This is a genomic window from Methanofollis fontis (genome assembly GCF_004297185.1).
Classification (GTDB): domain Archaea; phylum Halobacteriota; class Methanomicrobia; order Methanomicrobiales; family Methanofollaceae; genus Methanofollis; species Methanofollis fontis.
Genome location: NZ_PGCL01000001.1, coordinates 173,015 through 396,866, shown reverse-complemented (window position 1 = coordinate 396,866; position 223,852 = coordinate 173,015). Strand labels below are relative to the sequence as shown.

The 223,852-nt window shown below is 62.8% G+C and carries 220 protein-coding genes, 5 tRNA genes and 1 other RNA gene (2 of these 226 cut by a window edge); 117 read left to right on the top strand and 109 right to left on the bottom strand.

Features of this window, described 5'->3' with window-relative positions; genetic code table 11:
- Positions 1–290 carry the 5' end (the start) of a tyrosine--tRNA ligase gene (locus CUJ86_RS01895; protein ID WP_130645865.1) on the bottom strand. The gene continues 652 nt to the left of window position 1, outside the view, so only the first 290 of its 942 coding nucleotides appear in the window; it begins with the start codon at positions 288–290; its stop codon lies beyond the left edge, outside the window.
- 37 nt (positions 291–327) lie between these two features.
- The gene (locus tag CUJ86_RS01890; RefSeq protein ID WP_130645864.1) at positions 328–1,347 is read right to left on the bottom strand and encodes a type II glyceraldehyde-3-phosphate dehydrogenase; all 1,020 of its coding nucleotides are present in this window, start codon (positions 1,345–1,347) and stop codon (positions 328–330) included.
- Between the two features lie 97 nt (positions 1,348–1,444).
- Between CUJ86_RS01890 and CUJ86_RS01885 the strand changes: the two genes are divergently transcribed.
- The 3 genes from CUJ86_RS01885 (at position 1,445) to CUJ86_RS01875 (ending at position 6,661) form a co-directional block, all read left to right on the top strand.
- Positions 1,445–2,473, top strand: a complete 1,029-nt coding sequence (locus CUJ86_RS01885; RefSeq protein ID WP_165394732.1) for an acyltransferase family protein — start codon at positions 1,445–1,447, stop codon at positions 2,471–2,473.
- 83 nt (positions 2,474–2,556) lie between these two features.
- Positions 2,557–4,674: a polyphosphate kinase 1 gene (gene ppk1 / locus CUJ86_RS01880; protein ID WP_130645862.1), complete on the top strand. Its 2,118-nt coding sequence runs from the start codon at positions 2,557–2,559 to the stop codon at positions 4,672–4,674.
- On the top strand, positions 4,655–6,661 hold the full coding sequence (locus tag CUJ86_RS01875) for a CHAD domain-containing protein (RefSeq protein WP_130645861.1): 2,007 nt from the start codon (positions 4,655–4,657) through the stop codon (positions 6,659–6,661). The genes ppk1 and CUJ86_RS01875 overlap by 20 nt, the downstream gene beginning before the upstream one ends.
- 579 nt (positions 6,662–7,240) lie before the next feature.
- On the opposite strand, the gene CUJ86_RS01870 is transcribed toward CUJ86_RS01875, so the two are convergent.
- The gene (locus CUJ86_RS01870; protein ID WP_130645860.1) at positions 7,241–7,741 is read right to left on the bottom strand and encodes a VOC family protein; all 501 of its coding nucleotides are present in this window, start codon (positions 7,739–7,741) and stop codon (positions 7,241–7,243) included.
- A gap of 199 nt (positions 7,742–7,940) precedes the next feature.
- Between CUJ86_RS01870 and CUJ86_RS01865 the strand changes: the two genes are divergently transcribed.
- Positions 7,941–9,806: an Nramp family divalent metal transporter gene (locus CUJ86_RS01865; RefSeq protein ID WP_130645859.1), complete on the top strand. Its 1,866-nt coding sequence runs from the start codon at positions 7,941–7,943 to the stop codon at positions 9,804–9,806.
- A 213-nt stretch (positions 9,807–10,019) separates the two neighbouring features.
- Here the strand turns inward: CUJ86_RS01865 and CUJ86_RS01860 are convergent, their stop codons facing one another.
- A complete protein-coding gene (locus CUJ86_RS01860) occupies positions 10,020–14,198 on the bottom strand; it encodes a PAS domain S-box protein (RefSeq protein ID WP_130645858.1) in 4,179 nt (1,392 codons plus the stop codon).
- Positions 14,199–14,625: 427 nt separating this feature from the next.
- On the opposite strand from CUJ86_RS01860, the gene CUJ86_RS01855 reads away from it, so the two are divergent.
- Positions 14,626–14,991, top strand: a complete 366-nt coding sequence (locus CUJ86_RS01855; protein WP_130645857.1) for a cupin domain-containing protein — start codon at positions 14,626–14,628, stop codon at positions 14,989–14,991.
- Between the two features lie 31 nt (positions 14,992–15,022).
- Here CUJ86_RS01855 and CUJ86_RS01850 read toward each other — a convergent pair whose 3' ends face one another.
- The 3 genes from CUJ86_RS01850 to CUJ86_RS01840 all read right to left on the bottom strand — a co-directional run bounded on the left by CUJ86_RS01850 (position 15,023) and on the right by CUJ86_RS01840 (position 17,422).
- Positions 15,023–15,670 carry a TMEM175 family protein gene (locus CUJ86_RS01850; protein ID WP_130645856.1) on the bottom strand — a complete coding sequence of 216 codons (648 nt, stop codon included), beginning with the start codon at positions 15,668–15,670 and terminating at the stop codon, positions 15,023–15,025.
- A gap of 67 nt (positions 15,671–15,737) precedes the next feature.
- Positions 15,738–16,511 (bottom strand): ABC transporter permease, encoded by a 774-nt coding sequence (locus CUJ86_RS01845; RefSeq protein ID WP_130645855.1) that lies wholly within the window; start codon positions 16,509–16,511, stop codon positions 15,738–15,740.
- A complete protein-coding gene (locus CUJ86_RS01840) occupies positions 16,508–17,422 on the bottom strand; it encodes an ABC transporter ATP-binding protein (RefSeq protein WP_130645854.1) in 915 nt (304 codons plus the stop codon). The genes CUJ86_RS01845 and CUJ86_RS01840 overlap by 4 nt, the downstream gene beginning before the upstream one ends.
- Before the next feature lie 98 nt (positions 17,423–17,520).
- On the opposite strand from CUJ86_RS01840, the gene CUJ86_RS01835 reads away from it, so the two are divergent.
- From CUJ86_RS01835 to CUJ86_RS01820, 4 genes are all read left to right on the top strand, one after another.
- Positions 17,521–17,733, top strand: coding sequence for a DUF5683 domain-containing protein (locus CUJ86_RS01835; RefSeq protein ID WP_130645853.1), 213 nt, complete (start codon positions 17,521–17,523; stop codon positions 17,731–17,733).
- Between the two features lie 350 nt (positions 17,734–18,083).
- Positions 18,084–19,937 carry a hypothetical protein gene (locus CUJ86_RS01830; protein WP_130645852.1) on the top strand — a complete coding sequence of 618 codons (1,854 nt, stop codon included), beginning with the start codon at positions 18,084–18,086 and terminating at the stop codon, positions 19,935–19,937.
- Positions 19,934–21,139: a nickel pincer cofactor biosynthesis protein LarC gene (gene larC / locus CUJ86_RS01825; RefSeq protein ID WP_130645851.1), complete on the top strand. Its 1,206-nt coding sequence runs from the start codon at positions 19,934–19,936 to the stop codon at positions 21,137–21,139. Before CUJ86_RS01830 ends, larC begins: the two co-directional genes overlap by 4 nt.
- 119 nt (positions 21,140–21,258) lie before the next feature.
- A complete protein-coding gene (locus CUJ86_RS01820; protein WP_130645850.1) occupies positions 21,259–22,890 on the top strand; it encodes a PAS domain S-box protein in 1,632 nt (543 codons plus the stop codon).
- Between the two features lie 57 nt (positions 22,891–22,947).
- Here the strand turns inward: CUJ86_RS01820 and CUJ86_RS01815 are convergent, their stop codons facing one another.
- Genes CUJ86_RS01815 through CUJ86_RS01805 form a run of 3 tightly spaced genes read right to left on the bottom strand, consistent with a single transcriptional unit; the run spans position 22,948 to position 26,428 of the window.
- Positions 22,948–24,393, bottom strand: a complete 1,446-nt coding sequence (locus CUJ86_RS01815) for an NEW3 domain-containing protein (RefSeq protein WP_130645849.1) — start codon at positions 24,391–24,393, stop codon at positions 22,948–22,950.
- A complete protein-coding gene (locus CUJ86_RS01810) occupies positions 24,390–25,511 on the bottom strand; it encodes an ABC transporter permease (RefSeq protein WP_130645848.1) in 1,122 nt (373 codons plus the stop codon). Before CUJ86_RS01810 ends, CUJ86_RS01815 begins: the two co-directional genes overlap by 4 nt.
- Positions 25,508–26,428 (bottom strand): ABC transporter ATP-binding protein, encoded by a 921-nt coding sequence (locus CUJ86_RS01805; protein ID WP_130645847.1) that lies wholly within the window; start codon positions 26,426–26,428, stop codon positions 25,508–25,510. The genes CUJ86_RS01810 and CUJ86_RS01805 overlap by 4 nt, the downstream gene beginning before the upstream one ends.
- Before the next feature lie 165 nt (positions 26,429–26,593).
- On the opposite strand from CUJ86_RS01805, the gene CUJ86_RS01800 reads away from it, so the two are divergent.
- Together CUJ86_RS01800 and CUJ86_RS11735 are read left to right on the top strand one after the other, a co-directional pair.
- Positions 26,594–27,301, top strand: coding sequence for a hypothetical protein (locus CUJ86_RS01800; protein ID WP_130645846.1), 708 nt, complete (start codon positions 26,594–26,596; stop codon positions 27,299–27,301).
- Positions 27,276–28,037 carry a winged helix-turn-helix transcriptional regulator gene (locus CUJ86_RS11735; RefSeq protein WP_165394731.1) on the top strand — a complete coding sequence of 254 codons (762 nt, stop codon included), beginning with the start codon at positions 27,276–27,278 and terminating at the stop codon, positions 28,035–28,037. Before CUJ86_RS01800 ends, CUJ86_RS11735 begins: the two co-directional genes overlap by 26 nt.
- Before the next feature lie 123 nt (positions 28,038–28,160).
- Here the strand turns inward: CUJ86_RS11735 and CUJ86_RS11730 are convergent, their stop codons facing one another.
- A complete protein-coding gene (locus CUJ86_RS11730; RefSeq protein WP_165394730.1) occupies positions 28,161–28,313 on the bottom strand; it encodes a hypothetical protein in 153 nt (50 codons plus the stop codon).
- A gap of 176 nt (positions 28,314–28,489) precedes the next feature.
- Between CUJ86_RS11730 and glgP the strand changes: the two genes are divergently transcribed.
- Entirely contained in the window at positions 28,490–30,664 is a 2,175-nt protein-coding gene (gene glgP / locus CUJ86_RS01790; protein ID WP_130645845.1) for an alpha-glucan family phosphorylase, read from the top strand.
- 24 nt (positions 30,665–30,688) lie between these two features.
- On the opposite strand, the gene CUJ86_RS01785 is transcribed toward glgP, so the two are convergent.
- On the bottom strand, positions 30,689–31,186 hold the full coding sequence (locus tag CUJ86_RS01785; RefSeq protein ID WP_130645844.1) for a DUF367 family protein: 498 nt from the start codon (positions 31,184–31,186) through the stop codon (positions 30,689–30,691).
- A gap of 30 nt (positions 31,187–31,216) precedes the next feature.
- On the opposite strand from CUJ86_RS01785, the gene CUJ86_RS01780 reads away from it, so the two are divergent.
- On the top strand, positions 31,217–32,068 hold the full coding sequence (locus tag CUJ86_RS01780) for a nucleoside 2-deoxyribosyltransferase (RefSeq protein WP_130645843.1): 852 nt from the start codon (positions 31,217–31,219) through the stop codon (positions 32,066–32,068).
- An 84-nt stretch (positions 32,069–32,152) separates the two neighbouring features.
- Here the strand turns inward: CUJ86_RS01780 and CUJ86_RS01775 are convergent, their stop codons facing one another.
- Positions 32,153–34,444 carry a tetratricopeptide repeat protein gene (locus CUJ86_RS01775; protein ID WP_130645842.1) on the bottom strand — a complete coding sequence of 764 codons (2,292 nt, stop codon included), beginning with the start codon at positions 34,442–34,444 and terminating at the stop codon, positions 32,153–32,155.
- A 446-nt stretch (positions 34,445–34,890) separates the two neighbouring features.
- On the opposite strand from CUJ86_RS01775, the gene CUJ86_RS01770 reads away from it, so the two are divergent.
- From CUJ86_RS01770 to budA, 3 genes are read left to right on the top strand one after another with little or no spacing between them, the layout of a single operon-like run.
- Positions 34,891–37,083: a PAS domain S-box protein gene (locus CUJ86_RS01770; RefSeq protein ID WP_165394729.1), complete on the top strand. Its 2,193-nt coding sequence runs from the start codon at positions 34,891–34,893 to the stop codon at positions 37,081–37,083.
- Positions 37,080–38,393: a small ribosomal subunit Rsm22 family protein gene (locus CUJ86_RS01765; protein WP_130645840.1), complete on the top strand. Its 1,314-nt coding sequence runs from the start codon at positions 37,080–37,082 to the stop codon at positions 38,391–38,393. Before CUJ86_RS01770 ends, CUJ86_RS01765 begins: the two co-directional genes overlap by 4 nt.
- A complete protein-coding gene (gene budA, locus CUJ86_RS01760) occupies positions 38,390–39,211 on the top strand; it encodes an acetolactate decarboxylase (protein ID WP_130645839.1) in 822 nt (273 codons plus the stop codon). The genes CUJ86_RS01765 and budA overlap by 4 nt, the downstream gene beginning before the upstream one ends.
- A gap of 427 nt (positions 39,212–39,638) precedes the next feature.
- On the opposite strand, the gene CUJ86_RS01755 is transcribed toward budA, so the two are convergent.
- Complete coding sequence (locus CUJ86_RS01755) at positions 39,639–40,124, bottom strand: DUF7504 family protein (RefSeq protein ID WP_235855543.1); 486 nt, start codon at positions 40,122–40,124, stop codon at positions 39,639–39,641.
- Between the two features lie 71 nt (positions 40,125–40,195).
- Positions 40,196–40,807, bottom strand: a complete 612-nt coding sequence (locus CUJ86_RS01750) for a hypothetical protein (RefSeq protein ID WP_130645837.1) — start codon at positions 40,805–40,807, stop codon at positions 40,196–40,198.
- A 289-nt stretch (positions 40,808–41,096) separates the two neighbouring features.
- Between CUJ86_RS01750 and CUJ86_RS01745 the strand changes: the two genes are divergently transcribed.
- Entirely contained in the window at positions 41,097–42,617 is a 1,521-nt protein-coding gene (locus tag CUJ86_RS01745; protein WP_130645836.1) for an SLC13 family permease, read from the top strand.
- On the opposite strand, the gene CUJ86_RS01740 is transcribed toward CUJ86_RS01745, so the two are convergent.
- Entirely contained in the window at positions 42,574–42,969 is a 396-nt protein-coding gene (locus CUJ86_RS01740) for a single stranded DNA-binding domain-containing protein (protein WP_130645835.1), read from the bottom strand. The two genes, CUJ86_RS01745 and CUJ86_RS01740, sit on opposite strands and share 44 nt — an antisense overlap.
- Positions 42,970–43,040: 71 nt before the next feature.
- On the opposite strand from CUJ86_RS01740, the gene CUJ86_RS01735 reads away from it, so the two are divergent.
- A complete protein-coding gene (locus tag CUJ86_RS01735) occupies positions 43,041–43,274 on the top strand; it encodes a winged helix-turn-helix domain-containing protein (RefSeq protein WP_130645834.1) in 234 nt (77 codons plus the stop codon).
- Between the two features lie 33 nt (positions 43,275–43,307).
- On the opposite strand, the gene CUJ86_RS01730 is transcribed toward CUJ86_RS01735, so the two are convergent.
- The gene (locus tag CUJ86_RS01730) at positions 43,308–44,969 is read right to left on the bottom strand and encodes a phospholipase D-like domain-containing protein (RefSeq protein ID WP_130645833.1); all 1,662 of its coding nucleotides are present in this window, start codon (positions 44,967–44,969) and stop codon (positions 43,308–43,310) included.
- Here CUJ86_RS01730 and CUJ86_RS01725 point away from each other — a divergent pair, their 5' ends adjacent.
- From CUJ86_RS01725 to CUJ86_RS01715, 3 genes are read left to right on the top strand one after another with little or no spacing between them, the layout of a single operon-like run.
- Complete coding sequence (locus CUJ86_RS01725) at positions 44,970–45,647, top strand: amino acid kinase family protein (RefSeq protein ID WP_235855542.1); 678 nt, start codon at positions 44,970–44,972, stop codon at positions 45,645–45,647.
- Between the two features lie 14 nt (positions 45,648–45,661).
- Complete coding sequence (locus CUJ86_RS01720) at positions 45,662–45,823, top strand: zinc finger domain-containing protein (RefSeq protein ID WP_130645832.1); 162 nt, start codon at positions 45,662–45,664, stop codon at positions 45,821–45,823.
- Between the two features lie 2 nt (positions 45,824–45,825).
- On the top strand, positions 45,826–46,086 hold the full coding sequence (locus CUJ86_RS01715) for an elongation factor 1-beta (RefSeq protein ID WP_130645831.1): 261 nt from the start codon (positions 45,826–45,828) through the stop codon (positions 46,084–46,086).
- On the opposite strand, the gene CUJ86_RS01710 is transcribed toward CUJ86_RS01715, so the two are convergent.
- The 4 genes from CUJ86_RS01710 to CUJ86_RS01695 form a co-directional block, all read right to left on the bottom strand.
- Entirely contained in the window at positions 46,070–47,032 is a 963-nt protein-coding gene (locus CUJ86_RS01710; RefSeq protein ID WP_130645830.1) for a malate dehydrogenase, read from the bottom strand. The two genes, CUJ86_RS01715 and CUJ86_RS01710, sit on opposite strands and share 17 nt — an antisense overlap.
- Positions 47,033–47,044: 12 nt before the next feature.
- Positions 47,045–47,356: signal recognition particle sRNA (gene ffs / locus CUJ86_RS01705), an RNA gene on the bottom strand.
- A gap of 12 nt (positions 47,357–47,368) precedes the next feature.
- The gene (locus tag CUJ86_RS01700; RefSeq protein ID WP_165394728.1) at positions 47,369–48,385 is read right to left on the bottom strand and encodes a 50S ribosomal protein L11 methyltransferase; all 1,017 of its coding nucleotides are present in this window, start codon (positions 48,383–48,385) and stop codon (positions 47,369–47,371) included.
- 50 nt (positions 48,386–48,435) lie between these two features.
- The gene (locus CUJ86_RS01695; RefSeq protein ID WP_130645828.1) at positions 48,436–50,334 is read right to left on the bottom strand and encodes a ligand-gated ion channel; all 1,899 of its coding nucleotides are present in this window, start codon (positions 50,332–50,334) and stop codon (positions 48,436–48,438) included.
- 296 nt (positions 50,335–50,630) lie between these two features.
- On the opposite strand from CUJ86_RS01695, the gene CUJ86_RS01690 reads away from it, so the two are divergent.
- Positions 50,631–51,083, top strand: coding sequence for a hypothetical protein (locus CUJ86_RS01690; RefSeq protein WP_130645827.1), 453 nt, complete (start codon positions 50,631–50,633; stop codon positions 51,081–51,083).
- A gap of 9 nt (positions 51,084–51,092) precedes the next feature.
- Here CUJ86_RS01690 and CUJ86_RS01685 read toward each other — a convergent pair whose 3' ends face one another.
- The 7 genes from CUJ86_RS01685 to CUJ86_RS01655 form a co-directional block, all read right to left on the bottom strand.
- Entirely contained in the window at positions 51,093–53,450 is a 2,358-nt protein-coding gene (locus tag CUJ86_RS01685) for an arylsulfatase (protein ID WP_130645826.1), read from the bottom strand.
- Between the two features lie 91 nt (positions 53,451–53,541).
- Entirely contained in the window at positions 53,542–54,720 is a 1,179-nt protein-coding gene (locus tag CUJ86_RS01680) for an anaerobic sulfatase maturase (protein WP_207231370.1), read from the bottom strand.
- A gap of 84 nt (positions 54,721–54,804) precedes the next feature.
- A complete protein-coding gene (locus tag CUJ86_RS01675) occupies positions 54,805–55,356 on the bottom strand; it encodes an HdeD family acid-resistance protein (RefSeq protein ID WP_130645825.1) in 552 nt (183 codons plus the stop codon).
- A 74-nt stretch (positions 55,357–55,430) separates the two neighbouring features.
- Positions 55,431–56,444: an AI-2E family transporter gene (locus CUJ86_RS01670; RefSeq protein ID WP_130645824.1), complete on the bottom strand. Its 1,014-nt coding sequence runs from the start codon at positions 56,442–56,444 to the stop codon at positions 55,431–55,433.
- Between the two features lie 195 nt (positions 56,445–56,639).
- The gene (locus CUJ86_RS01665; protein ID WP_130645823.1) at positions 56,640–59,009 is read right to left on the bottom strand and encodes a PKD domain-containing protein; all 2,370 of its coding nucleotides are present in this window, start codon (positions 59,007–59,009) and stop codon (positions 56,640–56,642) included.
- Between the two features lie 205 nt (positions 59,010–59,214).
- On the bottom strand, positions 59,215–59,526 hold the full coding sequence (locus tag CUJ86_RS01660) for a hypothetical protein (protein ID WP_130645822.1): 312 nt from the start codon (positions 59,524–59,526) through the stop codon (positions 59,215–59,217).
- 70 nt (positions 59,527–59,596) lie between these two features.
- On the bottom strand, positions 59,597–61,192 hold the full coding sequence (locus tag CUJ86_RS01655; protein ID WP_130645821.1) for a PKD domain-containing protein: 1,596 nt from the start codon (positions 61,190–61,192) through the stop codon (positions 59,597–59,599).
- Between the two features lie 488 nt (positions 61,193–61,680).
- On the opposite strand from CUJ86_RS01655, the gene CUJ86_RS01650 reads away from it, so the two are divergent.
- Positions 61,681–62,124, top strand: a complete 444-nt coding sequence (locus CUJ86_RS01650) for a YbjN domain-containing protein (RefSeq protein WP_165394727.1) — start codon at positions 61,681–61,683, stop codon at positions 62,122–62,124.
- 270 nt (positions 62,125–62,394) lie between these two features.
- Here the strand turns inward: CUJ86_RS01650 and CUJ86_RS01645 are convergent.
- Positions 62,395–62,469, bottom strand: a tRNA-Ile gene (locus CUJ86_RS01645).
- Positions 62,470–62,629: 160 nt separating this feature from the next.
- Positions 62,630–64,225 (bottom strand): D-alanyl-D-alanine carboxypeptidase/D-alanyl-D-alanine endopeptidase, encoded by a 1,596-nt coding sequence (gene dacB / locus CUJ86_RS01640; RefSeq protein ID WP_130645819.1) that lies wholly within the window; start codon positions 64,223–64,225, stop codon positions 62,630–62,632.
- Between the two features lie 173 nt (positions 64,226–64,398).
- On the opposite strand from dacB, the gene CUJ86_RS01635 reads away from it, so the two are divergent.
- From CUJ86_RS01635 to CUJ86_RS01615, 5 genes are read left to right on the top strand one after another with little or no spacing between them, the layout of a single operon-like run.
- Complete coding sequence (locus CUJ86_RS01635) at positions 64,399–66,051, top strand: NAD+ synthase (protein WP_130645818.1); 1,653 nt, start codon at positions 64,399–64,401, stop codon at positions 66,049–66,051.
- A gap of 25 nt (positions 66,052–66,076) precedes the next feature.
- Positions 66,077–66,646: a class I SAM-dependent methyltransferase gene (locus tag CUJ86_RS01630; RefSeq protein WP_165394726.1), complete on the top strand. Its 570-nt coding sequence runs from the start codon at positions 66,077–66,079 to the stop codon at positions 66,644–66,646.
- Positions 66,633–67,211, top strand: coding sequence for a PadR family transcriptional regulator (locus CUJ86_RS01625; protein ID WP_130645816.1), 579 nt, complete (start codon positions 66,633–66,635; stop codon positions 67,209–67,211). Before CUJ86_RS01630 ends, CUJ86_RS01625 begins: the two co-directional genes overlap by 14 nt.
- The gene (locus CUJ86_RS01620; protein WP_130645815.1) at positions 67,192–68,175 is read left to right on the top strand and encodes an ATP-binding cassette domain-containing protein; all 984 of its coding nucleotides are present in this window, start codon (positions 67,192–67,194) and stop codon (positions 68,173–68,175) included. Before CUJ86_RS01625 ends, CUJ86_RS01620 begins: the two co-directional genes overlap by 20 nt.
- A gap of 1 nt (position 68,176) precedes the next feature.
- Positions 68,177–68,926 carry an ABC transporter permease gene (locus CUJ86_RS01615; RefSeq protein ID WP_130645814.1) on the top strand — a complete coding sequence of 250 codons (750 nt, stop codon included), beginning with the start codon at positions 68,177–68,179 and terminating at the stop codon, positions 68,924–68,926.
- Positions 68,927–68,935: 9 nt separating this feature from the next.
- Here CUJ86_RS01615 and CUJ86_RS01610 read toward each other — a convergent pair whose 3' ends face one another.
- Positions 68,936–69,790, bottom strand: a complete 855-nt coding sequence (locus CUJ86_RS01610; RefSeq protein WP_130645813.1) for a class I SAM-dependent methyltransferase — start codon at positions 69,788–69,790, stop codon at positions 68,936–68,938.
- A gap of 570 nt (positions 69,791–70,360) precedes the next feature.
- Complete coding sequence (locus CUJ86_RS01605) at positions 70,361–71,497, bottom strand: hypothetical protein (RefSeq protein ID WP_130645812.1); 1,137 nt, start codon at positions 71,495–71,497, stop codon at positions 70,361–70,363.
- Positions 71,498–71,866: 369 nt separating this feature from the next.
- Between CUJ86_RS01605 and CUJ86_RS01600 the strand changes: the two genes are divergently transcribed.
- Positions 71,867–72,775 carry a hypothetical protein gene (locus CUJ86_RS01600; RefSeq protein WP_130645811.1) on the top strand — a complete coding sequence of 303 codons (909 nt, stop codon included), beginning with the start codon at positions 71,867–71,869 and terminating at the stop codon, positions 72,773–72,775.
- A gap of 252 nt (positions 72,776–73,027) precedes the next feature.
- Here the strand turns inward: CUJ86_RS01600 and CUJ86_RS01595 are convergent.
- The 3 genes from CUJ86_RS01595 to CUJ86_RS01585 form a co-directional block, all read right to left on the bottom strand.
- A tRNA-Asn gene (locus CUJ86_RS01595) sits at positions 73,028–73,100 on the bottom strand.
- A 42-nt stretch (positions 73,101–73,142) separates the two neighbouring features.
- Positions 73,143–73,442 carry a hypothetical protein gene (locus tag CUJ86_RS01590; protein WP_130645810.1) on the bottom strand — a complete coding sequence of 100 codons (300 nt, stop codon included), beginning with the start codon at positions 73,440–73,442 and terminating at the stop codon, positions 73,143–73,145.
- Positions 73,420–73,689, bottom strand: coding sequence for a hypothetical protein (locus CUJ86_RS01585; RefSeq protein WP_130645809.1), 270 nt, complete (start codon positions 73,687–73,689; stop codon positions 73,420–73,422). The genes CUJ86_RS01590 and CUJ86_RS01585 overlap by 23 nt, the downstream gene beginning before the upstream one ends.
- A gap of 128 nt (positions 73,690–73,817) precedes the next feature.
- Here CUJ86_RS01585 and CUJ86_RS01580 point away from each other — a divergent pair, with 128 nt between their 5' ends.
- Genes CUJ86_RS01580 through CUJ86_RS01565 form a run of 4 tightly spaced genes read left to right on the top strand, consistent with a single transcriptional unit; the run spans position 73,818 to position 77,875 of the window.
- Entirely contained in the window at positions 73,818–74,948 is a 1,131-nt protein-coding gene (locus tag CUJ86_RS01580; protein ID WP_130645808.1) for a M24 family metallopeptidase, read from the top strand.
- The gene (gene map / locus CUJ86_RS01575; protein WP_130645807.1) at positions 74,945–75,820 is read left to right on the top strand and encodes a type II methionyl aminopeptidase; all 876 of its coding nucleotides are present in this window, start codon (positions 74,945–74,947) and stop codon (positions 75,818–75,820) included. The genes CUJ86_RS01580 and map overlap by 4 nt, the downstream gene beginning before the upstream one ends.
- Before the next feature lie 44 nt (positions 75,821–75,864).
- Positions 75,865–77,154, top strand: coding sequence for an ATP-binding protein (locus CUJ86_RS01570; protein ID WP_130645806.1), 1,290 nt, complete (start codon positions 75,865–75,867; stop codon positions 77,152–77,154).
- Between the two features lies 1 nt (position 77,155).
- Entirely contained in the window at positions 77,156–77,875 is a 720-nt protein-coding gene (locus tag CUJ86_RS01565; protein ID WP_130645805.1) for an MBL fold metallo-hydrolase, read from the top strand.
- Here the strand turns inward: CUJ86_RS01565 and CUJ86_RS01560 are convergent.
- The gene (locus CUJ86_RS01560; protein WP_130645804.1) at positions 77,872–79,146 is read right to left on the bottom strand and encodes an APC family permease; all 1,275 of its coding nucleotides are present in this window, start codon (positions 79,144–79,146) and stop codon (positions 77,872–77,874) included. The two genes, CUJ86_RS01565 and CUJ86_RS01560, sit on opposite strands and share 4 nt — an antisense overlap.
- A gap of 124 nt (positions 79,147–79,270) precedes the next feature.
- Here CUJ86_RS01560 and CUJ86_RS01555 point away from each other — a divergent pair, with 124 nt between their 5' ends.
- The gene (locus CUJ86_RS01555; RefSeq protein ID WP_130645803.1) at positions 79,271–79,540 is read left to right on the top strand and encodes a DNA-directed RNA polymerase subunit L; all 270 of its coding nucleotides are present in this window, start codon (positions 79,271–79,273) and stop codon (positions 79,538–79,540) included.
- Between the two features lie 114 nt (positions 79,541–79,654).
- On the opposite strand, the gene CUJ86_RS01550 is transcribed toward CUJ86_RS01555, so the two are convergent.
- Complete coding sequence (locus CUJ86_RS01550) at positions 79,655–80,266, bottom strand: translation initiation factor IF-2 subunit beta (RefSeq protein ID WP_130645802.1); 612 nt, start codon at positions 80,264–80,266, stop codon at positions 79,655–79,657.
- Positions 80,267–80,357: 91 nt separating this feature from the next.
- Here CUJ86_RS01550 and purL point away from each other — a divergent pair, with 91 nt between their 5' ends.
- Positions 80,358–82,430, top strand: a complete 2,073-nt coding sequence (gene purL, locus CUJ86_RS01545) for a phosphoribosylformylglycinamidine synthase subunit PurL (protein ID WP_130646203.1) — start codon at positions 80,358–80,360, stop codon at positions 82,428–82,430.
- Here purL and CUJ86_RS01540 read toward each other — a convergent pair.
- Both CUJ86_RS01540 and ilvC read right to left on the bottom strand, forming a co-directional pair.
- Positions 82,408–82,890, bottom strand: coding sequence for a flavodoxin family protein (locus tag CUJ86_RS01540; RefSeq protein WP_130645801.1), 483 nt, complete (start codon positions 82,888–82,890; stop codon positions 82,408–82,410). The genes purL and CUJ86_RS01540 overlap by 23 nt on opposite strands.
- 146 nt (positions 82,891–83,036) lie before the next feature.
- Positions 83,037–84,029, bottom strand: a complete 993-nt coding sequence (gene ilvC, locus CUJ86_RS01535; RefSeq protein WP_130645800.1) for a ketol-acid reductoisomerase — start codon at positions 84,027–84,029, stop codon at positions 83,037–83,039.
- A 138-nt stretch (positions 84,030–84,167) separates the two neighbouring features.
- Between ilvC and mptA the strand changes: the two genes are divergently transcribed.
- The 6 genes from mptA (at position 84,168) to CUJ86_RS01505 (ending at position 89,717) form a co-directional block, all read left to right on the top strand.
- Entirely contained in the window at positions 84,168–85,103 is a 936-nt protein-coding gene (gene mptA / locus CUJ86_RS01530) for a GTP cyclohydrolase MptA (RefSeq protein WP_130645799.1), read from the top strand.
- 396 nt (positions 85,104–85,499) lie between these two features.
- Entirely contained in the window at positions 85,500–86,867 is a 1,368-nt protein-coding gene (gene frhA, locus CUJ86_RS01525; protein WP_130645798.1) for a coenzyme F420 hydrogenase subunit alpha, read from the top strand.
- A 13-nt stretch (positions 86,868–86,880) separates the two neighbouring features.
- Positions 86,881–87,405 (top strand): coenzyme F420-reducing hydrogenase, FrhD protein, encoded by a 525-nt coding sequence (frhD, locus tag CUJ86_RS01520; protein WP_130645797.1) that lies wholly within the window; start codon positions 86,881–86,883, stop codon positions 87,403–87,405.
- Positions 87,406–87,685: 280 nt separating this feature from the next.
- The gene (gene frhG, locus CUJ86_RS01515) at positions 87,686–88,447 is read left to right on the top strand and encodes a coenzyme F420 hydrogenase subunit gamma (RefSeq protein WP_207231369.1); all 762 of its coding nucleotides are present in this window, start codon (positions 87,686–87,688) and stop codon (positions 88,445–88,447) included.
- 10 nt (positions 88,448–88,457) lie between these two features.
- On the top strand, positions 88,458–89,321 hold the full coding sequence (gene frhB / locus CUJ86_RS01510) for a coenzyme F420 hydrogenase subunit beta (RefSeq protein ID WP_130645796.1): 864 nt from the start codon (positions 88,458–88,460) through the stop codon (positions 89,319–89,321).
- Between the two features lie 198 nt (positions 89,322–89,519).
- Positions 89,520–89,717, top strand: a complete 198-nt coding sequence (locus CUJ86_RS01505; RefSeq protein WP_130645795.1) for a hypothetical protein — start codon at positions 89,520–89,522, stop codon at positions 89,715–89,717.
- Positions 89,718–89,720: 3 nt separating this feature from the next.
- Here CUJ86_RS01505 and CUJ86_RS01500 read toward each other — a convergent pair whose 3' ends face one another.
- Complete coding sequence (locus CUJ86_RS01500) at positions 89,721–90,203, bottom strand: DUF2124 domain-containing protein (RefSeq protein ID WP_130645794.1); 483 nt, start codon at positions 90,201–90,203, stop codon at positions 89,721–89,723.
- Between the two features lie 86 nt (positions 90,204–90,289).
- On the opposite strand from CUJ86_RS01500, the gene CUJ86_RS01495 reads away from it, so the two are divergent.
- Complete coding sequence (locus CUJ86_RS01495) at positions 90,290–90,529, top strand: PspC domain-containing protein (protein ID WP_130645793.1); 240 nt, start codon at positions 90,290–90,292, stop codon at positions 90,527–90,529.
- A 16-nt stretch (positions 90,530–90,545) separates the two neighbouring features.
- Here CUJ86_RS01495 and CUJ86_RS01490 read toward each other — a convergent pair whose 3' ends face one another.
- Positions 90,546–91,736, bottom strand: a complete 1,191-nt coding sequence (locus CUJ86_RS01490; protein WP_130645792.1) for a cation:proton antiporter — start codon at positions 91,734–91,736, stop codon at positions 90,546–90,548.
- 76 nt (positions 91,737–91,812) lie between these two features.
- On the opposite strand from CUJ86_RS01490, the gene CUJ86_RS01485 reads away from it, so the two are divergent.
- A complete protein-coding gene (locus tag CUJ86_RS01485) occupies positions 91,813–93,582 on the top strand; it encodes an MASE3 domain-containing protein (protein ID WP_165394725.1) in 1,770 nt (589 codons plus the stop codon).
- A 6-nt stretch (positions 93,583–93,588) separates the two neighbouring features.
- On the opposite strand, the gene CUJ86_RS01480 is transcribed toward CUJ86_RS01485, so the two are convergent.
- Together CUJ86_RS01480 and CUJ86_RS01475 are read right to left on the bottom strand one after the other, a co-directional pair.
- A complete protein-coding gene (locus CUJ86_RS01480) occupies positions 93,589–93,828 on the bottom strand; it encodes a hypothetical protein (protein WP_130645790.1) in 240 nt (79 codons plus the stop codon).
- A 21-nt stretch (positions 93,829–93,849) separates the two neighbouring features.
- Positions 93,850–94,473 carry a 2'-5' RNA ligase family protein gene (locus tag CUJ86_RS01475; RefSeq protein WP_130645789.1) on the bottom strand — a complete coding sequence of 208 codons (624 nt, stop codon included), beginning with the start codon at positions 94,471–94,473 and terminating at the stop codon, positions 93,850–93,852.
- 169 nt (positions 94,474–94,642) lie between these two features.
- Here CUJ86_RS01475 and CUJ86_RS01470 point away from each other — a divergent pair, with 169 nt between their 5' ends.
- The 7 genes from CUJ86_RS01470 to CUJ86_RS01440 all read left to right on the top strand — a co-directional run bounded on the left by CUJ86_RS01470 (position 94,643) and on the right by CUJ86_RS01440 (position 102,888).
- Entirely contained in the window at positions 94,643–94,903 is a 261-nt protein-coding gene (locus CUJ86_RS01470; protein ID WP_130645788.1) for an RNA recognition motif domain-containing protein, read from the top strand.
- A gap of 82 nt (positions 94,904–94,985) precedes the next feature.
- The gene (locus tag CUJ86_RS01465) at positions 94,986–95,429 is read left to right on the top strand and encodes an FKBP-type peptidyl-prolyl cis-trans isomerase (protein ID WP_130645787.1); all 444 of its coding nucleotides are present in this window, start codon (positions 94,986–94,988) and stop codon (positions 95,427–95,429) included.
- An 85-nt stretch (positions 95,430–95,514) separates the two neighbouring features.
- The gene (locus CUJ86_RS01460) at positions 95,515–96,219 is read left to right on the top strand and encodes a DUF432 domain-containing protein (protein ID WP_165394724.1); all 705 of its coding nucleotides are present in this window, start codon (positions 95,515–95,517) and stop codon (positions 96,217–96,219) included.
- A gap of 3 nt (positions 96,220–96,222) precedes the next feature.
- Entirely contained in the window at positions 96,223–97,101 is an 879-nt protein-coding gene (locus CUJ86_RS01455; protein WP_130645785.1) for a mechanosensitive ion channel family protein, read from the top strand.
- Positions 97,102–97,110: 9 nt separating this feature from the next.
- A complete protein-coding gene (locus CUJ86_RS01450) occupies positions 97,111–97,623 on the top strand; it encodes a HEAT repeat domain-containing protein (protein WP_130645784.1) in 513 nt (170 codons plus the stop codon).
- A gap of 30 nt (positions 97,624–97,653) precedes the next feature.
- The gene (locus CUJ86_RS01445; protein WP_165394723.1) at positions 97,654–98,961 is read left to right on the top strand and encodes a HEAT repeat domain-containing protein; all 1,308 of its coding nucleotides are present in this window, start codon (positions 97,654–97,656) and stop codon (positions 98,959–98,961) included.
- A gap of 54 nt (positions 98,962–99,015) precedes the next feature.
- A complete protein-coding gene (locus CUJ86_RS01440) occupies positions 99,016–102,888 on the top strand; it encodes a DNA-directed DNA polymerase II large subunit (RefSeq protein WP_130645782.1) in 3,873 nt (1,290 codons plus the stop codon).
- 9 nt (positions 102,889–102,897) lie between these two features.
- Here the strand turns inward: CUJ86_RS01440 and CUJ86_RS01435 are convergent, their stop codons facing one another.
- Entirely contained in the window at positions 102,898–104,259 is a 1,362-nt protein-coding gene (locus CUJ86_RS01435) for a response regulator (protein WP_130645781.1), read from the bottom strand.
- A gap of 83 nt (positions 104,260–104,342) precedes the next feature.
- Between CUJ86_RS01435 and CUJ86_RS01430 the strand changes: the two genes are divergently transcribed.
- Together CUJ86_RS01430 and CUJ86_RS01425 are read left to right on the top strand one after the other, a co-directional pair.
- Positions 104,343–104,417: transfer RNA gene (locus CUJ86_RS01430), tRNA-Pro, on the top strand.
- A gap of 170 nt (positions 104,418–104,587) precedes the next feature.
- Positions 104,588–104,809: a hypothetical protein gene (locus tag CUJ86_RS01425; RefSeq protein WP_130645780.1), complete on the top strand. Its 222-nt coding sequence runs from the start codon at positions 104,588–104,590 to the stop codon at positions 104,807–104,809.
- A 6-nt stretch (positions 104,810–104,815) separates the two neighbouring features.
- Here the strand turns inward: CUJ86_RS01425 and CUJ86_RS01420 are convergent, their stop codons facing one another.
- Complete coding sequence (locus tag CUJ86_RS01420) at positions 104,816–105,199, bottom strand: hypothetical protein (RefSeq protein WP_130645779.1); 384 nt, start codon at positions 105,197–105,199, stop codon at positions 104,816–104,818.
- A gap of 92 nt (positions 105,200–105,291) precedes the next feature.
- Between CUJ86_RS01420 and CUJ86_RS01415 the strand changes: the two genes are divergently transcribed.
- The 7 genes from CUJ86_RS01415 (at position 105,292) to CUJ86_RS01385 (ending at position 108,817) form a co-directional block, all read left to right on the top strand.
- On the top strand, positions 105,292–105,798 hold the full coding sequence (locus CUJ86_RS01415; protein ID WP_235855540.1) for a GNAT family N-acetyltransferase: 507 nt from the start codon (positions 105,292–105,294) through the stop codon (positions 105,796–105,798).
- A gap of 37 nt (positions 105,799–105,835) precedes the next feature.
- On the top strand, positions 105,836–106,606 hold the full coding sequence (locus tag CUJ86_RS01410; RefSeq protein WP_130645778.1) for a 4Fe-4S binding protein: 771 nt from the start codon (positions 105,836–105,838) through the stop codon (positions 106,604–106,606).
- 41 nt (positions 106,607–106,647) lie between these two features.
- Positions 106,648–107,313, top strand: coding sequence for a nitrite/sulfite reductase domain-containing protein (locus CUJ86_RS01405; protein ID WP_130645777.1), 666 nt, complete (start codon positions 106,648–106,650; stop codon positions 107,311–107,313).
- Positions 107,314–107,389: 76 nt separating this feature from the next.
- Complete coding sequence (locus CUJ86_RS01400) at positions 107,390–107,836, top strand: C-GCAxxG-C-C family protein (protein ID WP_130645776.1); 447 nt, start codon at positions 107,390–107,392, stop codon at positions 107,834–107,836.
- On the top strand, positions 107,833–108,105 hold the full coding sequence (locus CUJ86_RS01395; protein WP_130645775.1) for an acylphosphatase: 273 nt from the start codon (positions 107,833–107,835) through the stop codon (positions 108,103–108,105). The genes CUJ86_RS01400 and CUJ86_RS01395 overlap by 4 nt, the downstream gene beginning before the upstream one ends.
- A gap of 9 nt (positions 108,106–108,114) precedes the next feature.
- Positions 108,115–108,705 (top strand): GNAT family N-acetyltransferase, encoded by a 591-nt coding sequence (locus CUJ86_RS01390; RefSeq protein ID WP_130645774.1) that lies wholly within the window; start codon positions 108,115–108,117, stop codon positions 108,703–108,705.
- Positions 108,706–108,734: 29 nt separating this feature from the next.
- Positions 108,735–108,817: transfer RNA gene (locus CUJ86_RS01385), tRNA-Leu, on the top strand.
- A 14-nt stretch (positions 108,818–108,831) separates the two neighbouring features.
- Here the strand turns inward: CUJ86_RS01385 and CUJ86_RS01380 are convergent.
- Positions 108,832–110,508, bottom strand: coding sequence for a RecQ family ATP-dependent DNA helicase (locus tag CUJ86_RS01380; protein WP_165394722.1), 1,677 nt, complete (start codon positions 110,506–110,508; stop codon positions 108,832–108,834).
- 602 nt (positions 110,509–111,110) lie between these two features.
- On the opposite strand from CUJ86_RS01380, the gene CUJ86_RS01375 reads away from it, so the two are divergent.
- On the top strand, positions 111,111–112,097 hold the full coding sequence (locus CUJ86_RS01375) for a DNA-methyltransferase (protein WP_130645773.1): 987 nt from the start codon (positions 111,111–111,113) through the stop codon (positions 112,095–112,097).
- Positions 112,098–112,104: 7 nt separating this feature from the next.
- Here the strand turns inward: CUJ86_RS01375 and CUJ86_RS01370 are convergent, their stop codons facing one another.
- Both CUJ86_RS01370 and CUJ86_RS01365 read right to left on the bottom strand, forming a co-directional pair.
- Positions 112,105–112,587 (bottom strand): hypothetical protein, encoded by a 483-nt coding sequence (locus tag CUJ86_RS01370; RefSeq protein ID WP_130645772.1) that lies wholly within the window; start codon positions 112,585–112,587, stop codon positions 112,105–112,107.
- Positions 112,588–112,665: 78 nt separating this feature from the next.
- A complete protein-coding gene (locus CUJ86_RS01365) occupies positions 112,666–113,478 on the bottom strand; it encodes a hypothetical protein (RefSeq protein ID WP_130645771.1) in 813 nt (270 codons plus the stop codon).
- A gap of 78 nt (positions 113,479–113,556) precedes the next feature.
- On the opposite strand from CUJ86_RS01365, the gene CUJ86_RS12115 reads away from it, so the two are divergent.
- Positions 113,557–113,727, top strand: a complete 171-nt coding sequence (locus CUJ86_RS12115) for a hypothetical protein (RefSeq protein WP_235855539.1) — start codon at positions 113,557–113,559, stop codon at positions 113,725–113,727.
- A 127-nt stretch (positions 113,728–113,854) separates the two neighbouring features.
- Here CUJ86_RS12115 and CUJ86_RS01355 read toward each other — a convergent pair whose 3' ends face one another.
- From CUJ86_RS01355 to CUJ86_RS01340, 4 genes are all read right to left on the bottom strand, one after another.
- Positions 113,855–114,088 (bottom strand): DUF2795 domain-containing protein, encoded by a 234-nt coding sequence (locus tag CUJ86_RS01355; RefSeq protein ID WP_130645770.1) that lies wholly within the window; start codon positions 114,086–114,088, stop codon positions 113,855–113,857.
- 46 nt (positions 114,089–114,134) lie between these two features.
- Positions 114,135–114,755, bottom strand: a complete 621-nt coding sequence (locus CUJ86_RS01350) for a class I SAM-dependent methyltransferase (RefSeq protein WP_235855538.1) — start codon at positions 114,753–114,755, stop codon at positions 114,135–114,137.
- Positions 114,756–114,822: 67 nt separating this feature from the next.
- Positions 114,823–115,032: a TOBE domain-containing protein gene (locus CUJ86_RS01345; RefSeq protein ID WP_130645769.1), complete on the bottom strand. Its 210-nt coding sequence runs from the start codon at positions 115,030–115,032 to the stop codon at positions 114,823–114,825.
- 165 nt (positions 115,033–115,197) lie between these two features.
- The gene (locus CUJ86_RS01340) at positions 115,198–115,710 is read right to left on the bottom strand and encodes a flavodoxin domain-containing protein (protein WP_165394721.1); all 513 of its coding nucleotides are present in this window, start codon (positions 115,708–115,710) and stop codon (positions 115,198–115,200) included.
- 73 nt (positions 115,711–115,783) lie between these two features.
- Between CUJ86_RS01340 and CUJ86_RS01335 the strand changes: the two genes are divergently transcribed.
- Together CUJ86_RS01335 and CUJ86_RS01330 are read left to right on the top strand one after the other, a co-directional pair.
- On the top strand, positions 115,784–117,766 hold the full coding sequence (locus tag CUJ86_RS01335) for a DUF47 domain-containing protein (protein ID WP_207231368.1): 1,983 nt from the start codon (positions 115,784–115,786) through the stop codon (positions 117,764–117,766).
- A 13-nt stretch (positions 117,767–117,779) separates the two neighbouring features.
- A complete protein-coding gene (locus CUJ86_RS01330) occupies positions 117,780–119,357 on the top strand; it encodes a PEP/pyruvate-binding domain-containing protein (protein ID WP_130645766.1) in 1,578 nt (525 codons plus the stop codon).
- On the opposite strand, the gene CUJ86_RS01325 is transcribed toward CUJ86_RS01330, so the two are convergent.
- Positions 119,248–119,865, bottom strand: a complete 618-nt coding sequence (locus CUJ86_RS01325; RefSeq protein WP_130645765.1) for a hypothetical protein — start codon at positions 119,863–119,865, stop codon at positions 119,248–119,250. The two genes, CUJ86_RS01330 and CUJ86_RS01325, sit on opposite strands and share 110 nt — an antisense overlap.
- A gap of 226 nt (positions 119,866–120,091) precedes the next feature.
- On the opposite strand from CUJ86_RS01325, the gene CUJ86_RS01320 reads away from it, so the two are divergent.
- Together CUJ86_RS01320 and CUJ86_RS01315 are read left to right on the top strand one after the other, a co-directional pair.
- Complete coding sequence (locus tag CUJ86_RS01320) at positions 120,092–121,801, top strand: response regulator (protein WP_165394720.1); 1,710 nt, start codon at positions 120,092–120,094, stop codon at positions 121,799–121,801.
- On the top strand, positions 121,798–123,651 hold the full coding sequence (locus CUJ86_RS01315; RefSeq protein WP_130645763.1) for an MASE3 domain-containing protein: 1,854 nt from the start codon (positions 121,798–121,800) through the stop codon (positions 123,649–123,651). Before CUJ86_RS01320 ends, CUJ86_RS01315 begins: the two co-directional genes overlap by 4 nt.
- On the opposite strand, the gene CUJ86_RS01310 is transcribed toward CUJ86_RS01315, so the two are convergent.
- Positions 123,624–124,217, bottom strand: a complete 594-nt coding sequence (locus CUJ86_RS01310; protein ID WP_130645762.1) for an HD domain-containing protein — start codon at positions 124,215–124,217, stop codon at positions 123,624–123,626. The two genes, CUJ86_RS01315 and CUJ86_RS01310, sit on opposite strands and share 28 nt — an antisense overlap.
- Before the next feature lie 87 nt (positions 124,218–124,304).
- Here CUJ86_RS01310 and CUJ86_RS11950 point away from each other — a divergent pair, with 87 nt between their 5' ends.
- The 5 genes from CUJ86_RS11950 to cls all read left to right on the top strand — a co-directional run bounded on the left by CUJ86_RS11950 (position 124,305) and on the right by cls (position 129,390).
- Positions 124,305–124,892 carry a TetR/AcrR family transcriptional regulator gene (locus CUJ86_RS11950; protein WP_130645761.1) on the top strand — a complete coding sequence of 196 codons (588 nt, stop codon included), beginning with the start codon at positions 124,305–124,307 and terminating at the stop codon, positions 124,890–124,892.
- Between the two features lie 7 nt (positions 124,893–124,899).
- Complete coding sequence (locus tag CUJ86_RS01300; RefSeq protein WP_130645760.1) at positions 124,900–125,718, top strand: UbiA family prenyltransferase; 819 nt, start codon at positions 124,900–124,902, stop codon at positions 125,716–125,718.
- Positions 125,715–126,491: a glycosyltransferase gene (locus CUJ86_RS01295; RefSeq protein ID WP_165394719.1), complete on the top strand. Its 777-nt coding sequence runs from the start codon at positions 125,715–125,717 to the stop codon at positions 126,489–126,491. The genes CUJ86_RS01300 and CUJ86_RS01295 overlap by 4 nt, the downstream gene beginning before the upstream one ends.
- A 62-nt stretch (positions 126,492–126,553) precedes the next feature.
- Positions 126,554–127,468, top strand: coding sequence for a DNA adenine methylase (locus tag CUJ86_RS01290; RefSeq protein WP_130645758.1), 915 nt, complete (start codon positions 126,554–126,556; stop codon positions 127,466–127,468).
- Positions 127,469–127,959: 491 nt separating this feature from the next.
- Positions 127,960–129,390: a cardiolipin synthase gene (gene cls, locus CUJ86_RS01285; RefSeq protein WP_130645757.1), complete on the top strand. Its 1,431-nt coding sequence runs from the start codon at positions 127,960–127,962 to the stop codon at positions 129,388–129,390.
- A gap of 3 nt (positions 129,391–129,393) precedes the next feature.
- Here the strand turns inward: cls and CUJ86_RS01280 are convergent, their stop codons facing one another.
- Positions 129,394–130,266: a PHP-associated domain-containing protein gene (locus CUJ86_RS01280; RefSeq protein ID WP_130645756.1), complete on the bottom strand. Its 873-nt coding sequence runs from the start codon at positions 130,264–130,266 to the stop codon at positions 129,394–129,396.
- 121 nt (positions 130,267–130,387) lie between these two features.
- On the opposite strand from CUJ86_RS01280, the gene CUJ86_RS01275 reads away from it, so the two are divergent.
- Positions 130,388–131,155, top strand: coding sequence for a DUF169 domain-containing protein (locus CUJ86_RS01275; RefSeq protein WP_130645755.1), 768 nt, complete (start codon positions 130,388–130,390; stop codon positions 131,153–131,155).
- Positions 131,156–131,163: 8 nt separating this feature from the next.
- On the opposite strand, the gene CUJ86_RS01270 is transcribed toward CUJ86_RS01275, so the two are convergent.
- On the bottom strand, positions 131,164–131,862 hold the full coding sequence (locus CUJ86_RS01270; RefSeq protein WP_130645754.1) for an epoxyqueuosine reductase: 699 nt from the start codon (positions 131,860–131,862) through the stop codon (positions 131,164–131,166).
- An 87-nt stretch (positions 131,863–131,949) separates the two neighbouring features.
- On the opposite strand from CUJ86_RS01270, the gene CUJ86_RS01265 reads away from it, so the two are divergent.
- On the top strand, positions 131,950–132,213 hold the full coding sequence (locus CUJ86_RS01265; protein ID WP_130645753.1) for a hypothetical protein: 264 nt from the start codon (positions 131,950–131,952) through the stop codon (positions 132,211–132,213).
- A 5-nt stretch (positions 132,214–132,218) separates the two neighbouring features.
- On the opposite strand, the gene CUJ86_RS01260 is transcribed toward CUJ86_RS01265, so the two are convergent.
- Positions 132,219–133,028 carry an esterase/lipase family protein gene (locus CUJ86_RS01260; RefSeq protein WP_130645752.1) on the bottom strand — a complete coding sequence of 270 codons (810 nt, stop codon included), beginning with the start codon at positions 133,026–133,028 and terminating at the stop codon, positions 132,219–132,221.
- A 94-nt stretch (positions 133,029–133,122) separates the two neighbouring features.
- Between CUJ86_RS01260 and CUJ86_RS01255 the strand changes: the two genes are divergently transcribed.
- On the top strand, positions 133,123–133,794 hold the full coding sequence (locus CUJ86_RS01255; protein ID WP_130645751.1) for a MarC family protein: 672 nt from the start codon (positions 133,123–133,125) through the stop codon (positions 133,792–133,794).
- A 217-nt stretch (positions 133,795–134,011) separates the two neighbouring features.
- Positions 134,012–134,419 carry a methyltransferase family protein gene (locus CUJ86_RS01250; protein WP_130645750.1) on the top strand — a complete coding sequence of 136 codons (408 nt, stop codon included), beginning with the start codon at positions 134,012–134,014 and terminating at the stop codon, positions 134,417–134,419.
- Between the two features lie 33 nt (positions 134,420–134,452).
- Here CUJ86_RS01250 and CUJ86_RS01245 read toward each other — a convergent pair whose 3' ends face one another.
- The 3 genes from CUJ86_RS01245 to CUJ86_RS01235 are packed head-to-tail and all read right to left on the bottom strand — an operon-like array spanning position 134,453 to position 135,347.
- Positions 134,453–134,677 carry a hypothetical protein gene (locus CUJ86_RS01245; RefSeq protein WP_130645749.1) on the bottom strand — a complete coding sequence of 75 codons (225 nt, stop codon included), beginning with the start codon at positions 134,675–134,677 and terminating at the stop codon, positions 134,453–134,455.
- Positions 134,674–135,006 (bottom strand): hypothetical protein, encoded by a 333-nt coding sequence (locus CUJ86_RS01240; protein WP_130645748.1) that lies wholly within the window; start codon positions 135,004–135,006, stop codon positions 134,674–134,676. The genes CUJ86_RS01245 and CUJ86_RS01240 overlap by 4 nt, the downstream gene beginning before the upstream one ends.
- Entirely contained in the window at positions 135,006–135,347 is a 342-nt protein-coding gene (locus CUJ86_RS01235; protein WP_130645747.1) for a hypothetical protein, read from the bottom strand. The genes CUJ86_RS01240 and CUJ86_RS01235 overlap by 1 nt, the downstream gene beginning before the upstream one ends.
- A gap of 365 nt (positions 135,348–135,712) precedes the next feature.
- On the opposite strand from CUJ86_RS01235, the gene CUJ86_RS01230 reads away from it, so the two are divergent.
- Positions 135,713–137,248 carry a methyl-accepting chemotaxis protein gene (locus CUJ86_RS01230; protein WP_165394718.1) on the top strand — a complete coding sequence of 512 codons (1,536 nt, stop codon included), beginning with the start codon at positions 135,713–135,715 and terminating at the stop codon, positions 137,246–137,248.
- 98 nt (positions 137,249–137,346) lie between these two features.
- Here CUJ86_RS01230 and CUJ86_RS01225 read toward each other — a convergent pair whose 3' ends face one another.
- The gene (locus tag CUJ86_RS01225) at positions 137,347–138,279 is read right to left on the bottom strand and encodes an epoxyqueuosine reductase (protein ID WP_328590922.1); all 933 of its coding nucleotides are present in this window, start codon (positions 138,277–138,279) and stop codon (positions 137,347–137,349) included.
- Positions 138,280–138,376: 97 nt separating this feature from the next.
- On the opposite strand from CUJ86_RS01225, the gene CUJ86_RS01220 reads away from it, so the two are divergent.
- A complete protein-coding gene (locus CUJ86_RS01220; RefSeq protein ID WP_130645745.1) occupies positions 138,377–138,943 on the top strand; it encodes a hypothetical protein in 567 nt (188 codons plus the stop codon).
- 65 nt (positions 138,944–139,008) lie between these two features.
- Here the strand turns inward: CUJ86_RS01220 and CUJ86_RS01215 are convergent, their stop codons facing one another.
- A complete protein-coding gene (locus tag CUJ86_RS01215; RefSeq protein ID WP_130645744.1) occupies positions 139,009–139,548 on the bottom strand; it encodes a hypothetical protein in 540 nt (179 codons plus the stop codon).
- A complete protein-coding gene (locus CUJ86_RS01210; RefSeq protein ID WP_130645743.1) occupies positions 139,545–140,006 on the bottom strand; it encodes a hypothetical protein in 462 nt (153 codons plus the stop codon). Before CUJ86_RS01210 ends, CUJ86_RS01215 begins: the two co-directional genes overlap by 4 nt.
- Before the next feature lie 111 nt (positions 140,007–140,117).
- Here CUJ86_RS01210 and CUJ86_RS01205 point away from each other — a divergent pair, with 111 nt between their 5' ends.
- A complete protein-coding gene (locus CUJ86_RS01205) occupies positions 140,118–141,218 on the top strand; it encodes a DMT family transporter (RefSeq protein ID WP_130645742.1) in 1,101 nt (366 codons plus the stop codon).
- Positions 141,202–141,606: a translation initiation factor eIF-1A gene (eif1A, locus tag CUJ86_RS12245; protein WP_130646197.1), complete on the top strand. Its 405-nt coding sequence runs from the start codon at positions 141,202–141,204 to the stop codon at positions 141,604–141,606. The genes CUJ86_RS01205 and eif1A overlap by 17 nt, the downstream gene beginning before the upstream one ends.
- A gap of 355 nt (positions 141,607–141,961) precedes the next feature.
- Here eif1A and CUJ86_RS01195 read toward each other — a convergent pair whose 3' ends face one another.
- The 6 genes from CUJ86_RS01195 to CUJ86_RS01170 are packed head-to-tail and all read right to left on the bottom strand — an operon-like array spanning position 141,962 to position 145,585.
- Complete coding sequence (locus CUJ86_RS01195; RefSeq protein WP_130645741.1) at positions 141,962–142,711, bottom strand: DUF7289 family protein; 750 nt, start codon at positions 142,709–142,711, stop codon at positions 141,962–141,964.
- Between the two features lie 2 nt (positions 142,712–142,713).
- Positions 142,714–143,154 (bottom strand): hypothetical protein, encoded by a 441-nt coding sequence (locus tag CUJ86_RS01190; protein ID WP_130645740.1) that lies wholly within the window; start codon positions 143,152–143,154, stop codon positions 142,714–142,716.
- Positions 143,132–143,488 carry a hypothetical protein gene (locus CUJ86_RS01185; RefSeq protein WP_130645739.1) on the bottom strand — a complete coding sequence of 119 codons (357 nt, stop codon included), beginning with the start codon at positions 143,486–143,488 and terminating at the stop codon, positions 143,132–143,134. The genes CUJ86_RS01190 and CUJ86_RS01185 overlap by 23 nt, the downstream gene beginning before the upstream one ends.
- Positions 143,476–143,988, bottom strand: coding sequence for a DUF7288 family protein (locus CUJ86_RS01180; protein WP_130645738.1), 513 nt, complete (start codon positions 143,986–143,988; stop codon positions 143,476–143,478). Before CUJ86_RS01180 ends, CUJ86_RS01185 begins: the two co-directional genes overlap by 13 nt.
- The gene (locus tag CUJ86_RS01175) at positions 143,982–145,031 is read right to left on the bottom strand and encodes a hypothetical protein (RefSeq protein ID WP_130645737.1); all 1,050 of its coding nucleotides are present in this window, start codon (positions 145,029–145,031) and stop codon (positions 143,982–143,984) included. The genes CUJ86_RS01180 and CUJ86_RS01175 overlap by 7 nt, the downstream gene beginning before the upstream one ends.
- The gene (locus tag CUJ86_RS01170) at positions 145,028–145,585 is read right to left on the bottom strand and encodes a hypothetical protein (protein WP_130645736.1); all 558 of its coding nucleotides are present in this window, start codon (positions 145,583–145,585) and stop codon (positions 145,028–145,030) included. The genes CUJ86_RS01175 and CUJ86_RS01170 overlap by 4 nt, the downstream gene beginning before the upstream one ends.
- A 188-nt stretch (positions 145,586–145,773) precedes the next feature.
- Between CUJ86_RS01170 and CUJ86_RS01165 the strand changes: the two genes are divergently transcribed.
- From CUJ86_RS01165 to CUJ86_RS01155, 3 genes are read left to right on the top strand one after another with little or no spacing between them, the layout of a single operon-like run.
- The gene (locus tag CUJ86_RS01165) at positions 145,774–146,958 is read left to right on the top strand and encodes an META domain-containing protein (RefSeq protein WP_165394717.1); all 1,185 of its coding nucleotides are present in this window, start codon (positions 145,774–145,776) and stop codon (positions 146,956–146,958) included.
- Between the two features lie 53 nt (positions 146,959–147,011).
- Entirely contained in the window at positions 147,012–147,620 is a 609-nt protein-coding gene (locus tag CUJ86_RS01160) for an FmdE family protein (RefSeq protein WP_130645734.1), read from the top strand.
- A gap of 3 nt (positions 147,621–147,623) precedes the next feature.
- On the top strand, positions 147,624–148,715 hold the full coding sequence (locus CUJ86_RS01155) for a DMT family transporter (protein WP_130645733.1): 1,092 nt from the start codon (positions 147,624–147,626) through the stop codon (positions 148,713–148,715).
- An 81-nt stretch (positions 148,716–148,796) separates the two neighbouring features.
- On the opposite strand, the gene CUJ86_RS01150 is transcribed toward CUJ86_RS01155, so the two are convergent.
- On the bottom strand, positions 148,797–150,068 hold the full coding sequence (locus CUJ86_RS01150) for a DUF1015 domain-containing protein (protein ID WP_130645732.1): 1,272 nt from the start codon (positions 150,066–150,068) through the stop codon (positions 148,797–148,799).
- 78 nt (positions 150,069–150,146) lie between these two features.
- On the opposite strand from CUJ86_RS01150, the gene rimI reads away from it, so the two are divergent.
- Complete coding sequence (gene rimI / locus CUJ86_RS01145) at positions 150,147–150,611, top strand: ribosomal protein S18-alanine N-acetyltransferase (protein WP_130645731.1); 465 nt, start codon at positions 150,147–150,149, stop codon at positions 150,609–150,611.
- Here rimI and hmgA read toward each other — a convergent pair.
- Positions 150,608–151,816 (bottom strand): hydroxymethylglutaryl-CoA reductase (NADPH), encoded by a 1,209-nt coding sequence (gene hmgA, locus CUJ86_RS01140; RefSeq protein WP_130645730.1) that lies wholly within the window; start codon positions 151,814–151,816, stop codon positions 150,608–150,610. The genes rimI and hmgA overlap by 4 nt on opposite strands.
- Positions 151,817–151,846: 30 nt before the next feature.
- Between hmgA and CUJ86_RS01135 the strand changes: the two genes are divergently transcribed.
- Together CUJ86_RS01135 and CUJ86_RS01130 are read left to right on the top strand one after the other, a co-directional pair.
- The gene (locus tag CUJ86_RS01135) at positions 151,847–152,770 is read left to right on the top strand and encodes a class I SAM-dependent methyltransferase (RefSeq protein ID WP_130645729.1); all 924 of its coding nucleotides are present in this window, start codon (positions 151,847–151,849) and stop codon (positions 152,768–152,770) included.
- Between the two features lie 18 nt (positions 152,771–152,788).
- On the top strand, positions 152,789–153,673 hold the full coding sequence (locus CUJ86_RS01130) for an alpha/beta hydrolase (protein WP_130645728.1): 885 nt from the start codon (positions 152,789–152,791) through the stop codon (positions 153,671–153,673).
- 107 nt (positions 153,674–153,780) lie between these two features.
- Here the strand turns inward: CUJ86_RS01130 and CUJ86_RS01125 are convergent, their stop codons facing one another.
- Genes CUJ86_RS01125 through CUJ86_RS01110 form a run of 4 tightly spaced genes read right to left on the bottom strand, consistent with a single transcriptional unit; the run spans position 153,781 to position 157,100 of the window.
- Positions 153,781–154,173, bottom strand: coding sequence for a Zn-ribbon domain-containing OB-fold protein (locus tag CUJ86_RS01125; RefSeq protein WP_130645727.1), 393 nt, complete (start codon positions 154,171–154,173; stop codon positions 153,781–153,783).
- Between the two features lies 1 nt (position 154,174).
- On the bottom strand, positions 154,175–155,341 hold the full coding sequence (locus CUJ86_RS01120) for a thiolase domain-containing protein (RefSeq protein WP_130645726.1): 1,167 nt from the start codon (positions 155,339–155,341) through the stop codon (positions 154,175–154,177).
- Positions 155,338–156,393, bottom strand: coding sequence for a hydroxymethylglutaryl-CoA synthase (locus tag CUJ86_RS01115; protein WP_130645725.1), 1,056 nt, complete (start codon positions 156,391–156,393; stop codon positions 155,338–155,340). The genes CUJ86_RS01120 and CUJ86_RS01115 overlap by 4 nt, the downstream gene beginning before the upstream one ends.
- Entirely contained in the window at positions 156,387–157,100 is a 714-nt protein-coding gene (locus CUJ86_RS01110) for a helix-turn-helix domain-containing protein (RefSeq protein ID WP_130645724.1), read from the bottom strand. Before CUJ86_RS01110 ends, CUJ86_RS01115 begins: the two co-directional genes overlap by 7 nt.
- A 109-nt stretch (positions 157,101–157,209) precedes the next feature.
- Between CUJ86_RS01110 and CUJ86_RS01105 the strand changes: the two genes are divergently transcribed.
- The 3 genes from CUJ86_RS01105 (at position 157,210) to CUJ86_RS01095 (ending at position 159,434) form a co-directional block, all read left to right on the top strand.
- Positions 157,210–157,878 (top strand): DUF120 domain-containing protein, encoded by a 669-nt coding sequence (locus tag CUJ86_RS01105; RefSeq protein ID WP_130645723.1) that lies wholly within the window; start codon positions 157,210–157,212, stop codon positions 157,876–157,878.
- On the top strand, positions 157,871–158,542 hold the full coding sequence (gene ribB / locus CUJ86_RS01100; protein WP_130645722.1) for a 3,4-dihydroxy-2-butanone-4-phosphate synthase: 672 nt from the start codon (positions 157,871–157,873) through the stop codon (positions 158,540–158,542). The genes CUJ86_RS01105 and ribB overlap by 8 nt, the downstream gene beginning before the upstream one ends.
- 241 nt (positions 158,543–158,783) lie before the next feature.
- The gene (locus CUJ86_RS01095) at positions 158,784–159,434 is read left to right on the top strand and encodes a recombinase family protein (protein ID WP_130645721.1); all 651 of its coding nucleotides are present in this window, start codon (positions 158,784–158,786) and stop codon (positions 159,432–159,434) included.
- 15 nt (positions 159,435–159,449) lie between these two features.
- Here the strand turns inward: CUJ86_RS01095 and CUJ86_RS01090 are convergent, their stop codons facing one another.
- The 3 genes from CUJ86_RS01090 to CUJ86_RS01080 all read right to left on the bottom strand — a co-directional run bounded on the left by CUJ86_RS01090 (position 159,450) and on the right by CUJ86_RS01080 (position 165,724).
- A complete protein-coding gene (locus tag CUJ86_RS01090; RefSeq protein ID WP_130645720.1) occupies positions 159,450–163,085 on the bottom strand; it encodes a PAS domain S-box protein in 3,636 nt (1,211 codons plus the stop codon).
- A 238-nt stretch (positions 163,086–163,323) separates the two neighbouring features.
- A complete protein-coding gene (locus tag CUJ86_RS01085; protein WP_207231367.1) occupies positions 163,324–163,932 on the bottom strand; it encodes an RPA family protein in 609 nt (202 codons plus the stop codon).
- Positions 163,922–165,724 (bottom strand): hypothetical protein, encoded by a 1,803-nt coding sequence (locus CUJ86_RS01080; protein ID WP_130645719.1) that lies wholly within the window; start codon positions 165,722–165,724, stop codon positions 163,922–163,924. Before CUJ86_RS01080 ends, CUJ86_RS01085 begins: the two co-directional genes overlap by 11 nt.
- A 113-nt stretch (positions 165,725–165,837) precedes the next feature.
- On the opposite strand from CUJ86_RS01080, the gene CUJ86_RS01075 reads away from it, so the two are divergent.
- Positions 165,838–166,032, top strand: a complete 195-nt coding sequence (locus CUJ86_RS01075) for a DUF1858 domain-containing protein (protein WP_130645718.1) — start codon at positions 165,838–165,840, stop codon at positions 166,030–166,032.
- 144 nt (positions 166,033–166,176) lie between these two features.
- On the opposite strand, the gene thiE is transcribed toward CUJ86_RS01075, so the two are convergent.
- The 4 genes from thiE to nrdD all read right to left on the bottom strand — a co-directional run bounded on the left by thiE (position 166,177) and on the right by nrdD (position 169,163).
- Positions 166,177–166,851, bottom strand: a complete 675-nt coding sequence (thiE, locus tag CUJ86_RS01070) for a thiamine phosphate synthase (protein ID WP_130645717.1) — start codon at positions 166,849–166,851, stop codon at positions 166,177–166,179.
- Positions 166,851–167,651 carry a hydroxyethylthiazole kinase gene (gene thiM, locus CUJ86_RS01065; protein WP_130645716.1) on the bottom strand — a complete coding sequence of 267 codons (801 nt, stop codon included), beginning with the start codon at positions 167,649–167,651 and terminating at the stop codon, positions 166,851–166,853. Before thiM ends, thiE begins: the two co-directional genes overlap by 1 nt.
- A 157-nt stretch (positions 167,652–167,808) precedes the next feature.
- Entirely contained in the window at positions 167,809–168,711 is a 903-nt protein-coding gene (locus CUJ86_RS01060) for an adenosylcobinamide amidohydrolase (protein WP_130645715.1), read from the bottom strand.
- Complete coding sequence (gene nrdD / locus CUJ86_RS01055) at positions 168,708–169,163, bottom strand: anaerobic ribonucleoside-triphosphate reductase (RefSeq protein WP_268878232.1); 456 nt, start codon at positions 169,161–169,163, stop codon at positions 168,708–168,710. Before nrdD ends, CUJ86_RS01060 begins: the two co-directional genes overlap by 4 nt.
- Before the next feature lie 40 nt (positions 169,164–169,203).
- Here nrdD and CUJ86_RS01050 point away from each other — a divergent pair, with 40 nt between their 5' ends.
- Positions 169,204–170,796, top strand: coding sequence for a hypothetical protein (locus CUJ86_RS01050; protein WP_130645713.1), 1,593 nt, complete (start codon positions 169,204–169,206; stop codon positions 170,794–170,796).
- A gap of 286 nt (positions 170,797–171,082) precedes the next feature.
- Here the strand turns inward: CUJ86_RS01050 and pyrF are convergent, their stop codons facing one another.
- From pyrF to CUJ86_RS01030, 4 genes are all read right to left on the bottom strand, one after another.
- Positions 171,083–171,718, bottom strand: a complete 636-nt coding sequence (pyrF, locus tag CUJ86_RS01045) for an orotidine-5'-phosphate decarboxylase (RefSeq protein ID WP_130645712.1) — start codon at positions 171,716–171,718, stop codon at positions 171,083–171,085.
- Positions 171,711–172,658: a deoxyhypusine synthase gene (locus tag CUJ86_RS01040; protein ID WP_130645711.1), complete on the bottom strand. Its 948-nt coding sequence runs from the start codon at positions 172,656–172,658 to the stop codon at positions 171,711–171,713. The genes pyrF and CUJ86_RS01040 overlap by 8 nt, the downstream gene beginning before the upstream one ends.
- Positions 172,659–172,851: 193 nt before the next feature.
- Entirely contained in the window at positions 172,852–173,499 is a 648-nt protein-coding gene (npdG, locus tag CUJ86_RS01035) for an NADPH-dependent F420 reductase (protein ID WP_130645710.1), read from the bottom strand.
- 50 nt (positions 173,500–173,549) lie between these two features.
- Positions 173,550–174,824, bottom strand: a complete 1,275-nt coding sequence (locus CUJ86_RS01030) for a tRNA(Ile)(2)-agmatinylcytidine synthase (protein ID WP_130645709.1) — start codon at positions 174,822–174,824, stop codon at positions 173,550–173,552.
- 52 nt (positions 174,825–174,876) lie between these two features.
- Between CUJ86_RS01030 and CUJ86_RS01025 the strand changes: the two genes are divergently transcribed.
- Entirely contained in the window at positions 174,877–175,788 is a 912-nt protein-coding gene (locus CUJ86_RS01025) for a transcriptional regulator (RefSeq protein ID WP_130645708.1), read from the top strand.
- Between the two features lie 59 nt (positions 175,789–175,847).
- Complete coding sequence (gene thsA / locus CUJ86_RS01020; protein ID WP_130645707.1) at positions 175,848–177,503, top strand: thermosome subunit alpha; 1,656 nt, start codon at positions 175,848–175,850, stop codon at positions 177,501–177,503.
- Between the two features lie 293 nt (positions 177,504–177,796).
- Here the strand turns inward: thsA and CUJ86_RS01015 are convergent, their stop codons facing one another.
- Both CUJ86_RS01015 and CUJ86_RS01010 read right to left on the bottom strand, forming a co-directional pair.
- Complete coding sequence (locus CUJ86_RS01015) at positions 177,797–178,282, bottom strand: chemotaxis protein CheW (RefSeq protein ID WP_130645706.1); 486 nt, start codon at positions 178,280–178,282, stop codon at positions 177,797–177,799.
- A 10-nt stretch (positions 178,283–178,292) separates the two neighbouring features.
- Positions 178,293–180,287, bottom strand: a complete 1,995-nt coding sequence (locus CUJ86_RS01010) for a methyl-accepting chemotaxis protein (protein ID WP_130645705.1) — start codon at positions 180,285–180,287, stop codon at positions 178,293–178,295.
- A 212-nt stretch (positions 180,288–180,499) separates the two neighbouring features.
- Between CUJ86_RS01010 and CUJ86_RS01005 the strand changes: the two genes are divergently transcribed.
- Positions 180,500–180,871 (top strand): hypothetical protein, encoded by a 372-nt coding sequence (locus tag CUJ86_RS01005; RefSeq protein ID WP_130645704.1) that lies wholly within the window; start codon positions 180,500–180,502, stop codon positions 180,869–180,871.
- An 82-nt stretch (positions 180,872–180,953) separates the two neighbouring features.
- Here CUJ86_RS01005 and CUJ86_RS01000 read toward each other — a convergent pair whose 3' ends face one another.
- Positions 180,954–181,898: a methenyltetrahydromethanopterin cyclohydrolase gene (locus tag CUJ86_RS01000; protein ID WP_165394716.1), complete on the bottom strand. Its 945-nt coding sequence runs from the start codon at positions 181,896–181,898 to the stop codon at positions 180,954–180,956.
- 179 nt (positions 181,899–182,077) lie between these two features.
- Between CUJ86_RS01000 and CUJ86_RS00995 the strand changes: the two genes are divergently transcribed.
- The 11 genes from CUJ86_RS00995 (at position 182,078) to aroC (ending at position 193,474) form a co-directional block, all read left to right on the top strand.
- A complete protein-coding gene (locus CUJ86_RS00995; protein ID WP_130645702.1) occupies positions 182,078–182,725 on the top strand; it encodes a class I SAM-dependent methyltransferase in 648 nt (215 codons plus the stop codon).
- Positions 182,722–184,470, top strand: coding sequence for a radical SAM protein (locus CUJ86_RS00990; RefSeq protein ID WP_130645701.1), 1,749 nt, complete (start codon positions 182,722–182,724; stop codon positions 184,468–184,470). The genes CUJ86_RS00995 and CUJ86_RS00990 overlap by 4 nt, the downstream gene beginning before the upstream one ends.
- A 101-nt stretch (positions 184,471–184,571) precedes the next feature.
- Positions 184,572–185,396 carry a DUF6159 family protein gene (locus CUJ86_RS00985; RefSeq protein WP_130645700.1) on the top strand — a complete coding sequence of 275 codons (825 nt, stop codon included), beginning with the start codon at positions 184,572–184,574 and terminating at the stop codon, positions 185,394–185,396.
- Between the two features lie 304 nt (positions 185,397–185,700).
- Complete coding sequence (locus CUJ86_RS00980; protein ID WP_130645699.1) at positions 185,701–186,489, top strand: 2-amino-3,7-dideoxy-D-threo-hept-6-ulosonate synthase; 789 nt, start codon at positions 185,701–185,703, stop codon at positions 186,487–186,489.
- Entirely contained in the window at positions 186,486–187,268 is a 783-nt protein-coding gene (locus tag CUJ86_RS00975) for a 2-amino-3,7-dideoxy-D-threo-hept-6-ulosonate synthase (protein ID WP_130645698.1), read from the top strand. The genes CUJ86_RS00980 and CUJ86_RS00975 overlap by 4 nt, the downstream gene beginning before the upstream one ends.
- Complete coding sequence (locus tag CUJ86_RS00970) at positions 187,265–188,251, top strand: 3-dehydroquinate synthase II (protein WP_130645697.1); 987 nt, start codon at positions 187,265–187,267, stop codon at positions 188,249–188,251. The genes CUJ86_RS00975 and CUJ86_RS00970 overlap by 4 nt, the downstream gene beginning before the upstream one ends.
- A 1-nt stretch (position 188,252) precedes the next feature.
- Positions 188,253–189,077, top strand: coding sequence for a prephenate dehydrogenase/arogenate dehydrogenase family protein (locus tag CUJ86_RS00965; protein ID WP_130645696.1), 825 nt, complete (start codon positions 188,253–188,255; stop codon positions 189,075–189,077).
- On the top strand, positions 189,059–189,868 hold the full coding sequence (locus CUJ86_RS00960) for a prephenate dehydratase (RefSeq protein ID WP_130645695.1): 810 nt from the start codon (positions 189,059–189,061) through the stop codon (positions 189,866–189,868). The genes CUJ86_RS00965 and CUJ86_RS00960 overlap by 19 nt, the downstream gene beginning before the upstream one ends.
- Entirely contained in the window at positions 189,859–191,127 is a 1,269-nt protein-coding gene (gene aroA, locus CUJ86_RS00955; protein WP_130645694.1) for a 3-phosphoshikimate 1-carboxyvinyltransferase, read from the top strand. Before CUJ86_RS00960 ends, aroA begins: the two co-directional genes overlap by 10 nt.
- A complete protein-coding gene (locus CUJ86_RS00950; RefSeq protein WP_130645693.1) occupies positions 191,124–192,473 on the top strand; it encodes a shikimate kinase in 1,350 nt (449 codons plus the stop codon). Before aroA ends, CUJ86_RS00950 begins: the two co-directional genes overlap by 4 nt.
- Complete coding sequence (aroC, locus tag CUJ86_RS00945) at positions 192,470–193,474, top strand: chorismate synthase (protein ID WP_130645692.1); 1,005 nt, start codon at positions 192,470–192,472, stop codon at positions 193,472–193,474. The genes CUJ86_RS00950 and aroC overlap by 4 nt, the downstream gene beginning before the upstream one ends.
- A gap of 152 nt (positions 193,475–193,626) precedes the next feature.
- Here aroC and CUJ86_RS00940 read toward each other — a convergent pair whose 3' ends face one another.
- Positions 193,627–194,277, bottom strand: a complete 651-nt coding sequence (locus CUJ86_RS00940; protein WP_235855537.1) for a type I 3-dehydroquinate dehydratase — start codon at positions 194,275–194,277, stop codon at positions 193,627–193,629.
- 161 nt (positions 194,278–194,438) lie between these two features.
- Positions 194,439–194,582, bottom strand: a complete 144-nt coding sequence (locus tag CUJ86_RS11720) for a hypothetical protein (RefSeq protein ID WP_165394715.1) — start codon at positions 194,580–194,582, stop codon at positions 194,439–194,441.
- 82 nt (positions 194,583–194,664) lie between these two features.
- Here CUJ86_RS11720 and CUJ86_RS00935 point away from each other — a divergent pair, with 82 nt between their 5' ends.
- Entirely contained in the window at positions 194,665–197,172 is a 2,508-nt protein-coding gene (locus CUJ86_RS00935; RefSeq protein WP_130645691.1) for a U32 family peptidase, read from the top strand.
- 4 nt (positions 197,173–197,176) lie between these two features.
- Here the strand turns inward: CUJ86_RS00935 and CUJ86_RS00930 are convergent, their stop codons facing one another.
- On the bottom strand, positions 197,177–197,461 hold the full coding sequence (locus CUJ86_RS00930; protein ID WP_130645690.1) for a chorismate mutase: 285 nt from the start codon (positions 197,459–197,461) through the stop codon (positions 197,177–197,179).
- A gap of 187 nt (positions 197,462–197,648) precedes the next feature.
- Here CUJ86_RS00930 and CUJ86_RS00925 point away from each other — a divergent pair, with 187 nt between their 5' ends.
- A complete protein-coding gene (locus CUJ86_RS00925; protein ID WP_130645689.1) occupies positions 197,649–198,251 on the top strand; it encodes a zinc metalloprotease in 603 nt (200 codons plus the stop codon).
- Here CUJ86_RS00925 and CUJ86_RS00920 read toward each other — a convergent pair.
- From CUJ86_RS00920 to CUJ86_RS00890, 7 genes are all read right to left on the bottom strand, one after another.
- Positions 198,226–198,849, bottom strand: coding sequence for a flavodoxin family protein (locus CUJ86_RS00920; protein WP_130645688.1), 624 nt, complete (start codon positions 198,847–198,849; stop codon positions 198,226–198,228). The genes CUJ86_RS00925 and CUJ86_RS00920 overlap by 26 nt on opposite strands.
- Positions 198,839–199,459 (bottom strand): flavodoxin family protein, encoded by a 621-nt coding sequence (locus CUJ86_RS00915; protein WP_130645687.1) that lies wholly within the window; start codon positions 199,457–199,459, stop codon positions 198,839–198,841. Before CUJ86_RS00915 ends, CUJ86_RS00920 begins: the two co-directional genes overlap by 11 nt.
- A 40-nt stretch (positions 199,460–199,499) precedes the next feature.
- Complete coding sequence (locus CUJ86_RS00910) at positions 199,500–201,962, bottom strand: PAS domain-containing sensor histidine kinase (RefSeq protein WP_130645686.1); 2,463 nt, start codon at positions 201,960–201,962, stop codon at positions 199,500–199,502.
- Positions 201,963–202,030: 68 nt separating this feature from the next.
- Positions 202,031–202,669 carry a peroxiredoxin gene (locus tag CUJ86_RS00905; protein ID WP_130645685.1) on the bottom strand — a complete coding sequence of 213 codons (639 nt, stop codon included), beginning with the start codon at positions 202,667–202,669 and terminating at the stop codon, positions 202,031–202,033.
- Positions 202,670–202,694: 25 nt separating this feature from the next.
- On the bottom strand, positions 202,695–203,036 hold the full coding sequence (locus CUJ86_RS00900) for a carboxymuconolactone decarboxylase family protein (RefSeq protein WP_130645684.1): 342 nt from the start codon (positions 203,034–203,036) through the stop codon (positions 202,695–202,697).
- A 5-nt stretch (positions 203,037–203,041) separates the two neighbouring features.
- Positions 203,042–203,167 (bottom strand): desulfoferrodoxin FeS4 iron-binding domain-containing protein, encoded by a 126-nt coding sequence (locus CUJ86_RS00895; RefSeq protein WP_130645683.1) that lies wholly within the window; start codon positions 203,165–203,167, stop codon positions 203,042–203,044.
- A gap of 37 nt (positions 203,168–203,204) precedes the next feature.
- A complete protein-coding gene (locus tag CUJ86_RS00890) occupies positions 203,205–203,429 on the bottom strand; it encodes a zinc ribbon-containing protein (protein WP_130645682.1) in 225 nt (74 codons plus the stop codon).
- A 93-nt stretch (positions 203,430–203,522) separates the two neighbouring features.
- Between CUJ86_RS00890 and CUJ86_RS00885 the strand changes: the two genes are divergently transcribed.
- Positions 203,523–204,122 (top strand): flavodoxin family protein, encoded by a 600-nt coding sequence (locus tag CUJ86_RS00885; RefSeq protein ID WP_130645681.1) that lies wholly within the window; start codon positions 203,523–203,525, stop codon positions 204,120–204,122.
- 4 nt (positions 204,123–204,126) lie between these two features.
- Here CUJ86_RS00885 and CUJ86_RS00880 read toward each other — a convergent pair whose 3' ends face one another.
- Together CUJ86_RS00880 and radC are read right to left on the bottom strand one after the other, a co-directional pair.
- Positions 204,127–205,011 (bottom strand): cation diffusion facilitator family transporter, encoded by an 885-nt coding sequence (locus CUJ86_RS00880; protein WP_130645680.1) that lies wholly within the window; start codon positions 205,009–205,011, stop codon positions 204,127–204,129.
- A 6-nt stretch (positions 205,012–205,017) separates the two neighbouring features.
- Positions 205,018–205,674 carry a RadC family protein gene (gene radC, locus CUJ86_RS00875; protein ID WP_130645679.1) on the bottom strand — a complete coding sequence of 219 codons (657 nt, stop codon included), beginning with the start codon at positions 205,672–205,674 and terminating at the stop codon, positions 205,018–205,020.
- Between the two features lie 152 nt (positions 205,675–205,826).
- Between radC and CUJ86_RS00870 the strand changes: the two genes are divergently transcribed.
- Both CUJ86_RS00870 and CUJ86_RS00865 read left to right on the top strand, forming a co-directional pair.
- Positions 205,827–206,327: a rubrerythrin family protein gene (locus CUJ86_RS00870; RefSeq protein WP_130645678.1), complete on the top strand. Its 501-nt coding sequence runs from the start codon at positions 205,827–205,829 to the stop codon at positions 206,325–206,327.
- A 218-nt stretch (positions 206,328–206,545) separates the two neighbouring features.
- Positions 206,546–207,700 carry an FAD-dependent oxidoreductase gene (locus CUJ86_RS00865; RefSeq protein ID WP_130645677.1) on the top strand — a complete coding sequence of 385 codons (1,155 nt, stop codon included), beginning with the start codon at positions 206,546–206,548 and terminating at the stop codon, positions 207,698–207,700.
- Positions 207,701–207,707: 7 nt separating this feature from the next.
- On the opposite strand, the gene CUJ86_RS00860 is transcribed toward CUJ86_RS00865, so the two are convergent.
- Genes CUJ86_RS00860 through tfrA form a run of 3 tightly spaced genes read right to left on the bottom strand, consistent with a single transcriptional unit; the run spans position 207,708 to position 212,830 of the window.
- A complete protein-coding gene (locus CUJ86_RS00860; RefSeq protein ID WP_130645676.1) occupies positions 207,708–209,714 on the bottom strand; it encodes a cation:proton antiporter domain-containing protein in 2,007 nt (668 codons plus the stop codon).
- Between the two features lie 31 nt (positions 209,715–209,745).
- Complete coding sequence (gene tfrB, locus CUJ86_RS00855; RefSeq protein ID WP_130645675.1) at positions 209,746–211,209, bottom strand: fumarate reductase (CoM/CoB) subunit TfrB; 1,464 nt, start codon at positions 211,207–211,209, stop codon at positions 209,746–209,748.
- Between the two features lies 1 nt (position 211,210).
- Positions 211,211–212,830 carry a fumarate reductase (CoM/CoB) subunit TfrA gene (tfrA, locus tag CUJ86_RS00850; protein WP_130645674.1) on the bottom strand — a complete coding sequence of 540 codons (1,620 nt, stop codon included), beginning with the start codon at positions 212,828–212,830 and terminating at the stop codon, positions 211,211–211,213.
- Between the two features lie 80 nt (positions 212,831–212,910).
- On the opposite strand from tfrA, the gene CUJ86_RS00845 reads away from it, so the two are divergent.
- Positions 212,911–214,302, top strand: a complete 1,392-nt coding sequence (locus CUJ86_RS00845; RefSeq protein WP_130645673.1) for an aspartate kinase — start codon at positions 212,911–212,913, stop codon at positions 214,300–214,302.
- Positions 214,292–215,290 (top strand): phosphoribosylformylglycinamidine cyclo-ligase, encoded by a 999-nt coding sequence (purM, locus tag CUJ86_RS00840; protein ID WP_394342414.1) that lies wholly within the window; start codon positions 214,292–214,294, stop codon positions 215,288–215,290. Before CUJ86_RS00845 ends, purM begins: the two co-directional genes overlap by 11 nt.
- A gap of 260 nt (positions 215,291–215,550) precedes the next feature.
- Here purM and CUJ86_RS00835 read toward each other — a convergent pair whose 3' ends face one another.
- From CUJ86_RS00835 to CUJ86_RS00825, 3 genes are read right to left on the bottom strand one after another with little or no spacing between them, the layout of a single operon-like run.
- Positions 215,551–216,054 carry a ZPR1 zinc finger domain-containing protein gene (locus CUJ86_RS00835; protein ID WP_130645672.1) on the bottom strand — a complete coding sequence of 168 codons (504 nt, stop codon included), beginning with the start codon at positions 216,052–216,054 and terminating at the stop codon, positions 215,551–215,553.
- Positions 216,054–216,425, bottom strand: a complete 372-nt coding sequence (locus CUJ86_RS00830; RefSeq protein ID WP_130645671.1) for a cell division protein SepF — start codon at positions 216,423–216,425, stop codon at positions 216,054–216,056. Before CUJ86_RS00830 ends, CUJ86_RS00835 begins: the two co-directional genes overlap by 1 nt.
- A gap of 47 nt (positions 216,426–216,472) precedes the next feature.
- Positions 216,473–216,970 carry an RNA-binding protein gene (locus CUJ86_RS00825; protein ID WP_130645670.1) on the bottom strand — a complete coding sequence of 166 codons (498 nt, stop codon included), beginning with the start codon at positions 216,968–216,970 and terminating at the stop codon, positions 216,473–216,475.
- 109 nt (positions 216,971–217,079) lie between these two features.
- Between CUJ86_RS00825 and CUJ86_RS00820 the strand changes: the two genes are divergently transcribed.
- From CUJ86_RS00820 to purF, 3 genes are read left to right on the top strand one after another with little or no spacing between them, the layout of a single operon-like run.
- A complete protein-coding gene (locus CUJ86_RS00820) occupies positions 217,080–217,307 on the top strand; it encodes an LSM domain-containing protein (protein ID WP_130645669.1) in 228 nt (75 codons plus the stop codon).
- A gap of 15 nt (positions 217,308–217,322) precedes the next feature.
- Positions 217,323–217,505 carry a 50S ribosomal protein L37e gene (locus tag CUJ86_RS00815; RefSeq protein ID WP_130645668.1) on the top strand — a complete coding sequence of 61 codons (183 nt, stop codon included), beginning with the start codon at positions 217,323–217,325 and terminating at the stop codon, positions 217,503–217,505.
- 13 nt (positions 217,506–217,518) lie between these two features.
- Positions 217,519–218,931: an amidophosphoribosyltransferase gene (gene purF / locus CUJ86_RS00810; protein WP_130645667.1), complete on the top strand. Its 1,413-nt coding sequence runs from the start codon at positions 217,519–217,521 to the stop codon at positions 218,929–218,931.
- Between the two features lie 316 nt (positions 218,932–219,247).
- On the opposite strand, the gene CUJ86_RS00805 is transcribed toward purF, so the two are convergent.
- Positions 219,248–219,322 (bottom strand) — tRNA-Met (locus CUJ86_RS00805).
- 90 nt (positions 219,323–219,412) lie between these two features.
- On the opposite strand from CUJ86_RS00805, the gene trxA reads away from it, so the two are divergent.
- Complete coding sequence (gene trxA / locus CUJ86_RS00800; RefSeq protein WP_130645666.1) at positions 219,413–219,814, top strand: thioredoxin; 402 nt, start codon at positions 219,413–219,415, stop codon at positions 219,812–219,814.
- Between the two features lie 14 nt (positions 219,815–219,828).
- On the opposite strand, the gene CUJ86_RS00795 is transcribed toward trxA, so the two are convergent.
- A complete protein-coding gene (locus CUJ86_RS00795; protein ID WP_130645665.1) occupies positions 219,829–220,191 on the bottom strand; it encodes a 4a-hydroxytetrahydrobiopterin dehydratase in 363 nt (120 codons plus the stop codon).
- A 79-nt stretch (positions 220,192–220,270) separates the two neighbouring features.
- On the opposite strand from CUJ86_RS00795, the gene CUJ86_RS00790 reads away from it, so the two are divergent.
- The 3 genes in view from CUJ86_RS00790 to CUJ86_RS00780 are tightly spaced (at most 17 nt apart) and all read left to right on the top strand, a layout consistent with a single transcriptional unit that may run on beyond the window.
- Positions 220,271–222,424 carry a DEAD/DEAH box helicase gene (locus CUJ86_RS00790; protein ID WP_130645664.1) on the top strand — a complete coding sequence of 718 codons (2,154 nt, stop codon included), beginning with the start codon at positions 220,271–220,273 and terminating at the stop codon, positions 222,422–222,424.
- Positions 222,421–222,918, top strand: a complete 498-nt coding sequence (locus CUJ86_RS00785) for a hypothetical protein (RefSeq protein ID WP_130645663.1) — start codon at positions 222,421–222,423, stop codon at positions 222,916–222,918. The genes CUJ86_RS00790 and CUJ86_RS00785 overlap by 4 nt, the downstream gene beginning before the upstream one ends.
- A gap of 17 nt (positions 222,919–222,935) precedes the next feature.
- A protein-coding gene (locus tag CUJ86_RS00780; protein WP_130645662.1) for an ABC transporter substrate-binding protein crosses the window boundary here: on the top strand, positions 222,936–223,852 show its 5' portion. 256 nt of this gene lie beyond the right edge of the window; only the first 917 of its 1,173 coding nucleotides appear in the window; its start codon is at positions 222,936–222,938; the stop codon falls past the right edge of the window.

Sequence of the window (223,852 nt, the reverse complement as noted above, 5' to 3'; positions counted from 1 at the left end):
CCGAGGGCCTCGAAGCAGCGGCGGTTGTATTCGGCGGTCTCCCGCACCTCCTCCAGGGTGCCCTTGTGGTTTAAGAAGGCGTGGAGGTCGGCGAGGAGGACGGTCACCTCGAAACCGGCCTGCTGGAGGTCGATCAGCTTGTTTACCGTCACCATGTGGCCGAGATGGATCTCCCCGGAGGGCTCGTAGCCGGCGTAGACCCGCCGGACGGGCCGCTGGAGGAGGGCCCGCAGCTCCTCGTCGGTGACAATCTCGACGGTATTGCGCGTGGCAAGGGAGTATGGATCCATACTCAGGAATGGGGTGGTGAAGAGGATTAATCCTTCTTCAGATGGCGGAGAAACCGAGTGCTCTGTTGGTCATTTCGATGGAGATCGCCGCCTCGTCGGCGCCGTTCATCATCGCCCTGATGGCGTCGATGTTCTCCACCACCACGTCGGCCTCCTGGTGGATCGCCTGGAAGAGGAAGATTTCCCTGCCCACGAGTCCGATGGAGTCGGCGAAGATGCAGTTCTCGTAGAGGTCGGCGCGGTGGCGCCCGAGGTCCTGGGCGTACTCCTTGAGTTCGGCGGTGCTGGTGATGCCGGTGCCGCCCCGCACCAGACCCATCCGCGGGTGGCGCTCCACGATCTCGAGCACCTCCTCGCGGGTGGCGTCGCTCTTCAGGTCCATCTGGAGGGCGTGCATGTGCATGAAGGTGGTCGGGACGATCATCGCCATGGTGGTGATGTCGATCTCCGGCAGAACGGTCTGGACGTCAGGGCCGTGGTGACTCGGCACCTTCACCGGGTTGAGGACGATGGCGTCCACCGGTCCCTTCTTCACTTCGCCGGGGTCGGATCCCCGGCGGACCATCGTGGCACGCACCCGTCCGACCCCGAAGCGCTCGTCCAGGGCATGGATGATCCGGCAGAGGCCGGTGGTGTTGCAGGAGACCACCCGGACGAACTGGCGGTTCTTTGCCTCGGTGAAGTTGCAGGAGGAGCAGAAGGAGAAGCCCGCCACCTCATGGTCCTCGCCGCCCTGCCAGATCGCCTTGACCCCGTAGAGCTCATAGAGTTTCTTGTTCTTCGCCCCGATGCCGCCGGGGGTGGCGTCCACCACCACGTCGGCGTGCTTGATCATGTCGGCGATGTCGCCGGCGACCTCGATGCCGGCGTCATCGAAGGCCTGCCGCTTGCTCATCTCGGCGATGTAGAGGGGGTAGCCGCGGCGGTTCGCTACATAGGCCTCGGCGCTCGGTTTTGTCTTGGAGACCCCGATGACCTCCATGTCGGGCTGTGCGGCGACCGCATCGGCAACGCGCTTTCCGATGGTGCCGTATCCGTTGATTGCGACCTTTATCATGTAAAGCTTCAGTAAGAACACAAGCAGATAAAGGTTGCTGCCCCGCCGTCCCATTCACGGGCATCTCTTTATGTCCCACACGCCCATCCCTGATGAGATGCGGACCGCCATCCGGCACGAGAACAATTTCGACCTCCTGCGTCTCGTTGCCGCCCTGATCATCATCGTCTCCCATGCCTATGCCCTGCAGGTCGGGTATCTGGCGATGCCGGCGTTCTGCCCCCTGGTGCTCGTGGGGTATGCCGCCCTGGCGGCGCTGTTCACGGTCAGCGGCTACCTGATACCGCAGAGCTGGTGCGCTCAGCCCGACCCGGTCCGCTTTTTCTGGAAACGCTCCCTGAGAGTGTTTCCGGGTCTGATCGCCGCTGTGCTCTTCACCCTGCTCGTGGTCGGCCCGATCGCCACCTCCCTCTCCCCGGCGGAGTATCTCCATGCCCTCCTCTCCCCCGGAAATCTCTCGGAGGCGCCGTTCTTTGAGGACGGGTCGTCGCTCGGGCTGTTTACGGCCAACCCGATCACCTATGTGAACGCCTCCCTCTGGACGATCCCGGTGGAGTTCTCGATGTACGTGATCGTCGCCGTTTTCGGGATGGCGGGTCTGCTCAGGAAAAAAAGCGTTCTTTTCGGGCTGATCGCCGCCAACCTCCTGCTCTGGGGGATCTGGTATGCCGATCCCTCCCTTTCAAAGATACGCTTCACCCTCTATTTCCTGATCGGGGCATACCTCTCCCTCCACCACCCGAACCTCAGGTACGACGGCGGGGCGGTCTTCCTGCTCCTGCTCGCCCTGGTGGCGTCGGCGGCGACACCGCTGTTCTCCTTCGTCGCCCTCATCGCCGTCCCCTATGCCGTGCTCTGGTTCGCCCACCTGCCGGTGCCGGCCCTGAACGCCTTCGGGCGGCACGGCGATTTCTCGTACGGGATGTACATCTATGCCTACCCGATCCAGCAGACGATCGTGCTCTTCCTGGGCACGTCCCTCTCCCTGCCGGTGTTTGCAGCGCTCTCCATCATCCTGACGGCTCCTTTTGCCGTCTGCTCCTGGGTGTTCATCGAGCGGCGCGCCCTTGCCCTCAAGCAGGTTGCGCTGGCGCCGGTGCGCCTCTCCCGCTCGGTGCGGGAGTGACGGTGTGGGCGGCACTGTCTATAGGTTTCGTAGAGTTTATGAGGACCAAACCTTATTTTCCCGTGTGCCTATAGTGTGAACCGATGATAGGGCCGGAGACCGATCAGGAGCCTGATGGGTGCGTGGAATGCGTCAGGGATCTCGACGATCCCTCCCTGTATATCAACAGGGAGGTCTCGTGGCTTGCCTTCAACCGCCGCGTGCTCGAGGAGGCGGAGGATGTCGCCCATCCCCTGCTGGAGCGGGTGAAGTTCCTGGCGATCTGCGGGAGCAACCTGGACGAGTTCTTCATGGTGCGGGTGGCCGGTCTCCTCCACCAGGTCGCCGGGGGGGTACTCGAACGTCCGGCCGACGGCATGACCCCGGGCGAACAGCTGGCGGCGATCCGGGAGGAGGTCTGCGGTCTCTATCCGGCCTATGCCCGCTGCTGGGAGGAGGAGATCCGGCCGGCGCTCGGTGACGCCGGCATCGTGGTCCGGGCGATGGACGACCTGACGGTGGAGGAGTGCGCCGACCTGCGAAGGACCTTTGCCGAACGGGTGCTGCCCGCCCTGACCCCGATGGCCTTCGACGCCGCCCGCCCTTTCCCCTTTATTTCGAGCCTCTGCCTTTCGCTGGCGGTGGCGGTCCGGGACGGCGATGAACAGCGCCGGTTTGCCCGGGTGAAGGTGCCGGCCGGCCTCTTCCCGCGCCTCTATCCGGTGCGGCGGGGGAGCGGGGAGCAGCATCTCATCTTCCTGGAGGACGTGGTCGCCGAGAACCTCGACCTCCTATTTCCGGGTGTGCGGGTGGAGGGGGCATGGCCATTCCGGGTGACTCGGGACGCCGAGATCGATGTGCGGATCGAGGAGGGGGCCGACCTGCTCACCGCCGTGGAGGAGGGGGTGGCGTCCAGGACGATGGCCGCCGCCGTCCGCCTGGAGGTCGCCGCCTCGATGCCGCCCGATATCGTTTCCCTGCTCACAGCCCGCCTGGCCCTCTCGGAGAGCGATGTGTATGTCTCGGCGGCCCCGCTCGCCCTTTCCGACCTCTGGTGCCTCCATGCCCTCAACCGTCCGGAGCGCAAGGATGTCCCCTTCCTGCCGGCCGTCCCGCTCCTGCTCGACCCGCCGGAGGACGCCGCCGAACGGCTTGCGAAGAGCGACCTCCTCCTCTATCACCCCTACGACAGCTTCGGGAGTGTCGTCCGATTCCTGGAATGGGCGGCCGCCGACCCCTCGGTGCTGGCGATCAAGATCACCCTCTACCGGATCGATCCCGGTTCGCCGATCATTGAGGCGATCCTGGAGGCGCGGCAGAACGGCAAACAGGTGACGGTGCTCGTCGAACTGAAGGCGAAGTTCGATGAACGGGACAATATTTCCTGGGCGCGGACCCTGGAGCGGGCCGGCGTGCACGTGGTGCTCGGCCACCCCTCCCTGAAGGTGCATGCAAAGGTCTGCATGGTGGTCAGGAAACACCGGGACGGGATCCAGCGCGTGGTGCACATCAGCTCCGGCAACTACAATGCCGTGACGACCCGGATCTATGGCGACCTCTCCTATGTCACGACCGACCGGGCGATCGGGGACGATGTGAGCCTCCTCTTCAACTCCCTCACCGGCTATAGCCGTTTGCCGGACTACCGCTGTCTGCTGGTCGCCCCGGAGGGGCTCAAGTCCGGGATCCTGGAGCGGATCGAGCGGGAGATCGGGCGGCAGCGTGAACATGGCGACGGTCATATCGCATGGAAGCTCAATGGCCTGCTGGACCGGGAGATCATTGCGGCGCTCTACCGCGCCTCGCAGGCCGGGGTGCGGGTGGACCTGAACGTGCGGGGCCTCTGCGCCCTGCGCCCGGGCATACCCGGGGTATCGGAGAATATCCGGGTGCTCTCGATCGTGGGGCGGTTCCTGGAGCATGCCCGGATCTACTATTTCGGGAACGGCGGCACTCCCGAGGTGCTGCTCGGCTCCTCGGACATGATGCCAAGAAACGTCAAACGGAGGGTGGAGGTGCTCTTCCCGGTGCCGGATCCGCGGATTGCCGCCGAGCTCAAAGAGATCTTCGACGTCCACTTCGGGGACACGGTGAAGGGGCGCTGGCTCCGTCCGGACGGGGGGTATGAGCGGGCGGTGCCCGAGGCGGGTGCAGACCCCCTCTCGTCGCAGGACTGGCTGATCGCGAACAGGGGAATCTGGCATGGCCGCCCGGACTCCTGAGACCGCGGACGCCGGTTACTGTCTCTTCGGCGCCGGCATCCTCAAAAAACAGGCCGAGAATATGGCCGTCGAGATCGAGGGGGTGAGGGCGGCAGAGGACATCGAGTACATCCACCGGATGCGGGTGGCCTCGCGGCGGTTGCGGGCGGCGATGCCCCTGTTTTCGGAATGTTTCGGTGCGCCGGTCTACAAACGCTGGCGTCGCCAGATCAAGGGGGTGACCCGCTCCCTGGGGGAGGCGCGGGATGCGGACGTGCAGATCGATTTTCTCCGCTCCTATATCGCCGATCTCCCGGGCGATCCGGCCCCTCCCGCCGCCCGCCCCCTCTTCTCGATCGAGGGGGGCACACCTGAACCCGCGCCCGCCCCCGAACAGCTGCGTCCGCGCGGTCGGATCGCCCGTCTCTTCGACCGGGTTCTCGGCCGTCCTGCCTCCCCGGCGTCCCCCGAGGCCCCACTGCCGGTGCCGGCCGATCCGGCGCCCGGGACGGCGCCCCTCAGACCCGGGCTCGAGTGCCTCCTGCTCAGACTCGCCCAGCACCGCCAGGCGATCCAGCCCGATGTGGCGGCGGCGATGGACGCCCTGGAGGGGAGCGGGGTGGCGGCGGAGATCGCCGACGTCTGCCGCGAGGTGGAGGTGCGGGGACGGATGGCGGCGACGGACGTCCACTCCCGTTATGCCTTCGAGCAGGGCTACATCCATATCTCGCTCAGGCAGGACGAACTCTTCTCCCATGAGGGCTGCGTCTCTGATCCGGATGCGATTCTTGAGCATCATGCGATGCGGATAGCCGCCAAACGGCTCAGGTACACGATGGAGATCTTCGGCCCCCTCTATCCGGACGGGCTGAAGGACGCAATAAAATCGGTCAAGCGGATGCAGGACTATCTCGGCGACATCCATGACTGCGACGTCTGGGCCGACTACGTCCTCCGCTTCCTGGAGGAGGAGCGGGAACGCTGCGTCGCCTATTTCGGGCACGACGGCATGATGCGTCTGGTGGAGCCCGGCGTTCTCCACCTCAGGGAGGAGCGGATGAAGCGGCGCCGGGAGCTCTTCGACGAGTTCTCGGCCTACTGGCAGGAATTGCGGGGCTCGGGTTACCGGGAGGGGCTGGACGAGGCCCTCGACGCTGCCCTGCGGCAGGCGGCAACCGAGGCCCTGCCGGTGCCTGAAGGGGGCGGCGGTGTGACGATCGCCCTGATCGGCGATGTGCATGCCAACCTCCCTGCCCTGCAGGCGGTGCTGGAGGACGCCCGCTCCCGCGGGGCGGTGGCGGTGCTGGACGCCGGCGATGCCGTGGGCTACGGACCCTTCCCCGAGGCGAGCGTTGGGGCGCTCAGGCAGAACGCCGTCCGTTCGGTGGCCGGGAACTATGACCTGCAGGTGCTCGCCGGGAAGGGGAAGAAGAAACGCCTCCCGAAGGACCGGCAGAAACGGGTTGCGATGCAGTGGGCCTACGACAACATTTCAAAGGAGTCTCGGCTCTATCTCGGGTCCCTGCCCGCCCAGCGGCGCTTCTCCGTCGGGGAGCGGCGGATCCTGCTCTGCCACGGCAGCCCGGAGAGCCCGGACGAATATCTCGACGCCGAAACCCCGGTGTTCCGTCTCCAGGAGATCGCTGCCCTGGCAGACGCCGATATCGTGGTCTCCGGGCACGCCCACCGCCCCTCGGTGCGAGAGGTCGGCGGTGTCTGGTTCGTGAACACCGGCAGCGTCGGGCGGCAGGACGACGGCGACCCGAGGGCCTGTTATGCCCTCCTCCAGACCGATCCCTTCTCCATCTGCCATCTCCGCATCCCTTATAACGTCGACCGCACGGTGGCCGCCGTCTTCGAGGCCGGTCTGCCGACCGGGTTCGCCCGGATGTTCCGGGAGGGCCGGTCCCTGGACTCCGTCCGCCTGGGTGGGGAAGGGACCGCGGAACCCGCTCCAGAGGGGCTTTCGGTCACGTGCTCGGTGGGGGATCATAGCGGGGGTGACTGAAGGGCGATCCACCCCTGACCGGGAGGGGGACACCCCCTCCCGGACCCTCACCCGTCGATGGGATAGGGGGGGATAGAGGATATCGGTGGAAGGGGGCGGTGGCGTTTTGTCCGGGGCGGATGTTCTCCTCCGGTGTTCAATCTGGCCCGCCCCTATCGCATTGACCGGGGGGAACGGGGGGTGGAACCCCCCGTCACCGCTTATCGCCCCCGACCGGGAGGGGAGAACCCCCCCGGACCCACCCCCCTCAGTGGGATAGGGGGGGATTGGGGATATCGGTGGAAGGGGGCGGTGGCGTTTTTCGGGGGCGGATGTTCTCCTCCGGTGTTCAATCTGGCCCGCCCCGCCCCTATCGCATCGACCGGGGGGAACGGGGGGTGGAACCCCCCGTCACCGCTTATCGCTCCCGACCGGGAGGGGACACCCCCTCCCGGACCCACCCCCCTCAGTGGGATGGGGGGGATAGAGGATATCGGTGGAAGGAGGTGGAGGCGTTTTGTCCGGGGCGGAATTTCCCCTCCGAACCTTCGCTCAAAACCGCCCTACGGTGCTATTTCGGGAAGAGCAATTTGCCTCTTCTCAACCCCGGAGCATCTGGCGGACGACCTCGAGGGGCAGGGTGGTTGCGGCGGCGATCTCCTCCGGCGTCTTCCCGGTCCCGGCGAGGCGTCTGGCGCAGACGTCCATCCTCTCGCCGATCTCGATCATGTGGCCGTCGGGGTCCAGGAAACGGATCGTCCGCTGGCACCAGGGCTGCTCGACCACCCGGTGCACCCATTCGACTCCGACCGCCTCGATGGCCTCCACGCTCCGGTCCATGTCGTCGGTCTCATAATACAGTTCGAGCATCCGTTTCGATGAAAAATTGTTGTTTTCGCTCTCGCTCCCGGCATCGCCGAATATCACCCCGCGGGCAAAGCCCCCCTCCCATATGCCGACTCCGCTCCTGAATATGATGTTCCTCCCCAGGTCCAGGTCGATCTCCTCCCCCATCACCTGCGTGTAGAACTCCTTCGATCGCTCCACGTCCTCCACGAACAGGACGGTCGAATGGTAGGAGAACGTCGTATTTTCTGCCATGCCCTGGAATTCTGCCTGGGGTATATATACCTGCCGAATATTCATTCCAGAGGCGCTGGTCCGCCATTTACTGCCCTCTCAATGCGACCTCAACCAACCTTGCCCGGATGCTCCATGCCGCCCTCCCCTCACCCGGATAACAGAACAGATCGGCACCTTTTTTCTTCTGCTCTCCAGACTTGTATGCTCAGGATAATTCATGATTCAACGATTCTGCCGCCGTCTCCCTCCCTCCCTCAGGGACCGCCTCCCCTTCATCGGCCCCGGTCTCCTCCTGGCCATCACCGTCAGCGGGGAGAGCGGTCTCGCCGAGATCCTGCTCGGCGGAGCGGAACACGGGTTTTCCCTTCTCTGGGTCGTTCTGGCGGCTCTCATCTTCAAATTTGCTTTTACAACCGGCATCGCCCGCTACACCGTGGCCACCGGCGAGGACATCTTCCAGGGACTCCGGCGGATCCCCGGACCCCGCAACTGGGAGGTGGCCTTCATCATGCTCATCTATACGATGGAGATGGTGGCCTATGGCGGTATTGCAGCGATATCCGGCATATTCCTCTGCGCCCTGACCGGGCTTGCGGTGTCCTCGGACGTCTTCGCCCTCCTCACCCTGGTCCTGGTCTTCGCCCTCCTCTGGATGGACAATTATTCCCTCGTGGAGCGGGTGACCGTGGCGATGGCGATCGGGCTTGTGGCCGGTACCCTCATCTCCCTCTTCTCCATCTCCCTTCCCGTCCATGAGGTGGCCTCCGGGCTCGTGCCCGCGGTGCACGACCACATGCTCGTGGAGATCATGGCCCTGATGGGGGCGGTCGGCGGCGGGCTGAACATCCTGCTCTATTCGGGGTGGCTTCACCGGAAGATCGGCGACCGCCACGGGGAGGCAAACTTCAGGAGGTTCATGGCCGGCGTCAATCTCGACCTCGTGCTCGCCTTCCTGCTGATCGGTGTCGCAGCCATCGGCTTCCTGGCGCTCGGGTGGGCGACGACGACCGGGGCGGCGGCGCACGAGGAGAATATCCTGACCGCCGTCTGGACGGTGCTCGACGACATCCCCCTGGCAACCGAAATCTTCCTGATCACCGGCTACTTCACCCTGATGGGCGGGATCATCGGCGGTGTCGACGGTCGAGCCTCGGCGATCGCCTCCATCCTCCGTTCCACCACCGACACCCGCCATTCCGAGAAGCACCTCTACCGCGGGGGCCTGCTCGTCTTCGCCTTCATCATCGTCATCGCCGTCTTCTTCGATGAACCCACCCTGCTGATCCGCTCGATCTCGGCGCTGGCCTCGATCGCCTTTGCCGTCACCGGCTTCATCCTCCTCTACCTGGATACGCACCTCCCCTCCTATGCCCGCGGCTCCCCCCTCTGGACCGTCGTCATGGCGGCGGGCAGTCTGCTCTTCCTGCTGATGGCCCTCCTGAAGGAGGCGACGATCCTCCAGTTCGGTGTCCCCCTCCTGGAGCGGATCGCCGTCGTCGTACTGGTCATCTATCTGATTTCGGGATCCGGGGTGCTCCGCGGCATGGTTGTCCGCCGTCTCACCCTCACCGATCAGGTCTGGCTGGTGCTGATCTTCGGGATGCTCTCGGTCTACGGCACCTTCCGGGGGATCGAAGTCGGGGGGCTGATCGTCAACTTCCGTGACCTCGGTCCCCTGATCGCCGGGATCATCGGCGGCCCCATCGTCGGCGCCTGTGCCGGACTCATCGGCGGGGCCTATCGCTACGGCCTCGGGGGCTGGACGGTGCTGCCCTGCTCGTTGTCACCGGTGGTCGCCGGGATCATCGCCGGCATGCTCTCCCGCCGCTGGCACGGGCGGTTCACCTATTTCCGGCTCTTCGGCCTCTCGGTGCTGGTGGAGGTGATCCATATCCTGGTGCTGGTGCCGCTCCTCACCGGTGCGCCGCTCGACCTCGTCATCGCCACTGCCCGCACCACGCTGCTCACGATGATCCTGAGCAATGCCTGCGGCCTCATCCTTTTCCAGTATGTGGTGCGGGAACGGGGCATCGAGGGTTTGAACGGCACCTGGATAGAGAAAGATGGGGATAAGGAGCGCTGAATGGATTTAAGGCTCTTTTTTCCCGGCATCTCCAGTGGAAATAATGGGTTTATTGTGCCTTGCCGCCGGAATCGATAGATCGCCATAGTGTTCAATAGATCTATCGGGTCATGATCCCTCCCCTCCCTCCCGGATCGCGGCAAAAATATCAGGGTATAACCCGGGATCACCCGCAGAACATCGGTCCGATCGGCTCCAGTGGAAATGGAGGGGTTATTGTGATCGCCGGCGCTGGTCTATACTCGTCGGACTGCATGCCCCTCTGTCGGTGTGTCCGTCAGGAATGGTGTCGTATGGCTGGTTTTTCGGGGTATCCCCCTCACCAGGTGCGGTGATCCTGATATTGATCGGGTCGGGGGCGATCCATGCCTCCCCCCGGACACGGAACATCCCTGGCGGCACGGTAATCACAAATTTCGCTCCTTTGCCCGGAATGCCGCACTCGTTGATGCTCATATCCGTGATGGAGAGCACCTCCCTGACAAGGAACAACCCGAACCCGGTATTTTTTCCGACCCCCCGATCAAATATCCGTTCCTTCTCCTCCTCCGGCACGCCGACACCGTCGTCCTGCCAGATGATCTGGGTGACATTCTCAACCCGCATCGAGGAGACCGTTACCCTGGAGACCGCGCCCCCATGCCTCAACGAGTTGTCCAGGAGGTTGTAGAAGACCTTCTCCAGCATGGGATCGGCATACACCTCCAGCCCGTCGATATCTGCCATGACCCTGATCCCCTCCTCAATGAAGGGTCTGGAGACCCGGGCGATCACTTCGGTGACCTTCTGCCATTCCGGCATGCGCACCCCGAGTTCCTGATAACTCTTCGTGAACTCGATCTGGGACTGGATCTGCCTGAGTGCCCCTTCCTGCCGTTCAAAAAACTTCGTGACCAGGGGGTCGTCGATCCGGTCCCTGATGAGGTCCAGGTAGCCGAATGCCGCCGTCAGCTGGTTGAGGATGTCATGCCGGGTGATGCTGCCCAGAAGCGCCAGCTTTTTGTTTGTCTGTTTGAACGCCTCTTCGGTCCGTTTGATATGGTCGATGTCATGGATGACGATCTCGATGGCGACCACCGCCCCTTCTTCGTCAAAGACCGGGATCATGCAGTTCTCCGTCCAGATGTATCGGCCATCCCTGTTCATCCACCTGAACGTCTCCGGTCTGTAGAACGACTTATAGGAACTGCGCTGCCATTGCAGGAATCGCGCCCGGTCGTCCGGGTGGAGGAAGCGGAATCCCATATCGCGATGCGTGAACATACACTCGCGGCTATACCCGGACATCTGTTCAAATGACGGGCTGATGTATTCCAGCACGGGCCCCGAGGGCCCGATGGTCATCCTCATGAAGACGTCGTTTGAACCCTCCACGAATGACCTGAATTTTTTCTCGCTCTCCCGGAGACGCTGTTCTGCCCGCGTTCTGGCATGCACATCAGCAACGATGTCGCCGAGCATGCTGAGAATGGCGATATCCTCTTCTGACCATGAGCACTCACGCCCCACTGTCTGAAAACTGATATGGCCGAAAAGACCTGCTTTTGAGGCGATCGGAAAGGCGAGGATTGATCCGACACCAAACATCTGGAAAAACTCTTTCTCCGTTGCTGACTCTTCGGGCATGGCATCGACAGAGGGGATATGGATGGGCTTGAGGTCTCGCAGACGGTCCATCCACCACGAAAATCTGTGTGTCGTACTGTTTTCGAGTTCCTGCGGCCTTGAATCGAGACCGTTGGCACTCCACCAGTAGCATGAATCTACCCGGGCATGTTCATCATTGAAGAGTAAGATCGTCGCGCTGTCGGCCTCGAGAGCGCCGCCCACCTCGCCGAGCACCGCCCTGAACTCCCTGTCCAGGTCTGCCCGTTCCAGGGTGAGGAAGCGGGTGGAGATGGCGCGGATCAGCGCCTCCAGTTCGTTGCGGCGCCTCAGCATCACCTCCACCCTCCTCTTCTCGGTGATGTCGATGCATGAGATGAGGCCGGCGGGCCTTCCGCCAAACAGCGTCATCCTGCCCAGAACCCGAATCCACCTCTGACTGCCGTCCTGGAGGACGAGGGGGAGTTCATCGATCTGTTCACCCCCGAGGAGATCGCCATTGATAAGGGAGGTTACCCAGTCCTTCCAGGCAGGATGAATCAGGTCGAAGATCCGCACCGGGGCCGCGTCGGGATCACTGGACCCGTATCCAAGAATATTGAGGAAGGCCCGGTTTGCCATCAGGACCTCCAGTGTTTCGGCGTCGATCACCGCCATGCCGTCGAGGGTCGTCTCGAATATCGTCCGGTAGCTCTCCTCGCTCTCCCGCAGCGCAGCTTCTGCCGCCCTGCGCCCGGAGAGGTCCCTGATGATCCCGACACCCAGCCATTCGCCGTCGATCCTGACCGGCGAGACCGACACCTCCACCGGCAGGGAACGCCCGTCCCTGCACTTCAGGGTGATTTCGAAGATCTTCTGGTCAAGGAAACCATCTCCTGTTTCCCTGAACTCTTCCAGTGCCGCCGTATAGTGGGGCGGTGTGCCCTCCCTCTTCAGACACTGATAGATCGACCGGTCCAGGATTTCATCGGCAGGATAGCCGAACATCTCCTCTGCCGCCCGGTTCCAGAAGCGCACCCGGTCGTGACCGTCAACCAGCACGATGGCGTCCTGTGCCAGTTCGGCAATCGTCCTGAACTTTTCCTCGTTTTCCCTGAGTCTGTCCTCCATCAGTTTCCGCTCTGAGATGTCGCGGCAGATCGCAAGCAGGTGCCACTCGCCTTTCAGGTTTATGGATGACGATGAGAGCTCCATCGCAAACCGGGTTCCGTCCTTCCGCCGTGCCGTGAGCTCCAGGACTTTGCCTGACAGAAATGTCCTGCCGGTTCTCTTCAGTTCGGCAAACTGTTCCCTGTAATAGGTGTGGTCGAAACTCTTGCCGGTAATGCATTCGTGGAGTGTTCTGCTGGCAAAATCCTCGTTGCTATAGCCGAACATCTGCCTGGCGGCATTGTTCCAGTAGGCAACACGATCATCAGAATCGATGAGCACGATGGCGTCCTGTGCCAGATCTGCGATGGCCTTGAACTTCGCTTCGCTCTCTGCGAGGTCCCATCCCTTCCTGTACCACTCAATCGCATATCTGATCAGGTCCGAGGCGTTCCCGAAGGCCAGGCGCTCCTCTTCCGCCCAGGAACGTCCGCCGTCCTTTCCGAAGGCAGCGATAAACCCCCAGAATGTGCCGCGGAAAAAGACCGGGAAGGCAACGAATGTCTCCATCTCCGGTGATGCAGCCCATGCCCGCTCTTCTTCGGAAAAATCCTGGAGATCGCCCTCGACTGGATCCCCGCGTTCCAGTATCTCGAGCCACCTCCTGGGGCAGGGGCGGTATCTGAGGTCGGGGATCGGGGTGACCTCCACCCCGGAGAGCGCCGCATCGCGTCTCCATGCGATCAGGGGGGCGGCTATGGACGGTCCGCCCTCAGGTCCGGGGCCGACGGTCTGGATGGTGACCTGGTCCAGGTGCAATGCCCAGGCAATCCCTGAAAGTGCCTCTGAAAGTGCCCATTTTGCCGGCCCGTCCGATAAAATATCTTCCCCTGATGCCAGAATCCCGAACACATTGTTTTTCAGTGCAAGGTTCGCCTCGGAGATTGTCATGTCGGTGACGTCCCTGCCGACGGACTGGTACTCGGTGACCGCCCCGTTCTGGTCGAAGAGTGCGCGGTCATATTGGTGGTGCCAGCGGATCCTTCCGTCGGATAGAATGAGGCGCGTGGTTATTGGTTTCACCGGTTCTTCGGGGGAGAGAGATGCCAGGTGCCGGGCGATCCGCTCTTCCTCCCCCCGCAACAGGAACGGCGGGGCGGTGCTGCCGATGACCTCCTGCTCGTCAACCCCGTAATACCTGCAGAACGCACCGTTGGCAAAGACCGTCGTCCCGTCCGGGAGGAACCGGCGGATCAGTTCGGTCTGGTCTTCGACGACGTGCCGGTAGCGCAGTTCGCTCTCACGTTGTGCCGCCTCAGCGAGGCGCCGCCCCACCGCATGAAGGATCAGGTTTCGCATCTCGGCAAACTGGGCAGAGGCATCTCCTCCCTTCTGGAGATAGTAGTCTGCCCCTGAGTTCAGGGCCCTGATCACGACGTCCTCTCTGCTCTTTCCGGTGAACAGGATAAATGGGAGGGAGGCATCGCGCTCACGGATCATCCGGAGAAATTCGATGCCGTCGATCCCCGGCATCTGATAATCGGAAACGATCACATCGACGTGGTGGTCTTTCAGGAGGTCGAGTGCTTCGGGAACGCTCCCGGCTACTTCGACGTCCATGTCCCCCTTCATCTCAAGGAATTCTCTGAATATCTCGAGCAGGTAGGGTTCGTCATCGACGTAGAGCACGTGTGTCATACCGGTTCAACCCCTGGAGCTTGTTGGTGGAGGGTGATTCCCGCAGCTGTTACGGATATGGTGTCCTGCCGGTTTCCTGGGATGCGTGTGAGATCTCGCCGTGCTGGATTATGGATAACCGGCCGACGGCGGAATCAGCACCTGCAGTCACACAGAAACATACAACTCATAATAATTAAATATATTCATATATCATTTGAAAATATCAATAGTATTTTAAAAAAATTGCCTCTGATAAATTCTATTCTGGATAGGTGCCTGTCGTTGCATTTTTCTGGTGATCATTCCCTGATGCCACCGGATCCGGCCGGCTATCGGCACGGCAGCGGGAAGATTATGTATCCGGCGGGTCAAGCGATCCATCCATGATTCGGGAACACACCAGTATGTTGAGTCAACCGGTGCCAGAGGGAGGCGAGGTGGGGCGATGCTGATCCGGGACATCAGGGACGGGCCCCATGCCCGCGTCGGGGACCGCTCGGTCCTCTGCGAACTCCTACACCCGGCGCACGAAGAGGGATGTGCCAACCGCTACAGCCTCTCCCATGCCGTTGTCCCGGCGGGGGAGAAGACCCTGCCGCATCTGCTGAAGACGGCGTCAGAAACCTATTATGTCCTCGCGGGCGAGGGGCGGATGCATATCGGGGAGGAGAACGCCCCCCTCCGGGAGGGGCAGGCGGTATATATCCCGCCCGGGGCGGTGCAGTGGATCGAGAACACCGGGGAGGGCGACCTCCTCTTCCTGGCCATTGTGGACCCGATGTGGAGCGAGTCAGACGAGGAGATCTGCTGAGGGATCTCCTCTCTCTCCCGGAAAACAGAACTCAACCCTGGTGTTCCGGCTTTTCCCGCCGTCCGGCGATCGACATGCCCCAGAAGATCACCGGAAGGAGGAGGTAGACGCCTGTGCTCCAGGTGATCCCCAGCAGCGCCAGCATGATGCCGAGTGCCGAGATGGCGGGTATGACGCGGGCCCTGACAGCCCCCTTATGAAGGTCGGCAGGGGTGAACTCCGGGGCGAGGAGGTGCGGGGTGCGGGCGACATACCACCACTGGAGGAGGAGGAGCAAACCGACGACCAGGAGGTTCGCCTCCAGCACGATGGCGGCGAGCGGGATATCGGTGAAATCTCCGGAGAACGATGTGGTGAAGGGGATCACGCAGATGGCCATCAGCAGAAAGAGGTTCATGTTCAGGAAGGGGCGGTTGATATAGGTCATCCGGCGGGAGAGGAGATGGTGGGAGATCCACATGCCGTGAAGGATGAAGAATGCGATCACGTAGTGGATCAGGTCGGGGAGGAGTCCGGTGAGGACATCGACGAGGGCCGTGGATGAACGGATCGTCTCATGGGCAGGAACGGCGATCCCCAGAACAAGAAGGGTCATGGCAATGGCGAATATACCGTCTGTCAGTGCTTCAAACCGTGATTTTGAAAACCCGATGCTGTCCGGGTGAAGATTTCCGTCCATCGTTCTCCATCAATTTTTTTCGGAGTCGTTTATAATGGCTCTGAATTGTTCTGGTACCGCCTCCCCCTCAGACCACCAGTCGCCGGCGCATCATCCGCAGGGCAATCAAGAAGAGCGGCGGGGTGACGACGGCGATCCAGGCCAGACCGAGGGCGAAGAGGCCCCACCCGCTCATGAGGGTGAGGGCGCGGCAGACGTTGACCACATGTGCCAGGGGCAACGCCGCCAAGGCGAGGGCCTGCAGGGGACCGGGCAGGAGGTCGAGGGGGAAGAAGGTGCCGGAGAAGAGGAACATCGGGGTGACGAAGAGGAAGGCAGGATAGTTGATCGACTCGATGTTCGGGATGATTGAGGTGAAGCACATCCCGATGGAGGCGAAGAGCAGGCCTGCTGCAAAGGCGAAGGGGATGAGGAGGAGTGAGGAGGGGAGGGCGACGACGCCGAAGAGGACGAGGACCGGGAGCATCAGCGATGCGGAGATGAGGCTCCGGGTCGCCCCCCAGAGGATCTCGCCGGCGATCACCTCCTCGATCGAGACGGGCGTTGCGATGATGGCGTCGAAGGTCTTCTGGTAGTACATCCGCACATAACTGCCGTAGGTGCACTCGAAGAAGGAGGCGTTCATCACCGAGATCGCCACGAGCGCCGGGGCGATAAAGCGGACGTAGGGGACGCCGTCGATATCGGTGATATACGACCCGACCCCGAAGCCGAGGGCGAGGAGATAGAGCACGGGCTCGAAGGCCGGGGGGATCAGGTTCACCCGCCAGGTCTTGAGGAAGACGTCGAGGTTGCGGCGCCAGACGGTCCAGGCCCGTCGGCTCAGGTTCCGGCCGATCATTCCCGCAGCCTCCTGCCGGTGAGGCGGAGAAAGACGTCCTCCAGGGTGGCGGGACGGGTCGAGAGGCGGATGGCGCCGCACTCGTCGAGCAGGGTCCGCGAGATCGGCGCCGGATCGTCGGCCGGCACCTGGATGCTCTCGCCCCCCTCCTCATACTCGATGCCGTGCCGCTCCAGGCAGGTGCGGACGGCGTCTGTGGGTTCGGCCTCGATGACGTGCCGCCCGATCCCGGACCGGATCAGGTCGGGCGGTGCACCGCGGGCCAGGACCTCGCCACCGTCCATGATCACCAGCCGGTCGCAGAGGCGCTCGGCCTCCTCCATGTAGTGGGTGGTGAGCACGATCGTCCGCCCCTCGCGCTGGAGGGCCCGTAATCGTTCCCAGATCTGGTGGCGGGCCTGCGGGTCGAGGCCGGTGGTGGGTTCGTCCAGGATCAGTACCCTGGGATCGTTGATAAGGGCGCGGGCCAGGATCAGCCGCCGCCGCATACCGCCGGAGAGGCTTTCGATGATCACGTCGGCCTTCTGGCGCACCTCCACGAAGTCCAGGAGGTCCTCCACCCGTTCTTCTGCTTCCGCAGGCGGGACCCCGAAGTAGCGGGCGTAGGAGAGGAGATTTTCGCGGCCGGTGAGGTCGGGGTCCAGGTTGTTCTCCTGCGGTACGATCCCGAGGATGGCCTTGATCTCCCGCGGCTCTGTCTCCGGGTCCATCCCGAAGATCCGGAGGTCGCCGCCGCTGCGGGGCGAGGCGCACTGGATCATCCGCATCGTCGTGGTCTTTCCGGCGCCGTTCGGGCCGAGAAACCCGAAGGCCTCCCCCTCATGGACGGTGAAATCGATCGCCCTGACCGCCTCGAACGTCCCGAACCGCTTTGTCAGCCCCCGTGCACAGATGGCGGTGCGCTCCTGCATCGGGTGAAGATTCACGGCCAAGGAGAACAGGTTTGCGATCCGAAAGGGAGCGGGTGCGGAAGAGAATCTTTTTTGCGCACACCGGCGGATAGACGAATATGGCATCCCCACTTATCGCCGTTATTCTCTCGTTCTTCATCCCCGGTCTCGGGCAGTTCTATACCGGGCAGCTCCTCAAGGCCGTCGTGCTCTTCGTGCTGGCGGTGATCTTCGGATGGTTCTCGACGATCCTGATCGGCATCCCGTTCTATCTGCTCGTCTGGGTCTATTCGATGTACGACGCCTATACGGCGGCGAAGGAGAGTGTGTAGGTTTTTTCTCTTTTTTTGGTCGGGTTGAGGAGTGCTCAATACCGGATCGTATGGGTCGGGATGGATTCGCCCATCCCGGTCAAGAGATGATTCTTCTCGAACAGCACGGGACGGGGGGTTCCACCCCCCGCACCCCCCGGTCGATAGGATAGGGGCCTGTGGGGTCTTCGGGGGAGTCCTGAGATGGAGGCACGTCCCTGATACCAATCTCCGGCGTGAAAAAGAGAATATTCAGCAAAATTTCGGTGGCGTTCTCTCCGCCTTGATGGTGTCCTCAATCCCCTCCCCGATCCCAACCTATATGTACCGGGAAGTCTTCAGTCAGGATCATCGGAAAGGAGGGATAAGAAATGTCTGATGGGCATGAGAAAGACAAGGTCATCTTCGCCGCTACGATGGCGTCGACGTTTGAACCGGACTCGATGACGAATGACAAACTCGAGGCGGCGACAAAGGGGCACGGGTCTCTGGTAATCCCGGTGTTTGCTGCGGCAAACTCCCTTGCCGAGGACATCTTCTGTCCCATCGGGGGGGAGGAGATGAGCCTGATGGGGCGGATGACCGTGGTGGACGCCGCCGCCCCCGAACTCCCGCTTGACATGGTGATCGAGAAGGCCGTGCGGGCGGCGATGAACGCCGGGGCCGAACCGGCGAATGCCGCCCTGATCGTGGCATCGCTCGCCTATTTCTCGGGCTCCTGCGCCCGTTCCGGTGTGCCGCTCGGCAACCGCAAACTCGGTGCGATCGCCCGGATCCATGCCGGCGCTGCCCGGACAAGCGCCATTGCTCTCGTCACCGGCAAGTTCACCCACCGCATCCAGGCCTTCCCGGCCTATATGGCGATCTACGAGGGGCTGCTGGGGAAGAAACTGACACAGGTGGACGGCGCCGTCCTCCCGCCCTTCATTGCCGGCGGGGCGATCTACGGTCATTCGGCCCTCGGCGAGGACTACAACATCCCAGAACTCGCCTACAACGCCGCCAAAGCCGGGACCGAGGCGATGATGCGGAGCATGGAGGGTGCGGGGATCACCCCCTACGCCCTATGGCCGGCCATGATCGGTGCGGCGGTGACGATGGAGCTCGTCCACCCCGACGCCCTGCTCGGGGAGGAGTTCGGCAAGTTCGGTCGGGTGGACTCGGCCTATCTCGCCGGGAAGGGCGCCCGTGACGCCGCCGGTCTGCCGGAAAAACTCCATATCCGCGGCACGCACGAGGAGTACGACACCGCCAAGGTGCTCGGCGACTTCGGGCTGATCCTCAAGGACATCGGCGGACCGTCGGTCATCGGCTCGATGGCGCTCTCCGAGATCATGGCCGGATTCGAGGAGGCGGCGATGATCGGTGCGGGCTTCTCCGGTGGGCCGGTGAACCCGCCCCTCGGCCACCTGGAGGGCGACTGCGTCCCGGCGATGCGTCTGCTCGTGAAATACGGCGGCGACGTCTTCGCCGTTGCGGAGGCGATCCGGGACTACAAGATGAACTCCTTCATCGACCCCGAGATGGCGCTCTGCGGGCTGAACACGATTGCGCGCAAGGCCGAGCAGGTGACCCGCGGCCGCATCACAAAGGCCTGCATCCTGGCGTCCGAAGGGGTGCGGGACCGGGCGATCTACCGGCGGGCCGCCCACACCTACGACCTGATGAAGGCCGGACGGACGGTGGCCGAGGCGACGCACACCCTCGACGAGGAGCGGCAGGCCTATGTCGAGCGCCGGGGGTCGGCGATCCTCTCGGGGTTCACCGGCAAGAAAATCGAGTTCAAATACACCTCCATCAAGCCCCACGGTCGCCGGACCGACAAATTCACTGCACGCTACTGGGGCTTTGACTCCAATGTCGCCTACGACGTCACCATCGACGGCAAGACCTACCATGTGGACAACCTGAGCGGGAAGGAGGTGCCGGCCTTTGTCCTGGAGGGCAAGAACCGGGACAACCCGGACTGGCCGATCGCCCTCTTCTGCGGGGCGGTGCTGACACAGGAGCTCCAGTACATCGGACACACCATCATCAACATCACCGTTCCGGCGGCGGTGGCGGCCCTCATCGGTGACGAGGCGAAGGACGCCGCATATGGTGCCGAGGACGGTGCCTACCTGACGCGGGCGATCCCGGGCGCCGGCGACAAGGCCCTTGAGGTGGCAAAACTGTCGCAGCGGGTGTATGCGAAGATCAACGAACCCTTCCCGCCTGCAGAATGAGGGCACTGCTCATCGATCCGAGGGGCGGCGGGATTTCGGGCGACATGCTCGCCGCCGCCCTTGCCGACCTGACAGGATCGGCAGCGCCCCTCGAACACCTGGGTGCGGCGATCGCCGCCCTGCCCGGGTGTGAGGAGTTTTCCGTCGGGCTCGAGGAGGTTGACGGCGGGGTCAGGGCCAGGCGCCTGGCGATCCGACTGCGGGAAAAGCCCGCCGGATCGGATGGTGACCTTGCCGCCGCCCTGGCTGATGTGGCCGCTTCGGTCGGGCTGTCCACCTGGGGGCGGGAACGGGCGGGGCGGGTGCTCGCCGACCTGCTCGCCGCCGAACGGCGCCTCCACCCCTCGGGGTTTTCACGGCATGCGGTGGCCTCGGCCGATACGATCTTCGATATCCTCGCCCCTCTCCTGCTGATGGAGGAGTCCGGGCTCTCTCGGTGCCCGGTGCTCGCCACCCCCCCGGCACTCGGGGGAGGGGAGATCCGGACCGGCGGCGGCACCGTCGGCGGACCGGCGCCTGCCGCCCTCGAGATCTGTGCGGCCCACCACATCCCGGTGGCCGAAAGTCCGCTCACCATGGAGTTGACCACCCCGACCGGCGCCGCCCTCCTCGCCAATCTAGCCGTTGTTGCCGACCGGTTCCCGGCGATGACCCCGGTCCGCACCGGCTACGGGGCCGGGACGCGCCCGAACGGCAATGGCGTCAGCATCCTGCGGGTAGTGGAGGGGGAGGTGAGCGACCTCGTGGAGGAGCGGATCGTCATGCTGGAGACGAACCTGGACGACATCAGCGGCGAGGTGGTCGCCCACGCCCTCGGGCGTCTCCTCGAGGAGGGGGCGACCGACGCCTTCATCACGCCGGCCATCGGGAAGAAGAACCGCCCTGTGCAGGTGCTCACAGTGAACACCGACCGCGAACACTTTTCCCGCCTCCTCGGTGTGCTGATGGAGGAGACCGGCACTCTGGGTGTGCGGGTCCGTGAGGAGCCCCGCCTGGTCGCCGACCGACGGCGTGAGGCGCTGGAAATCCCCATCGGCGGGCGGACCTTTCTGGTGCGGGTGAAGACCTCTCGGGCCTGCGGACGGGTGATCGCCGTCAAGCCCGAGTACGAGGATATGCGTCAGATTGCCCGAGAACTCGGGATCAGCCTCCGTGAAGTAGCTTGGGAGGTGGAACGGCACCTCCCGGGACCGGGCGCCTGACAGGCGCTCGATCCGGCACCTCCCGGGTGCGGAAGGCCCAAAAATTAATACAGAGCAATCAATATTTCCATCTGAATATATCAAAATCTTTATATGTTTTGCTGACCTGTTGACTCCTGATGGATTCGGGAAGGCTTCTTAATCCCATTAAACCTCAAATTTCTGTTTTATATGTAGATGATGAGCCATCACTCCTTGAAATAGGGAAATTATTCCTTGAACGGAAAGGAAATATCGCCGTTACCCCTGCCCCCTCCGCGGAGGATGCGCTCTCTATCCTGGACACCGGCACCTTCGACGGTGTGGTCTCCGACTACCAGATGCCGGGCATGGACGGCATCGACCTGCTCAGGGAGGTGAGGAAACTCTATGGGCCCCTTCCCTTCATCATCTTCACCGGAAAAGGGCGGGAGGAGGTGGTGATCGAGGCGCTGAACTCCGGGGCGGACTACTATCTCCAGAAGGGCGGGGCGCCGAAACCGCAGTTTGCCGAACTGGAGAATATCATCAGGCACGCCGTTGAAAAAAGCCAGATGGCGCGTGCTCTTGAGGAGAGCGAGGAGCGCTACCGGACCGTCGTCGAGGACCAGAGCGAGATGATCTGCTGGTTCGATCCCGATGGGGTGATCCTGTTTGCCAACGAGGCCTTCTGCAGACATTTCGGGGTGCCGGGGGAGGAGATGGTGGGGCGCCGGTTCGCCCCGGAGATCCCCCTCAATGAACGGGAGCGTCTCCATGCCCATTTTGAGTCCCTCACCCCGGATCATCCGGTCGCCCATATCGATCACCGGGTGATCATGCCCTCAGGCGAGGTGCGCTGGCATGGCTGGACCGATCGCGCCTCCTTTGACGCTGCGGGCAACCTGGTCCGGATCCAGTCGGTGGGCAGGGACATCTCCGATCACAAGCGTGCCGAGATTGAGGCTGTCGCATCCAGGCAGCGCCTGAAGGACGTGCTCGATTTCCTCCCGGATCCCACGTTCGCCATCGATGCCGAAGGAAAGGCGACGCTCTGGAACGGGGAGATGGAGAGACTGACCGGCGTTCCGGCCGAAGCGGTGATCGGGCAGTCCGAATGCGACGCCTTCATCCATCCGCATGGTCCGGTCCGCCCGGTGCTGGCAGAGATCGTTATCGGTCTGGCGCCGAAGGATGCAACGGGCCGCTTCACCTTCACACGGTGGAAGGGGGACAGTCTCCTGGGGGAGATCGAGGTCACCGCCAGTGACGGGAGCGAACGCGTGTTATGGGGACTGGCGACCCCCCTCTGGGGTCATGACGGCACGATCGTTGGTGCCATCGAATCACTCCACGACGTCACCGATCTCCGCGCCAGCGAACGCACCCTGCACGAGGCAAACGGTCTCCTGGAATGGATGTTCGATGCCCTGCCCGATATCATCGGGATCATGCGCCCGGACCGGCGGATCATCCGCTACAACCGAGCGGGCTATGAGGCCCTCGGGGTGACGCACGAAGAAGCGTCCGGAAATCCCTGCTACTCCCTCATCGGCAGGTCCCGACCGTGTGAGATCTGCGCCACAGAGATGGCCCTGAAAAGCGGGAAACCCGAGACGATCGAGAAGTATGTGCCTGAACTGGATATGCACCTGAGGTGCACGAGTGTCCCCATCTTCGCTCCAGACGGTGAGGTTTCTCTGGTCGTCGAGCAGCTCTCCCCGATCCCGGAGCGGGGGGTGGAACGGCACAGTGAGGTCGGGGCGCCTGTCGTTTCCCCCTCTCGTAGATAACGAAGGTTTCGTTATCTACGACGGGACGATCAGGGAGAGTACCTCCAGAAAAAAAGGTTAGCGGCGCTGGTACTTCCTGAAATAGTACCAGACGCCCCCGGCGATCGCACCGAGCAGCAGGAGTCCGGCGATCGCAGCAAATGACTGTTCTCTGACGACGATCCGGAAGTCGTCGCTCAGTTCGCCCTGGTCGGATATGGTGTTCACGGTGATCTTGTACTCGGAGGCGACGATGCTCGACGGCGGCACCACCGTCACGCTCACCCGCTCCGACTCGCCGGGCTGGAGACTCGTGATGTTCGCCGGCGTCACCGTCGCCTTCCAGCCCTGCGGTGCGTTTACCTCGAACCGGATCCCGGTCAGGGCGCCGGCATTGCCGATGTTCCTGATCTGAAGATCGAAGGTGACGCTCTCGCCCATATCCGCCTCGTAGCGGTAGCGTTCAGCCGAGATCCGCATCTCATAACTCCCGCTGATCTTCGCCGTCAGGTCCTCGGTATAGACGTCGGAGGAGGACTCGATCGCGGCCGTAAACGAGTAGTCGCCGACTTCCGTGCCGTAGGGCGGGATCGCTTCGAGATAGAGGCTCCGCTCCCCGCCGGCCGGTACGAAGATCTCCGAGATGTCGCTGGTGTCCCCGGCATTTTCCTTGTAACGGGCGTACCAGCCCGCAGGGAGGTCGCCGGTCGAGAGCCGGTAGGTGTCGTCGGCCTTCCCGACGTTCTGGAGGGTCATCTCGAAGGTCGGGTTCCTGCCCGCCGGTGTGGTGATCAGGGAGGACTTCACCGTCACCTCGGCCGCATAGGAGGACTTCTCGAGCATCACCGTCCCGGCGTCGGTGGTGATCCCGCACTTCACCTTCACGTCCCTCTTCTCGGCTGAGCGGTAGCCGGGTTTGGTGATCAGGAGGAGATAGACGTCCTGCGGGAGGCCGGTGCTGATCCTCCCGTCGGCCGTCGTCATCACCCGGTCGAAGGGCTCGCTCTCGCTCCCGCTATAGACCTCGACCGTCGCTCCCTTCACCCGCTCCCCGTCCTTGTCGGTCACCAGCAGGTTCAGGGTGCCGAGTTCGCCGGTATGTGTCTTCGAGATGGTGACATGGAGCCAGATCGTGCCGTCGCCGATATGCGCCTTCAGCGGATACTCGCCGACCGGGGTGTCGGCCGCCGTCTCCACCTCGAGGGTGACGACCTTTGATCCGCCGGCCGGGATGGAGACCCGGTTCACCTCGGTCTCGCCGTCGACAAACCGCATCTCCCAGTTCCTGCTCCCGGCATAGTTCTCGGTCCACATCCGGATCTGGTCGGCGCTCCCGTCCGCGGGGGCGCCGTTGTTCGTGGCGGTGAGGCTGAAGGTCGCCGTCTCCCCGGCCTCCACCACCTGACCGGGAAAATCGCAGTGGACCGAGACGCTCCCTGACGATATGCTCCCGGCCGCCGCCGGCAGGGGCAGGGCGGCGGTGAGCACCAGCAGGGCGGCGAGGAGGGCGAACACCCTGGTCATCGCACGTCCTCCCGCATGAACCGCACCCAGGCAAGCCCGAAGAAGAGGGCGGGGGTGATGATCAGGGCGGCGATGTTCGTCGCCATCTCACCGAGGAGGGAGAAGAGCGCGGAGAAACCCTCCTGCGGTATCTCGTCTTCCATTTCCACGACCGAGTAACTGGAACTGCTCAACATCATCCGCGCCATGCCCGGGTTGGTCACGGCATAGGCCAGCCGCTGGTAGTTGTTCGTCGGCGAGAGCAGGGAGACGGCTTCCCCGACCGCCTGCCGTCGTTCCCAGTAGGCGCGGGACTTCTCCTCGTACTCCTGCCAGGCCTCGTCGACCACCGGTTCGGGCATGCCCTCACCGTCCACGATCTCGACCGCCCTCGACACAACGGTGGTGCCCTGGCCACTGAAATACATCATATCGGACTCCGGCGGTTCGGGGGGCTGGCCGAAGACGGCGGTGTAGACTGAGCCGTAGGTGAAGACCGGGAGGAGGGAGGAGAGCACGATCATGACGATCAGGGTGTAGATGATGGCGCTCCCGCTGTCCTTTGCCACCGTCGACATGAACAGGGCGATTGCGAAGAACGAGAAGACGAGCAGGAACGAGAGCACCCCGAAGAGGAGCATCCGCACGATCTCCTCGAAGTCCGGGACGATCCCGAAGAGGAGTATCACGGCAAGAGAGAGCACGAGCATGATCCCCATCGCCAGGGCGATCGCCGCAACGCCCCCAAGGGCCTTGCCGTTGATCACCTCGTCACGGTAGATCGGGTGCGAGAGCAGGATCTTCAGGGATCGGCTCTCCTTCTCCTTGGTGATGAGGTCAAAACCCATCGCAATCCCGAGGATCACGCCGATCGTCGTCATCAGCATGGACATCTCGGTGAAGGCGGAGAGGATCGTCGGTTTCCAGGAGTAATACGATTTTTCCATGAATCCGTCATCCTGGGCCGCCTGTTGCATGCTGTTGTAGTCGTCGATCTGTTTCTGGTACTCGACCGCCCCGCTGATGAGCCCGACGGCGGCGATGACCAGGAAGATCCCGAAGATCAGGTGAAACTTCCTGCTCCGCAGGTGGTCGTTGAACTCCTTGCCGGCGATCACCCGCAGCCCTGCCGACCTCATGAGGAGGCCTCCCCGCCATAATAGGAGAGGAGGACCTCCTCCAGGTCGGGCTGCTCCGCCTCGATCCGGCGCACCGGGACGTTTGCCCTGAGCAATCTGTCGGCTATGCGCTCCCTGATATCCGTCTGCGCCACGATCCGTGCCTCCTGCCTGGTCTCCGAGTAGTCGGCCGAGAGGATCGCCGGGTCGTCGAAGGGGGGCATGGGGGAATAGGTCTCGATGCGGATGGCGATCCCTTCCTGATCGAGGGTCGCCGCCCCTGTCAGGTCGTCCCGGGTGCCGCTCGCCACCAGTCTGCCGCGGGCGAGGATGGCGGCCGCCGTGCAGACCCGGTTCACCTCGGAGAGGATATGGGAGGAGACGAGCACCGTGGTGCCGTTATCCGCCGTTTCACCGATGATCCGCCGGTAGTCCGCCACCCCCTGCGGGTCCAGGTTTGCCGTGGGTTCGTCCAGGATGATCAGAGATGGATCGTTGATCAGGGCCCTGGCAAGACCGAGGCGCTGGCGCATCCCCTTCGAATACCCGCCGACCTGCTTCTCGATCCCGTCGAGACCGACCAGGGAGAGGAGGTCCGGGATCCGCTTCCGCCGTTCGGCGGCGTCCATGCCGAAGAGCCGCGCTGAGTACTCCAGGTTCTCTTCGGCCGTCAGGGTGGCGTAGAAACCGACGTCCTCGGGCATGTAGCCGATCCGGTGCTTCACCTCGATCGGGTTCTTCGCCACCTCGATGCCGTCGATAAAACACGCCCCTGAGGTCGGTTCGATGAGTCCGATGAGCATCAGGATGGTGGTGCTCTTCCCGGCGCCGTTCGGACCGAGGAGGCCGAAGATCTCGCCCGGCGGGATCTCGAGGCAGAGGTCGTCGACGGCCGCAACGCCATTGTACACCTTGGTCAGGTGTTCGCAACGTATCATGTGTTTTCAGGTCTCCTTATTTGAACAGGGGAATGAATATTTGCCCGAGTTTATAATAGGCTTCTGACGCAATCGTTTACACGTCTTCAGGACCGTTCTGGTAACGATAATACGTTAACGGTTGTGCCAGATGATTTAAGGGGGGATGCGCGCCATACCATACCCATGCGATCGTGGAGCATGGGATGCGTGGCGGTGCTGCTGCTGGTTGTCACCTCGCCCTCTCTCTGTCTGGCGTTTCCCTCCTTCCCCGCCGACCCGAACGATCCCTCGATGATCACAGTCACCGTCGTCGATGCCTCTGAATTTGTCGAAGTCCCGGGCTACGTGTTCATTATGCGAAACGGACCCATCGATATGGTGCATGAGGACGATCCCTCCTCCGTTCTCAGGGTTGCCGTGTATTCAGTGAAGGCGGCGGAGGACTCCTCTGTGGTCGTCCTGGAGGACACCGCAGCGGAAAGGGCCGGAGGGTATGCCGGGTGCACCGCCGCCCCGGAACCGACCGCCTCTCTTGATGGGGTGGGGGAAGACAATCACTTGAATCTGCCTTTCTCGTCGAACACCCTTCCTTTATTTCCGGATTTCGGTAGCAGAAGCCGCTATTACCTCCTGGACGTCGAATCGAACACCACCTGTTTCTGGGTGGACCTCGTCTGGAAGGATCCGGAGCGCCCGCTCGGCCTGACGATCTATCACCCGGACGGCGTGCTCGGCACCTATGACGATACGAGCGACGGCAAAGAGGATGGCAGGATCTATCTTCGGATCTCCAATGAGGCCGGGATCGCACAGGGAAAATGGTTCCTGAAGATCAGCGGATCGAGACCGTTTACGTCGAGTAACTATGCATTCAGCACCTATCTCTGGTGAGCGGATGTGGGGGCGGGTGGCGTTCCTGGTCCTTGCCCTCGCCCTGGTGCAGGCCGTCTCCGCCGCATATGTCGTCAGCCCGGGGGGGGCGCACCCGCCCTCCGGCCCCCCGGCAGCGCTGCACGAGGTCGCCGTCTGGGAGCTCCCGCTCTGGGTGGTGCTGCTGGAGGTCTGCGTCCTCCCGCTTGAACTCCTGGGGGCGGCGAAGACCTGCCTCGCCCTGGGCTGGCGGCGGGTGGCGCCCCGGAACGTGCTGGACCACCCGCTCAGGTCGGAGATCTACGACGCCATCCGGGCATCGCCCGGCATCCACCTCCGGGGGCTCTCCGATGTTGCGGCGATGCCGCTGAGCACGCTCCGCTATCATCTAGCGGTCCTGGAGGAGCACCACAAGATCACCACCCTCGACGAGGACGGATATCGGCGGTTCTACGAGAACAGCGGAACCTATACACAGGTCCAGCAGCGGGTGTTCAAACACCTCAGGAACGCCACCACGCGGCAGATCCTGGTTGGGATCCTGGAGCATCCCGGAGCGACCCGGCAGGAGATCGCTGATATCCTGGGGATCTCGGGACCGGCCGTCACCTGGCATGTCAACAGGCTTGCGGAGGACCGGATCATCAGCAGGGAGCGGGACGGTCGCGCCGTCCGCTACCGGATACGCGAGGACGCCGCCATTGAACTCGTTGCCGGTATCGGGAACGATGGCGCTGTTGTCTCCTTCCGTGCCTGAATCCGGCGGGTGTGATCCGGCAACGCTCACGGCAAAAATGCGATCAGGGACATCATCCCTCTTCAATGGGTGCTGTGGGGGGAGAAAAGAGAAGAACACCCTTTTTTGCGTTCGGCAAGTCCTTCAGGGAAAGATCCCAGGAAAAGCCCCGGGCAGCGCCATTCCGATGACGCCCGATGTCACCGCAATCAGTGCGATGATCAGCACCATCATCTTCTCCATTTCGTCCAGTTGCAGCAATGATCCCAGAATGATTACCCCCCTCTGGCGGTACACTCTGATAGTGCAGACAATTCTATATATAGTTTTGCCGTTCGTGCACCTCTGAGATCCCCTCTTTTAGGAATATTCTTGGTTATTGCTGCCGAATTCTGAATCTCTTCTGCTATCAGTGTTTTTCGTTTCCGCCCACCATCATTAAATAATCCCCTCCTGATACTCCCCCGATCAGGATGACCGCAGACGGGATGGACCGAAGCCGTTTTGACCATGTTCCCGAGCGTATCGGGGGCCTCGTGGACATCGCATTCAACCTCTGGTGGAGCTGGCATCCCGCCGCCCGGGTGCTCTTCAAACAGCTGAATGCCCATGCATGGAAGGAAAGCCGCCACAACCCGGTGCAGATGCTCAGGGAGGTGCCGGTTGATTACCTGAAACGGGCGGCACGCACCCCGGAATACCTCCGCCGCTACGACATCATCATGGAGCGTTACCAGGACTATATGGCGAGGAAGACCTCCTGGTTCACCGGGGAGTACTCCCCCTGCCGCCCGGTGACTGTCGCCTACTTCTCGGCCGAATACGGCCTCCATCATTCCCTCCCCTTCTATGCGGGCGGGCTCGGCTTTCTTGCCGGCGACCATCTCAAGGAGTGTTCCGACCTCGGCGTTCCCCTCGTCGCCGTTGGATTCATGTACTCCTCCGGGTATCTCCATCAGCATATCGGCACGGACGGTTCGCAGATGAACATCGAGGAGATCCTTGACCGCGACGCCGCCCCGATCACCCGCGTCCTGGGGGAGTCAGGGCGGCAGATCGTCGTGCGTGTCCCCCTCATCGAACCCCCCATCCATGTTGCCGTCTGGAAGGTGCAGGTCGGACGGGTGCCCCTCTACCTCCTTGACACCGATATCGCCGAGAACCGTCCGGAACACCGGGGGATCTCCCACCGCCTCTACGGGGGCGACCGCGAGGAGCGCCTCCTCCAGGAGATCGTGCTCGGCATCGGCGGGAGGAAGGTGCTCTCCTACCTGGGCGTCCACTATTCGGGGGTGCACATCAACGAGGGCCACCCGGCCTTTGCCCTCATCGAGCGGGTGCGGGAACGGATCGAGCAGGGTTTCTCCTTCGAGGACGCCCTGGAGCAGGTGCGCGGCACCTCGGTGTTCACCACCCATACCCCCCTTCCGGCCGGCACCGACATCTTCCCCTTCGATATGGTGGACCGCTATCTGCGGGGGTATTATGAATGCCTCGGGATCGAACGGGACCGATTTCTCGGTCTCGGGACCGATCCCGGCGATCCGCACGCCGGCTTCAATATGACCGTGTTCGCGATGCGGATGTCGGCCTACCACAATGCCGTCTCGGCCCGCCACGGCGAGGTGACCAGGGGGATGTGGAAGGGGCTCTGGCCCGGGCTTCCCGAGGACCGGCTGCCGATCGATGCGATCACCAACGGCGTCCACCTCCAGACATGGCTCAACCCCAGGATGGAGGACCTCTTCGACCGGTATATCGGGTCCGTATGCCCCTACTGGCAGATGGAGCATGACAACCCGGTGATCTGGGAGCTGGTGGACGAGATCCCGGACGGAGAACTCTGGCACCTCCATATCTGGCTGAAGATGAAACTGATCAACAGGATCAGGGAGATGAAACGGCGAAAATGGGCCAAACACCAGGAAGTGCCCGAGAACGTTGTTGCCGAAGGCGTCTTCCTGAACCCGAGCGTGCTGACCATCGGCTTCGCACGCCGCTTCTCCACCTACAAGCGGGCGGACCTGATCTTCCACGACCTCGAACGGCTGAAGCGGATCGTGAACAACCGCTGGCACCCGGTCCAGATCATCTTCGCCGGCAAGGCCCATCCGGATGATGTCGGGGGTCAGGATGTGCTCCGCCGGATCTACCGCTATGCGCAGTCCTCGGAGTTCGGGGGGAAGATCGCCTTTGTGGAGGATTATGGCGAACAGATGGCCCAGTACCTGGTTCACGGGGTTGATCTCTGGCTGAACAACCCGCTGCCGCCGATGGAGGCGAGCGGCACCTCGGGGATGAAGGCGGCGATCAACGGCGTGATCAACCTCTCCATCCTGGACGGATGGTGGGTGGAGGGGTATAACGGCCGGAACGGATGGGCGTTCGGCGGCGAGTGTGTCTGCAAGGACCGCACGGATACCGACGCCGGGGCGATCTACGATCTTCTCGAACAGGAGATCGTCCCCCTCTACTACCAGACCGATATGGATGGCGTCCCGCATGGATGGGTGCGGACGATGAAGGAGTCGATCAAGAGCAATGCACCCCGCTTCTGTTCTCGGCGGATGCTCAAGGAGTATGTCCACCGCTATTATCCGCGGCTGGTCTCGTGTGCGGGTGCGCCGTTACCGGGTGCGGAACGATGATGGGGGCGATAAGGGTTCAGATTTTCAGTCACCCATGTAGAGCGCCTGGATTGCCACCACGGCAGCCGAATCCTCGGCGGCGGCATACTCAGCGAGGGGGTCGGCGTTCAGTTCCAGGAAGCGGATGCCCCAGTTGAACTTCGAGAGGATAGACCGCGCCTGATCCTCCTCCCCGAGAATCCAGAGGGCGGCGGCGAACGCCTCTACCGAGGTGAGGCGAAGGGGGCGGCCGAAGTTCACCGGATTGGCGGCGACCAGGTAGGGGAGGGCGCGGCGGCGGGGCCAGCGCCGGACCTCGACGGATTCGAGCACCTCCCAGGAGCAGTCCAGGGCGGTGATCGAGGGGGTGTCGCGGTCGGTCCTGGAGAGGGCGCGCTCTGCCGTCGGGTCGAGGATGAGGGAGGAGCGGGGGATGCGGGTCAGGGAGTCGGTGACTGTCACCTGCCCGAAGCGCTCCATCCGCTTGACCGTGCACTTCCGGGGATCGCAGGAGTTGTCCCTGAAGGCATAGAGGCGTATCATCTATGCCGGTTTGGCGCAGACCCCTATTGAATGTATATCCTCTGCTCACCCTGCATCTGTGATCCCTCGCTGCGGGCCGAGGGGATCACCCGTCCGGCCGATCTGACGGCCTTCGAGGGTGCCCTGGAGCGCTGCCGGCGCTTTTCGATCGAGGTGGTGCCCCTGCCCTGCCCGGAGACCGCCTACCTGGGGCGCCCCCGTCCGCCGGCGACCTTTGCGGAGCGCCTGGACACCCCGGCGTTCTCCGTCCTGCTCGACCGGATGGAGGCGGAGGTGCGCTCCCTGATCGCAGAACGCGGCCCGCCGCTCTGTATCGTGGGCGTCGACTCCTCGCCGACCTGCGGGGTGAACCGGACCTGGCGAGATGACCGGGTGCCGGGTCGGGGTGCCTTCCTGGCCCGGTTCCCGGAGATCGAGGCGGTGGATGTCTATGAGTTTGCGAGGCACCGTGTCTATTGCGCCGCTCCGCTCTTCACCGCTGCCGAACAGGGGTTCAACCGGGAGGTGCGGGATCTGCTGGAGGCCTCATATTACGATGTCTATCTGCCGCAGGAGGCCGGTGAGGACGGGGCGGTGCGCGACCCCGCATGGGGCCGGGCCCTCTTTGATCGGCACACCGCCGCCCTCAGGCGGGCGGATGTGGTCGTCGGGGTGATCGACGGCGCCGATGCCGACTCGGGGACGGCATGGGAGATGGGGTATGCGTATGCGCTCGGAAAACCGGTCGTGGCCCTGAGGACCGATTTCCGCCGGGTCGGTTCGCACGAGCTGGTGAACCTGATGCTCGAGCACTCGGCCTCGGTGGTGACGGCGGTGGGGGACCTGCCTGATGCCGTCGGACGGGCGTGTATGCCCGTGTATGTGCGCGAGAACTCTTCGTAAGAGAGGGGCGGGGTCTCCCCTCCCGGTCAGGAGCGGAACCCATATTCCCCCCTCACCGGCAACAAAATAATATTTATGCTCTCTTCACCCGGAGCGTTCTGCGATGCGGCCCAGGATCTCCTCCCTGAACGCCAGCAGGTCGTCCTCGGGGCCGGGGCTCTCTGCTGCCTCGTCCGAGATCCGCTCCCATGCCAGGGCATAGGCGCGTGCGGCATGCTCCGGGCAGTATTCGAGAAACTCCTCGCCGGCGCGGATGAGGTCCGCGGCCTCCGGGTCTGCCGGTGTCGGGGGGGCGACCCGCTCCAGTGATTCTCGGAGGTCCCGTGCGTGCAGGTAGCGCTCCTCTGCCGGGGCGAGGCGCACCGCCTCCCGGGCCGCCTCCGCCGCCCCGCTCCGGTCGTTGAGACCTGCTCGCACCCCGGCGAGGCGGAAGAGTATTGTTGGATCGCCGGGGGCGATCGCCTGCGCCTTTTCCAGGAGCGAACACGCACGCTCGAGGTCCCCGGCGTCGGACGCGAGGGCGCCCATGTTCCTGAGGATCCGGGCGCGCACCGGGGCAGGGGGGTTCGCCCGCAGACCCCGCCGGTAACAGCGCTCTGCCTCTGCAATGCATCCCAGGTCGGCGAGGTTCGTGCCGGCGCCGAGATGGGCGAGCGCCCTGACGCCGTTCCGGGTCGGGAAATTGGCGAAATGTTCGATGGCGGCATCGATGGTGCCGGCGACGACGGCATCCCGCACAAGCGGGTAGAGGATCAGACCGAGGTCGGCGCCCTCCTGCACGGCGTCCTCGATCGCCCGGCGGATCAGCGCCGTCCCTTCCGCACCGCCGTCCAGCAGCCCGAGGTGGATCCGGGCATAGGTGTCGGTCGGGCGCATCCGCAGCACCTCCTCGAGATACCGGCGCCCCTGCTCCGGCAGACCGTAGAGGCGATGGGCGATGGCGATGTTCCGCATCAGGTCGGTGTCGTGCGAGATGGCGAGGGCCTCTTCAAAGGAGCGGATCGCCCGCTCGAACTGGAATGCCTGAAGGAGGACGGCGCCCTGTCCGAACCGGTCCAGGTATCGCCGCCGGTCTTCGAGTGCGGCGAGTGCCGGGAGATCAAAGGAACCGTCGGGGCGGGCGTACTGGTCCATCGAGAAGAGGCGGGCCATCGCCGCCTCCTCCGCATTTTCGCCCCCCTCCATCTCCAGGATGCGGGTGAGCGCGGCGTACTCCTCCTCAAACCGCCCGGTGCGCCGGAACGACGACCCCAGGGCCCAGAGGAGGTTTGCCGATTCTGCGGGGTCGAGGCGTCCGACGGTCGCTTCCACCGAAGCGGTCAGATTGGCCGCACGTTCTGTCTCTCCGGCACTGTAGAGTGCTTCGGCAAGACTCTTCTCCGCCAGGGCCACTGCATAGGGGTCGCTCTCGGCCTCCACCCTCCTGATGGCCAGGGCGCGTTCGGCGCATTCGATCGCCCGCTCATGCTCTCCGGCCTCCCTGAAGAGGACGCCCAGGTTCTCGAAGGCGGTGTAGTGCACCATGCTGTCGTCTGAATGGACGATCGCATACGCATAGATCGTCTCCGCCTCCTCGATCAGCCCTCGGCGCACCAGTCCGGCCGCTTCCTCGAGCAGGGTCTCCTGGTCGTCGAAGAGGGCCACGAACCGGTCGAGGGTCTCCTCGTCGAGGCGGAAGGGGTACTCCCGGTTCAGGATGGCGATCTGCTCCTCCCGCTCCCTCCCGGCAAACCAGACAACGGCCAGAATGGTGGCCGAATCGTTGAGAAACCGTGTGAACGTCCGGGCGCCGCCAGGGGGGATCGAACCGCCGTTGAGATTTTTCAGGCATGAAAAGGCGAAATCGGTGATCTCAAGGTCGGCTGGAACGATCTGGGTTTCGGGAAACCCGCCCGGATAGGATGACTCGAAATAGAGGTCAGGGTAGTGTATCTCCGTCATCACCGCCCGTTTCTCCCGTCCTTCCCATTGTGCTGCAGGGATATCGGTGGCGATGCAGGAGGGGGCGGGGACGGTCCCCCCCTGCGTCTCCGCCGTGCAGGTGTTGAGCATCCCCCTGACGATATGTGCTGAATTGAGGTCGCTTTCATCGAGGAACGCCAGATAGCGCCGCCAGAGATATGCGTCAGGTCCGCTTCCGTCGAGATCGGGGAAGGAGGTGGCAAGGGCGCCTGCAAGGGTGGTTCTGAAGGCGTCTTTCGCCGCATCGTCGGCAAATGCCGCCGCCGCCGCCTCAGCGGCAAACCCCATATCGCGCTCCCGGCGGATCAGAAACAGGCGGAGAAGGGCGGTCTCTTCGGGTGTGGGTGTCTTCCGGCACCAGCGCTCGATCCAGAAGTGCTCGCGGAAAAAGTTCAGTGCAATGGTCGTATCCATCTCGTCGTACCTCTCCTGCACTCTCGTGGAACCTGCGAGGGGATACTCCTATTGATTGATGCGTAAACGAAGGGTGAAAAATGGTGGGTCCCGTGAGGGAACCCGACGTGGATGTGTCCTTTGCGTGCACAGGGTTGGAGGGTGTTGAAGCCCTCCCGTTTGCGAAATGAATGCTGGTGGTTTGAGAGGTGATGGTGTAGTGGAAGCACCCGGGATGCAGGCGTGTGCCTTGAGTCAGGTGTGTGGGTGCTCTGGTGTTCTCTCGTATGCCGCCCTGTCTGAGATTTCCCCTATATCAGATGAGGCTTTTGGCAATCATATGTGGATCGTTTCACTATATAAATATATGCTGTATTGCATGGCATTGTGGCATTCGATGATGCCTCCCATGGTGCATGCCGGTGGCGAAAGCGATAAATTCGGATGGGTGCAGATCAGATCTGTATATGACCACCTATCCCGCGGAGATTACCGGAATTCTTGACACCCTGAAGGCGAATCCCCGCGGCATGTCGGTCACCGAGCTCTCCCGCGCCCTCGCCCTCAACCGGAACACCCTCTCGCGCTACCTGGACATGCTCAGGATCGCCGGCGAGGTGGAGATGCGGACCTACGGCAAGGCGAAGGTCTTCTACCCCTCGCAGCGCGTTCCCCTCTCGGCCATGATCAACTTCTCCTCAGACGGTGTGGCCATCCTGGACCGCGACCTCGTCATCGTGCAGGCGAACGACCGGATCCTGGAGATCGTCAGGGCCGGACGGGAGGAGGTGATCGGAAAGCCGATCGGTGCCTCCCGCCTCTCGGCCTTCGACCACCCCCTGATCCGCGCCCGCATCGAGGACGCCCTCGGCGGTCAGGACGTGGTCGAGGAGGTGCGGTTCCTCCGTCCGGACGGCGAACTCTTCTTCAGAATGAAGGTGCTCCCCACCGCCTTCAATGATGGAAGTCCGGGTATCACCATCCTTCTCGAGGAGATCACCGCACAAAAACGGGTGGAGGAGGCGCTCAGGGCGGGCGAGGCAAAGTTCCGGGCGCTTGTCGAGGACATCAACGACGTCATCTGGAACGTTGACGACGGCTGGTGCTTCTCCTATGTGAGCCCGAAGAGTTTTGACCTCCTGGGCTACGCACCCGACGAGATGGAGGGAAAACCCCTCCTCCAGTTTGTCCCCTCGCCTGAACGGGAGCATTTCGCCGGGAAACTCGAGGAGGCGGTGGGACGGCGGGAACCCTTCTCCCTCCTCCACATCCCCATCCTCCACCGGACCGGGCGGCACCTCGTCTTTGAGGCGAACGGCACGCCTGATTTTGACGAGATCGGTGAATTCGCCGGCTACAGGATGGTTGCACGAGACGTCACCGAACGCCGGCAGGCCGAACGGCGGGTTCTGGGCTGGAAATCCTTTCTCCACTCGGTCGTCCAGAATATCCCTGACATGGTGTTTGTCAGGGAGACCGAAGGGGGCGCCTATGTGCTGGTCAACCGTGCGGGCGCCGATTTTGTGGGCGCAACGCCCGGGTCCCTGACCGGGAAGCAGGCCGAGGAGATCTTCCGGGCCGATCTGATCCCCTTCATCAGATCAGGCGAGGACGAGGCGATCGCACGCCGCACCACTGTCGCATGCCCGGAATGCAGGGTCCGGATGAATGACGGCGAGGTCCGTCACCTTCAGGCGAAGAAGATCCCGATCGCCGCCAACGGGGGTCCGCCCCGGTATCTGCTGACGATCATCCGCGATGTCACCGCCCATGTGCGTGCCGGCGCACACCTCAGGGAACAGCGGGACTTTGCCGCCGCCCTCGGCACCGCCTCCGATCTTCCCTCCGCCCTCTCCATCTGCCTGGAGGCGGCAATGCGTGCAAACGGCGTGGATGCCGTAGCGGTGTATGCCGTCGGCGAAGGGGGGCGGCTGGACCTCACAGCCTGTTCCGGGTTTTCCGCCGCCTTCCCGGAGGGCAGTGGACGGCTTGAGGGGCGTGCCTCTGCCGCCCTTCTTGCACGCAGCACCGCCGCGCTCACCGGTGGCGAACCCTTCCCCGTTGCATTCCTGGAGGAGGGGCTCAGCAGCCTCTCCTCCTTCTCCATCACTCACAGCGGGACGCCTCTGGCGGTGCTCGTGGCCGGGTCCCGCCGTCATCGGCAGATCCCGGCGGACGGGTATGAGAGTCTGCAGGTGATCGCCGCCCAGGCGGCCAATGTCGCCGGACGGATCATGGCGCAGGAGACCGTGCGGAAAGAGCGCGACCTTGCCGAACGCTATCTCGATGTTGCCCGTGTCATGATCGCCGTGATCGGGACGGACGGGCGGATCGAGCGGATGAACCGCACCGGCTGCCAGGTGCTCGGCTACCGGGAGGTGGACCTGCTCGGGCGGAACTGGTTTGCCACCCTGGTCCCCCCCTCCCTCCGGCCGCGCCTGGAGGCAAACTTCCGGAGGCTGATGGACGGGGTTGTCCTCCCCCCCGGCGAGGAGATGACCCCCCTGCTGGATCAGGACGGATCCGAGATCGGGATCATCTGGCACAATGCCGTGCTGCGTGATGAGAACGGTGCGATCACCGGCATCGTCTCATCGGGCACCCCCACCCCCTCGCCCCGCAATGAGTTTAATGCTCCAGCGCCGAACCATCCTGTATGACGCCACCACGGGCCGCCATCCGTCTCTCTGCCGATGACAGCAAGAAGCAGGAGGAGTTTTTTGCCTCACCCCGGGTACCCCGGCGGCTCGAGCGCCTGGTCGAGGAGTATGTGGCGAAGAAGACCGGGAAGGCCTGGAACGATCCCGTGGTGCTCGACCGTATCAGATCGGCGGTCGTGGCCCAGAAGGGGGGCTACTGGTCCAGGGGACGGGGCCGGATCACCTATACGAAGGGCTATGACGTGCTGGCCTATCTCGCCTATCAGTTCCCGGTCTACCTTGTCCAGACCGAGGTCATCCTCCACCGCCTGGCAATGGACCGCCTCCTCCCGGCGCAGATGCGGGTGCTGGACGCGGGGTGTGGTCCGGGCGTGGTCTCGCTTGCGGTGATCGATTATCTGGCGAGAATTGAGGGTGTTTCAGCCTCCATCGAGGCGATCGATCTCTCGGAGGAGCATGTCGAGGCATATCTCTCGCTGGTCCCCGCCTATGCGGAGCGGAAAGGTCAGGTCAGCGTCGCCCGACCGGTTCGGGGTGACCTCACCGACCCCCCGAAGGGGGCGTTGCAGGGGCCCTTCGACCTGATCCTCTTCTCCAATGTGCTCAACGAACTCCCGTGCACGGATCCGGCGGATCGGGCTGCGGTCGTCGCCCGTTTCATGGATCGCCTCTCCCCTGACGGGACGATGGTGCTCGTGGAACCGGCCGAACGGGAGTCTTCGACCGCTCTGCGGGAGGTGCAGCAGCACCTCGTCTCCCGGGGGTATACGGTCTATGCCCCCTGCACCCCCCTCTGGGGGGAGGCCTGCCGCCCGGAACGCTGCTGGACCTTTGCGGGCGGTCCGGAGATCCGTCCACCCCGCCTGATGGAGGCGCTCGCCGCAGGGGAGGAGGGATATCGTTTTCGCAATACCGACATCAAGTATTCATATGCCATTATCCGGAGGGACGGGCGCACGCGGGAGCGCTACCGCATCGCCCCCACGATGAAGGTGGCCCGCCTCTCCTCCCTTGCCGACCACGTGGGGCGGCGTATCAACCTCTGCACCGCCCTGATGTCGGCGGACATCGGGGACGAGAAGCGGCATGTGGTGAAGATCTGCGACGGCACCACAACAAAACCGGTGTATGCGGTCATGCCCGTCTACACCCGGAACACCGGGAACGATGCACTGCTTTCAGGGGAGTATGGAGGAATCGTGGTGATCAGGAATGCGACGGTGCGCTATAATGCCGGTGCCGACACCTTCTCGGTGATCATCGGCCGGAAGACGACGATCGAGCCCGCAGGAAGGGGAGCGGACCGATGATCCCGCAGACCTGGCGTCTTGCGGTCCTGCTGGTGCTGCTCATCGCATCGGCCGGATTTTTTGCCTCGTCGACCTTCCGCTGGTCTGAGGAGCGTGCCGATGCCGAGGAGACGATCTACCAGGTCTCCACCCTGGGCGCCCTGCTCGACGGCGTCTATCAGGACGCCGCCACGATCGGCGACCTCCTCTCGCACGGCGATATCGGGCTCGGGACGCCGGGCGCCCTGGATGGCGAGATCGTCGTTCTGGACGGCGAGGCCTGGCAGGTGAGGGGCGACGGTGTGGTGCGGAGGATGGATGCCGCCGAAACCACGGCGTTTGCGGCCGTCACGCCCTTTGAACAAGATATCACATTCGATCTCCCGGGCCGGACGGATCGCTCCGCCCTGGAGGAGGCGATCCTCGCCGCCCTCCCCTCGGCGAACTACCCCTGCGCCGTGAAGGTGACGGGCACCTTCCTGACGGTGGAGACGCGGAGCGTGGACCGCCAGAGCCCCCCCTATCCGCCCCTGGCCGAGGTGACGAAGGACCAGCACCTCTTTCATTTCAGCGGCGTGAAGGGCACGCTCGTCGGCTTCTATCTCCCTGCCTATATGGAGGGGGTCAATGTGCCTGGTTTCCATCTCCACTTCATCACCGATGACCACAGCGGCGGCGGGCATCTCCTGGACTGCACCGTCCAGGATGCCCGGGTAATGCTCGATCTCACCCCCTCTGTCCGGATCGTTCTCCCGGAGAACGAGGGCTTTGCCTCCGCCCCCCTCACCACCGGCCGCTCGGATGAGGTGGCCCGGGTGGAGGGCGCCCCTTCGGGGTGAATCTCTCTCGCTTTTTTCTCCTCCTGGTGGGAGATGGTTCTTCCCGGAAAAGCGGTGACGGGGGTTTTTCACCCCCCGAACTCCCCGGTCGATAGGATAGGGACAGGGGCGGGTCAGGGCTGTCTCTGGATGGAAAAATCCGCCCCTGAAAAAAAACTCCCACCCCCCCTTCTACCGATTCCTCCAATCCCGCCCCTATCTCATTGAGGGGGTGGGTCAGGGAGGGGTTCTCCCCTCCCGGTCAGGAGCGGATCATTTTTCCCGAACAGCACCGGACGGGGTTTTTTCACCCCCCGAATCCCCCGGTAATTGCGATAGGGACGGGGATGGGTTTTGAAGTGGTCCTGAGATGGAGGACTCGCCCCGTGCACCGATCCCCCCGAGCGAACACATGAGTGTTAACCAGAAAATCGTCCCCCTTCTCCCCTCAGGCCCTGTCCATATCCACCACCTCATCGACGAAGGTGGTGAGCTGGGTGAGCAGGAGGGGGTCAAGCCCCTTCTCGACCGCCAGAAAAACACCTGAAACATCCAGGATCTTCAGGCGACTCGAGACAAAATGGAGGAACCGGGAGATGTTCGCCGACGAGAGGTAGATGAGCATGGTGGAGACCGAATCGAAGAGCACGAAGACGTCACGCCCTTCCCCCTCCTTGAGCGTCCGGGTGATGGCGATGCCCATATCGGTCAGGTTCTCCGGGTTGTTCACGAAGATGACGTTTTCCTGCTCTTCCGGCACCTTCCCGATGGCATATTTTGTGATCGCATCCACGAAATGGACCTTCGAGAGGTCGATCCCGGCACGAGTATAGAGTTTTTTCAGGATGATGTAGGGCTGGTTGGTGGTGATGACGATGACGTCGCTCCCCCAGCCGGTGATTTGCCCGACGGTCTCCACATTCGCCTGTTTCATCGCATCTGCAGAAGAAAGGAGGAGATATATTTTGTTCTCGTCACTTTTTGCCGGGGGAAATGCCACGGAAATCACCGTGTCAGCAGGTCGGCATAGGAGTCGGGGATATCTTTCTGCTCGTCGATGACCGCCTGGTTCAGCTCGCGGAGGGTTGCGAGAATCTTCTCGGTATGGCTGATCTGCACCTGCAGGGCCGCCGTGATCTCCTCGTTGTCCATCTCGCCCGTCTCGATGCCGTGGCAGATCCCGGAGAGGTTCTCCTGGATCACGCTGATAGGGGTCTTGATCCGCAGTGCCACCTCGGTGATGAACCCGATCAGGGCCTTGTGCTTCCGTTCCCGCTCTTCATGATGAAAATTGCTTGACTCGGAGAGTGCACCGATCACATAGGCCACGATCACGAACATCACCGCACGGACGACGGCGGCCGGGTCTAGGGTGCCGGTCAACCAGTAGTCCACGGCGATATGGATCAGCCCGAAGCCCAGGGCGATATATGCCGCCTTCCGGTAATACCAGATGCCGGTCAGGGCGATCACGAGATAGAAGATGTGAGTATATGCGACCGCCGTGCTGAGGTAGATATGGACCACGACCTCCAGGACCACCGAGAGGGTGATCAACGCAACCACGATGGCGGGTCTGATCCAGGTGTATTTTTTGTCTATCTCCGACAGATCCATCTCCCTTGAACCCCTTGATCTATGCTACGACGTTTGAGTTTCGTTCAGATAAACCTATTCAAAGAATTCTTGCTCTCTGTAGTGTAAATTGGCATTTAATACTGTAAAATGTAATTTAAATCGCACTTATTCGTTAAAAACAGGTTATTTTTGATAATGGGGCTATTAACCCTGAAATATTCTGGATTTATCTGCACTGCGCCTGAAATTGAGATCTCCTGTCACCGTCTGATGATAGGGTAATGGAAGGGAATAGTAGAAATATATCAAATTCCAAAGTAAGAACCCGATGAAAAAGGATATCGGGAAAGTCTTAGGGGCCCTCGTATTTCTGGTCCTGGTCTTCGCCCCCATCAGCGAGGACATCATCCCCGTCCCGGCACGGTATGTCGCGGCGGTCACGCTTCTGATGATCATCTGGTGGATCACGGAAGCGATACCGCTCGAGGCGACGGCCCTGCTCCCGGTGGTGCTCTTTCCCCTACTCGGCGTGCTGTCCCCCACCGAGGCGACGGCGCCCTATGCCGACAAGATTATCTTCCTGTTTATGGGCGGTTTCATCATCGCCATGTCGATGCAGCGCTGGGGGCTCCACCGCCGCATCGCCCTGAATATCATCAATGTCGTGGGCACCAGCCCCAGACGGTTGATCCTGGGGTTCATGATCGCAACCGCCTTTCTGTCGATGTGGCTCTCGAATACGGCGACCGCCATGATGATGATCCCGATTGCCATCGCCATCATCGCCACGGTCATCCCGAACGCCACCACGCATCTGAAGGACATGACCGAGGAACAGCGGCACTTCTCCGAGGCGCTTGTCATCTCCATTGCCTATGCTGCCAATATCGGGGGGATCGCCACCCTCATCGGCACCCCGCCGAACGGCATCTTCGTCGCCCAGATGAAGACGCTCTTCCCGGCGGCGCCGGCGATCGATTTCTTCTCGTGGATGAAATTCGGCGTGCCCCTGGTGGCGATCTTCATCCCGGTCACCTGGCTCTGGCTCACCTACGGCTCCTACCGCCACCTGCCCGCGAAGATCTCCCATGCCCGCGATATCATCGACCACCATATAGAGAACATCGGGCCGATGACACGGGGCGAGCGCTGGACCCTGATGGTGTTTGTGCTCACGGCACTTGCATGGATCTTCCGGTCGACCAAGGCGATCGGCGATATCACCATCCCGGGGCTGGACCTGTTCTTCCCGGGGATCAACGACTCGACGATCGCCATCGCCGGAGCGCTCCTCCTCTTCCTGCTCCCGGTGGACAGGAAGAAGGGGATCTTCACGATGGACTGGGAGTGGGCGGTGAAGATCCCCTGGGGCATCCTGGTCCTCTTCGGCGGCGGTCTCTGTCTCTCGGTGGCCTTCATCGAGAGCGGGCTGGCAAAGATCATCGTCGACCAGATCGCCATCTTCGGTGCCCTCCCGATCGTGCTGCTGGTGCTGGTGGTGGCGATCGGCATCTCCCTGCTCACCGAGGTGACCTCGAACACTGCCGTTGCATCTCTGATGATGCCGATCATGGCGGTAACGGCGGTCTCGATGAACATGCACCCCTATATGCTCATGCTGACGGCGGCGGTCTGCACCTCGATGGCCTTCATGCTCCCGGTGGCAACACCGCCGAATGCGGTCGCCTTCTCGTCGGGATACATCGACATGAAGGACCTGATGCGGTCGGGATGGGTGCTCAACCTGATCGGCGTTGCCCTCTGGACCTTCTTCCTCTTCACCATCGTGATGTGGGCGCTCGGGTTCACCCCGGCACTGCCCGACTGGGCGACGGTGCCGCTGAAATGATCGTGATGTCCGCTGTTGAGCGGACGACAATCTCTTTTTCCCCATTATAGGTGGCGGCGACGCCGACTATCCTGATCCGGTCCCCCTCTGCAAGCGAAACCTGATCGGCGAGATCGGCGGGCAGGAAGATGGGTGCGTCGTCCACCCGTCCGGCGGCGTGCCCGCCGGAGAGGGTGTGATACGAGGAGAGTGTCCCCTCGATCACCACCAGGGTCCCCTCACCGGCCTCAGGGCTCCAGGGCTGTGCGAATGCCGCGCTCCCGATCATGCCGAGGAGGGCGTGTGCGGCAAGAATAAGTGCGGATATGCCGATCAGAACTCCCAGGGCGCTTTGTTCTCTATGATCAAGCATTGTGTAATATACATCTCCGATTTATATAATGGGGCGATACCTTCATATGTTAACGTTGTTAACAATAGTGTATGCACCATACCACCCTCCCACCTTCCTCCAGGAAGGTCCTGCTGATCCTGGGGGACGGCGGTGCGATGACGCACAAGGACCTGGTTCGGACCTCCAACCTTGCGCCCAGAACGGTCAGGTATGCGCTGAAAAAACTGAAGGAGAACGACCTCATCATCGAGAAGTTCAACTTCAGGGATGCCCGTCAGATCATCTATCAGTGCAAGCCGCAGGAAGCCCTTGAGGCTGCCTGAAACAGCTGTCGCCCTCTTTTTCGTTCGCTATTGTTATGAGCGCCGGCGCCGTATGACGGCCGCGGCCAGGAAGATCGCCAGGATCGCCGCCGCACAGATGAGGCGCACGTCGATCTCCTCTCCGGCGTCCGAACTGCTCTCCCAGTCTGCGGAGAAGACGCCGGCAAAGTAGCGGCCCGCCTCTGTCGAATCGACGATCACGCCCGCCTCCCGGTTGAAGTCCGCCGAGTTGTCGTTCCAGTTCATGCTGGAGACGAGAACGCTCCGGTTGTCCACGATCACGCCCTTGGTATGGACCTTATCCAGCCCCGCCGCCTCCAGGTCCGCGCACCTTGCCTGGAGGGGGAGGCTCTCTGCACGGGCCAGGGCGTTGATCCAGGCGGCCTGTTCGTCGTTGTCCTCCTCATCCGCCGTGTTGAACCACGCCGAGTCCAGGAGCACGCGCACATCGACCCCACGGCGTGCGGCCTCGATCGCCGCCGCCAGAAAGCGGTTCGGCTGTCCGTCCGTGCTATTGCTGATATATGCCTGCTCGATCCAGATGCTCTCCTCCGCCCCACTGATCAGGTCCAGGACCAGGGCGCTCGTCTCCGGTGAGAGCACCGGTGTCACCCTCGCTCCCTCCACCGTCAGGGGGGCAAAGCAGGGATGGCGGCAGACGGCATCTGCCGGCACCATCTCGCCTCCCCCCGCCATCGGGGTGATGTCGCCTCCCATGCTGTCCGCCCTGAACACCCCGTTAAAATAGGCGGCGACCGCCGGGTCCCGCACCCAGACCCCCCAGCCGCGGTTTCCCGCCCTGCCGCATTCCGGAATGCCGCTCTCCTTGAAGTTTTCGGTGGTCAGAAGCACGCTCTCATTGTCGATCACCATGTACTTCGCATGGTCGAAGCGGTAGCGGGCATGGTTCTCGCCGACCGTGCCCATCGCCATCACCGCGGCCCCGCCCCCGGAGAGTGTCCGGGCAACCGCCCGCTCCTCCAGGGGCACCCCGCCCACAGGTCCCCCCTCCAGGAGGATGGTGAGGCCGACACCCCTGTCAAGCGCCCCGGCAAGCATCCGGGCGATCCCCGGATGGGTGAACTCGTAGAGGTTGGCGTTGATGTGGTACCGCGCCGAATGGATCGCCGCCTCGACCACCTCATAGGAGCAGTCCGGCGAGACAAACAGGGTGAGGCTGACATTCTCGAAGGTTTCAGGGGCGAAATCGGACTGCCCGATGAGGCGGGGGTGGGGGTCCCAGGCACCGTCCTCAAGAAAATGCACCTGCCCCTGCCGCGCCGCCACCATGCCGGGCCATGCCACCTCCTGGACGGTGACACCGTCCTCCAGCAGGTTGAGGCTGTCCTGCGTGTTTGCCATCCTCAGGTCGCCGGAGCGGATCATGTCCGGGACATCGGGGTGCGTCGGCATCATCTCGTAGTCGGGCAGGGTGCCATGGACCCGGAGATATCCCTCCGCCTGCCGCGCCACCACCGCCCGCCCCGCGATCGATGCCCCGTCCGGGAACCGGATGCTCCCCTCCCCGTCGGTGATCGAGATGCCGGCAAGGCTGCCGTTCCCTGAAAGCACGATGAATTCGTCGGGTTCGTCCATCGCATAGGTGTCCGGACAGAAGCCGGTGATCATGACCCCTGAGGCCGGCAGGACGAGCATCAGCATGAGGAGGACGAAGGGGGGGATGGGGGCCCGCATATGTTCGGATTCTTCCCCGACCATTATATAATCAGCCGCTTCACCCTCTTCATGGAGGGTGCGGTCGTCGTCAAGGTCGGCGGGAGTTGTATGGATGCGGCGGCCCCGGTCGTTGAGGAGATCCTGGCCGCGGGGAGACCCGCCCTCGTCGTCCCGGGCGGCGGAGGGTTCGCGGACAGCGTGCGGGCCCTCGCACCCCCGGACACCCCGGCCCACTGGATGGCCGTGTGTGCGATGGAGCAGTTCGGGTGGTATCTCACCTCCTTCGGGCTCCCCTCCACCCGCTCGGTGACGCCCCCCGACGCCCCCGCCATCCTCCTCCCCTATATCCCACTTCTGGAGGCCGATCCCCTCCCCCATACCTGGGAGGTCACCTCCGACACCATCGCCGCCTGGGTTGCCGGGGAGATCGGGGCCCCCCTGGTGCTGGTGAAATCGGTGGACCGTCTCCGTGTCGATGGAAGGGAGGTGGACCTGCTGGAAACCCCGGTGGCATGCGGGGACGTCGATCCCTGCCTCATCCCCTATCTCCTCTCCCGCCGGATACCGGCCGTCGCCGTCAACGGGCGGAGGGAGGGCAGGCTTGCCGCCCTTCTGCAGGGAGAGGAGGTGATGTGCACCCGTATCGGTTGCCGATCATTTATTGCCGATCAGGTGCAACGATCTCCCACTCAATAGTTGGGGTTTTTTCTATGGCTATCCAAAAATGCACGTCTTGCAATGCGCCGCTTGCCGAAAGCGGATCGACGAAGTTCGGCTGCCCGATCTGCGGCACCGAGATCCGGCGCTGTGCCCCCTGCCGGGAGCAGAGCATCGCCTACACCTGTGAAAAATGCGGATTCCAGGGGCCATAATCATGGGAAAAGTTGCAGTGATCCTGAAACTCATGCCCGAGTCCGCCGAGGTTCCGATCGAGGAGTTGAAGGCGCGGGTGCAGACCTCTGTTGAGGGCATCGATGCGATCGAGGCAGAGCCCATTGGATTCGGCCTCTCCGCCCTGAAGGTCGCCGCCGTGATCGAGGATGAGGAAGGGGCGACCGACGCCCTTGAGTCGAAACTCGGCGCCGTCGAGGGTATCGCCACTGCACAGATCATCGACGTCAACCGGATGATCTGAGCATATCCATTTTTTCCAGGACGTCCTGCGTTATTCCCCGTATTTTCTCGACCGAGCTCTGGAATGCTGCGATTTCGGATTCTTCGATCCGGATGGCGACCGGGAAGACACCGTTTCTGTTGATGCGTGCCGGCACCCCGATGCAGACATCTCCGATATTGTGGACCTCGCTCTTGATATAACTCGAGACGGTGAGGATGCGGTTCTCGTTCCCGAGGATCGTCTGGACGAGAGTGCCGATGGCGTCGCCCGGGCCGTAGATCGTGGCCCCACTGTTTTTGATGATGAAACTCCCGCTGTTCTTCACCCGGTTCACCATATTGGTCACCGGTATCCCGGCGAAGGCGGGGAGGTTGGTGACCCGGATCCCGCCGATGGTCGTGGCCGACCAGAGGGGGACCATGCTCTCCCCGTGCTCACCGATGATGCGGGTGTGCACCTCGCTCACATGGACGTGGAAATGACTGGCAATCAGCGCCTTCAGCCGCATCGAGTCGAGATGAGTGCCGAGGCCGAAGACCTGTCTGGGCTCGAGCCCCGAGTACCTGAGGGCCACGGCCGTCATCACGTCGACCGGGTTGGTGATCATCAGCACGATGGCCTCGGGGGCGTATTTTCCGATGTCTCTGGCGATCGGTGCGATGATCCGGGCATTCTCGAGGGCGAGGTCGGTCCGGTCCTGCCCCTCCTTTCTCGGAACGCCGGATGTGACCACGATCACGTCCGAATCTGCATAGTCGTCGGCATCGGTGCTCCAGGTGATGCGCGTCCCCGAACCGCGTGCGGCGCAGGAGTCGGTGAGGTCGTGCGAGAGTGCGGTCAGCGACTGTTCTCTCCCCGGTCGGCCGGAGAGGAGCACCTCATCTACATATGGGATACCTGAAATGGCATGCGAAGCAAAAGAGCCAAGCCTTCCCGTGGCTCCGATAATCGTAACTCTGGACATGGAAATCAGTCGACGGGGACACGTCTTCGGTCGACAGCACGTGTCTGCTCTTGCCGGGATACCCCTTCTCCACCCCGCACCCCCATGGGCGCCGAACGTCCACGGTAGGTCTGCTCCCTTCCGGGCCTGAACCGGTCCCCGCGGTACCAGGTCTCCGCCCCCTACGAGGCCTCGATGCCTGTCCGTCGACCTCATGGGACAAGGCTTCGCAGTCAGGATATACAGGGCGCCAGCAGATCGCCAGAGCCTTCCTCAGACTTCGCCCTCCGCATACCGGCGATTTCGGGTTACAGGTGACGCCGAGCCACCCGGGCTAGTCCCCATATACAGTGATGCTCAGGGGATAAATGCATTGCCTCCGCCGGCACCCCGCCATCTCTCCAGGGCGGCATTGCAGGCAGAACGCTCCTCTTTTCCGAAGATGTCCAGGGCGGCGATGCTCCGCTCCGGGCGGGCGAGGAGTGGGGGAAGATCGGCATAATCGCCCTGGCAGACCCGGAAGTGCTGGTCGCCGTCCGCGCGGGCGACGGTGACGGGGCGGTCGCGGCGCACCGCCTCGATCCCGTCATGGGGGAGGGTGACCTCGTCGACGAGCAGGGAATCGCGGTTGACGGCGATGTTGATGGCCGTCCAGCGGACTGCCGGCCCCCAGAGATCGCAGAAGATCACCTCCGGGGTGCCGGCCAGGGCCGCCGCCAGACCGAGGGTGCCGGCGCCGCAACAGGCGTCGATGAAGGTCCTGGGGTTTGTGCGCCGGATCTCCCGTTCGACGGCCCGGATCTTGGGGTTATGCGGGCGCGGGAACTCGATATGGAGTTTCGAGAGTTCCTTGTAGATCACGATATCGCCGGATGCGGTCGGGAAGACGTTGGCCTGGACGTCGCACCCGGCAAGCAGTTCGTGGGCAGCGGTCCCGCCGTCGGGGTCGATACCCGGGAGGGCGGGGGTGGTGCGCACCACCCCGCGCACCTCCGGGACCTCTGCGACGATCCGTTCAGCGGTTCTTCGGTCGGGGTGGGGGCTGAGCAGCACCAGGGAGCGTGGGGGGAGGAAGGGGGGGGCGGTCATCACGAAACCGGGGTCGGTGACCGGGGTGCCGACGGTCCTGAGGGCTTCGGTGCCGTCGAAGATCCCCGCCCCGGTGAGGATCCGGTGGATGTCGGCGAAGACTGCGTCGATGAACCGTCGCCCGCAGGTGCAGGGGGGGGCGGGTGCATATTCCTCCGGCGGCGGGGCATTTGTGCCCAGGCGGACGGGGCGGCAGCGTGAGCAGGGGGTGAAGACCGCCGGGAGGGTGGCGAGCAGGTCGCCGGCGGGTTGGATATGGTCGTCTCCGCAGACCGGGCAGTGCATGAAGAGTGATCGGATGGGGCGCTGAATAAACCTGCGGGCGTTCAGGCCCTTCAGGGGAAGAAGATCAGGATGAGGGCGATCGCCAGAATATAGCCGAGGGGGTAGAGCCAGACGATGATACGGTCGATCCGTTCGGCGATCTCCTTCTGCCGCTCGGTCGCCAGCCATTTCAGGTAGAGGTTATAGGCGACGGTCGCCCCGCTGATCATGAAGGTGGTCACCAGGATCGAGTCCAGGAAGGTAAGGTAGCCCAGGCGCGGCAGATCGTTTGCAATGGTGAAGTTGAAGGCGATGAAGAGGAGCAGGTTTGCCCCGGCGATGTCCGCCCTCTTGCCGTAGTCCCTGAGCAGGAAGGGGATCCAGCTGAGCACGATGATCAGCAGGATGGGCACCAGAATCCTCAGGATATAGTAGGTGAGGTGCCTCTGTGCCGTGAAATGGAAGGAGTAGCGGGAATTGATGCCAGTGATCATGATGCTGCCGATCCCCGAATCGCTCCCGGTGATGTACCACTCCTCCTCGCCGAGCTGGGTCCCGACGGCGGTCTTTTCCTCCCAGGGGGTATAGAAGACCGCTTCTTCGGGGTAGATCGAGTCGACCCTGATGTAGAAGTCCTGTGTGTCGAAGGGGTAATTCTTGAAGTCGAAGTCCGGCGCCTGGAGGATCACCCAGAAGCGCTCGTAATAGGTGGCCGTTCCGTCCGGCTGGATCGAGATCAGACTGTTCTGGGTCCAGCGGTTGCCCTGCTGGTTGTAGAGGGTGAACTCTGGCCAGCGCGTGCCTTCTGCCGCCACGAAGTCATCGATCTCCCGGTAGATCTTGATCCGGCAGTCGCAGGTGTCCGGGCTGTAGGCGAGGGCCGGGTCGTTCCACTGCATCCAGAGATTGGCCACCACTCCGAAGTTTTCCGCCTGCTGGTCGACGACCGTGATCTGGTCCATCTCTACCCCCACCGCCACGAGCAGGGGGGCGATCAGCACGGCGCCGCCATGCGGTTCGGCCGCGCCGCCGAGCACCGAGGGGTCATTGATCCCGACCAGCAGGCGGTAGGCACCCGCAGTGGCGTTGCCCCCTCTCTCCTGACCGGAGACTTCGATACGGCTGTTCTCAGTCGCTTCGGTGAAGGTGTAGGTGAACGAGGCCCGTCCTCCCCCGTCGGTGGCAATTCCGGCCGCCAGGATTTTTTCTCCGTTGTCCTGCAGCACGATCACCGGGATCAGGTCGCCGGAGGTGCGTTCGACACGGGCGTAGAGGATGTCCCCCTGCCTCACCGGGCCGAGGATATGATAGGTGCCGGTTTTTTCCGGTGTGAGGGTGCCGGCCACCTCCCCGACGGCCATATCCAGTCTGGATGCCTCCCGGTCCAGCACGGCGATGGTGCTCCCGGTCGGTCCGGCCGTGCCGTCCAGCACGCCGGGGGCATCGATACCGATCGTAAGGCGGTAGTCGCCGAAGGTCTCCTCTCTGGCCGGCGACGCCATCACATCCAGGACGTAGTCGCCGTCTGCAGGAACCCTGAAGTGGAGGGCGGCGGCATAGCCCGCCCCGCCGTCGTCGTCCCATGCAAGGAAATAACGGTCTGCGATCCGCGGTATCACACCGAGGGGATCGCCGCCCCCGCTGACGGCTTCTTCGACCCCTGCCACGAAATCGGCGGCCATCTGTTCACGGTCGATCGTGGGGTGGGCGATGGCGATGAACGGGTCGAGGTTGCCTGAGGTGCCGGTGGCGTGGATATAGATGTCCTGCCCCTCCCTCAGTCCGGCGAGATCATAGAATGCCGTCTCCCCTGTCTCCAGCCGTTCGGTCAGCACCTGGACGCTGCCGCTCTCCTGAATCTGGGCGGCGGCGGGGATGGAGACTGAGAGCAGGAGGAGGATGAAGATGAGGCATGCCGCCTGCCGCTCCGTCGTCCGGGGCCGGTGTTTGCCGCGCCAGAAACGTATCATCTCCTCTCCTTTGAATGTAAAATGTCAATTTCGCCGCATGAACCATGCGGCATTTCGTCCATCCCCGTCTCTGCTGAGTGCCCATATCATCGGCTCCATAATATACTTTTTCAGGGACTGTTGTCCCGAGGATGGTGGCCGGAACGGTGGGATGTGCCCCGGGATCTGTCCTCTGTCCCTTCAGGCAGGGGAGGATGAGGAGGACCGAGATATCCGGCACCCGCCGATTGCATCGGGTGGCATCCTGCGGTTAAATGCGGCTTCATGACTCCGAAAACGGAATTAGGAAGGTTAATATGCTCGAATGCTCCCAGATCAACGTGGAGTGGCCGTATCCGGCCGTCCGGGAATATCGTATGACCGACCAGCGACCGATTGGTATTACAATACTGGCAATCCTTGCCCTTCTTGCAGCGATCCAGGCGATCATCTTCACCTTCCAGATGCTGGATATGATCCCGATCATCATCGGCGAGGTGGCCTTCTTCACCTTCAGCCTCTATGGTGCGATCATGTGGGGAATCCTCGCATTCATCTACCTCTGGGTGTTTCAGATGCTCTGGAACCTCAACCCGCAGGGATGGATGTTTGTGATGATCGTCTCCATCCTGAACCTGATCATGGCCGTTTTCTCGATCATCGGGGCCTCGTCCTGGCAGGCGATGGCGCCGGCCATCCTGATCAACGCCATCGTCCTGGTCTATTGCCTGATGCCGGGCACGAAAGCGGCGTTCGGCCTCCCCGAATAAAGGAGGGGGTCACTGCCGGGCCAGGGCCAGCCTGATCTCGGCTTCGTGGTCCTCGATCCGCTCCCCGCTGACGTCCACCACCACCCGGTGGAGGGTGCCGGTGAAGGGGAACGGCGGCGTGTAGGCGGGGGTGATCGGGGATCCCCCGCTCCGCCCGCAGGTCAGGCTGCCGCCGAGCCCGAACAGGATGGGGGTGGTCAGGGGGAGGTCCATCTCGGCCACCATCTGTTCGTTGAAGTATAGGCGGGCTGTGCCGGGTGCTCCTTTCCCCTTTTTAATCTCTGGCTCGCCGTTCTTCTCGAACTGGTAGCTGAGCACCACCCGCCCTTCCGGCACCTCTTCGCCGGAGACCAGGTGGAAAACGCGGCTGCCCACATAGTTATGGATATAGTGGAGCCTGTTCTCCTGCACAAACAGAGTATAGCCGCCGGTGTTGCCGCCGTGGCAGAGGAGCACCCCCTCCGCCCCGCCCGGAGGGATGTCGGTGATCGCCGCGATCACGTGCGAGCGGTTGAGCACCCGGACGGCGGTGTTCTCAGGGACGCCCTGGGTGCCCGGGAAATATACGTAGCGTTTCCTGTCCGGGGTGATCTGCGGGCGGGGTTCGGCGAAACGCTCGACCCCGCGGCCGTCGAGCGGGAGCACGCTGTATTTTCCGGCCTCGATGTACCAGAGGGTGATCAGCTCCTGCAGCACCTCCGGGTGGTCGGCAGCCACATTCCTTGACTCTGCCCAGTCTTCCCTCAGGTTGTAGAGTTCCCAGCCCCGTGCATCCAGGTCACGGAGGGTTTCGGCGCTGATCGGCTGCCCGAAGGCCCCTCCTTCTGTGAAGGACGGACCGGGCCAGGGGCAGACCGCCTTCCAGCCGTCGTGGTAGATCGAGCGGTGACCGATCATCTCATAGTACTGGGTGGTCCGCCGTTCCGGCGCCCCGGCGTTGTCGAAGGTGCCGGCAAAACTCGTCCCCTCGATGGGCGACTGGGCGACCCCCCGGATCGACGCCGGGGGCTCGATCCCGAGCGCCTCCAGCAGCGTCGGGAGGATGTCGATCGCATGGGCGTAATGCCGCCTGATCTCCCCGGATGTCCGGATGCCTGCGGGCCAGTGGACGATGAAGGGGTCGCTGATCCCGCCGCGGTAGGTCTCCCGTTTCCAGCGGCGGAAGGGGGTGTCGCCCGCCCAGGTCCAGCCCCAGGGGTAATGGTTGAAGTATTTCGGGCCGCCCAGGTCGTCCAGTGCCGCCAGGTTTTCCTCGAGGGACTCGGGCACATAGTTGAAGAACTTGTTCTCGTTGACCGATCCGGTGGGCCCGCCCTCGGCGCTGGCCCCATTGTCCGAGATCACCATGATGATGGCGTTCTCCAGCCTCCCGATCGTCTCCAGGTAGTCGATGATCCGCCCGATATGGTGGTCGGTCTGCTCCAGGAAACCGGCGAACACCTCCATCATCCGTGCATACAACCGCCGCTCTTCGGCGGGGAGGTCCTCCCAGCGGGGGACGTCGGGGTCGTGCGCGGCCATCTCGGTCCCCTCAGGCACGATGCCGAGGTCCACCTGCCGCCGGAACACCTGCTCCCGGTAGGCCTCCCAGCCGTCGTCGAAGGCCCCCCGGTAACGGTCGCTCCATTCCTCAGGCACATGGTGGGGGGCGTGCATGGCCCCGGTGCAGTAGTAGAGGAAGAAGGGTCTGTCCGGGGCCACCTGGACAGTGTCGGCGATGAAGCGGATCGCCGTGTCGGCGAGGTCCTCGTTCAGGGTATAGCCCTCCTCCGGGGTCTTCGGTGGGTCGACCTGGTGATTGTCGTAGACCAGTTCCGGGTAGTACTGGTGGGTGTCGCCGCCCAGAAATCCATAAAATCGTTCGAAACCGCGCCCGAGGGGCCACCGGTCGTAGGGGCCAGCGGCGCTCGTCTGCTCGGCTGGCGTCAGGTGCCACTTGCCGATGGCGAAGGTGGCATAGCCGTGGCGGAGCAGCATCTCCGGGAGAAAACCGTTTTCAAACGGGATGACCCCGGTATACCCCGGGTATCCGGTGGAGATCTCGGTGATCCCGGCCATGTTGTTGGAGTGGTGGTTGCGCCCGGTGAGGATGCAGGACCTTGTCGGCGAGCAGAGGGCGGTGGTGTGCATGTTGGTGTAGAGCAGACCCTCCGCGGCGAGGCGGTCGAGGTTCGGTGTCCGGATCGGCGACCCATAGCATCCCAGGTGGCCAAAGCCGGTGTCGTCCAGCACGATCACGATGACGTCCGGCGCTCCCTGTTTCGCTCGCAACGGAGCGGGCCAGGCGGGTGTCGATTCATCCACGGTCCGCCCGATCACCCCGGGAAAGGCGCTCCCGGGTCGGTACTCCCTCACTCTTTTTGTCATGGCGGCATTCCTCCTGAGGGGGGGCGGGGTTGTTCGTGAATGGGGATGGCGATATTTGTAGTTTTTCGCCGTACCGGCGCCGGATGGTTCGTCATCGGATTCTGGCGTTTTTCGCTCGCATCCAGGCCATCACATCCGAAGGATCGCCGTTTCGTCTCAGATTTTCGGCCATGAACCGCATGGGGGCGTCGATATGGGTGAAAAAAATCCGGTACCCTCTGCAGAGATAGTTCAGTCCGGCTTCGCCGTCCGGGCAGGTGAGAAAACGGTCCTTCGGGCACCCGCCGTTGCAGGCAAAGCGTACACGGCAGCGCCGGCAATAATCGGGGAGTCCGGTGAGTTTGCTCCTGCCGAAGGCCGCCCTCATCGGCGAGGCCATCAGGTTGGAGAGGGGGGTCTGCATGATGTTTCCAAGGCGGTGGGCCGGGTCTGCATAATGGTCGCAGACATAGACGTCACCATTGTGCTCCAGCACCGGTGCGGTGCCGCAGACTGGGGCGGAGACACAGGTGCCGGGGGGTATCCCGGCCCATGCGGCCAGCGCGGCCTCGAAGTTCTGCACGAACACGCTCCCGACATCGTGCCGCACCCATTCGTCGAAGATCGTGTTCAGAAACCTGCCGAAAGGTTCGGGGCCAACGGAATGCACGCTCACGCCGGCGGTCCCTCTCCGCTCCACCACCGGAATGAACTGGATATGGCGGCCCCCGGCCTCGTCCCGCAGGAAGCGGTAGACCTCCAGGGGACGCTCCTGGTTGGCGGCATGGATGCAGGTGAGGATGTTGTGCTCCACGCCGTGTTTCCTGAGCAGGGACAGCCCCGTCATCGCCCGCCCAAAGGTGGGTCGTCCGGCCCGGTCAACGCGGAAGGCGTCATGCACCTCTTCGGGGCCGTCGATGCTGATCCCCACCAGGAACTGGTGTCTGCGAAAGAATCCGGCCCATGAATCGTCCAGCAGGGTGCCGTTGGTCTGGATGGTGTTCTGGATCGCCGTCCCGCCCCGCCGGTAGCGCTGCTGGATCTCCATGGCCCGCTCGAAGAAGTCCAGCCCCATCAGGGTGGGTTCGCCCCCCTGCCATGCCACCGTCACCAGGGGTGAGCGGTGGGCGTCGATCACCTGTCTGATATAGGATTCCAGCACCGCATCGCTCATCCTGAAGGTGCCGTCCGGGTAGAGCCCGGCCTTCTGGAGGTAAAAACAGTAGGTGCACCTGAGGTTGCACCTGGCCCCGGTCGGTTTTGCCATCAGGTGGAAGGCCGGCGGCCCCACAGTGCGGGCCCCTGTCCCATGGTCCGGCGGGTGGCCCTTCCGGTCGTCCTTCGTTCTGTTCCTCCTTCAGTTCTCTCCTGCCGCTTACCTGCGCATTCTGATTCCGGCAACGATCGCCATCACTCCCCCGATGACGGCGAACACCCCCAGGATGAGCACCAGGGACGCCGCCGTCAGGAGGGGGCGTGCGAGCAGGATGATGCCGATGATGATGCTGAGAATGCCGAGGACGGCGGCGGTACATCCTCCGCCGCTCACACCCCGTGCCAGGCTTGTGATCCCGATGAGGATCCCCCAGACCGCGATCAGGATGGCGAAGAAGGTGGCGATGAGCACGGTGCTGTAGAGCGGGTAGGTCGTCACCAGGATGCCGGCGATGATCCCCAGCACGGCGATGATCGCCTTCCAGACCAGGTCCGTTCTATCCAGCACCAGGCTGACGATTGCAAAGATCCCGGTGATGAACCAGTAGATCCCGATGAAGGTGACAAGCACGAGCAGCGTCATCCCCGGCTGCATCAGCAGGAACAGCCCCAGCATGAGGGTGACGAACCCCTGCAGCACTACCAGCCACCAGGGGAAGAGGTCGGTCTCCACTCCACCCGGCACAGTGCCGGGAAGCGTTTCATCTGTCATGGACACACCATGCGGAAAGGGGCCGCCGGCCAGATATATATATTTCGCCGGCGTCTGCTCTTCTGCTCTTCCGTTCACCGGGAGAAGGCGGACGCACCCTCCATCAGACGTGTGATCCATCGGGTCTCTTCATAGGATTCGAGCAGCATTTTTCCGGCGATGGTGAGGGGGATGGCCAGGAACAGGCCCGGCACGCCGAGCACCCAGGTCCAGAAGAAGAGGGCGATGATCACCACGACCGGCGAGATCTGCAGGTCTTCGCCGGCCATGGCCGGGAAGATCAGTTCCTCGGCGATAAAGTTGCTGCCCACGATGCCGATCAGGGCGAGGACGGCGCCGGTCAATCCTCCTTCCAGCCATGCCAGCCCGATTGCCGGGAGGGCGGCGATCCAGAGGCCGGCATAGGGGATGAAACTGAGGATGGCGATCAGGGCGCCCCAGAGCACCGCGAAGTCCACCCCGATCACGGCCAGGAAGATGCCGGCACCGATCCCGGTGAGGATGTTGGTCTTGATCCGCACGATGATGTAGGTGATCAGATGTTCGGTATAGGTCCGTAGCGGCACTGGTCTTTCTGTGCCTGAGAGGGTAGCGAATTCGAAGAGCAGGAAGTTGGTGATGACGAGCACCAGCAGCAGGTCCATGATCGATTGGATGAGTCCGGAGATCAGGGTGACGATGGAGGGGAGGATGGAATGGGTGGAGACGATCCCGGGCAGGTCGCCGCCCTCCGCCGAGATGCCGAGTCCCTCCAGCATGGACTTCAGCGCCTCCACCTGCACCCGCAACATCTCCTCATAGGCGGGCAAGGCCTCCACTGCCTGGGAGAGGGAGACCGAGAGGACCCAGATCAGGAACAGGCAGATCCCGATGATTCCTGCCATGACGATTAAAACGGCCGCCTGCGATGGGACGCTGCGTTCGATGAGCCAGTCCAGCAGGGGCATGGCGACGATGGCGATGAACACCGAGAGGAGGATGGGGTTGAGCAGGGATGCGGCAGCGTGCATGCCGCCAATCACGATGACGAAGGCCGCAAGCGGGATGAGGAAGCGGGACGGTTTATTTTCGGAAATTTCCGGGATCATACTATTTTCACCGATTTTTTCGCACCATGGCTCCTGATACACTCTTTTCCCCAGATCTGCATGATAGTGGCAGGCCCTTCCTGGAATAAGTAGGTTTGCACCTCCGGATCTCGCCTTCCTTGCCGGTGAGGGAGAAGAAATGCGCCTCTGAAAGGAGAGTGAACGTTGGATAAAGGGGGGGGTTGCCGGGTCTGTTCAGGTCACGGTGATGTAATCGTCCTTCATCTCGGTGTAGGTGACATTTGCCATGTCCCTGACGGTGAGGGAGACGGTGTAGACACCGGGCATCTCATAGGTGTAGGTGGGGTTCTGCTCTTCGGATGTGGCATTCTCGACGCCGAAGTCCCACATCCATTCTGTGATGTTCTCGACGGTGGATAGGTCGGTGAAGTTCACGGTGAGGGGTGCTGTGCCATTGGTGACATCGGCGCTGAAGTCCGCCCCCATCGGCATGATTTCGGTGACGTTGATGTAGTCTTCCTTCACCTCGGTGTAGGTGAGGTTCGCCTCATCGGTGACGGTGAGGGAAACGGTGTAGACGCCGGGCATCTCATAGGTATAGGTTGGGTTCTGCTCGTCGGATGTGGCATTCTCAACGCCGAAGTCCCACATCCATTCTGTGATATTCTCGACGGTGGAGAGGTCGCTGAACTGAACGGTGAGGGGCGCCTCCCCTTCGGTGACATCGGCGCTGAAGTCTGCTTCAGGCGTGAAGGGCGCTGTTACGTTGATGTAGTCAATCTTCACCTCGGTGTAGGTGAGGTTCGCCTCATTGGTGACGGTGAGGGAGACGGTGTAGATCCCGGGCATCTCATAGGTGTAGGTGGGGTTCTGCTCTTCGGATGTGGCATTCTCGACGCCGAAGTCCCACATCCATTCTGTGATGTTCTCGACGGTCGATTGATCGGTGAAGTTCACGGTGAGCGGCGCCTCCCCTGCGGTGACATCGGCGGCGAAGTCTGCTTCAGGCTCGAACGGTCCCGTGACGTTGATGAAGCCCTCCTTTACAGTCGTCCATTTCATGTCCTGGTCGTCTCTGATGGAGAGGGAGACGTTATAGACGCCCGGTGTGTGGTAGGTGAAGAGCGGGTCTTTCATGGTGGACATGTATCCGTTCCCGAAGTCCCACCACCATGCGGTGATGTTCTCGACGGTGCTGGTGTCGGTGAACTGGACGGTGAGGGGCGCCTCCCCTGCGGTGACGTCGGCGGTGAAGTCCGCTTCGGGTCCGATCGGTTCGGTGACGTTGATGTAGTCGGTCTTCATTTCGGTGTAGGTGACGTTCGCCTCATCGGTGACGGTGAGGGAAACGGTGTAGGTGCCGGGCATCTCATAGGTGTAGGCCGGGTTCTGCTCTTCGGATGTTGCATTCTCGACGCCGAAGTCCCACATCCATTCTGTGATGTTCTCGACGGTGCTGGTGTCGGTGAACTGGACGGCGAGAGGTGCCTCCCCTTCGGTGACATCGGCGCTGAAGTCTGCCCCCGGTATCATCTCGGTGACGTTGATGTAGTCGGTCTTCATCTCGGTGTAGGTGACGTTCGCCTCATCGGTGACGGTGAGGGAAACGGTGTAGACGCCGGGCATCTCATAGATGTAGGTGGGGTTCTGCTCGTCGGATGTTGCATTCTCAACACCGAAGTCCCACATCCATTCTGTGATGTTCTCGACGGTGCTGGTGTCGGTGAACTGGACGGCGAGAGGTGCCTCCCCTTCGGTGACATCGGCGCTGAAGTCTGCCCCCGGTATCATCTCGGTGACGTTGATGTAGTCGGTCTTCATCTCGGTGTAGGTGACGTTCGCCTCATCGGTGACGGTGAGGGAAACGGTGTAGGTGCCGGGCATCTCATAGGTGTAGGTGGGGTTCTGCTCGTCGGATGTTGCATTCTCGACGCCGAAGTCCCACATCCATGCGGCGATGTTTTCGACGGTGCTGGTGTCGGTGAACTGGACGGTGAGCGGCGCCTCCCCTGTTGTGACATCGGCGGTGAAGTCCGCTTCTGTCTCATTGGTGAAGTGGACGACCATGTCGATGATGTATTTCTTCTCCGCCAGGATCTGTTCATAACTGTCGCGGTCGGGTGCATAGATGAGCTGGAGTCGTTCGCCGTTACCGAGGGATTTGAAGGTGGCTTCGTTGGTGATATATCCGGCGGCGTGGAACCACCAGAGATACAGATCGCCATTTTCGTCTATCATAACGGGGATGTCGTTGATGCGTTCGACCCAGATGCCCCAGTCCGCCTCCCAGACCTCGTAGACAAAGGTATCCAGTTGTGATGCGGCGTCGAGCGCCCCGAGCGGGGTGTTGCGGTCGAGTGAAATCGGCGTTCCGGTGTTGAGCGGGACGATGATGAAAGTTCCTTCCGGATCGATCTCAACGGTGCCTGACCAGATGACAGTGGCGTTGTCGGCGGCATTCGGCAGCGATGTTCCTGCCGCAGCAGCGTAGGTCAGCAGTTCTGTCCCGGTGGCGCCGATCTCGTCTGTCGGCGCCGCCCATGCGGGTGCGGCGACGATCATGAGGAGGATCAGGACCACTCCCGGTATCATAGTTCGATGCATTTTTTGATCACCTTCTCGTGGTTTTCATGGTTTCAAACTGAAATCACGGGACGGCAGGAGTGTTTGCCCGGGAGTGGAGTGTATGGTGGTCGCCTGTGTTGGGTGTCGCCCGGCGGTGTGTGCCGCCATGCGGTATCATGCTCAATTCTGCTCTGCTGTGTCGGCGGGTGCATCCGAACCGCCCCTGAAACGGGTTTTTGGCGGATCATCGCAGATCGCCTCTGCGTGTTACGTGGCAATCCCGGTGATTTCTGGGAGAGCATTGTCGATAAGATATAATAATATTTGCATAATCGGAATTCGCCGGACCGATTGCGGTATATTTCAGAGTATAGTCGGGGAATGTGTTGTATTTGGGTTTTGCCCGATCGCTCCACTCGGTCAAAAGGCCGATTTCATGGACTATTTCGATGGCCCGGAAATCTCCGGATTCAAACGCGGATCCGTCTGTTTCTGGTGATAATGGCGCGGATGTGTCATCATTCTGAATGGCAAATGCGGAGAGTTTTTCCGCCATGGGGCGACCCCCGCCCTGGTAGGGCCGAACACAGGAGAGGGGGCTTGATGGAAGGGGGAGCGGTCGACCTTCAGCCGACGTGGATGTAGTTGTATTTGACGTGCCAGTAGTAGGTGCTCTGCTCTCGATTGATGGTGAGTGTGACGTCATAGGTGCCGTTTGCGGTGTAGACGTAGACCGGGTTCTGCTCTTCCGAGGTGGAGCCGTCACCGAACTCCCAGAACCAGGAGGTGATCTCTGCGACAGTGGATTGGTCGGTGAACTGGACGGCCAGGGGGGCTGTGCCTGCTGTGGCATTTGCTGTGAAATTGGCTTTCTGCTCTTCCTCGAGGACGGTGATGTAGTCCGGTTTTGTCACGACGTAGGTCGTGCCGGTGTCGTCGGTGACCGTCAGGCCGACAGTGTAGGTGCCGGGCATCTCATAGATGTAGGTTGGGTTCTGCTCTTCGGATGTGGCGTTCTCGACACCGAAGTCCCATGCCCATGCGGTGATGTTCTCGACGGTGGATAGGTCGGTGAAGTTTACGGTGAGGGGTGCGGTGCCGTTGGTGACATCGGCGCTGAAGTCCGCTTCAGGCGTGAAGGGTGCTGTTACGTTGATGAAGCCCTCCTGTGTGGTCGTCCATTTCATGTCCTGGTCGTCGGTGACGGTGAGGGAGACGTTATAGACGCCCGGAGTGTGGTAGGTGAAGAGCGGGTCTTTCATGGTGGACATGAATCCGTTTCCGAAGTCCCAGAACCATGCGGTAATGTTCTCGACGGTGGATAGGTCGGTGAAGTTCACGGTGAGTGGCGCCTCTCCCGCGGTGACGTCGGCGCTGAAGTCCGCCCCTGGCCCGATCGGTTCGGTGACGTTGATGTAGTCGGCCTTCACCTCGGTGTAGGTGACGTTCGCCTCATCGGTGATGGTGAGGCTGACGGTGTAGACGCCGGGCATCTCATAGGTGTAGGTCGGGTTCTGCTCGTCGGATGTGGCATTCTCGACACCGAAGTCCCATGCCCATGCGGTGATGTTCTCGACGGTGGATAGGTCGGTGAACTGGACGGTGAGTGGCGCTGTGCCGTTCGTGGGTTCTGCTCTGAAGTCCGCCTTCGTCTCATTGGTGAAGCGGACCGTCATGTCGATGAGGTACTCCGTCCCGGCGACGATCTCTTCATAGGTGTCCCGGAGGGGTGCGTAGATCAGTTCAATCCGTTCCCCATCGGCGAGGGATTTGAATGTGGCGTTGTTGGTGACATAGGGGTCCGTGGTGTCATGGAACCACCAGATGTAGGTTTCGTCGTTATCGGTCACTTGGACCGTGATGTTGTTGACACTCTCAACCAGGATGCCCCAGTCCGCTTCCCAGACCTCATAGGTGAAGTCACCCGGTTCCGATGCGGCATCGAGCGCCCCGATCGGGGTGATGCGGTCGAGTTCAATCGGTGTTCCGGTATTGATCGGGACGAGTGCGAAAGTGCCCTCCGGGTCGATCTCCACGGTGCCGGACCAGATGACGGTTATATTATCATCGGCATTGAGCCCCGGCGTTCCTGCCGTGGCGGCATAAGTCAGCGGTCCTGCTCCGGCGGCGTAGCCGATCTCGTCTGTCGGCGCCGCCCATGCGGGTGCGGTGGCGAGCATGAGGAGGATCAGAACCACTCCAGGTATGGTCGTTCGATGCATTTTTTGATCACCTTCTCGTGGTTTTTCATGGTTTCAAACTGAAATCACGGGACGGCGGAGCGTTTGCCCGGGCAGTGGCGTGAATGCTACAGGATGGCAATCGCTGGCGAGGTGTCGCACGGCGATCCCGGTGACTTCTGAGTGTGGGGATGTCGGAAAATTATAATAATTTTTGCACAATGGTCTGCCCGGGCAATTTAACAATTATATGGGATATTTTGGATTTTTGGGCCGATATATGGTGTAAGTCCGTCTCCGGAAATGGGTTTTGTTGGCTGTTGTGCCCTCTGCCATTGGGGATTCTGCCCTTCCTGCGGACGATCCTGACCACCCCTTAAAGAGGTGGGAAGTTTTCAATATTCGGCAATTGATCTGGTATTTCTGGTTTTAGTTGATATTATTCATCGAAATATTCGTAAACTCTATATGTTGTTGTGAAAATATGGTCGCTTATGTCTTACACACATGGGCCCATCCTGGAGAGAACGATGAAATTCTTCAGGGATGATGACTGGAAATTCGATAAAATTGAAGGTAAATCATCTTTGAAGATGGGTGTGAACACCGATGTCGGGAGATACCAGTTGATTGCCCATGCGAATGAAAAAGTATCCTGTCTCATGATATATTGCATTCCGGGTACGCGTGTCCCTGCCGATAAGAGGGGTGCAATTGCGGAATATCTAACCCGCGCCAATTACGGTTTAAGGATTGGTAACTTTGAGATGGACTTCGATGATGGAGAAATCCGATACAAGACCTCCATCGATGTCGAGGGTACGGTGGACTCCCTTTCCCATAATGTTATCAAATGGATGGTTATTCACAATCTGAATACGATGGACCGGTATCTGCCGGGTGTTATGCGGATAATCTACTCGGAAAATGGGGATATCGACGTTAAGAGAGTGTTACAGAGTATTGAAAATTAGATTTGCTCTGATCCCGGTTGCTGGACCTGGTGAGACCCTCTGTCAGGGTTTTTTCCCTTGCCCTTTTTTCTGAAATGCGATTGGCGATTCTGGCTTCTGATACGGTTCATGGTGTCCGGATCCTCGCCCGGGTTCTCTATCCGAGAGAGCCTTTACTATGAAACTGTTCAGAATCTTTGTGGGGTTCTCTCTCCAATTAAAATGCATATGTCGGTTAAAATTCAGTATGGATCTCAATATGTTCGCAGTTTCTCAAAACAAGAATAGACATGGTGGGCCCGGAGGGATTCGAACCCACGGCCACCCGGTTATGAGCCGGGCGCTCCACCACTAAGCTACGGGCCCTTCAGGATGCATATACCCATTGCATCTCTTCATAAATACGTTTGGTGGACACGCACAGCGATGGCGACCGCACGCTCCAGCCCTCACGAGATCGGTACGTGCCGGCGGAGATGCCGGCATGATGAGCCGCATGGCCCCTGTGAAAATTAAAAAAAAGAGTTTAGAGGTTCTCGTAGATCAGCACGGCGACCCGGTTCACGTCGGTCACCAGATCCCCGAGGTCCTCCATCGATTCGAGGCCCGGCACATTGTTCACATAGATCACAAAGGTGATCGGGGTGCCCTTCGCCGTGGTCATATACCCGAGCAGCCCGCGGGCATACACAAACAGCCTCCCCTTCATATCGCCGGCGATCGATGTGCCGGTCTTGGCATGGATCACCCCGTATCCCGGATCGCCGGGCTCCGCCCCTCCGGCAAGGGTGCCGTCCACACCCAGAATTGGCATGGCGTCGAAGAGAGGTTCGTAGTTCTCTGATCCTGCCATGAACACGGCAAGATCGGTCGCCGCCAGCGGGCTGATCCGGTTTTTGATGCTCCCCTCGCCGTCGGCGAGCAGCAGGCTGTCCGGGTTCACCCCGGCGGATTCGAGGAACGCTCCCTCGGCGAAGAGTCCGGCATCGACGGTGTCATACCCCGCATGGGCGGCGATGATCCCGAGCAGGCAGTTTGCATACAGGTTCTGGCTCACCTTCAGCGTCACCTTCGCATACTCGGAAAATGGCGGGGAGACGAGTTTGGCCACCTGTTCATCCGCCCCGTATGTGGCGGGCAGGTCTGCGGAGGGGTTCTCCCCGGTCGCCGGCGCCGCCACCGCCACCCCGGCCCTCTCCAGGGCGTCGATGAAGAGGCCTCGGGCGAAGGCCGCCGGCACGGCCACGTTCGAGGTGAGGTTAACCGTCCCCGCATCTGCCGGAACCGTCCCGCTCACCCGGATCACCGGTTGTCCCGTGTATTCGGGCACCGTCACCGTCATCGCCGAACCGGCGGCAGTGGTCGTCACATCGCACTCGACCGTGTATGCAGACGAACGGGGGCGCCAGTCGATCGTCGCCGCCTCCCCCTCCCGTCCGGGGGTGATCGTCACGTCGATCAGGTTGTCGTTGACGACGATCGGCGTCACCAGCCCTTCGGCCGCCAGTTTTGTCTCTTCAAAGAGGCGGTCGTCGATGATCACGTCGTCGGCGGTGGTGATCCCGGCGTCGGCGACCTGCCCGGCGAGGTCGTCGAGCCCGCCCAGCGGGTCGCCCGCGGTGAGCACGCACCCTCCGAAGGCCCCGGCGTCGCCGTGATCCATATCGGTGAACTCCAGGGTGCCGTCCGGTCCGGCCCGACCGCCCATCGCAAGGTCGCCCGAGGCCACCAGCACCAGGTCGTCGCCGGCACGATAGACCGGCGTGCTGAAGCGGTAGTCGGGTCCGAGCGTCTGGAGGGCGGTCGAGACCGTGAAGACCTTTGTCGTCGAACCGGGGGTAAAGAGCTGGTCCTCGTTCATTGCCAGCAGCACATCGCCGGTGGCGGTGTCCCGCACCATCATGCCCCAGGTGGAGAAGGCGTAGCGCTCCTGCGAGATGACGGCGTCGATCTGCTCCTTGAATGCGGCGGCGCTGGCAGTTTCGGGTGTTGTGGCGTCGTCAGGCGGGGGGGTGCCGGTGCATCCGGCTCCGCAGACGCTGAAGAGAAGGACCACCAGAACCGCCCCGGCGAGGAGGGCGGAACGGAGCGGAAACGGTGTTTCTGGGTTTTGAATCGGCATGGTCTGATCAGGGGGTCTGGAGGATATAGGGGTTGTGAAATTGATCGAAACGAAAACGGGGTATGTTCATTCCGTTGTACGGGTGACCGGTGCCCCCTCTCAGTGCCCCATCCGGACAATATTGATGTATCTCTGGACCGGATCCTGATGCACTGTACCGGAGGAGACGAGAGATGAAGATCGCACTTGCGCAATGCAACCCGACCGTCGGTGACACGGAGGGGAATGTCCGCATCCTGGAGGAGACGCTTGCCGCCTCCGCCGTCCACTCCCCGGACCTGGTGGTCTTTTCCGAACTCTTCCTCACCGGCTACCCCCCCCGCGACCTGCTGGAGCGGGACTGGTTTCTCAGACGGGTCGATCGCTCCCTGGAGCGGATCATCGAGATCTCCGAACGCCACCCGCAGACCGGGATCATCCTGGGCGCCCCGCAGACGACGGACGCGGGCCCGGGCCGGGGGCTCTCCAATGCGGCGCTCCTGATCCAGAACGGCCGCCTCCTCTTCTCCCAGGCGAAGTCCCTCCTCCCCTCCTACGATGTCTTCGACGAGGGCCGCTACTTCGATCCCGCCCCGGCCGTGGACGTGGTGAGATTTGGGGGGCACGTGCTCGGCATATCGATCTGCGAGGACGCCTGGAACGATCCAGACCTCTGGCCCCGCCGCTATTACCCGGTCGATCCCCAGGCCCTGCTGGCGGCGAAGGGAGCGACGGTGCTGATCAACATCTCTGCATCCCCCTTCCATATCGGAAAGGAGGCTGTCAGAGCAAAGATCTTTCAGAACCACGCCGGAAAACATCATGTCCCATTTGTATCGGTGAACCAGGTCGGTGGAAACGACGAACTGGTCTTCGATGGGAGGAGTATGTGTTTTGACGGCGACAGACGCCCCCTTGCCGTCCTGCCCCCTTTCAGGGAGGAGGTGCGGACGGTTGATATCGATCGCCCCCCGCTGTCCCATGCCATCTACCAGGCCCAGGACGAGATCGAGAGCCTTCACGGGGCGCTGGTGCTCGGTCTGCGCGATTATGTGCGGAAATGCGGGTTTTCGTCCGTCGTGCTCGGTCTCTCGGGCGGGGTGGACTCGGCGGTGGTCTGCTCTCTGGCCGTGGAGGCGATCGGCGCCGGCAACGTCATGGGGGTGGCGATGCCCGGGCCCTACTCCTCCTCCGGCAGCCTCAGGGACGCCCGCGCCCTTGCGCACAACCTCGGCATCGGGTTCACCGAGGTCCCGATCACGCCGGTCTACCGTTCGTATGGGGAGGCCCTCTCCGGCCACCTCCCGCCCGATGGCGGGATCGGCGTCACCCTGGAGAACCTCCAGGCGCGGATCCGGGGCAACATCCTGATGGCGCTCTCCAACGAATACGGGCACCTGGTCCTCTCCACCGGCAACAAGAGCGAGCTGGCGGTGGGGTATTGCACCCTCTACGGGGATATGTCGGGCGGACTCGCCGTCATCTCCGATGTCTCCAAGACGCTGGTCTACCGGCTGGCGGCATATATCAACCGATCGGCCCCCCTCATCCCCGAGGAAACCCTGACCAAACCTCCTTCTGCCGAACTCCGCCCGGATCAGCAGGACCGCGACACGCTGCCGCCCTACGAGGTGCTCGATCCCATCCTGCAACGATATGTCGATGAAAACGATTCGATCGAGGGGATCGTCGGACTGGGCTTCGACCCGGCGATCGTCAAATGGGTGGTGCGCACCGTCGACCGGAACGAGTACAAACGGCGTCAGGCGGCGCCAGGCCTCAGGGTGACGCCGAAGGCCTTTGGTTCAGGGAGAAGAATGCCGATCGCCGCCAGGCTGTGCGGGTGAGCGCCGGGCGGGAGGTGTCATGGAGATGGGAGGGCATCACGTCTGTCCGGCATCGCATGCCGGTCTGCTGGACCACCCGCTGCGGCGACTCCTCCATCCGCCCGAACGGATCCTTGGCCCCTATATCCGTCCCGGCGACACCGTGATCGATATCGGCTGCGGTTCGGGTTTTTTCACCCGCCCGATGGCCCGGATGGTGGGAGACGAGGGGTGCGTGATCGCCGCCGACCTGCAGCAGGGGATGCTCGAGCGTCTGAGGGTGCGGGCCGGAGGGGAGGGTGTGCTCGGCCGCATCCGCCTCCACCGCACCAGTTCGGACAGCCTGGACCTCGCCGCCCTCCCCCCCGTGGACTTCGCCCTCGCCTTCTATGTCGTCCATGAGGTGCCGGACGTTCGCCGCTTTTTCCGGGAGGTCGCCGCCGCACTCCGGCCCGGCGGGATGATGCTCGTTGTCGAACCCGTCTTTCATGTTGGGGAGGGGGAATTTGCGGAGACGGTTCGCACCGCACAGGGGGCCGGTTTTCTGCTCGAAGGGGCTCCTCGCATTCTGTTCGGCCGCACCGCCCTGCTGAGGCTGCCGCATGCAGAAGGTTGATATCCGGATCGGACAGTATTGTAATGGACGGTTCGATTTCGAACCGTTCGGATGTGATCTGTTGAGGGGTTTCTGGAAATTCGCCGGTACAAACGGCAGGGAACAGGGCATCATCGCCCTGTTCGTGCTCCACTCCCTTCAGAAGGAGCCGAAATCCGGCTACGATATCCTGAAGGAGATCGAGGAGCGGACGGGCGGGAGATGGGTGCCGAGCAAGGGCACGCTCTATCCGGTGCTCAGGCACCTCGAGGAGGACGGACTCATCGGCGTGCTGGAGACCGGCAGGCGGGGCAAGAGCATCTACGGCACCACGCCGGCCGGGGAGGAGATGCTGCGTGCGGTCAGGCGGCACCGGCAGGAGTCCCACAAGCGACTGGTGCTCTTCAAGGACCTCTTCGTGGAGATCTTCGGTGACAGCGCCCGCCCCCTGGACACCCTGCTCTTCGAGGTGAGGTGCCTGACCGACGCCCTCCCGAGCGAACGGCAGGAGGAGGCGGCACAAATTCTGGAACGGACCTGCGAAGAACTGCGGAGGATTGATGCAGATGAGCGCCATTCATGTTAAAGACCTGACAAAGACCTTCGGGGCGTTCACCGCCGTCGACGGCATCTCTTTCGAGATCGAGGAGGGTGAGATCTTCGGGCTGCTCGGCCCGAACGGCGCCGGCAAGACCACGACCATCTCCATGCTCTCGACGATGCTCCTGCCGAGCGGAGGGACGGCGACGGTGGACGGGCACAATGTCGTCACCGAGCAGGACGCCGTGCGGCGCTCCATCGGGATCGTCTTCCAGGACCAGAGCCTGGACGAGGAGCTGACGGCCTATGAGAACATGGACTTCCACGGCCGCCTCTACCGCATCCCCTCCCCCCTCAGGGAGGAGCGGATCGCCGAACTCCTCGGGCTGGTCGGGCTTGAGGGGCGAAAAGACGACCTCGTCAAGACCTTTTCCGGGGGGATGCGCCGGCGCCTGGAGATCGCACGAGGGCTGCTGCACCGGCCGCGGGTGCTCTTCCTGGACGAACCCACCCTGGGCCTCGACCCCCAGACCAGGAACCACCTCTGGGAGTATATCGAGAACCTGAACGCGGAGATGGGGATCACGATCATCCTGACCACCCATTACATGGACGAGGCCGACCGCCTCTGCGACCGCATCGCCATCATCGACCAGGGGCGGATCGTCGCCCTCGACACCTCGGCCCGGTTGAAGGACGCCGTCGGCGGTGACCTGGTCCTCCTGCGGACCGCCGATCCCGTCCGGACCGCCGGGGTGCTCGCCGCCCCCTGGGTGGAGCGGATCGAGGGGCACGACGGCGAGGTGCTCATCCACCTCCGCAATGCCGAGCGGCACATCTCGGAGATCGTCACCCTGCTGGACCGGGAGGGGATCGGGATCGAGTCGCTCTCGGTGAGAAAACCGACCCTGGAGGACGTCTTCCTCCACTACACCGGTCGGAGCATCAGGGAGAGCGAGGCGGACGCGGGCGAACGGATGCGCATCCACATGCGGTCCAGGAGGCACTGAGATGGATATCGTCTATGCCATCTGGCTGCGGAACGTGAAGCGATACCTCCGCTCGAAGAGCCGGATCGTCGGGAGCCTGGGGATGCCGCTCTTCTTCCTGCTCATCATGGGCTTCGGGCTCAACTCGGTGGTCTCTCTGCCCGGCATGCAGGAGGGCTACGTCCAGTTCCTCATCCCCGGCATCGTCTCGATGAGCGTGCTCTTCACTTCGATCTTCTCCGGGATCCAGATCATCTGGGACAAGCAGTTCGGTTTCCTGAAGGAGACGCTGGTGGCCCCGGTCTCCCGGATCGAGATCATGATCGGCCAGACCCTCGGTGGGGCCACGACCGCCCTCATCCAGGGGCTGATCATCATGGTGCTCTCCCTGTTCATCGGGCTCCAGGTTGAAAGCGTGCTCGGCTTCGTCATTGCACTGCTCTTAATGGCCCTGATCGGGATCGCCTTCAACGCCCTGGGGATCGCCATCGCCTCGAAGATGGAGGACATGCACGGCTTCCAGCTCGTGATGAACTTCGTGGTCTTCCCAATCTTCGGGCTTTCCGGCGCCCTCTTCCCGATCGAGAGCCTGCCGGTCTGGCTCAGGTCCCTGACCCTCCTCGACCCACTCACCTATGGCGTGGAGGGGATCAGATACGGCCTCACCGGCACGGCACAGATAAACCCGCTCGTCAGCTTCGCGGCGCTGGGCGGGTTTGCCGTTGTGATGACCGTCATCGGGGCCTGGCTCTTCAGAAAAACGACGGTCTGACTGGGATTTTCAGGCCCCGTTGTCCCCTTTTTTCCACCAGATCCGCACCCGCGTCGAGGTGCCCGGGACGATGACGGTGTCGCCGTCCGGGCGGGCGTAGCGGGCGAGATACTCCCGCAGGATCTCCTTCTGTTCTGCTGTTTCGGCGAAATATCTCGGGGAGAAGTGCTGCACCGCCCCGTCAAGGTCGGGGAAGCGGTTGATGTGCCTGAACGGGAAGACCTCGATGTTCGGGTAGATCCCCATCGAGTAGAGGAGGTTGTAGATGAGGTCGCACTTCGGGGATGGCACGAATACCGAACCGTGGAGGCGGGGCCAGAGCGCCATCGACATGGCGTCCCATGAGGTGGTGCCCGCGAACCAGTAGACGAAGACGTAGCCGGAGGACACCGCGTCCATCTTCCGGATCGCATCCCCGATATCAGGGAGGTCCAGGGAGTAGGAGGCGAAGACGATGTCGTAGGGGGGTTCGAGGTCGCCCTCGACCGAGACGTCCTCCCAGCGTTTCTGGACGATGCGGACGCTGCCGATCCCCTCCTCCGCCGCCAGGTTCTCCTCGAATACGCTGCACATCGCCGCCGAGGGTTCGACGGCCGTGAGGTGGCGCACCTGCCGTGCGATCGGGATGGCGATCGCACCCGGTCCGGCCCCAACGTCGAGCACCCGTGACTCCGGCGTCAGCGGGAGGTTGTTAACGGTCTTTCTGACCCGCTCGCCGTTGTTTTCCAGGGCCATCCGGTAGAACGACCGCGCCGCCTCGACGGTGTCCCACATCCCTCCGTCGGTCGTCCCTTTGCTGCTCCGCTGGTGCTCGTGCCATTGCGCCTTCCAGACTCCGTTCCAGTCGATCGTGCCCTGATCCATTGGTATGAGTTTTTGTAGTTTTAGTATTACGAGTTGCCGGTCGGTGGGGGGGTAATTTGCGGCGGGGATCGGGGCCTGCAGAAGTAGTGGACGTGAACATCACCTGTCGGTGCCGATACCGGACCCCCCCATATGATGGGAGCGGGATTTATGAGTTTATCAGGTGAGGAGATGCAACATGTCACAGGTTCAAGTCCTGTTGGCAGCGTCTTTCTTTTTCTATTGTTATTATACCAAGATTCAATGTGCGTAACCGTAACAGGCGGCAACAAGTTACGTGAAGCCTTATTTTCCTGAGGTATTCTCAGGTGAGAGCATTCACATACAGGGAGACTGGAGCGGCCCCTAATTTTCTTCCATTGGTAAAAGTGCTCTAGACGCACGCGTTAACACCGCGGATGAGAAAAACTGGACATCACGATAAAAATCTGGATGGCTATTTTTTTAGAGATTTCCAGAAAGAACATTGATACAGCCCGTCTTAGAGATTTATACAGACACGGATTTACTAAGCACTTTCCACTTTGAGGACGGTATGGATTCTGCACCTTCTACATAATGTGAACGTCCTTACAAACAACCCATTATTTCATCCATTAGTTTTTGTGTTACTTTTCCTTCGAGAATCTCTCTACGTTTCCTGAAGGAAAGGAAAACCTCACTTCCATTGGTATATTCCCTTGGAAAACAAAAGGATTCAACCGCATTTTTCAATTTTCGATTTATGAGTTGGGGAAATACTTCCTGAAGGATGTTGATGTTGCCTAGGCAAAGGTATCCGAACTCTTGAATATCAATTTCATCCCGAATTTTTCCAATTATAGTGTCGACTATTTGCTCATCCTCAAAAAATGAATCATAAATCTTTTGTAATTTTCTCTGCATCGAGTCTCCCACTGCATACATTTCCAATTCATCGAGTTTGTTATCAGAATTGGCATATGAAACCGGGAAATTAAAACTCACGGTACTTCTTGAACGCCTTCCAAAAATTCTTTTCCCAAGATCCGGATTTTCAGCCATTAATTTGAGAATTTCGGCAAAATGCATTTTTGGATCTATCTGCCGATCAATCCACGTCTTTATTTCTTTTCCACCATTTATCTCTGCAAGGCTTGAATAAAACTTTTCAAAACTCAGTTCTTCACGCATTATCGCAGATATCTTTTGAGAAAAGAGTGTTATCTTGGTTGCAATCTTCTCTTCGTGTCTCTTTAAATAATACTGAAAAACACCTAAAACAATACCAAAAGATGCGACAACCTCAAAAAAATATTGATTTGGCCAAAAATATACCGATCCGCTGAATATCGAAATTATAACCGATATTCCAAACACTCCCAACCAGATTAAGAAGACAGGAAATGTTTCATAAAGCGTGTTTATTACCAATTGCTTGATAACAATTGCAAACGATTTTACAGAAAAAAGCCCAAAAACCCTGCGTATTGTTTCCAATACGTTAATGCTGCCCCAATTCCAAGGACTGCCGTTCTCCTCAATCCCACTGTATTTATCTGCTAACAGGAACAACCACTGGATTTTTAAAACACATACTGATATCCCTCCTGCAATTACACAGTATATTACGCAGTATATGACATGTACGTCTGGAAAAAAGTGTGTAATAAATATACATGCCAAAAAATTTGCTCCCAAGAAGCTTAGAAGTTCAAACCAACGTAGCACCCTTAAGATAATGTCCATAGGTTTGATCCCTCGTAACTTTATTACAGATCTATAAAAACTCACCGCATTTTTCAATAGAAATAGGCCCGAGTGCGGAGAAATATGTCAATGCTATGAGTGAATATCTCAGATTAAGATTGCCTGAGCGAATCAATCCAGTCTAAGAAGCTTCAATAACACTGTACCTATCGATTTCTTTAACCTGCTACACTTCTCCTGAAAACGCCTATATCATCCAGAACTCCATCATAAAGACCCTAATTTCACAAAAGTTGCTGGCATCTGGAACGAGATACAAAATTCATCTTTCCTTTAATGGTAAACTCGTGAATTCATTCTTTAGTGGAAAACGATGGACTTTTCTACCGAATCAATTATTATAACATCATGAGATTACCCCCCCCACTAATTCGAAATCTCGCAGGAATGATCTGTGGTGATGAAAATCGATTTCCGGAATTCCCTTACCGAACAGGAGGTGCTTTGACAGACTTTTTCATGGATTTAGGTCTTGATTATCGGCATCAAAATGAGTCACGTAATGATTGGACTGAGAAGGTACTACTTGAATTAAACGAAGATGAGAATATTGATCCAGAAGGACATGGTTTACCATCTACCGAATTAGTACAAGTCATAGAAGCATTGTTAGATCCAGTATATTATCAACCATCCAAATATCACTCTGCACAAGTTACTGATCACCATGCAGCCGTTGAGCGAGTAAACCAGTTATTAAAAAAGCAAAATCTTGAAGTGTCTGAAGATCAGTCTACCGGAAAAGTGCATCTTCAGAAAGTGTGTGACTCTTTTATCTCTACATCTGTCTCTCCCCTGAAAACTCAAAAAACCATTACATTTTGCCCCGAAGTATTCAAGATACCTGATCGTCCAGTTGAACCTAACCTTGTATCGGTGATGATGCCTTTTGAAACATCTTTCGATAATGTATACAAGACAATTCAATCAGCATGTAAACAAGCAAATCTCAACTGCGCACGTGCCGATAATATTTGGAGACATAGTACAGTCATTCAAGATATTTTTGAGTTGATTTATTGTTCATCTATTATTGTTGCTGACTTCAGTGGGAAAAATCCAAACGTCTTCTATGAAGCGGGAATCGCGCACACGTTGGGGAAACATGTTGTGCCTATCACGCAAAATAAGGAAGACATCCCATTCGATATAAAACACCATCGATATTTACAATATCTAAATGATGGAGATGGGTTAGTGGAATTAGAGTGTAAACTTACTGAAAGACTAACCTACCTAAATGAATCACATTACTGATTCAACCATCAATTTTTGAAATGATTAGTGATATACGCAATTGAGGTAATTTAGGCTGTTAACCAAGAGTTGTTCTGCTCACTCCCCCTCTCCTTCATGCGGAAACTATTAAGCGGGGCGCCCTCTCAGCTCGGGATGCCCCCGGGAACCGTCTCCTCCCCGTTGTAGTAATACCTGAATGGTGAACTCCGTCAGGAACGCTGTAGAACTGCTGAACTCTGGATACAGCGACAAACTCGAACAAAAAGGAAGCGCCGCCAACAGGACTCGAACCTGTGACATGCTGGTTAACAGCCAGCCACTCTACCAACTGAGTTATGGCGGCATTTCGCACGTTTGTGCCTTAATGTCTATCTTGCCGCTCCTATTAAACGTTATGGGAGGGGGCGACCCGCATCCCCTCGAGGAGGGCGATCATCGCATCCAGGTCGGTGTCAAGCCCTTCCAGGAAGGCACGGGCGCGCTCGGTCGCCACCGCCCCTGCCGGCGAGGCCCGGATATACCCCATCCCCTCGAGCACGCGGAGCGAGTAGCGGACGCGGTGATAGGGGAGGCCGAGGAGGTCGGCGAGTTTCATGATCCCGATGGGCTGGTGGGCCGCCACCACCCTGAGCACCTCGAGGTGGCGGGCGACAAGGTCGATCTCAGTCTTCAGTTTCTCCAGCATCGCCGTCCTTCTCCTGGGGGGTCGCATGGACATCGAGCCATGCCTTGGTCCTGTAATAGTCCTTCCTGAAATACCAGATGAGGGGAATATCGACGATGATGAGTGCTGCGGCAACCGGGGGGCCGTAGGGGTCCGGGAGCTTGAAGAAAAGACCGACTGCGAGGGCGACGAGAATAATGATGACGTTAAGGATGATCGTCAATTTCCAGAACTTCCCCTTAAAGATCTGCCTGTCCCTTTCCTCCATCCTGCGAAGATTTGCGCGTGATAGTAGAAGTAGTTTTCATGGAGGCAGCGGAACTGCCGGGTAGCGAACCTACTTCTGCCCACAATCCCATAGGTACGCGGACGACCCCCCGGCCGGAGTGACGATCGATGGACGCCCTCGACGATGCAATCAGGGCGGCGGACTGCGCCGCCTATGTGGCCTATGCCTCCTCTGAAGAGGCGGACTTCCGCTACCTCACCCGCTTTTCGGTCTCCGACCCTCTGCTCTATGTGCGGCGTACGGGCGAGCAGGCGATGCTCGTCGTCCCCCAGATGGAGTACGAACGGGCGGCGGCAGAGGCGGATGCGGTGCCGGTGACGCGGGCCCAGTCCGGTTTCCTCCGCTACCTTGAGGAGGAGAAGGACTCCTGGCGGGCGCTCGCCCGCACCGCCGCCGACCTTGCCGGCGGCCCGGTGCTCGTCCCGAAATCCCTCCCCTACTGGCTCGGCCACCTCCTGGAGGGGCAGGTGTCGGTGCGGGCGGACCTGAGCGGGGCGGTTGCGGAGATGCGTGCCGTCAAGTCCTCAGCGGAGATCGCCGCCATCAGGGCGGCACAGGAGGCCACGCAGGAGGCGATGGAACGCGCCATCGCCATGATCCGCCGTTCCCACCCGAAGGGAGGTGTGCTGCACCTGGACGGCGCCCCCCTCACCTCCGAACGGGTGCGGAGCGCCATGCACCTCTTCCTGATGGAGCGGGGCTACATCGCCCGCGACACGATCGTCGCCTGTGGGGAGGAAACGGCCATGCCCCACCGCCAGGGTGAGGGCCCCCTCCTCCCTGACGAACCGATCGTCATCGACGTCTTCCCCCGTTCCGAACGCACCGGCTACCATGCCGACATGACCCGGACAGTGGTGCGGGGCGAGCCCTCGCCCGAGGTTGCGGCGATGCACGAAGCCGTCCGGGAGGCCCAGGACCTGGGCATCTCCCTGATCCGGGCGGGTGTGTCGGGATCGGCGGTTCACAACGCCGTCGTGGCCCTGTTCAGGGACGCCGGCTATGACGCCGGCGACCGGGGGTTCATGCACAGCCTCGGCCATGGCGTCGGGCTGGAGGTGCACGAGGCCCCCTCCCTCTCCCCCTCAGGGGGTGCCCTCGCCGCCGGCAACGTGGTCACCGTCGAGCCCGGTCTCTATTATCCGGGGACCGGCGGGGTGCGGATCGAGGACATGGGGGCGGTCACCGTGAACGGATTTGACAATTTCACCAGATATGGAAGGGATCTCAGTATATGACCGACGAGGAGATGGAGCTCTACCTGGAAGCCGGACGGATCGCACGCAGAATCATCGATGAGGGGGCCGCCATGATCTGCCCCGGCAGGTCGCTTCTGGAGGTGGTCGAGAGTGTCGAGGCGCGGATCCTGGAGAGCGGTGCCGAGATCGCCTTCCCCCTCAACGTCTCCCTCAACGCAGACGCCGCCCACGACACCGCCGCCGCCGGTGACGACCGGGTGTTTGCAGGGGGCGACCTGGTCAAACTCGATATGGGCGTCGCCATCGAGGGGCGGATCGCCGACACCGCCCTCACGGTGGACCTGGGCGACCATGCCGCCCTGGTCGAGGCCTCAAGCGCCGCCCTCGACCGGGCGATCGCCGCCGTCCGTCCGGGCGTCACCGCCGGCGAGATCGGCGCCGTCATCCAGACCGAGATCGAGGGCCGCGGCTTTCTCCCGGTCGCCAACCTCACCGGCCACGGTCTCGCCCCCTACCAGATCCATACCGCCCCCACCATCCCCAATGTCGGGATCAGCGGCGGCGCCGTGCTGGAGGAGGGGATGGCGATCGCCATCGAGCCCTTCGCCACCACCGGCAGCGGCCGCGTCAGCGACAGCCCGCGGATCGAGATCTACCAGCAGACAGCCGTAAAGCCGGTCAGGCTCCCGTCGGCAAAGCGCATCCTCGCAAGCGTCAGGGAGCGCCGGGGCATGCCGTTCTCGCGACGGTGGCTCGACCAGAACCGCCTCGACCTCGCCCTCTCCACCCTGGTGAAGAACGGCATTTTCTATGGCTACCCGGTGCTCCACGACGTCCCGGGCTCCTTTGTCTCGCAGGCCGAACACACCATGATCGTCACCGCCGACGGCGCCATCGTGACGACCGCCTGAGATAGTATTATCGGAACCAGACCCCCAGAGGTGATGTTACATCCATGTTGAGTGCTGACAGCAGAGATGGTGTCCTGCGGTTGATGGAGTACCTCCTGACCGCGGAGGTGTACACCAAAAACGAACACCTCGACATCGACGATCTCCCGCCCCCCTGCCGCTCCCTCTTCATGCAGGGCACTGAAAAGCCCGAGGTCAGGCGCCCGGTGATGGTGACCGAGGGTCTCCTGAAGCGTGTGGCCGATCCGTCGGGCGAATCCCTGAAGGCCCTGCTGAAAAACCCGTTCGTTGAGTTCGATACTCTCAATCTCCAGTTCCATCTTACCGACATGCGAGCGGCCGCCGAGTGGTTCGCACACCATGGCGGACGGGAGCGGATCGAGTCCAACCCGGTTCTTGCCTATTATATCGGGGGCTTTGATTCGCTCGGAATCGATTACGGGGAGGTGCGGGGACAGAACCCCCGCTTCGCCGATTCCCGGATTGCCCTTGAGTCCCGCATCGCTGCCGTCATGAAAAAGGACGAGCACCTGAGTGAGGCGATGGACCTCGTCCTGATCTCCGCCCCCGAGGAGATCGAGCAGCAGATGGACGGTCTGGTCTGCACCGCCGGACAGGAAGAGGTGATCCGCCGGGTCAGGACGGCGATCGAGAACCGTGACTTCCTGCGGGAGCACCGGATCTCCGAGGTCGGCAAACTTCTCTTTGTCGGTCCGCCCGGCACCGGTAAGACCTCCCTTGCCCTGGCAATCTCGCACGAGCTCCACATGCCGGTGCTCGAGGTGCGCCTCTCCATGGTCACCTCCCAGTACCTCGGCGAGACCTCGAAGAACATCGACCGGATCTTCGACCTTGCAAAGAGCCTCTCGCCCTGCATCCTCTTCATCGACGAGTTCGATTTCGTCGCCAAGAGCCGGATCTCCGACGATCACGGGGCAATGAAGCGGGCGGTGAACATGCTCCTGAAGAACATCGACCGGATCAGCCTGGTGAAGAGCGGAGTCGTCCTCATCGGCGCCACCAACCACCCGCAGCTCCTCGACGAGGCGGCGTGGCGGCGCTTCGACGAGGTCGTCGAGTTCGCCCTCCCTGATGCCGCCATGCGGGAGGCGATCCTGAGCACCCTCTCCCGTTCCCTGGACTGCGACGGCAACCTTGCCGAAGTCGCCGCCATTACCGAGGGTTTTTCCGGTGCCGACCTGAAGATGACCCTGAAGGAGGCGGTGCTCTCGGCCCTCATGGACGGACGGCGCTCGGTGGTCCAGGACGACCTTGACGGGGCGGTGCTCAACATCGCCAGACGCGGCGTCATCCGCACCTGCTCCCGGGGATAGGATGAAGGTCACGCTGCTCGGGACCGGGGACGCCATCGGGACGCCGAAGATCGGGTGCTCCTGCCCGGTCTGCACCGAGGCCCGCCGTTCCGGGCGGCAGCGCCTTCGTTCCACGGTGCTGGTCGAGATCGGCGATCGCACCATCCTGGTCGATACCGGCCCTGACCTGCGGGCGCAGCTCCTGGCGGCGGGATCGCCCCATATCGACGCCGTCATCTGGACCCACGGCCACTACGACCATTTCATGGGCTTCGGCGAGTTCTACCGGGTGCAGCGGATCCCGCCCGTGTACGCGGCCGCCGAAACGCTGGCGTCCACCACCCGGATCTTTTCATTCCTCTCCTTCACGGTGGAGGAGGCCGAACCCTATGTCTCCTTCGACCTCTTCGGCGCTGAGGTCACCCTCTTCCCGGTGCATCATCCCCCGATGCCGACCTTCGGCGTCCGGGTCGAGCATGAGGGGGCCGTGTTTGCCACCACATCTGACAGCAGCGCCCGCATCCCGGCCCGGAGCCTGGACCTCCTCGCCGGCGCCGACCTCCTGCTCCTGGACGCCATCGCCCCGCAGGGCTACACCATCAGCAAACACATGAGCTATGGCGAAGCCCTGGAATTGGCCGGGAGCCTCACACCCCGCACCTTCCGCTGCACCCATGCCAGCCACCTCATCCCCTGGGACACCCCCCATCTGGCGGCCGACATGGAGTCGTTCGATCTCTAACCTTTTCTCTCCCAGATATACGCCCCGACCACGCCGGCGGCCAGGATGAGCAGTCCGAGCCCGATGACCGGCAGGTCCAGCTGTGCCAGCAGGGAGAAGGAGAAGAGGATGCCGAGCACCGGCACGAAGGGGACGCCGGCAACCGTCCCCGGCACCCGGAAGGGCCGCACCGTTTCGGGCATCCGCCGGCGCAGCACGATCACGGTGGCGTTGATCACCATGAAGGTGAGGAAGAGGGCGAAGTTGGTGGCATTGGCGACATAGGCGATCCCGCCGGCGAAGAGAAAGACCGCAGACAGCGTTGCGGCGGTGAGGACGGCGATCCAGGGTGTCCCGAAACGGGGGTGCACCCTGGCGAGGGGGGCGGGCAGGGACCCGCCCTCCGCCATGCCGTAGGCGAGTCTGGACGCCGCCACGATCAGCAGCAGGGCGGTGTTGGCGGTCGCCACCAGTGCGACCAGGATGATGATTGTAAAGGCGCCTTCGCCCAGGACGGCGCCGGCGATCTCGGCAAAGGGCGCTGGCGAAGCCGCCAGGGCCTCCCAGCCGAGCACCGAGACGGCGCTGACCGTGACGAGCATATAGAGGGCGACCGCCACCGCCAGGGCCAGGATCACCGCTTTCGGTACCGTCCGTTCCGGATCCCTGGTCTCCTCGGCGAGTTTCACCATCTCCTCAAAGCCCATATAGGCGAAAAAGACGAGCGCCGCCGCCCTGAACACCCCGGAAAACCCGTTCGGCATCACCAGGTAGTCCACCGATCCGATATGCGGCAGCCCGATGATGATCACGAACACGATCCCGGCGGCCTCGATGAGGGTCATGGCAATCGCAAACAGGGCGGTCTCCCGGATCCCGCGGATGGCGAGCACCGTGATCCCGGCCACGAGGATGACGCCCCCTGCAATGACCGGGATCCCGGTGGCGCCAAAGAGGTAGCCGCCGAAACCGAGCGAGACCGTCGCCGTCGAGAGCACCCCGGTGGCCAGGATCAGCCAGCCGATCACAAACGCCCAGCGCCGCCCGAAGCCGCAGCGGACATAGTCGTACTCCGCCCCGGCCCGCGGGAACATCGAGGAGAGTTCTGCATACGAGAGCCCGGTGCATGCCGCCATCACGGCCGAGATGCCGAAGGCGAGCCAGACGGCGTTCCCGGCCAGGGCGGCTGCCTCGCCGAGGAGCGCATAGATCCCGGCGCCCAGGATGATCCCGACACCGGAGACGGTCACCTCCAGGAGCCCGAGTTCCCGCCGCAGTCCTTCTCCTGTCATCAGAGGGGGATCAATCCGCTCTGCTAATAATTCCTCCGCTTCCGCCCCCCCACTCGAACGGCCGGAAAAGGGCGGGGCGTCCTACCCATATCTATATACTCTCCTGCCCACCACGTATGAGTGCATGGACATCAAGATCCTTGAACGCGAAGGCGATATGGTGCGCATGGTCCTCAAGGGGCAGGGCCACACCTTCATGAACGCCCTCACCGAGGAGATCCTGGCCGATCCCACCGTGGATGTGGCAAAATACGTGATACAATACCAGTTCTCGGATCCCGAACTTCTGGTCACGACAAAGGGCGGTCGGGACCCGGTGACCGTGGTCATCGAGGCCTGCAACCGCATCACCGCCGTCTGCAACGACCTGATCGGGCAGGTCCAGGGGCTGTAATTCGCCCCCTCTTTCTTTTCTTTTCAGATTGTCTCGATCCCTTCCATTCCTGCCTGTAACTGATGGGGGGGATCATATGCTGCCGGACGTGCCGGAGCAGAAAAAAAGAGAGGGTCAGACCCGCTCGGTGAAGAGGATCGAACCGGAGATGCGTGAGATCTTCACCTTCACCGTCTGGCCCGGGCGGGCGTTGGAGACGTACATGATGTACTTCCCCATCTTCACCACGCCGTCGCCGCGCCGGGAGATGGACTCGATCTTCACGTCCAGGATCGATCCCTCCTCCAGGCGGGAGGACGACTCCTCGGTCTTTGCCCGCCGCTTTCTGACCGGGCGGTGGCCACCGCAGGCGTCGCAGCGGAGGATGAGCACCCGTCCGTCCTTGACCAGGCGGGTGTCCGGGCGGCCGCACTCCGAGCAGATCACATAATCGTCCACATATTTACGGATGGCCGAGGTGATCGAGGCCTCTTCGAACTTGCCGTTGAAGACGGCGCGGTTGCCCTCGATCTTTCCGGCCGTGCCGAGTTCACTGACGAGGTACTTCATCAGGTGGTCGGGCTCCCGCCTGATGTATTGTGCGATATCGATGAAATTGTCGATGACCGTTGTCTTGCCCTCGAGATAGATCTTCGCATCCGGAATATGGAACCGCTCAGCGGTGTCGCTGACCTCGGTGATATTGGAATATGCCTTCTTCAGCAATTCTTCGTAGGGATCTGCCATGTCCTATAGTATGGGAGGGATCGGATAAAAGGGATGGCGCCCGGGCACCCGGAGATGGATATAAAGGGGCGGCAGATCTATCAGTGTGTACATGCTCTCTGCCGAGGACCTCGCTTTCATCACCCGGACGCTGGGCCGTGATCTCACCGATGTGGAGGCGGCCTGCTTCGAGAACCTCTGGAGCGAACACTGCTCGTACCGCTCCACCCGCGCCCTTCTGAAGACCCTGCCGACCGAGGGGGAGAACGTCCTCCTGGGACCGGGCGACGATGCCGCCATCGTCCGGTTTTCCGACACCCTCGCCCTGGCCGTGGGGATGGAGAGTCACAATCACCCGAGCTATGTCGACCCCTATGACGGGGCGGCCACCGGCGTGGGCGGGATTGTGCGCGACGTCATCTCCATGGGGGCGCGGCCGATCGCCCTGATGGACCCGCTCTACTTCGGCGCCCTTGCCGAGGAGAAGACCCGCTACCTCTTCGAGCATGTCGTGGCCGGGATCGGCGACTACGGCAACTGCATCGGGGTGCCGGTGGTGCGGGGAGAGACGGTCTTCGACCCCTCCTATGGCGGCAACCCGCTGGTGAACGTCGTGTGCGTGGGCGTCGTGGACCCGGAGCGCTATCTCACCGCCCGGGTGAAGCGGCCCGGCAGCCGTTTCGTCCTCTTCGGCTCTGCGACCGGGAGGGACGGCCTCGGCGGCGCCTCGTTTGCCTCACGGGACCTTGCCGAGGACTCCGAGGCCGCCGACCGCCCGAGCGTCCAGATCGGTGACCCCTTCACCGAGAAGCTCCTCATCGAGGCGACGCTGGAGATGGCGGCGACCGGAACACTCCTCTCCTGCCGCGATCTCGGCGCCGCCGGGCTTGCGGGGGCGTCATCCGAGATGGCGAGCACCTTCGGGGCGCGGATCGCCGCCGACCGGGTCCACCTCAGGGAGAGCGGCATGAACCCGGTGGAGATCATGCTCGCCGAGTCGCAGGAGCGGATGCTTGTGGAGGTGCTGCCCGACGATGTCGCTGCCATCGGGGCGATCGCCGAGAAGTACGACCTCCGCTGGAGCGAGATCGGCGAGGTGATCGCAGAGCCGCGCTATATCGTGGAATATAACGGCGAGGTCGTCTGCGACCTCCCGATCGACCTCCTGGTCGGTGGGACGCCGGGATGCGCCCTGGAAAAACAGGCAAAGGAGTACGACGCCACCTACACCCCGCCTGCCGGTGACCTGAAGGCCCTTGCGCTTGCGGTGCTCTCCCACCCGGACATCGCTTCGAAGCGCTGGATCACCGAGCAGTACGACCACGACGTCCAGGTGCGCTCGGTCTCCCTCTCCCATGACGCCGCCGTGCTCAGGCTGGAGGATGCCGCCCTGGTGCTCTCCTGCGGCTGCAACCCCCGCCACATCGCCCTGCTCCCCCATGCCAACGCCGCCAACGCCGTCTACGAGAACGCCGCCAACCTCGCCTGCCTGGGGGCCGAACCGCTGGCCATCGTCAACTGCCTGAACTTTGCAAGCCCACTCCACCCCGAGGTCTTCTGGGAGATGGAGCAGGCCGTGCTCGGCCTCGGCGATATGGCGCGGGCGCTGGCGACGCCGGTGGTCGGCGGGAACGTCTCGCTCTACAACGAGTCCGACGAGTACGGCACCGAGATCCGGCCCACCCCCTCGATCGGCATGGTCGGGAAGGGCCCGCTGTGCCGCTGGACCCGTCCCGCCGCCGGCGACCTGCTGGCCGTCGTCGGTGCGGAGGGCGCCCACCTGGGCGGTTCGGTGCTCGATGCCCTGACCGGCTGCGGCGGCGAGGCGCCCCCGATGGCCGACCCCTCGATCCTCTCCCTGATCCGGGAGCGGGTGCGGGGCGGCGCCTTCACCGGCATCACCGACATCTCCAGGGGCGGTCTCTGCGCCGCCCTCGCCAAACTCGCCCCCGATGCAGAGGTGACCCTCGAGGGCGACGCCGTCACCGCCCTCTTCTCCGAGACCTGCGGGCGGTTCCTGGTCGGAGTGACAGACGAATCGGCGCTTGCAGGGCTTCCCGCCCGGATCATCGGCCGGGTCGGCGGCGAGGGGCTCCGCATCACCGCCGGGGCGGAGGGCGTCACCCTCTCCCCCGAGGAGATCGAGTTCTCCCTTTCCTCGATCACGCGCCAGATGCGCTTCTGATCAGGCGGATGAGGGGTTCTGCCCCCTTTCCCCCACTGAGGTCCCGCTCCGGGACATGGACGCTGCCGACGACATCCATACCTCGCCCCCGCAATCGATCGGTCAGCATCTCCAGGGTGTCACCCGGCATCCCGCCGCTCGTCGCAAAGGCGATCGCCTGTTTTCCCTCACCGTTCCGCAGGGCGCTCACGATGGCGTTTGCCGCCGGTGTGGGCTTGAACGCCCAGACCGGCGTCCCGACGGCGACGAGGTCGTAGCCGCTCACATCGATCTCCGCCGGATCGATCTCGCCCTCCTCCCCTTTCCGCGCCCGCGGGATCCCGCGGATATACATCATCGCCCGAGAGTAGTCGGCGCGGTCCTTCACCTCGATGAGGTCGGCACCGGTCGCCTTCGCCGCTGCCCGGGCCAGGATACGGGTGTTTCCGGTCGCCGAATAGAAAATGATGCAGGTCGTCATGTATGAGGGGTGGACGCCATCGGATATGGTTCTGCTGGATGCGGCGGGGGTGCAAACTGTTGATCTCCTGGATCTTTCAGGAAAGGAGCGTCCTTTTCCTCGCCCGGTGGCGGCGATGATCGACCAGGACCAAAAAAAGAAATGGATTATTTGTTCTGGAACTGCGGCATCAGCGCCCGGATCTGGGCCCCGACCTGCTCGATCTCGTGCTCCTCGTCGGCGCGGGTGAGGGCGTTGAAGACCGGGCGGCGGGTCATGTTCTCCAGGATCCACTCCTTTGCAAATCGGCCGTCCTGGATCTCCTCCAGGATCTCCTGCATCGCCGCATAGGACTCCGGCCCGATGACGCGCGGGCCGCGGGTGATGTCACCGTACTGGGCGGTGTTGGAGATGGAGTCGCGCATCTTCGTGAACCCGCCCTCATAGATCAGGTCCACGATCAGCTTCAGCTCGTGGAGCACCTCGAGATATGCCATCTCCGGGGCATACCCGTTTGCGACCAGGGTCTCGAAACCGGCCCGCACCAGCGCCGTGCAGCCGCCGCAGAGCACCGCCTGCTCGCCGAAGAGGTCGGTCTCGGTCTCCTCCCTGAAGGAGGTCTCGAAGACGGCGGCGCGGGTGGCGCCGATCCCCTTCGCATAGGCGAGGGCGATCGCCTTGGCGTCGCCGGTGGCGTCCTGCTCCACGGCGATGAGCGCCGGCACGCCCTTGCCCTCCTCATAGGTCCGCCGCACCATGTGGCCCGGCCCCTTCGGCGCCACCATCACCACGTTCACGTCCGGCGGGGGGACGATCTGCCCGTAGAGGATGTTGAAGCCGTGGGAGAACATCAGGGTCTTGCCCTTCACGAGCCCCTGCCTGATGGACTCCTGGTAGATCGCCGCCTGGTTCTCGTCAGGAAGGAGTACCTGAATGATGTCGGCTGCCTGTGCGGCTTCCGCCACCTGGAAAACCTCAAAGCCGTCCTTAATCGCGGTTTCCCAGCTTTTGCCTGGTCTCACCCCGATGATCACGTCACACCCCGAGTCCCGCAGGTTCAGGGCCTGTCCTCGCCCCTGCGACCCGAAGCCGATGACCGCGATCCTTTTTCCGGCCAGCACGCCCATGTCGGCGTCGGCATCAAAATACTTCTCGACCATACGATACCAGCATTATGTGATAACGAAGTTCATAAATAATTATAGGGGAAACCTAATTCCATTCTAATTCCGGTGCCTTGATAGGTTGTTCGGCGCCGGAACGACGATAATTCGTCCCAGTCATTGAGGTTTAGATACATGGAACTGCCTGACGTTCAGTCGACCACACCTGATGTCCGCATCAACCTGACGAGGGTCGGCGTAAAAAATGTAAAGAAACTGGTTGAAGTCACCCGTCCCGGCAAACGCCCGGTCATTTTTATCTCGAATTTCGATGTCTTCGTCGACCTTCCCGGGAGCCTGAAGGGTGCAAACCTCTCCCGCAACTTCGAGGTGATCGATGAGGTGCTGCAGGAGGCGATCAACGGTGAAGTCAATGAGATAGAACAGCTCTGCAGTGTTGTTGCACGCAAACTCCTCGACCACCACGAGTATGCCGACCGGACCGAGGTGAAGATGCGCAGCCAGTTCATGATCCGCCGGGAGACCCCGGTCTCGCAGACGAGCTGCCACGAGGTGGTGAAGGTGCATGCCCGCGCCATCGCCAAGCGCACCGGTCACGCCCCGATCATCAGAAAGATCATCGGTGCCGAGGTGACCGGCATGACCGCCTGTCCGTGTGCACAGGACATCGTCAAGGACCATGCCACCAAGGTGATGCAGAACCTCGATATCCCGAAGGACAAGATCGACGCCTTCTTCGAGGAGGTGCCGATGGCCACCCACAACCAGCGTGGCCGCGGTTTCCTTTCCATCGAGACCGACGACGACCAGCACGTCTCCCTGGAGGCGATCATCGCCGTGCTCAAGGACTCGATGAGCGCCCGCATCTATGAGCTCCTCAAACGCGGCGACGAGAACTATGTGGTGATGCAGGCCCACCGGAACCCGCGGTTTGTCGAGGACTGTGTCCGTGAGATGGCCCGGCATGTCGTCGCCGGTTTCGGCAACCTGCCCGGCGATTCGATCATCCTGATCCGCCAGACCAACGAGGAGAGCATCCACCAGCACGATGCCTATGCCGAGCGCAAGGCCACTCTGGCCGAACTGATCAACGAACTGAACGGGGAATAACCCCGTAGTTTTTTTCGGGCTGAAATTTTTTCACGCCGCGCTTCCCCCCCTCCGGATCGGTAGATCCGGTTTGTTTAACCCGATTACCCCTTTCTTCGGCACAGATGTTAAATATGGCCATATTGTGGGTAATTTTGGCTGTTTTTTGCGGTATATGTGGATAAAATGCGGCCAATATAATGAAAAATTAATAATTAATCTCCTCCCAGTGATCGGAGCATCCTCTTCGAATAAAATGAATGGAAGGGTCTTTTGATCGGTGTTAAAGCGAAAGGTATAACTAAAAACGTGAGATAACTCCATCAGACGTACTTCTGTGGTACGTGTCACACCTATTGCACAGGTTCGAAGTGGTATCGCTGGTTGAACAACCCAAACCATAATGAGGCGATATATTTGTCGAAAGTTGTAGAGATTTCCCCAACGACGAGACACGAGGGACACACGAAACTCGTTCTCAAGATAAACGACGACGGCATCGTCGAGCGTGGTGATTGGCTCAGCCTGACTCCCGTCAGGGGTATCGAGAAACTCGCCATCGGCAAGTCGATGCACCAGGTGCCCAAGATCGCATCCCGCGTCTGTGGTATCTGTCCGATTGCCCACACACTCGCCGGTACTGAAGCGATGGAGGCATCTATCGGATGTGAAGTCCCCGAGGACGCAATGCTCCTCCGGTACATCCTCCAGTGCGCAAACAGGCTGCACTCGCACGCCCTGCACAACATCCTCTCCCTGCCCGACATGTACATTCCGGGCACGGACACGAAGATCAACCCGTTCTCGGCTGAGGAGCCGGTGCGCTCGGTCGCTCTGCGGATCCAGAAGCTCCGTGAAGTCGGCCAGACCATCGGCGAGATCGTCGGCGGCGAGGCGGTGCACCCGTCCAACCCCCGCATCGGCGGTATGTACAAGAACATCAGCCCGCGGGCCAAGCAGAAGGTCTATGACCTCGCCAAGGAGGCCCTGCCCCTTGCACGCGAGCAGATGGAGTTCATGATCGCCGTCTTCAACAACTTCCAGAACCGTGACACCGTTGAGGTTGGCGGTATGGAAGTGCCGGTGCCCGACACCTTTGGTTTCCACAACCAGGGCTACATGGCCACCGCTCCGATGTACGGCAGCAGCAGCCTGGATGAGAACCCGACCTGGTTCCCGGAGCGCTGGACCGAGGTCCGCCCCTGGGACTGGTACATGGGTGAGACCGAGATCGACTACGAGGAGCCGAACTACCCGGTCGGCGGCACCACCCCGGCAGGCTCCAAGGCCTGGCCGCAGATGGAGGCCTGCATGGGCGTGCCCCTGTATGACGGTCAGCCGGTCGAGGTCGGGCCGCGTGCCCGTCTTGTCCAGTTCAAGAACTTCGACAAGAAGGGAGCCATGGGCCTGCAGATTGCACGGCAGATGGAATACATGGAGTGCCTCTACGGTATGATGGAGGCTGCCGACGCCCTCGACACCTCCGGCAAGGTCATTGCCGACGAGATCCCGCAGGGCGACGGAACCCTTGGCTGGGCGGCAAACGAGGCCCCGCGTGGAACCGATGTCCACCTCGCAAAGGTCAAGGACGGCAAGGTCGGCTGGTACTCGCTGCTCGTCCCGACCACCTGGAACTTCCCGACCTGCAGCCGTGCCCTCGAGGGCGCACCCTGGCAGCTTGCTGAGGTCATTGTGCGTGCATATGATCCGTGTGTTTCATGTGCGACCCACATGCTGGTGGTCGACGAGGACAAGAGGATAGTGGCCCAGAAACTCATCGAATGAGCGGTATACACGCATGCTGTTCCAGGAAATCGTGATTGTGGGGTGCGGAAACCCCCTCTTCGCCGATGACGGCTTTGGCCCTGCGGTGGTCGAGGAACTTCAGAAGCTCGACCTTCCGGAGAATGTCAAGGTAATCGATGGAGGACTCGGCGGACCGCACTACCTGTTTACCCTGATGGCTCAGTCAGACGAACCGGTGAAGAAACTGGTGATCGTTGATATTGCTGAATTCGGTGCAGAACCGGGCACACTCGTCCGTCTTACACCGGATGACCTTCCTCCGGGAAGCTACCGGGACGTCCACTCATGGAATCTGGTCGAACCGCTCCAGATGCTCAAGGAACGGGTCGACATCACGATTATTGGATGTCAGCCAAAGCGCGTTACCGAACCCAATTTCGAATTGGGGCTCACAGATGAGGTAAATTTGGCCATTCCCAAAGCAGTACGTCATGTACTCAAAGAAATTGGGGTGGATTATGGGGCTACTATCAAAATTAAAGGAGATCTTCGGGAAGAAGGAGTCACCCAGGCCTGAGGAGCCCGTTCCTGCACCGAAACCGGCGGCGGTACCCGCAGCCGGGGCGGAGCAGACTCCCGCTGAGGAAAAGGGCTCGGTGAAATGGGTGAAAAAGCCTGCTCCGACCCCCGCTCCGAGGCCTGCATCCGTCAAAGAGGCCCGGCAGGCGCCTGCCGGAACGCCTGCCGAATCGGTTGAGGCGCCGGAAGAGACTGCTCAACCGGCACCCAGACCCGATGTGAAGCCTTCTGAGATCGAAGTGGAAGAAAAGGTTGAAAATACAAAGGAGGAAAAGCCTGTGGTAGAGAAAATTACCGTTGGGCACGTGCACCTGAGTGGCTGTACCGGGTGTCTTGTGTCCTTTGCAGACAACTACGAAGGACTCTTCAAAATACTTGACAACTACGCGGAACTTGTCTACGCACTGACCCTCGTAGATGTCAGGCATGTCCCAGAGATGGACGTCGCCCTCGTCGAGGGATCGGTCTGTCTGCAGGACAAGAGTTCTGTCGATGAAATCAAGGAGACCAGGGAGAAGGCGAAGGTCGTCGTCGCCCTCGGCGGCTGTGCGGCATACGGGAACATCACCCGCTTCGCCCGCGGTGGCCAGTGGAACCAGCCGCAGATGGAGTCATATGTGCCCATCGGCGAGCTGATCGATGTTGACCTCTACATCCCCGGCTGTGCGCCGACCCCGCAGCAGATCAGGAACGTCGCCATCATGGCATACCTGCTGCTGAAGGGCACCGACGAGCAGAAGGAGCTCGCAACGGCATACCTCAAGCCGCTCATGGATCTTGCCAAGCGCGGCGACGAGGCCTGCGGCTGCGACCTGATGTATGACGTGATCAACCAGGGCCTCTGCATGGGCTGCGGTACCTGTGCCGCCGCCTGTCCGGTCCGTGCGATCACGATCGAATACGGCAAGCCGAATGTCGACCGCGACCTCTGCATCAAGTGCGGCGCCTGCTATGCACAGTGCCCGAGGAGCTTCTTCAACTTCGATGTGATGAACGAGTTCGAGGGCATTACCGAACTCATCAAAGGAGTCATGGAGTGAGGTGAAGTAAATGGTACTCGGTAACTACAAGTCTGTTGTTGCTGCACGCAGCGCTGACAAGGAAATCCTGAAGGGAGCCCAGGACGGCGGTATTGTCACCCAGCTCTTCGCGTATGCACTCGAAGAGGGGATCATCGACGGCGCCATCGTCGCAGGGCCGTCCGACGAGCCCTGGAAGCCCGAACCGGTCGTTGCCACGACCAAGGCCGAGCTTCTTGCGGCACGCGGCACGAAATATAACCTCTCCCCGAACGTCGCCCTCCTGAAGGAGGCGACCCGCAGCTACGGTCTCGACAAGGTTGGTATTGTCGGCACCCCCTGCCAGATGCAGGCGGTCCGCAAGGCCCAGCTCTACCCGATCGGGATGCGCGACGTCCCCGACAAGATCGCCCTGGCCATCGGCATCTTCTGCATGGAGAACTTCTCCTACCAGTCGATCGAGGCGATCGTCGAGGACCACTGCAACCAGAAACTCGAGTCTGTCACCAAGATGGACATCGGCAAGGGCAAGTTCTGGGCCTACACCGAGCGCGGTGCGGTCTCCCAGATCCCGCTCAAGATCACCCACAAGTACGAGCAGCCCGGCTGCCACGTCTGCCTGGACTATGTCTCCAACCTGGCCGATGTCTCGACCGGATCGGTCGGCGCCCCGGACGGCTGGAGCACGGTCTTTGTCAGGACGGCTGTCGGCGATGATGTCTGGGCCAAGGCGATCGCCGCCGGCTGCTTCGAGACCAAGGACATCGCCGATGTCAAGCCCGGTCTGGACCTCGTGACCAAGCTCGCCACCGAGAAGATCACGAAGAACCAGAAGACCCTGGACGCCCGTGCAACCTTCGGTGTCGGTAAGGGTCTCCGGAACCCCTACCTCTAAACCCACCATATTTTTGCACGTCTCTGGGTGGGCCGGAAGAATGCCCCGGCACTTCTTCCGTTTTGCCGCTACAGGGAATCGATAAATTGGTTAATTCCCGATTTCTGTTCTTAAATATCCGTGATACTCGCCTGGATCGCCTTCTGCTCTGAGGAAAGGATTTATAGGATCGCCCTGATAGTATCTTCCGGGGGACGTATGAACGAGGCGATAACATTTGAGGAACTTGCGGAGATGAACCTGTTCGAGGGGATCGCCGCCCTGTCGCTGATCCGGAGGGGAGACCTGACACTGCGTGTCGGGGACCGGACTGCCGGACGGGCGCAGGTAGAAAAAATGATGAAGGACCTCCTGAGGGTCCTTGAGGGCCGGGACCCGATGGTGATGACGGCCTGAAGGTCAGGCGTACACGGTCACCGGGTCGATGGCGGCGTCGATGAGGAGGTCGAAATCGAGGGTGTCGAGCCAGCCCGCCTGCTCGAACATGCTCATAAAGCAGACGCCGATCCGCCGGGCCTCCGGGTGCCGCGCCAGCATCTCTGCCGCCGCTCCGGCCTCCACCGGAATGTTGGGCATCGCAAGTCCCCCCATGATCACTGCCACCGCCGGTGAGAGGGACGCCGGTGCATCGCCGATCTGCATCCCGACATCTTTTTCAGCACGGATCGTCCGGGCCTTCTCTTCGTCCAGGTAGGGGACGAAGACCTGTTCATAGGGGAGGTCGCGGGTGGCGAAGGCGAGCAGCTCGATGAATGGCGTACAGGTGCCCGGACAACCGTAATAGACGATCTGGGCGCCGTCGGGGAGGGCGGCACCCTTCAGCCATGCCTTGAAGGGCCTGAGCATGCCGGGCACGCCTTTGAGGCGTTCTTTCTCTTCCATGGGATAGCATGTCCCCGGCGAGGCTTAAGTGTGATCCCCTCCCCAGAACCCTTTTTATGGGGAGTGCCGAAGGATGATCTGTGGGAATGAAACGACTCATCCGTCCGCGGGACGACCGCATCATTGCAGGGGTCTGCAGCGGCATCGCCCGCTACCTGGAGATCGATCCGACGGTGGTCCGGGTGCTCTGGGCGCTCTTTGCCCTTCTGGGTTTTGTGGTCACCGGCGTTGCTGCCTATCTCATCGCCTGGTTCCTGATCCCGGAAGAGGAGGAGGGCGTGATCGATGCCGAGTTCAGTGTGCAGGAGGAGAGGGAAGGGCAGTGATCAGGGTCCCTCCTGATCAACCCGGGCTCTGCCGGTCCATTTTCCTGAACAGCCAGTTCCGGTAGACGATCGGTGTGATCACCGTTGTAATCAGGCTCATCAGTACGATCGCCACATAGATCCCACCCTCCAGCAGCCCCAGGTTCAGCCCGATGAGGGCGACGATCATCGCCACCTCGCCCCGCGGCCCCATGCCGAAGCCGACGGCCAGGGAGTCGTGCACCGACATCCCCTGCAGGCGGGCCGGTATGCCGCACCCGGCGACCTTGGTGATCACCGCCACCAGCGTCAGCAGCACCAGGAGGAGCATGATGTCGGGGGTGAGTGCCGTGATGTCGACCAGGATGCCCAGGGAGACGAAAAAGATCGCTGCGAAGATGATATGCAGGTACTCGGCCCCCTCCTTGAGGTCGTGGGAATGGGTCAGGTCCACCCCCCTGAAGGACATGCCGGCGATAAACGCCCCGATGATCGCCGATATCCCGACGGCCTCCGCTCCCATGGCGAAGAGGAAGGCGAACATCATCGCCGTGATGAACACGAACTCGGGGTAGCGCTGTGCGAAGGGGAGGCGGTCCACCCGCTCCAGCATGGGGGCGAAAAAGCGGATGCCGGCATATCCGGCGATCAGGATGAAGGCAACGTCCTTGGCGACGACGGTGCCGACCGAGAGGAGGGAGAAGGTGCCCGAGACCACGTCCACCGTGATCGAGAGGGCCATCAGGGAGAGGACGTCGTCGATCACCGCCGTTCCGATGATCGCCCGGGCGACCGGGGTGCTCAGCATCCCCATCTCGCGGAGCACGTTGGCGGTGATGGCGATGCTGGTGGCGGTCATCGCCGTCCCGATAAAGACCGCACTCGAAAATCCGTAGCCGAGCGCCAGGGTCAGCCAGTAGCCGCCGAACCAGGGGACGATCACCCCCGCAAGAGCGATCACCGCATATCTGACGTCCAGGATGTCGCGGAGGTTGAACTCAAGCCCGATGACGAAGAGCAGGATGACGGCGCCGAGTGCGGCCAGACTGGCGACAAAATCGGTGTAGGTGATCAGCCCGAGCAGACTCGGGCCGACGACGATCCCGACCAGGATCTCACCAATGACTGCCGACTGGTCGAGGCGTGAGGCCACAAGGTAGCCCGCAAGGGCGATGAAGAGGAGGAGGCTCATCTGGAACTCGATCGAGGTGACGATCTCTGTGCTCATGCAGGGGGTGGATGTCTCGCCGGGGTTATCAAGGGATCGGATCAGAAGTATTATATTGCATCTTAATTATTATTGGATGAGAATGCCCCTCCCCCCCGGGAAAGAGGTCTCCCTCAACCTCTTTGTCCTTTTCCTCTTCATCTGCTCACTCGGGGCGATCCAGTTTTTCAATCCTGCGGCTGCCCATTTTCTTGGCGAAATGATCGCCGTTGTCATTTCTGGTGTTATATTTGTCACAGCCTGGAATGTCAGGCGTTTTCAGAAGAACGATTTTCTGGTCAGTCTCGGGATCGGCTTTCTCTTTGTCAGCGTCCTCAGAATGGCCCATTCGATCTCTGTTCTCCCAGAACCCCTGGTGTCGTCGGCCTTCATGCTGAATGCGGGTTTTGGGTGGGCGGCGGTGGGGGTTGAGGCCGCAACCTTTCTCATCGCCCTCTCGATGACCGGCAAGAAGGGGGCGGAATGGCAGATCTTCGGGATGTTGATGGCGCTCTCCGGTGTCATGCTCCTCATCCCGTTCGTGTCACCGCCTGCCCCCATGCTGATCCCTCTTGCCGGTGTCGTCGTTGCCTGCGCCTTCGCCCTCTCCGGCTACCTTTTCTGGAAGCGGCGGGACGAGTTCGATGCCTGGGTGCTCGGATACCTGATCGCCGCCATATTCCTCCTCCTTCTCTCCGGAGTATCCGTTATGATCTTCCCGGTGCTCTCCGCATCCGCCGGCACCGTGCTGGAGATCGGGGCATTTGCATTTGTCTACTGTGCAATCATTGAGACCGGTCTCCAGAGACCGTATGCCCTGATCTTCCGGAACCTCTCCAGGGCCGAGGCCGAGGCGCGGGACGAGCGGGACCGGGCGCAGAACTACCTGGATATTGCGGCGGTGATCATCCTGGTGCTCGACCTGCAGGGGCGTGTGCTCCTGATCAACTGCGAGGGCGAACGCCTGATCGGGTGCACCCAGGAGGAGGTGATCGGCACCGACTGGGTGGCATCATATGTCCCGGAGGCGGACCGGGCGGGGGTGCGCTCGATGATCGCCTCGATCGACACCGGCATCTCCGATGCCCTGGTCCACGAGAACGAGATCGTCGGGGCGGACGGGGCGGTGCGACGCATCCTGTGGAGAAACGCTGTATTGGAGAACGAAAACGGACGGACGGTTGGTGTACTGGCGTCGGGCGCCGATGTCACCGAGGAATACCTGGCAAAGGAGGCGCTGGCGCAGGCGAACCGGAAACTCGCCCTGCTCACCTCGATCACCCGCCACGATATCCTCAACCGCCTGATGGCCCTGGACGGTTACCTGGATCTGGCGGAGAATATGGGTGTATCCTCTCCGTATGTTGAAAAAGCGCATCTTATGGCCTCAGGCATCGAGCAAGACCTCAGGTTCACCTCCGAATACCAGCAGATGGGCAATACCCCGCCGGTCTGGCAGGAACCCGGCGCCCTGATCCGCTCCTGTGCGGCCCTGAACGGGGTGAACGCCCTGGTGAACGCCGACCTGAACGGGGTGCGCGTCTATGCCGATCCCATGCTCGAGAAGGTGTTCTGCAACCTGATCACCAATGCCCTCAACCACGGTGGGGAGGTCTCGGCGATCCGTTTCTCGAGCGTCGTGCGTGACGGCACCCTGGTGATCCGCTGCGAGGACGACGGCGTCGGTGTGCCCCCGGACGAGAAGGAGGCGATTTTCAGGGCTGGATTTGGCAAAAATCAGGGATATGGCCTGTTCCTCATCCGGGAGATCCTGGGGATCACCGACATCACGATCACCGAGACCGGCAGGGCGGGTTTCGGTGCCTGTTTCGAGATCGCAGTTCCCCCCGGCAGGTTCAGGATGTGATCCCCTTCACCCTGCCCAGTCCGGGTTTTCCCTGAGAAACACCCGTTCTTTTTCTTCCATCTCCTCTGCACTCAGCGATGCGGGCATGTGGATGCAGCGGTGCTCGGTGAAGACGCCGCAGGAGAAGGCTCCCTGCCGTTCGTCTGCCCTGCATGCCCCGTAGGTGCCGGCATCGATGTCATGGTAGACGTGCTGGAGGCCGCGGCTCTCCGCCTCTGCCTTTGCTTTTTTCCAGGATTCGGCCATCACTCCCACCTCGCCCTCCCCCTATATTTCTGTTTGTGCGAGGATCTGCCGGCAGGTGCCCCTCCGCCCCACATGGCAGACCGCCCCCCTGCGCACCGCAAAGGAATGGGGAAGCGAAAACCGGGTGTCTGCATCCCCCGCCTCTCCGGCGCCCAGGGTGATGTGCGGGCTGTAGCGTTCCCGTGCGGAGTGATCCAGGAAATGCTGCACATACCCGGCCATATGGGCATCTGACTCCTCTCCTCTGCCAGTACAGAGCGCAGGGGGTTCAAATGCCCGGATCGCCTCCAGGCCGTCGACGATCTCCTGGTGGAGGGCGAGAAGGGGGGGGGCGGGTTCGAGGTCGAAGCCTGAAACGGCGTGTCCGGCGCCGGTCACGACCGTGGAAATGCGGGAGATTGTCAGGTGGAGGGGGGCGCATCTCTCCAGAGCGGAAGAGAGCACCTCCGCTGCCTCTGATACTCTTCCTTGTTCCAGGGGGGCCATGGCAAGGGTGATGTGGGGAAGACAGCGCTGTGTGCCGAGCAGGATGGAGCGGTCGCCTGAACGGTTGCTGATCAGGGCGTTAAGTCTCCGGGTCTCCCCGGCAACCCCATCAGGGAGGAGCAGCGCGAGGTCGACGGCGATGATGCGGTGCGGTGCCATATCTGAGGGTGGTCGTTGGGGGGGAAGATGCTGTCGCCCCCCGCCCCGTCAGAAAGGTTTTTGGGTGGTGGCGTATAACGGGGATCTACGTCCTGATATTCTGCATTTCTGTTTTACTCTCTGTGATGTTTTTCCGGAAGTGCATGATGTTAGTGATGGGAGTAACACTATGCAGACCAGCAGGTTGTACGTCGGTAATCTCAATTACGCGACCACCGAAGAGCAGCTCGGCGAGCTGTTTGCGAGCTATGGAGATGTAACGTCCGTCCGTGTCCTCGAGAGGAAAGGCTTCGGCTTTGTCGAGTTTGCCACCGTTGAGGAAGCGGAGAAGGCGATGGCCGCACTCAATGAGACCGAGTTCATGGGGCGCACCCTCAGGATCGACGAGGCCCGGCCCCCGAAGCCCAGAACCGAATTCCGCAGATACTAAATTTTTGAAGCGGCGGATTGCACCGCCAGTCTTCTTTTTGTGGCAGGGAAAACAGTAAGATGTCTGACCCTGCATACTCTGTATGACTATTGCAGCACCCGGCAACACTGTTCTCCTGCATTACACCGGAACCCTCGACGACGGCACCATCTTCGACTCCTCCCGCGAGCGCGACCCCCTGCGGTTCACCATCGGGCGGGGTGAGGTGATTCCGGGTTTTGAGGAGGCCGTCATCGGTATGGCGGTCGGGGAAAGAAAGACCTTCACCATCCCGTCCGATGCGGCCTACGGCCCGCAGCGTGATGACCTGGTGATGGTGGTCGGGCGCGAGCAGTTCCCGCCGGAGATCGAGTTCGCCGTCGGGCAGCAGTACCCGGTCGAGGTGGCGGAGGGGCAGGTGGTGATGGTCACCGTGACCGCCCTCACTGAAGAGGCGGTCACCCTGGACGCCAACCATCCCCTGGCCGGCAGGGACCTCACCTTTGCCATCGAGGTCGTGGCGGTGGAAGAGGGGAGCGGGGAGTAGGTATTCCTTCACCCCCCGGTATCACGAGCCATATTCGACGCATTCTCCAGATACCTTAATACCGGCCGCCCCGAATACGCAATGCGTGTACGGGACCTACGGTTTCGCCTTCCACATAGAGAAAGACGGTTTTTCCATCGAGGTAAACCAGGAAAACGGGATATATGTCTACCGCAGGAGCCTGGACGGCAGCAGCGCCGAGCGGAAACTCGTCTCCTCGGGCGGGCGTGTGATCGTCAATCCCGTCGAACCCCTCAACCTGCCGCGGGAGGTCTCCCGCCACCTGATTGTAGAGTTTGAACCGGTATCGATCGAGCCCGGGGCACAGGAGACGGTCTATCTCACCTTCCCGATCGAGGTGGCCGTATTCGTGGCGGCGAAAGGTAACTATGAGGTGCTGGATATTTTCTCCTGGAACCGGCAGAAGTATACCCTCTACGGTTCGCCGGACCGCGGGTTGATCGCCCGCTGGTGGGGGAGTCAGGTTGCCTTCTCCCCGCCCCTCGTCGACCCCCGTCGCGAGGGGCTGCTCTCCCTCACCATCACCAATGCCACAAATGCCTGGGTGGATGTCTCCCGCGTGGTGCTCGAGGGCTACGGGATGAAGATCTTCTATGACGACTCTGCCTCCATACGGGCATGGATGCGGATCTCCAGCTCGATGGTGGCGGAAACCGGCTGCCATGACGCCCCGTATCGGGATGGGCAGCGCAAGTCACTCGAACTCTATACGGCGCGTTCGATCCCGGGAATCGAGCGTTCCCGGTTTTTGATGGACCAGGGGATCTAGGAGATGAACCCCCTGAACTTCAGCCTGGATGCGCCGGTCACCTCCGTTTCGGCGATCACCTGGGGGCACCTGATCTATGTCTGCCTGCTCGTGGCGGCGGCGGCGGTGATCTCGCGGGTGCTGACCATCTACCTGAAAAAGAGCCTGACCGACAAGATCAAGCGCAACCAGCTCGACATCCTCCTGAAGGCGGTCAACTACGGTATTGCCATCATCGCCTTTCTGATCATCCTCCCCTACTTTGAGGTGGACCTGAGCGGTCTGCTGGTGGCGGGCGGGTTCGCCTCGATCGTCATCGGTATCGCGAGCCAGTCGGTGATTGGCAACCTGGTCTCGGGTATATTTCTCATTGTCGAGCGCCCCATCGCCATCGGGGATAACATCAATATCGGCGGCACCAGCGGGAATGTCACCGACATCAACATCTTCTCGACGATCATCAAGACCTATGACGGTATCTATGTGCGGATCCCGAATGAAACGGTCTTTACCTCTGATATTACAAACTATGTCGCCCATGTGGCGCGGCGGTTCGAGTACACGGTCGGGATACCGTATGCCGCCGACGCCCCGCAGGCGATCCGGATCATCAGGCAGGTGATATGGGACCATCCCCTGGCCCTGTGCGAACCGGGGCCGTCGGTCTTTGTGGACGAACTCGGGGATAATGCGGTGAATATCAAGGTGCGGGTCTGGGCCCCGTCGTCCGACTGGTGGGAGGTGCGGACCGAACTCCTCTGGACGATCAAGGCCGAACTCCAGAAGAACGGCATCGAGATACCCTTCCCGCAGCGGGAGGTCTGGTTCCGGAACGACCTTGGAGGACGGATCACTGTCCTTCAGGAGGGTGAAGGGCCGATGCCGCCCGGTGAGAAAACATGAGGATGAACCATGGATGAGAGTATTTCCAGTCTGATCAGGGCTCTTTCTGACCCTGATATCGAGAAGCGCCATGCGGCAGAAGATGCCATCGTCTCGATGGGCGAGGGGGCGATCATGCCCCTCATCGAGGTGCTGGCCGGGGACGGCACCGAGAGCTTCCGCTGGTATGTCGCCCGGATCCTGGCTCGAATCGGCGTCACGGCGATAAAACCGTTGATTATGACGATGGTCGTCAATGATGACCCGGTCTTCCGGCGCTATGCCGCCGCCGCCCTCGGTTCGATGGGGGAGACGGCGGTTGAGCCCCTGATCGCTGTTTTCAGCAGCGAGGACCGGGAACTACGCGGTTTTGCCATGCTTGCCCTCTGCCGGATCGGGAAACCGGCCATCGAATCCCTGAAACGTCTCTCTGCATGTGATGACGATGTGTTGAAATCGTGCGCCTCCCTCACGCTCTGGAAGATGGGGGAGGAGGGGATCGGCGGGCTGGTGGAATCCATCGAACAGGAAGAAACCACATAATTTTTAAGAGCCTGGATGAGATTCCATTCGATGATGGCGGAACTCCCGACCGGCCAGGGGCGCAGGCGGCTGATCATCTTCGGAGTGGTGCTGGCAGCGAGTCTGCTGCTCGAGGTCGTCGTCCATCTGATCATCGGGATCGATGTCGTCTATAGCCATTTCTTCTATGTCCCGATCGTGCTCGCCGGGATCTGGTACGGCAGGAGGGCGATACCGGTCGCCCTTGGACTGGGGCTGGTGCTCATCGCTGTCACCTGGGCCCAGAGTGGGGCGGTGACGGTTTCCGCACTCGGGCGTGCGCTGATGTTCCTGGTGGTGGCGGCAGTGATCGGTCTTGCCGCTGAACGCCTCCGCTGGAGCGGTCCGGGTGGACTGCACTCTACAGAACCGGAGTTTTCCCCGGATCTCGGGACCGATGATCTGATCCTGGCCCTGCAGAACCGGAACGCCGACACCCGGTATGAAGCGGCCGTCGCCCTCGGGAAGCGGGAGGATCCGGCGGCGATCGAGCCCCTGCGCTCCGCCCTCTCCGACCCGGAGCCCGGTGTGCGCTGGGTGGCGATGGAGGCGCTCGGGGCGATCGGGCGCCCGGCGCTCCCCGTCCTGATCGAACTGCTCGCATCAGACGATGTGGACGTCCGCTGGGGGGCGGCGATCGCTCTCGGGGATATCGGTGACCGGGAGGCGGTGGAGGCGCTGGCCGCACGGCTGGAGGATACGGACCGTTACGTGCGGACGCGGGCGGCGCTGGCGCTTGCCGCGATCGGCGGGCCCGCCCTGCCGGCCCTGGCAGCAGTGGTGGAGGGCGGGAGTGCGGAGGGCCGCTGGGCGGCGGCGCTGGCCCTCGGCAAAGCGGGTCTGGAGGAGGGCGTCCCCCCCCTCTCCCGCCTGCTCAGGGACGGTGACACCGGTGTGCGCTGGAAGGCGGCGGAGGCGCTCGGAGAGATCGGCGGTCTGGCCGCCGTCCCCCCCCTGATCACCGCCCTGGGTGACGATGAGGGGGAGGTGCGGGAGGCGGCCGCCTCCGCCCTTGCAGGCATCGGTGCGCCGGCGGCGGGTCCGCTGGTCGATGCCCTGCGGGTGCGCGAACGCTGGTTCGGGGCGGTGGACGCCCTCAGGGGGATGGGCGACGCCGCCCGCCCGGCCCTGCTTGCCGCCCTCGAACGGCGGAATCGATGGGTGCGGATCGGCGCGGCGATGATCCTGGGGGAGGCCGGTGACGAGCGGGGTGTTGACGCCCTGGTCGCCGCCCTGGAGGACGACGATGCCGAGGTGCGGGCGGCGGCCCGGGAGATCCTGACGGTCGGCCTGAAAAAAGAGATTCATAACGGGATTTAGTCCCGCACCCCCCATACCCGACTTTTTTTATTCTGGCCCGACCATCTGATCCACATGGTGGCAGTCTCCCCGGCGATGGCCGAATACTTCAGGCTCCTCGAGAGCAACCTCAACGAGGCCCTGAAGGTCGCCGAAGCGGCGCGGGCGAAGGGGCAGGACCCCACGACCGTGATCGAGATCCCGCGGGCCAACGATATCGGTGACCGGGTGGAGGCGCTGCTCGGGATCAACGGTGTCGCTGCCAGGATCAGGGCCCTGGAGGCGCAGATGTCGCGTGAAGAGGTCTCCCTGAAGATCGGTGACGATTTTGCCGCCAAAATGTTTGGCGAAACCACCAGGGAGGAGATCGTGGACCACGCCATCCGCACCTCGATGGGGCTGTTGACCGAGGGCGTGGTGGCGGCGCCGACCGAGGGGATCGCCAAGGTGGGGTTCGGCACCAACGACGACGGCACCGAATACCTGAAGATCTATTATGCCGGTCCGATCCGCTCGGCGGGCGGGACGGCCCAGGCCCTCTCGGTGCTGGTGGGCGACTATGTGCGGCGGGCGATCGGGATCGACCGCTACAAGCCCCGCCCCGAGGAGGTGGAGCGCTATATCGAGGAGCTCAAGCAGTACAACGGCATCCAGTCGATGCAGTACATGCCGAACGAGGCAGAGATCAGGCTGATCATCAATAACTGCCCGGTCTGCATCGACGGTGAACCCACCGAGCGTGAGGAGGTCTCCGGATACCGCAACCTGGAGCGGGTGGAGACGAATACGGTGCGGGGCGGGATGTGCCTGGTCGTCGCCGAGGGGCTTGCCCTGAAGGCCCCGAAGGTGATGAAGAACGTCAAGAAGATGAAGATGGAGGGCTGGGACTGGATCCAGCAGATCATCGACGGGGCGGCGTCGCAGTCCGGAGACGATGAGGAGGAGGAGAGCGGTATCCACCCGAAGGACAAGTATATCCGCGACCTCATCGGCGGGCGACCGGTCTTCTCCTACCCGATGCGCAAAGGGGGTTTTCGGCTGCGGTTCGGGCGCTCCCGGAACACCGGTTTTGCCGCCGCCGGTTTCAATCCGGCCACCCTGCACATCCTGGGCGATTACCTGGCCGTCGGGACGCAGATGAAGACCGAGCGACCCGGCAAGGCCGCCGGGGTGGTGCCGGTGGACACGGTCGAGGGGCCGACGGTGCTCCTTGACACCGGGGAGGTGCGGCGGGTGGACGATGCGGAGGAGGCACGGCGGATTGTCCCCAGGATCGAGCGGATCCTGGATGTCGGCGAGATCCTCATCTCGTACGGCGAGTTCCTGGAGAACAACCATCCCCTTATTCCCCCCTCGTACTGCGAGGAGTGGTGGCTCCAGGAGGGGGGGCCCCGCCACCCGGAGTCCGAGATGGAGGCGATCGAGTTCGCCCTCGCCGGCGCCCCCCTCCACCCGGACTATATCTGGTTCTGGGACGACCTGGAGCCCGAGCAGATCCGGGACCTTGCGGCGTATGTGGGTGGAAACGGGCGGATCGCCGATGACGGCCTGCGGATCCGGTTTGATCCGGATATCAAGGCGGTCCTGGAGGAGGTGCTCGTCCCCCATACAATAGACGGCGATGAGGTGGTGATTGGCACCTATCTGGTCTTCCTTGCCTGCCTGGGTCTCACCCTGGACCTGCAGCGCCGTCCGGCATGGGAGGACGCACCCGACGGCCCCTCCCTCGCCCTGGTCTCGCACCTCTCGGGGTGGACGGTGCGCTCGAAGGCCGGGACCCGGATCGGCGGGCGGATGGGTCGGCCCGGCAAGTCCAAGCAGCGCGAGATGAAACCGGCGCCGCATGTGCTCTTCCCGGTGGGGGAGAACGGGGGCTCCCGCCGTTCGGTGCAGGAGGCCGGGGCCTACAAGCAGCGGAGCAACACCGACGGGGGCTCGATCCGCGCCGAGGTGGGGGAGAGGCGCTGCCCCTCCTGCGGGGCGGTGACCTACAAGAACTGCTGCCCGTCCTGCGGTGCCCATACCGAACCGGTGAACCGCTGCCCCCGCTGCAACCGCGAGGTGAAGGGGGCGGTCTGCCCCTCCTGCGAGGGGCCGGCGGTCTGCATGCAGGAGATCAGCCTGCCGATCAAGGAGGAGTACGCCACCGCCTGCGCCGCCCTGACGATGCGCGAGAACAGCGTGGCCCTGGTCAAGGGCGTCAAGGGGCTGATCTCTCGCGAACGGACGATGGAGCCCCTGGAAAAGGGGCTGCTCCGCGCCCTGCACAACGTCTATGTCTTCAAGGACGGCACGGTCCGCTACGATATGATCGACCTCCCGGTCACCCATTTCCGGCCGCGGGAGGTCGGGGCCACGGTGGAGCAGCTCCAGGCCATCGGCTACACCCATGACTATGACGGCGTCCCCCTCACCTCCCGGGAGCAGGTGCTGGAGCTCCGCTGCCAGGACATCATGGTCTCCCGGAAGTGCGGGGACTGGCTGCTCCGGGTCTCGCATTTTCTGGACGACCTGCTGGAGAAGTTCTACGGGCTGCCGCGATTTTACAATGCACAGCGGCCCGAGGACCTCATCGGTCAGATGCTCATCGGGCTTGCCCCGCATACCTCGGCCGGTGTGCTCTGCCGCCTGATCGGCTACACCGAGGCGAACGTCGGGTATGCCCATCCCTTCTACCATGCCGCAAAGCGGCGCAACTGTTTCCAGGGCGACACCCTGATCCGGGTGCTGGAGGAGGGGGGCGGCTGGCGCGAGGTGCCGATCCGCCAGTTCGTAATCGAGAACTTCGATATCTCCACGCCCGGCCTCGACGCCGCCGGCACCCACTGGTCAGAGCCCAGACGGTACGCGGCGGTGCAGGCGGTGGACTGCCAGGGCGCCACCCATCTGCGCCGGGTGACGGCGGTCTCGGTCCACCGCGCTCCCGAACACCTGATCCGCTTCGAGACCTCCCGCGGCCGGTATCTGGAGGTGACGCCCGACCATACGATGCTCGTCTGGGACACCTGCTATCTCCGCCGGGTGCGGGCGATGGAGGTGCGGGAGGGGGACCACCTGCCGCTGGCCGAGGGGGGGCAGGTGGTCTCGGACACGGTGACGATGGTCCGGTATATCCGCTGCCCGGACACGGAGGTCTACTGCCTGACGGTCGCCGACGACCATACACTGGCGGCAAACGGGATCTATTGCGGGCAGTGCGACGGTGACGAGGACTGTGTGATGTTCCTGCTCGACGGGCTGATCAACTTCTCCCGCACCTTCCTCCCTGAGACTCGGGGGGGTTCGATGGACGCCCCCCTGGTGCTCACCGCCCGCCTCGACCCGAAGGAGGTGGACAAGGAGAGCCATAATGTCGATATCGTGGACCGCTACCCCCTGGAGTTCTATGAGGCGGCGATGCGCTATGCCCCCCCCAAGGAGCTCGAGAAGGTGATCGACCACGTCGAACTCCGCCTCGGCACTCCCGGTCAGTACGAGGGCTTCCGCTTCACCCATGACACCGCCGACATCTCGGCCGGTCCGCTGGACTCCACCTATACGACGCTCGGGTCGATGATCGACAAGATGGAGGCCGAACTCGACCTGGGCGATAAGATCCGGGCGGTGGACGTCGATGACGTCGCCGAGCGCGTGCTCAACACCCACTTCATCCGCGACCTGATGGGCAACCTGCGGGCGTTCGCCTCCCAGACGGTGCGGTGCACGAAGTGCTCGACAAAGTACCGCCGCATGCCGCTGGCCGGGAGGTGCCCGCGCTGCGGGGGGAAGGTGATCCAGACGGTCCACGAGGCCTCGGTGAAGAAGTACCTGGAGATGAGCAGGAAGATGTGCGAGAAGTATGCGATCTCCGAGTACACCAGGCAGCGGGTGGAGATGATCGATATGGCGATCCTCTCCACCTTCGGGGAGGAGAAGGAGACGCAGCTCGGGCTGGCGGACTTTATGTGATGGGTCGGTTCAGGGCCCCATGGCGGCAGGCCCCTTCATCACCGCCCCCAGGATGTTGGCGACCGCCTGGAGATAATCCACGTCCTCGCGGCTGAACCGACGGCGGCGGCAGGAATGTGCACCGAGCACGCCGCAGGGAGCGTCCACGCTCCCGATGATCACGCTGATGCCGCTGGTCACCTCATGCTCCCTGAGCAGGGAGGGGCCGGTAAACCTCGTCTCCGTTCTCAGGTCCTCGACGATCACCGCTTCGTTTGTGAGCAGGGTGTAGCCTGCCTGCGAGTCGGTGCTGGCGCCCACCGTGGTCTGCCCGACGATGCCCGCCCGCCATCCCGTGCCGGCGCAGAGGAGGAGGCGGTCGCCCGACGGGAGGGGTTCGAGCACCTTGCAGAAGTCCACCTCCAGCACCTCGGCCGTGATGGCCACGGCGCTGTCCATCAGCGCCTGCCTGTCGATATCGGTGAGGGCGTTCTGCCCGAGTTCGGCCAGCGCCGCCTGCCGGCGAGCACGGTTCACGGCAAACGCCTCCGCACGCTTCAGGTGGGTGATATCTACTGAGAGGGACAGGAATGCGATCACCTCCCCGTGGCCGTTCCGCTGCGGGATACAGCCCTCCCTGAAGTGACGCACCTCGCCCTCTCCGTATTCTTCGCTCCTCTCCTGGAAGTCGCTCTCCCCCTGCAGGGCCGCTTTCATGCTCTGTTTGATGGTGGAGGCCGTCTCCGGCGGCAGTACTTCCTCGATCCGTCTGCCGATGCACTCCTCTTCGGTGATCCCGAAGTTCTCTGCGAACCGGCGGTTCACGCAGAGGCAGCGTCCCTCCCGGTCAAGATAGGAGATGCAGAGGGGCATCGTGTCGATGATCAGCCTGAGCTGCTCCTCCTTCTGCCGCAGCGCCCCGGCGTCCTGCCGCTGCCCCACCGCCTTCCTGATCATATTCACCAGTTCGGCGTACTGCGGACGGACGGCCCCGCCCTTCTGGAGATAAAAGTCGGCGCCATTGTTGATCGCCTCGATCACCACCTCCTCGCGTCCCCTGCCCGTGAAGATGATGAAGGGGATCTCCAGACCGGCGGTGCGGATCCGCTTTAAAAGGTCGATTCCATCCATCTCCGGCATCTGGTAGTCGGAGACGACGGCGTCGAATGGGTGCTTTGCCACCAGTTCGAGGGCTTCGGCCCCTGATGCAGCGGTGGTGCAGGTGATGTCGGTGCAGAGTTCGGTGAAATAGATCTGCGTGAGATCCCGCAGGTCCTCCTCATCGTCCACGTAGAGCAGTGAAATGGTGATGCGGTCGTCCTCCGTCGTCAGAGGATAGTGGAACGGAGAGTATTTCAATGCCCTGATCTGTTGTTCCGCTCCGCCTCTCACACTGACCGGAAACTGGAACGGCTAAATACTCGGAGTGCATACGTAGTATCCACGCTTCTGTGGCACCGCTGCGGATGCGCACAGGGATCGTAGGGTAGCCTGGTCCATCCTAGGGCGTTCGGGACGCTCTGACCTGAGTTCAAATCTCAGCGATCCCATCCATTCTGTGGATTCATCGGCGGGGAGTGAAACGGTTCTTTTGCTTCTGCCTCGGGCCATCCCCGGGACACGCCTGCTCTCGCTGGTGTATGCCGCTGCGAGGGTATCGGCTGCGCCCATGGCGTCTGGCCGAATAGTTCAAGTAGGGGATGTGCGTTCAGGTACCCCTATGGAGGCCATTACGGGGGCGTCAAAGAAAGAGGACGGTGTCGTTGTCGAATACAAAAAAGGGTCGGGTTATGCGGTTGTCGGGTTCACCTACCAGGACCTCATCGACCAGGGGATCAATGCCCTGGACCTGGTGGAGCACCCGACCGACTATGAGGTCGACCCGGAGACCAGGCAGCTCTCTGCCTGCCCGGCAAAGTGCGAGTCCCCGGCATCCCGCTGAGGGCGCCTACCGCGGGTGCGCCTGGAGCTGGGCGGGACGGACGTCCACTGAGACGCTGAGCGTTTTGTTGCCGCCGCGTATCTCAATGTCGTAGTGTCCGGCTTCCGGGAATTTCACTTTGTACATCCCGACGTTGGCCGGAAACGCTCCGGTTGAATAGTTCATCCCGCCGCGCTTGACCTTTTTGCCGTTCACCCAGAGTTCGGTGTGGACGACATGCGGCGACCAGTCGTTCGATACCGGATCGAAGTCGTGGATATCGAACTCGTAGAAGATCTCCCGCTCGTCGCCTGCCTGCAGATAGCCGCGCGGGGCGTCGATCGCGATCGAGCGGTTGTCCCAGGACTGGTACCAGAGGTCCCCCTTGAGTGTCGCATTCCTGTGTCCCATGTTCTCGCCGATTTTATCTCATCGGCAATATATTTTGCCTGTCGGCGAGCCCGACCGAAAACCACCCTATCCTCCACCTCCCACGCGAGAGGGTGAACCGGAACGGAGATGTGTGCGGGGAGGCGATGGTGCGCCCGGCACGGGCAGGGGATGCGGGGTCGATCGCAGCGTTCAACCGGGCGATGGCGATGGAGACCGAGGGGCGGGTTCTGGACGTCCTGACCGTCGAAGCGGGTGTGGAGGCGGTTTTTGTCGATCCGGGCAGGGGCCGGTATTTCGTGGCCGAAGCGGACGGGAGGGTGATCGGGCAGGCGATGGTCACTACCGAGTGGAGCGACTGGCGGTGTGGTGAGTTCTGGTGGGTGCAGAGCGTGTATGTCGAACCTTCATGGCGGCGGCGGGGTGTGTTTACTGCCCTGTTTGGGTGCGTCGAGGCGGAGGCACGGCGGAGTCCGGGTGTGGTGGGGCTCAGGCTCTATGTGGAGCGGGAGAACCGGACGGCGCAGGAGACCTACCGGCGTCTCGGGATGGCGGAATCCGACTACCTGATGTTCGAAACAGAATTTCCGGCAGAACCGCCGCTGTCCCCATCCGGGTGACGGAAGACTTTTGTTCGGGCGGGTGCACCCTCTGCTCATGGTAGTCGAAACCATCCCGCAGACGGTCGGGCCGGTCTATGCCATGGCCGGTATCCTCGCCTTCGCCTATCTCTGGTGGCGGGGTTTCCTCTCGCGCCGCCGGGCCTATCCTTTTCTGGCCGTAACGGCCATGTTCGGGTTCCTGATCTTCGCCCCGGTCGCCCCCTACCAGCTCCAGGGGATCGTGCTCGGGGAGGCGGGGCCGGGTGTGCCGGTGGGGGCCGTCGCCTTCGGGCTGGGAGTGATGCTCGTCCTCGCCTTTGTATTCGGGCGGATGTACTGCGGGCACTTCTGCCCGGTGGGGGCGCTGCAGGAGATCGCCTCTCTGCTGCCGGTGCGGAAAGTGGGGAGAACACAGAAGGCGGCGCCGATGGCAGTCCGGGGGGTGGTGTTCGCCCTCTTCCTGGTCGCCGGCCTCCTCTATTCCTATAACCTCCTGGGTGCCCTCGGGATCCGGGATTTCTTCTATCTGGTGCCCTCCGTTTCGGCGGCGCTCTTCCTGGTGATCCTGGCCCTCTCGGCGGTCGTCTATCGTCCGTTCTGCCGGTTCGTCTGTCCGTTCGGGGCGCTCCTGGCGGTGCCTTCCTCCCGGTCGAGGGTCCGTTTCGTGCGCACCGACCTCTGCATCGAGTGCGGGGCGTGTGAACGGGCCTGCCCGGTCGACGAGGCGAAGAGGGGTGATGCAAAGGCCGAATGCTATATGTGCGGGCGCTGCATGGAGGTCTGTCCGGTCGAGGGGGCGCTGGTCTATCGCCGTCCGGATGAATAGGTGCGAATCTCTATGCCTTCCGGCGCCGAGATCGATGTGCAATGGAGAACGGATCTCTCCGTGGGATCAGGCAGAGGGACGGTTCGTATGCCCTTTTCCTCCGGGTGCCGGGGGGCGTCCTGGGGCCTGAGGACCTGGAGCATATCGGCAGGGTGGCGCGGGAGCATGACGTGCCGCTTGTGAAGGTGACGTCCGGGCAGCGGCTGGCCCTGATCGGCGTGTCCGAAGAGGACATCCCGGCCATCCGGGCCGATATCGGGTGCGGCGAGGGGGCGGCGGCGGGGCCGGGGCTCTGCTTTGTGCAGGCGTGTCCGGGCAGTCTGGCCTGCCCGCACGGGGTGCAGGATGCCCTCTCCCTGGCCCTCGCCCTGGAGGAGATCCACCGGGAGCGGGCGTTTCCGGCGAAGGTGAAGATCGGGGTCTCCGGCTGCCCCCGCTGTTGCGCCGGGAGTTATGTGCGGGACGTCGGCGTGGTCGGGACCGGATCGGGCTGGACGGTGACCTTTGGAGGGAATGCCGGCGGGCGGCCGCGGATCGGTGATGTGGTCGCCGAGGGGCTGGACCGGTCGGCGGCGGTCGAGACGGTGGCCTGTCTCCTGGACCGCTATGAGGAAGGCGCCCGTCCGGGCGAGCGAACTGCACGCTTTGCCGAACGCTGCGGGTGCGGTCGGACCGCCGAACAGGATACCAACCGGCAGGAGCGATAGAGGATCGGAATGACCGAACAGAGCAGAACCGGCACCGACCAGCGGCATTATCTCCCCGCGGAGAGGAGTACTGTTCATGTCTGAACGATCCGAACGGGCGGCCGCCTCGTTCGCCGGCGGGCTGAACTGTGCGCAGGCGGTGGCCGCCGCCTTTGCCGGGGATTGTGGCATCGAGGAGTCGGTGATCCGGCGACTGGCGTGCGGCTTTGGTGGCGGGCTTTCCCATACGGACCGGACCTGCGGGGCGGTGAGCGGCGGCGTGCTGGTGCTCGGGCTTGCCCGCGGCACGGCCGTCGTCGGTGACCGGGAGGGGAAGGAACGGTGTTATGTCGCCGTGCGGGAGTTTCTCGATAGGTTTTCCGCCCGCCACGGTTCGGTGGACTGCACCCCCCTGCTGGGCTTCGATCTCTCCGACCCCGTGCAGATCGATGCGGCCCGCACCGCCGGGGCGTTTTCTGATCGGTGCAGCGGGTATGTGCGGGATGCGGTGGAGATCGTTGAGGAGATCCTGGAGGAGCGATGACGGTCAGGGTGCATGTGTTTGTGAGCGGACGGGTGCAGGGCGTCTGCTACCGGTATGCGGTCGAGGACGAGGCCGGACGGCTCGGTGTCGCCGGATGGGTGCAGAACCTCCCGGACGGGCGGGTGGAGGCGGTCTTCGAGGGGGATGAGGAGGCGGTCAATGCCATGCTCGTGTTCTGCCGCCAGGGTTCCCGCGGTGCACGGGTGGACGGGATCGAGGAGATGCAGGAGAACCCCCTCGGCGAGAGCGGGTTCTCGATCCGCTCGTGAGGGGGCAGAATGACTCTTTTCCCGTCATCTTCTCCGGTGAACCCCCCAGGGGCGACTGATGCGGTCGGAACGCCGGTGATCCGTCGGTCACGTCCTGACGATTTTGAGGGTGTGTATTCCCTCTACCTGGACGTCGCCGCCATTCCCGGGGGGATCGCACGTTCTCAGGACGAGATCACCCCCGATTATGTGGTGTCGTTTCTCGGGCGGAGCGGCGCCGCCGGTCTCTCGATGGTGGCGCTCGACGGGGACAGGATCGTCGGGGAGGTCCATGCCGCCAGACCCGTTCTACGGGCGTTCTCCCATATGCTCACCGACCTGACCATCTGCGTCCGTCCGGCATATCAGGGGCGGGGATGGGGCCGGCGGCTGTTCAGTGAGTTTCTGAGGGTTGTGCGGGAGGATATGCCGGATGTCCGCCGGGTCGAACTCTTCACCCGGCAGAGCAACCGGCGGGCGATCGCCTTCTACACCTCGCTCGGCTTCTGTATGGAGGGCATACTGCGGGGGCGGATCGCCGGTGTGGACGGGGACCTGGAGGACGACATCCTGATGGGATGGGTGCGCCCGCCGCCGGGGGACGACGACGATAGATATTAGATGGATTCGGCCCAATACACAGGATACAGGCGAGTGTTACCGAGCGGCCAAAGGTGATCGACTCAAGATCGATTCTCGTAGGAGTTCGCAGGTTCGAATCCTGCCACTCGCATGCATCCGATCTCTCTATTTTTGCTGATTTTTCCGGTTTTCTTCCCTTCTTTCCTGCTCCGCCGGCACCGTGACCCGCTCCCCGCCCTCCGTGATCCGGGCGCTTCTTTCGGTCAGGCGGACGCCCCGCCTCCTCCCTCCGCTCCGGGCCAGGTAGCCCTGCCCGATCAGGTCGGACACGATCGCACGGTAGTGCCGCCTGCTCCACTCCCTGCCGGTATTGTAGGCCGGAAGGAGGTCGAAGCGGTTGTTCCGGACGGTTGCGTTCTTCGACCCCCGCAGCACGTCCGCGATCAGGTCGATGCCCGGGTCTCCGGGCAGCTGCTCCACGCAGGCGATGATCCGTCTGGCGCATTCGGTGCCGTCGATCCTCCCGCCGGGCCCCTCGCAGGTGTCGCACCGCCCGCAGGTCTCGGCCGCATATGCCTCGCCGAAATAGTTCAGGAGATATTTGCGCCTGCACGCCGCGGTCTCGCAATACCCTCGCATCTCCTCCAGTTTCCGGAGGGCTGTGCGCCGGTGCCGCCCGCCCGGACCGCCGCGGTCGATCATGGAGCGGATCCTCTCGTGGTCCGCGGGGTCGTAGAAGAGGACGCATTCGGCGGGCCGCCCGTCCCGTCCTGCACGCCCGCTCTCCTGGTAGTAGCACTCCAGGCTCCCGGGCAGGTCGTAGTGGACCACATAGCGGACGTCGGGCTTGTCGACGCCCATCCCGAAGGCGACGGTGGCGCAGACGATCCGCACCCGCCCGCGGAGAAAGTCCTCCTGCACCCGCTCCCTGGTACGCGTATCGAGGCCGGCATGATAGGCGTGCGCCCGGTAGCCGTATCTGCCCAGGACTCCGGCGATCTCTTCTGTTTTTTCCCGGGAAGAACAGTAGACGATCCCGGATTCGTTCCGGTGCTCCCTGATGCATGCCAGGAGCAGGGCCGTCGGGTTGCTCTTCGGGAGGACGCGGTAGCGGACCTCAGGGCGGTTGAAGGTGCCGACGAAAACGGCGGGCCCTGAGAGACCGAGCTGCCGGCAGATGTCTTCCCTGACGTCGGGAGTGGCGGTGGCCGTCAGGGCGACGATGGGGACATGCGGGAGGTGCCGTCTCAGCCCGTTGAGGTGCCGGTATTCGGGCCGGAAATTGTGCCCCCATTCGGAGATGCAGTGCGCTTCGTCGATGGCGATGAGGCGGACCGGGAGGCGGCGGAGGGATGCCAGCACGGCGGGCTGCATGCATTTCTCCGGCGATATGAAGAGCAGCCTGAGGGTGTCCTCCTCCAGGCTTCTTCTGATCTCCTCCCTCTCCTCAGGCTTGAGGGAGCCGGTGCAGGCGGCGGCCGGCACCCCCCGCAGGGTCAGGTCGTCGACCTGGTCCTTCATGAGCGAGAGGAGGGGGGAGACCACCAGGGTGAGACCGCCCAGGGCCAGGGCGGGGAGCTGGTAGCAGAGGGACTTTCCGCCCCCGGTCGCCAGCACTGCCAGGGTGTCGCGCCCCTCCAGCACCGATGCGATGATCTCGCGCTGGTGCGGCAGAAACGAGGTATACCCCCAGTATTTTTTCAGGAGTGCGTCGGTGGCGTCCACGAGGTCCCTCTCATACTGGGGGGGTGGGGGTGTTGAAGGTTGGCATCCGGCGGTGCCGTCTCCGGTTCGGTCCAGGAACAGATCGCAGGGTTTATGTTTGGTCGGGATATATTTCATAAAAAAATTTTTGGTAGCCTATGGAAGCAGATAAATTCATTTATGTCCATAATCAGGAACTGATGTCTTCAAGCAGCCTGAGAATGAGTGAGATCATCCTGCTGGCCCTCAGGGAAGGTGATGATCAGGACGAATAGAAACCGTCCCCCTGGAGATCAGTGAACCTCCGGTCCGTCCGGGCCGGACGGATTTTTCCCTTGAATCGCTGAAAACCCCGTTTTTTGTGTTTTTTTTCCGTTACGCTATCTTTTTACATCTTTATTTGTTCCCCAGTCCCTGGATCTTAAGCTTCGCCCCCTCATGCCCCACTGTGGCGCCCCGACACTTTCGGACCGCCCGGCAGACCTTTATACAGGGTCTGGTCGTCTGATCATGTATGCCACGTGCTGTGGCTACGAACCCGGCAGGGGGGAATCTGCCGGGACCAGACCGACACCTCCGCGCCTGCATACCGCCATGGGGCGCCGGGGTCCCTGATCCGTTCCGTCGGAGAGGACGAACCCGTCTTCCCTCTCTTCATCCAACCTCCTTTTTTTGCCCTGTTCGCCGAAAGAATTAGACCCCTCCGGCACCAACCCCTCCGGTAGTCTCCGAGGGTGCGGATGGAACCGGTGATCACGCCGTACGGCCGATTTTACAACCAGGACTGCGTCACGGGAGCGAGAGCTCATCTGGCCTCCGGGTCGGTGGACCTCATCGTCACCGATCCCCCGTACGGCATCGACGGCGACCGCCTCCACCGCCACTACAACCGGGACGAGACCTGCGTGGTCGGCGGGTATGTCGAGGTGCCGGCCGGGGCCTACGGGGAGTTCAGCCTGGACTGGATCCTCGAGGCCGAGCGGGTTCTGCGCCCCGGCGGTTCGATCTATATTGTCTCGGGCTACACGAACCTCTATCACATCCTCCACGCCCTCCGCCAGACCTCCCTGAGGGAGGTCAACCATATCATCTGGAAATATAATTTCGGGGTTTATACCCGGAAAAAATACATCTCGTCCCATTATCACATCCTCTTCTATGAAAAGCCGGGGGGGCGGCGGACCTTCAACCTGGAGTGCCGCTACGGGGCGAACGAGGCCTCGGACGATGGCGGGTCACTCAATTACCGGGACCGGGAGGACGTCTGGGCGATCAACCGTCATTACAAGCCCGGAATGGTGAAGAACAAAAACGAACTCCCGACGGCCCTGCTCGGCAGGATGATCCAGTACAGCAGCGACGAGGGCGACCTGGTCTGCGACCTCTTTCTGGGCGGGTGCTCGACCGCCCGCACGGCCATCGGGTTGAACCGACGGACGGTCGGATTCGAGGTCTCGGAGACGATCTTTGCCAAACGCGCTCCTGCCCTCGCCGAAATCACGCCCGGGGATCTCCTGGCGTCCCTGCGCCAACCGGTGATCGACCCCCTGAGAAACCAGGGGAAGCGCTGGAGCCGCGCCGACCTGGAACGGCTGGAGCGGCGGTATGCCGAACTCCGGGATGGGGGGAAGACCCGGAAGGCGAGCATCGCCGTTTTGCAGCAGGAGTTCGGACGGGGGCGGTGGTCGTTGGAGCGGGCGCTCAAACGAACCGGGGACGGTCGATGAACGCCTCTCAGCCCTGCCCGAAGAGCCGCTGCTGACCCTCAGGCAGGGGGTCGCGCCAGGCGTCCCCCACCGCTCCCGCCTGGCGCCCGATCGCCTCCAGGTAGTCGTCCTGCCGTGTCGCCACATAGGCCACCGTGGCGCAGGTCATCTGCACCCGTTCGGCAAGGGCGCGGCCCACCGCCGCCGCCCGCTCGGGGTCCGGGTAATAGAGGGCAGGGTCGTGCTCCACCACGATTGTCAGCCGCCCCACCTCCTCGAGCATGGCGAGGAGTTCGGCGGCGTCCCGCACCGGCCAGGCGTCCACCCCCTCCGCATAGGTCCCGCCCATCAGGTCCAGGACCGGACGGGTGCGCCCACAGAAATACACCGGCGGCGGCCCGAGGTGGCGTCCCAGTTTCCGAATGGATGGGACGATCTGTTCCCGGTGCGCCACAAGAAGGGTGAAGGTGGCCCGCCTGATGTGCAGGGGCGGGCAGGGTCGCCTGTTCATGGATGTGTGTTGTCCGCATCTCCTATGTGAGGGTGCGGCGTGTGCGGCCCGAAAGTGAAGGGAGAAAAGGGGGGGTCGTCAGCCCCGGCGCAGCAGCAGCACGGCACCGGCCAGCGCCGCCACGCCGCTCAGGGCCAGCAGTCCGGGGGCCGCGGTGGGGGTGGCGGTCGTCTCCGGGACGGTGAGGTCAGAGCCGATGGGCGGGGTGACGGCCACGATGAAGGTCGCAACCGCCTGCGGGCCGACGATCCCCTCGCTTCCCGGACAGGAGGCGCTCGAAGCCTCACCGCCGATGAAGGTCACGTTCACGGCCGATCCGTCGTTTCGGCCGTTCCAGGTGAACGACTCTCCCGGGAGAAGTGTCTTCTCGAAGACCTCCATCCCCTCAGCATACAGGCTGACGTTCACGGACAGGGCGGGTGCGACCGTGCCGGTGGCATTGGCGCAGTCCGGTTCGGCCTCATAGGTCAGGGCATACTCCCCGACCAGCGGGACCGGCATGGCGGCAGGATCCCCGACCAGGTCGGTTATCACCGGATCGCCGCTCGCCGTCTCCTGCAGTTTCCCGATGGCGATGCAGGGGCCGTTCATGCCGCCGAGCAGGGTGAGGGCGACCGCATCTCCGGCACTGATGACCCCGAGCGCCGCCGGGTCGGGCGGGGCACATTCGATCATGACCGTCGGTTCGAGCGGTTCATAGACCGTCCGGACAGTCTCGTTCCCGTATTCCTGTCCGACGGTCGCATCGGCGCTGGCGACGATGAGGTTCTCTGACGGCCTGACCTCTTCGACGACACCGGTGACGGTGACCTCCAGGATCACGGCGCCGGCGGGCGCCGAACAGACGGCCGCCACGATCAGCAGGCAGAGGATAGCGTGATGGTGGTTCATGATGGATCCCTCTCTGGATACAGAAGGTTCATCGGCGGACGCGGTTTTATGGTTATCCCTTTTTGCGTCTTGAAGGCCATGGAATGCCGTTATTCTCCTCTTTATCGGCTGTCCTCTCCGGCATCATCGGCATCGGGGGCGGCGCACCGCCTCCCGGCAAAAGAGCTGCGGTATGTGTTCATCGCCGTCATGGTCTCTATGGGGCTGAAGATGATGGGGGTCTTCTCCCTGCTCGGCCTCCCCCTGTAGGGATCCCGCAGAGCTCCCCCCAGGATCACCGTCCCCGCCGCCGGTCCTGCGCACGCCCTCCTCCCGTGGTTCCGCCCCGGAAAAGAGTGGCGGGGGACGGATACCTCTTCACCCCTGGAGAGGGCGTTCAGATCTTCCCGAAGGCGGAGGCCACGTCCTCGGAGGAGGTGTACTCCCTCTCCGGCAGTTTTTCCATGGCGCTGATGACGGCGTCCGGGACGTTCTTCTCCCGCGCCACCCTGATCAGGTCCTCCCGCTTCGCCGGGAAGGTCACGCCGGCGAGGAACTTTTCGAGATCCGATTTTCCAAAGTCCAGTCCCGGAATCTTGAACTCCGGGATCTTCAGTTCGGGCATTTTCATCTGTGTGTTCACCCCCCGTGAACGATTCCCGGTTGGCCTGAAGATATTAATAAATATTCCCGGACTGCGTTGTTGCACATCGGTCCGTGTGTTTTCCTGCCCGGATCACACAGAACCCCTGCATGGACTCCATGCCTGCCACGGAGAACCCGCACGCCCTGAGGAGGGAGATGACCTCATCCGCCGAATAGAAGCGGGCATGGCAGAGAAATCTCCCCTTCTCCCTGGAGTGCCGGTAGGTCCGGGCGCTCCTCCCCTCCCGCTCCAGGAGACCGATCACGACCGTCCCCCCGGGGGCGAGCACCCGGTGGACCTCCTGGAGGGCACTGGCAGGATCGTCCAGGAAGCAGATGACCGTCACCATCAGAACCAGAGAACACGATCCATCCCGCAGGGGGAGGGCCTCCGCCCGTCCGCGGACGACCTCAACCCCCCGCTGCCGGGTCATCCGGGCGAGGGCCAGGGAGGGTTCGATCCCGAGTCCGATCCCCAGGGGGGCGGCAAACCGCCCCGAACCGGCCCCCACCTCGACGGCACACCCCTCTCCTGGAGGGACGAGGCGGCGGACCCGCTCGAGTTCGGCGCGATATTCGGCGGCGTGCTCCTCGAACCAGGCGTCATAGTCTTCGGCAAACTCCTCAAAGACCTGCTGCGGCACGCCGATCACCGCCTTTCGGTCCGTTCTTCCGGAGAAATGGACAGAGCGGGCAAAAAAGGAAAAACGGTACCCTGCCCTAGTCGGTGGCCACCATCACGTTCGATGCCTTGATCACCGTTGAGACGCCGGTGCCCTCGGTGAGTTTCATCCGTTCTGCCGAGGATTTCGTGATGAGCGAGGTGATCTCCAGTCCTCCCGGGAGTTCGATGACGACCTCGGCCAGGATCTCGCCGTACGAGATCGATTTGATCGTTCCCGTAAACACGTTTCGTGCGCTTATCTCCATTTTTATCACCGGCGAATGATGGTAATGGGATAGGATAATGGTTGTGGTTACTTCCGATGGTTCTCATCTGCCGGCCCGTATCCTCGGGTATTCTGTGCGCAATGCGTGTGTGCGTGTTGGTATGTTTTTAAGGCGGTCGTTTTGATCTGTGGTTTTTTCCTGCCTTCAGTCCCCCTCAAGCCCGAGCACCGCCGGCAGCCCCGCAGCCCAGGTGCGGATCGCCTCCTCGTTCCTGAAGTCCCCGAACTCCGCCTTCATCATCGTGCAGATCGTCCTCTGCACAAATGAGAGGTGGTCGGGATCGAGGCGGCCGGCAAAGAGCCCGACGTCCCTGGCCCTGGTCGGGCTGATCGCCTCGTTCAGGAGCGATTGGGCGCGTTCCCGGTTTTCCGGGGTGGGTTCTGCGAGGGGTATGCCGACGACAAAACCGGCGACCGGGAGGGCGGCGAGGTCGTCGGCCCGCGCCCCGGCGAACCGCCGGATATCGGGCAGGAGTTTTCCCATATACACCGGGCTGCCGATGACCACCGCCCGGTATCCTCCGAGTGCGCCGGCCCTGTCGGTGCCGACCACCTCCGCCGTCAGCCCGTGCCGCTCCAGTTCCTCTCCGATCGTCGCCGCGATCTCGGCCGTGGTGCCGGTGCGGCTTGCATAGGTGACGAGCACACTCTTCCCCATCCTTCTCACCTGATACAGCAGGGGATGTGGCGGGTAATGGACCTTTGCGTCCCCCCTCCGACACCTATATAGTATGGGAGGGGTTGTTCTCTCCGATGCCTGGGGGTGCGGGACCATGACCGGAAAGACCTCGATCATCCGGGAGATCGGCGAATCGGATATCCTGATCCCTGAGTATGTGAATGCCGCTCTCGTTGCGAACGGCCGGGTAAAATACTATTTTACGCTCCTTCAGGCGGCGAAGGCGCACGCCGACGCCCCCGAGGAGGAGTGGTCCGGGCTCAGGGGTGAGCGGGAGGCGGCCGGGGTCGAGAACGCCCTCCTCGACCAGGTCGTCGCCGGCGCCGAACGCCCGGGCCCGGATACCTACCGCATCCCGGCCGCTGCCGAGATCATGGCCGCCGTCAGGGAGGCGATGGTGACGATGGCCCGCCCGGTGCTGATGGGGGAGGAGGGGGACGGGGCGCTCGAAGCGCGGCTCTCCGCCCTCCTCGCCGATCTGCCCGCCGCCGAAAACGAGATCCTGAGCGGCGAGACGATCCGGCGCCTCACCTCCGGGGACCGCACCGCCGGCGACAGCCTCCACCTGCTGGTGCTCGACCTGCACCGGCGGCTGAACGCCCTCCAGGCGGGCCTCGCCTCCGAGACGATCGATGGGGCACGCGCCTCCCTGCTCAAGGACGCCGATCGCCCCCTGGTGGCGGCGTTCATGGCCGGGCTCAACCGCACCGCTTCCCTGAAGTTCGATCATCCGGGTCTCGGCACCACCGCCACCCGCACCGACGACCGCCTGGTGATCCAGAACGACATCGGGCTCACCGACGCCCACGTGCTCGTCATCTATGTGCGGGACCGCCGGGCATCGGTGGTCTATACCGATATCCACATGCCCAGGCTGGACTTCTTCCGGGGCCTCTTCGAGGGGTGGGAGATGGACTGGGAGGACACCCGCTCCCGTGCGGCCGGCGAGGGCTTTGAGAAGGGCACCTACCTGATGACCACCGGCACCTATGCCGCCCGGGACGGGGAGGACCTGCAGGCGTTTCTCCGTCACCTCGGCTCCAGGCTTGTCTTTCTCATCGACTGGAACCGCGCCCGCAAACGCCTCCGCTATTTCCTGCCCAGGCAGGACGTGCTGGCCGTGCTCGGGTGGGCGGCCGAGAACGAGATCGGGCACCGCGCCTTTCTCCAGCTCGGCGGGGAGACCCTGATCTACAGTGCCCTGGAGGTGGTGGGGAGCACGAACATGCGCTACGGCGAGCCCCTCCACCGGATCCTGGGGCGGGAGAACGCCGTGGAGTTCATCAAGGGCGTGCTCAGGACGGCGAAGGAGGGGCTGGCGGAGCGGCGCTCGCACCTCCTGATCCAGGACGAGATCAGGGCCGATCTGGCCCGCTACTTCAGGTCGGTCCACGAACGCCTCATCGACCTCTGCGAGGAGCACGCCACCTATGTCGTCGAGGCGGCCACCGACCTTCAGGCCTCCTTCCTCTCGGTGATGAGCGGGGCGGACGGCGAGGGGCTTGCCCGCAGTGCCCGGCGGGTGAAGGAATGGGAGCGCAGCGCCGACGGCATCGTCAGTTCGGTGCGTTCGCTCGCCGAACGGATGAACGTATCCACCTTCTTCGCCCCCCTCATCGGCACAATGGACGACGTCATCGACGCCCTTGAGCAGACCTCCTTTTACACCTCCCTGCCCCGGTCCTTCGAGGCCGATGCGGGGGTGGTCGCCGAACTCGCCAGCCTTGCCGGGATCGCCCTGGAGGGGAGCCGCGAACTGCTGCGGATGGTCATGGCCGCCGGCGAGTTCCACCAGAGCGGGAGCAGAGCCGATATGAAGCCGCTGCTCTCCTCGATCGACCGCCTGATCCTGCTCGAGGAGGAGTGCGACGAGGCGCTGAGGGGGTTTCAGAAGGCGCTGTATGCGAGGGGGGGCGGCTGCCGGGAGTTCTGGCTCGCCATGGAGTGCGCATGCAGCATTGAGCGGGCGACCAACGCCCAGCGCAAGGCCGCCCATATCATGCGGGATATGACGCTGGAGAGCTTCAGCAGGTAGGGGGTGAAGGAGTGTGAGGGAAGAGATGCCCCGTATGGCGATGTTCGGGCATACGGCCCGCGAACCGGTGCCGGCCGGCGCCTTCGGGAACAAGGCGGCGGGGCTGGCAGAGATGGCCGCCCTGGGCATACCGGTGCCGCCGGGATTCGTGCTGAACGTGGAGATCTGCGAGGAGTTCCACCGGGACGGCGGCGTGCTCCCCCCCGACGTCCCCGGGCTGCTCGGGCGGGGGATCGCCTTCCTGGAGGAGGCCACCGATCTCTCGTTCGGCGGCGCCCGTCCCCTCCTGGTCTCGGTCCGTTCGGGCGCCCCCCTCTCGATGCCCGGGATCATGGAGACGGTGCTGGACGTCGGGCTCACCCCGGATGCGGTGCGCGGCCTCATCGCCCTGACCGGCAACCCGCGGTTTGCCTGGAACTCCTGCTGGCGGTTCGTGCAGAACTTCGGCACCACGGTGCTCGGCCGCGACCCCGCCGTCTATGCCGGGCTCCAGCAGCGGGCGCTTCAGGCGGCGGGCGTCCCCTCCCTGGCCGGGCTGGACTCGTTCTCGCTCCGGGATCTTGTCCGGGCGGCCGTGGAGGAGGAGGGGGAGGCGGCATTCCCGGCGGACGCCCATGCCCAGCTGACGGCGGCGACGGTGGCGGTGCTCGAGTCCTGGATGCGGCCGAGGGCGCTCTCCTACCGCCAGATGAACCTGATCCGCGACGGGGGGGGCACCGCCGTCTGCGTGCAGGCGATGGTCTTCGGAAACATCGGGCCGCGTTCGGGTGCCGGCGTGGGCTTCAGCCGCAACCCCTGGACCGGGGAGCCCGGGGCCCTGGTGGACTTCGCCTTCGGGGCGCAGGGGGAGGACGTGGTCTCGGGCGCCGTCTCAGCCGCCTCCGAGGAGGGGCTGCGCCGCACGATGCCCGAGGTCTGCCGCCGGATCGCCGGGACAGCCCGGATCCTGGAGGCGCATTTCCGGGATATGCAGGACTTCGAGTTCACGGTGCAGGAGGGCGCCCTCTATCTGCTCCAGACGCGGAGCGGCAAACGGGCGCCGCTGGCCGCCCTCCGGATCGCCGTCGACCTCTGGCGGGAGGGGGTGATCACCGCCGCCGAGGGGCGCGAGCGCCTCCGGGAGGTGGACCTGGACACCCTCCTGGTGCGGGTGCCGGTGCCGGACACCCCTCCGCTCGCCGCCGGAACACCGGCCTCGGGCGGTGTCGTCTCGGGTGCGGCGGTGTTCTCGGCGGAGACGGCGGAGCGGGCGGCCGAACGGGGTCCGGTGATCTATGTCTGCGATATCCTCTCCCCGGACGATCTGCCGGTGGTCGGGCTCTCGGCGGGCGTGCTCACTGCCCGGGGGTCGCGGACCTCCCATGCCGCCGTGGTCGCCCGCCAGATGGGGCGGGTCTGCATCGTGAACTGTGCGGGTCTGAGCATCGACCGGAAAAACCACCGCTGCCTGATCGGGGGTGAGTCCCTCTCCGAGGGGGACGTCATCTCCCTGGACGGCGGGAGCGGGCAGGTGTATGCCGGGGAGGTGGCGGTCGTGGAGGAGCGCCCCCTGGACCTGCTGGAGGTCGCGGAGGGCTGGTCGGGGGGCTGAACCCCTGCACCCCGTAGTCGGCGAGGCTCGTCTGCTCGGGCGGCAGGTCCTGCCCCCGCCGGTTCACCGGGATCGTCTCCAGGTAATATCCCCGGTCGGCCGGTGCGATCAGGTCCAGGGCGGCGGCGTCCGGGCGGGTGGTCACGAGCACGATGGTGGCCCCTCCCTCGTGGACCAGGCAGCGGAGGCGGACGGCCAGGCATCCGGCGGCGTCCCCGTCCTCCTCAGGCCAGGCGGGATCGTACTCGATCACCGCTGCCCCCCGCCCGATCCCCTCCAGTTCTGCGAGCACCCCCGCGGCGTCCGGGACCGGGCGGACCAGGGCGTTGCCCATCCCCCCGCTCAGCACGTCCAGGAGGGGGTGACGCCTGCCACAGATGTAGATGGGGTAGACCCCCCGCCGGCGGCAGAAACCCTGCACCGAGGGTGCGATCAGGTCGGCCCCGGCGATGACGACGGTGAAAGTCTGGCGCCTGAAATACAGGGGGAACGGATAGGAGTCCTCCATGGGTGGTGGTGGGCCTCCGACCGTTATCAGGGGGAGGCGTGTGCGGGGTGCGAAAGTGCGGCCCGGCCCATGTGCTCTCTGCATTGTCGCAGAATGCGCCAGGAGCCCCCTCTGGATCGTGCGTTCGGCGGGAAATACCTGATAAACAACCTTTATTGGGTGGTGCCCTCACATGGGTGTATGGATCGCGCCGCACCGCTGCCGGTCCCCCGGACGTGATACACGCATGGTTCCTGACGCCGATTCTCCCTCCAGGCCGATAACAGTGCTGGTGATCGATGACGATCCCGATTTTCTCGACCTGACAAAGTGCTATCTCGAGGAGACCGGGGATATACGCGTTGAAACCGCACGATCCGGCGATCGCGCCCTTCGCCTGCTGGACGAGCGCATCTATGATGCCGTGGTCTCTGACTACCGTATGCCGGTGATGGATGGGCTCTGTTTTCTCGATCACGTTCAGGAGCATCACCCCCACATGCCATTCATCCTCAGCACTGGTTTTTCCCACGACGACCTGATCCGCCGGGCGCTCGGGATGGGTGCCGCCGGCTACCACCGCAAGGGACCTGATCTGGAGGTGACCTCTGCCGAACTCGCCCACCTGATCCGGAACGCCGTGGGGCGGCAGCGTGCGGAGGCGGCGCGGGAACGGGAGCATGGCCTGATCTGCCGGGTCTTTCATACCTCGGACGACCTGATCGTCTTTTTCACTCCGGACGGCACCGTCACCTCCTGGAACCCGGCGATATCCCTCCTCACCGGGGTTCCCGCCCGGGAGGCCGTGGGGCGGCAGATCAACGAATGGATCCCACGGGGGTGTGAGGCGGACGCCCGGGAGATCGCGGCCCATATTCACGGGGGAAACCGCCTCGACCATTTTCCGTTTCGGTGCCTGCGAAAGGACGGGATGACGGTCCCGATCGACCTCTCCATCTCCCCGATCGCCGAGAGTTCGGGTGCGATCTGGATGTATGTCGCCGTCGCCCGCCCCTCGACAGAGCAGAGGAAACAGTGCCTCCTCAAGCGCACCCTTGAGTCGGTCTTTGTCGGTTGCCTGATCGCACAACAGGACGGTTCGGTCACCTTTCTCAACGACGCCGCCAGGGGGATCATGGGTCTGGATCCGGCGACGACGGTCCATCTCGCGGACATCCTGAGTCGGGACGTCTGGGAAGAGACGATCTCCCCGGCCCTCCGCTCGGACGGGAAGTGGCACGGCGAGGTGTCGGCCGTCCGCCCGGACGGATCGGCCTATCGCCTCGACCTCTCGGCGGTCGTGGACCATGATTCCGTCACCCACGACCTCACCACCGTTGTCTTCTGCGTCGAGACCACGCAGCGCAGACAGACCGAGGATGATCTCCTCGAAACCCTCAAGGAGAAATCCGCCCTTCTTGGGGGGGCCGATCGCCGGGTGCTGAAGGGCCTCCGGGCCCTCTCCGGGCTGATCCGGCCGGACGCCTCTGATCCCGGGGATGCGGAGGCGCACCTGAAGGAGTGCGAAGGCAGGGTGCGGGCGCTCTCATTGGTCTATGAGAGCACTAAAAACGGGCGGGTGGAGATGCGCCCCCATTTCAGTGCGCTGGCGGCGGCGTGCCCTGGCGCGGGGGCCCATGACCTGGACGTGGAGGAGATCAGCCTCGACCAGGAGACGGCGATCGCCGTCACTCTGGTGCTGAACGAACTGATCACCTCCGCCCTGCGGGATGGGGCCGGGATGCGGCTCCGCATCGGGCTGCAGAGGGGTATCGAGGGGTATCTCCTGACGGTGGAGGGTGGGGATGGCCGGGAGATCCCGGAGGGCGTCCTCCAGCTTGTCCGGTCAGGGCTCCATGGCAGCCTCTCCGTCGTCAGGGAGGGGGGAACAGCGGTCTCTGTCCGTTTCCCTGATCCTGAACAGGTGCCGGCCCGCCGCCCTCTGGAGGGGGCATGACCGCCGCCTCTCCGCCCCTCCCGTCCGGGAATGATGCCGGTGACCGCCTGTTTTTCGGAGTGCTCTGCCTTTTTCTGGCGCTGACGGCCCTCACATCCCTCTACAGTTATCTGCTCTTCCATACCCTGGCCGAACTCTTCAGCATCCTCATCGCCGGTGCTATCTTCATCATCGCCTGGAACAGCCGCGCCTATATCGACAACACCTATCTCCTCTTCATCGGGGTGGCCTACCTCTTCATCGGCGGGATCGACCTGGTCCACACCCTGGCCTATGCGGGCATGAACATCTTTGTGGGGTATGACGCCAACCTCCCGACGCAGCTCTGGATCGCCGCCCGCTACCTGGAGTCGGTCACCCTGGTCACCGCCGCCCTGCTCTTCGGGCGGTGGGTGCGCCCCGGAATCGAATTCCTGGTATATGCCGCCGTCAGCCTGCTGCTGCTCGTCCTGATCTTTGCCGGCCTCTTCCCGGACTGCTATATCGTGGGCTCGGGGCTGACCCCGTTCAAGGTTGGGAGCGAGTACCTGATCTCCGCCCTCTTCGCCCTCTCCGCCCTCCTCCTCTGGCGGCACCGGTCCGCCTTCGAGCCCCGCGTCTTTTCGCTGGTGCTGCTGGCGATCGGGTTTTCTATCGCCGCCGAACTGGCCTTCACCTTCTATGTGAGCGTCTACGGTTTCTCGAACCTGGTTGGCCACCTCTGCAAGATCGTCTCCTTTGCCCTGATCTACCAGGGGGTGGTGGTCACCGGTCTCCGGAGGCCCTATCAGGTGATCTTCCGGGACCTGGCCGAGCGGGAGCGGGAGGTGCGGGAGGAGCGCAACCGCCTGGGGCAGTATCTCTCGGTCTCCGGCGTGATCTTCCTGGTGCTCGACCGTGAGGGGCGGGTGCGCCTGGTCAACCGCCGGGCGTGCGAGATCCTGGGGTATGCCGGGGAGGAGATGGTCGGAGCCGACTGGTTCGAGCGCTTCTTGCCGCCCGAAGGCCGGGAGGAGATGCGAACGCTCTTTTTCCGGTTGATGGCCGGGGATGGGGCTGCCGGGCAGGAGGTGGAGGGACGGGTGATCACCGCCGGCGGGGAGGAGCGCCAGATCCTCTGGCATACTGCCCTGCTCAGGGACGAGTCTGGTGCGGTCACCGGCACCCTCAGTTTGGGAGAGGACATCACCGAGCGGAAACGGGCGGCGGCGGCCCTGGAGCGGGCGAACCAGAAGCTGAATATTCTCAACAGCATCACCCGCCACGACATCATGAACGAAGTGACGGCGGCGGTGATGTACCTGGAGCTGATCGCGGACTCCCCGGAGGAAAAACGCACGCTCTATCTGGAGAACCTGGGGGCGTTGCTCTCCGGTATCAGGCAGGACATCGAGTTCAGCCGGGACTACCAGGACATGGGAGTGAAACAACCGCTCTGGCAGTCACCCGGGGAGATCATCCAGAGGTATGCCCGCTCCTCACCGCAGTTCGCAGGCGTGGCGGTGACGGCGGACCTGGAGGGGGTGCAGGTCTATGCCGACCCGATGCTGCCCAGGGTGTTTTCGAACCTCATGGACAATGCCGTGATCCACGGCGGGCACGTGACCTCCATCCGCTTCTCCGCGGAGGCCGGGGAGGACGGTGCACTCTCGATCGTCTGCCAGGACGATGGCGAGGGGGTGGCGGAGGAGGAAAAGGGCCTGATCTTCAGGCAGGGGTATGGCCGGAACCATGGCCTCGGGCTCTATCTGGTGCAGGAGATCCTGGCGATCACCGGGGCGGCGATCGAGGAGTGCGGCACCCCGGGTGAGGGGGCGCGGTTTGTGATCCGGGTGCCCCCCGGCTATTTCCGGAGGGGTGCGGAGGGCTGATCCGCCCCCATCTCCCCTTCCAGCCTTCCGACAAACTCCTCCAGGAAGGCGTGCCGCTGTTCGGCGATCTCCCGCGCGGCCGGGGTGCGGATCCGCTCCCGGAGGTTCAGGAGTTTCTCGTGGATGTGTTCGGTGCCGTCCGGGATCCCGCCGCCGTGCTCGCCGGCCCTGAGGAAGGTGCGGGCGATCCCGACCGCCCCCATGGCGTCGAGCTTGTCGGCGTCAGAGAGGATCTGCGCCTCCAGACCCCCGGGTCGGCGGTCCGAGCGGTAGCGGTGGGTGCGGACGGCGGCGGCGACCGCCTCCACCCGCCGTTCGTCCCAGCCCCTGGAGCGGAGGTAATCGGCGGCGATCCGCGCCCCCTCCTCCTCGTGGGGGATGCCTGTTTCCTTTTCCAGGGGGCGGGCGATGTCGTGGAAGAGGGCGGCGGTGATGAGGATCTCCATATCTGCCTCCTCGGCCCGCCCGATCTCCTCGCAGAGGCTGGTGACCCGGAGGGTGTGGTCGAGGCCGTGGGCGCCGGCCTCCCCGAGCGCCGCCTGCACATGAGCCCTGATCTCGTCCATATCCAGAGGTTTCCGGCGGGAGGGGATAAGGGTGCGTGTATGGGGAAGATTGATGAGTGAACACTCACTCATTTATTCTGAGATCAGATGAGCCGACCATTATCCGAGGAGAAGAGAAGGGCGCTTCTGGAGGCGGCCCTCGACCTGTTTGCCGTCCAGGGGGTGCACGCCACACCGACCCAGCAGATCTCGCGCCGGGCAGGCGTCTCCGAAGGCACGCTCTTCCGCTATTTCCGGACCAAGGAGGACCTGGTCGAGACGGTCCAGGCCTCGGTCCTGCGCTCGATTGCCGACGAGGTGCAGGGGGCGATCCGGCCCGGGACGCCGGTGGACGAGCAGATCCGGGCGGTGAAGCGGCGGGTGCTCGCCTGGATGTTTGCCAACCCGAAACAGAGTCTCCTCTTCGAGCAGGCGCTCACGATGCCCGGGACGGTTGAAAACCTCCGAAAAAGAGCCCTCCTCCCTATACCTGGCCTCGATGATCTTTTCGGGCGGGCGAAGGCCCGCGGCCTCTTTCCCGGCGTGGGGCGGGAGGTGTTCCTGGCCCATTTCTGGTACCCGAACTTCATGCTCGTCCACCTCCACGCCCTGGGCGGGCTGCAGGAGGAGATCGAGGTGGTCATCGATCAGGCGGTGCGCATGATGTGGTCCGGGCTCGTTGCGGGCCGGGAGTGAGCAGACCATGGCCCCCCTCGACGGCTACCGCCGCATGCTCAGGACCGGGGACTGGATCCGCTTCTATCCCCTCTTCCCCCTGGTCGGCGCCCTCTGCGCCGCCGGCCTCTCCCCCCGCCTCCTCCCCGTGTTCGTGATCTTTGTCCTGGTGACGGCCTACGGCTTTGCCGTCAACAACCTGGCCGATGCGGCGATCGACCGCCGCCATGCCGGGAAGATGGCGGCCGGGACGAACCCCTGTGCGGACGGCACGCTCGGGCGGCGTGAGGCGTGGCTCTTCTGCGCCCTGCTCGCCGCCCTCCCCCTGGCCCTGGCCCTGTTCATGACGCCCGCCGGCTGGGTGTTCACCCTGGCGAGCCTCGCCGCCCTGACTGCCTACTCGGTCCGGCCCCTCCGCCTCAAGGACCGTTTCGGCGTCGATATCCTCTGCCACGGGCTGATGTTCGGTGGGCTGCCCTTTTATGCGGGTTATACCCTGGCGGGGGGTGCGGTTCCCCCCCTCCTCTCCCTGCCGACCGCCGGCGCCCTCATCGCCACCCTGGTCTGCTGCGAGGCCCTGGTCGTCCACGAGGTGCTGGATTATGAGCAGGACGCCGGCACCACACCGACGACGGTGGTCGGGATCGGGCGGATGGGCGGGGTGTACGCCGTCGCCTTCCTGGTTGCCCTCTCGGTGGCGGCGCTGGAGGCGGCCGCCGCTCTCTTCCCCCTCCCTCTGCCGGTGCATGCGGCGACGTTCGCCTTCCTGGTCCTCTACCCGGTCTGGGGGCTGCGCCGATTGCTCCCTCAGGTGCGTTCGCCTGGCTCCCGGGGGTCGTGGCCGTGAAGCCCATCTCGGTGATCGTCCCGGCGCTCGACGAGGAGGAGAGGATCGCCGGCTGTCTGGCCTCGCTCGCCAACCAGAGCCTCCCCCGCGGGATGTACGAGATCATCGTTGTGGACGGGGGCTCGACCGACGGCACCCGGCGGGTAGCGGCCGCCATGGCCGACCGGGTCTTCGTGCAGCGTCGCTCCGGGATCGGGGGTGCCCGCCGGGACGGGGCGGAGGCGGCGGAGGGGCGGATCCTGGTCTTCACCGATGCGGACACCCGCTGCCCCCCGGACTGGCTGGAGCGGATCCATGCCGCCTGCACTGTCCGCGGCTATGCCGTCTGCACCGGGCCGGTGCGCTTCTCCCGCCCCACCCTCTGCTCGTGCGTCACCCGCCTCTGGCGGGGGTATTACCGCCTGCTCCACCCCTTTGGCTTCTACTGGCTCATCGGCTCGAATTGTGCGGTGCGGCGGGAGGCCTATGAGCGTTCTGGGGGGCACCGGGAGATCTCGATCCTGGAGGACTATGACCTTTCCCTCCGCCTGCAGGGGGAGCGGTGCTGCTATGACCCCCATATCGCGGTGGTCACCTCGGCCCGCCGGATGACCGGGGTGCTTGGCTATGCGGTGACCTACCTGCGGGGCTATTGCCACTACCACCTGGGCCGGGACGAGCGGGCGCTGCTCCACTACCGTCGCCCTGCCCCCCGCCTCCCCCAGGCGGAGATCCGGCAGCGGATCGATGACCTCCGGCAATGGATCGGCGCTGCGGGGCTGAGGCTGCCGTGAAAGGCCCCATCCAGCATGCCTAAATTCCCTGCCCCCCCATACTCCTCCAGGAGAGCCCCACCATGCCGCAATGCCGTGCACGTCCGTTCCTGAAGTGGGCGGGCGGGAAGACCCAGTTGCTGGACGCCTTCACCGAACGCATCCCCCCCGAACTGGGGGACGGGAAGATTACCCGGTTCGTGGAGCCGTTTGTCGGCGGCGGGGCGGTCTACTTCCATTTTTCCGGCCTCTTCCCCTTCGAGGAGTGCCATATCTTCGACGCCAACGAGGAGCTGGTGCTCGCCTACACCGTGGTGCAGCGGGACGTGGATGGCCTCATCGACGCCCTCTCCGCCCTGGCCGGGGAGTACCTGGACGGCGATGAGGGGGAGAGAAAGGCCCTCTACTATGCGGTCAGGGAGGAGTTCAACCGGGGGCGGGCCGGGATGAACTTCCGCCGCTACAGCCGGGCCTGGGTGCCGCGGGCGGCGCAGTTGCTCTTCCTGAACCGCACCTGCTTCAACGGCCTCTTCCGGGTGAACTCGAAGGGGGGGTTCAATGTGCCCTTCGGCACTTACGCAAACCCGACGATCCTCTACCCGGAGGTGCTGCGGGCCGATGCCGAGCGCCTCCAGAACACCCGCATCCACCTGGGCGATTTCTCCAGGGCCGGGCGGTACGTCGGGGCGGGGACCTTTGTCTACTTCGACCCGCCCTACCGCCCTCTGAGCCGGACCGCCTCCTTCACCCAGTACTCCCGGAACGCCTTCGGGGATGCCGAGCAGCGCCGCCTCGCCGCCTTCTTTGCCAGGTGTGATTCCCGGGGGGCGAAGCTGATGCTCTCCAACTCCGACCCCCGCAACATCGACCCGGCCGACAATTTTTTCGACGAGATCTATGCGGGTTTTCGGATCGAGCGGGTGCCGGCTCGCCGGATGATCAACTCGGACGCGGGGGGGCGGGGGGAGATCAACGAGATTATTGTGAGGAATTATTGAGGGTGTATCCCCTTCCCCTCCAGATTCCCGGTGACGATGCCCGCCTCATCCCTGCCTGACGGCACGGCGCTTGTTATCGACACTGAGGCCACGGGACGGTTTGTGGGGGGGCGGCCATCTTCTGTCCGAATGGTTCTGTCATGCTTCATCCACTCCCTTCGTGGTGGCGGTCCTCCTCCTGCCTCCTCCCCGGTTCCCCGCCGACGACCATCAGGATCACAAGCCCGGTCAGGGCCACCACGAGCACCATGACGAGCACGTCGGGGTCGCCGTCCGTGAACAGAAGGCCTGGAATCGTGTGCTTTCGGGCCGGACGGCAATAATCATTAATGCCTTGCCGAAGATATCCTCTCTGTCCCCGGTATGGGGACGGCGGAGAAGGGAGATGCCTGAGGGGGTTTATGCGGCGCCGCAGACCGGCAGAATAGATGTAATGCTGCAGAATATCTCAAATCCGGGTGTTTTCGGCCCGGCAGGCAGGGGGTGATCCCGTGGATATCTCCCTGATCCTGAACCTGATCTTCCTCTTCAACATCCTCTTCGCCATCGTCGTCGTCTTCTTCGAGCGCAGGAACCCCACGGCCGCCATGGCCTGGCTGATGGTGCTGGTCTTCCTGCCGCCCATCGGGTTTGCCCTCTACCTGATCTTCGGTCAGAACTACACCAGGCAGCGGTTGTTCACCCTCAAGGAGAAGGACGACCTGGCGCTCTGGAAATACTTCGAGGAGCAGCACCGCTCCATGGTGGACGGCCGCTACCGCCTCTCCACCCCCGCAGCCGAGGCCTACCGCAGCACCATCTTCACCCTGCTCAGGAACAACCGCGCCCTCCTCACCCAGGGCAATCAGGTGAGCATCTGCACCGACGGGCGGGAGAAGTTCGATGCCCTCTTCGAGGCGATCCGCTCGGCCCGCCACCACATCCACCTGGAATATTTCATCATCAACAACGACGCCCTCGGGAGGGAGATCATCGCCGCCCTCGCAGAGAAGGCCAGGGAGGGCGTCGAGGTCCGCCTCCTCTTCGACGCCATGGGCACCCGCGCCGGTGGGGGATCGGAAAAGGCCTTTCACGAACTCACCGATGCCGGCGGGCGGATCGGGGTCTTTTTCCCCTCGTATGTGCGGGTGAACTACCGCAACCACCGGAAGATCGCCGTCATCGACGGCACCGTTGGCTTCATCGGCGGCTTCAACATCGGGGACGAGTACCTGGGCACCGGTCCCCTCGGTTACTGGCGGGACACCGCCCTGCAGATCCGCGGGCAGGCGGTGAACCTGCTGCAGCTCCGCTTCTGCCTGGATTGGAACTTCACGACCGGCGAGTACCCGGAATTCAATCAGGCCTATTTCCCGGAGATGCACGGGGAGGGGGGCACACCGATCCAGATCGTCGCTGGCGGCCCGGACACCCGCTGGAACCCGATCAAGGAGGGCTACCTGAAGCTGATCACCTCGGCCCGCGAATCGGTCTATCTCCAGAGCCCGTACTTCATCCCGGACGAGAGCGTCACCGACGCCCTCAGGCTGGCCGCCCTCTCTGGCGTGGACGTGCGGGTGATGATCCCCTGCAAACCCGACCACCCCTTCGTCTACTGGGCCAGCCTCTCCTTTGCCGCCGACCTCCTCGACGCCGGGGTGCGGGTCTACACCTATGACAACGGCTTCATCCACGCCAAGACGATCGTGGTCGACGGCACCGCCGGATCGGTGGGGAGCGCCAACTGGGACGTGCGGAGCTTCCGGCTGAACTTCGAGGCGAACGCCTTCTTCTATGATACGGCCGTGGCAGGCGACCTGCGCCGGCGTTTTGAGGGCGACCTGGCGCACTGCACTGAGATCACGCCGAAGGCATACGCGGATCGCCCCCGCTGGATCCGGATCAAGGAATCGATCTCCCGACTCTTCTCGCCCCTGGGGTGACCCTCAGTTCAGGCGGGAGCGGAGGTATGCCCCGAGGAGGGGGGCGCACTCCTCGCAGCGTCTCTTCAGGATAGGGAGGGCGTAGGGGATGTGGTGGGGGAGGGCGGCGGTGCCGGTCGCCGCCCTGGCGAGGATATTTTTCTCCTGTCCGACCACCCGCGTCGCCCGGGAGCGGATCGCCTCCAGGAACTCCTCCGCCGTTTCGGCCGGTGCGCACGTGACGACATTCCCGATGTCGTGGAGGAGGTGGGCGTCCGTCCCGCCCGTCCGCCCCAGGGCGTGGCGGTGAGCGAGCGCCGCCGCCTTCAGGTTGTGGGAACGGGTCATACCACCGCAGATCACCTCCAGGGCGTCGAACCGGGAGAAGATCCCGGGGTCGGCGCACCCGCTGGCGATACAGCGCTCCACCCCGCGGTTGAGGAAGGCGTAGCCGCAGGGGTGCGCCTCGACCGCTACGCAGTGGTAGCCCTCGCGGGCGTCCAGAATTTCAGCGGTGGTCAGGCCGATGGCCAGGCAGGGGCCCTCGCCTTTCTGTGGTTCGATATGGGCCCGGTAAAACTCCCGGAGGTCGTTGGTGGAGGAGAAGTAGAGAAGGATATGCGGGCCGTCGGCGGCGCTCACCTCGATCCCCGGGATGAGCGGCACCCCCATGCCGGCCCGTTCGGCCTCCAGGGCCCCGCCGATCTGGTTGTGATCGGTGATGGCGAGCCCGATCCCCCGCTGTCTTGCCAGCCGCAGGGCGTCGCTCACCCGCGTCCATGAGTCGGAGTGGCGGGTGTGGACGTGCAGGTCGGCCGGCAGCAGTCCGCACCGCCTGATCCCGGCGGCGTCCGGGCGTCTGAACGCAATAGGGGGGAGGGTGGCGTCGTCTGGCATATGCTCGCTCCTTGGAGTTGACAGAGGGGGATGGGTGTTCAGGGAGCAAAAGGGTATCATATGCGGCACCGCCGGCGGAGGGCTTATGGGCGGGACCGACCCATCTCCCTCTGAGAGGTCGATGATGTCCGGAGTTTCAGAGATTGGTGAGCGGCTTTCCGCCGCTTTTGGGCTTTCAACCCTCCCGATTGCCGTCTGCGGTGTCGATGAGGTGCCGGAGGGCGCCGTCCCCCTCCCCTCGGTCCACCGCTGCATCGCCGTCTCCCTCTACCGCCTGGCCTCCGGGGCAACGGGGGCAGATGGGCTCTATCTTGGCGGGGATGCGGACCGGGGCTGCTGCCCCGGGGGGCTTGCCCACATGGGGCTTGTGGAGCGTTCCGATGAGATCCGCTGGTTTGTCTCTACCGGGCGGGCCGATGTGCGAGGCGGGGCGGCCGAATACCTGAAGGCGGATCCCGACCTTGTCGATGCCTGTTTTGCACGGGCAGGACCGGTCAGCCCGCCGGGGCGCTACCTGCTCCTCCGCCCCTGCCGTGAGGTGACAGACGATGCCGCCGTCCGTTCGCTCTGTCTCCTCGGCACCGCCGAGGCCGTCCGAAACATCGCCGCCCTCGTCCACTTCGATCGCCCCGACCCCTTCTCGCCGGTGATCGCCCCCTGGGGGCCGGCGTGTGCGACCTTCGTCTCCTATCCTGCCGGAATGACGGCCGGCGCCCCGGCGGAGACCGCCTTCCTCGGCCCCACCGACCCCACGGTGAATTACGCCCTTCCTGCGGACGTTCTGGGCATTGGCATCCCGATCGGTGTGGCGCGGCGGATGGCAGAGAACCTGGAGGCCTCCTTTGTGCTCAGGCGGCCGAGGGTGGCCTTCCCGGAACGGCGGGGGTGAAGGGCCCCCTACTCTTCTCTCGCAAGATATCGCTGCGTCCAGGGGCAGGCGACGATGCAGGCCCCGCACATGGGGTGCTCGAGGCCGAGTTCGTCGGCGACCTGCCGGCAATGGGCATGGCATGCCCGGCTGTCCCAGAAGGCGTCCCGCTCCAGCCCGGGCCGCCACTCCAGCCCCGAGACGGCCGAGGCCGGGCAGGCGGTCCGGCAGCCCTCGCACGGGCCGCACGAGGAGCGCTCGATCGGCGTGTCGGCGGTCAGGGGGGCGTCGGTGAGCACCGATGCAAAACGGACGGCCGATCCGTAGCGGCGGGTGACGAGCAGGGCGCACTTCCCCACCCAGCCGAGCCCGGCCCGCGTGGCGGCGGTCTTGTGCTGGAAACCGGCCGAGAGGGTGGCCATGTCAAATGCCGCCGTGGTGGGGTCGACGGCCGTGGCCCGAAAGCCCGCCCCCGAGATGAGGTCCGCCACGCCCGGAACCAGCGCCGCAAGCCGTCTGTTGACGGCGGAATACTCGCGGCCGTAGTCCTCAGACGGCCCCGCCGCAAGCCCCCGCACGACCGCGGGGTCCAGGGCGATCCCCCATACCACCGCCCGCCGGAGTTCGAGCTCCGGACTCAGCCCCGGAGGAGAGAGGTCGGCGATCCCGGCGACAGAGGCGCCGTTCTCCAGGAGATGTCCCCGGATCCGGGTGGTGAGGTCATCCATGGCAGATATGGGGCGGCGGCCGGCAAGAACTTTCCCGGATTCAGAAGGTTGATAACCCCATCGTGCCTCTTCTCTTCTTGGAGTATCATGCTGAACACACGCGAGATCATCACAAAAATCTGGGACGCCCAAGGCTACGGGAACCTGGCTGTCTGGGCGGATGGCACGACTGCCATCATCGCCCCCAACGAGAGCCCGGAGAGGAACGGCGTCGCCCCGCTTGCGATCTTCAAGCCCATCCCCCTTGTCGGCGGCTTCCCGATGCTGGACTATGCCACCCACAATGCCCGGCTGCTGGAGCAGATCGAGACGACGATCCGGGAGGCCGGCGGCGAGATCGAGCGGGACTGAACCATTCAATCCCCGGGCGGCGGAACGGCGAGACGGGCGAGCACCCGCCCGATCACCTCCGGGTTCTGCGGCAGGCGGAGATGGCAGTAGGCCGAGGGGTCGCCACCGCTCCCGGGGTCCGGTGCGAGCACCTCTACTCCCGCGCCCGGGATCACTGAATCGGCGTGAGGGACGATGCCGTCGCCAGCATGGGTGGTCCGCCACGCCCCGTCCGCCCCCCGCTCCCAGGTCTTCCCGTCAAAGAAGGGGAAGAACGCCGGGTCCCCTGTCCGGTTCTCGGTCAGGATCAGGCGGTAGTCGGTCCCCTCCCGCTGCCCTGCCGCGGCCAGGCGGGCGAGGAAGGGGCTGCCCGGCCTGAAGGCCTGGACGATCACGTCCTCCAGGGGGTCGTAGCGGCGCGGCACGAAGACCCCGGCAAGCCGTTGCAGGATCTCGGGGCCATGGACGGGGTCGTGGAAGATTTCGGCCATGGCAGAGCCGTTGTTCGGCGGACCGAGGGCGATCAGCCTCCTCACCCGCTCAGCCCGCCGCCCGCCGTCGATCACCTCGAGCAGGTAGCGTGCGATGCATGCCCCCATCGAGTGGCAGACCAGGTCCACCGGTCCGGAATACCCGATCTCATCCCGCACCGTTCTGATGTACTCCTGCAACGCCCGTGCGATCTCGTCCGGCCCCTCATCGCCCATCCCGGAGTGATCGAAGGCGAACGAGCGGTATCCCTCCCGATCGAGCGCCATCATCATCGGCTTCCAGATCCCCGGATGGCTCCGCCAGCCATGGACCAGCACCACCGGAACCCCTCTCCTCCCTCTCACGCGAGTCCAGACTCTGGTGGTCACCCCCGTTAAACCTTCTTCTCCCCCCGGCACAATTCACAACCTTCAATAGGGCTTCCGCACCAGATTTCGTATGGATCAGGCCGCCTTTGTCGCCGCCTTTTTTGCGGCATTGTTCGCCATCGCAAACCCGATCGGCAACATCCCCTTCTTCATCACCTATACCACCGACCTGGCGAACGCCCGCATCCGTCATGCTGTCGCCATCCTCCTCGGCCCGGTGATCTTCGCCACGATCCTGCTCTGCATGTTCTTCGGCTCCTCGACCCTCTCCTTCTTCGGGATCTCCCTCCCCGCCTTCCAGATCGCCGGTGCCATCATCCTGCTCACCATCGCCCTCTCGATGATCAGCGGCACCCATACCGAACGGGTGCACGCCGCCACCTCGGGCAAGGGCGCCGCCACCCCCTGGAAGGCCGCCGAGGCCTTTATCCCGACGATCCTGGTGCCCCTGGTCATCCCGATCTATGTGGGGGCGGCGACGATCACCGTCTCGGTGCTCTACGGCCAGCAGGCGATCGCCGGGGGCTATCTGATACCGGCCGTAGCCGTCGTGGCCGTTGTCTGCCTCCTGATCGTGCTCTGCAACCTCGCCTCCGACGCCATCATGCGGGTGCTCGGCAAACAGGGGCTCGAGATCGTGGTGCGGGTCTTCGGGATCATCCTGCTCGGCATCGCCGTCCAGATGTTCGCCGAAGGTGCCGGGGATATGGCGGCCTCCTTTGTCAAGGCGCACCTCTCCTGAGGGGAGTGCCCCCCTCAGCCGCCCCCGCCCTGCCCGTGCCGCGCCTTTCTCATGCCTCCATCCGGCGGTCATGGTATCAACAGGGGCGCGCTCAGGCATACGTTTCGCCATGACAACAGTTGTTCTGGCAACCTGGTGCTCCGAAGGTTCAATCGATCTGCAGACCAGACTCCTCTCCATGAACCTTCACATCCCGCCGACCTATCTCTAACTCGGGATGGGGGCGAGCCTCGTCCTCTTCCTCCTCTTCCCGTCCTATAACCTCCTTACTCTCCCCTGGAACCGCATCGGTCTCCTCCCTATCGCCGCCGGTTTCTGGATCATCATCCGCGCCTGGCGGGTGTTCGTGGCGTGCGGCACCACGGAGAGCTACCGGGAGGAGACCACCTGCCTGGTCACCGACGACCTCTACCGCTACAGCAGAAACCCGATGTATGTCGGGTTTGTGGTTGCGCATATCGGGCTGTGCGTCTGCTGTTTCGCAAACCTCCTCTCCTTTGCCGGCCCGCTCTTCGTCTTCCTGGTGCTCAACTTCCACTTCATCCCCTATGAGGAGGGGCGGATGATCAAGCAGTTCGGCGATGACTACCGGCGGTATATGGGGCGGGTGCGCCGCTGGGTCTAGGGCTGTTTCGTGCCCCTTAAAAAAAGCCGGCGATCAGATCTTCCTGATCTGATCCACCATCCCTTGCGCAAATGCGTCGCCTGCAAACACCTTGAGGGGGGCATACAGGCTGTCGGCCAGGTTCGGGAGGTCGCCCGCCGAGATGTTCTCCGGGGTGATGCCGCATTTTTTACACTGGGTCTTCAGGGCGGTTTTTGCCATCGCAGCGCCGATCTTCGGTTCGAGAATCCCGATGATCTTCTCTGCGTAACCGCTCATTCGTCATCCCCCCCGAAGAGGTGGAGCAGTTTATACCCTGCCAGGATGAAAAATCCGGCTTCAAATACATATGCGAGGCTCTGAATCCATTTCAGGGAATAATCCTTCGTGAACCCGAAATCGGTGCCATGGCCCAGGAACCTGAGGACGCCGGAGATCGTGGCGAAGAGGGCGAAGAGCATCAGCATGTCGATGAACGACCTGATGGCCCCGTCATAGTGCCGCCGGGCGGCGAAGTAGATGCCCGTCACCGCCAGGAAGATCAGGGGGACGATGACCTTCAGGAGGGGGTTGAGGGGACTGGTCTCATAGTCCAGCATGTCGATCATCACTCGTCGCCCCCTGCCATCCCGAAGGCCTCGGCGATCTCCATGAACTTCGTGTACACGAGATATGCAACGAAGAGACTGATCAGGGCGAAGAGCAGGAAGAGGGTGCTTTCACCCCATTTGTACTGGGCGAAATAGTCGCCCCCGTACCTGAACGCCGTCGCAATAAACCCGGTCACCCCTCCCCACATCAGGAATGTGGCGATCTTCTTGAGGTTGCCGCCGTACTTGTTCTGCGCCTGATAGAAGAGGTATGTCCCGGCGAGAAACATGACGGGAACGACCAATTTCAGGAGCGGGTTGAGAACACTGGTTTTGTAGGATAAAATTTCAATTACCATCTTCCAGACCTCCGTAATTTGTCACCATGACGCCTATTTGAAGAACATCTGCTGGAAATTATATCTCTGCAGATAAACATTCTCTCGCTATGTTCGATATCATATATATTGATTTTCATATCTTCGAGGATAAAAATTCTGATTTTTATTAATATCATTTAATTTCACTCCCTCTCTTGACGAACCCTCGTCATTATGTGCCCTTACGAATATCAACATTTAAATATTAATGATTATAATTGCTCGGTGTGGCGAAGGGTATGGAGGACGATTCAGAGTTGATGCTTCAAAACCGATTATTGATGGATTTTGTTGCAAAAATCGTCCGGGGAGAGCAACCCGGATCAATAGAAGGAGAATATTCTGTGGAGACGCAGGGGGTCGTGGACCAGATCAACCAGGCGACCGCCACGCTCTCGATGGTTGCCGATGCAATCAGGGCGATCTCACAGGGCACCCTGGACGGAAACCTCGATATCAGGGCGGATGCAACCGCTGTTCCGGGTGTCTGGTCCGACCTGATCGGCGACTGCAATCTGACCCTGGAAACGGTTGCCGCCCCCCTCAGAGTGGTGTCCGCACATCTCGGGCAGATCGTTGACGGCGAGATGACCGGACCGATCACAGGGGAGTATGCTGGCGAATATGCCATTGTCACCGGTAACCTCAACCGTTGCCTCATGCTCATATCTGACATGCAGCATGAGGTGGAGGGATTGAATGATGCGGTATCTGCAGGGCAGATGCATGCCCGTATCGATGGGTCACGGTTTTCCGGTTCATGGGGGAGAATGGCGGAAGAGATCAATGCCCTGCTCGATGCCTGCACCGTCCCGCTCTCCGAGACCGCGGCTGTACTTGATGCCTACTGTGCCCGGGCCTATTCCGTCCGTTTCAGCGACGATATAGTTGTTACAGGGGATTTTCAACGCTTGAAAGAGTCGGTGAACGCCGTCGGGATCCAGGTCTCGCAGACGGTCGCTGAAATGAAAGATATCATGCAGGAAATTCGCTGCAACACCGAAACGGTGAGTCGGGGTTCCCATGAGATTGAAAGGGCCTCGGAAAATGTTGCCATCACCACGCAGGAGGCGACCGGCAGAACGCAGCAGCTCTATGAAAAAATCGAGGACATCAACAGGCAGATCGGTGAACTCTCCTCTTCGACGATGAATATCGAGAAAAAATCGTCTGAAGTTCTTGAGAGCGCAATGAATGTTGTCAACTTCGGAAAAGAGGCCCAGATCGCTGGAGACGATGCCAATACAAAGATGGCGAAGGTCGAAGAGATTGCGAGGAGAAGTGTCGAGGAGATTCATGCTCTCACCGAACAGGTACAGCGGGTCAGTTCCGTCGTGAAGATCATCAATGAGATTGCACGTCAGATCAATCTTCTGGCATTGAACGCTGCAATCGAGGCGGCGCGGGCGGGCGTTCATGGACGGGGCTTCGCCGTCGTTGCCGGTGAGGTGAAGAAACTTGCCGGTGAGGCGAGAGAGGCGACAGAAAAAATCGAAAATGTGGTTTCAAATGTCCAGGAAAGCAGCGGAAAGACGGCTGAAGCGATCACGGCCGCCAACGCGGAGATTGTTGAGGGGGTTGCCAGTGTCAATGCCGCCCTCCTCGGCCTGAACAAGATCATCCAGAGCGCCGAGCAGGTGAGGGAGGACATCTGCGCCATCACGTCATCGATCGAAGATCAGGCGGAAATCGCCTTTTCCGTCGTATCAAACGTGAGTGAGGGGGCAGAGATGACGATGAGCTTCCAGAAACAGATGGAGGATCTCGCCGCCCTTGCGCAGGAAACGAGTGCTTCAGTCGTTGAGATTGGAAAGACGCTGCACGAATCCAGTGCCCTTGTGTCCGTGCTGGATCAGGGTCTGGAGGGGGATGTCGTCTGAAATCCAGGACCCTTCCGCCCAGGAGTCTCTTTTCCCTCCTCTCTCCTCTTTTTCCTGCCCTCAATCATACGGCGTGATTGCGCCGCCCTCCTCCGGGCCTATTTCGTGCCGTAGGATCGCACATGTCCCCATGCCCGCCTGAGGTTCTCCGGGGGATCGGCGTAGACGCCGATATTTCGTCTGCTATAGAGGTCCCGATCCCTCCCGATCGGGCAGACCTTCGCGCAGATGCCGCATGGAGCGAGGCGGCGCCGTTCGAGCGCGGCGCTGTTCTCGGCGCAGGCGTGTTTGTCGGTCAGACCCGCCGGATAGTCCTCCCCGCCCAGGGCCCGGGCCGGGCACATCCGCACACAGGCCATGCAGCGGGTGCAGAGGTTCCCCTCCATCACGGGGTCAGGGGGGAGTTCTGCGGCGGTCAGCACCGATCCGAAGCGCACTCGCGGCCCGAAGTCGGGGGTCAGCAGCATGTTGTTCACCCCGAAGGTGCCGAGACCGGCCAGATAGGCGGCGTGCCGGTGGGAGAAAAACGCCACCGGATTTTCCAGGAGGACGTCGATCCCGGTATACCCGTCCCGCGGCACGAACACCGAGGGGTGCCCCTCCGCGTTCAGGAATTCGGCGATCCGATAGGTGTACTGGTCGAGGAGGGTGTTCAGGGTGCGATAGGTCTCTCGGTACCAGATGGAGGGTGTGGTCTCGATCGCCGGCAGGTGGACGGGAAGTCCGATCACCACCACCGAGCGGGCCTCTGAAAAGATGGCGTGCGGGAAAAAATCGGTGTGCATCCAGGGCTGGAAGGGCGGATCCTCCCACCGCCGCACATCCGCCACCCCGACCAGCGGGATATCCATCGAGCGGCAGCGTTCCAGGAGGGCCGACTTCAGGGTGTGGTGATCGCCGGGCATCATAGATGGTGTCCGCCCCGGCGTATGAATCGTTCGGCCCCTCAGATCCGGTAACAAGGAGATGATCTCGTGGCCCCTGCCGGTCATCTCGTCGATCCCGGCCGCCTCGGTGATCCGGTAGAGCATCCTTTATGCGGGATTTTCCTCGCAAAGATGTGAATGTGCCCTTATCTGTCCGGGCCGGATCACCTTCCCTAAATAATCCGGGATCCCATGGAGTGTGATGAACTCACGCAGGATCACGGTTGTTCTCGCATGCATTTGCCTGATCGGATGCGGGCTCTGTGCGGGCTGCACCTCAAAGGGCGGCGATGCCGCATTGGGTGCAGGCGGCAACGCACAGGAAGGCGTCGCCGCTGCAGCTGACGCTTCAGTTCAGAACAGTGAGCAGCTCGAAGCGATCGAGGAGCAGATCCGGCAGATCGCCGGGGCATGGGAGATGTCCGAGATTACCCATGACCAGACCTCGGTGACGGCAGTGCTTACAAATGAGAACGGCGACACCGTCACCATCCGGGCATCGGTGTACCTGACACCGGCAGCGGCCATGGAGGCCTTTGAGCAGGCGAAAAACGCCTACACCGGTTTCAAGATCGTCAGCGTCGATGCAGGCGACGCAGGGTATGCCTGGACTGAACGGACACTCTCGGAGGTCGGTGTCGTGAAGGCGAACGCTGTTACCGTTATCGACTACGAGACACCCGGCGGCATCGGTTCGGGCGGATCCGCCGCAGAGGCAAAGGCCCTTGCACAGGATCTCGCCTCGGTGATGGGGACGGTCCCGCTCTGAAACCCCCAAACTCCTTTTTTTCTGCCTCAGCCCTTGCTTCTCGCCGAATCCGACCTGGATCGCATTTATGGCACCTCATCCTGTTCCGGGCGTCTCCCGAACCGCTCGCAGACCAGTCCGCTGACGACCGAGAAGAGGATCAGGTAGGCGGTCAGCACCGCCGTATACAACCCCCCGAAATAGTAGATCATCAGGGGGATGAGGGGGAGTTTGATTGAACGGGCATAGAGAAAGGCGCCGGTGAATGCCCGCCGCATCCCTTTCTCCTGCAGGTCGGCGAGGAGGGTGTACCAGAGGTAGATGGGCCCGGTCGCCAGCACCCCGACGACGATGGCAAAGACCCAGCCCCGGAGACCTGCCTCCTGCCCGAGGTGTCGTGCCACCTGTCCCGGTCTGATCAGCAGGTTGACGGCGAACATGAGGGCGAAGACAAAGACCAGCACCGGCAGGACGTTCCTGAAGATGGTGAGAAATCCCTCGACCGACCGGGAAAAGAGTGCCGGTTCGACGATGAACACCCCGGCGTAGGCGAGGACCACGCACAGGAGGAAGAGATAGGGGGCCAGGAACCCGGATTTTTTCTGCTTACCGGGCTGTTTCTTCATGTCCCGCCCCCGACGACCGAGAGGGTGAGCACCACGCAGACGGCGATGGCGATCGAGAAGAGGAAGCCGCTGAGGTTGCGGACCAGGGCGAAGCGGCGTCCCAGGATCTGCATCTCGGCCGGGAGAGAGACGATGCCGACGGTCACCCAGGTGATCAGAAATGCGGTCACGGCCGCCAGGGATATGCCGGCCTCAAGGAGCTCGCCGCCGATCACATAGCTGGTGACCGGGTTGCCGGCGGCGATGCTCCCGAAGAAAGCGCCGGTGCAGGAGTCGATGAGGGGGTTGCCGGTGAAGACAGCCGCATATGCTTCGTCCGGTATGGCGGCGACGAGCAGGCTGACGAGCATCAGCAGCCCGACGATCCAGGGGAGGGTCTGGAGCACGCTTCTGCCCGTTTTGTACGCACTTTCCCTGATGCCCTCTCTTCCGCCGACCAGGCCTGCCTTGCTGTTCATCCTGGTGAGATAAACGACGGTTATCTCGCATAGGTGTATCGATCCCTGCATCCAGGGCGGTGCGCCACTTATATCGATCCCTGGCCCCAATCCCATCAAGGAAACCCGTCCATGCCCCTGCCAGAGACCGCCCGCTATCTCAATGCCCTCGGAGCAGCGGTGCTCTTCGGCATCGGGGCACCGGTCGCCAAACTCTTCCTTGGCGAGAGTGGCATCGGCCCGGCGGCGCTGGCCGGTCTCTTCTATGTGGGCAGCGGCTTCGGCCTCCTCCTCTACCTCATCATGGGACGAATGGCAGGGAGGCGGCGGGCCCATGCCGAGGCCTCCCTCCGCCCTGCCGACCTGCCGTGGGTTGCCGGCGTCGTCCTCTTCGGCGGCTTTCTCGCCCCCCTCACCCTGATGTTCGCCCTGGAGTCGACGCCCGCCGCCACCGCTGCCCTGCTGCTCAACTTCGAGGCGGTGGCGACGGCGGTCCTTGCCGCCCTCATCTTTGGCGAGGCGGTGGGGCGGAGAACCTGGACGGCCCTCGGGCTGATCACCGGGTCCTGCCTCCTGCTCTCCTGGGGGACCGGCGGATTCGGCGGCATCTCGATCGGCGCCCTGGGTATCCTGCTCGCCTGCACTTTCTGGGGGCTGGACAACAATGTGAGCCGGAACGTCTCGGCCCGCGATCCCGTGGTGACCGTGATGATCAAGGGCCTTTGCGCCGGCGCCCTCTCGCTATTCGTGGCCCTCCTCCTGGCCGAGCCCCTACCCGCCCCCTCCCTCACCCTGGCGGCGATGACCGTCGGCTTCACGAGTTACGGCGGACTCACGAGCATCCTCTTCCTCCTCTCCCTCAGGGACGTCGGCACCGCCCGCACCGGTTCGATCCTGGCGATCGCCCCCTTCTTTGGTGTGGCCGTCTCCTTCGCCCTCTTCGCCGCCCCCCCTGACCCGGCGTTCTATCTCGCCCTCCCGGTGATGGCCGCCGGCGCCTATCTGCTGGTCACCGAACGGCATGGCCATCCCCACCGCCACCTGCAGATCGTCCACGAGCACCGGCACCGCCATGACGACCTCCACCACGACGCTCACCCCCATCCCCTGGGCACCCCACTGGTCGGCCGGAACGGCTTCCATTCCCATCCCCACGCCCATGAGGAGGTCTTCCATGACCATCCCCATGTGCCTGATATCCACCACCGCCACCCCCATGAGCCCGGGCGGTGAGGGCGGGCATACGCTTATATTCTCTCAGCAGAAAAGGGTGCAGAAGGATACCCCAGAGTGTGGAGTTGATTGCCTGTCAAATTTTAGAAAAAATGATGATAAAGGGCCAGATGGAGAGATAATCCGTGTAAGGCTGCCGAACAAGCGCAACCGCGAGATGTTTGCCAGTGCGGAGCTGATGCTCGGCGCCAACCATATCAGGGTCAGGTGCTTTGACGGCGTGACCAGAATCGGGCGGATCAAGGGCAAGATCAAAAAGCGTGTCTGGATCCGGGAAGGGGACGTGCTCATCGTCGTGCCCTGGGACTTCCAGGACGACAAGTGCGATATCATCTATCGGTATACCCGGCCGCAGGTGGACTGGCTGCGCAGCCGGAATTATCTGTAAATCTTTTTTGCCGTCTTTTTCCGTGAGATTGGCCCTCTGATCGCCGGGGAGGGATTGTTCGCCGACGGATGGGTGTGCTCACCTCCTGAAAATGATTCGTTAACTTTTCAGAACGTTCTTGAAGACTGACCCTGTCACATCGGACGGGGACTTCAGGGGGTGGGACCCCCGGTCCGGTGATATCCGGGATTGGACGGTCCCCGCCGGGAGGGGAGACCTCTCCCGGACCCGCCCCTGCTCTCCACACAGGACTGTTCCGCCCCCTATTGTTGAGGGTGGACGGCGAATTGAAGACTGCCGTCACCCTCGAAAAACTGTGGTCTTCGTCAAACGTCTGTAAAAAAGAGATTCGGGTCTAGACCGAGAGCACCTGCACCTCATAGGTCTTGACGATCAGGTTGTCGGTCGTGATCTGGTAGGTGTTCGGCGCTATCTTGTTCATCCCGAGGCTGCCGGTGAGGTAGTTCTCCCATGCCTTTGAGAAGTTCGCCGTTGCATCGGGGGTGTAGGTGACCGTGACGTTTATGCCGCCGGAGTCGTCGATTTCGGTCTCGGTGCCGGCGAGCTTCATCCGCACGCTCCCCATCCCGCTCCGTGCGATCGTCCCGCTGGTGGTCAGGTTGATCAGGTTGATCACCATCGTGCTGCTCGCATCGTCGAGGTACCACCGCGGTTCGGCCAGCATCGTCGACCCGCTGCTCTGCGCCCGGATCACCCCTCCGTTTTCGAGGGCGATGGTGGCGTCCTGGCTGTCTGAGTCGTATAAGAGCATGCCCGGACTGAAGACCTTGTTGATGGTGTTTCCGGAGATGGTGAAGTTCTGCACCGTCTCGCTCGAGTTCTCCGCCATGAGCGACCCGCCGCTCACCTGCAGGGCGGTCTCCTTATAGGGGACGTTCTTGTAGCAGAGGCTCTTGATGTCGTTCTGGAGCACCACCATGGTCTGCTCCATGTTGCGCACGTCGGCGTTGCTCTGCTGCTGCGTCAGCATCGGGTATCCGTAGAGGGTGATGAGGCCGATGCCGGTGATCACCAGTCCGAAGATGATGATGAACCCGATCGCCTCTGAGACGCCCTCGTCCTGTCGTGTGTTCAAACCTGCCATGTTCACACCCCGCTCGAATTATAGACGATCCGGTTGATCCCCCCGCTGGTGGTGTTGCCGGTGACGCCCATCGTCACCCCGATCCCGGCGATCGAGATGCTGCTCCTGATGTCGTCCCGGTAGATCGCCACCACCTGGTCGCCGCCGCTCCCGTCCAGCTCCACCATATAGTCCTGCTCGGCAACGTCGTCCGGGATATCGAACTCGGTGGCGATCGTGCCGTTGTCGGGAGCGATCATATAGACGTCCACGATCCGGGTGGAGAGGCCGTTGCCGATATCCACATAGGCGTGGTACTTCAGCTTGTTCGCCGGTCCCTCCATGAATGCGGCGTTCACGGCGAACATCGTGATGACCAGGAGGACGATCAGCACGCCGCTGATGTACACATACTGGAGGAGGTTGCTCACCCCCTCGTCATCAGTAATAGACCGTCTCGTCATACTCCGTCACTCCGTTGTTGAAGTGGAAGGTCACGATATCGTAGTTCCCCGTTGAATCCACCGTATAATTCACGATGGCGTTCTTTCTGACCTCTTCGAGGGCGATGATGTCCGCCCTGAGGTCTGCGTCACCGCCCGTCCCGTTCTCGGCCAGGGTGAACACCTCGCTCCTGAAGTCCCGGATGTCGTTCTTCGGGAATTCCAGCACGCCCTCGGCCGTTGTCTGCCCCACCAGGGTGGCCTGGTTGATCACCAGGGCCAGGAAGAAAATGCCGACCGCCACCAGAAAGCCCATCATCACGATCCACTGCCCCTCGTCCGTCATCCTCGCCATATCAGCACCTCCACGAGCACCACCTGCTGCCGGTCGTCCATCGTCGCCGGAGCGCCACCGGGTCGTGCGGCGATATCCACGAGCCGCGTCACCCGCACCGCCTGCTCGTACCCGGTCTGCTCTGCGTTATCCACAAGGGTCGCTGTCATCACATCCCCTGTATCATCATCGTCGCGGTAGGAGACCTGGGCTGAGAACTGGAGAGTGTCGTCGCTCCCCGAGGTCCGCTCGTTCAGCAGCGACCCGAAGGTGCTGGAAAACGCTGCGTTGTCCCAGGCGGCGATATCGGCCGCAAGGTCGCTGTCGGCGCCTTCGGTGTTCGGCGTGTCCATCACCCGCAGGGCGTCGTTGCCGAGCACCTCGAGCTGCATGTCGGTGATATGGGAGTCGCCGGGGGTGTAGACGCTCGTCGTCCCGGCCACGAGATAGATCGTCGCCAGGATCACGAACGCCGCCGCGATCCCCTCCATCGTATAGAGCTGCGCCGAATCGTCTACCATACCGCCACCTCCAGCCATGCGTCTTCGAGCGGGGGTGCGGTGAGGTTGCCGTCGGTCGGTGAGTAGGCGAAGGTCCGGGCAAGCGTGGTATTGACGTTCGGAGCGTTCGTGAACAGGAACCGCACCTCCATCGTATTCGTTTCCGCCGCCTTGCCCTGGAAAAAGCCGGGATCGAGAACAAGCGTCAGGTTCCGGGTGATATCGGTGGGTGTCGTGGCCCCCAAACCATCAACATACAGGGTCGAGCGGCTGTCCGGGAGGGCAGGCGGCACCTGGGAGGCGCCGGTCTCGGTCCTCTTCCAGAGGGTGACACTCGTCAGGCGGGCATTTGCTGCTCCGTTGAAGCGCGTTTCGTTCAGGTTCTCGAGGGTGATGGTGATCTGCTCGCCGAAGGGATCGATGCGGTAGGCCTCCCTCTCGTCCAGCAGTTCGGTGAAGTTCAGGCTGACATTGAAGCGGGAGACGGCGCCGGGAGGCGAAGAGGTGTAATCGGTCTGCACCGCTGCATCGGCGAAGTCCAGCGTCGCCGAGGTGTCCCCCTTCACCTGCACCGCCCGCCTGATATAGCCGTACTCGCCGGCCGGCACCCCCTCGCCGACCGAATAGGAGGTGCCCCCCGCCGTCTTCAGGCTGATGTTGAAGAGGTAGGGGATATCTGAGAAGAACACCCGCTCCCGGTAGTCGTCCGGATACGTATACAGCCCGGTCTGGTTGAAGAAGATCCGGACCTTGTCGTCTGAGAGGATGCAGGGGGTGTCCTTTGAGAGGGCAAGCCCCATCCGCTGCACCCGCACCATCGCCGTCGTCTCCCCCTCCCAGTGGGTGTCGGCCCGCAGGGTGGCGTCGTCGTACCACCAGCCCGGATCCTCGACCAGGATCACCGAGGTGCGGTAGGCCACGCCGTCATAATCGATGGTGGCGCTCTGGAGGCCGGCCAGCATGCCGGGGACCATGCCGACCGCCATGATCAGTCCGAGCATGAATATCGTGAATCCGGCAAGAAAATCGATGGCTGTAATGGCGTCATCGTCCTGCCGGTTCATTGCAGCACCTCGCCGGTGAGGGCGTCGAACCTGAGGGTGCCGGGGCGGGTGGCATGCCCCCTGACCGTATACACTCCCTCCTCCAGGGTGAGGTCGGTGGTCTCCCCCAGGCCGCCGATCTCCTCCTTCTGTATCCTGTAGAGATCGGCGGGCATCAGGACGGTCTCGGGATCGATCTCTCCCTCGGGGAGGGGTGCGGTCCATGCCACTCCTGACCATCCGTTTCCGGAATAGACGAGCATGTGGGTCTCTCCCTCTTTCCGGACGCCCATGATCCAGGTGGGGGCCGTCCCGTCGGCGGTGACCCCGGTGCCGGTGATGGTGTGGATCGTCATGTCCGTGATGTTCTCCATCCCTTCGGCCGCCAGCATATCCAGTTCGGCGAGGGCTTCGGCGAGGTCGATCGCCTCATCGGGCGCTTCCTGCGTGATGTCCTCGATGCCGGCGCCGGAGGGGGCGGCAGGGGCGCCGGGCTCTGAGGTGCAGCCGCCGGTCATGGTGACGAGGAGCAGGATGCCCAGGCTCAGGAGAAGGGGGAGGGGGGCGGGTTTCATATTCGATCACCTCTTTAGGGGGTCAGGTATTTATAGTATTCGAATATCCTTTGTTGGGTAATCATTGTTATATTCGCGTTTGGGTGATTTTCTGTTGGAATTTCACCGATGGGGGCGGGGGCGTGGTTCGTTCTGGCGCCGTTCCGGTCCGGGGAAAGATGTATTGCCCCCTGATACTACTCCCCCCCATGAATCTGAAGGCATATGGGGCCGTGGCCCTTCTCCTGGTCTGTTCGATCTTTGCCGGGGGGTGCAGCAGCGGCGGCGGGGGGGACGGAACACCGACCACGACGCCGGCGACGGGAGTGCCCCTGACCGGGACGACCTGGGATCTTGTGCTCTATGCGGACGGGAGCGGCGGCATGTCCTCCCCCATCGCCGGCACCGCCATACGCGCCGCCTTCGGGGAGGACGGTCAGGTCAGCGGAAGTGCGGGCTGCAACAACTATTTTGCCTCCTATGAGGCGGGTGAGAGTTCGCTCTCGATCGGTCCGATCGCCTCCACCGAGCGGTTCTGTGCCGATCCGGCCGGGGTGATGGAGCAGGAGGCGGCATATCTGGCCCTGCTCGGAAGTGCCGCCGGCTATACCGCCGATGACGGTCGTCTTGAGGTGACGGACGCCTCGGGCCGCACCATACTGACCTTCACCGGGGTTGTGCCGGCGCCGCTGCGCGGCACGGCCTGGACCCTCTCCGCCTACAACGACGAAAAGGGCGGCATGCTCTCGTTGCTGGCCGGAACGGAGATCACCGCCGTCTTTGAGAGCGGCGGGCAGATGAGCGGGAGTGCAGGCTGCAACGACTACTTCGCCTCCTATGAGGCGGACGCCGGCAGCCTCCGCATCGGGCCGGTGGGAACGACCCGGATGGCGTGCGCCGATCCTGCAGGCGTGATGGATCAGGAGACGGCCTATCTCGGTCTCCTCCCGGAGGTTTCGGCCTATGCGATCACCGGTGACGTGCTGGCGCTCTCCGACGGTGCCGGCCGGACCCTGCTGGAGTACCGGGTGATTCCTGCCGTTCCCCTGAGCGGGACGTCCTGGACCCTGACGGCCTATCGCAGCGCCGCCGGTGAGCTGGTCGCCCCGATCGACGGGACCAATGTGACGGCGGTATTCGGTGATGACGGGGAGATCGGTGGGTCTGCGGGGTGCAACCTCTACAGCGGCCCCTACCGGGCGGAGGGCAGCATGATCGAGATCGGGCCGCTCGCCGTGACGGCGATGTTCTGCGCCGAACCCGCCGGGGTGCAGGAGCAGGAGGACACCGTGCTGGCGCATCTCGGGGCGGCGGGGGGCTACCGGATCGAGGGCGCCGCCCTCGTTCTCACCGACACCCCGGGGACGACGCTTCTGGAGTTTGCCGCTGCCTGATGGGGGGTCTTTCCCTCATAACACTTTTTTCCTCGGAGGTTGTACTCTCTCCCATGCAGATGCCCACCTATGATGATGTGATCCGTTTCCACGGCCACCTCTGTCCCGGGGTGACCTTCGGTTACCGTGCAGCCCAGATCGCCCTGGAGAGGACCGGTGCGGGCCGCGCCCCGGACGAGGAGCTCGTGGTGATTGCCGAGAACGATGCCTGTGGCCTGGACGCCTTCCAGGTGCTCACCGGGTGCACCATCGGCAAGGGGAACCTGATCCTCCGGGACTTCGGCAAGAACGCCTGGACGCTCGTCAACCGTACGGCCGGAACGGCGGTGCGGATCGTGGTCCGCCCCGGGTTCTCGATTGAAGAACTCGATCCCGCCTTCCTCCCCCTCAGGGCGCGGGTGTGGGAGGGGAGCGCCACCCCTGATGAGGAAGAGGACTTGCACCGCCGCCTCGACGCCATCTGCCAGGCGATCCTCACCCGCCCGGAGGACGAGGTCTTCATCATCCGTAAGGTCGAACCGGTCGTCCCCGAACGGGCGCGGCTGTTCAGGACGCATATCTGCGCTGTCTGCGGCGAAGGCGTCGCCGAGTCGCGGGCGCGGGTGAAGGACGGACGGATCGTCTGCATCCCCTGTGCCGGTGAGTACACCCGCGGCTGGTAGAGGGTGGTGTTTTTTCCTTTTTTTCCACATCTGGACTCCCGGTGTGCTGTTCCGGTTGCCTTCGCCCTCATCGCTGCCCTGTTCTTCGGGGCCGGCACCCCGCTCTCTAAGGTGCTGCTCGATTCGATCGGCCCGATCACGCTCGGCGCCCTGCTCTACCTGGGGGCCGGTCTCCTCGGATTTATCCTCAGTCTGCCCGGACGGGAGCGAAACGCCATCGAAGCGCCCATCCGGCGTTCGGATGTCCCCTGGCTCCTCCTCTCCGCCCTGGTCGGATCGGCCCTCTCCACCATCATCCTGCTCATGAGCCTGGAGCATGTGCCGGCCGCCACCGCCTCCCTCCTGCTCAGCTTCGAGGCGGTGGTGACCACCCTCCTTGCCGCATCGGTCTTCGGCGAACCGATCGGCAGGCGTGTCTGGGGGGCGATCGCCCTCATCACCGCCGCCTGCCTCCTCCTCACCGTCAGGCCCGAAGATGGCCTGGGGCTCTCCATGGGTGCCTTCGGCGTGCTGATCGCCTGCATCTTCTGGGGCTCTGAGGCCTGCTTCAACCGCCAGATCGATGCCGGTGACCCTGTCCGCCTGACGGCGGTGAAGTGTACGGTGGCCGGCGCCGCCATGATCCTCATCGCCCTGGTGGCGGGAGAGGGGGCGCCCGCCCCTTCGATCGCCCTCGCCGCCCTTGCCCTGGGCATGGTCATGTACGGCGTTCCAAACCTGCTGTATTTCCGGGCCCTCCGCGGTCTCGGCGCCGCCCGCACCGGTTCGGTCTTCGGCATGAACCCGGTATTCGGTGTGCTCTTCTCGCTCCTGATCTTCCATGGGGTGCCGGAGCCTATCTTCGGCGTTGCCCTCCTCCTCATGCTCGTTGGACTCGGTCTGCTCCTCACCGAACGGCACACCCATCTGCATCACCATCCTGGCGGGGAGCATGAGCACCGCCACTGCCACGACGACCTTCACCATGATCACGGGCACCCGCCCGGCACTCCCCCGACCGACAGGAGCGGCTATCACTCACACACGCATCTGCATGCGCAGGTCAGCCACGACCACCCCCATATGCCCGATATCCACCACCGGCACCGGCACTGAGGAGAGGCAGCCCTGGCTTAATCGGGGCCGGGACACTATTCAGGGCTCAAAAAAAGAACGTAAACTGACCGAAAAATAGAATTATTTCTGCTCTCCCTCGCCCAGGGTGTGGATCACCAGGCCGGAGAGAAGTTTGGGCTCGAACCAGGTGGACTTCGGGGGCATCACCATGCCGTCGTCGGCGATCTCCATTACGGTGCCGACCGAGACGGGCTGCATCGAGAAGGCGACGATGAACTCACCGGAGTCCACCCGCTCCTCCAGATCGGCCAGCGGTCGGGCGCCGCCGAGGTACTGGAGGCGGGGGTCGCCGCGGGGGTCGGTGATCCCGAGCATCCCCTCGAGCACCTGTTTCTGGAGGACTGAAACATCCAGGGAACCGATCAGGTCGTCCGGGTTTTCGACCGGGCAGGTGCACTCGTACCAGGCCCCGCCAAGGTACATGTGGAAGACGTGCACCCCGGCCGCATCCCGCAGGGGCGGCACCCTGAAGACGGTGTCGTCGATCTCGCCGTAGGGGCGGACTTCGAAGCGCTCCTGCAGGGCGGCGAGGAAGGACTCAGGGGTGTAGTCGCCGAGATCGGTGACCAGGCGGGAGTAGCCGTGAATCCGCACGCGGTTGTGGGCGAAGAGGATCGCCATGAAGCGTCCGTCTTCGGGGGTATAGGTGCCGTTTTTCCGGCGCTCCTCGGCGACGAGCACGGCCGACTTCGCCCGGTGGTGGCCGTCGGCGATATAGGAGGCCGGCACCCGGGAGAAGAGGTCCTCGATATGGGCGAGGCGCACGGTGTCGGTGATCCTGAAGAGTTCATGCACGTTGCCCTGTTCGGTCTTGACCACCGCCTCGGGCTCGCCCTCCGGGAGGATCGACTCGATGTAGCCGAAGATGTCGCCCTCGTCCGGGTAGAGGATCACCACGAGCCCGGTGTTGGCATTGGTGGCGGCGATATGCCGCGTCCGGTCCCGCTCCTTGTCGTAGCGGGTGTGCTCGTGCTTCTTGATCACGTCGCTGACATAATCGTCGACGTCCATGCAGGCGACAAGACCGAGGTAGAGGCTGCCGCCCTGCTTCACGCGGTAGAGATAGAGCGAGGGGCTTTCATCCCGTTTCAGGGAGCCTTCCTCCTCCATCTCTCTGAAGGCGTCCCGGGCCGCCGTATAGATCCGCTCGTCATCGGAGGGGATATCCCGGAGCACGGCGTCAGTCCGGCTCACCTTCAGGAATGAGAGCGGATTGTTCTCGATGATCTCAGCTGCCTCGTCGGCCGTCACTACGTCATAGGGCACTGCGGCAATTTTTGGGGCGTCCTGGCGCCCGGGCCGCAGTCCGGAAAATCGGTATATCTTCACCATGGAATCCGCACCTTCAAGCGGGTAGTAGTTGGCTCCCGACCGATATATTATCTCTTTTCGAGGGGAGAATACTGGGTGATGTCTGGGCCAGGGGTGTTCCTCAGGCGGGCGGCGGCTGCGGATCTGCCGGCAATTGTGTCAATCGAGCGGGAGTGCTTTATCGATCCCTGGGAGGAGGAGGCCTTCTCGCAGGCCCTTGAATGCTGGGCCGACTGTTTTTTTGTGGTGGCGGTGAACGGCGACATCGCGGGTTTCATCGTTGGCGGGCTGGAGGATACCGGGGAGGAGGTCTACGGCCACATCTGCAACTTCGCCGTCACCGAACGCTACCGTCACCGGGGCATCGGGCGCAGCCTGGTGCGGCGGGCCGAGCACCAGTTCGCCCTCCGCCTGGCCGGCGGGGTGCAGCTCGAGGTGCGCATCTCCAACACCGCTGCGCAGTCATTTTACCGGCGGCTCGGCTACAGCCCGGTCTTCACGATTGGCGGCTACTACTCCAACGGCGAGGACGCCATCATGATGATGAAGTGGTTCCGGTTCTAACCCCGCCCCAGCTGCTGGTGGGCGCGGGCGAGGTGGTTGGCGGCCAGCGCCCCCAGGAGGGAGAGCTCCCCGGCGAGCACTGCCGCACCGACGATCTCGGCGAACGCCCGTGCATTGGCCCCTTCAGGCGTCCCGCCGCCAGCGACTCCCAGGAGGGAGAGGCAGGCCGCCTGCGTGTCGATCCCGGTCCCGCCGCCGACGGTGCCGACCTGCACGGCCGGGAGGGTGACGGCGATATAGGCCCCGTCCTCCGTCTCCTCGACGGTGGTGATGCAGGTGCTCCCCTCGACCACATGGGCGGGGTCCTGCCCGCAGGCGAGGTAGAGTGCGGCCACGATATTGGCTGCATGGGCGTTGAAACCGAGCGAGCCCGCCCGGGCCGACCCGATCAGGTTCTTCCTGGTGTTCACCTCAACCAGGCTTCTGGCATCGGTCTTCAGGATAGAGGCGATCTGCTCATTGGTGAGGCGGATGCCGGCCACGACACTCCTGCCCCGCCCCTCGATCATATTGATCGCCGCCGGTTTTTTGTCGGTGCACATGTTGCCGGAGAGGGCGATGAGCCGCGCACCCGTCTCCCGCTCGACCAGGTTGGCGATCTCGGCGGTGGCGATGGTGGCCATGTTCATACCCATGGCGTCCTTGGTGTCGTAGGCGCAGCGGAGGAAGACGTTCGTGCCCACGATATAGGGGGTGACCGAGAGGAGCCTGCCGCGCGAGGTGGTGCGCTCGGCGGCGGCGGCGCACTCCGCATGGTGCGTGCGGGCCCAGTCGACGATCTCGGCGGCGTGCACGATGTCCCGGGCGGCAAAGATGGGGGCGCGGGTCATCCCCTCGCCGGTGATCCGCACCTCGGCCCCGCCGGCCCGCGTGATCGCCGATGCGCCGCGGTTGGCCGAGGCCACGAGCGCCCCCTCGGTGGTGGCGAGCGGGAGCCAGTAGGTGCCCGACGCATGGGCGCCGTTCACCCGGATCGGCCCGGCGACGCCGACCGGTATCTGGACGGCGCCGATCATGTTCTCGATGTTCCGCTTCACCACGCGGTCGATCCCGATCGAGAAGGATCCGAGGGCGGCGAGGTCGGCGCCGCTCTCCGCCTCAACGTAGTTCCGCCTGACCCGCACGGCCTCGACGGGTGGAAATTCGCTTTCGAGGGCATAGAGTTTGAGGGTTCCATTTTTTAGCCTTGCGAGAGGATCTTCCATAGCAATTAGATAGGGGGATCCGGGATAAAGATGCACGCGGGGGACGAGGAGGGATGGGGGCTGCGGGTGCCGAAACGAGAGGCGGAGGAGCGGCGGCAGGACCTGATCGCCCGCGGTCTCCTGGACCGCTCCCGCCGCCCGCGTGCCGACGGGGCCGACCTCCTCCTCCCCCTGACCGAAGAGGTGCCAGGGGCGGAACTGGCGCTTTTCGCCGCTTTTCCGCCGCGCGAGGACCTCCCCCGCCACGAACTGGTGGGCGGGATCGCCATCATGCAGGATGAGGACGTCGCCGGTGCGGTGCGGATCCTGGCATCCCGCCCCTCCCTGCACACGGTGGTGGTCCCCCTCTCGGCCGTGGAGGGGGAGTTTCGCACCCGCTCCTTCCGGGTGCTCGCCGGGGAACCGACGACGCGCACCACCGTCACCGAGCATGGTCACCGTTTTGCCGTCGACCTCTCGCACGCATATTTTTCGGCCCGCCTCTCCACCGAGCGGCAGCGGATACGCTCCCTGATGGCACCAGCAGAACGCCTCTGCGATATGTTTGCGGGCGTGGGGCCGTTTGCGATCGCCTGCTCTGCCCGCGCCTCCCTGGTGGTGGCCGCCGACCTCAACCCGGCGGCGGTCTCCCTGATGTGCGAGAACATCGGCAGAAACCGGGTCACAAACGTCCTGCCGGTGCTGGCCGACGCCGCCCACCTGCCCCGCATCTTCGGGCGGACCTTCGAGCGCGTGGTGATGAACCTGCCCATGGAGTCTGCCGGGTTTCTGCCTGCCGCCTTCGCCCTTTGCCGTCCGGGCGGGACGATCCACTTCTACACCCTCCAGGATGCCGAGGGGGGGTACCTCGAACGCATCCGGGCGTTTCCGGTGAAGGCGGTGACGGAGCGGCGGGTGCGGAGCTACTCGCCCGGGGAGTGGCACGCCGTGTACGATATTGTGGTGGGGGAGTGAAGCCCCCCTGATGCGGCCATGATTCCCCTCTCCTTCGTTCGCCTCCGCCCCCTCCTGATCCTCACAGCGGCCGTTGTGCTGCTGGTCTATATTGGCATCCCTGCACTATTCGGGGTCTATGCCGTCCTCCCGGCCGGTGAGGAGGTCGGTCCCCCTCCACCGGGGTTTGAGGAGGTGGGGTTTACGACAGAGGACGGGATCCCCCTTGCGGCATGGTACGCCCCGCCCTCCGGCACCGGGGCGGCGATCATCCTGATCCACGGGGCTGGGGGTTCGCGCCATGATATCTGTTCCTACGCCCTGATGCTCCAGCGCCACGGCTACGGCGTCCTCGCCCCTGACCTGCGGGGGCACGGCATGAGCGGGGGCGGGACCAACCGGTTCGGCTGGGAGAGCGACCGGGATGTGGGCGCCGCCGTCGCCTTTCTGGAAGGACAGGAGGGGGTCAGGGCCATCGGGGGCATGGGCCTCTCGCTCGGCGGCGAGGTGCTCCTCGGGGCGGCGTCTGCCCATCCGGCGGTGGAGGCGATCGTCGCCGACGGCGCCACACACCGCTCCTCCGCCGACCTTCTGGCGCTGGAATCAGAACGTCCGCTCGAGCGGAGTTTCACGGCCCGCCTGATGTATGCCGTCGTGGCCCTGCTGAGCGGTGACGCCGCCCCCCTGCCGCTGCCGGAGTCGATCGCCGGGTCGGGATCCACCGGATACCTGCTGATCGCAGCCGGAGAAAAACCGATGGAGGAGGCCTTCGCCCGTCTGTACGCCGGAGAGGCGGGTGGACGGGCATCGGTGTGGGTTGTCCCTGGTGCGGGTCATACCGGTGCATATTCCCTCCGTCCTGACGACTACGAGCGTCGGGTCATCGCCTTTTTTGATGCTGCACTCTGCCGCACGGACTCCTGATCACAGGGGGACCGAAAAAGAATCGTTCGTCCCGGCGGGGTCTGCCGGGGCGGGGGTATTCGCGGAGAGGCAATCGGGGTATCTGAAAGGAGGACGGGGGATGCCCGTCATACCGGCACGAACTTGGTGCCGTAGTAGATGACGCCGCTCTCCCCTTCTGCGCCGAGGCGGCGGAAGACAGCCTTCACCGGCATGCCGATGGAGACCTCCTCCGGGTCCTCGACGACGACCTGTGCGGTCATGCGGGCCCCCTCGTCGAGTTCGACGATGGCAAGCACGTAGGGGGTGAGCGCTGCGAACTGGTCGCTCGCCGATCGGATCACCGAGTAGGTGACGATTTTCCCGGTGCCCTTGAAGGTGTAATCGACGATCCGCCCCTCCCGGCGACAGGTCGGGCAGAGGTTGCGGGGCGGGAAGAAATAGCGCCCGCAGGTCTCACAGTGCGTCCCCTCCAGGTTGTAGCGCTGGGGGATCTTTCTCCAGAATCGTGGTACCGACATTTCAGGACCTCCCGAAGATATGGGCGGCGACCGTCGCACCCGTGCCGCCGACATTGTGTGTCATTCCGATCTCGGCCCCTTCGACCTGCCGCTTTCCGGCCTCGCCGCGGAGCTGGATGACGGCCTCGCAGACCTGCTTGATGCCGGTCGCACCGACCGGGTGGCCGCAGGACTTCAGACCGCCCGATGGGTTCACCGGTAGATTGCCGTCAAGGGCGGTCACGCCCTCCTCGGTCATCCGCCCGGCCTCGCCCTTGGTGCAGAAGCCCAGGTCCTCGATGGCGCAGATCTCAGCGATGGTGAAGCAGTCATGGACCTCAACGAAGTCGATGGCTTTGCGCTCCAGACCGGCCATGGAGAAGGCGCGGTTGCCCGCAGCGACCGTTGCATCCATCGTGGAGATGTCGCGGCGGTCGTGGAGGGAGATCGTGTCGCTCGCCTGTGCGGTCGCCAGCACTCGGATTGGAGTATCGGTGAATTTTCTTGCCATCTCCAGGGGTGCTACGACCACGGCGGCGGCGCCGTCGGTGATCGGCGAGCAGTCGAAGAGGCGGAGGGGGTCGGCGACCATCGTGGAGCGCAGCACGGTGTCCAGCGTGATCTCCTTCTGGAACTGTGCGATCGGGTTGTGGGCGCCGTTGGCATGGTTCTTCACCGCCACCTGCGCCAGCTGCTCCCGGGTGAGGGGATACTTGTGCATGTAATCGTTGGCGATCATCGCATACAGCCCGGGGAAGGTCGCTCCGGCAAAGCCTTCCCACTCACGGTCGGCCGCCGCCGTAAGGGCGTCGGTGGAGAGGCTGGTGTCCACGTCGGTCATCTTCTCGACACCGGCGGCGACGACGATATCCGACATCCCGGATGCCACGCTGGTCACGGCCTCACGGAAGGCCAGACCGCCCGAGGCGCAGGCCGCCTCCACCCTCGTCGCCGGGATGTGCCCTGCGGCGAGTCCGGAGTAGTCGGCGATCAGGGCACCGATGTGCTCCTGCTCGACGAACCGTCCTGCGCTCATGTTTCCGACATACATGGCGTCGATCTGCTCGCCGGAGAGGTTCGCATCCTCGATCGCCTTCACGCCCGCCTCAACAAAGAGGTTCCTGAAGGATCGGTCCCACCATTCGCCAAACCTGGTGATGCCGATCCCAATCACTGCCACATCTCTCATTTCTGCACCATGATCTTACCCTTGTGTTTGGCATACCGTGCATAGTCGACATAGATCGGGTTTGCGAGGAGCTCTTCGACCGTGGGGGCCGCCGAGCGTGCGAACACCGATTCGTCTGTGATCCGGTCGGTGACCGTGATGTCGAAGGCGTCACTGCCCGCACCTGAACCGAACGAGGTGACAAAGATGCGGTCGCCGGGCTCTGCCACGTCCAGGGTGGCGGCAAGACCGATCATCGAGGCGCCCGAATAGGTGTTGCCGAGGCGGGGCACGACAAGGCCGGGTTTGATCTGTTCGCCCGTGAAGCCGAGCATGCCTGCCACCCGCTGGGGGAACTTCGCATTCGGCTGGTGGAAGATCGCATAGTCGTAGTCAGCGGGACTGGTGCCCCTGTGCTCGAACATCATCTTCGCGGCACCCATGATGTGCTTGAAGTAGCCTGGGTCGCCGGTGAACCGCCCGCCGTGGCGGGGGTAGGGCTGCCCCTCGCGCCGCCAGAAGTCCGGCGTGTCGGTGGTGAACGAGCAGGTGTGGTTGATCTCGGCGATCGGGTCCTCGGTGCCCAGGATCATGGCGCACCCGCCGGCGGCGGCGGTGTACTCCAGTGCGTCACCTGGAGCGCCCTGTGCCACGTCGGCGCCGACGGCGATGCCGTAGCGGACCATACCGCTGCCGACAAGCCCCATGCAGGTCTGCACGGCGGCAGTGCCCGCCTTGCAGGCAAACTCGTAGTCGGCCGCCGTCATCACCGGCGTCGCCCCGATCGCCTCACCGACCGTCGCCGATGTCGGTTTGACGGCATAGGGGTGGGACTCGGAGCCCACATAGATCGCCCCGATGGCGTCCCGGTCGACGTTTCTCCTGATCAGTGCGTTGCGTGTCGCCTCGACGGCGATGGTTGCGGTGTCCTCGTCCATGTCGGGGAGGGACTTCTCCCTCACACCGAGGCCGCCTGAGATCTCCTTGGGGTTGTCGCCCCAGACCTTGGCGATCTCCTCGATGGTGATCCGGTATCTGGGGATCTGCGCCCCATACGTGATGATGCCTACCATTCCTTTTCCCTCAGTGTACTCACAATCTCCTCGACGCCCATTGAGGTGCAGAGGACCGTGATTCGGTCCCGCTCCGCAAGCCGCGGCACGAGCGGGTGGACCTGCTCGGGTTCAAGCCCCTGCAGCACGACACAGCGGGGCTTGAAGGGGGTGACGCGGATGGCGACGAGGGGGGATTTTCCAGTCGATACGTTGGTAAAGATGAGTGCCCGTTCGGTGCTCCACCCATAGATGCGGTTGAACTCGTTGGCCGAGAGGTGCATGATGGCGTTGAGGCTGTTGACCACGGTGTAGCCGAAGATCGTCAGATCGGTCGAGCCGCAGAGTTTGCGGGCGCCGATCGCCTCTGCCAGCGATGGAAGGGACACCGCCGACGCGTAGTCGTGCATGTCATAGATGACATCGTCGTCGTCGAACTGGGTGTAGAGAATTTTTGAAAATCGCTGAATGTATTTGCCGCCGTTCTCCTCGTCGATCGAGAGGATCGCATCGACGATCTTACCGACAACAGCGGTTCCGGGGCTTTTGCGCCGCCCCCCCTCATAGTCGGAGATGACCGAGGGGGAGGTGCCGAGACGCTCGGAGAGCGTGCCCTGCGGAATGCCAAAGCTCATCCGCCACTTCTTCAGCGCCTTCCCCGGCGAGTCCGAGAGCGTAATCTCCCCCGCCATCTTTTCGGCGAGTTGTTTACGCAGTTCGGAGTTCATAGGAGTAGGTGTTGAGCCCTCACATTAAATAATTAACGAATCGCATATCGACAATCTACGAAGTCGAAGGCACAACCCATATATGGGATGCATCTCAATTTTGATATCCATGACCGATGCGGGAGAACTCCAGTGTCTGAAGGTGATCGCCCTGACCGGCGGTCTGTGCGCTTCGCAGAGGATCTCCTCCCAGACGCTTGCCGATGCCCTGAATATCAGTCCTCAAACGGCCTCAAGGCGCCTTCAGGCGCTTGAATCGGCCCTTCTGATCGCCCGCTCCATCCACCCCGACGGGCAGTACGTGGCGATCACGCCGAAGGGTGAGGAGGAGCTGCGGCGGGAGTTCTCCGACTATGCCCGAATCTTTTCCGAGGAGAAGGGGCGCTTTGTATTGACCGGCAGTGTGATCAGCGGTCTCGGGGAGGGGCGCTATTATGTGGATCACCCCCATTACCGCGCGCAGTTCCATGATAAACTCGGGTTTTACGCCTATCCCGGCACCCTGAACATACGGCTGAACGGTGCGAGTGTCGGGGTGAAGCGGAGGCTTGAGGGGCTGAACTGGATCACCATCGATGGATTTCATGCGGACGGCAGGACGTTCGGGGGCGCTCGTTGTCTCCCCTGCCGGATCGGGGATTCGCCGTGTGCTATCGTCCAGCCCGGGCGGAGCCACTACCCCGATGAGATCATCGAGATCATCTCCCCCGATCGCCTGCGGGAAAAGTTTGACCTGAAGGATTCTGATACCGTAACCGTGGAGGTTCACCATGTTTGAAGATGCCTGTGCCGCCCTGAGGGACGGAAAGTTTGTGTTGCTGTACGATTTCGACGACCGTGAACAGGAGACCGACCTGATCATCCGCGCCGATGCGGTCACCCCGCAGGACGTGCTGAGGATGCGCAGGGACGGCGGCGGCCTCATCTGCACGGCCGTCCACCCGCTGGCCGCCGAACGTCTCGGCCTCCCCTTCGCCTCCGATCTGATGCAGAACGTTGCAGCCGCCGAACAGCCCGGCGACATCCCCTACGACCGCCGGAACCACTCGTCCTTCTCGATCTGGGTGAACCACCGGAGCACCTTCACCGGCATCCCGGACCGTGACCGCGCCGTCACGATCAACGCCATCGCCGATCAGGTGAAGCGCTCCCTCAATGGCGGCGGCCACAACTTCGCCGCCGAGTTCAGGACCCCCGGCCATGTCGCCCTCCTCCGTGCCGCCGACGGGCTGCTGGATGTCCGGCGGGGCCAGACCGAACTCTCGATCGCCCTGGCCGAGCTGGCAGGGACCACTCCGGCCGTGGTCGTCTGCGAGATGCTCGATGACGAGAGCGGCCTCGCCCTCACAAAGGAGGACGCCGTCAGATACGGAGCGGAGCACGGTATCCCCTTCATCGGGGGAAGCGAGGTGCTCGAACACTGGGAACACACAAAAAACTGATTTTTTTCTCCAGCTGACCTGAACGTATAGCCGGTATGTGTGCCGGCCCCTTCTCTCTTTTTTCTGACACCTGTGCCGCACCGCTCCCGCCGTTCACATGCCTCCCTGTTCTCATTTTCTCCGATATCCGTATCCAAAATCTGGATCTCTGTCTCAATCTCATGGATATTTGGTTTTGGAAGATCGATCAATCTAATAAAAAATCGTAACAGATATATGCAGATCAATTTCAATAATTGGTATGAAGAAGGATGCCGTAGCCTACCTTGTCACGAGGAGGAGAGGCGATATCGAGCATCAACGAGAGGTTCTTGAGCAATTTTGCAAATACCGCTTTACCATCAATACGGTTTTCAACGATCATCGCGCCGCCAGTACCCCGCCCAGAAAACGGGACGGATACAATGCCATGCTCCAATACTGCCGTGAACATATGGCGCAGTTCGTCATATTTCTCAGCCTCTCCGATATCGCAAGGAACCCTGAAAATGGAATAGATGAGATCCACTCCCTGATTTCCGAGGGTTTCGTTCCTTTTTTCGCAAAAAATGATTTTATTGGGTATGTTGACAACCCAGAACTCAGAACAGAAGCAATCGGACATTTCGTTGAATATATGGGCACCTACGCCGAACGGGTCAGGAAGGCACAGTCCACCTCCCCGCGCCAGGAGTCGCGCACGAAGGGTGCGATCGGACGGCCGAAGGCCCTGAACGAGGGGCAGATCGAGGCGTTGATCACGGTGCGCCGTTCGGGAACCAGCATCTCGCAAATCTGCCGCATGTTCAATGTGAGTCGGAGCACGGTCTCAAAGATCCTGACCGATTACCCCGAGCTGAAGGGGGAATGGAAGGGCAGGCGGCAGGACGCCGAAGAGGCAGGGAGCGAGTGAACCTCGGGGGTGCTATCAGTTCCGACGGTACATCCCTGCCGGCACCTCTATCTCGAAGCGCGCCCCTTCCCCCTCGGCACCGTTCTCCTTGATGGAGAAACCGGTGATCAAGAGCACCTCCCGGACCAGGAATAACCCGAGTCCGGTGTTCCTCCCGACACCGCGTCTGAATATCTTTTCCTTGTCGGCATCAGGAATGCCGGCGCCATCGTCCTCCACGATGACGCGGAGACAGTTCTCCTGCGGTTCGCAGGCGACACGGATATGTTTCACATCGCCGCCATGGCGGAGGGCGTTGTCATAGAAGTTAAAGAAGACCTTTTCAAGCATGGGGTCGGCATAGACTGAATAGCCGTCGGCATCAACCGTGAGGTCGGTGCCGTTGAGGTTGGCGAGCGCCCCGGCCCGTTTCGCCACCTCGGAGAGCGTCTGCCACTCGGGAAGGCGTGCACCGAGTTCCTGGTAACTCTTCATGAAGGCGATATGGCCGATGATCCGGTCGATGGCTGCCTGCTGCTGGTTGAAAAATGGTTGTAAGGCCGGATCTGCGATTGAATCGACGAGGATATCCTGGTAGCCCTGGATCACGGTGAGCTGATTCAGGATGTCGTGGCGGGTGATGCTCCCGAGGAGGGAGAGCTTGGAGTTCATCTGCCTGAGCGTCTCCTCGGTCTGTTTGATGTGATCGATGCTGTGAATCACCGTCTCGACCGCGACCAGCGTCCCCTTGCTGTCATACTCCGGGATCACGTACTCTTCTGCCCAGATGTAGTGACCATCCCTGTGACGGTAGCGGTACTGCAACGGTCTGTTCACATGCTGTTCCGGGTGTCGCTGCATGTCCATGAACCGTTCCCGGTCTTCGGGATGGATAACTTTCAGGCCGAAGAACGGATCACGGAACACCTCTTCTCTGGAGTAACCAATGAATTCCTCCCATGAGGGGCTGAGATAGTCGACGTTTGGCGGACCGTCGGGCTGCATCACAAGCCGCATCGAGACGTCCTTTGTCCCCTCGACAAAGGACCTGAACCGTGTCACACTCTCCTGGAGGCGTTTCTCGGCACGGCCGCGGAGATAGATCTCGGCAAATGTGTCGGCGAGGATGTGGAAGATGGCGATTTCGTCCTCGTCCCATTCCCGTTCCCCGAGAATGGAATGAAACAGGAGGAACCCATAGGGCCGATCGTTCCTGGTGATGGGCTGGCAGAATGTCGACCTGACATTGAAATGCTCCAGGATCTCCCGTTCGGCCGCCGCCTGGGGCGGGAGGTCCGCGGTCCGGGAGATCCGGAACGGCCGCGATGTCTGCAGCTGCTCCATCCACCAGGGGTGGTCGCCGGTCATGAGGCAAACCGCCACCTCCCGCGCCGGTGGCAACCCCTCGAGACACCACTCATAGACTACCTCGACACCCCGCTGTTCGGTGTCCAGCCAGAAGAGGTGGGCGGCATCGGCACCGATCACCCCGCATATGGACCCGAGGGCAGCGGTGAATCCCTCCTCCATCTGTTCGCTCTTAAGGTTCAGCAGGCGGGTGGAGATGCTGCTGACCATCACCTCCATCTCTGCCCTCCTGCGAAGCCGCATCTCCAGGTGTTTCTGGTCGGTGATGTCGATGCAGGAGACGATCCCTGCGGTCTTCCCCCTGAAGAGCGCCTTTTTACCCACCACACGCACCCAGCGCTCCATACCGTCACGCCTGATCACCGGGAGTTCATGGACGTGCTGGGGGTTCTCGCCGAAGAGATCGTCCCTGATGATACGGGCGAGGGCGTCCCATCTCTCTTCCGGGATAAAATCAAAGAGGCTCACCTCCTCAAAGTTATCGACCGGGTCGCACCCCATGATCTTCAGGGCGGCACCATTGGCAAACACGATCCTGAGAGTTTCGGCGTCGAGCACGAACATGCCGTCCAGGGTGGTGTCGAAGATCGTCCGGTAGGCCTCCTCGCTCTGCCGCAGAAGAGTTTCCATTCTCTTCTGCTCCGAGATGTCCCTGGCGATGACAAGGGCCATCCACTCTTCGTCCTTCTGGATACCTGAGATCGTCACCTCGACCGGAAAGGTGTCGCCGCCATTTCGCCGCCCTTCCATGCGGTGCGCACATGCGGTCAGGGGACTGGTTCCTGTCGTCATGAGCTCTTTCCGCTGCTTCCTGAAGCGTTCGACGTCTCCCTCCCCATTCTGGATGCATTCCTGCAGTCTGCGGCAACCGATCTCCTGAAACGAGAAACCGAACATCCGCTCCGCCGCCGGGTTCCAGTAGTGCACCCGGTCCTGCCCGTCGGCGATGATGATGGCGTCCTGTGCACGTTCTGCAATCGCCTTGAATTTTTCCTGGTTCTCGATGAGAATCTGGTTGGTCTGGAACCAGATGACCACTCTGCCGATGGTCTCGGATACATTGTTGAGAATCCGGTATTCTTCCGGTGCCCATCTTCGTCCGGGACAGGCGCTCTCGATCCCGAAAAAACCCCAGAATGTGCCTTTAATCATGATCGGGACGAGGAGGATCGATGCGTGCCCATATTCTGCCAGCCATGCTGCCTCATCGACCGGGAGAGTGTCGATTGCCCCTTCGACGCTCTCGCCGCCCTGGAATATCTGCTGCCAGCGCAGGGGGTAGGAGTGGGCGACGGCCATTTTCGGCTGGAAGGTCTGGATCTCTGATCCGCCCTCCTTCTGGTTCCAGGTGATCAGGGCGGCGGCCGACGGCTGGTGTTCGCCCACGTCCATCTCCTTCCAGAGGTGCGCCCGACCCACCGTGAGGGTTCCGGTGATCTGGCCGATGGCATCTGAAATCATTTTGATGCTGTCTTCACCTGTAAGGATGTCATTGCTGCCTGCGATGATCCTGAGCACCCGTTCGCCGAAGGCCATGGAGTCGCTGATGGTCCTGATCTCGGTGATGTCCCGGGCCACCGCCTGGTAGGCACAGATGTTTCCGTCGGGATCGAAGAACGCCCGGTCTGAGGAGCGTATCCAGCGTATCCGCCCATCGGCGAGCTGGATGCGGTGGGTGATCTCCCGCACCGGTATCTCGGGCGAGAGCGAGTGCAGGTGTTCCTGCACGAGGCGCCGCTCCTCGGGCAGCGGCAGTGCGTTCATCCGGTTCTCCTCTGTGCTCCGGGGTTCTATGCCAAAAAATGCACAGAACGCCGGGTTTGCGTATGTGATCCGTCCGTCCGGGAGAAAACGGGCGATCATCTCGTTCTGGTCTTCGACGATGCTCCTGAACCGGTGTTCTGATTCCTGGTGGGCGATTTCCGCCGTGCGGCGTCGGTGCGACTGCTGGATCAGGTTTCTGAGCTCTACAAACTGGGTCGAGGTGTCAGCGCTTTTCTGGAGATAGTAGTCGGCACCGCTGTTCAATGCCTCGATCGCCACGTCTTCCCTGCTCTTTCCGGTGAAGAGAATGAAGGGGATGAAGTTCTCGCGTGCCCTGAGTTCCTTGAGGAATGCGATGCCGTCCATCCCCGGCATCTGGTAGTCCGAGACGATGGCGTCATAGGTGCCCCTGGCGATCAGGTCAAGTGCCGCCGCTGCATCGGGTGCAGTTGTGACCCTGATCCCTCCATCGATCTCGAGAAATGCCGTTGCGATCTCTGAGAGGTGGGGTTCGTCATCGACATAGAGGACCGATATCATCCCAGTCTGCCCCTGCCGCCGGCGCCCTCCGGGGAACGGGGGGCCGGCGGCGTCTAATTTCTCAGGATGCAGCAATCATATTTATAGATTATTATGTTTATTTTGTGTGTTAATCGCTAAAAATATCTTAAAATGAGTTATTGTGGTCCAAATCAGAAAATTGAGCCAATATCATCTTTTATCGCAGACGGGGATGGATCCCCTCTGCATCTCTCAAAAAATGGGGCCCCTGAGGGGCTTACATGTCTATCTGGGCGAGGGCGTCGTAGACCATCTGCCGGTAGGCCGCCAGATCGACGCGGTAGCGCTCCTGCGCCTTTTTTCTGTCGTCCTTCTTTACCTGGTCTTCCTCGTCATCCTCTGGAGTCTCGAGGGCGTCGATGCGCCGGACCGTCTCTTCGGCGGCGTCCAGGACCCAGCAGTCCCGCATCTCCCGGTCCACGACGGTCACCGATTCGGCCCGGATCGAGACGAAGACCCGTCCGTCGGGAGCGTCATAGACGTTCGGTTTGCCGACCACAGCAACAAATGCCGGTGGATCGATCCGGGAGACCTGGGTCATTGCCTCGCCCTGGTACGAACTTGCCGTCACATAGAAGGTGCCGGTGGGGTCGACGACCCGCACCGAGTAGAAGATGTTCTGCTCGCCGCGTTTCTCCTTCTGGGTCATCGAACCCACGAAGAACACCCGGTTGCAGCGCTCGCCGGTCGGCAGCAGCACATAGGTCGGGCTCTTCTCGTCCTCGCCGTCCTTGAAGTGGTGGGTGGCCTCCCGCAGTTCGGCCGCAAACACCCGGCGGGCGGGCTCGCGCTCATAGCGCGGTGTGATTGCTCGTTCAGCTGGCATTCATCTCACCTCCGAGATGGTTGAGGAGGGCGGCATGCCGCTCACGATCAGGTCCGAGGGGTCTGCACTCCCTGACGAGCAGGGTATCCCCCAGGTCGCTGCCGGTGCAGGCATAGTAGCGCCCCATCATCCCGTCGCGCAGACGGTAGAAGACATCGTCCATGCCGAGCGGGCTCTCGGTCGCCATCTTCACCGCCTCATCGAGGCTGAGGCCGCTGAGGGCCTCGACGGCCTCGCGCTGCATCAGGATATTGTGTGCCTTCTGCCCGTCATCGAGCACGGCCTTGATCCGCAGGTCGTACCTGAAGTCTGTCTGGATCTCGTGGACCGTGCAGTAGTTCCGCTTCGAGAGGACGCGGTTGCACCCCTCCACCGGACAGCGCTTGATCAGGCCCGAACCCGGGCCGACATTCACGATTGCGCCGGAAATAGTCGTGCCGCCGGTCCCGACCTCGAGGGTGGCGCCCTCCTCTGCGAGGAGCATCGCCCCGTTGAGGGTGATGGAGAGGCGCCCCTGGTACTCGTCGACGGTTGCATAATAGATGGTATAGACCGTGTTCGGGCTGAGGGGTTCGACCCCCTCCTCCTTCCAGATGGTGAACTTCGTTGTGCCTGACTCGTCGCCGACGATGCCGGTCTGGAGGATCCGCTCGTGCCGGTTTTCCCACTCCTGGACCATCTTCACCCTGACGCTGGCGACGCCCGGGGCAAGGTCCCGCACCGGGATCACGGCAGGGACGATCGGGGTGTCGCTCTCGATCCCGGTCAGGCTCGTCTCCTCGCCGATGCTCAGCCGTTGCGCCCCCCTGAACTGGCCGACCGAGGCGTTTTCAATCCTATACCACCGCCCGTACTCCATCTTCGGGGCGCCGGCACTTGCCCATGCCACAAAGGTCATGGCGCCCTCCGGGTAGGCGATGATCCCGCTCTGGGCGATGGATGGGCTGCCCGGCGTGGTGAGGGCGACCACCTTGCCGGTGATGCTCTCTTTTTTGAGCGTACCGGCGGGGCCTGAGGCGACCTCGATCTCGCCACTGTCCACAGAATAGTTGGCGGTGTTGAGGGTGATGGAGAGGCGCCCCTGGTATTCTTCGACGGTTGCAAAACGGATTGCGTAGACGGTATCGGGGGCGAGGGGCGTTTTGCCCTCTTCCTTCCAGATGGTGAACTTTATTCTGCCGCTCTCGTCGCCGACAAGCCCGGTCTGGAGGATCCGCTCGTGTCGGTTTTCCCATTCCTGGACCATCTTCACCCTGACGCTGGCGATTCCGGGCCTGAGATCATCAACGTTTATATACGCGGGTGTGACCGGAGCCCTGTCCTCGATGGGTGTGATCGTGGTGCCCTGGTGGAGGTTCACCTTGGGGACGCCGCGGTACTCGTCCACCACCGCCGATTCAAAGCGATACCACTGACCTGCCTCGAGGGGTTCATGCCCGGCACGCGCCCACATCGTGAACTGAATCGCTCCCGAGGCGTCGGCGATGACCCCGCTCTGGGCGATCGCATCGGTCGGCGGGATGGTGATCGAGACCACCTGACCCTCGATCGTCACCCATTCGCCGGTCACCAGTCCCCCGATCTCCCGTTCCGTCGTTGTCTGGGTGGGGGAGAGGGAGAGGTTGTACTGCCTGCCGAGGTCTGCGGTCACCGTGCGTTCGGCCTCAGGGAGGTTCACCCCGAACTCCTCGACAAGGGTCTGCAGTTTTCGCATTACGAGGGCCGGATCGACCTCCACGTTCTGGGTCTGGAATTTCCGGGAGATTCTTTCTGCTGCTTCGTTCAGGTCCATATAGATCTCCAGATGAGCGTCAGTGACAGCGGGATATATAGCCATAGGGTGGGCGGTGTGAAAGTGTCGGCCCCCTTCATATCTTATATACTTCGGGGGCTAATACGGTTGATATGGCGATCACCGCTGAAAGTACAATTCTGGAGCTCCTCCAGGAAAAACCGGAATCTGCAGATGTCCTGATGCGTTTTGGCATGGGCTGCCTCGGATGTGCGATCGGCCGTGGAGAGAGCATCCGCCAGGCGGCGGCGGCACACGGGATCCCGCTCGAGGAACTCCTCGGGGCGCTCGGCATTTCCGAACAGTAACCCTTTTTTCCTCGTATCGGTGTTTCCCGCCGGAGGGCGGAGCGGCATTTCTTCACCGTCACCGGCAGTTCTGTATCCTGTCCTGCCCCGTGCTCTGGCGAGGGTGAATCCTGAAAATCCTCTCTATGTCTGCCTGATCTCCGGTCAGGCCGCGGGTGGATCCGGCACCGTTGTTTCACCCTCGCCGACCCGCTCCGTTTTTGCAGCCTTTATCAGGTGCTTCATCTGTCGGGCTGCCCCGGTCACGTCCTCCTGCCCGACGACGGCGGAGATTACGGCGATGCCGTCGGCACCTGCGGCGACCACCTCCGCCACATTCGCCGGTGTGATCCCGCCGATCGCCACAAGCGGGACGGTGACCGAGGAGCGGATCGCCCGCAGCACTGCAAGCCCCTGCCCCGGTCCCGCATCGCTCTTGGAGTCCGTCGAGAAGGTCGGGCTGAGGGCAACATAATCGGCACCCGCCGCCTCTGCCGCCACCGCCTCGGCGACGTTCCCGACCGAGACCCCGATGATGAATCCCGGCGGGGCGATCGCCCGCACCGCCGCCGGGGTGATGTCCTCCTGACCGAGATGAACGCCGTCGGCATCGGCCGCCAGGGCAAGATCCGGGTGATCGTTCACGATGAAGAGGGCGCCCGCCTCCCGGGTGACCTCCCGGATCGCCCGCCCCGCCTGCAGCAGGTCGGCGATGTCCATCTCTTTGTCCCTGAGCTGGACGACGTCCGCCCCGCCGGCAACGGCATGGCGGACCTGCTCGATATGGGATCGGCCGCGGCCGATCCGTGCATCGGTGACGACATAGAGGTCGTAGCCCATCAGGCGGCCTCCAGCCGCGCACCGCCCGCCAGGTCTTCGGGCGTGAGGGCATAGAGTTCGTCGAAGAGCCCTGTCCTGAAGGAATATGGTCCTCTGGCCGCGGCGGCGCCCCTCTCCCCCGCAAGCCCGAAGGCACACAGCGCTGCGGCGGCCCCGGAGAGGGGATCGTCGGCGACGGCGACAAAACAGCCGACCACCGACGAGGCCATGCAGCCGGTGCCGGAGAGGCGGTCCATCAGGGGATCGCCGTTTTGCACCAGCACGCACCGCTCGCCATCGGTGACGACGTCCACTATGCCGGTCATCGCCACCACCGTCCCGGTCGCCCGGGCGCAGGTGCGGGCGGTCTCGACGGCGTCGCCGTCACACCCGCCCGAGTCCACGCCCCGCACCGTCCCGCCGGTCCCGGCGAGCACCCCGATCTCTCCGGCATTCCCCTTCAGGACGGCAACCTCCACCTCCTCAAGGATCCTGAGCACGCTCTCGGTCCGCAGGGCGGTCGCCCCGGCACCCACGGGATCGAGAATGACAGGCACGCCGCATTCGTTTGCCCGTCTGCCCGCCCTGAGCATCGACTCCACCTGGGCCGGGTCCAGGGTCCCGATGTTCAGCACCAGCGCACCGGCCGCCGCCGCCATCTCTGCCGACTCTTCGGCGGCCCCGGCCATCACCGGGGCGCCGCCGGCGCAGATGGTGATGTTGGCGCAGTCATTGATCGTCACGGTGTTGGTGATGTGGTGCACGAGCGGTCGTTTCTCCCTGACCAGCCCGAGGAGTGCGGCAGATGTCTGTGCGTCCATGATACTCTCCGCGTGGGGGCACATCCGTGCCCCTGCTGCAGGATCTGTTGGTCGGCTGAGGTGAAGAGGTCTTGCGATGGGGCCGGTGCCGTCGCCTCTCAGAGTGACGCAATTCGAAAAAAGGGATCTGCCCCGGTCCGGGCCCTGATATTTTCCTTCAGGCCCCTGACCGCTTCGTATCCAGTGTTGCCCTGAGCTTTTTCAGCTCGTCGAGGGACGCCTCGGGATTCTGTTTGTAATAGTCGGCAACCTCCGGGATGTGGAGGAGAGTGCAGCGGCTGCAGCTCCAGACCTGCCCGCCCGAGGAACTCTCCACCCAGTGGCCCAGATCGCCGTCCCTGCATGGGTAATAGGGGCAGTAACAGAAATCGCAGACCTGTCCGGGGAAATGGCAGGGATAATAGGGGCACCCCTCGGGTTGCCACTCCACCCAGTGATCGCCGTTGTAGCGGCTGAAGATGAAATACGACGGCCCTGTGTCCTCCACCCGCCCCTCCTGCCGGTCGAGCGCCGCCGCGACCCCCCTGAGCACGGCGGCATAGATGCGCATCCCGGCGGCGGTGAGGGGGCCGGCATATTCGTGGACGACCTCCCCCTCGGAGGCGGCAATCACGGCGTCGGTCGTCGTGCCGGTGAAGGTCCGACCGAGGTCGCGGAGCGCCCGGGTCTTTGCCTCGGTGACGGTGATGATCGCCCCCAGCAGTGCGGCGTCGGAAAAGCCCTCCCGCGAGGTGACGATGATATTGATCGTATGGGGAACGGCGGGGTCAGGGTTGGGGTTGGTGACGCCGGCCGTCACGAACACCGTGATGAAGTCGTACTGCAGGATGCAGAGATGGCGCATCGGCACCGCCGTCAGCAGCCCGAATGCGTCCTCCCCCATGCCTGCGGCATCGGTGATCTCCCGCAGGTGGCGGGAGGGATCGGCGTGCCCGAAGTGTTCAGGGACTGTATGGTTGAGCAGGGTCGAGACCGTGCCCAGACCGCCGTTGACACCGGTGCTCGCCGCCCTGAACGAGCCGCGGACAAACAGGGTGTCGGCGCTGTAATAGTATCTCATGCAACGGTATAGCGGACGCGGTCCTTGAGTTCCTGCTGTTTGCCGGCGTTCCAGCCCGAAACATCCTGCAGGTATCCGGTGACGCGGCTGATCTGGCTGACATCGTGGCAGCCGCACTCCGGGCAGACCGCCGCACCGCAGAGGGGGCAGTACTCGATCCCGGAGACGACCTCGTGGGAACAGTGGGTGTGGTCGAGGGGGCACATGATCTCCAGTTCGGTCTCCCCGCAGACCGGGCAGGGCGTGGCGTCCACCACATGGTTGCAGGTGTGGCACTTATAGCGCCGCTCCTCCACCGGGATGTCTTCAAGCCGTTTGTATTTCTGTGCCAGCGCACGCTGCTCCTCGGTCCACTGCATGCATACAGATCCCGGCCCAAAATATAAATGTGCATTGGATTGCGCATATTTCTGGGACGGAATGGCGGGTCGATGCGATGCCGTTCCGGTCACGGTGAGAACCTATTTGTATCATCTCCTCGCATCTGTGGTTATGCATTATCCAGCCCGACGCATGCCGCCGCTTCTTCTGGCATGCGTCCTGCTCTGTATCTGCGTCGTATCGCCTGCGGCGGCGGGATGGGCCGGATCGACCGGCCTGAACCTCCCGCCGATCGGCGGTGATAACGGCAACCTCTCCGGCAATGGCTCGGTCTTCGGGAGTAGTGGCGCCGATCCTGCGCCTTCTCTCCCGGCGGCCCCGGATCCGTCCGACTATGATGCGATGGCGGCCTATCTGGTGGAACAGGCGCGCCTGTCCATGAGTGGATCGGCCGCCGGTGCACAGGACGTGATGGTCACCATCTATTCGGTGATCACCGATCCCGACCTCGCCGATCCCGACTATCTGGGCCGGGAGAAGGTGGTGAAGGTGGACGTGATCCTGAACTCCTCCCGCGGCACGCTGGGGGACACGCTCTGGGCCTATGAGGTCGACGCCACCAGGATTGCAGAGACCCTCTTCGATGGCGATCAGAAGGGGCGGACCGCCTGTGTTGCAGTCTTTTTCAGGGAGAAGGCGGGAGGAGATCCGCTGATGAAACTGGTCCTGGACGCAAAGACCGCTGCCGTATTCGATCAGTCATGGGACGGCACCTCCTATATCAGGCTGAAGCACTGGTCTGACGCCGCCGTCAGCAGCAGATACCGGGGTGTTGGATTTGAGGACCCGTCGTCGGCGATGGTTCCCGGACAGGAGATCGTTACGACAGTGGCGGTGCCTTGTGACGAGGAGGCGTTCAGGAATGCCGTGATCGATGCAACGGCCGATATCGCAGCGACGGCGAGTGAGATGTCAATCCAGTCCATCGATCAGGATTACGGGGCGGTAGCGGCGTCCGCCCTCGCCCTGACAACGTCCGCCCGCACCTATGAGGAAGAATTCTCGGCCTATGATGTCCCGGATAGCTATGAAGGCCTGAAGGACGAGTTCATTGCCGCCCTCGATTGTTATGTGGACGCCGGTTCGGCGATCTGGTACGGCGCCACCTTCACCGACGGCGCCGCCATCGAACTCGGGAACGAATACCTGGTCGAGGGGCAGGACGCCCTGAACGGAGTGCTCGGCGGGCTGAACCTCCGGCAGGTCGAGGACTCAACCCTCACCCTCCAGTCCACCGACCTCTATCCGGACGCCCTCGACCTCGGCGAACCCTACCGCTTCGTGGACAGCCGCGAAGTGAACAAGATCTCCGTGCGTCCCCGCTCCTACACCTCCTGGGGGAGTTATACTCTCGGCACCGGTGAGGACGCCGTCGAGGTCCGCGCCCCCTACGGCAGAGAGTATCTCTTCGTGCTCGTGGAGGTCAACCATATCGGGTATTATGGCGGCGGCAGTTCGAGATACCGCACCCCGAAACCAACCGATTTCACGCTGATCACCGGCGGCGATGAATATACCCCCTCCCAGCCGTCCGGATATGTCCGGGGTGTCGGTTCGGTCTATATCTCTGATTATGTTGATAAATCAGATTTTAGCACCGGTTATCTCGTATTCGAGGTCCCGGAATCCTTCGACCCGGAGGATACCTATCTGAGGGCGAAGATCACCGGGATCGGCACGCCGATCTGGAAACTCTCTGAATAACTTTTTTCTCTCTCCTGGTCAGGATCTGCACAACCGGGATGAAATCGGCTTTTTTCCGGTGGTGGCGGGTGGTGTCGCCCCTCCTTAATTTGATAGGGAGGGGTCGTCCCCTCACGGTCCATCCTCTTGTAGGACAGATCACCGGAAAGGCGCCGGCTGTTGCCTGCATGTACGTGCGAAGACTTCAAAATCGAGATGTACCGGGGGGTCCCGGCACCGGTGCCTCAGAAGACTCATAGGGTTCGTCACCGCCCCCCTACGGGGCTCGGAACGATTGATTATCTCATCATCGGCGGTAGGGTGCATATGCCCGCGCCGCCGCCGCCGGGTCTTCTGCACCATAGATGGAGCGCCCGACGATCATGCCGTCGACGAGGGCTGCGATCGCCGCCGGGTCGCCGCCCTGCGCCCCGATGCCCGGGGAAAGGATCTTCTTCGTCCCGACCTGCTCCCGCAGGGCACGCACCCGTTCCGGGCGGGTGGCCGGGGCGATGATCCCGTCCGCCCCGGTCTCGGCGACGATGGCGCAGAGGCGTTCGGGGACGCCCTCAGAGAAGAAGGTGCGGGCGCCGGGATGACTCATCTCGGCGACCACATAACACTCACCGCCGGCAGCACGGGCGGCATCGACGCAGGCAAGCACCGAGTCCGGTCCCGGAAAGCCCTGGGCGATCACGGCGGAAAAACCGGCCGCAAACACCTGTTCGCAGATCAGGGTGTTGGTGTTCGGGATGTCGGCCACCTTGAAGTCGGCGATGAGCGGGAGGCCCAGTTCGGCGAGGTCATGTGCGATCCCGAGTCCGGCGGCGAGCACCAGCGGGTAGCCGACCTTGATCGCATCCGCCTCGGGAGCGACGGCGGCGGCGATGCGGAGCGCTTCACTGCGGTCGGTGACATCCAGGGAGAGGATCAGGTCAGTCATGCTCCAGCCTCTCCAGCACGGCGGCGGTGATCAGGGGCAGGTTGATGGTGGCGTCCCCGTAGACCGTGATCGCCGCGGCGTCCTCGTTGATCTTCCCCCAGGACTGCGCCTCGGTGAGGGTAGCGCCCGAGAGTCCCCCCAGGTCCGGGCGGTCACCGGTGAGCTGGACGGCATAGTCAAAGCCCGATGGGGTGATGAGTTTGCTCTGGAAGATGAAGTTCTTCGGCACCCCGCCGCCCACAAGGAAGGCGCCGGCATGCTCGGCGGCATAGCAGCGGTCGATGATCTCCCGCATGTCGCCGAAGGCGTCGACGGTGATCCCGTGCATCTGGTTGTAGACCCAGAACTGCAACCCGAGCATCGAGTCCTGGACCGCCGGGCAGAAGACCGGGACGTCATACCTCGCCGCCGTCGCCAGGATCCCGCTCTCCAGGCGCTCGCCGATGTGGCGGAGGAGCCCGGAGATCGAAACCGTCGAGCGGTCCGGTATATCGGAGAGGCAGTCCTGCATGAACTCCTCCAGGCGGACGAAGGCCTCGTCCGGAAGGAAGATGTCGTAGATCCGGTTGATCTCCTCGTGCCGCAGTTCGACATCGTCACAGACAGCGCTGCCCCGGTAGTGGTGGCAGCCGATCGCCTCGATGGTGTCGTGGGTGAGGTTGGCGCCGGTGGAGACCAGGATGTCGATATGCCCCCTCTCGATGAGATCGCTGACGATCCCGCCCATTCCGGCCGGGACCATCGCACCCGCGAGCCCGAAGAAATTCGTCGACGCCTCATCCCTGAGCATCGTCTCGTAGATGTCGGTCGCCCGGGCAAGCGCCCCGCCGTTGTATGCCCCTGCCCCAGCGATTGCACGCACAAGGGCATCGGCCGTCATGTCCGGGGCGGGCTTAAGTTGCCTGACCGGTTCTGCGCATTCTTCCCTGTTGGATTCCATTGAGCACCAGTTAGGTGTACTCTCTTGTGCTCCCATTCATTAACAGTTGTGAAGGTGGTATTCCTCCGGGTATTTCAGCCGATCCCTGTCATCTGCTTGCAGCGCCCCTGGATATTCAGGCGCACCACCGGTACGTTTCCATGGAATCGATGCGCGAGGATCGCCGGAGATACAAAAAATAGGTGGATATGTTTCACTTGAAGTAGACGCCGACGTCGCGCATCTTACTGAAGCGTGCGATATTGATGACGAGTGGGGTGATGGCCTCGATGTATGGCGAGACCGCCAGGGGGCCGGCATCCAGGGACTTCAGTTCTGAGACCGATTCGACCAGCTCCATGACCGTCTTCTTGGCGTCGTCAAAGTCCGAGCAGACACAGACCGAATAGTCAAGGGGCTCTGAGAGTTTCTGCCATTTTCCGGCCGGAATATTGTTGAAGGCGGCGACGACCTTTGAGTCGGGCAGGAGTTTCTGGAGTTTGAGGGCCGCCGATCCCTCCGCAGGGGGATCGTACCTGAAGTAGTCGGTCCTGACCATCGGGTTCATCAGGCTGATGACGGTCTTGCCCTCGAGCCCGGTAAGGCCCTTGATTGTCTGTTCAAGGTTCTCGGCCGGGATCGAGAAGACAACGATATCTGATTCGTCCACAACGCCCTGGTTGGTTGTCGGGAGCAGGTCGAAGGGGAGGCCGAGCACCTTGAGGGCATACTCGCAGAGTTCGCAGGCGGCCTGGGCCTTCTCCTCGATGCGAGATCCGATGAGTACGGAGTGGTTCTGTGATAGCCGCAATGCCATCCCCTGACCGATGCCGCCGGTGCCGCCGATGATTCCCACTTTCATGCTCTGCCTATCTACCCGGAAGATATTGTATTTTGTGCCGGAGTGCGGGATCACCTCTCTTTAATGGAGGTTTCAATCGGATCCAGGGGTAGAGGGGTGTCCCTCTGGTCCAGGCCCTCCCTGACCTGCGGTCTGGAGAGATGGCGCCTCGCCACCGGCGGAACCTCGAACCAGCCCTTCTGCACGGACCTGGGCCTGAGGGAGGTCTCCGGTTCCTGTGCCCGTGCCCCGCATTTTCGGCACTTATACCCCTTCTCCCTCCCGGCCGAGGTCATCCGGCTTCCACAGGTCGGGCATAACGGCGGTCTGTATATTGTATCCTCTGAAAGGGTGTCAATGCGGATCTTTTCCAGGTTGAGTGCTCCATGCCTGCAGCTCCCGCAGGCGAGCACGGTGTCGCCAGGCACCAGCCCTCGTACAACCTCCCTGAACCCTTTTGTCGGTTCAAAGGCCATGCAGGCGAGATGTTTGTCCCCGTCTTCAAGGAGGGCTCTGACATGCCCCCCTTCACCGGTCGACGCCCGTTCCGCCACCCGTCCGCGGACTCGGTAGGAGCGTCCCTCCAGGAGGGTCCCGATCTCCCCGTCGATCAGGTGGGCGTCGGTGCCCTGGTTGGTGATCCAGACTGTCAGGCGTTCGGGCTCCTCGGCCCGGATCATCGATCCGGCCTCCTGCACCCATGCCGCCGACTCCCCCCTGATCCCGTAGAGCACGGGGTCCGGGGTGTGGGGCACACAGACGACGACACCGTTTTGCCGGTCCACTGAGTCCCAGGTGTGGGGGTAGGTCGCCGCCTCGGCGGCAAAGACGGATGAGCGTTCCACTGCACGCCGTGTCCCCCAGCATTCCGGCCGGCGATAGGCCAGTAGTTCCCAGGTCCGGTCGGGAAGTTCACTTGCAACACCTGCCGTCGCCCCGATCAGCCCCCGTCCGTTCTTCCAGCCGCGGTAGAGGGCGGCGCTCTCCTCCAGCAGGTCGCAGGCCTCCTCGATCGAACAGAAATGGCGGACGGCCTTCCAGTAGAATGCGGGGTCGGGCCGCTCTTCGACCACCACCAGCCCCGGATTGGTGTTCTCGCAGGAAAGATCGGCGAACTCGTCGATGGCGGCGGCGGCGATCCCGAACGCTCTCTCCGGATCGCCCCGCGCCTCGATGCACACCGTCGCATTCCCCCGCGTCTTGTAGGGAGCGTTCGGGTTCAGGCGCACAAGGCGCATCTCGACTACCTCCATTCCGCCCTCGCGCAACCGTTCCCCGAGCACGGCCCCGAGGTAGGTCGTGCACATCCCGGCCGGGGAGTCGGTGTCGTCGATCCCGATGAACATAAAGCGATTATTTATTAGGGTGTCCTCCTATATCCACCTTTAACGAGTGGTCATGTCCCAGGAGCACCTTCTTGATATGGTTGTCAGCGTGATGCTGACGGCTGGATATGACGTTTCCGAACGGTGTAGCATGCGCCCCAGGTCGTTTGACCTCATCGCCGGGAACGGCAGGGTTCTTCTGGTCATCAAGGTCGTCTCCCATATCGATTCTGTCTCTGAGGAGATCGCACGGGACATGGACATCATCGCCCGCCACATGCGTGCCTCTCCCATGATCATCGGCGACCGGGCCCGTGATTCCGATCTTGAGCGGGGCACCGTGTATGTGCGCTATGGCATCTATGCGATCAGTCCGGCCACTCTCTATGACTTTCTCGTCGAGGAGGTGCCGCCCCTCATCTATGCCCAGCCCGGCGGGCTGTATGTGAATATCAATGGCGGTGTGCTGAAGGGGCTGCGTGAACGCCACCAGCTCTCTCTCGGTGATCTTGCCCGCCACCTGGGGGTCTCACGACGGACGATCTCGAAGTACGAGGACGGCATGAGCACCTCACTTGAGGTCGCCATCGAGCTCGAAGAGATCTTTGACGAGGCGGTGGTGGAGTCGATCGACCTGCTTTCGTACTCTCCGTCCTCGGAACGAGAGGAGCAAGTTCCCCATTCTGATTTCATTCCTGATTTCGATCGTATCGGGGTTGAAGTCCACCAGATGCGCCGCGCTCCATTTCAGGCGCTTGCAATGGCCGAAGATGAGATGATCCTTGCCTGTTACGGGACGGCCCAGCGGATCGTCAAGCGAGCGGCCCTGATCGGCAACATCTCTCAGGTGACCCGAACTCATGCGATCTGTGTCATATCCGACTCCAGGAAGAAGAAGAGGATTGGAAAGACGCTGGTTGTCGGAGAGGTGCATCTGAGCGGTCTTGAGGATAGCTCCGACCTCATCGAGATGATCAACCACTGATAAATTTTATATAGAACTACAAACCTACTTTTTTACGCTAATTTATACGGTGATATGCAATGTCTCAGCAACTGGGAGGACAACCAATCCTTATTCTGAAAGAAGGGAGCTCCCGCACCCGCGGGCGTGACGCACAGAGCATCAACATCGCCGCAGCCAAGGCCGTCGCCTCGGCTGTGCGCACGACGCTCGGCCCGAAGGGCATGGACAAGATGCTCGTCGACACCATCGGTGACGTCGTCATCACGAACGACGGTGTGACCATTCTCAAGGAGATGGACATCGAGCACCCGGCCGCCAAGATGATGGTCGAGGTCGCCAAGACGCAGGACGACGAGGTCGGCGACGGCACCACCACCGCAGTCGTTGTGGCCGGCGAACTCCTCAAGCGCTCCGAGGACCTCCTCGAGCAGGACGTTCACCCCACGGTGATCGCACAGGGCTACCGCCTGGCCGCCGAGAAGGCGATCGAACTTGTCAGGGACCTTGCCATCGACATCAAGCCCGACGACGTTGAGGCGCTCAAGAAGATCGCCGGCACCGCCATGACCGGCAAGGGCGCCGAGGCCTCCAAGGACAAACTCTGTGACCTCATCGTCAAGGCCGTCACGATGGTCGCCGACGAGGACGGCACCGTCGACACCGACTACGTCAAGATCGAGAAGAAGGTCGGCGGCACCATCGAGGACTCGGAGATCATCGAGGGTATGCTCATCGACAAGGAGCGTGTCCACCCGGCCATGCCGAAGACGGTCAACGACGCAAAGATCCTGCTCCTGAACGCCGCCGTCGAGTTCAAGAAGACCGAGGTCGACGCCGAGATCAACATCACGAGCCCCGACCAGCTCCAGATGTTCCTGGATGAGGAGGAGCGGATGATCCGCGCCATCGTCGACAAGATCGTCGCCTCCGGTGCGAACGTTCTCTTCTGCCAGAAGGGCATCGACGACATCGCCCAGCACTACCTGGCCAAGGCCGGCATCTTCGCCACCCGCCGTGTGAAGAAGAGCGACATGGAGAAGCTCGCCCGCGCCACCGGCGCCTCCCTGGTCTCCTCCATCGACGCCATCTCCGGTGACGAACTCGGGTTCGCCGGTATCGTCGAGGAGCGCAAGGTTTCCGGCGAGGACATGATCTTCGTCGAGCAGTGCAAGAACCCCAAGGCGGTCTCGATCATCATCAAGGGCGGCACCGAGCATGTCGTCGACGAGCTGGACCGCGCCATCGAGGACGCCCTCCGCGTTGTCGAGGTTGCCATCCGCGACAGGAAGTTCGTGGCCGGCGGCGGTTCCCCCGAGGTCGAGCTCTCCCTGCGTCTGCGGGAGTACGCCGCCACCGTCGGCGGACGTGCACAGCTCGCCATCGAGGCCTTTGCAAACGCCCTCGAGATCATCCCGAGAACCCTGGCCGAGAACGCCGGTCTCGACCCGATCGACACCCTGGTCGACCTCCGTGCGGCCCACGAGCAGGGTCAGAAGACCGCCGGTCTCGACGTCTACTCCGGCAAGGCCGGCGACATGCTCGAGAAGGGCGTTGTCGAGCCCCTGCGCGTTAAGACCCAGGCGATCAGCTCCGCCGCCGAAGCGGCCGTGATGATCCTCAGGATCGACGACGTCATTGCATCCTCCAGGTCCGCCGGCCCCTCACCCGAGGAGATGGCGGCAATGGGCGGCGGCATGGGCGGCGGTATGGGCGGCATGCCCCCCATGATGTAATCTCAAAAATACTATCCCGCCCCCTCCAGGGGCATCTTTTTTTGGGCCGTTGTTCTCTCGTATCGCTGTATATCCTGTCGCACCAACCTGCGGGTGCGCCTCTGCCGCGGCTGAACGGATCCGGTAGGACCGTATCGTCGTCCTGATCGCTGGCGGGAATAGTCCTCTGTTCAGGAGCGTGCCGCCTCCTGGACGACTGCATCGATGGTGGGGGTCGGTGCCCGCCGCCGGTTCTGAAGGCGGCATCTGCTCATGAATGCCGCATGGTGTGCTGCCTGAAAAAAGAGGGGGGATCAGACCGCGTATGCGTTCAGCTGCTCGAGGATCTTCTGGACGTCAATCCAGATGACCAGGTTCTTCACTTCGCCCTTGTCCTTATCCTTATCGCCGTTCTTATCGAGGCCGATCTTGATGATGCCCTTCACAAACGCATCGCGGGCAATCGAGTCGTCCATCCGCTCGACATCATTCTCTGAGACCTGCATCACCGAGAGCACATCGTCCACGATTATCCCCACGTTGGAGCCCCCTGCCGCCTCCGGGACCAGGATGATGATCTTCTGACGCTCCGCCTCGCCTGCCCGGGCGATCCCGAGGAGGGTGGATAGGTCCATCACGGTCGTGATCTCGCCGCGGAGGTTGATGATCCCGGCGATGTGGGGGGGTGCCCGGGGCACCGGGGTGATCGGGACCATCTCCACAATCTCGCGTGCAAGGGATATGTCGAGGGCGTAGTGCTCGTCTGCAACCTCAAATTCCACTACGTCTACATTTTCCACATTGTTCACCTTATTCAAGCCTGAAACGTCCAATGCTCTCCTTCATCTCTCCAGCCATCTCTGCGACCTCCTCTGAGGCGCTGCCGACCTCTTCGGCAGATGCCGAGACTTCTTCGGCGAGGGCGGCCATGTCCTCGATCCGGTTCATCGTCTCCTTGGTCATCCTGGTGGTCACCTCCATCCTCTCCATCACGCGGTTGGTGGAGGTCGCCTGATCGTCGGTTGCCCGTGCGATCTCGGTGACGTTCTCGTGCGCCTCCTTGGAGGCGCCGATGATCCGGTTCAGGGCCTCGATGGTGCGGTTGACCGAGAGAATGCCGGCCTCGATCTCGTTGAATGCCGCCTGGAGATCCCGGGCCGTCTTCTCGCTCTTCTCCTGGATGCTGCCGATCAGGTCGCCGATATGGTTGGTGGCGTTCTTCGACTCGCCGGCCAGATTCCTGACCTCTCCGGCAACGACGGCGAAGCCCCGCCCGTGCTCGCCAGCCCTGGCCGCCTCGATGGCGGCGTTCAGCGCCAGCAGGTTTGTCTGGCTGGAGATGTCATTGATGAGTTTGACGATCTTGGAGATCTCCTGCATCTCCTCTTTCAGCCGTGAAAATTCCTCGACGCCCTCCCTCGTAATGGTTTCGACCTGCTGCATCTTGACGGCGGCCTCCCTGCCGATGACCTCGGCTTCGTCACCGATCCGAACGGCGGCCTCTGTACCGTCGAGGACACCCTGTGCCGTGCTGGCGATCTCCTCGATCGATGCCGAGAGGTCGGACATGGCGCGGGCGACCTCCTCAAGGTTCTCGAGCTGCTGTTTGGCGTTGTCGGCGGTCTGCTGGCTCTTCTGTGCAACCTCCTCGATCGCCCGCGAGATGTCGGCGGCACTGCGACTGGTGTCCTGCGTGCTCTCCTGGACCCTGTTGCCGACCGCTGCGATCTCGTTGAGCACCGTCTTGATGCTGTCGCGCGAATGGCGGTAGTTGAGCTTGAGGTCGCGGATGGGGTCGTCGTCCCTGATCTCCACGAAGGCGGTGAGATCGCCGGTTGCCATCTCGTCCATCGCCCTCTTCAGCTCTTCGGCGCTGGCGGCGAGAAGGGCGCCCTTTTCCTGTGCCTCCTTCTCCTTCTCAACCAGGACGGTGTTGTCCTGGTAGATGTAGTAGTTGACGTCGATCTCGCCGTCTTCGTCGAGGATGGGCACCTGGAAGAGGCGGAGGTAGGAGGTCGTGTTATCCTCCCATGCGACCTCCATATCCGAGATCGCCATCTGCTTTGTCTCGAAGGAGGCGTAGAAGTCGTCTCCCGAGGTCTTGATATTGAAGTCGTAGAGTTTTTTGGCCATCAGTTCGTCGTAGGTTCCGCGCCAGACACGCTCGTACTCCTTGTTAAGGTCGAGGCGGTGCTTGTCCGCTGCGAGCACCGTGATCGCCTGTGGGTTGTACTTCAGGAAGGCGTCTGCACGGCGCTGCAGTGCCTGGATCTCCTTCAGCTCCTGCTTCTGCTCGGTGAGATCCTGGTAGATGTAGTAGTTGACGTCGATCTCGCCGTCGTCATCAAGGATGGGCACCTGGAAGAGGCGGAGGTAGGTGGTAGTGCCGTCCTCCCATGCGATCTCCAGATCAGAGATTGCCATCTTTTTCGTCTCGAAAGAGGCGTAGAAGTCGTCTCCCGAGGTCTTGATATTGAAGTCGTAGAGTTTTTTGGCCATCAGTTCGTCGTAGGTTCCGCGCCAGACACGCTCGTATTCCTTGTTGAGGTCGAGGCGGTGCTTGTCCGAAGCGAGCACGGCGATTGCCTGGGGGTTGAATTTTACAAATGCTTCAGCCCTTTTTTTCAGGCGTTCGGCCTCCTTTTGCTCTTCTTCACGCCTCTGCATCTCTTCGATGACCTGGTTCACCATCCGGCCGAGGGACTTGAAATCCTCGTCCAGAAGGTCGATGCTGCATCGGGCCGAATAATCGCCGTCAAGTGCTCTCTGGAATACTGTTTCGATTTTTTCATGGTGTGCTGTCATTTCTGAACCCTCTGGTGTGTCGCTGGTGTCGTGGTGATCTCTTTGACTTCCTGATAATATAGTGTATCTATTTCAATTCTGGAAAAATACAACTGCAAAAATTAAATCGGCCCTGTATTTTTGTTTGATGTCTGTTATTTCGGGCAATTCGGTTTTCTGCCCCGCCAGGGCCAGCAGGTAATTATTTATTCTCCTCTTTGAGAGGAGAATGCATGAGTGAGCGTTTTATCTTCACGAAATATCGCACCGTCTGCTACAACTGTCACCAGGAGGCCGACCAGGTGATCAAGGCCGTTTCCTCACAGGCGCAGGTGGAGTGCGACAACTGCGGTGCCACGCGGATCTTCGTGCCCCGTCTGGAGGACGTCAGAGACGAGGGCACCTTTACCCCGATCAGCTGCTACGACATCTGGAACCTGGAGGCAACGGCGGCGTGCAAGAACTGTGGTGTCGAGGGTCCGCACGACCTGATCATCGGCTGCAACCAGTTCACGACGCGGTGCAATAACTGCGGATACACACATTTCTATAAGTTCAACCTCGAGTATGTGGCGAAGTGCCCGATCGAGAAGAGCGGGGAGTGAACCGCGGCAGCTGCCCCTGTCGTTGAACGCTTCTCGCCTCATATTTTATTCTGGAATCTCTTCGGTCGGTCTGTAGTGCCGGTCAGCGGATGGCGGTGATCCGGTCGGGCCGGACGCTCCGGCGCCTGATCCCGAAGTGTTCGAGGGCTTTTCCTGGATCACAGGCCCCGAACCGCCGGACGCTGCCGTCTCTGCTGTCGGTGACGGTCAGTTCGGCCACCGGTGCGGTGAGGCGGGTGTCCCTGGAGGCGGTCCAGGAGCACCTGCCGCTCACACACCCGGCAATAGCATCGTCATAGCCTGCAACCACAAGATGGATGGTGCCGGAGACAGTGCCGCCGAGGCATGCAGCGTCCCGGACCCGTTCGGCGTCCAGAGAGGGGGGGGGAACCGGCACCCGCAGGGAGGCGTGGAGAATGCGATCGGACTCGTAGCCGTATTTTATCAACCGGGCCACGGTCGTCCCGGCGACAAGGGCTGCGTTCATCACCGCCCCGGCGATCCCTGAAGCGGGAGCAAGAATGATGGTGAGGCGGTCTACCCCGACGCCGCATGCCTCAGCAATCCGTCCTGCCTCGTCGTCGTCAGGGAACCATCCGGCATCCAGGCAGACGACGGCGTCGTCTGCCTGTTCGTCCATCTCGATCATCTGATAGATCCGGGGGGGGCGGCGGGCGAGGGCGCGTCCTGGCCCTGATGCCGACACCGCCTCTCCTCCAGCCCGCACCTTCCAGAGGGGGAGCAGTGCGCCAAGGCAGGCGTCTGCAGGGGATGCGATGTTCATCTGAAGGATAGGCAGAGTATAGGGGCCGATGGCGCCGATCCCTGTCCATGCCCGGGCGCATCCTCCGCATGCCGCCTCTACCGTCCGGCATCCCGCCTCATAACTCCCGGTGACCTCCCGCCCGCTCCCGCAGTCGATGAGCATGGCCCCTCCTTTCATCCTCCCGGCCCTGATGCCGAGCAATGCGGCACGTTCGGTCATCTCCTTCACCATCGGGAGGGCCCCCTCGTTCAGACCAGCCATGGGCATCCCTTTCCCTCCAGATATATAGTGTTGTGGGCCGCACGACCGACCTCCGGAGGTAATGGGATGTCGTTTCCATGGGCGATGTGTCAATCGCTATCTTCATCCTCCGTCCCGCCAGAGAGAGATGAAGGAGGGGGGCCCTGCCCATCCCACGGCGGTATGCCGGAGGTGACACTATGAAACAGGATACACGTTCCGAACAGGAAAAAGCAGAGGGAATGGACCGAATTGCGCGGACGATCTTCGCCCCGATCTATCCGGTGCTCGCGGAATATTTTTTCGAGCATTTCGGTCGGCGGGACGGCGTCTGCATTGATCTGGGGAGCGGTCCCGGTCATCTGGCGATCGCTGTCGCAACGGCATCTGAGATGGAGGTGTGGTCCCTCGACATCTCGGCGTCGGCACAGGCGATCGCGGAGAATAACATCCAGGAAGCGGGCCTGGAGGGACGCGTGCGGACGGTCCCGGGGAACGTTGCTGCCCTTCCCTTCCCGGATGCCTCCGCCGATCTCGTGGTCAGCCGCGGTTCGGTGTTCTTCTGGGAGGACCTTCCTGCCGCCCTCCGCGAGGCCGCACGGGTGCTGAAGAATGGAGGGATGGCGATCATCGGCGGCGGGTTCGGGAATGCCGAACTGAACGGACGGATCGTGCCGGAGATGATCCGCCGCAACCCCGACTGGGGGGAGTTCAACCGGAAGAACATCTCATCTGAGACGATGGAGCGCTTCAGGGAGGCATTGTCCGGGGTGGAGGGCGTCGAGGGAGATGTCGTCAGGGACGAATCCGGCCTCTGGATCGTGATGAGGAAGGGGGCGTCGGCATGAAGTGCCGGATCTGCGAGCAGGGCTGCACCATCCCTGAGGGCAGCACCGGCATCTGCCGGATGTATACCGTGAGGGGTGGCGAGTTCGTCGAGCGCCACCCGGACGCCTATCTCACCGTGATGCCGGTCTCGATCGAGACGGTGCCGGTCCTCCACTACTCCCCGCGGGCAAAGGTGCTCCAGGTGAGCACGGTCGGCTGCACCTTCTCCTGTCCGGGGTGCATCTCCGAGGTGTTGATCGGGGACCCGGACGGAATCGCCGGCGCCCTCAGGCACCGATCGCCTGCCGGGATGGTTGAACGGGCGGAGGCGGAGGGGTGCTCGGGGATCGTGTTCTGCCTCAACGAACCCGCCGCCTCGTTCCCCACCTTTCTCAGACTCGCCCGTGCGGCGCAGGAGGCCGGACTCTCGGTGGGGTGCTCGACGAACGGGTATTTTACGGAGGAGGCGCTCAACGCCCTCATCCCCCATCTGGACTATATGAATGTGGGGCTGAAGGGGGTCTCGGACGGGCGCTACCGCGCCTGCGGGGCGGCGCATGCGGCCCCGGTCTTCAGGAACATCGGGCTCTGTGCCGCCGCCGGTGTGCATGTCGAGGCCTCGGTCATGTACCTCCGCGGCGGCGAGGAGGAGGTGCTCGGTGCGGCGCGTCGGCTTGTCGGCATCTCTCCCGAGATCCCCCTGCAGGTGATGCGGTTTGTGCCCTTCGGCGATGCATGCGCCGGTGACGAACCCACGGTCCTGGAATCGGAGGACCTCTGCCGGCGGGCGCGGGAGATCCTGCCGTTCGTCTATCTCTTCAACTCGCCCGGGACGCCCTGTCTCGACACCCTCTGCCCGCGCTGCGGCGAGCGGATCATCGGGCGGGAGTTTTATGGGCCGATGGGGGCCAGGACAGTGTGGGCACGCTCCAGCCCGGTCTGCTCCTGCGGGGAGCGCCTCCCGGTCCGCGGCGCCATCGGGACGGAGTGCTTCGACGAGCCCGGTCTGCTCGGTGGTTACCGCACCACGCGGGCGTTCGAGATGGTGCGGGCGATCCTTGCCTGCCTGGGCGCCGGCGACGGCGCTGCCCTGCAGGGGTTCTGGTCGGGGATCGTGAACGAGAATTTTATCGGCGGAATGCACGACCGCATCCAGACGATCGACGGCTATCTGGGACTTGTGGATGATATCGGGGCCAGGGCCGGCAGGCAGGAGGAGGCGGCGGCGCTCCATGCATGGCTTTCTGATCGCACGGAGCAGGTGATGGTGGCCGTGGCCGGATCCGACCGCCGGCCCCGTCTCTATTATTCGATGGGCACCCCGCTGTTCGCCCTGAACGCCGGGAGGTTCGAGGTCTGTCTTGCCGGGACCGCCGGGGCGACGGTGGTCAACCGGCAGATCCCCAGGAAGGGAAAACCGGGCGTGAACATCTCGTCCGAGGAGTTCCTCGCCCTGAACCCGGAGGTGATCATCGTCTCCGGATTCCTCTCCGCTCCTGCCGAGGATTACCTGCGGTTCTGCCATGAGGGGGGTCTGATCGTGGATGCTGTCCGCACCGGTGCCGTGTATACGATGCCGCCGGGATGGGATTTCGGCAGTCCACGCTGGGTGCTCGGGCTGATGGCGCTCGCCGCCACTCTCCACCCCGATCACTGCGCCTTCGACCTGGATGAGGAGGAGCGGGCGTTCTACCGCCGCTTCTACGGGGTCGATCCGGAGGCGGTGAACCATAACCGTTCCTTCCGGGGCACGACCGTGAAGTAAGGGGGGCACACCTCTCCGCTCCCTGTGATCCGGACGCCTGGAAAACCCTGTTCCCGATCAAAATGATCCCGTTTTTATCCGTTTCGCCCGCATCCCTGTATATGGCAGGCACCTTCGGGCGCAGCATTGCGCTCATCAAAACCTCGCTTTCGGTCCTGAAACAGGACCGGGAACTCCTCCTCTTCCCGGTCCTCTCCGCAATCGCCACGATCATCCTGGTCGCCTCGTTCATCGTGCCGATCTTCGTCTCCGGTCTGCTGATGCAGGCGGCGTCCTCATGGGTGTTACAGGTCGTTCTCCTGGCCATTTTTTACTTCATCACCTTCTCGGTCGCCATCTTCTTCAACACCGGCATCATCGCCTGCGCCGATATCAGACTCAGGGGCGGCGACCCGACGGTGCGGGACGGGCTTTCGGTTGCATGGGCAAACATCGGGCGGATCCTCTCCTGGGCCCTGGTCGCCGCCACGGTCGGGCTGGTGCTCCGTCTGGCCGCAGAACGTTCCGGTCTCCTGGGAAAAATTGCCATCGCCATCGTCGGCGGTGTCTGGAGCCTTGCGACCCTGTTCGTGATCCCGGTGATGGTCTTCGAGCAGAAGGGTGTCGCCGACGCCATCGGGGAGTCCTGGCGTCTCTTCAAGGGAACGTGGGGCGAAAACGTCATAGGAAACGGCGGTCTGGGCCTCCTGGTCCTCCCGGGCATTCTGCTGTTTGTCCTCGCCTTCGCAAGCCTCGTCCTGGGGAATATCGTCCTCACGGCAGGATTGTTTGTGCTGGCCATCATCGGGACGGCGGTCCTCGGTGTGGTCTACGGGAGTCTGCACGGCATCTTTGTCACCGCCCTCTACCGGTATGCGAAAGACGGGACAGTTTCTCCCGCCTTTGGCGACGATCTGGTCAGGAACGCCTTTGTGGCAAAGCGGTGAAACACATCATTCCGTCGGCCCTGTTCCGGATTTCCCTTCCACCGTTCTGTGGGGTCGGCGGGGTTCTCCCCCTCTGTTCCACACCTATTATATAGGGGGGAGTGCCACCCTTCAGGTAATGTGTGGTGAATGTTTTTTCGCCGGTGAATGCCTTTATCCTCACCAGCGCCGCTGATCGTCACACAGACATCGGTTCTCTGACCGTCGCTCCCGGAGCGATGGCGATGTACGCCTTCTTTTTTGGATATTTTTATCTCTTTTAAAAGTCCCCGCAGTATGTCATGCCGGCGGGGAGGAGTTGATCATGAGAGGAAAACAGATCAGGATGGAACGTATCATGGACCGGAACACCGGAAAGACGATCATCGTACCGATGGATCACGGTGTGACGGCAGGGCCCATGCCCGGGCTCATCGACATGGGACGGACGGTGGATGCGGTTGCCGACGGGGGAGCGAACGCCGTGCTCGGTCATCTCGGACTCGCCCTCTACGGCCACCGGCAGAGCGGGCGGGACATCGGGCTCATCCTCCACCTCTCGGCCTCCACGACCCTCGGGCCGGACCCGAACGAGAAAGTGATCGTGAACACCGTCACCAACGCCCTCAAGATGGGGGCCGACGCCGTTTCGGTGCATATCAACATCGGCGCCGGTTCGGAGGCCCGGATGCTCGAGGATCTCGGGCAGGTGGCGGTGGAGTGCATGGACTGGGGGATGCCCCTGCTTGCGATGATGTACCCCCGCGGTGCGAAGATCCCGGACGAGAAGGATGTAGAGGCGGTCTGCCTCGCCGCCCGCGCCGGTGCCGAACTCGGGGCCGACATCATCAAGACTGTCTACACCGGCGACCCGGACTCGTTCCGTGAGGTGACGCGGGGATGCCCGGTGCCGGTGGTCGTGGCCGGCGGATCGAAGACCGAAGACCTCTCGACGCTCCAGCTCATCGAAGGGGCGATGGAGGGGGGTGCCGCCGGCCTATCCATCGGGCGCAATGCCTTCCAGCACCGGCACCCCGACCGCTTCCTTCGGGCGGCGGCGGCGATCGTGCACGGGGGGCGGACGGCGGAAGAGGCACTGGAGATGGTGAAATGATCGGCAAGGCGATCAGACTGGAACGGATCATGGACCGGAATACGGGCAGGACGGTCATCGTCCCGATGGACCATGGCTTCACTCTGGGGCAGATCGAGGGACTCCGGAGAATGCCCGAGGCGGTGGCCGCCGTTTCCGATGGGGGGGCGAACGCCATCGTCATGCACAAGGGCATGGTGAAGGCGGGTCACCGCGGGAGCGGGCGGGATATCGGGCTCATCGTCCATCTCTCGGCCTCCACCTCCCTCAACCCGGACCCGGACGACAAGGTGCTCGTCTGCACCGTGGAGGAGGCGGTCGCCCTGGGTGCTGATGCCGTCTCGATCCACATCAACCTGGGGGCGCCCAACGAGTCGCGGATGATCGAGGCCGCCGGCGAGGTCTCTCGGGAGTGCACCCGCCGGGGCATGCCGCTCCTGATCATGATCTACCCGCGGGGCACCGGCATCGACCCGCGCTCTCCGGTGGCCGTCGGTCACTGCGTGCGGGTGGCCGAGGAGATCGGGGCCGACCTGATCAAGACGAACTACACCGGCGATCCGGCGTCGTTCGCCGAGATCTGCGCTGCATGCTCGGTGCCGGTGCTCATCGCCGGCGGGGAAAAGGCGGGCGATCTCGCCACCCTGAACGCCATCAGGGATGCCGTTTCGGCCGGTGCGGCGGGTGTCTGCATCGGGAGGAACGCCTTCCAGCGGGAGGACCCCCGTTTGTTCGTCCGCGCCCTCTGCGCCGTCGTCCACGAGAAGACCGATCCCGCCCGGGCGCTGGAGGAGGCATGACCGGGACTTCGAAGCGCTTCTGGGTGGACGTGCGCCCCTGGAGCACGGAGATCGCCACGGCGGCGATCGAGGCAGGGGCCGATGCCCTGGTGGCGGACCGTGCCGCCGATGCCCGCGCCCTCGGGCGGATCGCTACGGTGGCGCCGGACGGTGACCTGGTGCCTGAGCGCGATGTTGTGTTTGCCGAGGTGACGCCGGATTCGCCCCTCCCGGACGCCGGCGACGCCCTGCTCGTCGTCTCCACCACGGACTGGACGGTGATCCCCCTTGAAAATCTCGTCGCCGCCTTCCCCGACCGGGTGATCGCCGTCGTCTCAGACGCCGATGAGGCGCGGCTCGCCCTCGGCATCCTGGAGCGGGGTGTTGCCGGGGTGCTGCTCAGGACCGCCGATCCCCTGCAGATCGGGGAGGTCGCCGCCGTCCTGCGGGATGTGGGAGGGCGATACGCTCTGGCCCCCTTCACCGTCACCAGGATTGTGCCGGTCGGCATGGGCGACCGGGCGTGCATCGATACCTGCTCCCTCCTGGCCGAAGGGGAGGGGATGCTCGTCGGCAACACCTCATCCGGGTTCCTGCTCGTGCTTGCCGAGACGGCCGAGAACCCCTATGTCGCCCCCCGCCCGTTCCGGGTGAACGCCGGGGCGGTCCACGCCTACCTGCTCGGCCCGGACGGGCGGACCTCTTATCTCTCCGAGGTGCGGGCGGGCAACAGCGTGCTGGTGATCGGTGCCGACGGCACCGGGGAGACGGCGGCGGTCGGTCGGGTGAAGATCGAACGCCGTCCCCTGCTGCTGGTCGAGGCCGAGAGCGGCGGTGCGAAGGCCGGGCTGGTGCTCCAGAACGCCGAGACTGTCAGGCTGATGGGCGAGTCCGGGCCGCTCTCGGTGGCCGCACTATCGGTCGGGGACCGGGTGCTGGGGGTCTCGATGGAGAAGGGCCGCCACTTCGGGATGGCCGTCGGCGAGACGATCACGGAGACCTGAGATGCATATCGGGATCATCGGTGGCACAGGGGGTATGGGCTCGTTTTTTGCCCGCACCTTCGCCGCCGCCGGGCATGAGGTCTCGGTCTCGGGCCGCCATACCGCCGTGACGAATGCATGGATTGCGGAGCACTGCGACCTTGTGGTCGTTTCCGTCCCCATCCGGGCCACGGCGGCGGTGATCCGAGAGATCGCACCCCTCCTCCGCCCCGAGCAGAGCCTCTGCGACCTCACCTCCCTGAAGGCGGTGCCGGTAGCGGCGATGCTCGAGACGGAGGCGGCAGTGCTCGGTCTCCACCCGATGTTCGGTCCGTCGGTCGCATCCCTGCGGGGGCAGACGATCATCGCCTGCCCGGCCCGGATCGATCCTGAGCGCCAGGAAGAGGTGCTCGGCATCTTCAGGGCCGAAGGGGCACAGATCACGGAGATGGACCCCCTGGAGCACGACCGTTTGATGGCGGTGGTGCAGGCCCTCACCCATTATGCGACCCTGACGGTGGCAGGGACGATCCGCCGCCTGGGGATCGATCTCGATGCCCTGCTCTCTGCCACCAGCCCGGTCTACCGGATCGAGACGGCGCTCGTCGGGCGGATCCTGGGGCAGGATCCGGACCTCTACGGTCCTATCCTGCAGGAGAACCCGGCGGTGCCGGAGGTGCTCGCCGCTTTCTCGGACGCGGCGGTCGAACTCTCACGCGCGGTCGTCGATGGGGACGAACAGGCGTTCACGGAGATCTTTGCGGCCGATGCCCGGTATTTCTCCGGCTATATCCCACAGGCGACGGAGGACTCGGAGGTGCTGGTGCGGTGTCTCTCCGAACGATGAGGCTTGCGGCCCTGGGGCCCGAGGGGACGGTGAGCCACGCCATCGCCTCCCGTCTTGCCGACGAGGTCGTCCTCCTCCCCACCATCGCCGCCGTCTTCGCCCATGTCGCTGCTGGAGGGGGCGATGGTGTCGTTCCTATCGAGAACAGTGAGGCAGGTGGGGTGGGGGCGGTGCTCGACGCCCTGATGCGCCATCCCCTCTTCATCACCGCCGAGGTGTATGTGCCGGTCCGCCACCATCTCGCATCCTTTGTGGGACGGGAGGCGATCACCGAGCTCCATGCCCATCCGCAGGCCCACGAGCAGTGCAGCCGTCTGGCCGACGCTCTGGGGGTGCCGGTGATCCATACGCCCTCGAACGCCGCAAGTGCCCGTGCGGTGAGGCCGGATGGAACGGCGGCGGCGATCACCACGCTGGCTGCGGCGGAACGCGCCGGCGTCCCGGTCCTGGAGTCCGACGTGCAGGACGCCGCTGGCAACACCACGCGCTTTGTGGTCATTTCCCGGCAACGCTATGCGGGCGAAGACGCCGTCAAGTGTTCGGTGCTCATCGATCCGCGGACCGACCGCGTCGGGCTGCTCGCCGAGATGCTGGCGGTGTTTGCCCGGCGCTCGATCAACCTCACCAGGATCGAGTCCCGGCCAGCCAGACGGGGGATGGGGCGGTATGTATTCTTTGTGGACGGTCATGCCTCTCCCGCCTGGGAGGGTGCCCTGGCTGAGCTCGATGGTCTGGCGGCTGTACAATGGTTTGGCTGCTATCCGCGTCTGGAGGTGGGGGAGTGGAGGTGAGGATCGAACGGCGGCAGGAGGTGGACCTCCGCTTCACCGCCCCCCCCTCAAAGAGCGTCACCCACCGCGCCCTCATGATCGCCGCCCTTGCGGAGGGCGAGTCGGTGATCCGCCGCCCGCTCCGTGCCGCCGACACCCGTCTGACCGCCGCCGCCCTCCGCTCCCTGGGGATTGACCTGGTGCAGGAGGAGGAGAGCGTGCGCCTGCAGGGCTGCGCCGGTGCCCTGCCCGACACAGGGGGTCCGGTGCGCCTCTCCCTCGGCAACTCGGGCACCACCCTGCGGATCATGGCTGGAGTCTCCCTCCTCGCCCCGCATCCGGTCTGTCTGACCGGCGATGCCCGCATGCAGCAGCGCCCCTTCGGCCCGCTCGGCGACGCCCTGGTGCAGGCGGGGGGGCGGGTCCGCTATCCGGTTCAGGAGGGCTATCCGCCGGTTGAGGTGCAGGGCCCCCTCCGTGGGGGTGTGGTCAACTTGGAGGGCGGCATGAGCAGCCAGTTCCTCTCCTCCCTGCTCATCGCCGGGCCCTATGCCCGCCGCACCCTCGCCGTCTGCATGCGCACCCCGCCGGTCTCCCGCCCCTATATCGACCTCACGCTCCGCACGATGGAAGATTTCGGCGTCCGTCCCTTCAGGGTCGGTTCGGAATGGTTCGTGGTGCCGGAAGGGGTCTATCGGGGCCGGGACTACACCGTCGAGGGCGACTGGTCCTCGGCCTCCTATCTCTGTGCGATCGCCGCCGTCTGCGGTGGACGGGTGAGCGTCGGCGGGCTGGAGCGCACCTCGGCGCAGGGTGACCGGATCTTCCCTGAGATCCTCTCGGCAATGGGGTGCCGGGTGCGCTGGAACGGCGACCTCCTCACGGTCGAGCGCGACGGGCCCCTGGAGGGGATCGAGGTGGGGATGGCCTCCGCCCCCGACATCGTCCAGACGGTGGCGGCCGTGGCGGCGTTCGCCCGCGGATCGACCACGATCACCGGGGTCGCCCACCTCAGGTACAAGGAGAGCGACCGTCTGGAGGCGATCCGGCGCGTGCTCACCGCCGCCGGGGCCGGGGTGACGGTGGAGGGTGACCGCCTCACCATCCGTCCCGGCCCCCTCAGGCCCCTGATCGTCGATCCAGAGAATGATCACCGGACGGCGATGAGCGCCGCCGTGATCGGACTCGGTGCCGGGGGTGTCGTTGTCCGGGATGCGGGGTGCGTCGAAAAGTCCTATCCCGGTTTCTGGGAGGCGCTTGTGGGGGTGGGACTGCTATGAAGGTCGTGCTGATTGGTTACCGGGGCACCGGAAAAACGGTTGTCGGGCGTCTTCTTGCCCGCCGTCTCGGTCTTCCCTTCATCGACACCGACGCCGCCACCGAGGGGCGGGCCGGGATGTCGATACCGGCGATCTTCGAGCGTCTCGGGGAAGAGGCCTTCCGGGCAATAGAGCGCTCGGTGATCGCCGGTCTCGCCGATGAGGAAGGGGTGATCAGCACCGGCGGCGGGGCGGTCCTGGACCCGGCAAATGTGGCCGCGCTCCGGCGGGGGGGGACGGTGGTGCTGCTCCATGCACCGGCATCCGTGATCGCCGAAAGGATCGCCGGGTCTGACCGCCCGCCACTCACCGCCCTGCCACCCGACGAGGAGATCCGGGAGGTGCTCGCCATTCGTCGCCCATATTATCTCCGTGCGGCCGACATCTGTGTCGATACTGCCGCCCTCACCCCGGGCGAGGTGGCAGAGGCGGTGCTCGATCACCTCCATGCATCCGGCAGGGACATCGGGATCCTGGATGGTTTTTCGATGCCGTCGGGGGAGAGGAAGCGCCTCGCCTCCCTCCCTGCCCCCACCCGTCTCTTTGGCATCGCTGGCCATCCGGTGCTGCACAGCCGGAGCCCAGAGCTCTGGAACGCCTTGTTTGCCGAGTGCGGGCTGGATGCGCATTACACCTTCCTTGGCCACCCGGATTTCTCCGCCGTCCTGGATGCGGCGGTCGGGCTCGGGGTGCAGGGGCTCTCGGTCACCATCCCGCACAAGGAGTCGGCCCTCAACGCTGCCGATCGGGCCGACCCCCATGCGGAGGCGATCGGGGCTGCAAACACCCTTCTCATCAGGTGCGGGATGTGCTGTGCCTCGAACACCGACTGGATCGGTGTCCGCCGCCCCCTGGATGGGGTATTGCCGGGGCGGGCGGTCGTCCTGGGGGCGGGTGGTGCCGCTGCCGCCGCTGTCTATGCCCTGCTCGACCTTGGCTGCGAGGTGACGGTGCTCGCCCGCAATCCGGAACAGTCGCGGGCGCTGGCCGGGCGGTTTGGCTGTGATTCCGGGACGATGCAGCAGTTCGGGGTGATTCGGCCCGAAATCGTCATCCACGCCACACCGGTGGGTATGGGCGGGGATCCCGGCTCCCTGCTCTCGCCCGCCGATCTCCTGCCTTCGATGACGGTCTTTGACCTCGTCTACACCCCGGCTGAAACCCCGCTCCTCCGCATAGCGGCCGAACTGGGGTGCCGGACAATCTCAGGCACCGGGATGTTTGTGTATCAGGCGTGCGAACAGTTCCTCCATATGACCGGGATCAGAGTCCTGCCTGAACGGGTGAGGGAGGTGCTCGGGGTATGAACACCTTCGGCCGCCATTTCCGGGTCACCACATTCGGCGAGAGTCACGGCCCCGCTATCGGTGCGGTGATCGACGGGTGCCCCGCAGGGATGCCCCTCTCCGAGGCCGATATCCAGCCGATGCTCGACCGCCGACGACCGGGCGGCCCCCTCTCCTCGCCTCGCGCCGAAACCGACCGGGTCGAGATCCTCTCCGGGGTCTTCGAGGGGAAGACCACCGGCACCCCCCTCGCCCTGATCATCCCGAACCGGGACGTCAGGAGCCATGACTATGACGCCCTGCGGGAAGTCTTCAGGCCAGGTCATGCCGACTACACCTACTGGAAAAAATACGGACTCCGCGACCATCGCGGCGGCGGTCGGAGTTCCGGGCGGGAGACTGCCGCCCGGGTCGCCGCCGGTGCGGTGGCCCTCCGGGTGCTCGAACGGGAGGGTATCTCTGTTTCAGGTGCGGTGCTCTCGGTCCGCGGCGAATCTGATCCCGACCGGTTCGCTGTGGTGATCCGGGAGGCGCAGGCGGCGGGCGACTCGGTTGGCGGGATCGTCGAGGTCCGCGCCGCCGGCATCCCGGCGGGCCTCGGCAGCCCGGTCTTCGGGAAACTCGATGCCGCCATCGCCGCCGCCCTGATGGGGATCGGGGCGGTGAAGGGTGTCGAGATCGGCGAGGGGTTCGGTGCCGCCGCCCTCCTGGGGAGCGAGAACAACGATGCCATGGATGCCACGGGTTTTCTCTCCAACCATGCGGGCGGCGTCCTCGGCGGCATCTCAACCGGTGCGGAGATTGTCGCACGGATCGCCGTCAAACCGACCCCTTCCATCGCCCTCTCCCAGCGGACCGTCGATACGGCGGGTCGGGAGCGGGAGGTCTCGATCCGGGGGCGTCACGATCCCTGCATCGCCCTCAGGATCGTCCCGGTGGCCGAGGCGATGCTGGCGCTGGTGATTGTGGATGCCCTGCTCGAAGAGAGGGCATATGCGGTGAACGACGCTTCTGGTTTGTGAATGATCCCCTGGAGGGGGAACCGATGCTCCGTTTTTTCCGGTCCCCTCAATCAGGGCACAATACGATTGAAGCGCGATCCGCCCGCGTGAAAAAAAGATGTATGCTCGGGAACGGATGGGCCTGTCCGTTTCCGGTGCACCGGAGGTGGTCCTCAGTGATATGTGAGGAGTTCCTCGAGTTTCTGGAGTTCCCTGATGTCGTACTGACCCGGGGCCGTCGGTGTGCCGATATGGCAGTAGACCAGCCCGGAACCGAAGAATGGGAGCCAGGTGCGGGCGTACCTGAACTCTTCACCCTGGATGCTGGTGACGATCGGCTTCTCGGCATTCAGGGTGAACGAACACAGGTCCAGTATTTCGGCGGGCGATGACGGAGTGACCGCAATCTTCGGTATGGTGCCGAACGAGCGCAAGTCGCGCTCGATTGCCAGCAGATCGTCTGGAGGGGGCATATATCCGATATGCGCCGAAGCGATCACCTCCCGATGCTGCTGGCGAATGATGCGGGCGAACCGCCTGAACTTCCTCTCTACGTCCACATAGTCCACCAGATCGAGGAAGGGCTGGATGATCGAGAACCATTCCTCGGCATCTCCGCCAAACTCACCTCCCTCTTCCCTGCTTCTGAGGGTGGCGATGAGCGGAACGGCGCATTCACCGCCGCACCCCGCCATCACCGCCGATAGGTCGTCCCCCATGAGGTCAAGCCTCAGTTCGACGATATCGGCGCCAAGGGCCACCGCCTTCTGGATTTCGTCGGGACACGTCAGTGAGACGACGATCTTCATACACTCAGGTATCATATCCTCACCTGTTATATGCCTGTCCCTTTGGGGCGGATCGGGTGCCGGTCCGATGGAGAGAAGGGGCGTCCCCGTAAATCCAATATTCTCGTAGCGATCTTGGATCGGGGCGCAGATGTTGGTGTTCTCTCACGCTGCTCTAAATTCGTCGCAGGCATCGATCACATGGCGCGTACAGGCCATCGCAGGACTCCCGCCCATCGGGGCCGCGGTGAGGGCCCCTCCATGATCTCCTGGCGGGTCGCCCCGGCGATCTCCTGGTTGGTCTGCTTGACCTGCTCGAGGTATTCTCTGATTTTGGGCATGGATGAGAGATGTTCCGATGCATTGGCATATGGGTTCCTGCCTGCCCCGGCTGAAAGGGCTATATCCGGGCCGGATCCATTTATGCACACGAAACCACGAGAGATCCCCGAACTCCTCGCCCCCGCCGGGTCCCGGGAGGCGCTTGTCGCCGCCGTTGCGGCTGGAGCCGATGCGGTCTATCTTGGCGGCACCCGGTTTTCCGCCCGGCGGTTTGCGACGAACTTCGATGACGATGCCCTTGCAGAGGCGGTGGACTATGCCCACGCCCGCGGTGTCTCGGTCCATGTCACCGTGAACACCCTGATCCGGGAGGACGAACTCCCTGCAGTGGGCAGCTACCTGCTCTTCCTCTACCGGATCGGGGTGGATGCGGTGCTGGTCCAGGACGCCGGCGTTCTTGCTCTCGCCCGGCGGATCGTCCCGGATTTGCCGGTGCACGCCTCCACCCAGATGGCGATCTCGTCTGCCGACGGTCTTGCGTGGGCGGCATCGATGGGCGTCGACCGTGTGGTGCTGGCCCGGGAACTCTCCGGGGCTGAGATCGAGGGGATGCGGGAGGTTGTGGAGCAGACCGGGACAGAACTGGAGATATTTGTCCACGGGGCACTCTGCTATGCCTATTCCGGTCAGTGTCTTCTTTCGTCCCTGATCGGCGGTCGGAGCGGGAACCGGGGGGCCTGCGCCCAGCCCTGCCGCAAACCCTATACCCTGCTCAGGGGGGGAACCGACCGCTTCGGTCGCCCGGAGGGGATGGCGCCGGTGGCAGAGGGCGGGCCCTACCCTCTCTCCACCCGCGACCTCTGCCTCTACCCGCTGCTCGAGGGGGTGGTCGCCCTGCCGGTCGCCTCCCTGAAGATCGAGGGGCGGATGAAGGCGCCGGCCTACGTGGCAATTGTTACGGAGATCTATCGGCGGGCCCTGGACAGCGTGGCGGCGGGTCGGTTTGTGCCATCGGCAGAGGACGAGCTGGACCTTGCCTTCGCCTTCAACCGGGGGTTTACCCGCGGCTATCTCACCGGCGCCCGGCACACCGGGGTGATCGGTCCGGAGCGCCCGGACAACCGGGGCGTGGAGGTCGGATCCGTCCTCTCCTTCTCCCGCAGCCGGATGGAGGCGACGGTCGCCCTCACCGGTCAGGCGGTCCCGGAGAACGGTGACGGCTGCGTCGTCTGCTCGCAGGAGGGGGAGGTCGGGTTTGTCGTGCGCGGCACGCCGCCCCGCCGCGGTGGGACGGTCGTTCTCCGCCTCCCCCGCCCCGCTCCACCCGGCGCGGTGGTGGCGATCACCCGGCGTGGATCCCTGGAGCGGCGTGCGGTGGAGATCATACAACGCGAACGCCAGGCGGTCCGGATCGATGCCTCGGTCCGCTGGGAGGCGGACGGGACGCCCGTGATCGACGCCGTCTGCACACCGCCCCGGCGTAAGGGGGTGGAGATCACGGTGCGGGGCGAGACGCCGATGGGGGCGGCCCGCACCCGTCCGCTCGGTGCAGAGGCGATCGCCGCACACCTCAGGAAGACCGGGGGAACGCAGTTTTTCATCGGCAGCCTTGACCTCGCCTATCCTGGCGGTCTCTTTGCCCCGCCCTCCTATCTCAATGATCTCAGGCGACGGATGCTCCTGGCAGCTGAGGAGGCGCTGGTCCGAGCCGCCCGGCCTGATGAGGGGGCGGTCCGGGACGCCAGCCGCCGCTGCGCCGCCGCCGTGGAGAGCCTCCGCGCCCCGCCCGCACCTGCGGTCCCGTTCCTCCCCTGCCTCAGTGTCTATACCGACACCGCAGAGGGGGTCAGGGCGGCACAGGAAGGGGGGGCGGACCGCATCTGTTTTGAACCTCTCCATCCGTCCGGAGAGGTGCTGCAGGAGGCGGTGGATTGTGCCGCCCCCCTCCCCCTGATCTGGATGTGGCCGACGGTCATCAGGAAGGCGTTTCTGGACACGGCGGTCCCCCTCCTTCCCTGTGCCCGCATCGCCGGCGTGATGGTCGGGGGGCACGGAGGTGCTCGAGCCGTATGTTCCGCCGCCCCCGCCATGCCCCTCTCGGGCGGCGCCGGGCTGAACGTCTGGAACCATTGCGCCGCCCTCTCACACCCGGGCCTCTCCCCGGTCACCCTCTCCCCCGAACTCGGGGCGGCGGATATCGCTGCGCTCATCACCCGCCTGCCCCCGGACGGCCCGGAGGCCAGGATGATCGTGCAGGGGACGGCTGTGGCGATGATCACCGAGGACTGCCCGCCGGCCACCGCCCTTGGTTGTCCTTCAGGCTGTGGGGAGGAACGGTTTGCCCTCCGGGATGAACGGGGCCGGATCTTCCCCCTCCATCCCGACGGCGACTGCCGCATGCGGATTGGAAACGCCGTCGAGACCTGTCTGATCGACCACCTCCCGGCCCTCGCCGCCGCCGGGGTGCGGGACGTCGTCGTCGATGCCCGTGGCCGGGGCCCGGACTACACTGCCCGGATGACCGCCCTCTACCGCCGGGCACTCGATGCAATCGACGATCCCGTGGTGCTCCGGGGTCTGAAGGACGAGGTCCGCGCCCTTGCCCTCGGGGGGATCACCGCCGCCTCCTACCTGCGGGGAACAGAGTGACACATCAGGGGAGGTTGCCCTCCCCGATACACTCGTGCTGACGCTCCTCGCTCATATCCATCAGGATCTCAAAGATCTGCCTGACCATCACCGGATTGATGTTCTGCTCCACCGCTGTATCGAAGACCTGTTTGAGCAGCGCCTCCCGCCTTTTCTGGTCCCGCACCGGCAGACCGGCCAGATATTTTTCGTGTGCCATCCTGCCGGCGATCGCCTGCCGTTGTGCGATCAGCCCGATGATCTCCCTGTCCAGTGCATCGATCTCCGCCCTGATGTCCTCGATCGTCATGGCATTCCATCGGCGGTCCGGGGTAAAAAAATGAATGGCCCTGCGGAACGGCGGTATTTCCACGCCCTGTGTTGCAGGGCAGAATAAATGCATTCAGATAGCCGTGCCTGCCGGTATTCGCCCCGGATGGAGCGGCCCCGACACCCCATTCCGAAGAGATAAACACCCTCCGCCCCCATATACGCGTATGCTCAAGAGAATTCCCCGACGCGAACGGCGCGACCTGCTCATCGCATGGGTCGCCATCGCCGTCGCCTTCAGCCTTCTCTATGTGCGGGGCGGCATCAGCCCGTCGGGCTTCCTCGTCGTCTTCGCCGCCTCCCTGCTGACCGTCGGCGTGGGGTTTGTGCTCCATGAACTCGCCCACAAATTCGCCGCCATGCACTTCGGCTACTGGGCGGAGTTCCAGAAGGACAACACCATGCTCGTCATGGCGGTGATCCTCGCCGCCCTCGTCGGCGTGGTCTTTGCCGCCCCCGGCGCCACCGTGATCTACGGGGCGACCACCCGGCGCGAGAACGGGATCATCTCGGCCGCCGGTCCAGTCACCAACCTTGCCCTCTGCGCCGGGTTCTTTGCCCTGATGGTCGGCGCCGGCACGGTGCACGCCCCCTTCCTGGCCACAATCGGGTTCATGGGCGTCCAGATCAACGCCATGATCGCCACCTTCAATATGCTCCCGGTGAGCGTCCTCGACGGCAGAAAGGTCCTGGCATGGAACCCCGCCGTATTCGCCGTGCTGATCGCCGCCTCGTTCGCCGCCCTCATCGGTGCACTGATTGTCCTGTAGTCTGCAGGGAGTTGATCTCCTCGACCACCTCCCCCCCCTTCTGCTCCGCCTCGGCGAGAGCGGTCGGATGCCCCCTGATCCCGCCGTACTCGTCCATATTGTTTGCAATCACGTTGTCGTAATACTCGAATCCGGCGCCGTTGAAAAAGGCGGTCACCATCGGGTAGGCCGAATCGAAGACATGGTCCCAGGCCTGTCCGGCCGTGGAGAGGAACACCCCCTTGTGCAGCCTGATATGCTCGTCTGAGAAGTAGAGGGATTTCAGCACGAATTTCTGTGCCCAGAGGTATTGTGCCCGGTCGATGAGCCCCTTCAGGTCGGCGGTGATCCCCATCGAATAGATCGGGGAGGCGATGGCAAGGACGTCTGCGGCCAGAATCTCCTCAAACAGTCCGGTCAGGTCGTCTTTTACCACGCATCTTCCGTTCTTATGGCAGGCATTGCACCCCCGGCAGGAGGAATAGGCGAGGTCGCGGAGCACCACCTTGCGCACCTCGCCTCCCGCCTCCTCCGCCCCGTGGAGGAATGCATCCAGGAGGGTCTCGGTGTTTCCGCGCCGGTGCGGGCTGCCCGAAATGCCAAGAACCTTAACTGCCATCGCCGAACCGCTCCTTCATCTCAATCACCAGTTTTTTACCGAGCGCCTCCGCCTCATCCAGTGCCGTCGGGTGTTTCTCGACTTCGCCAGCAAGGTCCACGCCGTTGATCATCAGATAGGCGATATCGCTGTCCCTGATATCCATCACATGGTAAAAGCATTTCACGCTCGGGACAGCGGCATCGAAGACATAGTCCCATTTCTGGCCCGCAGTTGAGATAAAACATCCGAGCCGTTTCCATTTCCTCTCCTGGGGGACCACCGGGAGTTTCAGCACATATTTTCTCGACCTGAAGACCTGTGCCCGGTCAATGAGCGCCTTCACCTGGGCGCAGATGCCCATGCAGTAGATCGGCGAGGAGAGCAGTACGCAGTCGGCGTCCAGGAGCCGCTGCCCGAGCCAGTCGAGGTCGTCGCGCTGGACGCATCGGTTCAGCCGTTCGCAGGCATTGCACCCCTTGCAGGGGTGCACCGTCACCTCGGAGAGGGCGACCTTCTCGACCTCGATCCCCTCCTCGGCCGCCATCGAGGCGATCACCCGGTCGAGGAGGGTTTCGGAGTTGCCGTGCCGCCGGGGGCTTCCGGCCACGGCCAGAACATGGAGTGCCATCGGTCTTCTCGTTCTCCCTGCGGAATAAAAAGAGTGGCGGTCAGGCGTCGTCCGGGCGGCGCCTGAAACCCCCTTCCGGGACGGTGATCACAAACCGCGCCCCCTGTCCTGGTTCGCCCTCCTCGTGGATCAGAAGCCCGGTCAGGGAGAGGATCTCACGTGAGAGGAACATGCCGAGCCCTTTCTTCTGCCCTGTCACCTCCTTGAAGAGGCTCTCCTTCTGACCTGCCGGTATCCCGGGTCCGTTGTCTTCATAGATCAGGTGCATCTCCTCGCCGGCCGAAGCGGCAGAGAAACGGATCTCCGTGGCGCCGGCGGCATGGCGGACCGTGTTGTCCACCAGGTTGTAGAGCACCCGCCAGAACAGCGGATCGGCGAAGACCTGAAGGTCGGGATCGACTGTTGAATGGAGCGTGATGCCGACCGGAGAGAGGGACCTCCAGGCGCGGTCCATCTCACGCCCCGGCGACTGCCAGACCGGCCCCTTCACCCCGAGTTCATGATAATCGCGCGTGAACTCCACCTGCCGCCGGATCCGCTCGGTTGCATCGGTGATCCGCTTGAGATATTCTCCTCCCTCACCTTTCTGGAGGGTGAGTGCGATATATCCCTGAAGCACCGTGATCTGGTTGAGTATGTCGTGGCGGATGATGCTGTTGAGCAGGTTGAGTTTTCGGTTCGCCTCCCACACCGCCACCTCCATGGCCCGACGATCGGTGATCTCCACGCCGTAGAGATTGACATAACCCCCTTCGGGAATTGGCACGCAGACCAGCTGGTACTCCGCCCCCCGAACAGAGACGTCGCGCGTACGGCTGCGGCCGTCGGCGACGGCCCCCCTGACGACCGACCGCCACACCGGCGGGAGGAGTTCGCCGACGCTGGTGCCCCACTCTTCAAGAAGCGGTTTGCTCGCCTCATTTGCATACGCCACGATGCCGTCCCGCCCGATACGCATGACTGGTCCTGGATCCTCCTGCGGGAATCGTGCGAGATATCTGATCTGCTCTTCAGCGTCTTTGCGGTCGGTGATATCGAAGAGGGCGCCCTGCACCCCGTGGCCGCTATCGTCAGCGACCCTCTGCACGCTGGCATGGAGCCACCTGACCCTGCCGTCCTTACCAATGATCCTGAGGTCCACCGCCCCTGCAGTGCCGGTGCGGGTGGTCTTCTCCAGTGTCCCCAGGAACCCCTCCCGGTCTGCAGGATAGATCACCTCCTCCCAGATCTCCTTTTGCCTGAGCAGTTGATCCGGCGTATAGCCGGTGATCCCCAGGACGTCGCCGTAGAGGAAGAGCGGCAGCAGGTCGGGTCCCGTCCTGAAGGCGATCCCCTGGAAATTGAGAAGGAAAAGGCGGTACCGCTCCTCGCTCTTTCTGAGCGCCTCTTCCATAGCGCGGCGTTCGGTGATATCCCTGGCGATCCCTGCCGTTCCCGTGACATTCCCGCTCCTGTTCCGGATCGGGGTCTTTACCGTCTCCACCCAGGTTTCCAGGCCGTCCACCCGGACGAAAGGTTCGACCAGGGCCTGTCTGCACCCTGAGCGCATCGCCTCCCGGTCTTCGTTCATATAGCGTTCGGCAAGGTAGCGCGGCCAGATTTCAAGGTCGGTCCGGCCGACGACCTCGCTGCGCGAGAAGCCAGAGGCGTGTTCGAACGCCTGGTTCACGGCGATATAATGCCCTTCCCCGTCTTTCAACCATGCAAGGTCAGGGATGTTGTCCAGGATCGCCGTCTGGATGATCCCGCGCCGTTCGATCTCATCACGCAGCTCGGCTTCGGGGGTGATGTCGGTGATGAAGCCTTCGAGCACCTCCAGGGTGCCGTCCTCCCCGACCACCCCGCGGCCCTGCTCCCTGACCCATCGTGTCCTGCCGTCTGCCGTCCGGACCCGGTAGCGGAGCGTGAACTGGCGCCTCTCATCTATCGCATCCTGGATCGCCTCCCAGAAACCCTCCCGATCGTCCGGGTGGATCAGGTCGCCATAGGCCACCCTCCGGTCGCCGATCAGGTCCTCTGCAGGATAGCCGAGCAGGGGGAGGCAGCCCTGACTCACGAACTCCATGGTATGGGTCGGTGTGTTCTTGCAGCGGTACGCCATGCCGGGCAGACTGCCGAGCAGCGTGCTCAACTGCCGCTCCTGCTCCCCGAGCAGGCGCTGGTGGTCCCGATCATCCATCGCCTCACTGAGGATCTCCGGGATCTCGTCGCCGCTTGCTCTCTTCACAGCATTGATGATCAGGGGTGGTGCCCCCTCACGAAGGATCACAAGGGAAGGGGGTGTTGGGAGGCTGAATACGGACAGAAGATCTCTGATGCCGGGGTCGCCTGCGCAGAGGACGACGAGGTCGGCGGGTTCCTCCTGCAGATGGGTAAGGGCGTCACTGCTGGAGGGAACGGCCCGGACGGTCCATCGATCGCCCTGCTTCTCGAGATCATCTGTCTGGAACCGTTTGCCTGCTGTTCCCACCAGCAGAACCGATCGTTTCTGTGCAGGGACCATAAACGCCTCCTCCTGTCCTCACTGATATCTGGCTGCTCCGCCTGGGGGCGGCTAAAAGGGTTGGGGGATCAGATCTGCTTGAAGCAGAGGTACCAGTCCTTGCACTCGTAGCCTTCTTCCCCGCGGCGCTCCATCTCCTCCGCTGTCTTCGGTGGGGAGACGACGACTTTATCGCCGGGCTGCCAGTTCGCCGGTGTCGAGACCTTGAACTGGTCGGTGACCTGGAGTGCCTTCACCAGCCTGACGATCTCCGGGATATAGCGCCCATTGTTCAGCGGATAATAGATCATCGCCCGCATCGTCCCCTCGGGATCGATGAAGAAGACGGTCCTGATCGTCGCCGTACTGCTCTGGCCCGGGTGGATCATACCGAACCTTCGTGCGACCTTCATGTCGAGATCGGCGATCACCGGGAAGGGGATCTTCACCCCCATCTTCTCTTCGATGCTCCGCACCCATGCGAGATGGGAGTGGACACTGTCGATGGAGAGACCGACAAGCTGCACGTTCAGGCCCTCGAGTTCATCGTTCGCCCGTGCAAGCGCCATGAACTCGGTGGTACAGACCGGCGTGAAGTCGGCCGGGTGCGAGAAGAGCACGACCCATTTTCCCCGCAGTTCGGAGAGTTTCATCGGGCCGTGGGTGGTGACGGCCTGGAAATCGGGGGCGGCCTCACCGATAATCGGCAGGGAATACGCTTCTTCCATATCAATCACCTGAAAAGAGGGGGAATTACCCCATCATCTCCTCGAGCGCCGTCTTACCATAGACATAGGCCGGCATGCCGGCCAGCAGGAAGGCGACGCGGAGCCCCTCTTCGATCTCCTCTTTCCTGACGCCCAGGTTCTTTGCGCCCGCCATCTGGGCCCTTACCGCATGGCGGTCCCTGAGGGCAGCTGCAATAGCGATAGCAATCACTTTTTTCGTCTGTTTGGATAGGGCACCGTCCGCCCAGACGAGTTGATCGATGCCCATCACCTTCTCATAGATGTCGGGTTCGATATCCTTGAGTTCGGCAAATATTTTCGGAACTTTGCCGATCTTCTCCTCAAGTTCCTTCATCTTCTGTTCCATGTCCATCACTCCTGGAGGACCATCGGTTCGCCGCAACAGACCAGTTCGCCTCCGCCGACCTCCTTTACTTCGACCACGTTGCCGCAGATCTCACAGATGAAGATCTGTCCCACCTCTTCAACATTCGCCATGAAACCATTCCTCCGGCCCCCCGCACCGATAGGGGGTTTACTTGCGTTTTGGCGGGTGAACTGCGTCTTCAGGTGTCTTGATGTCGGGTCTGATGTGCGTCATCGGGAAGCACTGGTAGGTCTCGCAGGCACAGCTCGGGCACTTGACCAGATCCTTCTCGGATTCGGTCACATGGAGTTCCCGACCGCAGTCGATACAGACATACTTGCCGGGGCCGACCTTCTCTCCTGCCTTTACCTTCGTGGGTTCTTCTGCAGTCACGTTTTCACCAGACGAAGAATAGCATGATCCATTATATATGGCTTTTGCAGGGGGGGGAATAGGTAGATATAGGAGGGAAAGAGGTTCTTGTGCATGGGAAAGAAGATCATCGCCCTTCTCGGCAGTCCGGTCAGGAACGGCAATACCGCCTATCTTTTTGAGCAGGCGGTCGCCGGGGCCGAGGAGGGGGGGTGTGAGGTGGAGCGGGTGATGGTGCCCTTCCTGAACTTCTCACCCTGCATGGAGATCCTGCACTGCATGGAGCACGAGGACTGCCGGATGCAGGATGACGTCACCCCCTTCTACCGGCGGTTCAGGGAGATGGACGGTCTGATCATCGCCACCCCCATCATGACGATGGGTATTCCGGGGAAGCTGAAGTCGTTTATGGACCGGTTTCAGGTCTATTATATGGCAAAGTACATGCGAAAAAACTCTTTTATCTCTCCAGACCGCCGAAAACAAAGAAAAACCCTGTTCATCTGCATCTCGGGCACAAACTACGACGATGTCTTCGACGGCGCCCTCCAGACGACCCGGACCTTCTGTGAGATCATCGACTGCCCCTACTGGGACGGCGTGTTCCAGCGGGACATGGACCATGTGCGGGATATCAGGACCCGCCCGGAGATCGTGGAGGCATGCCGTGAGAAGGGGCGGGAACTCTGCTCGATTGTCGGACCATCCGACTGATTTCCTACCCGGATTTCCCCTCTCCCTCCTTCCGTGAGGGTTCGATGTGCACCACCACCTCCTGCATGCCGGCTACGGCGCCCTTGATCGCCGCCTCCACCCGTGAAGCGATGGCATGGGCGTCCTCAACGCTCATCTGCGGGTCGACGGTGACATGGATGTCAGCGAAGAGGTTGCCGGGTGTTCCCCGGCAGCGGAAACGGTGGAACCCCTTCGCCCCCTCTATTCCCGCCACCGCCTCTCTGACCGCCTCGACGCATTCCACCGTCGTGGCGTCGGTGAGGATCAGACCGGCCTCATGCAGGATGGAGAGCCCCATCCGTCCGATGACGGCACCGATGAGGAGGGCGATGAGGGGATCGGCGATGGGGTACCCGAGGGTGACGGCGACAAAACCGGCAAGCACCGAGAGGGAGACCCAGATGTCGCTTTTTGTGTGCTCTGAATCGGCGATGAGAAAGGGGCTCCCCAGTTCCTCCCCCATGCGCCGTTCATACCTGGCCACAAGCAGGTTGACGACGAGTGTCCCTGCCATCACGGCGATCGTGACCCCGGTGATCGTCGGTGATGCCCCGCCGCTGAGGCGCCCCAGGCCCTCGCTGATCACCCAGTAGGCCGTCAGCATGAGCATCCCCCCGATGATCAGGGTGGCGAGCGTCTCCACCTTTGCATGACCGTAGGGATGGTTTCTGTCCGGGGGGAGTGCGGCGTAGCGGGTGGCGATGATCCCGATGACGTTCGAGGCCGAGTCGAAGGTGGAATGGAGGGCGTCGGCCACCATCGACATCGAACCGGCCATGAGGCCGAATGAGGCTTTTGCAACTGCTACGAGGATGTTTGCCGTAAGGATCAGCCAGAGGGTCCGGTTCACCCGGCGGTAATCGGTCATGCCGTTTCAGAGCAGTCCGCGTTCGCGCATGGAGAGGTGGGCGCGGCGAGTGATGATGATATGGTCGAGCACCCGGATCCCCAGGATCTCGGCGGCCGAAACGAGCTGGCGGGTCATGGCGATGTCTTCACGGCTTGGTTCGAGGCTTCCCGAGGGATGGTTGTGCACAAAGATCACCGAGGTCGCCCGGTCGGTGATCACGTCGGCGAACACCTCCCGCGGGTGGACCGGGCTGTAGTTGATCAGCCCCTTGGTCACCTCCCGGTTGCCGATCACCTCCCCGGCGCCGTTGAGCGAGATGCAGACGAAATATTCCTGTTTTCGATCGGCGATGTGGCGCACGAGCGGCACCACGTCTGCCGGAGCGGCGATGCGCACCTCGCCGGGTTCGTAATGGCGGCGGGCGAGTTCGAAGGCGGCGGCGATCTGGCAGGCCTTCGCCGATCCGACCCCCTGGATCTCTGTGAGGGCGGCATAGGGGGGCGCCCCAGAATCGGCGATCACCCCCTCGATATCACGGGCGATCTCCAGCACGTCCCGTCCCGGCACCCCCCTCCCGATGATGGCGGCGATCAATTCCCGGTCGGTGAGGGCGCCCACGCCCCGGGTGGCGATCTTCTCCCGTGGGCGGTCCGGGTCCGCCATATCGCGCATCCGCTTCATCAGGTTGGGTTCGGTTCCGGTAATATATAAATATTCAAATTGTGATCCGGCGGTCCCCGCCCCCCTGAATCGGGTCCGGAGCCTCTGTTCCGGTCGTCCGCCTCCCCTGCCGGGTGGAAGGTATATGTAGATCCCTGATCAGATGGTCAATCATGGCAACACAGGAGAATCTCAGGGCGGCATTTGCCGGTGAATCGCAGGCAAACCGGAAATACGCAGCATTTTCCGAGAAAGCCGACGAAGAGGGTTTCAAGAATGTGGGGCGTCTCTATCGGGCCGCCTCCATGGCCGAGGCGATCCACGCGCGGCGCGAACTCGTCGTGATGGGTGGCCTGAAGACGACGGCCGAGAACCTGCAGGGGAGCATCGAGGGCGAGACCGACGAGTTCACCGAGATGTACCCCCGTTTTGTCGAGGAGGCGGAGAAGGAGGGGAATGATGAGGCCGTGATCACTTTCACCCACGCCATGAAGGCCGAACAGGTGCATGCCGGTCTGTATACGCGGGCGCTTGAGGCGGTGCAGGGCGGAAAGGATCTCGATCTCACCGATGTCTTCCTCTGCCCGGTCTGCGGCAACATCGTCCTGAACGCCGTCCCGGAACGGTGCCCGATCTGCGGGGTCCCGGGCGTCCGTTTCGGCAGCGTGGAGTGATCACCTCCATTTTTCTGGTGTTCCTGGTATTGAACCGGGACTCCGGGGATCCTGTTGTGTCATCAGGGTCTATTATGTCCCTCCCGGCGCCTGTTGCATGGATGGGCGCATGGAACGTAAGCGCACCCCGTTACGCCTTCTGGAATGGGCGTATCATTGGTGGAAATGGGCCGTTCCCGGCGCAACCCTTTTATTCCAGTTCTGTGAGGAAGGAACATATGCCGAAGGTAAAGGTGTACTCGACAAAACAGTGCCCATACTGCCGCATGGTCAAGGCATTCCTCGAAAAAAACAATATCGAATACGAGGATGTCGATGTCGGCGCCGACACGGCAGCGGCAGAGGAGATGGTGGCACTCACCGGGCAGTACGGGGTGCCGGTGACGGTGGCGGGCGACGAGATGATCATCGGGTTCGATGTGCCGCGGCTCACTGAAGTCTTCGGTGCCGGGGGGCGGGAGGAAGAGGTCTTTGACGTCATCATCATGGGCGCCGGACCGGCAGGGTTGACGGCCGCGGTCTATACCACCCGCAAGCTCCTCTCGACGATGATCATCTCAGAGAATATCGGTGGACAGGCGATGGAGTCCTGGGCGATCGAGAATTATATGGGTTACCGGATGGTGAGCGGTGAGGACCTGATGTCGAAATTCGAGGAACAGGTGAGGAACCTGAATATTCACCTGGAACTCGACCGGGTGACGGGCATCACCCGGAAGGACGGGACATTCCTGGTCAAAACCTTTTCTGACCGCTCTTTTCTGGCCCGGAGCGTGATCGTGGCCACCGGGCGGCGCCCCCGTCGTCTCGGTGTCGAGGGGGAGGACCGCTTCTGGGGGCGGGGGGTCTCGGTCTGTTCGACCTGTGACGGTCCGCTCTTCCGCGATCGGGACGTGGCCATCGTTGGCGGCGGTAACGCGGCGGTGACGGCGGCGATCGAGATGGCACGGATCGCCCGGCAGGTCCACATGATCGTCCGGAGCACCATCCGGGCTGATGCGGTGTACCTCGACCGCCTGAAGGAGCACGAAAATGTTACCATCCACCGCCCCTTCACCGTGTCCGCTCTCTCGGGTGAGTCCGTGCTCACCGGTATCCGCATCAGGAACAACGAGAGCGGTGACGAGGAGGAGATCGCCGTGGACGGGGTGTTTGCGGAGATCGGGCACGAACCGAATGTCGATGCCGTGCGCGGTCTTGTCGCCCTCAATGATGGTGGCGAGATCATTGTGGACGAGAACTGCCGGACCGATTCACCCGGCGTGTTTGCCGCCGGCGACGTCACCTCGATCAAGGGCAAACAGATCATCATTGCCGCCGGTGAGGGGGCGAAGGCGGCGCTCGAGGTGCAGGCCTATCTGCTTGCACAGTGATGCCCCTTCACCTCCCGTTTTCTTCCCCGTTCTCTTCTCCCCGGAATAAGGGCTCGAGGTCGGCGATCCGGTCTTCGGGGCCGATGACCACGCAGATGTCGTCCTCCTCGATCCTGGTATCGCCGCAGGGCGCCGTGATCACTCCGGCACCCCGGCGGATTGCGAGCACGGTGACGCCGAACCGGCGGCGGAGATTCATTTCACCAAGACTCTGATCGCTGATCGGGGCGCCCGCACTCACCCTGAGGCTCTCGATCTCGGCGCCGGGGCGGTAGAACCCGATGTCCTCAAGGGCGGGTGCCGGCGCCTCAGACGACCTGAAGAGCACATACCCGTCGGTGCGCACTTCTGCGGCGAAGCGCTCGATCTCGTCCCGCGGCACCAGGTATGAGGAGAGGATGCGCGAGAAGATCTCGATGGAGGTGACGAACTCCTCGGGGACGACCTCGTCAGCGCCAAGACGTGAGAGTTCGGCGATATCTCCCATGTAACGGGTGCGGGCGATGATCCGCAGGTGCGGGTTGGCCCGGCGGGCGGCAGCGACGATCCGCCGGGTGGCCGTGGGGTCGGAGATGACGATGACGAGCACCTTTGCCGCTGCAATGCCGGCATGGGCGAGCACCGCCCGCCTGGTGGCGTCGCCGTAATGGATCGGTTCGCCGCGATCGCGTTCTTCCCGCACCGTCTCCGGATTTGTCTCGACGATCACATAGGGGATATCGGCGGCCCGCGCCGCTCTGGCGACATTTCTCCCGCCAAGCCCAAAACCGATGATGATGATATGGTCTTTCTGTTCGTGCTCACCCGTTTTCGTCTCCGGGACCGTGCCCTGCCTGATACGGGTCGGCAGGGAGAGGCGCATCGCCCGTTCGGCTGCTCGAGGTGCTGAATCGATCAGGAAGGGCGTGGCGATCATCGAGATGACGGTCACCGCAAGGAAGCCCTGGTACATGCCGTTGTCGATAAGTCCGTAACTTGCGCCGCTCTCAGAGAGCACGAACGAAAACTCGCCGATCTGGCTGATTGAAAGTCCGGCAAGCACGGCGGTCCGCAGGGAGTAGCCGATCGCAAGCGTGGCGGTGCCGGCGACGGCGGCCTTCAGGAGGACGATGCCGGCGGTGAGGGCCAGGATAATCGCCGGATTTTCGAGCAAAAAGCCGATGTTGAGGAGCATTCCAACCGATATAAAGAAAAAACTGGTGAATACGTCCTTGAAGGGCAGGATGGCCCCCAGCGCCTCATGCGAGTATTCGGACTCCGAGATGATCAGCCCGGCCAGGAAGGCGCCGAGGGAGAGGGAGAGACCGGCACTGGCAGTGAGCCATGCGGTGAAGAGGCAGATGACGACGATCGAGAGGAGGAAGATCTCCTTGCTCCGGAGTCGCGCCACCTGAAACAGGAGATAGGGGACGAGCCAGCGGGCGGAGACGATCACGAAGCCCAGTATCGCCACCGAAGTGAGCAGGAACATCGGGATCGAAGAGGCACCCTCGCCTGCCTCCCCGGCAAGGATCGGGACCAGGAGCATCATCGGGATGATCACGAGGTCCTGAAAGATCAGGATGCCCAGTGCCGTGCGCCCATGCGGGCTCTCGACCTCCGAGCGCCCCTGCAGGATGGAGAGCACGATCGCCGTGCTGGAGAGAGAGAGCAGGAACCCGAAGAAGATCGCCTGCTGGACCGAGAGGCCGGCGATCATCGCCACCGCCGCAACCACGGCGATGGTGAGGAGCACCTGCACTGATCCGCCGATTAGGACGGCGCGGCGGATGCGGAGCAGGTTCTGGAACGAGAACTCCATGCCAATGGTGAACAGGAGAAGGATGATCCCGATCTCAGCGATCGTGCTGACGGTCTGGGAATCCGGGATCAGCCCGAGGGCGTGCGGGCCGACGAGCATGCCGGTGATGAGGAAACCGACGATTGCCGGGATGCGCAGGCGGGTGCAGACGAAAAGGATGAGGATGGCAAGTCCGAAGACGATGATGATGCTGTCGAATAGGGGTGCGTCCATGGTATCTGGGGATGGGGGTGTATGGAGGTCTTCATTCCTCTTTTGCTGCCTTCTGCCGGTCTTTCTCCTCGTAGCCCCGGCGCAGCAGGGTCATCAGGTCCTTCACCGGCAGGCGCGTATTCTCGGCGATATGGAACTCGCAGAAGGGGCAGCAGGATACGACCATCTCGGCACCGCTCGACTCGAAGGCCTCCCCTCTCTTCTGACCCAGGGCGCCCGCCACCTCGGGGACGCCCGAACGGACGCCGCCGCCGGACCCGCAGCACTGGTTCGGGGTCTCGACCAGACGGTCGACCACCTTTCTGAGGAGTTTGCGCGGCTCCTCTGATATGCCCTGCCCCCTGAGGAGGTGGCAGGGGTCATGGTAGGTGACGGTGATGTGGAGGGGGGCGGGGTCTTCGATCCCGACCCTGTTCAGCACCTCTGTGGCGTCCATCACGGTGAAAGGAGTGTCATAATCGTTTTTCAGGGTCGAACCGCACCCGGCGCACATTGTCATCACGATATCGATATCGCGGGAGGTGAAGGCCTCGATGTTCTGGTGCTTGAGGGAGTCGACGATCGCCGTCTGGCCGGTGCGGATCAGCGGGGAACCGCAGCAGACCTGTTCGTGCGGGATGATCACGCGGATGCCGTTCCTCCGCATCACCTCGATCATGTCCAGTGCGGTCTGTGGAAGTCTGCCGTTGTACATGCAGCCCACGAAAAAGCCGACTGTGGCCCGCACCTCGCCCTCGGGCTCGATCACCTCGGGCACCTGTTCCAGGAAGGTCTCCTGCGTCTTCCCGACCGATCGACCGGTCGTCCTGACCAGTTCGGCCACCTCCTGGTGGCGGGGGAGGGTGAGGCCGCGCCGGTTGGCGATCTCCCGCAGCTTCTCGATCGCCTTGCCCGGGGTCTGGATCTCCTTGGGGCAGACCTTCCAGCACTGCTGGCAGGTGGTGCAGTTGAAGAGGTCATGCTCGATCGCCTCGGCGATGCGGTCCTGCGTGTCACGCGGATCGAGGGCAAGGCGCATCTCCTGCCGCATCGCCGTCGGTCCGGCAAAATCGGAAACCTTCAGGGCCGGGCAGACCGAGACGCAGGACATGCACTCGATGCACTCTCGGAGGGGTTTGATCGCCTCGATCTCCGCCTGTGTCGGGAACACCGCCCCTTCGGACGAACAGAGGGGTGAGATCCGGTCGAGGTACGGGGCGACGTCCACCTCCAGGTCCTGCACCACCGGCAGGTCGAGGGGCCAGACGGTCATCCCGTCGTGCGCCTCGGTGAGGCATGCAAGTGCCGGTGTGCCGTCGATGCGCATGGCGCAGCTCCCGCACTGCCCGGACCCGCAGCACCAGCGGTAGGCGAGACCGGGGTCCTGTGCGTGGACGGCGTGGAGGGCGTGGAGCACCCGTGCACCCTCGTGCACCTCCACCGTGTATTCCTCGTCGTGCGGTGCGGTGTCGGTTTTCGGGTTGAACCGCCGGATGGTGAATGTGATCTCTTTCATATCAGTCCGCCTCCTCGATCCATTCTCCTTCAAGGCTGATGTGGGTGTGGCCGAAGCGGGAATGGGCGGGATCGGTCTGTGGGGGGACATCGGTCCGCCAGTGTGCGCCGCGGCTCTCCGGGCGTATCAGGGCCGACCTGATGATGAGCATCGCCGTGGTGCAGAGGCTCTGGACACCGCAGCACTCGATCAGGTTGCGGGGTGTGGCGGCGCGGAGGGGTGCCGCGGTCAGACCCTCCACGATCTGGAGACTTGCCTCAAGTCCGGCGGCGTCCCGCCGGATGCCGGCGCCGTCCCACATGGTCTGCTGGAGGTGGTCGGTCACCCAGACCGGGGAGGATTCGCCCTCGTAGAAGTCCTCGATCCGTCGCCGCTGCGCCTCAACCTGCGCCCCGTCGATCTGTGCCATTCGAATGGGTTCTTTTCCGGCGGATTCGCCGGCCCGTTTCCCGAACACCTGGGTGTCGGCAAGGGCGTTGCCACCCAGGCGGTTTGCGCCGTGGACTCCGCCGGTGCACTCTCCGGCGGCAAACAGTCCGGGCACCGTCGTCCGCCCGCCGGGCGTGATGGCGCACCCGCCCATGATATGGTGGGCGGTGGGTGCGACCTCCATCGGTTCGGTCCTGATATCCACGCCGAAGCGGAGGAACTGAGAGAGCATCACCGGCAACCGCTCCTCGATCTGCTCGGGGGGGAGGTGGGTGACGTCCAGGTATACGCCGCCATTGCGGGTGCCGCGCCCCTCGAGCACCTCGGTGGCGATCGCCCGCGCCACCACATCTCTCGTCGAGAGTTCCATGCGATCAGGGTCGTAGCCGGTCATGAACCGCTCCCCTCTGGCATTGATCAGGTGTCCGCCCTCGCCGCGCACCGCCTCGGTGACGAGTCGGCCGCGTGCATCGTAGGGATAGACCGCACCTGTGGGGTGGAACTGGACCATTTCCATATCGATGAGGTCAGCCCCGGCGCGGTAAGCAAGGGCAAAACCGTCACCGCTGCCGGTGCCGGAGTTGGTGGAGACGTCGTAGGTCCTCGCCCCGCCGCCGGCGGCAAGCACGACAGCGTCCGCCCGGATCGCCCGCATCTCGCCGTGTTTATCGAGCACGAGAGCGCCGCAAACGCGTTCGCCGTCCTTGAGCAGTTCGATCGCCGCCATTTCGTCGATACGCTGGACGTCGGTGCCCCGGAGACGCTCCATCAGGGTCATGATCATCTCGTGGCCCGTGCGATCGCCGGCATAGCAGGTGCGGGGGCGGCACTGTCCGCCAAAGGATCGCTGCGCCACCTCGTGATCGGCCGAGGCGTCGAAGACGGCGCCCCAGGAGACCAGGTCGCCGAGGCGCGCAGGGGCGTCGGCGACGAGCGCTTCGACAAGGGCCGGGTCATTGAGATAGGCGCCCCCCCGGAGGGTATCCTCCAGGTGAAGGTCGCAGGTGTCGCCTTCCCGCAGAACGGCGTTGTACCCGCCCTCCGCCATCGTTGTACACCCTCCTTTTCCAGTGATGCTCTTGGAAAGGAGAACCGTCTCGCCATACCGCTCTGCCTCTATTGCAGCCCTTACTCCGGCGCCGCCACTCCCGATCACAAGGACGTGGCAGTCGATTACGTCCAGCGCGCGCATCCTATTATAGCGTGGGAGGTGTCAGTACATAAATACCATCCTGTGGGATCAGTGAGAGTGAGCCAGAAATGAGGCTTGTAATGAAATTTGGCGGCACATCAGTCGGCGATGCGGAATGCATCTCTCGTGTGGTCGACATCCTTCACGGCTACCATGCCGAAGGTCATGAGATGGCGGTGGTGGTCTCCGCCCTATCGGGGGTGACCGACCAGCTCCATGCCATTGCCGCTGAGGCCGAGTCAAGCGTAGAAGAACCCCCTATCGCTTCATTTATCCAGGCGATCCGGGCAAAACACATGAAGACCCTTGTCGCGGTGGCACCCGGACAGGCGGAGGAGGTCGGGGCGGTCATCGACGCTCGCCTTAAGAACCTCGAACATATCCTGACGGCGGTTCACGCCCTCCATGAACTGACGCGCCGCTCCAGCGACTACATCGTCAGCTATGGCGAGCGGCTTTCGGCATTGCTGGTCAGCGCCGCTCTGCGGGAGCGCGGTATCGCCTCCACTGCCCTCGACGGCTGTGAGGCCGGTATCCTGACAACGGCCCGGCATGGCGATGCACTGGTGCTCCCCCAGAGCGACCCCCGGATCAACAGCCGCATCCTGCCCCTGCTGATGGACTCGGTGCCGGTGATCACCGGCTACATGGGCTGCACGCCGGAGGGCATCGTCACCACCCTCGGGCGGAGCGGGTCGGACTACTCGGCGGCGATCGTCGGGAGGGCGATCGATGCCGACGAGGTCTGGATCTGGACCGATGTGGATGGCGTGATGACCTCGGACCCCCGGATCATCGAGAACGTCCGTGTCCTTCCGTACGTGAGTTATCGGGAGGCGATGGAGCTCTCCTTCTTCGGGGCAAAGGTGCTGCACCCGAAGTCCATCGAACCGGCGATGGAGAAGGACATCATCGTGCGGGTGAAGAACACCTTCAATCCCGACCATCCGGGCACCATCGTGCGGCGGCAGGAGAACCGGGAGCGCCGGGTGGTCAAGGCGGTCACCCATATCGAGCGGGTCGCTCTGGTGAATGTCAACGGCGTGCAGATGATCGGACGCCCGGGTGTTGCCCGTGAGATCTTTTCGGCCCTGGGGAACGCCGGGATCAACGTGATGATGATCTCGCAGGCCTCCTCGCAGGCGAACATCTCCCTGATCATCGATGAGGGCAACCTCCCGGAGGCGCTCGAGGTGCTTTCAGGGCCCGTGAAGTCGGGGATCGTCCGTGAGGTCACCTCGGACCGGAACGTCGTGGCGGTGGCCGTCGTCGGTGCCGGCATGGCGGGTACGCCCGGCATCTCGGGACGGATATTTACGGCGCTCGGGAAGGCCGGGGTGAACGTGATGATGATCTCGCAGGGGTCGTCGGAGGTGAACGTTTCGTTCGTGGTGCGGCAGGACGATAGCAGAATGGCGTTGCAGCTCCTCCACGACGAGTTCAGGCTTTCGGAGGCGTGTGATGATGAGTGAGGAATATGGATACCGGGAGGCTGGTGTGGATATCGATCTCGAGGCGGAAGGGGTGCGGGCCCTCATCTCGCAGCTCTCCTACCGGCGGCAGGGCGCCTTCCCGATGCTCGGGACGGTGGGGCACTTCGCCGGGCTGATTGAGTTCGGGGATATGGCGCTTGCCCTGGCGGTCGACGGTGTGGGAACGAAGATGCTGGTCGCCGACGCCCTCCAGGACTGGACGACAGTCGGCATCGATTGCATCGCCATGAACGTGAACGATCTCTTCGTGATGAACCTCGAGCCCGTGGCCTTCGTGGACTATATCGCCACTGACGGCATCTCGCTGGATAAGATGCGGCAGATCGGGATCGGCCTGAACGAGGGGGCGCGGCAGGCGAATATGAATATCGTGGGCGGGGAGACGGCGACCCTGAAGGGTCTGGTGACCGGGCTGGATCTGGCCGGCACCTGTCTGGGTGCGCAGCAGAAGGACCGCGTCGTCACCGGCGAGGGGATCGTTCCCGGTGACCTGATCGTCGGCGTGCCGTCCACCGGCGTCCATTCCAATGGCTATACCCTTGCACGGAAGGTGGCACTCGAGAACGGCGGGTTCGATCTCGTCCTGCCCTCGGGGCGGACGGTCGGCGAGGCCCTGCTGACGCCCACCCGCATCTACCGCGAGGCCCTCGATGCCGCCGCGGCGTGCGAGATCCACGGCATGTGTCACATCACCGGCGGTGGTCTGCTGAACTTCACCCGTCTCTCGGACCATGGTTTCGATATCACCGATCCCCTGCCGGTGCCGGAGATCCTGGCGTGGATTGGCGATCAGGGTGGGCTCTCGGAGAACGAGATGTACCGCACCTTCAATATGGGGATGGGCTATGCATTCGTCCTGAATGAGGATGAACTCCCCGCTCTCCGGCGTGCCGTGCCCGATGCGGCCGTCGTCGGCACCGTGATGGAGGGGAGCGGGGCATTCCTCCGCGGCGGCAGGATCCGCTGAAAAATCGAAACCTCTTTTTCTTTTTTTTCGGGTTGCCGTGGGGGGACCGCTTCTGAAACCTGGCCCTGGAACCGGGGATCCGGGATGAATGACCCACTTCACCGGGAGGGGCGGACCCCTCCCGGACCCATCCCCCATGCGATAGGGGGGAGTGGAAAAATTGTCAGTACGGGGTGAATCGCCCCCGGAAACGCCGGGTTTTGTGAATGGGTCTCCTGGGGCCGTGCGATATTCTCTCTGTAAAATAGGGAGGTGTGTGGTTATTCCCTGCCGTCCGCAGGGTTCTGGATGATGGCGGAGTTGCCGGCCGGGTCGTCGATGATCAGGGTGATCCTCTCCCGTCCTTCGCGGACGGCGGCGATTCTGTCCCTGATCGAACACGCCCGTTCCCTCTCCTCCCCTTCGGCAGTGCGGAGCGCCATCTGGAGGACGTCGTCGATGCGGTCAAGCACGCCCTCCACATTGGTGATGAAACCCTCGGATGCCGGTCCGGGCTTGATCTCGATGCCGAGTTCTGGTACGGTGATTGTGCCCGACGAACTCCGGATTACCCGGATGTCCAGATCCGCGACCCTCTCCACCACAATCTCGGAGTGGGAGGGCTGCCCCTCGCTCAGGATGAAGGTATCGCTCATCCGCCAGCCACAGGGGCAGCATGCGCTCTCAATGAGGATTTCAGAAAAATATGGGATATTTTCTGTCTGATAGATATATTCGATCTCCCGGTTACAGACCTGACAGGGCGCACGGAGGACAGTCCGCACTACACTCCTCCGATCTTTTCTCGCGAGATCTTCACCGACATCGGGGTGATGACCACGTAGTGCTGGTCGCCGAGGCCGATGATATCGCCGTTGACGTCGTGGGCCACCTGTCTGAGATCCTTGAGCACGCGTTCGTACATGATCTTGTCCAGTTTCAGGCGAGATATATCGACGATGACCACATTGCCGTTGTATACCTCGTCCTTCACCTTGGGGGTGTCCTTAATGTCCCCGATCTGGGCCACTTTCAGGTACATCGAGGCGGGTTCCTCGCCGGTGCTGCCCTCGTAGGAGGTGAGATCAAGTTCCATATACTCATTCTGATGGGCGGGAGTGGATCTGCCGATGATGGAATCGAGGAATTTACCCATAAAAAGAACTGTAGAATGGAATTTATTTAATGGTATCCAAACCGTCCTCAGAGTTCGATGTTCCAGAGGGCGTCGCCTACCCGATGCACGGTTTTTACCACCTTTCCCTTCTGCTGTCCGAGGAGATCCTCCGCGTCATAGAGGGCAATTCCGATGGCCAGTGGCTTGCCATGCCGTTCCTCAGCGATCACAACAGGGGCATCCTTTTTCACGTCGTCTGTGGCCCCGACAACGCCCGGACGCATGATGTCGGCGCCGTTCATGACGAATGGCACGGCACCCGAATCGACGGTCACCCTCCGTTCCGGAAACGGGCGTTCCACCGCACCCCGCACCGTCGGAAAGATCCATCCTTCATACTCCATCAGGAGCGGTCGTTTATCGATGAGGTAGAGGGTGAAGGGAGAGTTCGTCTCCACGACCTCCAGATTTTTTGTGCGGAAGAGCTCCTCTGCGGCTCCGATCTCCCCGGTGAGCGCCTGCCCGATTCGCGCCGCCGCCGACCGCTTGATCGTGTGCCGCTTTTTTACCGCAATGTCATCCATCTTCATCACATTTTGGGCGTATTTGCACTAAAATCGTTCGCCGCGGTATGTTTAAGTAGATTCCGTGCGCATGTATGGTACTCTTGAAGAGGAACGAAGGGTAATTGCCATGACGAAAAGACCACTGGAGATTCTTGACCAGGTACTCAACGGCCAGCCAGTAATCATTTCTCTGAAGGGCGGGCGTGAGATCCGCGGGGTCCTGCAGGGGTACGATGTGCACTTAAACCTCGTCCTCGACCGGGCCGAGGAGGAAATCGACGGCCAGGTCGAAAAACGCGGCACACTGATCGTGCGCGGGGACAATGTGATCTATATCTCGCCATCAGTCGAATAATTGAGGTGAACAGAGATGTCAAAAGGTACACCATCGATGGGTAAGCGGCAGAAACACACGCATATCACCTGCCGCCGGTGCGGGAAGGTATCCTTCCACGCCCGCCACAAAGTTTGTTCTGCCTGCGGGTTCGGGCGGAGCACGAAGATGAGCAGCTGGAAGTGGACAACGAAGCGCCCGAAGACGCCGACCCATTAAGGTTTGTTGGAACATGTGTGGGATCGTTGGCATCGTGGATGCTGGCGGTGTTTCTTTCCCGCTGTACTATGCCCTCTACGCTCTCCAGCACCGCGGGCAGGAGAGCGCGGGGATCTCTACTTTTGATCAGAGACCCTATGTCCATAAGGGGCGGGGACTTGTTGCAGAGGTCTTCGATGAGCAGATCCTTGGTCGGCTCAGGGGTACGGTCGGGATTGGGCATGTCAGATATCCCACGACGGGGGCAAATCTGCCCGAAAATATTCAGCCGTTCAATTTTGTTTTCAGGGAGCATACGCTGTCTCTGGCACATAACGGCAATCTGGTGAACACCGACGAACTGCGGACCTGCTATGAGCAGGACGGCCAGATCTTCTGCACCACCACCGACTCGGAAGTGATCGCCACGATCATCGCCCACGAGATCCGGCGCTCCGGTCTCGTGGAGGAGGCGGTGGCGGCGGCGATGCGCGAGCTGCAGGGCTCGTATTCGGTGGTGCTGACCCTGGACGACGCCCTCTACGCCTTCCGCGACCCTCTCGGGATCAAGCCCCTCTGCATCGGACGGACCAACACTGGATACATCGTGGCATCGGAGAGCGTGGCGATCGACGCCCTGAACGGCACCCTGCTCAGGGATGTCCGCCCAGGCGAGATGGTGAAGATCACGGAGAGCGGGATACGCTCGACGCAGATCGCTGATTCCGACCGGAAGGCGCACTGCATGTTTGAGTTCGTGTATTTTGCCCGTGCGGACTCGATCATCGACGGCACGCTGGTCTATGATGCCCGTCGCCGGATCGGCGAGGAACTCGCCCGCGGCGCCACTGCGGATGCGGACCTCGTGGCGCCGGTGCCTGATTCGGGGACGGCGTACGCGATCGGGTATTCCGGGGTCTCGGGGACGCCATACCTGGAGGGGCTGATGAAGAACCGGTATATGGGCCGGACCTTCATCATGCCCACCCAGGCGATGCGGGAGAGTGCGGTCAGGATCAAACTCAACCCGATCAGGAAACATCTTGAAGGGCAGTCGGTTGTGCTCGTCGATGATTCTGTGGTACGGGGAACAACCTCCCGGCGCCTCATCGACACCGTCAGGGATGCCGGCGCCAGGGAGGTGCACCTCAGGGTGGGGTCGCCGCCGATCATCGCCCCCTGTTACCTGGGCGTCGATTTCCCGACAAGGAGCGAACTGATCGCGAGCGCCCGTCAGACCGACGAGGTGCGCGACCTCATCCATGCCGATTCCCTCTACCATATCCCTCTCGAGAAGATGGTGGAGGCGATCGGGATCGAGATCGGGCACCTGTGTACGGCCTGTCTCACCGGTCAGTATCCGGTGGAGGTGCCCGGGGAGTGCTGCGACCATCGGTGCGTCGCCTTCAGGCGCGACAGTATCCAGACCCGCCTGGACCTGGACTGATGCACAGGCGCGTTGCCTTGCTCTTCTGAGGGGGGAGACCGCCCTCTCTTTTCTGTGTGATGGTGGCGGGACCGGTCCCTGGTTGGCGGGTTCTGCTGTGCCTCCATCCGCATCACGATAGCGGTGACGGGTCGCCTCGTTGATGTTTCTGTATTGGCGTCCGCCTCTGATGATGTGGGGTTCTCCCCGCCAGGGGAGAAAAAATTGAGATATAGATTTACTGCCCGTTTCGGTGCCTTCTGGCAGGGGCTCTCGATCGATCTGTTCTCTGCCCGGGGCAATTCTCACGGATGAAGGCGATCCAGAAAAGACTGAGTAGCGAGGGATGGATTTGAACCATCGATCTACGGGTTATGAGCCCGTCGGGATTTCCTGACTACCCCACCTCGCTTCGGAGTATATACATCTCTCATTCGTCATATTTATAGTTTGTCTCTATTCCTGCCGAGAGATAGATAATCCCGGGGGTTCACTTCAATCCATGGACGATGAGATCGCTTCTATCAGGAAAAAGAAACGTGAGGAGATGGAGGCCCGTCTCAATCTGATGGGCGCCGGGGTTCCCCCTCTCTCGGACCTGACCTTTGCGCGGGCGCTTGCAGAACACCCCCTGCTCGTTGTTGATTTCTGGGCGGAGTGGTGCGGTCCCTGCCGGCGTGTTGCACCCGAAGTCGAGGCCCTTGCTGTGGAATATGCTGGTCGGGTGGCCTTCTGCAAGGTGAACGTCGATGAGTGCCCGGAGACGGCGCGGACTTCCATGATATCGGTGATCCCCACCCTCGTCTTCTTCCAGAACGGTCGGCCCGTGGGGAGGGTCACCGGAGCACTGTCTCGAGAGGCGTTGCGGGCATCAATAACCCGTGCGTTCGGGCTCAATGACTAGGTCTGCCCGGTGGTTCAGGCGGTCTGGCTCGCCTTCATGATCCCGTTTTTTTGTATCAGGTTGTTGAGGCGGGCGGCGAGAATCAGGTCGGTCCTGGTGAGTCCACCGGAGGCGTGGGTATACCACGAGACCTCCACATGCCGGTAGTTGGAGAGACAGATGTCTGGATAGTGCTCTGCGCTCTCAGAACCGAGGGCAATGATCTCGTTGATGAATGCGATGGCCTCACTGACAGATTCGAAGGTGAACTGCCGGTTCAAACGGCCATTTTTAAAATCCCATCCCGGCACTTCGGGGAGGAGGTCCATGATCTCGCGGCGGGTGAGCGGCGCCGCCCCGGGGACGATCGGCTGCGCCACCTCCGAGGTCAGAGGCATGGCAATCCCTCAGAATCATCATATATATAGGTTTCGCACAATCTGAAGATAGTTATGTGAGGGCCTCGAACTTTGTTCTGTGAACAGCCTCTATGCATCGCTTCATCCGACGCTGCAGGGGGTGCTTGCCCACCGCCTGGGATGGGACGGTCTCCGACCCGTTCAGGAGGAGACGATCCGGGCGGCGGCGGAGGGCGGCGACCTGCTCGTGGTCGCCGGTACGGCCGGGGGGAAGACCGAGGCGGCCCTTATCCCTGTTCTTGACGCCATTCTGAAGGGCGGTCTTGCAGGGGTCTGCTGCATCTGCATATCGCCGCTGAAAGCCCTGATTAACGATCAGGAGGAGAGAATTTCGGCCATCTGTGTTCCGGCCGGCGTCACTGTTGGGAAATGGCACGGGGATGTGCCGAAGGGGGAGCGGACCTGGGGGGAGGGCGACCCCCCGCATATCCTGGTCACGACACCGGAGTCGCTGGAGGTGATCCTCCAGGACCACAGGCTGCGAGGTGATCTCGAGCGCCTCCGATATGTGGTGATCGATGAGGTGCACGCCTTTGCCGGCGATCAGCGGGGCGTGCAGATGCGCTGCCTCTGCGACCGTCTCGATATGATCGCCACCCGCCCCCTCCGGCGGATCGGGTTGTCGGCCACGATCGGCAACCCCGGGGAGGTGCTGGACTGGTTATCCGGCCCCGGACGGAAACGGCGGCTTGTTGCTGTTCCGCCGGTGCCGGGTAAAAAACGGTTCTCTTTCGCGGTGTCAGGAAGGGAGGGGCGGGCCCGCGCCGTCGCCAATCTTGTCCGGGGAAAACACGCCCTGGTGTTTGTGGGAAGCAGGAGCGATGCCGAGGGACTGTGCGCCTCCATGGACGGACTGGTCGAACACCTCACCGTCCACCATTCCTCGCTCTCGCCAGGGGTGCGGCAGGCGGCGGAGGAGTCCCTTGCCGGACCGGATCCGGCCTGCGTGATCTGCACGAGCACCCTCGAGCTCGGTATCGATATCGGCGGCCTCGATATTGTTGTCCAGGCCGGACCGCCGCCATCGGTCTCTTCGTTTCTCCAGCGCCTCGGACGGACCGGGCGGCGGGGGGGCCCGGCGATCATGGCATTCGTCCTTGACAACGACCTCGATCTCATGGTCGCCGTGGCCACCGTCGAGGCGGCGATGCAGCGGGAGGTTGAGCCACTCCGTCCGCCTTCTCTGCCATACACGGTGTTTGTCCAGCAGCTCCTCCTCTTCCTCATGGGACGGCGCCGGGTCGGGCGGCAGGTCCTGCTCTCCTCCCTCCTCTCCCTCTCCCCCTTCTCTGGTTTTCGCCGGGAGGACTGCGACGCCATTCTCGCCGCCCTGATTGAGGATGGGTATCTTGTGGAGGACGGGGGGTTTCTGATGCTCGGGCCCGCCGCAGAACGTGGTCCCGCCCGATCGGGTGGTCGGGACCTGCTCTCGATCTTTGCCGCCGGGGGGTCCTGGCGGGCCCTCACCCCGGACGGCGAGGAGGCGGGCAGCCTCGACGGGCGGTTTGTGGCCGGCGGCACGGGCACCGTCTGCACCCTCGGCGGGCGGCGATGGCGGATCATCTCCCTCGATCCCGCTCACCGGATTGCCACGGTGGTCGGTGAAGGGGGAAGGCGGCGTTCCTCAGACCGCCGTCCTTTCTGGTCGGGTTCGGGTGCTCCCATGAGCCGTTCTGTCGCCGGATCGGTCGGACGGATCCTTGCCGCCGGGTGTTCCCCCCTCCCTCTGGCCCCGCCCGAATCCGCGGCGATCCGCGGGATCGCAGAGGAGATCGGCCATCCTTTCGCCGGGGATGGATTCGTGGTCAGTGAGCGGCCCGAGGGGGTGTTCGTCCTCTCATGTCATGGGGGGCGGTTCAACCGGACCCTTGCCACTGTTCTCGGCACCGAACTGGGGGACGGCCCGCGCATCCGTTCCGGTGACCTCTGGCTGTTGATATCTGGGATTACCGGTCCCCATCCGGCACTGGAGGTCTGTGACGCCATCCGAAGGGTGAAGGGATGGACGCCCGCCCGGATCGCCGGTGTTCTTCCCCTCCTGGATGCTGAAGAATGGAAGTTCGGCACGCTTCTCCCCCCGCACCTTTTTTCGGGGATGATCAGGGCTGATGTTGACGGTGTTGATGATTTTGTGACCGTGCTGCAGGCGTGCGGGATCGCCGGACCGGGAGAAAATATATCTCTGCCGGGGCCTCAACCCATGAGTAAATGAACCCCCGCCTCTTCTCCCTCCTCCTCATCGCTCTGGTGTCCCTGGCGCTTCCTGTCATGGCCGCGCCCGAGCGGACGATCTCTGGTGTTTCTGGAGGTGGAGAGGAGGTGGTCGTCTCCATCGATACCGGTGACATCGACACCGGCGGAATCGTCGAGACCCTTCCTGAGGGGTTTGAGTTTGTCTCCACCACCCATCCGCCCGGTCGCCTCTCGGTCGAGGGTCGGCAGGTGTCGTTTGTGCTCATCGGAGATTCGGCCATCCACTACCGAATTCGTGCATCCGGCAAGGGGGGAGGGATGATCACAGGGGTCTGGGAGGACTTTATCTCCAGTGAGGGGGGGGCGATCGAACCGACCTGGGTATTCGTGAATGGAGAAGGAATGGTGACGGTGCCGTCGAAAGACACGACCGCCAGGGCCGCTGCCGGTCCGCTGCTTGTCCCATTGGCGGCCTGTGGGGTCGTTGCCCTGCTGCTGAGGAGGGATCGATAATAAGAGCGCTTTATCTTGTGATTCTGGTCTCTCTCTGCGCCGCACCGGTATGGGCGGCCATTCCATGTGATACCGACGGCAACAACCGTCTCTCCGAGGGGGAGTTTGTCTCGGCCGCCTTCGCCTATCTTGATATCACCTACCGGAACGGCAGTGGGGAGTGCCCTGACAGAAATGATCTCCGGGACGCCGCATATGTGCTGCGGTTCTGGGGCGGCGCCCCCCATACCTGCACCGACGGCATGGGGCAGAGCGTCGTGTTCGAGCGTCCTCCGGGTTCGGTGGTGGTCTTCTCATCCACTGTGCTGGATACGATGCGGGCGATCGGGGTTCCGATGGCCATGGTGTCCGGTGTGGCCGATCCGATCCTGATGGAGGTGTCCTATTTCCCCGGTGTGGCGAACTGCCCGGCGGTCGGTGACCTTGAAGGGCCTGATGAAGGTACGATCGCCTCTATCGCCCCTGATCTTGTCATCGTCCCTGCCGACGCCAGCGGCAATGCCGCTGCCGCCGCCGCAGCCGCATGCGGGGTCCCGGTCGTGCGGTTCTCCTGCACCTCTCCCGGCACCATCCGTGACGAAATCGATTCCCTCGGCCTCCTTTTCGTGCGCGAAAAGGGTGCCGATGACCTGATCGCATTTATCGATGCACAGGAGTCTGCCGTTGCAACATGCCTTGCCGGTCTGGGGGGGGAGGAGCGTGTACAGGTGTATGCCGAGGACGCCGCCGCCTATACCGCTGCCGGTGCGGGCACCCCCCTTGGTGACCTTGTGTCTGCCGCCGGGGGCGTTGTGGTGCCTGAGAACAGCGGGTGGTGCCCGGTCACCGACGGAGAGGTCGTTGCTGCCGCCCCCGGTGTGATGATCAAGATGGTCGGGCATGAACCCTGCCGGTTCGGCGGGTTTGGTGACCGGATCTCGCTGCGGTTTATCGA

Bases quoted from the DNA above. Each gene is read 5' to 3' on its own strand.
- CUJ86_RS01400 (WP_130645776.1), top strand. From the start codon at position 107,390: ATGTCTGAACGATCCGAACGGGCGGCCGCCTCGTTCGCCGGCGGGCTG.
- CUJ86_RS01345 (WP_130645769.1), bottom strand. From the start codon at position 115,032: ATGGAGATAAGCGCACGAAACGTGTTTACGGGAACGATCAAATCGATC.
- CUJ86_RS01660 (WP_130645822.1), bottom strand. From the start codon at position 59,526: ATGGCGGAAAAACTCTCCGCATTTGCCATTCAGAATGATGACACATCC.
- hmgA (WP_130645730.1), bottom strand. From the start codon at position 151,816: ATGGAAGATCCTCTCGCAAGGCTAAAAAATGGAACCCTCAAACTCTAT.
- CUJ86_RS00795 (WP_130645665.1), bottom strand. From the start codon at position 220,191: ATGCCTCTGACCTCGGAGGTGGCGCAGCCGATCGTCCCCGGGGCGGCG.
- CUJ86_RS01075 (WP_130645718.1), top strand. From the start codon at position 165,838: ATGGCGATCACCGCTGAAAGTACAATTCTGGAGCTCCTCCAGGAAAAA.
- tfrB (WP_130645675.1), bottom strand. From the start codon at position 211,209: ATGAAAGAGATCACATTCACCATCCGGCGGTTCAACCCGAAAACCGAC.
- CUJ86_RS01580 (WP_130645808.1), top strand. From the start codon at position 73,818: ATGGACGCCCTCGACGATGCAATCAGGGCGGCGGACTGCGCCGCCTAT.
- CUJ86_RS01390 (WP_130645774.1), top strand. From the start codon at position 108,115: ATGACTCTTTTCCCGTCATCTTCTCCGGTGAACCCCCCAGGGGCGACT.
- CUJ86_RS00885 (WP_130645681.1), top strand. From the start codon at position 203,523: ATGGGAAAGAAGATCATCGCCCTTCTCGGCAGTCCGGTCAGGAACGGC.
- CUJ86_RS01265 (WP_130645753.1), top strand. From the start codon at position 131,950: ATGCTGAACACACGCGAGATCATCACAAAAATCTGGGACGCCCAAGGC.
- CUJ86_RS01235 (WP_130645747.1), bottom strand. From the start codon at position 135,347: ATGGTAATTGAAATTTTATCCTACAAAACCAGTGTTCTCAACCCGCTC.
- CUJ86_RS01095 (WP_130645721.1), top strand. From the start codon at position 158,784: ATGAAGAAGGATGCCGTAGCCTACCTTGTCACGAGGAGGAGAGGCGAT.
- CUJ86_RS01255 (WP_130645751.1), top strand. From the start codon at position 133,123: ATGGATCAGGCCGCCTTTGTCGCCGCCTTTTTTGCGGCATTGTTCGCC.
- CUJ86_RS00990 (WP_130645701.1), top strand. From the start codon at position 182,722: ATGAAGTGCCGGATCTGCGAGCAGGGCTGCACCATCCCTGAGGGCAGC.
- CUJ86_RS01135 (WP_130645729.1), top strand. From the start codon at position 151,847: ATGCACGCGGGGGACGAGGAGGGATGGGGGCTGCGGGTGCCGAAACGA.
- CUJ86_RS01800 (WP_130645846.1), top strand. From the start codon at position 26,594: ATGCGATCGTGGAGCATGGGATGCGTGGCGGTGCTGCTGCTGGTTGTC.
- CUJ86_RS00895 (WP_130645683.1), bottom strand. From the start codon at position 203,167: ATGGCGAATGTTGAAGAGGTGGGACAGATCTTCATCTGTGAGATCTGC.
- larC (WP_130645851.1), top strand. From the start codon at position 19,934: ATGAGGGCACTGCTCATCGATCCGAGGGGCGGCGGGATTTCGGGCGAC.
- CUJ86_RS01695 (WP_130645828.1), bottom strand. From the start codon at position 50,334: ATGATACGTTTCTGGCGCGGCAAACACCGGCCCCGGACGACGGAGCGG.
- CUJ86_RS01335 (WP_207231368.1), top strand. From the start codon at position 115,784: ATGGGAGGGGTTGTTCTCTCCGATGCCTGGGGGTGCGGGACCATGACC.
- CUJ86_RS00920 (WP_130645688.1), bottom strand. From the start codon at position 198,849: ATGGCAGTTAAGGTTCTTGGCATTTCGGGCAGCCCGCACCGGCGCGGA.
- thsA (WP_130645707.1), top strand. From the start codon at position 175,848: ATGTCTCAGCAACTGGGAGGACAACCAATCCTTATTCTGAAAGAAGGG.
- CUJ86_RS01440 (WP_130645782.1), top strand. From the start codon at position 99,016: ATGGTGGCAGTCTCCCCGGCGATGGCCGAATACTTCAGGCTCCTCGAG.
- CUJ86_RS01300 (WP_130645760.1), top strand. From the start codon at position 124,900: ATGGCCCCCCTCGACGGCTACCGCCGCATGCTCAGGACCGGGGACTGG.
- CUJ86_RS01005 (WP_130645704.1), top strand. From the start codon at position 180,500: ATGAGTGAGCGTTTTATCTTCACGAAATATCGCACCGTCTGCTACAAC.
- CUJ86_RS00900 (WP_130645684.1), bottom strand. From the start codon at position 203,036: ATGGAACAGAAGATGAAGGAACTTGAGGAGAAGATCGGCAAAGTTCCG.
- CUJ86_RS01275 (WP_130645755.1), top strand. From the start codon at position 130,388: ATGATGTCCGGAGTTTCAGAGATTGGTGAGCGGCTTTCCGCCGCTTTT.
- CUJ86_RS01775 (WP_130645842.1), bottom strand. From the start codon at position 34,444: ATGGATACGACCATTGCACTGAACTTTTTCCGCGAGCACTTCTGGATC.
- CUJ86_RS01600 (WP_130645811.1), top strand. From the start codon at position 71,867: ATGAGATTACCCCCCCCACTAATTCGAAATCTCGCAGGAATGATCTGT.
- CUJ86_RS01815 (WP_130645849.1), bottom strand. From the start codon at position 24,393: ATGACCAGGGTGTTCGCCCTCCTCGCCGCCCTGCTGGTGCTCACCGCC.
- CUJ86_RS01195 (WP_130645741.1), bottom strand. From the start codon at position 142,711: ATGGCAGGTTTGAACACACGACAGGACGAGGGCGTCTCAGAGGCGATC.
- CUJ86_RS01315 (WP_130645763.1), top strand. From the start codon at position 121,798: ATGACCGCCGCCTCTCCGCCCCTCCCGTCCGGGAATGATGCCGGTGAC.
- CUJ86_RS01665 (WP_130645823.1), bottom strand. From the start codon at position 59,009: ATGCATCGAACTATGATACCGGGAGTGGTCCTGATCCTCCTCATGATC.
- tfrA (WP_130645674.1), bottom strand. From the start codon at position 212,830: ATGCGCGCGCTGGACGTAATCGACTGCCACGTCCTTGTGATCGGGAGT.
- purM (WP_394342414.1), top strand. From the start codon at position 214,292: ATGATGAGTGAGGAATATGGATACCGGGAGGCTGGTGTGGATATCGAT.
- CUJ86_RS01410 (WP_130645778.1), top strand. From the start codon at position 105,836: ATGGTAGTCGAAACCATCCCGCAGACGGTCGGGCCGGTCTATGCCATG.
- CUJ86_RS00880 (WP_130645680.1), bottom strand. From the start codon at position 205,011: ATGACCGATTACCGCCGGGTGAACCGGACCCTCTGGCTGATCCTTACG.
- CUJ86_RS01770 (WP_165394729.1), top strand. From the start codon at position 34,891: ATGACCACCTATCCCGCGGAGATTACCGGAATTCTTGACACCCTGAAG.
- CUJ86_RS01310 (WP_130645762.1), bottom strand. From the start codon at position 124,217: ATGGACGAGATCAGGGCTCATGTGCAGGCGGCGCTCGGGGAGGCCGGC.
- CUJ86_RS01180 (WP_130645738.1), bottom strand. From the start codon at position 143,988: ATGGTAGACGATTCGGCGCAGCTCTATACGATGGAGGGGATCGCGGCG.
- CUJ86_RS01820 (WP_130645850.1), top strand. From the start codon at position 21,259: ATGGATTCGGGAAGGCTTCTTAATCCCATTAAACCTCAAATTTCTGTT.
- CUJ86_RS00980 (WP_130645699.1), top strand. From the start codon at position 185,701: ATGAGAGGAAAACAGATCAGGATGGAACGTATCATGGACCGGAACACC.
- pyrF (WP_130645712.1), bottom strand. From the start codon at position 171,718: ATGACTGACCTGATCCTCTCCCTGGATGTCACCGACCGCAGTGAAGCG.
- dacB (WP_130645819.1), bottom strand. From the start codon at position 64,225: ATGCCGATTCAAAACCCAGAAACACCGTTTCCGCTCCGTTCCGCCCTC.
- CUJ86_RS01500 (WP_130645794.1), bottom strand. From the start codon at position 90,203: ATGGAAGAGAAAGAACGCCTCAAAGGCGTGCCCGGCATGCTCAGGCCC.
- CUJ86_RS01755 (WP_235855543.1), bottom strand. From the start codon at position 40,124: ATGAAACAGGCGAATGTGGAGACCGTCGGGCAAATCACCGGCTGGGGG.
- CUJ86_RS01855 (WP_130645857.1), top strand. From the start codon at position 14,626: ATGCTGATCCGGGACATCAGGGACGGGCCCCATGCCCGCGTCGGGGAC.
- CUJ86_RS01205 (WP_130645742.1), top strand. From the start codon at position 140,118: ATGCCCCTGCCAGAGACCGCCCGCTATCTCAATGCCCTCGGAGCAGCG.
- CUJ86_RS01465 (WP_130645787.1), top strand. From the start codon at position 94,986: ATGACTATTGCAGCACCCGGCAACACTGTTCTCCTGCATTACACCGGA.
- aroC (WP_130645692.1), top strand. From the start codon at position 192,470: ATGAACACCTTCGGCCGCCATTTCCGGGTCACCACATTCGGCGAGAGT.
- CUJ86_RS01615 (WP_130645814.1), top strand. From the start codon at position 68,177: ATGGATATCGTCTATGCCATCTGGCTGCGGAACGTGAAGCGATACCTC.
- CUJ86_RS01495 (WP_130645793.1), top strand. From the start codon at position 90,290: ATGAAACGACTCATCCGTCCGCGGGACGACCGCATCATTGCAGGGGTC.
- CUJ86_RS00815 (WP_130645668.1), top strand. From the start codon at position 217,323: ATGTCAAAAGGTACACCATCGATGGGTAAGCGGCAGAAACACACGCAT.
- CUJ86_RS01170 (WP_130645736.1), bottom strand. From the start codon at position 145,585: ATGAAACCCGCCCCCCTCCCCCTTCTCCTGAGCCTGGGCATCCTGCTC.
- CUJ86_RS01365 (WP_130645771.1), bottom strand. From the start codon at position 113,478: ATGAACCACCATCACGCTATCCTCTGCCTGCTGATCGTGGCGGCCGTC.
- CUJ86_RS01850 (WP_130645856.1), bottom strand. From the start codon at position 15,670: ATGGACGGAAATCTTCACCCGGACAGCATCGGGTTTTCAAAATCACGG.
- thiE (WP_130645717.1), bottom strand. From the start codon at position 166,851: ATGGGCTACGACCTCTATGTCGTCACCGATGCACGGATCGGCCGCGGC.
- CUJ86_RS01090 (WP_130645720.1), bottom strand. From the start codon at position 163,085: ATGATATCGGTCCTCTATGTCGATGACGAACCCCACCTCTCAGAGATC.
- CUJ86_RS00785 (WP_130645663.1), top strand. From the start codon at position 222,421: ATGAACCCCCGCCTCTTCTCCCTCCTCCTCATCGCTCTGGTGTCCCTG.
- mptA (WP_130645799.1), top strand. From the start codon at position 84,168: ATGGAACTGCCTGACGTTCAGTCGACCACACCTGATGTCCGCATCAAC.
- CUJ86_RS01150 (WP_130645732.1), bottom strand. From the start codon at position 150,068: ATGGTGAAGATATACCGATTTTCCGGACTGCGGCCCGGGCGCCAGGAC.
- CUJ86_RS01050 (WP_130645713.1), top strand. From the start codon at position 169,204: ATGCATTATCCAGCCCGACGCATGCCGCCGCTTCTTCTGGCATGCGTC.
- CUJ86_RS01210 (WP_130645743.1), bottom strand. From the start codon at position 140,006: ATGAACAGCAAGGCAGGCCTGGTCGGCGGAAGAGAGGGCATCAGGGAA.
- CUJ86_RS00860 (WP_130645676.1), bottom strand. From the start codon at position 209,714: ATGGACGCACCCCTATTCGACAGCATCATCATCGTCTTCGGACTTGCC.
- CUJ86_RS12115 (WP_235855539.1), top strand. From the start codon at position 113,557: ATGGAATGCCGTTATTCTCCTCTTTATCGGCTGTCCTCTCCGGCATCA.
- CUJ86_RS01475 (WP_130645789.1), bottom strand. From the start codon at position 94,473: ATGGCACCGCACCGCATCATCGCCGTCGACCTCGCGCTGCTCCTCCCT.
- CUJ86_RS01845 (WP_130645855.1), bottom strand. From the start codon at position 16,511: ATGATCGGCCGGAACCTGAGCCGACGGGCCTGGACCGTCTGGCGCCGC.
- frhB (WP_130645796.1), top strand. From the start codon at position 88,458: ATGGTACTCGGTAACTACAAGTCTGTTGTTGCTGCACGCAGCGCTGAC.
- CUJ86_RS00915 (WP_130645687.1), bottom strand. From the start codon at position 199,459: ATGGCACTCCATGTTCTGGCCGTGGCCGGAAGCCCCCGGCGGCACGGC.
- CUJ86_RS01565 (WP_130645805.1), top strand. From the start codon at position 77,156: ATGAAGGTCACGCTGCTCGGGACCGGGGACGCCATCGGGACGCCGAAG.
- CUJ86_RS01405 (WP_130645777.1), top strand. From the start codon at position 106,648: ATGGAGAACGGATCTCTCCGTGGGATCAGGCAGAGGGACGGTTCGTAT.
- thiM (WP_130645716.1), bottom strand. From the start codon at position 167,651: ATGGACGCACAGACATCTGCCGCACTCCTCGGGCTGGTCAGGGAGAAA.
- CUJ86_RS01860 (WP_130645858.1), bottom strand. From the start codon at position 14,198: ATGACACACGTGCTCTACGTCGATGACGAACCCTACCTGCTCGAGATA.
- CUJ86_RS01590 (WP_130645810.1), bottom strand. From the start codon at position 73,442: ATGCTGGAGAAACTGAAGACTGAGATCGACCTTGTCGCCCGCCACCTC.
- CUJ86_RS01060 (WP_130645715.1), bottom strand. From the start codon at position 168,711: ATGAGATACTATTACAGCGCCGACACCCTGTTTGTCCGCGGCTCGTTC.
- CUJ86_RS01325 (WP_130645765.1), bottom strand. From the start codon at position 119,865: ATGGAGGACTCCTATCCGTTCCCCCTGTATTTCAGGCGCCAGACTTTC.
- ppk1 (WP_130645862.1), top strand. From the start codon at position 2,557: ATGATAGGGCCGGAGACCGATCAGGAGCCTGATGGGTGCGTGGAATGC.
- CUJ86_RS01840 (WP_130645854.1), bottom strand. From the start codon at position 17,422: ATGCAGGAGCGCACCGCCATCTGTGCACGGGGGCTGACAAAGCGGTTC.
- CUJ86_RS11720 (WP_165394715.1), bottom strand. From the start codon at position 194,582: ATGCCCAAAATCAGAGAATACCTCGAGCAGGTCAAGCAGACCAACCAG.
- CUJ86_RS01870 (WP_130645860.1), bottom strand. From the start codon at position 7,741: ATGGCAGAAAATACGACGTTCTCCTACCATTCGACCGTCCTGTTCGTG.
- CUJ86_RS01890 (WP_130645864.1), bottom strand. From the start codon at position 1,347: ATGATAAAGGTCGCAATCAACGGATACGGCACCATCGGAAAGCGCGTT.
- CUJ86_RS01740 (WP_130645835.1), bottom strand. From the start codon at position 42,969: ATGCTTGATCATAGAGAACAAAGCGCCCTGGGAGTTCTGATCGGCATA.
- CUJ86_RS01710 (WP_130645830.1), bottom strand. From the start codon at position 47,032: ATGTCCAGAGTTACGATTATCGGAGCCACGGGAAGGCTTGGCTCTTTT.
- CUJ86_RS01550 (WP_130645802.1), bottom strand. From the start codon at position 80,266: ATGGCAGATCCCTACGAAGAATTGCTGAAGAAGGCATATTCCAATATC.
- CUJ86_RS01290 (WP_130645758.1), top strand. From the start codon at position 126,554: ATGCCGCAATGCCGTGCACGTCCGTTCCTGAAGTGGGCGGGCGGGAAG.
- CUJ86_RS11950 (WP_130645761.1), top strand. From the start codon at position 124,305: ATGAGCCGACCATTATCCGAGGAGAAGAGAAGGGCGCTTCTGGAGGCG.
- CUJ86_RS01110 (WP_130645724.1), bottom strand. From the start codon at position 157,100: ATGAACTCCGAACTGCGTAAACAACTCGCCGAAAAGATGGCGGGGGAG.
- CUJ86_RS01080 (WP_130645719.1), bottom strand. From the start codon at position 165,724: ATGGACCTGAACGAAGCAGCAGAAAGAATCTCCCGGAAATTCCAGACC.
- CUJ86_RS01610 (WP_130645813.1), bottom strand. From the start codon at position 69,790: ATGGATCAGGGCACGATCGACTGGAACGGAGTCTGGAAGGCGCAATGG.
- CUJ86_RS01175 (WP_130645737.1), bottom strand. From the start codon at position 145,031: ATGAACCGGCAGGACGATGACGCCATTACAGCCATCGATTTTCTTGCC.
- CUJ86_RS01450 (WP_130645784.1), top strand. From the start codon at position 97,111: ATGGATGAGAGTATTTCCAGTCTGATCAGGGCTCTTTCTGACCCTGAT.
- CUJ86_RS00940 (WP_235855537.1), bottom strand. From the start codon at position 194,277: ATGATACCTGAGTGTATGAAGATCGTCGTCTCACTGACGTGTCCCGAC.
- CUJ86_RS01270 (WP_130645754.1), bottom strand. From the start codon at position 131,862: ATGGATGACCTCACCACCCGGATCCGGGGACATCTCCTGGAGAACGGC.
- CUJ86_RS01585 (WP_130645809.1), bottom strand. From the start codon at position 73,689: ATGGAGGAAAGGGACAGGCAGATCTTTAAGGGGAAGTTCTGGAAATTG.
- CUJ86_RS01560 (WP_130645804.1), bottom strand. From the start codon at position 79,146: ATGACAGGAGAAGGACTGCGGCGGGAACTCGGGCTCCTGGAGGTGACC.
- CUJ86_RS01160 (WP_130645734.1), top strand. From the start codon at position 147,012: ATGCAGATGCCCACCTATGATGATGTGATCCGTTTCCACGGCCACCTC.
- CUJ86_RS00870 (WP_130645678.1), top strand. From the start codon at position 205,827: ATGGCAACACAGGAGAATCTCAGGGCGGCATTTGCCGGTGAATCGCAG.
- CUJ86_RS01240 (WP_130645748.1), bottom strand. From the start codon at position 135,006: ATGATCGACATGCTGGACTATGAGACCAGTCCCCTCAACCCCCTCCTG.
- CUJ86_RS01420 (WP_130645779.1), bottom strand. From the start codon at position 105,199: ATGGGACACAGGAATGCGACACTCAAGGGGGACCTCTGGTACCAGTCC.
- CUJ86_RS01105 (WP_130645723.1), top strand. From the start codon at position 157,210: ATGACCGATGCGGGAGAACTCCAGTGTCTGAAGGTGATCGCCCTGACC.
- CUJ86_RS01835 (WP_130645853.1), top strand. From the start codon at position 17,521: ATGGCATCCCCACTTATCGCCGTTATTCTCTCGTTCTTCATCCCCGGT.
- CUJ86_RS00975 (WP_130645698.1), top strand. From the start codon at position 186,486: ATGATCGGCAAGGCGATCAGACTGGAACGGATCATGGACCGGAATACG.
- CUJ86_RS01670 (WP_130645824.1), bottom strand. From the start codon at position 56,444: ATGATCCCGGAAATTTCCGAAAATAAACCGTCCCGCTTCCTCATCCCG.
- CUJ86_RS00965 (WP_130645696.1), top strand. From the start codon at position 188,253: ATGCATATCGGGATCATCGGTGGCACAGGGGGTATGGGCTCGTTTTTT.
- CUJ86_RS01320 (WP_165394720.1), top strand. From the start codon at position 120,092: ATGGTTCCTGACGCCGATTCTCCCTCCAGGCCGATAACAGTGCTGGTG.
- npdG (WP_130645710.1), bottom strand. From the start codon at position 173,499: ATGAAAGTGGGAATCATCGGCGGCACCGGCGGCATCGGTCAGGGGATG.
- CUJ86_RS00820 (WP_130645669.1), top strand. From the start codon at position 217,080: ATGACGAAAAGACCACTGGAGATTCTTGACCAGGTACTCAACGGCCAG.
- CUJ86_RS01750 (WP_130645837.1), bottom strand. From the start codon at position 40,807: ATGGATCTGTCGGAGATAGACAAAAAATACACCTGGATCAGACCCGCC.
- CUJ86_RS01725 (WP_235855542.1), top strand. From the start codon at position 44,970: ATGTTCGGATTCTTCCCCGACCATTATATAATCAGCCGCTTCACCCTC.
- CUJ86_RS00985 (WP_130645700.1), top strand. From the start codon at position 184,572: ATGGCAGGCACCTTCGGGCGCAGCATTGCGCTCATCAAAACCTCGCTT.
- CUJ86_RS01730 (WP_130645833.1), bottom strand. From the start codon at position 44,969: ATGCGGGCCCCCATCCCCCCCTTCGTCCTCCTCATGCTGATGCTCGTC.
- CUJ86_RS01735 (WP_130645834.1), top strand. From the start codon at position 43,041: ATGCACCATACCACCCTCCCACCTTCCTCCAGGAAGGTCCTGCTGATC.
- CUJ86_RS01700 (WP_165394728.1), bottom strand. From the start codon at position 48,385: ATGCACTGCCCGGTCTGCGGAGACGACCATATCCAACCCGCCGGCGAC.
- CUJ86_RS01635 (WP_130645818.1), top strand. From the start codon at position 64,399: ATGAAGATCGCACTTGCGCAATGCAACCCGACCGTCGGTGACACGGAG.
- CUJ86_RS01030 (WP_130645709.1), bottom strand. From the start codon at position 174,824: ATGTTCATCGGGATCGACGACACCGACTCCCCGGCCGGGATGTGCACG.
- rimI (WP_130645731.1), top strand. From the start codon at position 150,147: ATGTCTGGGCCAGGGGTGTTCCTCAGGCGGGCGGCGGCTGCGGATCTG.
- CUJ86_RS01785 (WP_130645844.1), bottom strand. From the start codon at position 31,186: ATGATACGCCTCTATGCCTTCAGGGACAACTCCTGCGATCCCCGGAAG.
- CUJ86_RS01810 (WP_130645848.1), bottom strand. From the start codon at position 25,511: ATGAGGTCGGCAGGGCTGCGGGTGATCGCCGGCAAGGAGTTCAACGAC.
- CUJ86_RS01490 (WP_130645792.1), bottom strand. From the start codon at position 91,736: ATGAGCACAGAGATCGTCACCTCGATCGAGTTCCAGATGAGCCTCCTC.
- CUJ86_RS01715 (WP_130645831.1), top strand. From the start codon at position 45,826: ATGGGAAAAGTTGCAGTGATCCTGAAACTCATGCCCGAGTCCGCCGAG.
- CUJ86_RS01540 (WP_130645801.1), bottom strand. From the start codon at position 82,890: ATGACGACCTGCATCATTTTCTATTCGGCGACCGGAAACACCCGTATC.
- CUJ86_RS01025 (WP_130645708.1), top strand. From the start codon at position 174,877: ATGTCCCAGGAGCACCTTCTTGATATGGTTGTCAGCGTGATGCTGACG.
- CUJ86_RS01445 (WP_165394723.1), top strand. From the start codon at position 97,654: ATGATGGCGGAACTCCCGACCGGCCAGGGGCGCAGGCGGCTGATCATC.
- CUJ86_RS01625 (WP_130645816.1), top strand. From the start codon at position 66,633: ATGCAGAAGGTTGATATCCGGATCGGACAGTATTGTAATGGACGGTTC.
- CUJ86_RS01190 (WP_130645740.1), bottom strand. From the start codon at position 143,154: ATGACGAGACGGTCTATTACTGATGACGAGGGGGTGAGCAACCTCCTC.
- CUJ86_RS01250 (WP_130645750.1), top strand. From the start codon at position 134,012: ATGGGGGCGAGCCTCGTCCTCTTCCTCCTCTTCCCGTCCTATAACCTC.
- CUJ86_RS01225 (WP_328590922.1), bottom strand. From the start codon at position 138,279: ATGCTCTACCGGATCACCGAGGCGGCCGGGATCGACGAGATGACCGGC.
- CUJ86_RS01675 (WP_130645825.1), bottom strand. From the start codon at position 55,356: ATGACAGATGAAACGCTTCCCGGCACTGTGCCGGGTGGAGTGGAGACC.
- purL (WP_130646203.1), top strand. From the start codon at position 80,358: ATGCTCTCTGCCGAGGACCTCGCTTTCATCACCCGGACGCTGGGCCGT.
- CUJ86_RS00865 (WP_130645677.1), top strand. From the start codon at position 206,546: ATGCCGAAGGTAAAGGTGTACTCGACAAAACAGTGCCCATACTGCCGC.
- CUJ86_RS01620 (WP_130645815.1), top strand. From the start codon at position 67,192: ATGAGCGCCATTCATGTTAAAGACCTGACAAAGACCTTCGGGGCGTTC.
- trxA (WP_130645666.1), top strand. From the start codon at position 219,413: ATGGACGATGAGATCGCTTCTATCAGGAAAAAGAAACGTGAGGAGATG.
- CUJ86_RS01375 (WP_130645773.1), top strand. From the start codon at position 111,111: ATGGAACCGGTGATCACGCCGTACGGCCGATTTTACAACCAGGACTGC.
- CUJ86_RS00935 (WP_130645691.1), top strand. From the start codon at position 194,665: ATGCACACGAAACCACGAGAGATCCCCGAACTCCTCGCCCCCGCCGGG.
- CUJ86_RS00970 (WP_130645697.1), top strand. From the start codon at position 187,265: ATGACCGGGACTTCGAAGCGCTTCTGGGTGGACGTGCGCCCCTGGAGC.
- eif1A (WP_130646197.1), top strand. From the start codon at position 141,202: ATGAGCCCGGGCGGTGAGGGCGGGCATACGCTTATATTCTCTCAGCAG.
- CUJ86_RS01130 (WP_130645728.1), top strand. From the start codon at position 152,789: ATGATTCCCCTCTCCTTCGTTCGCCTCCGCCCCCTCCTGATCCTCACA.
- CUJ86_RS01340 (WP_165394721.1), bottom strand. From the start codon at position 115,710: ATGGGGAAGAGTGTGCTCGTCACCTATGCAAGCCGCACCGGCACCACG.
- CUJ86_RS00845 (WP_130645673.1), top strand. From the start codon at position 212,911: ATGAAATTTGGCGGCACATCAGTCGGCGATGCGGAATGCATCTCTCGT.
- radC (WP_130645679.1), bottom strand. From the start codon at position 205,674: ATGAAGCGGATGCGCGATATGGCGGACCCGGACCGCCCACGGGAGAAG.
- CUJ86_RS01115 (WP_130645725.1), bottom strand. From the start codon at position 156,393: ATGGTAGGCATCATCACGTATGGGGCGCAGATCCCCAGATACCGGATC.
- CUJ86_RS01505 (WP_130645795.1), top strand. From the start codon at position 89,520: ATGAACGAGGCGATAACATTTGAGGAACTTGCGGAGATGAACCTGTTC.
- CUJ86_RS01485 (WP_165394725.1), top strand. From the start codon at position 91,813: ATGAGAATGCCCCTCCCCCCCGGGAAAGAGGTCTCCCTCAACCTCTTT.
- CUJ86_RS01690 (WP_130645827.1), top strand. From the start codon at position 50,631: ATGCTCGAATGCTCCCAGATCAACGTGGAGTGGCCGTATCCGGCCGTC.
- CUJ86_RS01455 (WP_130645785.1), top strand. From the start codon at position 96,223: ATGAACCCCCTGAACTTCAGCCTGGATGCGCCGGTCACCTCCGTTTCG.
- CUJ86_RS00925 (WP_130645689.1), top strand. From the start codon at position 197,649: ATGCTCAAGAGAATTCCCCGACGCGAACGGCGCGACCTGCTCATCGCA.
- glgP (WP_130645845.1), top strand. From the start codon at position 28,490: ATGACCGCAGACGGGATGGACCGAAGCCGTTTTGACCATGTTCCCGAG.
- ribB (WP_130645722.1), top strand. From the start codon at position 157,871: ATGTTTGAAGATGCCTGTGCCGCCCTGAGGGACGGAAAGTTTGTGTTG.
- CUJ86_RS01010 (WP_130645705.1), bottom strand. From the start codon at position 180,287: ATGACAGCACACCATGAAAAAATCGAAACAGTATTCCAGAGAGCACTT.
- CUJ86_RS01245 (WP_130645749.1), bottom strand. From the start codon at position 134,677: ATGAGCGGTTACGCAGAGAAGATCATCGGGATTCTCGAACCGAAGATC.
- CUJ86_RS01220 (WP_130645745.1), top strand. From the start codon at position 138,377: ATGAACTCACGCAGGATCACGGTTGTTCTCGCATGCATTTGCCTGATC.
- CUJ86_RS01215 (WP_130645744.1), bottom strand. From the start codon at position 139,548: ATGAAGAAACAGCCCGGTAAGCAGAAAAAATCCGGGTTCCTGGCCCCC.
- CUJ86_RS11735 (WP_165394731.1), top strand. From the start codon at position 27,276: ATGCATTCAGCACCTATCTCTGGTGAGCGGATGTGGGGGCGGGTGGCG.
- CUJ86_RS01830 (WP_130645852.1), top strand. From the start codon at position 18,084: ATGTCTGATGGGCATGAGAAAGACAAGGTCATCTTCGCCGCTACGATG.
- CUJ86_RS01395 (WP_130645775.1), top strand. From the start codon at position 107,833: ATGACGGTCAGGGTGCATGTGTTTGTGAGCGGACGGGTGCAGGGCGTC.
- CUJ86_RS01370 (WP_130645772.1), bottom strand. From the start codon at position 112,587: ATGAACAGGCGACCCTGCCCGCCCCTGCACATCAGGCGGGCCACCTTC.
- CUJ86_RS00830 (WP_130645671.1), bottom strand. From the start codon at position 216,425: ATGGGTAAATTCCTCGATTCCATCATCGGCAGATCCACTCCCGCCCAT.
- CUJ86_RS01555 (WP_130645803.1), top strand. From the start codon at position 79,271: ATGGACATCAAGATCCTTGAACGCGAAGGCGATATGGTGCGCATGGTC.
- CUJ86_RS00995 (WP_130645702.1), top strand. From the start codon at position 182,078: ATGAAACAGGATACACGTTCCGAACAGGAAAAAGCAGAGGGAATGGAC.
- ilvC (WP_130645800.1), bottom strand. From the start codon at position 84,029: ATGGTCGAGAAGTATTTTGATGCCGACGCCGACATGGGCGTGCTGGCC.
- CUJ86_RS01780 (WP_130645843.1), top strand. From the start codon at position 31,217: ATGTATATCCTCTGCTCACCCTGCATCTGTGATCCCTCGCTGCGGGCC.
- CUJ86_RS01125 (WP_130645727.1), bottom strand. From the start codon at position 154,173: ATGTCGGTACCACGATTCTGGAGAAAGATCCCCCAGCGCTACAACCTG.
- CUJ86_RS01720 (WP_130645832.1), top strand. From the start codon at position 45,662: ATGGCTATCCAAAAATGCACGTCTTGCAATGCGCCGCTTGCCGAAAGC.
- CUJ86_RS01650 (WP_165394727.1), top strand. From the start codon at position 61,681: ATGAAATTCTTCAGGGATGATGACTGGAAATTCGATAAAATTGAAGGT.
- CUJ86_RS01040 (WP_130645711.1), bottom strand. From the start codon at position 172,658: ATGGAATCCAACAGGGAAGAATGCGCAGAACCGGTCAGGCAACTTAAG.
- CUJ86_RS00910 (WP_130645686.1), bottom strand. From the start codon at position 201,962: ATGGTCCCTGCACAGAAACGATCGGTTCTGCTGGTGGGAACAGCAGGC.
- frhD (WP_130645797.1), top strand. From the start codon at position 86,881: ATGCTGTTCCAGGAAATCGTGATTGTGGGGTGCGGAAACCCCCTCTTC.
- CUJ86_RS01165 (WP_165394717.1), top strand. From the start codon at position 145,774: ATGAATCTGAAGGCATATGGGGCCGTGGCCCTTCTCCTGGTCTGTTCG.
- CUJ86_RS01655 (WP_130645821.1), bottom strand. From the start codon at position 61,192: ATGCATCGAACGACCATACCTGGAGTGGTTCTGATCCTCCTCATGCTC.
- CUJ86_RS01875 (WP_130645861.1), top strand. From the start codon at position 4,655: ATGGCCGCCCGGACTCCTGAGACCGCGGACGCCGGTTACTGTCTCTTC.
- CUJ86_RS01185 (WP_130645739.1), bottom strand. From the start codon at position 143,488: ATGGCGAGGATGACGGACGAGGGGCAGTGGATCGTGATGATGGGCTTT.
- CUJ86_RS01425 (WP_130645780.1), top strand. From the start codon at position 104,588: ATGGAGGCCATTACGGGGGCGTCAAAGAAAGAGGACGGTGTCGTTGTC.
- CUJ86_RS00825 (WP_130645670.1), bottom strand. From the start codon at position 216,970: ATGGATGACATTGCGGTAAAAAAGCGGCACACGATCAAGCGGTCGGCG.
- CUJ86_RS01765 (WP_130645840.1), top strand. From the start codon at position 37,080: ATGACGCCACCACGGGCCGCCATCCGTCTCTCTGCCGATGACAGCAAG.
- CUJ86_RS01685 (WP_130645826.1), bottom strand. From the start codon at position 53,450: ATGACAAAAAGAGTGAGGGAGTACCGACCCGGGAGCGCCTTTCCCGGG.
- CUJ86_RS01885 (WP_165394732.1), top strand. From the start codon at position 1,445: ATGCGGACCGCCATCCGGCACGAGAACAATTTCGACCTCCTGCGTCTC.
- CUJ86_RS01355 (WP_130645770.1), bottom strand. From the start codon at position 114,088: ATGAAAATGCCCGAACTGAAGATCCCGGAGTTCAAGATTCCGGGACTG.
- purF (WP_130645667.1), top strand. From the start codon at position 217,519: ATGTGTGGGATCGTTGGCATCGTGGATGCTGGCGGTGTTTCTTTCCCG.
- CUJ86_RS01470 (WP_130645788.1), top strand. From the start codon at position 94,643: ATGCAGACCAGCAGGTTGTACGTCGGTAATCTCAATTACGCGACCACC.
- CUJ86_RS00950 (WP_130645693.1), top strand. From the start codon at position 191,124: ATGAAGGTCGTGCTGATTGGTTACCGGGGCACCGGAAAAACGGTTGTC.
- CUJ86_RS01120 (WP_130645726.1), bottom strand. From the start codon at position 155,341: ATGAGAGATGTGGCAGTGATTGGGATCGGCATCACCAGGTTTGGCGAA.
- CUJ86_RS01280 (WP_130645756.1), bottom strand. From the start codon at position 130,266: ATGCCAGACGACGCCACCCTCCCCCCTATTGCGTTCAGACGCCCGGAC.
- CUJ86_RS00905 (WP_130645685.1), bottom strand. From the start codon at position 202,669: ATGGAAGAAGCGTATTCCCTGCCGATTATCGGTGAGGCCGCCCCCGAT.
- CUJ86_RS01480 (WP_130645790.1), bottom strand. From the start codon at position 93,828: ATGGCCGAATCCTGGAAAAAAGCAAAGGCAGAGGCGGAGAGCCGCGGC.
- CUJ86_RS01865 (WP_130645859.1), top strand. From the start codon at position 7,941: ATGATTCAACGATTCTGCCGCCGTCTCCCTCCCTCCCTCAGGGACCGC.
- CUJ86_RS01570 (WP_130645806.1), top strand. From the start codon at position 75,865: ATGTTGAGTGCTGACAGCAGAGATGGTGTCCTGCGGTTGATGGAGTAC.
- CUJ86_RS01805 (WP_130645847.1), bottom strand. From the start codon at position 26,428: ATGATACGTTGCGAACACCTGACCAAGGTGTACAATGGCGTTGCGGCC.
- budA (WP_130645839.1), top strand. From the start codon at position 38,390: ATGATCCCGCAGACCTGGCGTCTTGCGGTCCTGCTGGTGCTGCTCATC.
- CUJ86_RS00930 (WP_130645690.1), bottom strand. From the start codon at position 197,461: ATGACGATCGAGGACATCAGGGCGGAGATCGATGCACTGGACAGGGAG.
- CUJ86_RS01605 (WP_130645812.1), bottom strand. From the start codon at position 71,497: ATGGACATTATCTTAAGGGTGCTACGTTGGTTTGAACTTCTAAGCTTC.
- CUJ86_RS01745 (WP_130645836.1), top strand. From the start codon at position 41,097: ATGAAAAAGGATATCGGGAAAGTCTTAGGGGCCCTCGTATTTCTGGTC.
- map (WP_130645807.1), top strand. From the start codon at position 74,945: ATGACCGACGAGGAGATGGAGCTCTACCTGGAAGCCGGACGGATCGCA.
- CUJ86_RS01630 (WP_165394726.1), top strand. From the start codon at position 66,077: ATGGGAGGGCATCACGTCTGTCCGGCATCGCATGCCGGTCTGCTGGAC.
- CUJ86_RS01000 (WP_165394716.1), bottom strand. From the start codon at position 181,898: ATGGCTGGTCTGAACGAGGGGGCCCTCCCGATGGTGAAGGAGATGACC.
- CUJ86_RS01380 (WP_165394722.1), bottom strand. From the start codon at position 110,508: ATGAAATATATCCCGACCAAACATAAACCCTGCGATCTGTTCCTGGAC.
- CUJ86_RS01085 (WP_207231367.1), bottom strand. From the start codon at position 163,932: ATGCCAGCTGAACGAGCAATCACACCGCGCTATGAGCGCGAGCCCGCC.